Origin of the sequence: Commensalibacter melissae, from assembly GCF_009734185.1 — a bacterium.
Taxonomy (GTDB): domain Bacteria; phylum Pseudomonadota; class Alphaproteobacteria; order Acetobacterales; family Acetobacteraceae; genus Commensalibacter; species Commensalibacter melissae.
The window spans coordinates 1,757,501-1,960,656 of the sequence record NZ_CP046393.1; the positions used below are offsets into that span (position 1 = coordinate 1,757,501).

The window sequence follows — 203,156 nt, forward strand, 5'->3', positions numbered from 1 at the left end:
ATGCAGGTATTGTTCCCGCCCCAATGCCTCTGCCTGTTGCTTTTGCTGGAAAATCTTCTTATATCAACACCTTGCGGGGAATGATTGAAAACTCTTCCGCAAAAGCGGTTATTATTCCACAAACAATTCAAAGCTGGACGCGGGAAATTATTGAAAAATTTCCTTTATTGTTCGGAGGAAATCCTGCCCAGCTAAAAGAAATAAAAGTTAATAGCGCCATAGAATTACCAGTTATTCAGGCTGATGATCTTTCTTATCTTCAATTTTCTTCAGGAAGCACTCGCTTTCCTATGGGGGTTGCTGTCACCCAGAAAGCCTGTTTGGCCAATGCTCATGCAATCTCATATTATGGATTGGCAGTAAAAGAAACAGGAGACCGATGCGTTTCATGGTTACCCTTGTATCACGATATGGGGCTGGTTGGATTTTTTCTAACCCCTATGACATGCCAGTTAACCATTGATCTTTTGCCTACCAGGGATTTCGCAAGGCGTCCACATGTCTGGTTGGATCTGATCAGTCGTAATAAAGGGACCCTATCTTATAGTCCATCTTTTGGGTATGAACTTTGTACACGCCGTATGCCTTCCTCAACCCTGGAACTTGATTTATCCTCTTGGCGTGCGGCAGGTATTGGCGGAGATATGATACGTTCTCATATTTTAAAACAATTTGCCGAACAATATCAAAAATATGGTTTTAATTCAAAAGCTTTTGTCGCAAGCTATGGCATGGCGGAAGCGACATTAGCCCTTTCATTCGCACCTTTGGGAGAGGGACTTAAAACCGATACTATTGATTTGCCCCTTCTTGAAACGACAGGTATAGCAAAACCTTCCAATGATCCTTGCGTTACAACCAGAACTTTTACTCTTTGTGGTCCGATACTTCCTGATCATGAAATTGAAATACGGGACGAAAATGGAAATATTCTTCCCGAAAGAAGAGCGGGCAGCATTTACGTGCGAGGCCCAAGCCTTATGAAAGGTTATTTCAATAAAGAAAAAGAAACAGAAGCCGTTCTTGACAAAGAAGGATGGTTAAAAACAGGTGACCTAGGTTATATTTTAAATAACGAAATTGTCATAATTGGACGCGAAAAAGATTTGATTATCATTAATGGGCGAAATATATGGCCCCAGGATCTGGAATGGGCGGCTGAACATGCTTTTAACTCGCTAAGAAGCCGCGATGTCGCTGTATTCTCGGTTGATAAGAATAATCAGGAAACTGTCGTTGCACTTGTCCAATGCCGTGCCATTGATGAGTCTGAAAGAAAAAGACTTCAAGAAGATATGACCAGTCTGTTTAGAAGACAAAATGGTGTAGAAGTATCTGTCCTGTTAGTCCCTCCACATAGCCTGCCGCAAACCTCCTCTGGAAAATTGACACGGGCAAAAGCAAGACAAATGCTTTTAAAAGGAGAATTCGGATTTCATTTTTAAAAATTCAGGTATGAAATGAAATTTTATGGCCTCTTGAACAGAATTTAAAAGCTATTTACAATAAATCAATTCTTTCCTTAGGATATGCGACTGATTGCGTTAAATGTCATCCAATCAGTCATAATCGTTCAAATATTGATATTTAACAAGGTAACACTATGACTGAAACGGTTGAAAAAATTTCAAAAATAATTATTGATACATTATTAGAAAACCCAAAAGTTCCCAAAAACATTTCACCAGACAGCAAAATTATTGAAGATTTGGAATTCGATTCTCTAGCTGTCATGAATTTCGTCATGGAAATTGAAGATAAACTAGACGTATCCGTTCCTTTGGATCGCCTGACAGACGTAAGAACGATTCGTGATCTTGCAGATGCCATCGTTTCCCTTAAATAAAAGCCCTCTCCTATGGATATATTTACAAAATTCAAGCCACTTGAAACTGCTTTCAACCAACTTATTTCCTTTGCCCCGCACAATCCGTTTGGGGTTACAATCGAAAAAACACTTACTGCAACAGTTGGTACTATCAACGGGAAAGAAACACTTCTTTTTGGAACAAACAATTATCTAGGCCTCAGTCAATCCGAAGAGGCACGAAAAGCAGCTGCTGAAACAGCTATGCAATATGGTGTTGGAACAACGGGATCCAGAATTGCCAATGGCTCTTATTCCTTACATCAATCACTCGAACAAGAGCTGGCTCAGTTCTTCAACCGTCGTTCCTGCATGGTTTTTTCAACAGGATATCAAGCAACCCTCGGCATGGTATCAACTCTTGCCGGTAAGGATGATTACCTTTTCTTGGATGCGGACTGTCATGCCAGTATTTATGATGGCAGCAGACTCAGTCAGGCACAAATTATACGTTTCCGACACAATGACGCTGACGACTTACGTAAGAGATTACGCCGAGTTGGCAATATAAACGGTATTAAACTGGTTGTTGTGGAAGGAGTTTACTCCATGTTTGGAGATATCGTTCCCCTCAAAGAATTTATCCAGGTCAAGAAAGAGGAAAATGCTTATCTCATGATTGATGAGGCACATTCTTTTGGTGTTTTTGGTGAACATGGTCGAGGAATTGCAGAACGTGAAAACGTGGAACAAGACGTTGACTTCATCGTGGGAACTTTTTCTAAAAGCTTGGGTACTGTTGGAGGATATTGTGTTTCCGATTATCCACAAATGGATAAATTACGTCTTTGTACCAGACCCTACATGTTTACGGCCTCTTTACCTCCCGAAGTAATCGCCGCAACACGTGAAAACTTGAAAATCATCGCTAACCGTCCTGAATTGAGAAATAAACTAAAGAATAATGCCTCCCGGTTTTATCATGCATTACAGAATGCTGGTTTTCAAACTGGTCCAGATATCAGCTCTGTTGTTTCTGTCATCTTGAATGAATTACCTCAGGCTGCTCATTTCTGGAACAGGGTGTTAGAATTGGGGGCTTATATTAATCTTAGCCTGCCTCCCGCTACACCAGATAACAGACCTTTATTAAGAGCGAGTATCGCCGCGGCCCATACAGAAGAACAGATTGACCGACTAGTTCAAATCTACATTCAGGCGGCTAAAGATGTAGGGCTAACTCTTAATTAAAATCTTTATCGTTTGAATAAACCCTGTCGATATAATTTGAATAATATCCAGGGTGCATTTATAAGGGGATATTTTTTTTGGAACGCTGTCAACTCAAGATTAATGTCACGGTGTCGATTAATTTTCCACACAATATACTGCGCTCCCCCTTCAAACGTGAAAGCGGCCTTAATTAATCGGCAAATATTCAAGGGTCGACCCAATATTTTCCGAATCTTCCAGCGTTTTCTAGCATATTCTCGTTGATTCTTTGACACAGATGGCAATAGAGAATAATTTTTTGTCTCGTTATAGGATATTCCTGCTTTTTGCCAGCCCAGTTTTAAAAGTTGCTTAAAGTAATCTTCTCTATTTTCCAAAATCAACATTGGACGATTATTTGATTCCACCCTTAGCTCAGCATCATAAGTATGACGGAATAATGAACACCAATATTTTTCCGCAGTCCCATATTCTGGTCCCAAAAAAGTGGCCCACCATATAGCTGTATTTACTGCTTTTATGAGACAATCCAACAATGCCTGTTTTCCTTTTTCATCCTTCCACCAAAGAATCTTAACAGGCTGACAAAAACGCGCCCACATCGTTGTATCAATGGATTGTAAAGCAGTAGCTTTTTGAAGTTGATCTATTGATAATATCGCAACTTTGGCCCTTAAATTAACATTCCCCTCACTCCATTCATGATATTCAATATTCGGAGGTAGACAATAATTAATCACAATTTTAAAACAATCTTCCGAATACCAATCAGACAAATTTTGACAAACAACATAAAAATCAAGTAAACCTGTCAGTTCTTTTTTCCATAAAGAAGAACCGTAATAGATAACACCTATGGGTTGCCGATCTCCTATGATCTGTTTAACGAAGGCGGTAACAGATTCTGGAACAGAATGCTGATCAAATGAAGTAGCTAATAATTGTGACAAGGATGATGACATAAACAGCCGACATTATCTATAAACGGACAAACGAAAATTTGGGACCGGTCGAAAGAAGGATACAATGATCCTCGCCTGTATCAAATTGTTCTCCATCAAGAATAATATCCTCTTTGATTGACAGTTTTATTTTATTGGCGGTACCACTAAGATAATTAGGATCATTCAATAACCATTCCGGCGTTTTACCTCTTAATAAGGCGAAACATGCCGCCAACAGATGTGGAGGACGTGCTTTAACATTCAAATAATGAAGACTATCATCCCCTGCATATCGGTTAAAAAACGGCCACATTCCATGAGATAGGCTCTGTAAAGTCGTCGATAAAAACAAAAAGCAATTCTCCTGATATGATTTCTTTTCATCAATGAAAAAAGAGCATACATTACCGTTAAGCCACAAATCCCGTGTTTTTGAAAAAAATAATTTTAGTAAAGACGTTATAATAGTGATTGCCACAGCACCATCATGAGGAAAATTTTTTAAAATCGTCGGGTTGTGTGCAATCTGAATAGCCTTCGTAAATGCCGCTGCACCTTGAAACATTCCCAAAACAGGCGGGCGAGAGGGATCAGACCATTCAATTTTTAATGCATGACGATGCTGAACCGTAAAATGCAATCGCTGACGTTCTGCCAAAGTCCTGATACGCTTAAGAGCATTGATTCCCCGAATACCGAATCCAATATCCTTGGCTATTAAATTTGTATTTCCTGAAGGAAGAATAATAAGGCTTGGCAATTTATCATGTGGATAACAGCTATAAATAGCTGTCATGACATGACTAATCGTGCCATCCCCACCATCTATAATGATACAATCGACCCCTGTTGCGACAAAACGATTTAACGTTTGCATCATATCATCAACAGTTCGTGGCGTAGAATAATTTTCTCCTAACCAGTTCAAGGCAAAATCTGTAAATTCCTTATCCTCTTTCTGATTTAATCGACTGACAGGATTTTTAATTAAGGCAATATTCTGATTCACGGATTGCTTCTAACATTCTATAGTATCTTGTTTTAATTTAATATGAGGAGTAATAAACGTTTTTATAGTTTTGATGTTATCATTCCTTCCCATTTGCTTCTTTTATGAAAAAAATTGTGCAAAAATCAACTATATTATCATGATTTCAAGTGTGTTACATAACATAGCATAGAATATATTTAAGGATAGTCTCTTTTGAAACGCTTTACAATTGCCCATATTTCGGACATTCATCTTCCCTTGGAAAGCATTCAATTTCCGAAATTATCCCTTGTCAATAAACGATTTTTAAGTTTTCTGTCCTGGAAAAAAAGACGCCTTTCTTTGCAAAAAAAGAGACTTGATATCATCATTGACGATATTTCCAGAGAATCTCCCGATCTTTTGTTGATATCGGGAGATCTTACCAACTTGGCTCTGCCTGAGGAATTTAAACAGGCAGCTGACTGGTTGCATCATCTTCCTTTTAAAAATATAAATATTATCCCAGGGAATCATGATGCGCTTGTTAAAACACAATGGCACAATAGCTACGCTTTTTGGTCACCCTGGTCACAGGCTTACAATCATGACGATTACCCTATCATAACCCGTTATGGTTCTATCGCTGTCATTGGCATTAATACAGCCGTTCCCACGCCTCCCTTTTTTGCAAATGGCCAGGTTGGAAATTATCAGCTGAATCAAATAAGATATGCACTCCAACGACTTAAAAAAGATAATTTATTCAGGATTGTGATTTTGCACCATCCCCCTGTATCAGGAATTGTTTCGGAAAGAAAGGCCTTAAAAGACAGGAAAAAATTGCAAAAAATATTATATGAAGAGGGTGTCGAAATTATTCTTTTTGGGCATGTCCATCGTACCATTACCCGAAAATTTCTTGACACCAATATACCGATGCTGGGAATTGCTTCGGCCTCTTCCAATTCAAGCCGTCCGTATCACCAAGCCGCTTGGCGTAAAATCGTAATTGAAAAATTGGATGATCACTTTCATACATTTTCAACGGTACGCTTTATAGACAAAAATGGTGATTTTTCTCAAACCCACTCCTTTTATATAGATCACTATTTTCAGTAAGTCCTTGTTGAAATTTCATTTAAAAAATCAGAGTTTAACCAGATTTTTATCAACGATCCACATCAAGATGTTGGATTCCTACCTTTTTGCGCAAGCTCTACCAAGTTTTATTATTTCTCTTGGAGTTATCCTTGCCGCCTTGATGCTGGAAAGATTGCTTGTTTTACTTGACCTATTAGCGGCAGACAGCAGCCCCCTAAGTACTTTTCTTGGCTTACTGGCTGATCTGATCCCTCATTATCTTGGTCTTGCCATTCCGGCAGCCTTTTGCGTATCAATTTTTTCAAGTATTCGTCAGTTAAATCTTAATAATGAAATTGATGCATTATTAAATGCTGGAAAATCCCTTTTTCAATGTACACGGTCTTACATCATAAGTGGTATTGCCGTCAGTTTTTTTTGTATAATATTATATGGTTATATTCAGCCATATGCCCGATATGATTTTCGCGCAGCTTTTTTTTATGCCTCCCATGCTGGATGGGCACCCCATATTCAAAGCCATATGATTGTTCAACCCAATAACCACACTGTTATGATCGTTGACAAAGCTAGCCAAAATGGAACCCAGCTTTCAGGAATCTTCATAAGACAAACAAAATTAAATGATAAAAAACAACTGGTTGAACAAATTATTCTGGCAGATAAAGGGAATTTTTATTCACTGGCCGATCATTCAAAAATAATACTGACCCTTTATGATGGTCAAAATCTTACATTAAATCCAAATAACAACAATAATATAACAGATTTTTCCAATGCTTCACGAATAATACAAAACACAAACAAGAAAAACATTTTTAGGGAAAGAGGCAGCGATGAACGCGAACTAACCCTGACAAATCTCTACGAACAAATTCAGCACCATACCTATCAAGACATTCCAATTTTAGATATAAAGGCTGAATTTCATTTTCGTTTAGTCCGCGCCTTATCAATTATTGCCATTCCTTTTCTTGCTGTTGCCTTAGCCATTACACCAAAACGTCGTAAAAGAAATTTAGGTCTTGGAATCGCGGCAATCATTCTTGTTGCCTATGATCATATTCAACAACTGGGTTTAACCCTTGTTTCACACGGACATGACAATGCGTTTGTCGCTTTATGGCTACCATTTTTTATATTCTTGTTTTTTTGCTTTGGCTGTCTATTCTTAAAAAACAATCCCTTTCTCTTTACCTCTCGCAATTTGTTAAGACACTTTTCAAAGTCTTCGGATAAATAATGAAAAAATTATTGAAACGTTATGTGTTAACCTTTTATTTATCCAGTCGCTTGTTAGCAACGACTTTTACTACTGTCATTATTTTAACAGCAATCATGGAGGTTTTAACCCTATTGGAACAAACCTCTACCATTTTGGAACGACAACTTGGGCTAAAAGGGGTTGTTCATTTCATGATGCTGAAATTACCTTTACTTTTTAATTCTGTTTTACCCTTAAGTACCCTTATCGGTTTCTTGATCGCCCTCACTCAATTGACAATCAACAATGAAATAACCATTCTACGATCCATAGGCTTATCGACATGGGGACTGATAAAAAAATTAATACCTGTTACGCTATTGCTAAGTTTTCTATGTTTTATTATGTCTGACCAAATTACACCCAAAACGGAACTGGATCTGGCAACATGGTGGAACAAAACCAACCCGCATCCCGAAAAAGAAAATAATTTCTATTTTTACAGCAATCTTGATATCATCAATATTGATCATATTGCCTATGGAGGAAATAAAATTACAGGGCTAACGATTATCAAGCGTCGTGATTTATCTCATATTGACTCGGTGCTTATTGCTGATGAAGTCATTCACAAAAATCACCAATGGATTTTCTCTCATGCAAAATTCCTGCAAAACAAACCGGATATTCCATTAAAATTTCATGAATTAACAAATGAAAAAGAAAGAATATGGAATATTAACCTGACACCACATACCCTTATAAGACTATCTTCAAAATCAATGCCACAATCCATCCATAATATGGTTCTAGAATTATCATATCAACAACCTTTCAAAATGCCTACGAATTATATAAAAACAACAATTTGGGGAAGATTGTGTTTACCCTTTACTTTTATCATGATGCTAATTATTACTGTACTTGTAACCTACATCCCGCCACGTGCTGGGTTACGTAGCTGGATCCCCATCTATTGTTTGGGATATGGATTGTTATTTATTATATTCCAAGAAGTCCTGCATGCTTTGGGGAAAGCAGGAACCATACCCGCCCCAGTGGCTTCACTTTCTGCCTTCCTTGTCTTTATGTTAGCTACATGCACTATCATTCTATCAGTTGAAGAAAAACAATGAGCAACCAATCTATCTTTCAAATTATGCGCAATCAAGACCTACGTTCCGGACGTAGTTACGATTTAGGTAAAATGGGACTAAAACAATTATGGGTGGCCTATTTGACGCATCCAACCATCCTATTATATTTCAGCCTTATTATTGGATGTATTGTCGCCGTCTGCTACACGTTCAATGGATGGGTTCCTGTTTTAAGTTCAATTATCGTCATGATATTTGGTTTTCCATTAATCTGGTATATTATCCATCGCTGGATCATGCATGTTTCGTTACTATACAGAATGAAATGGTCGGCTTCACTATGGAAACGCATTCACTTTGATCATCATCAGGATCCCCATCTTTTAAATGTATTATTTGGATCACCCTTGAATACCATACCAACCATCATTATCATTGGGGGCGGCTTGGGATATTTAGTTGGTGGATTTTGCGGTTTCTTTGCCTCTATTGGTACAGCTGTGTACATGTCATGTTTTTATGAATTTTTTCATTGCATTCAACATTTAAATTATAAACCAAAATCAAGGTATGTAAGTCATATTAAACAGGTTCATGTTTTACACCACTTTCATTATGAAAAGGGAAACTTTGGTATTACCAACTATTTTTGGGATAAAATCTTCGGTACCTATTATGAAGATGCCAAGGCACGCCCACGGAGCCCAACTGTATTTAACATGGGATATACTGTGAAAGAAGCTGAACATTATCCTTGGGTTATGCTAAAAACCGGGGCTCCTCCACGTGATCGTCCCGCAGGATCTAATTTTCGGGAGCATAAAAAAGATTGCACCCAACACACTCAAAAAGCAGCCTAAAAGGAATTGGGGCCATTATGGAACGTGAACCCATCAATGCTTTAATTCTGGCCGGGTCAAGGCAAGGGAAACAAGATCCTTTGGCTTTGCATGCTCACGTTTCGCACAAGGCGATTATTCCCGTATTGGGAAAACCAATGATCGAATATGTTACCGAAACCCTTGCAAAAATAGAATCCATTAATAAAATTGCTGTTTCAATTGAAAAGTTCGAGGTTGTTAGGGATATTCTACCCAACTTTATTAAGTATCTTCCCACCTGTCCTGGTCCAAGTGCAAGCATCATCCAAGCCATTCAAGCATTGGGAACCCCCCTATTAATAACAACCGCTGATAACCCCTTACTTCAATCGGAATGGGTGGAATATTTCATACAGGAAGCGGAGGCCTCACAATGTGACCTTGCTGTTGGTATCGCGCTAAAGGAACAGATTGAAAAAGATGTTCCAAACACAAAAAGAACTTACATCAAATTGGCTGACGGTTCTTTTTCTGGTTGCAATATTTTTATGTTTCGAACACCAAGGTCCATTCAAGTTGCAAAACTTTGGCAAAAATTGGAAAGTTATCGCAAAAATCCACTAAAAATGGGCTTGCTATTGGGATATTCGATAATCTTGCGATATATCCTGCATCGCTTGACTAGAAAAGCACTTAAAAAAAGAATTTTCAAATTAACCAAGGTTAAGATCCATTTTGTAATTATACCCTGGGGGCAGGCTGCCGTGGATGTGGATAAACCTGATGATCTCCACTTGGTTAATAATTTGATGTCTAACCGATCAAATTAAATCAATTCTTACACATTTCATTGGTTTAAAATCAAAAAATCAATAAATATTCCAAGCTTTTTAAAATGTTCCATGTATTTGATATCGCCTGTCAATCAAGAAACGCCTCACAGGCTGTCTAAGTATTTTTTTGCCATCTATCAGACTATAGGGGCCAGCCTTACTTAATGTATGCACCCCTTGATTATATTCGCCAAATATTGAACCTTTATTGAACTGACCTGTAATTCTTGCTTCAAATTGATCAGGGGTTAATTCAATAATGTTTAAAAATGTTAGTCCCCCTCCATACGTCAGGCTACAATCCTGTGTCGGTAAAATAATACCCTGAGATGTAATGACTGCATTACCACCAGGACGTGCACTTGAGGGGGAAATCCTTACGGGATTAAGTGAATGAGAATGCCATGTTCCTGCGAGACTTTCCGACCAGGCAACAGATAAAACGCTTTGCCGACTTAACCCTTCCCTTACAGGAGTATAAAACATCCACCATAAATCATTATAAAATAATACAGTCGGATCAATGGCCACTTCAGGAAAAGAAAAAGAGGATACCTTCTCCCAATGAAATGGAAACTCAACTGCTTTATATAAACTGGTTTCACCTGATTTGTATGCCTCTGGCAGCATGTAAACCAACCCCTGATCCTCAATTAACATTGGATAGGATAGATGCCAGGGTTTCTCCAATACAATTTTTCGATCAATAAGTGAAAGCTGTTGATCAAGAATTAATACCTCTATACGGCCATGACGATCTCTGTAATCATATGCTTCCGCAAAAACATATAGTTTATTATCTCTATAGAGGCCAAAAGGATCAGCAAGAAATTTGAACGTATCCTCCTCTTTTATCCAATGAATATCGCAAATATCACAAGCTATCACATCCTCAACCGGTGCCTTGACAATACCAATGCGCCATATATCCGTTTCAAAAATCGACATCAGAAATACAAATTTATTTTGCGGGTATTAAATTCAGTAATTCAAGGGGCTTCACAGCAAAAGGTTTTACCACGCGCATCAGATTCTGGAAATGTTCCGTTTCGCAATGCGCATCCAAAGCCTGTTGATTTGCCCAACATTCAATAAAAACAATTTTATTAGGCTTGTCACTTTGAAAATAGGCTGTATAGCTATGATTTCCTTTTTCCTCTCTTGAACGAGAAACACACACATTCACAGCATCTGAAATTTTTGACCAGGCCCCTTCATCAATTTCCAGTATAGCAACCAAATTAACTTCCTGAGACATAATTCGTTCCTTATTTTTTAAATAAAAATAATACGTTTCATCTTTATCAAATTTTTATCTTAAAATAGTAAACAATCTGATTCTATAAAAAATTAAATATTTCTGATAAAATTCACTATAATCATATGATTTAAATTCATTCAATCATTTAAGGTTAAGACCAATTATGAGTGACGCACTTTCACGTCGTTTTATAGCTGCACAAGAAATTGTCAAAAATGCATCTGAAATTGCCTTACAAATGCGGCCCAGTCCAGGGGGACCCCAAGGATCCCTTAAACATGCCCAAGACTGGTTGACCGAAACAGATGGCAAGATCGAAACCTATATTTCAAAAGCAATTCAATCCCTCTTTCCCGAAGATGGTTTTCAAGGAGAGGAAAAGGGGAAAACACGTTCAGGGTCGTTAAGATGGATTGTCGACCCTATCGATGGAACATCAAACTATGCACGTGGCAGAAATCGGTGGTGTATTTCTCTTGGACTTATGGAAGAAAATGTTCCCACTCTCGGTATTATTGCAGCTCCATGCGTAAACGAATTCTATACTGCCCGTCTAGGAAAAGGGGCATTCATGAATGAAAAGCCCATTCATGTTTCCGATGTTAAAGATCCAAAAATATCCATGATTGAACTGGGCTGGAGTCACGTCAGTAAAATCGATGAATTTCTAAAAAATGCAGAAGCTATCTTAAAAACTGGCGCAATGATTCGCACTTTGGGTTCAGGCACCATGTCCCTCGTCGATGTTGCGAGCGGTAGACTGGATGGACATTTTGAAATGGCCATTAATTTATGGGATGTGGCGGCAGCACTCGTTTTACTTAGAGAAGCTGGTGCCTGTATTTCACCTTTCTTGGAAAATGGTGGCCTTCATCAAATGACACCTATTTTAACCGCAGCTCCAGGAATTTCGGATATCCTCTCGAAAACACTTCATATGTCCTTATCATAAATCGCTTTTATGTTAAACTACCGATCTGTCTTTTCTTTTTCGTCAAACCTGAACTATATTGTTTAATCCTATGAAAAATAATTTCATCTTTAAATATGGTACGATGTTTTGCTTTTCAATGCTGTCAATATTTTCTCTTCAGCATGCCAAGGCCAAAACTGACAAAGTACAATCTATTGTGGACCATTCTCTTTTAACAGTTGAGGATGTCTTTGCAAATATTCCCACATCCAGCCGTGTCTATACCCGTTTAAAAAACGCCAGGGCAGTGATGATTTGCCCAAATATTACACATATCTCCCTAGTGTTTGGAGGCTCCGGGGGAGATTGTGTGCTTCTTTCTAGGGATGCAAGAAATTCTTGGTCCAGTCCTGCTTTTTACAAAATGTCAAGTGGCTCTTTTGGTATACAGCTTGGTGTACAAAATACAGAAGTCATGCTTTTCATCATGAACGAACGCAGTTTGCGCAAATTGTTGGACAGCCAATTCACAATGGGAGCCAGTGCCTCTGCAACAGCAGCAAAATCCAGTAGCGATGCCAACAAGGATACAGCCGATATTTATAACCTGCAAAAAGCATCAGGATTATTTGTCGGAGCATCTCTAAAAGGATCTAAATTAAAAATTAACAGTAGTGCCAATCATAAATATTATAACCAGATTGTGGGACCAGAAGATATTGTCATGGCAATGCGCGTTAATAATCCAGCGGCAAACCGTCTGCGTAAAATCCTGATCAAATATTCAAATATGGCAAAAAATGTCCAACCTGAAAAAAAATCATCCAAAAATCATAATGTAGAAGATGATAATGGCGATGCCAATACCAATGATGATTCAGGTGCGATTGACCTTGCCCCACAAAAAGGTTCCTCATCACATAATATTAAATCTGAAAATTTGCCCGCCCCTTCAAAATCCAGAAAATAAAAAAACCATACTATATTTTAAAAGATAGTTTTTAAAAACTATCTTTTTTTCTCCGCGGCAACATTGTGATTATGTTCTGCAAGACTTGTTGAAAAACTATGTCCACCCGTTCCATTTGCAACAAAATATAATATTTTTCCTTCTGCAGGATGTGCAACAGCCTCCATAGCGGCTTCACCAGGAGAGCATATTGGTGTAGGCGGTAAAGCGCTGGTCCAATAAGTGTTATATGGGTTGACAATTTCCAGATCCTGTCGAGTTAGCCTGCGATCAAAATCATTTTTTCCATCAGTCAGGGCATAAATCACTGTGGGATCTGATTGTAATCGCATACCAAGATGCAGGCGATTGATAAATACACGGGCAACCATGGGACGTTCGCGTTTTAAAGCGGTTTCCCGCTCAACAATTGAGGCAAGGGTAACCAAATCCTGTTGCGTTTTTATCTCAGCAAGAACCTGTCGTTCACCCCAGATTTTTTGCAGTTTTTTCTGCATTGCCTGTTGCATACGGAATATCATCTTTTCACGAGACATACCCCATTCATAGGCATAGGTCTGGGGCAATACCGTTCCCTCTTCTGGTGGCTGTATCTGTCCTGTCATATAGGGGGCATCATTAACCAAATTCGTAATCTGATAGGCTGTCAGCCCTTCTGGAATGGTTAATTTATGCTGTACAGGTTTTGCATACCGCAAGATATCGATAACCTGTTGAATCGATGCCTGCTTCGGAAAAGAAAACTCAGCCGCGTGTAACGTCCCGGCCTTATCTGTCAGCTTTATGCCACTACGAAAAATAAAACCGCCCCAATAGGATTGAGTGACAACCTTTTCTTTCTGAAGTTGGTTTAATATTGCCGCGACATTTCCCTTGGCAATAACCACATTTTTAGCATTATCCAAAGGACCGGGAGCAAAATAGGTATATTTTCCGTAAAAGAATACAGCAAGCAGGCATACAAGTAATGCACTGACCCCATATAACAATCGACGCATTACAATTTAACCCATGATATATCTTAGTAAATTTTCATATTCTTTTAAAAATCAGGCTCGCATTCGTGCCACCGAAACCGAAACTATTGGATAGGGCAGCATCAACTTTTCTTTGCTGGGCAGTATGAGCTATACGATCAATGACACTTTCCCTTGATGGACTATCAAGATTCAAAGTGGGAGGTACCTCATTATTACATATTGATAATAGAGAGAAGATCGCCTCAACCGCACCTGCTGCACCTAATAAATGACCAATAGCCGTTTTTGTTGAAGACATTGCCAAATGTTTGCTTGCATCCCCAAACAACCGCTCGACAGCTTCAAGTTCAAGATCATCCGCCATGGTTGATGTACCATGTGCATTAATATAATGGATATCTTCCAATGATAATCCTGAATGCTTAATGGCCGATGCCATTGCACGATAAGCACCTTCATGCCCTTCTGCTGGAGCAGTGATATGATACGCATCACCTGACATGCCATATCCAGCCACCTCACCATAAATTTTTGCGCCACGGGCTTTCGCATGTTCATATTCTTCTAACACAAGAACACCGGCACCTTCTCCCATAACAAATCCGTCACGATCCTTATCCCAGGTTCTTGACGCTTTTGTAGGTGTATCATTGAACCCCGTGGATAATGCTCTGGCAGAACAGAACCCTGCAATACCCAATTCACATACAGCCGCTTCCGCTCCTCCGGCAATCATTACATCAGCATCGCCAAGCGCAATCAAACGGCTTGCATCTCCAATAGCATGCACTCCTGTTGCACAGGCTGTCACTACCGCATGATTAGGCCCTTTAAAGCCATATTTGATGGAAACATATCCTGAAACCAAATTAATCAAGGCAGATGGAATAAAGAACGGAGAAACTTTTCGAGCCTGACCTTCATTAACCTTGATTGAGGTTTCATAAATGGTTTGCAGCCCACCAATTCCTGAACCAATCATGACACCGGTAGCCATTTGATCCGCTTCATTTTTGGGTGTCCAGCCAGAATCCTCCACTGCCTGAATAGCCGCCACTAAACCCAATTGAATAAAACGGTCCATTTTCTTTAAATCTTTAACGGGGATCCATTCAGACAGGTTTAACCTGCCCTCTCCCTTTGAACCTTCAGGAACTTCCCCGGCAATACGTGCAGCAACACGTGAAGCATCAAAACTTTTGATTTTGTCAATACCGCTTTCGCTTGCAACAAGTCTTTTCCAAACATTATCGATACCAATTCCAAGAGGGCTTACAATCCCCATTCCAGTAACAACTACCCTGCGGTGTGGCCATGAACTTGTACTCGTCATTAAATTATCCTGTAAGTTTTATGAATCGATAATGTTATAGACTTTTAATTAAGATGCTTGTTTCTGTTTTTCAATATAATCGATAGCATCCTTGACTGTTGCAATCTTTTCTGCGGCATCCTCAGGAATTTCCACATTAAAAGCCTCTTCAAAAGCCATAACAAGTTCAACTGTATCCAAGCTGTCCGCACCCAAGTCATCAATAAAGGAAGCTTCAGGCGTTACCTTTGATTCTTCAACACCAAGATGTTCAACAACAATTTTTTTTACTTTGTCAGCAATTTCACTCATTATATTCGTCCTTTTACAGCTATAAAGCTTACATGTTTATACTATATTACCAAAGTTCCAAAGAATTTTTAGAACTTTATACGATTTTATCACAATGGTATTGGGGAAATATCACATTTCCCCCAAATAACCAAGCAAAAGCAATATTATAATTTTATAAAATGTTCAAATGGTTCACAAAGCAAGGATCTTTACACCATATACATGCCACCGTTAACATGCAAACATGTTCCAGTAACCCAATCTGTCTCTTCAGAAGCCAGATAGACAGCTGCGGATGCAACATCCTCCACCTGTCCCATTCTATTTCTTGGAATTCTTTGTAATAATCTAGATTGTTGCTCTTCTGATAATACGGCAGTCATTGGTGTTTCAATAAAACCGGGGGCAATAACATTAACGGTAACGCCTTTTTTCGCCACTTCTAACGCCAGACTTTTACTCATAGCGATTAATCCGCCTTTTGCAGCTGAATAATTGGCCTGACCAACATTACCAATAAACCCAATGATCGAAGCGATATTGATAATGCGTCCTGAACGCCGGCGAACCATTCCCTTTAACGCAATCTGACATAATTGGAAGGGCACAGACAAATCCACATCCAGAACCTCGGACCATTCCGATTCCTTCATTCGGATTGAAAGATTGTCCCGCGTTAATCCGGCACTATTAACCAGGATATCGACAGGTGCATTTGCCTGCCTCTCTGCATTCGGGATAAGCGCTTTTAAAGATTCCTGATCCTTGAGGTTGGCTGTTTGAACAAATGCGTTCTGTTCACCCAACTCTTTTTGAACCTCTCTTAAAACGTTTTCCCTGGTTCCCGACAAAACAACCCTTGCCCCTTGCTGAACAAATGCCTTGGCAATCGCTTGACCAATTCCACCCGAGGCACCAGTAACCAACGCTACCTTATTATCTAGTCTGAACATAATCTTCATAATCCTTGTGTTCTTTTAAAAAGCAGAAAGAATTTTTGCAAATTCTTCAAGATCTGCAGGTGTATCAACAGAACAAACCTTGCTATCCCGTGCAGTACGCTGCATGATTTTAGACAAAACCTTACCTGCACCAACTTCAACAAAAAAATCAACTTCCTGATCAATCATATATCGCATAGTTTCTGCCCATCTTACAGAACCTGTTATTTGTCTAACCAATGAATCCCTGACAAAAGAAGAAGAATTTTCATAAGGGCAGGCGGTTATATTTGCGATAACAGGAAAATTAAATGGTTTGGGATTTGTTTTAGCCAAGGCATCCCGCATTTCCCGGGCAGCGGGTTCCATTAACGGACTATGAAATGGTGCTGACACAGGCAATTTAACAACTCTACGGATACCAGCTTCCTTGGCTATGGCTATAATCCGTTCAATCGCGTCCATATGACCAGAAACCACAACCTGAGACGCACCATTATCATTGGCAACTACAACAACCGAATTTCCCTGCGTGGCCTGTTTACATAAATCCTGAACCTGTCCAATCGTGACGCCTATAAGTGCAGCCATTGCTCCCTGACCAACCGGTACCGCATTTTGCATTGCACTGCCGCGCGTCCGTAACAAATTGACAGTTGTAACAAAATCAAACACATTGGCAGCACAAAGAGCAGAATATTCACCCAAGGAATGTCCTGCTGCCATTGAAACCAGATGATTGGCATCAATATTAAATTCTTTTTCCAAAACCCTGATTACGGCCATGGAATGTGTCATTAATGCAGGTTGTGTATTTTGCGTTAAAGTCAACGCTTCCACAGGCCCCTCCATCATAATTTTGGATAATGGCTGCTTTAACGTTTCATCCAACGCTTCATAGACTTCTCTGGCAATTGGAAATGCTTCAGCCAATGCCTTACCCATACCAACATATTGGCTTCCCTGACCGGGGAATAAAAATGCACATTTCATAATAGATGATTCCAATAAAATAAATTAAACGGCAGATCTTACAAAAAGCTGGTTAATACTTCGTAAAATTTCAAAAGTCTGCTTCCACAAAGGTAAAATACGGTGTTCCTCAATACCCCGTTTTTTGACAATCTCAATTATTTCTCCAACCGAACGGCGATTGTCAACAAGTCCCAAAAACCCGCGTGCCTGTGCAGGTAAAGGAAGCATAATCGTCAACATTCCAAAAGAATAAGGAAGCAGATTGGATGGTAAAATCTGATTGGCAAGTATTTCTCCAGGCGTTTCCCGCATAAAAGGAATTGAATCAGAGGCACATGGATCAGCAAATTGTATATTATCCTCCGCGCGACGCACATACACAACATGCGTTGACATATTCCCAGCCAAAGATTCAGCCAGACTAGCCTGTGTTCTTATATCAAACTGCCTGAATTTTTCTCTGATCTTTGGATCTGTTATTAAATAAGCAGGATCATAACGCGCAGGCTCCACCAAACAGTTTACCGCCAACTCATTTTTATCCAACAGATCCCATAGTTCAGCAATTTTATAGGATCGGTCACGCGGGTTTAATAAAAGATCATACAGACCAGCGTCACCTCCAGTTAAATGATCACCAAAATTTCCATTAAATCTGAGCCAGGCAGTCGATGGAAGATGCTTCATGATTCTTTTTGCAACATCCAAACGCTTTACTGGTGGATCTGACAAAGAGGTCAGTTTGGATAATGCTTCCTGCACCATATAAACGCCAGTACGACCATAGGGAGCATAAACCATCAATCCCATCCCGCCGCCAGGATTTAGTTGTTCCCTTAATATTTGCAGGGCAGCAGCAAGATCAGGCAAATGATGCAAAACACCACAACAATCAATATAATCAAACAACCCGAGATTTAAATCTGGCAATTCAAGAATTGAACCCTGAACATAACGGATATTACTCAATTTCCGTGTAGCTGCCCGTCCTTTAACAATTTTCAAAACTGCCTCGGCCCGATCCAAACAGATCACTTCACCAGAACGTTGGTGTCGTGCCATTTGTTGAGCCACCATGATTGCTGCATCACCGGTTCCACAACCAGCAATCAAAATCCTTAATGGTTGCGTATAAGAACGATATCCTCCAAATACCCAATAATCAATTTCATTCAAATGGCTTGGACTGCCTATTAATAAGCGTTTGGTTTCATCCTTTGGATTGCGTTCGGGATACGGATAGGCCTCATATTGCCTTGCCAATCCCAAATCTTGCTGATCATTTTTATGGGCCATTATGCTCTTACAACCAATTTACCACGCTGCCAAGCTTCTGCCGCCTCATCGGCACTCATCCCCTGATTGCGTATTGCATTTTCCATGAACTGAACAATCTGATTACCCAACATCATTTCCTCAAGTTCATCAATCAAGTCACCCCCAAATCGCTGAATCCAATTGGGGTTTAATAGCATGGCCGCTTTTTGTTTCCGTATAAAAATATTCTCGGATTCCCTCAGACGATAAAAATTTCCTGAATCCGTGAACAATGCCGGCTCATAAAGCATCATTAACTCGGGTTCTTGTGAGTGGATTATTTCCTGATAATGAGTCAACGTCTCTTCATCTGCAATAGATTTCAATTGATAACCAGCCTTGATCAAACCATATTCTTTCATGATTTTATTTGCGAAAACCTGCAAAGTTTCACATACCGTGATTTCACGATGAAGAAATGAAGCTGTTATAAGTTGATCAATAGAACCTACATGTTCTTGAAAATTTTTTGGCAAAGCAAAAGAAATAGAGGGTTGATAAAGATTTCCAATCACCTTGAAATTCGGGTTGGATTGAATGATATCGGCATGAATATCAGGCAACCATACACTTACAAACAAATCAATTTTCCCAGCAGTCAGCTCCAGTATCAAATCCTTACATTCACCGGTAATTAATTCTATATCCGTTATTCCATGGGCCTCTAACACACGTGTTATAACCGCTGCTGTTGCTTCATGTATCAAATTATCAAAAAAACCAAGCTTTAAAGAATTCATCCCTGTTAATGTCCCACTCTTGTTCAGAAAATTGTTATATTATAGATAAAACTTGTTTGGTATAGGCTTTCTGTTGTTTATTAATAATCATTAGTATCAATTTAGACAAATATCTTTGCCATTTTTCTGAAGGCATCCACCCAATAACCTTACAAACCATATTAACCACCCTGACAATATGATGGATTTTATATAATGACATGGCCTTTTCCATATAAAGGGCTATACATCGTTTATGATTATATGGCATTCCATGGGGCTCATTGGTGGCATGAAAGGCCGAGGCAAGCTCATCATCCTGACTTTCAATTATACGACCCAAGGCAATCCTGGCTCGTTGCAACCTGGAGAGCTTTTGAGATTTCAAATATAATTTAGCATAATCATAAAACAATTTATAATGACGATATTCATCTCCAGCAATCCGTCTGCATATCTCCTTCAGGACAGGTTCCTTTACATAATCTGCCAAGGCACTGTAATAAGATGAAGTGCCAACCTCAACCATAGCCCGGGCGATAAATTCTCCCGCCTGTGATCCACGGATTGAGTGATCCGTCTTTAAGTCAATTTTATAAAAATTTCTGAAACGCTTATAACTTTCCTGATAATTCCAAGCAGGATCAGCCATCATGGCCCATCGTCCCAATGTTTCACCATGTTGCACCTCTTCATCTTCCCATTTCCTGAAAAGCTTTGTCAATTCAGGATCATGACCAAATACATTAGTCAAATAAACCGTATAGTCTACACTATTTCGTTCAACAACAGCAGCTGTTTTTATCAAAGGAACAATATCAGCATCTATTAATGAAGGGTCAAATTTATCCCAGTTAACCTGTTCAATATCCCAATGTTTCATAGTGCCACGCTTTCCTTATCAATTTTATTTTTAATTAAGAAATTATAAAACGACTATAGTAAACCGTAGTATGAGAAAATGACTAGATATTTTTATTAAATTCAATAGTCAAAACAGGAATTAATCTCGGACTCTGAAATTGGCGCCTGATTCCATTTTGGGTTATGATCCTTGTCAATAACTGCAGCCCTCACCCCTTCTAAAAAATCGGCCCGTTGGATAAGATGACTAACTAACAATAAATCGCGTGTTAAAACAGCTTCTTGAGTTGGTAATTTCAAATGCCAAGCTCTATAAGTTACCTCTAAAGAAAATGGACAAGCTTTTAATATAGTTTTAAAATCACATACGGCCCAATTATATTTACTTTTTCGCAATTTCTCAATAATCTTTGCTACAGAAGAAGCTTGATAAATATCAGCAATTTGTTTTAAAGTTTTATTATCAAATTCATAGGATTGCTTATATGTTGAAAGAAAAAAATTAATTTCATTTGGCTGTAATTCTGTTAATTTTTGTAAAAAAAGTTCTAATTCACTTGAATAAATCATATAATCTGCAAACCCCAACTTAATAGCAGTGTTACCATTAAAACGTTGTCCCGTTAACATAGCCCTTAATCCAGAAAAACCTGGAGCATTTTGAAATAAAAAAGAACTACCTGCATCTGGGGTTAATCCGATCATCACTTCTGGCATTGCTAAAATAGAACGTTCAGTAACAAAACGATATGTAGCAAACGCTCCTAATCCTATACCTCCCCCCATGGTAATGCCATCCATTACTGAAATAATGGGCTTAGAATAATGTAGTATATAATTAGCTAATACATAATTATATTTAAAAATTTCTAAACCTTTTTGTTTTTTACCTGAACGAACTAAATCAGCAATTTTCCGAATATCACCACCAGCACAAAAAGCTCGTTCACTACTACTATTAATTAAAATAATATAAATACGCGAATCGAATTTCCACTTTTCTAAAACATCTAATATTTGATTTTGTAACACATCATCAATCGCATTCAATGCTTGTGGTCTATTCAATGTTAATACACCAACATAATTTCTTTTTTGTACTACAACTAAATTAGACACTTAAAATATATCCAACAAAAATTTATAATTATTCATAAATATTGATAACAATTTAAAAAAGTTTATAAAAGTTAATAGTTTGAAAGTATATTTTTATAAGGTTGCGTCATGGACTTACTCCATAAAAGAAATGTATCCCTTGATTGTTTTCGTGGAATTATGGCTTTATTTGTCGCTTGTGGACATTTTTTTTATTGGAACCATAAACCAATAATTCCTTGTTCTTTTGTTTTAGCTGTTGATTTTTTTTTGGTTCTCAGTGGTTTTGTCATTTGTCATTCCGTTTATCAAAAAAGAGAAAAATTTAACTCTATAAATTTTGCTTTTAAACGTTATCTAAGACTTTTTCCAGTATATATCGTTTGCGTAGTTATTTCTTATGTATTTAATATTTTTAATAATATCACTCAACCTAATTTATTTGATTGGTTTAAAATATTAACTATTTCAGAAATGATTCCTTTAAATACGCTTCACCCTTCAATACCTTTTGAACCAATAGGAATTTCATATACTATTTCAGCTGAACTTTGGGTTGGAATAATAATTTTTCCAATATTTGTAACATTATTAGATAAATTTACGCATTTGATATTTCCTGTTTTAATTCTAGTAATCTTATATTGTTTAATTGTATTAAATCAAACCTCTATAAACTATATGGATGCGCATCATAGGCTGTATAATTTATTTATAGATTATGCAATTATTAGATGTTTATTAGAATATTCACTAGGAATTCTTACTTATTTAATATTTATTAAGATTAATTTTAAACCAAACAATTTTATAATTTCTTTTTTTCAACTTTTTATAATTCTTTTATTTTCTATGACTTACTTAAAATTAAATTATAATAGAAATAATGAATTTATAGCTCCTTTTTTATTCGCTATATTTATCTATCTCTTGTCTTTTAAAACTGGAATTATTTACAAAATAACTTCTAATAATTTTGCAAAATTTTTAGGAGATATTTCATATTCTATTTACCTAATTCATCCTATTTGGATAAATATCTGTTCAAAATATTTTCATTTACATACCACAAAAGGAATTAATATCGTCATTTATATATTTTGCATATTAACATCTGCATATATAATTTATCAATTTGTTGATAAACCTTGCCTACAACTTCTACGATACAAAAATAATACTTAAAACCAATTTTCAGTAATCTCGTAAAATTATTTATGATAAATTAAGGACTTATATATGCCGCTTAAAAGAGATTTCTCAACAACGATTTTTAATAATTTTCCAATTCGTCACGACTGGACCAAGGAGGAAATCGCTTCTTTGTTTCAGCTCCCGTTGCCCGAGCTTATTTACCAAGCACAAACTGCCCACCGATTAAATTTCGATCCAACACAAATTCAGGTTTCAACCTTGCTCTCGATCAAAAGTGGAGGATGTCCCGAAGACTGTGCTTATTGTCCACAAAGTGCAAAACATGAAGAAAAAATTAAGGCAGACCGTCTTATGTCCGTTGAAAAAGTGCTTGAAAAAGCACGCGCTGCCAAAGCGGAAGGTGCGACACGTTTTTGTATGGGTGCCGCCTGGCGTTCCCCGAAAGATCACGATCTCGAGACCGTTTGTGCCATGATAGAAGGCATTAAAAATCTTGGGCTGGAAACATGCGTAACCTTAGGAATGCTTAATCTGGAACAAACTGAAAAACTTAAAAACGCTGGACTGGATTATTATAATCATAATCTTGATACTTCTGAAGAACATTATGAAAAGATCATCTCAACCCGTACATATCAGGATCGTCTGGATACCCTCGCTTTTGTTCGTGATGCCGGTATCAAAGTATGTTGTGGAGGTATTCTCGGAATGAATGAAGATGAAGCAGACCGTGTCAGCATGATTGCAACCCTTGCCAATTTACCCAGACATCCGGAAAGCGTGCCTATCAATATGCTTATCCGCGTCAAAGGAACACCTTTGGGTAATGCAGACCCCATAGATCCTATTGATTTTATTCGTACAATTGCTGTCGCCCGAATCACGATGCCTGAAAGCTATGTTCGATTGGCAGCCGGCAGAACGGAGATGAGTAATGAAATGCAGACCTTGTGCTATCTGGCTGGAGTCAATTCTATTTTTCTGGGTGAACGTTTGCTAACCTGTCCCAATCCAGAAAAAAGCAGTGATTTGACCTTATTCAACAAATTAGGACTGCAAATTGCCAACCAGCAAAACCGGGCCATAACCTAAATTAACAACACTACTATAAGAATTAAGATTTTGAATTTTGGAAATCTTATCTAGATTCTTGCTTTCCAGCGTAATAACCTTAAAGCGTTCATAACAACACATACGCTACTTAAAGCCATGGCTCCCCCTGCAATAGCCGGATTTAAAAATCCGAGCATTGCCAAAGGAATACCGATAATATTATAGATAAACGCCCAAAACAACCCTTCCTTGATACGCTGATGAGTTCTTTTGGCAATGTTCAACGTATCAGCGACCAATTCAGGATTATTCCGCATCAATACGATCCCAGCCACCTCGGCCGCCACATCCGTCCCCTCGCCCATTGCAATGGCAAGATCCGCCTCTGCCAAGGCCGGAGCATCATTTATTCCATCTCCAACCATGGCAATTGACTGATGATCGATACCCTTTGAACCATGTTTCTTGATAAACTGTTGTTTATCTTCTGGTGTCAGATTCGCTTTAACGTCATCTATTCTCAATATATTACCAATTTTTTTGGCGACAGCTTCATTATCCCCCGTCAACATAATTGATTGGATTGAATGCTCTTTCAATCGTCGAACCGCCTCTACCGAACCAGACCGTACATGATCCTCAAAAGCTATAATACCCAATAAACGATAGGAATCTTGCATCTTCTCAAGAAGCCAGGATAAAGTTGATGATCGGATTTCTGACGGCACATCAGGAATTTTACACCCATGCGATTCAACCATCCGCTGATTGCCCAATAAGAAAACCCGTTCTTTTATCTTTCCCATGATACCACGTCCCTGTTCTTTTATAACCCGGAATTCTTCTGGTTGTTTCAAAGAAATAGTATAAGAGGAGGCTTCAGATAGCAGTGCCTTTGCCAAGGGGTGTTCGCTTGATAAAGACAAACTGGCTGCATAATAGAGAATTTCTTTTTTTGAAAAATCGGATAAAGAAACAATTGAAACGACTGACAGTTTTCCTTCTGTTAGGGTTCCTGTTTTATCAAATGCCACCTTTTTGACATGCACCGCTCTCTCTAAAGTTTCAGCATCACGAATTAAAATACCAGAACGAGCTGCTGCCCCGCATCCAGTAGCTAAAGCTGTCGGCGTTGCCAAACCCAATGCACAAGGACAGGCAATCACCAATACGGCAGCGGCATGCATTAACCCTATTACAAAAAAACCGTTTATCAACCACCAACCCAGAAAGGTTAATAATGCTAGAATAATAACAACAGGTACAAAAATACTGCTTATCCGATCCACCATTTTTTGGATTGGCGCCTTGGAGGCTTGTGCATTTTCAACCAATTGGATAATAGCGGACAATCTTGTCTGTCTCCCGGTTTTTTCAACCTTAATTGATAAACGCCCATTATCATTTAATGAACCACCAGTAACTTTATCCCCAATTTTTTTCTCGATTGGCAGGCTTTCCCCAGTCAGCATCGACTCATCAACTGCACTTTCACCCTGTATGACCGTCCCATCACAAGGAATTGTTTCACCTGGACGAACAACAACCTGATCACCAACCATTAATTGATCCAGGCAAACTGATATTTCTTTGTCATCAACCAGTTTACAAGCTGTATCAGGACGCAGAGCCTGTAATGCCCTAATTGAATCAACGGCTTTATATCTTGCCCGCTTTTCCAACCAGTGCCCCAGTAAAATAAAGGTTATAATCAATGAGGCGCTTTCATAATAAAGATCAGGCTCAACCTTGCAATAACCCAACAACCATGAAAGCAATAAACATGTGCTCAGAATCCAGGCGGTACCTGAACCAAGTATCACCAGCAAATCCATATTTCCATTTCCTGATTTTACCGCACGATAAGCAGCAATATAAAATGGTTTTCCCAACCAGAATTGCACAGGAGTTGCCAATAAAAACTGAACCCAGCCTGGAAGCATCCAATGATGGTTGAAACCGCCAGCAATCATTGAACCCAATAATGGTGCGGAAAATAAGGCCGCGATAATCCAATGATATAAATCCTTTTCATCACGATCCCCATTCAGGTTGATAGCTGCATGACCAGGATCAAGCCATTCCGCATGATAACCAGCCTTTGTGACAGCCGTCTCAATCTCAGCAATTAAATTTTGTTGTTGGATAGCTGGTTTTGGAATGACCCTGGCCTGTTCCAATGTCAGATTCACATTGACATCTTCAACTCCTGCAACACGCTTAATGACTTTCTCAACACGTCTGACACAAGATGCACATGTCATTCCACGAATTACAAAATCAATTCCTTTATTTTCCAATGCTGCAGACATGATCGACCAATCCTACACTTTATCGGTATGCAAATAAGAATTAGTATAAAATATAAAACATGCTATAATAATTAACTTTCATAGTCATTAACTAAATAGGATTTTCATCATGAAAATATATCATGTCGAAGGAATGACATGTCAACATTGTGTCCACGCTGTAAAAGAAGCCGTTGAAGCCCTTCCAGATGTTCAGGAGGCCAATGTCGACTTGAAAACCGGAACATTAAAAATCACCGGTTCGGTCAATGAGAATGAACTCAAAAAAGCGATTGAAGAGGAAGGATACACCCTTTCTTGAAATAATCCCATAATGGGCATTTCAGGTTAAATAATAATTATTCGCAATTATATTCTTGTCTGGCATTTTTTACAAACTGTTGAATTAGGATTGGATCCTTTTTCCCCGGTTCAGATTCAACCCCTGATGAGACATCAATTGCCTCTGTACCTGACTGCTGAATGGCTTCTTGCACATTATCGGGTGTTAATCCACCTGCCAGCAACCATGGCTTTGCCGGGTTCCAGTTTTTAGTCAGGGACCAATCAAACTTGCGTCCATTACCGCCCGGTCTTGTATCCGATTCATAAAATGGTGCCTCAATCACCATTCCATCAACCTGGGAAGGTTCAAGCAAATCATCACGCGTTTTAACGCCTCTTGCCAACCAAACTGGCAGACCGATTTCCTCTCGAATAGTTTCCGCCTGTTTGTCAGAACAATAAAGTTGCAGAATATCCAGCCGAACCTTGTCAAGAATTCTTCTTATATCATCTAATTTTGGCCTAACAAACAAACCAACCCTTAACAGACCTTCCTTACCATAATCAGGCAACTGTCTCGCTTGGGTAACAGATAAAAAACGCGGAGACGCTGGATAAAAAACCAATCCCACCCAATTGACCCGTAATTTTAACAATAAATCACAAGTCGCCGTTTCTCTTACACCACATATCTTGATAGAAACCATAAAATTAATCTTGTAACTGACAAATGATTTCCTCAGCAACCTGTTGTGGATTAGCTGACTGTGTTATTGGCCGACCCACTACAATCCAATTTGCACCCGCCTTATGTGCCAACGCGGGTGTCATGATTCGTTTTTGATCATCTGTTTTGGCATTTTCCAACCTTATTCCCGGTACCACTAATACAACTTTATCTTCATAAAACTTACGCAGAGTTGCAACTTCCTCGGGTGAACAAACAAGACCATCGACACCAGCGTCCAAAGCCATTCCTGCCAGTTTCATTACTTGTTCAAGAGGTGTCGTATGAAGATTTACACTATTTAAATTCTCCTGATCCATACTGGTCAGAACCGTAACCCCAAGTAATAACGGTTTCTGATTTTCAGGAAAATTGACATCTATTGCCTTACGTGCGGCTTTAATCATATCTTTTCCGCCCAACGTATGAATAGTCAACATGGCTGGTTTTACAGAAACCAAACTGGCAATTGCAGATGCAACGGTATTGGGAATATCATGCAGTTTCAGATCAAGAAAAACTTGCCGACCCCTAGCCAGTTTCCTGACCGCATCAAAACCGCAAGCGTAGGTAAACTCCATACCTATTTTAATCATTTGCCCTGTTAAATCAGCAATTTGAGCCCATTGCTCAGCCAAATCATAATCTTTTGTATCAATCGCAAGAATCAAGCCGGTTTTTGTCATTATTTTTCTTAAGTGATCTATCAATTATTTATTATAATATGTGGAAATAAATCTATTCTTCTGAATTCTGTTGCGAAGGTTCAACCCTGTCAGGGGAAAGGGCAGACGTTGCTGTTGGAACTGGGGTCCCATTCTGTCCTGTTCCCTGCTGCGTTGTATTCTGTTGAGTCAGGGCTATATACTGGGCCCGCAATTCATTTAACTGTGTTTCCAAATCACGTATTTTCTGTTCTGCCTTTCTGGCTCTTTTCCATTGACTGACCAAGGAGGTGAAAACTGTTAAAGCTCCTATTGCAAAAGAAATGATTCCAGCCAGCAATACAATCATTCCAACAGAACTTTGCCAATTAGCAGAAAAGAAATTCATTGGCACAGGCGTCATATTTAACAAGAAAAAGATAATTAAAAGTACCAGGAATGGTACAACGATAATTAATCGCAACACGATATGATCTCCCTAACCCAACCATAATCAAACATTATGAATATGACCAGTATATAATACACAAACCCTTACATAAATAAGGAATTTTAATCCAGATAAAAAAAACATTTAAAATAATAATTTAAAAAAAACAAAAAATAACCATATAGTTATAAAAAGATAAATCGTTTTTTCTTATATAAATCAAAAAGCTATGCATGAAATTGTTTCATTTAAAAAAATAAAGAACAAAATATGGGCCAACATTTTTTATATCGGAAACAAACGATACATCGCTAATATTTATCATTCTTATGAAAAAGCATATCAGGATTGCGAATGGCGGAAACAGGAAATTACTGCCTACAGACATTTACTAATCAATCATGAACAACCCGTACCACAATATTTGACAATCCCGATTCACCAATCAGAGATTCCAAAAAATTGGCTACCTTTGCCTGTATTCGGTTTTTTGCTTTCCTCAAAAAAACTTTCAAAAAAAACAATTTGATTTTATAAACAGGTCCTTCGATTCAATTTATTAATAATTTTATACCTATAAATATTTAATTTAAAAGAGAATGCTCAATGTCTAATAAACAACATGAAGAAAAAACGTTTTTTTTACCTATCATCCCAGTTAAGGATTTAGTCACCAACATTGAATATATTCGAGAATTAAACGTAAAAATTTTTAATACACCCAAAGTTTTTCTTAAGGTATCTCCAAAATCCGACATTACCGTAACCGTTAATGTCAATGCCCAGCAAATTGAAAAGGATTACCCCCAATTCGAAATTATCGTTATCCTAAATTGTACCAGTCAAAAACAACTTGAAGATGATGATGAACCAACTTCTATTTTTGAAATTGACTTGCAATATGGTGCAGTTGTGACCCTTCCCACTTTAAAGGCTGCCAATATAGAAGAATTGTTGATGATACATGCTCCAGAATTATTATTTCCAGAAATTCGCAATATCATCCTGAATATAAGTCGTACATCCAATCTACCCTCTATTCTTTTGCAACCCATTGATTTCGCAGAATTATGGAAAGAAAAAAAATCCACCCTGAAAAACAAAGATTAAGAAACCCTACAAAAATGGATACAACAATGCCCCAAAAACTAGACACGGACAAAAAAATTATTGGTCAAGCAGATCCAGGCGGGATTGTTCCGGAATCATCACGTATTGCCTATGAAAACCGTTGGCTAAAAATCCGTGAGGATATCATACGCTATCCCAACGGGTTAAAAGGCATGTTTGGTGTTGTAGAACGAAATGAATTCGCTGTTATTTTACCACTGCATATTAATAATGAGGGAATTAAAATAGTCACCCTTATTCGACAATACCGATATCCTGTGGGTAAATTTATGTGGGAACTGCCGATGGGAATGTGGGAATTAAAACCAGATGCCACCCCCGAGATGGTTGCTGCCGGAGAACTGGAGGAAGAAACAGGTTTGCGTGCCGCCAATATGGTACATGGAGGTATATTATATCAGGGGGCAGGCTATTCAACCCAAAAAGGTCACGTTTTCCTTGCAACTGATTTAACACAACATTCCCCGAAACGCGAAGAGACAGAACTGCATATGACCTGTCATACAATCCCGTTAACTCAATTTGAGGAAATGATTCAAAACGGACAAATAACTTGTATGGTTACAATCGCTGCATTCTGTTTGTTACGTAGTAAAAAATTAGTTTGACTCTCTCTTCCATCGTTACCTAAAAAAAGATTTAATCGTGTAATTTATGACTTGAGGAAATATAAAGTATGGCAGAAACCCAGCTCCAATATAATAACCCTTCTACATCACGTACCCTTGTCAAACATGCGGTTACAATTGGTTCCACCATGATCTTGGGACTTGTTTTTGGGTTGATCTGTCATGCTTTTGGAGATGTTATTATCTATAAGTCAGCAAATGGCTCAATAACGTTATCAAATTTTATTCTGACCTTGTCTGAATTAATTGTCAATTTGTTTTTGCGCCTGATAAAGATGATCGTGGCACCTCTGGTTCTGGCCACGCTTATTGCCGGGATTGGGAACGTTCAAGATACTAAAACCATAAAAACCATCGGGATCAAGGTTATTTTTTGGTTTATCGGTGCCTCTATCGTTTCCTTGGGTGTTGGAATGCTTGCCGCCAATATCATCCAGCCAGGCAAGAATTTTACGCATAATTTACCACCTGTCTCTGAATCTCATGCAATTTATCATTTTGACCTTATTAAATTTACACTTCATATCGTTCCTGATAGTGTCATTGACGCAATGGCTCATAACGATATGTTACAGTTAGTAGTTTTCGCTGTCTTTTTCGGTTTGTCTTTAGCCGCTTTACCTGACAAACAATGTCAACTGGTAAGAGATGTAACAGATGGAGTAGGCAAAGTTATGCTGAAAGTCACCGATATGGTCATGATTATTGTACCATTGGTTGTCTTTGCTTCACTTCTTTCAATAGCAACCCGTAATGGATTACACGTAATTGAAAGCTATGGACTGTTTTTGATCGAGTTTTATGCTGTCATTCTCGTCATGTTCATTATTTTGATCGGAACTGGTTATTTCATGATGGGAAAAAAAGTGTTTAAACTTCTTCCATTCATAGCCGAACCTGTAATGGTGGGATTTGCAACCGCCAGTAGTGAGTCTGCCTTTCCAAGATTACTTGAACAACTTGAAAAATTCGGTGTTCCACCCAAAATATCTAGCTTTGTCGTTCCCTTAGGCTATAGCTTTAACCTTTGTGGAACCATGATGTTCATTTCATTTGCCGCCATTTTCATCGCACAAGCCTATGGTATTCATATGCCCATTGAAAAACAAATCATGATGCTCCTGGTCATGATGATCAGCAGTAAAGGCATCGCAGGAGTTCCACGCGCCTCAATGGTAATGCTCGCCGCTGTCATGCCAGGTTTTGGAATACCCGAAGCCGGACTGCTATTAATTGTCGGAATTGATCAGTTTCTTGATATGGCAAGAACTGCAACAAGTGTTTTGGGTAATGGAATTATTGCAGCAATCGCTAATGAATGGGACATCAGAGCAAACAATACAAAAGAGACAATATAATTTTATCCTTCCCCAAAAACAGTTGAATATAAAAAAGGTCACTGATATCTTATGAAAACGCAATTAATTGATGGCAAAAGCTTTGCCTCAAACATGACCCAGAAAATAGCTCTGGAAGTCAAGCAGCTGCAGCAGGAAAAAAATATAACCCCTGGTCTTGCCGTCATTTTGGTCGGCAATGACCCTGCCAGCGAGGTATATGTCAGAAACAAGACAAAACAGACACACAGGGTGGGAATGCGTTCGTTCATGCATCTTCTTCCTGAAACAACCACACAAGAAGAAATCCTGAATCTAATTGCAAGATTGAATAAAGATCCTGATATTCATGGAATTCTCGTACAGCTACCTCTTCCAAAAGGGTTGAATGCAGACACCATTATTCAGGCAATCACCCCTCATAAAGATGTTGACGGCTTGACAGCCTATAATACAGGAAAACTTGCGCTCGGACATAAAGACGGATTTATACCCTGCACCCCACTTGGATGTCTAATGTTATTGCAAAAAGAACTTTCCAGTTTGAAAGGATTACATGCAGTCATTATTGGAGCGTCAAACTTGATGGGCAAACCCATGGCACAACTTTTATTACAAGAAGGTTGCACTGTAACTATTGCCCACATTCATACACGCAATCCTGAAAAACTTGCCCGTCAAGCAGACATTCTTATTGTTGCGACTGGTTGCAGTGAGCTCGTTAAGGGATCATGGATCAGTGAAGGTACGACTATTATAGATGTCGGCATTAACCGTATCACGACAAAAGATAACAAGACCAAACTGATAGGTGATGTCGCTTTTGAAGAGGTTTTGGGTAAAGCTGCAAAAATTACACCTGTCCCTGGTGGTGTCGGTCCTGTCACTATTGCCTGTTTGTTGCATAATACATTACAAGCAGCAAGAAATACGATAAAATAATTTACACCAGAACTATTTCTTATTATAATTATTGCAATAATATAACAATAATTTCTTAAACCGCTTGATTAATATTAATAACTAAATCATTTAAAAGCGGTTTACAATTTATTAGATTGTTTTCTATAAACGAAACTAAAACTTGCTAATATAATATTTAAGTGAACAATTAAAATGACTGAAATTGATTTTCCCTCTTTACTGTTTGATTCAGCCTGGTATTTAAAAACCTATCCAGATATTGCAGCCGCCAATGCAGATCCTGTTGAACATTATCTGTTTTTCGGATTTCGAGAGGGACGAAATCCTAACCGTTTTTTTAATACCACCTTTTATCTGAATACCTATCCTGATGTTGCCGCAAGCACTATTAACCCTTTTATCCATTATATAATGTATGGTGCCGCGGAAGGGAGATTACCCAGGGCTTCTGATCAACCACCTATACCTTCTACAACGGTAAGCACGGAATTATCAACCGGGACCGATATTCCGTATATGGTTGCCACCGAACCCAACCCACAATCTAAATCTGAAATTAATTTAAGTTTTAAAATCAGTGATTCAGAACCTCCCCAGCAATTACAAGATAAAAAAACTGCATCCTATGATAAATTAACCTTGAATGCCGCATCTGAGGTTACAACAAAATTACCAAACAAGAAAACGACTGTAAAACCAAAAAACTCATCGGTAGCATCCTCTCGAAAACGAAGTCCGAGAGTCAAAACTCAACGCGTAGCACATGGTAATAGTATAAGCAGATAGGCTGATTTTTGTATAAATTCAAAACTAGATTAATAATCAGTTTCTAACGGTTTTCTTTTTAAATTTTCTTCTTTTTTTTACATTCATTAAACGATGCTGATAAGGAGAGAGATATATTCCAGCTTTTTTTCTCCTTATTGAAGAATTATTGTTCAAATAAGAGGCTTGAATGATTTGAAACTGATAATGATTGTTTAGATCAGGTGTATGAGAATGATAATTGCCAATCGCCTGCATTAAATTTCCATTTGTCTCTGCAAGATACAATTTAAGAATCGCCCCCGCCACGGCTATATTATAACAATTATCCTGTTTTAATCGTTGATAGATGACTTGACCAGTTTCATGTGTTGTTTCCATCAATGGAACAATCCAACGTGTATTGATCTGCATTACCCCCAAATCCTGCGTGCCATTCTTGTTATTGGAGACAAGATTAGGAGCCCCACCCTCCACACGTTGTATTGCCGGTAAAACAGAGGAAGGCAAATGATGAAATGCAGCAACCATCATCATACATTTTAAATATGTCGCAACCATCTAACTAAATTAACTTTATTCTATTTTATTTTTATATTAACAATTTTAACATTAAAGAAATTAAATCTATTATTTCAAATCCATTTATTTCATTACAAGGAATTCGTTATGACACGAATCTCGGTAGAATTAATTCCTAGAGATAGAAATCATATCATTAGTGACATGAAACAAGTCAAGGAATGTTTCCCAATTGCCGACAGCATCAATATTCCAGATCTCATGCGTTTTTCTTTAAGAAGCTGGAACGCTTTTCAGATTACCTCTTCATATTATACACGTTCCATTCCTCATATAAGAGCAATTGATATTAATCCCGATCTTCCATTGCCCGGCCATGATATCAATAATTTACAAGAAATTCTGGTTATTCAGGGAGACCCTCCCTCCGATTTCAACAAACATACATATCCCAATTCAACTGAAAGCATTTTAAGACGATATCGAAGGGAACTCCCGCATCTGAAATTGTATGCTGCCTTTGACCCATACCGTCGTTCTCCCAAGGAAGAACTTGAACATGTCCTGTCAAAAAAAGAAGCGGGAGCCAGTGGTTTTTTTACACAACCCATTTTTGATGAGAAAATGCTTGAACTCTGTATGGATTGGTTACACAACAAAACCGTTTTTTGGGGTTTATCACCTGTCATTGGACCAAAATCGAAATCATATTGGGAAATTACCAACAAAGTTGTCTTTCCACATAATTTTGAAACAAGTTTACAGGCCAACATTGATTTTGCAAAAAAAGCCTTACAAATGATCAAAAAAACAAACCAAAATGCTTATTTAATGCCTTTACGCGTCAAATTAACCACCTATCTATCACCATTACAGGAAATTTTTCAAAACTAGTATCCCAACGCATATAAAATTCGAATCCAAGATCGTATCCCCTTATGAAATGAACGAAGATTATATTTTTCATTCGGGGAATGAATGCAATCATCAGCATTTGCAAACCCGATTAAAAAAGATTCTATTCCGAATTCACGCTGTAAATCATTAACCACAGGTATGGCGCCTCCACTGCCAATAATGACTGTTTTATGAAGCCATTCATCTTCGAGGGCTTGACTAATTTTACTTAAATTCTTTCCTTCAAGGGAAACCATACTTGCATTTGAAACACCATGAGAAACAAATTCAACTTTACAATCTTCGGGTATTCTCGATTTTACAAACTGCCGAAAATTTTTCCGAATTTGAATTGGATCCTGTCCCCCAACCAAGCGAAAAGAAATTTTGGCTGAAGCCTGAGCTGGAATAACCGTTTTAAACCCATGTCCTTCATATCCCCCCGTAATTCCATTGATTTCACACGAAGGACGACACCATGTCTGTTCAACGGCATTGAATCCAATCTCACCCGCCGGATATTGCAAACCGATTGGATGAAGCAGTTCACTATCGGTTTTACCAATTTCCTGCCATTTTTGACGAATCGTTTCAGCAATTTCAGGCACCCCTTCATAAAAATTTGGAATGGTGACCCTTCCTGTATTATCACGTAATGCTGCAATAATTTCAGCCAAAACCTGAATAGGGTTTTGAGCGGCATTTCCATATAATCCCGAATGCAAATCCCGATTAGCCGCGTAAACGGTAACCTCTTCCCCAACCAAGCCACGAACCATGGCAGTGATTGCTGGCACATCCGGAGTAGCCATATCCGTATCACAAATAAAAGCAATATCAGGATGTAAGATTTCTTTCTGTTGTGCTAAAAAGGTAGATAAATGTTCTCCTCCACTTTCCTCTTCACCCTCCAAGATAAAGGTGATATTCAATGGAAATTGCTTGTCTTTCATATAAATCGCACGACAGGCTTCCAGGAAAGTAAGAATTTGACCTTTGTCATCTGATGATCCACGCCCATGAATAACCTCTTTTCCTGTTGCGTCGGTTCGGATACAAGGTTCAAAAGGTGGTATTTCCCATAATTCCAGTGGATCGACAGGTTGTACATCATAATGTCCATAAAATAAAACATGCGGGGCTCCCTTTATTTCAGGAGAATTTGCCATGACGATTGGATGTCCCCCAGTTTCACAAATCTGCACATCCAAATCCATATTACGCAAGTAATCATGTAACCACTGTGCTGCCTTTCGACAGTCTTGGTTATAGCTTGGAATAGCTGAAATACTTGGAATGCGTAAAAATTCGAATAAACGATCAAGAGATTCTGTTATCCTATGATCAACATTGCAAAGAATTGATTGCAAAATAAACTCCTATTATTATAAAATTTTATTTTAAAGAGATACTTTTTTATTTAATAACCAATAATGATTTTATCCTATCTGAAACCAAAACCCATTACATTAAAGATTCTTGCCGCGGCCATTTTTAATCTTGTATGTTTCATAAATATCGGTATGCCTTTGGCTACAATACCTGTATTTGTTCACAGACAACTCGGATATAATAGTATAATTGCCGGAATTGCTGTTTCCGCAGCCTATCTTGCCACCTTTATAAGTCGCCCGGGGGCAGGTCAATGGCTGGATACCAAAGGAGCCAAAAGTGCAGTCATTATAGGTTTGGGAATTAGTGCATGCGGGGGACTTTTAACAATTTTGGCTTTATTGTTTATCCATCAACCTCTTATGGCATTAATAATCATCCTTCTAGGCCGCTTTTGCATGGGTATTTCAGAAAGCTGGGCATCAACAGGTGTTAATGTCTGGAATATCGGCAGAGTAGGAATTGAAAACGCAACCCATGTCATATCATGGAATGGCGTAACCACTTATGGCGGCATGGCTATTGGTGCCCCCTTAGGGGTTTATCTTGCTTCACAACCCATCGGTTTTATTGGAGGGTTATCTGGATTTTCTATTCTTACTGTCATTCTGGCTTCAGCATCAATGCTTCTAGCATCAACCTATCCAGCCATCATTCCCGTTCCAACCGCTAGACGTTTACCTTTTACCAAGGTTTTCAAACGAATTTCAACTTACGGCTGCTGTCTTGGTTTATCAACTATCGGATTTGGCAGTATTCAAACTTTCATTGCCTTATATTTTATTAGCAACCACTGGACAGGATCTGCCATTGCCTTGACAATTTTTGGCGTTTCCTTTGTCATGATCCGATTTATTTTCAAAAATTCACTTTTAAAATATGGTGGTTATATTGTCTCTATCATCTCCCTAATTACAGAAACCGTTGGTCTTCTTCTGCTTGCCACACAAACCTCAATAATTGGTGCATATATCGGAGCGGCCTTGACAGGATGTGGTTTTTCACTCATCTATCCAGCCTTGGGTGTTATTGCCATATCAAAAGTCAGTAGTGAAAATAAAGGGGCGGCTCTTGCCTCATTTTCTTTATTTCTGGATATGGCCCTTTTTATTTCCGGTCCCCTACTGGGTCTAATCCAAAGTCATCTTGGATATGATTATCTTTATTTGTCAGCCAGTTTTTTTGCTTTTTGTAGTGTTCTGTTAACCTATGGGCTATATTATCAGAATAAAAAATCCTCTATTTAACGATGATATATTAAAGAAAATTTCATGACTCATTACAATTACTCAATTACCGTTTTCTGCGGTTCAAAATGCGGAAACAAATCCATCTACATTCAGGCGGCAAAAGAATTGGCAAGCCATTTTGTTCACAATCAATTACGACTTGTCTTTGGCGGTGGCAGTGTGGGATTGATGGGAATAATATCAAATACCATGATTGACCTTGGTGGATCCGTCAAAGGTATTATCCCGCAATTCCTTATCAAAAAAGAGGGACAACATTCTCGTGTAAATGATTTAACAGTTACCGAAGATATGCATTCCAGAAAAAAGATTCTTTATGACGAAGGAGATGCCTATCTGATTATGCCTGGAAGTATCGGGACTTTTGACGAATTCTTTGAAATACTTACTTGGCGCTATCTAAAGCTCCATAATAAACCGATCATCATTGTAAATGTCGATAATTGGGCTAGGGGCATTCATGATCAATTAAACAATACCATCAAACAGGGATTTGCTGATAAGTCCCTGTTGAAACTTTTTGAAGTTGTTCCTGATGTACCTTCAGCAATAGAATCTTTGAAAAAACAGATGAAATTCTAGAAAATAAATATTCCTGTTACCATAAAATTCTGTAACAGGGATTTCACATATTATACAATATTTTCTAATGAAAATTGGCAAGATACCGTTTTAAATGCCAGTATGCTCGAGTCATATCCATACCCACGCCAAACAAATCCTTAATCTGAAATGGACAGGTTAACAGACTTCCGGCAATCCTGGAAAAATTCAACTTGCCATCCTGTGTCAAGACTGAAGAAACAAGAGGTGGAAGATTCCGACTTGCCGTATCACATACAACACGTAAAACAGCAAACGGAATATGTTTCTCCTGAGCAAACTGCGCAACCAAACCACTTTCCATATCAACTGCCAAACAGGCCGAATCTTTAAAAAGCCTTTCTTTTTTTTGGGCAGAGGTTACAATTTCATTGCTATGCAATAAACTTCCGAGCTTGACTTCTGATTTTTCCGCCCCCAACCAGGTCCTTAATTCGGCATCCGCATGATATTCCCTATTCTCGGCAACTACACTATGCGACAATAATATTGTACCTGCCTTAATAACGGGATCCAAACCGGCAGCAAATCCAAAAGATACGATTGAATCAATTTTTTCCACCGACAATCGCTCAAGGGCCTTTTTTGCACCCAGATAGTTCGCCCCGCTCGTTTCAACAGCAGCAGGAGCTAAAGTTGAGGCTAATCTTGCCTCAAAATCCATTCCAACCAAAATACCAAGGCGGTTGTATATCATTAAAACCCAACCTCGACTTTTCCACTGTTACTCGCTTGAAGATTGCGAAAACGTGATAAGGCCAATAAAGGAAAAAACTGTTTATATCCATGATAACGAAGATAAAACACTTTTGGAAATCCCACGGCATTATAAGGATTTTCTTCCCAGTGACCATTTTCTTTCTGGGCGCTCATCAGCCAGGCCATCCCTTTTTGCACCGCTGGGTGTTTGACTTGTCCCGCTGCCATTAATCCGAGTAATGCCCAGGCAGTCTGAGAAGGCATGCCTTGATTATAAACGCCTTTTGGCGCATCCTCATAGGAGGCTTCATCTTCACCCCATCCTCCCTCTGGTCTCTGTACATAAAGTAACCATTTAACCGCACGTTTTACCATTGGATCTTCATGAGAAATTCCAGCTGCATTTAAGGCGCATAAAACCGACCATGTTCCATAAATATAATTCGTTCCCCAACGCCCGAACCAGCAACCTGCATCTTCCTGTTCAGAACGTAAATATTGAATTGCCTTATCGATTACCGCTTTATCTTCGGGATAATTAAGCTGTGCCAGGAAAGAAACACAACGCGCCGTTACATCAGCCGTAGGAGGATCCAGCAAAGCGCCATGATCAGCAAAAGGGATATGATTCAGGATCATTTTATTATTGTCGATATCAAAGGCCCCCCAACCACCATTCGAGCTCTGCATGCCAATTATCCACTGACGGGCACGTTCAATTGATTCTGCATGATCCGGATTACCATCACGATGTAGCAACATACCGACAACAGCCGTATCATCAACATCTGGATAATAATCATTTCTATATTGAAATGCCCATCCTCCAGGAGCTGTTTCGGGAGAATTAATAATCCAATCTCCCTTTACATCCAAAATCTGGCGATCTTTCAGCCATTTCAAACTTTTCGCCAATTTTTGTGAAGTTACCTCTCGATCCACTGCTCGATTATGACTTATGGTTTCAATTACGGCATGTCCAGTCAAGGCAGTATCCCAAATAGGTGAAACACAAGGTTGACAATAAGCTTCTGTATCCGTCTCAATCAATAATTTTTTCACAGAACGCCAGGCAATCGCAGCGCGTGGATCATCATCGGCAATTCCCAACGCATGATATGCCATCACAGAATTTGCCATGGCTGGGTAAATTGCTCCCAGCCCGTCTTCTCCATTCAATCGTTCATCAACGAATTCCAATGCTTTCTGAATGGATTTTTTTCGTAAAACAGATGGAATATATTTTTCAGCAGGTCTTACAACTTTATCCAGTCCTTTAAAGACATGTCCCCAATAAGACCGGAACGGACCCTTAATCCAATCGCTGACCTGATCAGGCGGAGTTACAAATAATTCCTGAATATGAATATTACGAGGGTTAATCGCCTTGGGTTTCAAAGCGGCCAGAATCAATAAAGGAACAACAACTGTTCTGGACCAATATGACATATTCCAAATGGAAAACAATGCTTTCTTGGGCATCAGCATCAATTCAATCGGCATTGCAGGAGTGGCATGCCATGGAACCTCACCAAACAACGCCATTTGAATACGTGTGAAAACATTGGTTCTTTCCGCACCGCCATGCGCAAGAATGGCCTCTCTGGCACGTTTCATATGGGGTGCATCAATATCATCCCCAATAGCCTTTAAAGCAAAATAAGCCTTTACGGAAGCCGAAAGATCAAATTTTCCTTGATAATAAAGAGGCCATCCACCATGATCCCCTTGGATACGGCGCAAGTAAACGCCAATTTTATTTTCCAAATCCCGGTCTATACGATTCAGAAAATGTTCCAACAATACATATTCAGCAGGAATAGTTGCATCCGCCTCCAGTTCAAATACCCAATGTCCATCTTCATTCTGATGTTCAGTTAATACATGCTGTGCTCGAGAAATTGCTGCGTCCAAATCGTCATTATCTATTCCCTTTCCCAAATCACCAGTATGATCTAGCATAATTGAATATTTCCTTATTTTATTATAAATAAACCATTACTATTTGAATTTTGATAAAAAATCTAACCTTAATTATCCCGAGTTTATAAGCTATAAAATAGCCTGAGCCGCCTTATATCCCGAACGGATAGCCCCCTCAATTGTTGAAGGAAGACCTGTAGCGGTCCAGTCTCCTGCCAAAAACAGGTTTGGACATATCGTATAACAGGAAGGACGACGTTTATTTTGTTCTATCGTTGCAGCAAAACTGGCCCTTTTTTCCCACAACAGACGATAGGACGGTACGTATTCAGGCAAAGGGGAAAAAAGGAAAGGTTCAAGGGTTTTCCTGATTTCCTGCCAAATTAATTTTGATAAATTTTCAGGATCAGACCCCGTAAAACGATTGGCGGCACTTACAGTTACCGAAATCACCCCGTCTTTAACAAAAATCCATTCACTAATTCCACCAATAACACCGATGAACCTTGCCTTTTCGACACTCCCCTTCATTTGCAAGGCAAAATCAACTTTATAATGAAGATTCAATATACTTTCAAATTCATCTGGCAAGGGAATGTCAGGTAAAATTGGAGATAAAACCTGTCTTGCCGTATAAGGATTAACCGCAAGAATAACCTGGTCCTCTGAATTAAGTTCTATTTTTTCATTATTCACGATAAAATAATCAACATATCCGTCTTGCCGATGCAATTCAGAAAGGCGAGATGTCGCATGAATTTTGCCACCTTGCAATTTTATCAGAGATAAAGCCGGTTTTACAAAGGTTTCTGACAATCCCTTCTTTGGAAAATAAGGAACACAGGCCTTTCCTCCCTTTAACAAAGACTGACGCACAACAGAACCTAGTAAAATTGCGCTACCAACCTCACAAGAAGTATTCAAAACAGAAATGGCAAACGGTTTCAGAAGACGGCGGGAAAATTCACCATTTACCAAACAATCGGCAACAGTTTGACTATGATTGGCCTTAATTAAATGCCACAAAGCCATCAATTCAGGAAGTTTAAAACCTGGAACCCGACGGTTTTTACTAAATAGCCACCAAGGAAATCTTCCATTTGATAAACTAACATCCCAATGTTTGTTTTCATCAAGATCAAAAAAGGGAAATAGGGGAATTCCTGAACTGGTCAGACTATTCATGGAATCTATTTTGTTCAAATAATCAAAAACGGCATCATTTCCAGAAAGAATTAAATGATTACCGTTATCGATCAAACGATCCAATTTTGAATCATAAAAAGAACGGGCTCGCCCACCAAATGTTGGACTTCCTTCATAAAGCGCGATTTGCGCATCTGTCCTTGAAGATAAAAAGACAGCGGCAGACAAGCCAGCCAACCCCCCACCAATAATATGAATATGTTTCTTTGCCATATTATTGAACGCTATACCATCAATCCAACCATACCAACAATAACTTTTTCCCCTGTCGATAAGGATGCTCTTTTAAAAGGTTTTTTCCACCCCAATTTTTTTTGTTTACCCAATAAAAAGCGATAAGTAGCTGCCATAATTTTTGCAGGCCGAATGGCATCAACTTTACATTGTTTCATATAGTTCGCAGCAGAATGAAAATGATCCAGGGCACGATATGACATAATATTGCAAACTTCTTGAATTGAGGGATTCTGCATACATCGTTCAGGAATCAGGGAAATATGAAAACGTTCCAACAATTCTTTCGGTAAATACAAGCGCCCTCGTTCGATATCTTCCTCTAGATCGCGCAAAATATTTGTTATCTGTAGTGCCCGACCCAAATGATAAGCGACTTTTTCAGCCGCTTCTGATGAATCCCCAAAAATCCGGATTGCCAAACGACCCACTGCCGAAGCGACCCGATCACAATATAAATCGAGATTGGCTTCATCAGGAGCAATAACAGGATTTAATACATCCATTTCCATACCATCAATAATGGCAAGAAAATCTTCCTTCCTCAATCCAAACTGTTGAATTGAGCCCAGCAATACATTCTCAACGGAACCATCAGCCTTTCCATTATACAGAAGCTCAATTTTATCGCGCCATTTCTGCAATTGTTTCTGTTTAACCTCAGGTTCACCCATATCGTCCGCAATATCATCAACAATACGACAAAAACTGTACAAGGCGAACATACTGTAACGACGTTCAGGGGATAACATTTTCATGCCTGCGGCAAAAGATGTCTTGGCATGACGAACGATTGCCTCGACAAAGATCAAATCAAGCTCGCTACATCCCATTATCTGTGCAGTTTCAGCTAGCGGCTTTTGCATAATTTGATCGGACCTTTCCATAGTTAAAAATAAATTAAGACAGTTTTAAGCAAGAAAACAAAAATTAGCAAATTAAATAATAGGATAATCTATTACCCTATATCAATAATTTATCTTTTTCAGGACTATTATCTTAAAATATGTGGACAAGCATATAGAACAGCCTTGATCGCATCCTTATAATTCAGTTTCACTCTTGTTGCCAATGGATCCTCTTTTCTCAAATGCTCAGTCAAGGAACATGCAAGCGTAAGAATTACAGAACTCTCCATTCTTAACCGTCGATTGGACGTCAATCGTATTAATTGTTCAGCTTCCCTGTTTAAATCATCAATATAGTCAAGAATATAATCAAATACATTCCTTAATCCGCTTATTGTTCCCTCGTCTTTAACCGCCTGCACGTCAACATTTTCTGCACGCAGCATATCCAACGGGATATAACATCGATCAAGACGAATGAGGTCAGCCCTACAATCCTGCAAATGATTAAGAATTTGTAAAGAGGTGCATAACGCATCTGCAGCTGGTCTTATATCAGCATTTTCCTTATGAAGATCAAGTAGATAATGACCAACAGGATTGGCAGAATATCGACAATATTCGAGAAGCTCGGCAAAAGTTTCATACCTATTTTTTACTGCATCCTGACGAAATGCAATCAATAAATCCGTTGCAGTGTCAAAAGATACACCCGTTTCCAACAAACTGTTACGTAAATATCTTGCAGCCTGGACATCAGCCCGATCGGGTGCCGGCACATCATCACATAAAACAGCCTGCATTCCATTCAATCGTTTAACTTTTTCTTCCGAACTTAACATTTCGGAATCAGCGATATCATCAATAACCCTTGCGAAATTATAATATGCCTGTACATGAGGTCTCAATTTACGGCTAATCAATAAAGATCCTACTGGAAAATTCTCATCTTTTGCCCCCTTGCCAGAAGAAACATCTTCATTCCCCCAAATTGAAAAATCATACAGATCACAATGATTATTCACTGAACGCATAAATTAATCCTTCTGTTTTGCATTTTTGTGCCCATTCCGTACTGAAACCAGATCTCCTAAACCCATACCGGTTTCCTGTTCATGAGCTGTACCGGAATTGTCTGTATAAGCCCTGCCTTTCCAGACCATTCCCTTCCCCCGGTAATAATTAATTGCTGAACCAATTGTCGCAAACAAATAGAACAAAGCAATAAATGGTAAAACCAAAATCCATAAATAGGAAATTTGAAAACGAGATAAGGTCGGAACAAATGACAAAATTGACATCATATAGGTAATAAATGCCAGTTGCTGCACACGTCCCTGGGAAAAAACAACCTGTAAAAAAGGCGTGAACCAAATCAGCGTCATCAAGATAATGGTTACCATTAACCAAACCAATGAATAATTCAACTGAACATAAGCAGAACGTGTAATCATGTTCCAAATGGATTCAACAGATTCATAAGGCCTTAATGAAACAGCTTGAGAACTATGTCCCAGATAAATTTTTCCACAATTTCTTTTAACCAAAGATGCCAAGGTTACATCATCAATCAATGCATCTTTCAGCGCTGCAATACCACCAATCCGATCCAAGGCCTCTTTTCGAATTAAAACTGTTCCGCCCGCCCCTGCCGCAACAGTGCTCGAAGCCTTATTCACCCTTGAAAAGGGATAAAGCATACAAAAGAAAAAAATAAAGGCTGGAATCAAGGCTTTTTCAAAAAAACTTTCACAACGAAGCTTTACCATTTCGGATACTAAATTCAAATTATCCCGTAAAGCCTTATTTACCAAAGAGGAAAGATGAGTCGGTTCATGAAAAATATCGGCATCAGTAAAAAAGAAAAAAGAATTTTTCATTGACCTCTGTTGAGTAACCTTTGTTATTCCTTGTGACAAGGCCCACAATTTACCACTCCATCCATCGGGACGAAAAGATGCATCAACAATTTGTAGTTTTTCACGTTGATCTTCCGACAAGGTCTCCCTCAGTTTCCTGACCAGTGTTCCGGTTCCATCAGTACTTCCATCATTAACCAATGTAACATCATACCGTCCAGCATAATCCTGATTTAACAAGGATAAAATGACGTTCTCGATTGTTTCCGCCTCATCACGTGCCGGGACAATAACATGCAATTCTGGCCAACAATCCTGCTTCTTTTGCTCTTCCCGAGATAGAGGATATAAAATCGGTCCCCTACTCCAAAAACGACCATGAAAAAAAATTAATCCTATCCAGATTGCAAAAGAAACACCTGCCAATACTAACATAATATTGCACCATTTATATTCATCTTAAATTTCAAGTCTTTAAATTATTTTATTGTTTAAGATATCCTTGCTTCCAAAACCATAACAGGGAATCTTTCAAGGCCTCTTTTGCAGGCCTGAATGTATAACCGAGTTCCCTTTCTGCCTTGGCAGAAGAGAAAAACATTTTTTTATAAGACATCATCAGCATTTCACGCGTAACCCGTGGCTCTATATTAAATGTACGAGCCAACCACTCCGAAATAATAGCTGCCGGCCACAAAACCTTCTGATTAAGTCTTATTAAGGGAGGTTTTACACCAGCAATTTCAGCGACAATTGAAAAGAGTTCCCGTAATAACATATTTTCACCACCTAAAATATATTTTTCACCAATACGTCCCTTTTCCAAAGCCAACCGATGCCCATTGGCAACATCATCAACATGCACAATATTCAAGCCTGTATCAACATAAGCGGGCATTTTTCCAGAGGCACAGTCCAAAATCATTTTTCCCGTAGGAGTGGGTTTTATATCGCCAGGACCAATGGGGGTAGAGGGATTAACAATCACCGCCGGCAATTTTTTGTTTTTTACAAGCTCCAACACAGCCTGTTCAGCCTGATATTTGGACTGTTTATAAGCACCAATTATATGATGAACAGGTGTTGTTTCATCAGCAACACTGCCGTCCCCAACCAATCCAAGGGCTGCCACAGAAGAACAGTAAACAATTTTTTCAATGCCGGCTTCCATTGCGGCCAGCATCAGCTGACGTGTGCCTTCGACATTAATATACATCATTCTGTTAGGATCCGGTACCCATAACCGATAATCAGCTGCCACATGAAAAAGATATCGACACCCTTGCAACGCATCGGCAAAACTTGTGGGATTAGCCAGATCCCCCTCGACCAATTCAGCCTCCAATCCATGCACATTTTGACGATTACTATTCGCCCGAACCAATAATTTAAGTTGATGTCCATGGGCAATTAAATTGCGGGCTACGGCAGAACCTACAAAGCCTGTTGCTCCTGTCACAAACGTTGGTGCGACCATCTCGACCTCATTCATCATGTTTATATTTTTTAAGTTTTGCAAATCAATAACTAAGATACGTAGGAACGTGTATTGTAATTAGCTCTATTTCTAACTAGTATGCAAATAATTTAATAATATAAAATAACTTTCTAATAAAATAACATACGGTTTGTTTTGAAAAAAATCTCAATTATTTTGTTCTTTCTCGGACTTACCCTTCTCATTGGCGGAGCTGTCTGGGTTGGTATGGACAGTATTGTTCAATCTTTTTCCTCGGTAGGAATAAAAGGATTACTCATTCTTTCTTCATGGCAGGTTATTGTCATTCTTTTACTAAGTTATGCCTGGCATGTCATCTGTCCTGATATAGGCATGCTGCGCTTGATATGGGCCCGTTTCTTACGGGAATCTGCGGCAACCTGTCTACCTTTTTCACAAGTCGGCGGAATTCTTTTAAGTATCCGCGCCGTATGTTTTAAAGGTTACCGTTATATTAAAAACCCTAAAGATCTTTCAATTGCCCATGCCGTCAGCTCGAATATCGTTGATATTACCACCGAGACACTTGGACAAATTGTTTTTATCATTGTTGGCATATGCTTCCTGATAATTGGACAATATCATGAGACCTTACAAAATATTACCGTTCCCGGCACCAAACTCAATCTTAAATGGTTTATCATCATTGGAATTTTTTTTCTGTTGATAGGCAGCATTTCCCTTATTTGGTCTCAACGACAAGGAAGCGCCTTAATTAAAAAACTTGTCAATTTTCTCAGCAAAAATATTGCCCAACAATGGGAAGATCAAGTTAATGCCAATGCAGATTCCTTTCAAAATTCAATCAATCAAATCTGGTCGAATCCAAAAAATGTTCTGTTAAGCTGTATTATCCATTTAATAGGCTGGTTGGCTGGTGCAGTTGGAACATGGCTTTGTTATAAATTCCTGGGAGCTTCAATCAACATTCAGGAGGCCGTTATTATCGAGGCTTTTGTATGTGTTGCCCTTTCCATCGGGTTTCTTGTTCCCGCTAGTGTTGGTATACAAGAAGGCGCATACGTTCTTTTAGGCAGTATATTTGGCATTGATCCCCATTTATCCTTCAGCCTCTCTCTCTTGCGCAGGGCCAGAGATATTTTAATTGGGGTGCCAACCCTTCTATTATGGCAAATTACTGAAATTCATTATTTGAATAAATATTCAAAAAATAAAAAAAATTGTTGATCCCTCTTCTGAATAATTTCAAGTAAACAAATTAACATTATGACCAATAAAATTACATCAATTCCAATTTTTAAAAATATCACCGTCATTGGCCCGGGATTAATCGGTTCTTCAATTCTTCGACGCATTCAAAAAGATCCCACTATTTCAGAATATACGGTTGCTGTTGATAATCACCCTGAAGTTTGTTATCGCGTTAAGAAATTAAAAATCGCCAACAAAGTCAGTTCAGACCCTGTTGAGTCAGTTAAAAATGCAGATTGCGTCATCCTCGCAATACCTGTTGGTGCCATGCAAGAAGTTGCCAAACAAATTATTCCACATATGAAAAAAGGAGCCATTCTTACCGATACAGGATCCACCAAGGCTTCTGTCATCGCCGCCATTACTCCCTATCTAACTTCTGATATTTCCTTTGTTCCAGCGCATCCCATGGCCGGAACAGAATTTTCCGGTCCTGATGCTGGTTTTGAATCTCTGTTTGAAAATCGTTGGTGCCTGATAACGCCCACCACCTCAACCGGAAAAGAAAGCGTTTATAAGATCGAGCGATTCTGGCAGGCCATGGGGGCGAATACGCGCATTCTTGATATAAGACATCATGATAAAATCTGCGCAATTGTAAGTCATTTGCCACATCTACTTGCCTTTACTATCTGCAATACAGCAGATAGTCTGGCCGATGAAACACGTTCCGAGGTATTGGATTATGCGGCATCCGGATTTAGGGATTTTACACGGATTGCAGCATCTGATCCAATTATGTGGAAGGATATTTTTCTCAATAACCGTGAAGCCATTCTGGAAATGCTGGCTCGCTTTACCGAAGATGCCCAGGCAATGGCAAAAGCGATTCGCTGGCAAGATGAGGACTATATTGTAAAAACAATTAAAAAAGGACGGGAAATTCGTAAATCCCTTATCAATAATAAGCAAGCATAATCATTTTATTGGTCTTATTCATTAAGATATCTTATTTTAATTTATCGGCTTTTTCCTCAGCACCCTAAAATAAGATAATCATAAAATGAACGTATTGCCATCAAAACTCCCATCGATTCAAAAACTGATGAATACATTTGAATGGAAACACACAACGCTGGGAGAACAAAAAAATTGGCCGTCCACATTACATACAACGATTTCCCTGTTAATGAATTCTTCACTTCCCATGATTCTTTTTTGGGGAGAAAAGTATATCACGTTTTATAATGAAGCCTACATTCCCTTTATTGATTTTAAACATCCTGCCCTTTTGGGGCGTCCTCTACTGGAGGTTTGGCCAGAACAGAACAAGAATTTCAATAAAATTATCAAACTTGTTTATCAAGGAGAATCCTTCAGTTACACATTTCAACAGCAGCACGCCAAAAATTCATCCTCTCATCCCTTACAAAAAATTACCATTACCTTTAATCCTGTTCATAATGAATATAATAAAATAAGCGGTATCCTTGGAATCATTACAAATATAACCGATCACAAAAAACCAGAAACAGAATCAATCGAGCATTTAATCGGTGGCATAGCTCATGATTTCAACACTCTGCTTGGAGGAATAATTGGAAATCTGGAATTAATGGAATTGCGAATTCAACAAAAAAAACTGGAAAAATTACCCACTTATATCAACGCTGCCCAACAAGCGGCATCCCAAGCCTCAGTCATTACAAATCAGCTTCTTTCCTTCTCAAGAAGGCAAACTCTCATTCCGCACGTTACGAACCCTAATCACATCATTCAAATTCTGACTGATGTTTTTCAAAACATACTTCATAAGAATTCAGATAAAACCATTTTTCTTGATTTTTCTTTGAGTCAAGATATTTGGCCTGTTTTTTGCGATCCAGAACAATTTAAAACCGCACTGATCAATATTTTTACAAATGCTTGTGAAGCGATACAATCCCTGACAGGAAGAATAAATATATCCAGTAAAAATTTATCTATTGACCATACTCTTGCCAATCAGCTTTCCATTAAACCTGATGACTACGTAAAAATAAGTATAAAGGATAATGGTAAAGGCATCAAGCCTGAATATATTGACCGTGTTACAGATCCATTTTTTACAACCAAACCCTTGGGAAAAAGAGCCGGACTCGGCCTTTCAATGGCTTATGGTTTTACCAGACAGTCACGCGGATATTTAAAGCTGCATTCCAGGTATATGGAAGGCACTATTATTGATTTATATCTTCCACGATATCGACGCCCTTTGGTTGTGGAAAATTTTTTCACAAATGATACCCGGCAATTATGCTATAAAACATTAATTATTTCACAAGATTACCATCTTCGTACACTTTTAGGCGAGGCATTTGAAGATCTTGGTTATACAGCGACCATGGTTAAAACTTATCCAGAAGCAACAACATTACTAAACAATAGCTCAAATTTCGATTTTATCACTATTGATACCAGGATATTACAGCAATTCAATAATCAAAATATAATTTCAACACTTCACAACAATTATCCAGATCTACTAATTCTTTTCATTACCGGTTATGAAAAGAACTTTGTAAATTTATCCGATTTTACAGACGAGAAAAATTTTATTATTCGACAACCGATAACGTATTCTCTTCTTGCCGATCAAATTGAAACAATAAAAAAAATACGGGAAAAGAATTTCCCGTATTAAAAAATTGAATTATTTTATTTTTATTAAAATACTAGTTGATTTCCGTAACACGAATCAAATTCGTGCTGCCTGTCTGACCAAAAGGAACACCAGCAACAACAACAATTTGGTCACCCTTTTTGACAATATTGTGTTCTTGCGTCGTTTTACGGGCTTCATCAACAATATGTTCAACAGTACAAGAAGGTATGCAAGCCTCATTTGTTGTACATGGATGAATACCCCACACCAATGCCAACCTACGAGCCACCTCAACACTTGGCGTTAGACTGAAAATCATACTGTTTGGACGTTCTCTCGACATGCGCAGGGCAGTTGTTCCCTTATGCGTATAGGCAACAACAGCGGGTGCAGACAAAGTCGCACAAATTTTCTGGGCAGCAGCAACAATAGCATCAGCAATATTACGTTGAGGCTGTTCACGCGTGGCTTCCATTAATTTTGTCCACTCTTTATCTTTTTCAACCCGAGTAATAATACGGTTCATAATGGAAACTGCTTCTTTCGGATATTGACCTGCCGCACTTTCAGCAGACAACATGACCGCATCAGCGCCCTCCAATACAGCAGTTGCAACATCAGAAGCTTCAGCACGGGTAGGTGTTGGTGATGAAATCATGCTTTCCAACATCTGAGTGGCCACAATCACTGGTTTACCAAGACTGCGTGCCTTGCGAATAATCTGAATTTGAACTAAGGGCACCTCTTCAGGAGGCATTTCAACACCAAGATCACCACGGGCAACCATTACACCATCCGTAACTTCAAGAATTGAATCAAGATTTTCAATTGCTTGTGGTTTTTCCATTTTAGTGATAATCCAGGCTCTACCATTGGAAATAGCCTTGGCTTCCTGAACATCCTCTGGACGCTGAACAAAGGAAAGCCCGATAAAATCAACACCCAGATCCAATGCAAAACGTAAATCTTTATGATCTTTTTCTGTCAATGCTGGAATGGGCAAAACCATATCAGGAACATTCACACCTTTATGATCAGATAAAACACCGCCGACGGTAACTTCGGTTTCCAAATAATCTGCACCAACATTCCGAACCGTTAAACGTAACTTACCGTCATCAAGCAATAATCTTGCCCCTGGCTTTGCACTTTGGATAATCTCTTTGTGAGGTAAACAGACACGATGTTCATCACCTAATGCCGGATCTAAATCTAAACGAAAAATTGCTCCATTTTTTAGAGTGACCTTACCATTTGCAAAATTCCCTACGCGCAGTTTAGGTCCCTGAATATCGGCCAAAATACCAATAACCTTACCTGTTTCCTCTTCGATTTCACGGATAATACGATATCGTTCTGCATGATCCTCATGTGTACCATGGGAAAAATTCAAACGAAAAACATCAACCCCGGCCAAAAACAAAGCCTTGATCATTTCTTTTGTTGAGGAAGCGGGTCCCAAAGTTGATACAATTTTTGCCCGACGATCTCTTAAGATTAATGATTTATCTTTCATAATATTAGTTCCTTACATTTTTAATTGTGAATTCAAACGTATCAAATTTGAATTCTTTATTCCTATATATCATTATTCAATAAGAAAATTAATGAGGTTGGATAATTTCCTGGGGAAGCAAGCCCCAGATATTTGATCTTGGTATCCATCCTATATAGGTATTAATTTTAACTTTACACCAACTGGCGTTGGGTTGGCATTCTTTTATACTTCCAACAACTCCGGGTTTCAAAATCGCAACTGGATCAGCCGACTCTTGTGGAACAGTTCTTACAATAATACCCTGACCCGATAATTGGGAATTTTGTGTTTTGGATACATATTCTGAAATATAGCTGTCTGTGCTTTTTACTTCTGATTTCTCTTTTGTTTCGTCTTGTAATTTATCTTTATCATCCATGACACTGAGCGGCATTCCAGTTGTAATGAAAAAACGCTCTCTGGATAAAATAGCCTGCTGGATCCATCCTTTTTGTCCATCCACGTCCTCAATAAGACGCCAGACATCAAATTCCCTAAGAATTTTTACTGGCATATGACGTCTGTGATAAATCATGATAATAGGATAACGGGTTCCAGGACCTGCTCGCATGTTCACCACATCCGCACGTAAAGAAAGAAAATGAGGAATAGGCAAACCTGTTACAGAACCCTTTTCTGGTTCCTGAGATGGAATGCTGCTTGCAGCAGGGATTGCGGCCGCTGAAGCGGTTGCGACTCCCACTGCTGTTCCAGCTGCAGCTGTGCCCCCCCCCTCATTATTATTCACAGATTGAGTCTGAGAGTTTTCCTGTATATGAACCTTTTTTTTCTTGTGAGAAACTGGGTGACTTTTTTTCCTGATACTTTTTTTATGAACAAGCTGTTTATGCTGATTTTTTTCCTGAGTAAAAGCGGTCGAGGAAAAACATAAAATATTTAAACAAAATATTGATATAAAAAATGAAATGTATAAAAAACAATTTAAGCTTTTTTTAATAAGATGATCTAAAAAACCGCATTGCATTTTATCTTGTCTTTCAAATATAAATCAAGGGATTAAATCGTTACTATAATATAAAATAATAATTATGTTATAATAAATTCAATGCTTTCTTTCAAAAAGGCAAAAGACATATTACCATAAATCTTATTCAAACAGGTTAAATAACAAGAATATGACTTTTTTATACATATCCCTAAAAAAATATAGAAAAAATCTGTTTTTATATATAAAATGGTTAATGGTTATAATTGTATTATGTACGATATACGTTGCTTATCCATATTTGACCCTATGGTCAATTTCTAAGGCGATACAGACCCACGATACTAAATATCTAACCAAAAGTTTGAACTGGCATTCTATTCAAGATCACTTAAAAAAATATCTCACTCAGGATTTTCACAGCCCCTCAAAAGAAGACTTGGATGAATTACCGGATTTTGGAACGTCTTTTGCGACTGAAGCGATAAGTAATGCTATTGATCATCATATCAATCACAATAGTTTACATGTTTTACTTGATTATATATCCCCGCCTACATTGCCATCATCCTCTTCTTTGAAAAATAAGAAGAATGCATTACAAATTTATATGTCGAGCCATATCTATTTTTCTTCGCCTTTTACAATGCACGCAAGAATTATCATTCCTGGTGAAAACATGCCACCCTTAAGCCTGACAATGAAATTACAAAGATGGCGTTGGAAAATTACAAACATATCTTTACCTGATCAGGTTATTGCCCAACTTTTCCAACAGAATAAATAGACTAGTTCTGATTATACAAGATCTTCTTCTAATATTGTCATTGAGATCGCATAAGAAATTTCACCTTCATCCTCATCACGATAAACTGTTCCAATTGACTCAAGTGTTTTTCCCTCTTGAATACATAATTCAACAGGCTGTCCCTGACGTTTAGGCAAAATAACCTTCAAATTGTTATTCCCTAATTTTTTCTGTAAATATGACTGTAATGACTTGCCTTCTTTTTCAGTAATATTCATAGACTTTACCTTATCTTGAAATCGAAAATTGAAAATAATTCTATATTAGTTAACCAACCCTTTACCAAATTACCAGTTCTTTATTTGAAATTATCATTTAATTTTCTCTGAAGAATCAACAACAACCAACAGGTCACCAGCAATTGGTGTAACCTGGCGATTTCTAGATAAAATAGCTTCAAACCGTTTATTCTGTTTTGCAGCCTGCTCATATAAAACATCTATGATACCATAATGATCTATAAAACGGTTCATATGGGCAGAAATACGAACGCATCCTTCAGATGCAGAATTGCCCAGTCTTGGTTCCAAATATACAGGATCTGTTGCATGCATTTCCAACCGAATCTGACCTTTTACATGATTAGGCAACCACCCTTTTTCGGCCCATTGCCAACCAAAATCCCATACTCGCATTCCTTTCGTTCCGTTACCACGAATCCCTAATTTATTCTTGGTACCCAACGCGCGATATCCCAACCTTTCCGTAGTATTCATGAATACACCTGTCGGTGTGACATAATATAATTTACGTCCTTTTTTTCCTGTAGATACATGTCCTCCCCCAAATGCCATCCATTGATCCGTGCCTTGAGGAAACGCCAGCACAAAACATAAAGCTTGAACCTTTGGATTGCGATCAACCACAACTAAAATCTGCGCCCGTTTCAAGAGAATACCTGATTTTTCAACTTCTTTTTTGGCCAGTCTAATCCATTCCATATTTTGTTTATTGCTATAAATTCGTGCACGGGGAACATTCTTGCTTAATAAACGCTGAAGCCTTCTGGCCTCTAAATAGGCCTTATCCGGCGCAAGGACTGGTAAAGGAGGTAAAGTGACAAAATGATTATTACCAAAGATCGAGAATTTATTTTCAAACTGAGTATAATCAATATGACATTGATTTCCTGTCAGACTTGAAAAACAGTCATATATAATTGGAGAAAAATCACGATCATCAATTGGACAATAATAATGTCGTCTTAAAGAGTTCAATTGATCAGTAACATTGAAAGAGGAGAGAGATGTTTTAGCAAAAGGCTGCATAATAAAGATTAAAGAGCACAATAATATGCAAACCCTTAATCGATAAAGCTTCATCCTCTCTCCTTATTATGTAAAATATTACAATTATTCATTAATTATATATAATATTTTACAAATAAAAACAGAATAATTTAGTTTACATATGGATTGCCTGGTTCTGTGTTGCCAAGGCCGCCTCTTTAACCGCTTCGGACAAGGTGGGATGCGCATGACAAGTCAAGGCAATATCTTCGGCAGAAGCACCAAAAGCCATTGCCAATACGGCTTCTGCAATCATTTCACTGCAATTTGGACCAATCATATGAACACCCAAAATTCTGTTGGTATGTTTATCGGCCAGAATTTTTACAAAACCGTCTGTTTTACCCATTGCACGGGCACGACCATTAGCGCTGAATGGAAATTTGCCAACCGTATAGGCTACATTTTCTTTTTTCAATACTTCTTCTGTTTTACCAACCATGGCAACCTCAGGTTCTGTATAAACAACACCTGGAACAAGATTGTAATCAACATGCGGCTTTTTACCTGCAATGAATTCTATAGCTGCCACACCATCCTCTTCTGCTTTATGCGCCAACATTGGACCAGCTATCACGTCTCCAATCGCATAAATACCCGGAATATTGGTTTGGAATTGAGCGTCTGTTTTAATTCTTCCCCTTTCATCCAATTCCACACCAATTTTATCTAGTCCCAGACCTGCAGTTACAGGACGGCGACCAACTGCCATCAAGACTACATCTGCCTCAAGAGTTTCCTGATTCCCTCCTTGAGCGGCTTCAATTGCGATCTTAAGCTGTCCATTCATCTTGTCAATTTTACTAACTTTATGAGACAGTTTCAGTTCAAAACCTTGCTTGATCAAAAGACGGGCTAATGTAGATGAAATTTCCTGATCAAAACCAGGCACCAACCGATCAAAGTATTCAACCACAGTAACCCTGGCACCTAAACGTTTCCAAACACTTCCAAGTTCAACCCCGATCACACCACCACCAATAACGACCATATGACGAGGTATTTCAGAAAGAGCCAAGGCTCCTGTTGAACTTACAACCTGTTTTTCATCAATTTCAATTCCCGGCAATCCTGCCGTCTCACTGCCAGTTGCAATGATAATGGAACGCGCGCTAATCTCTTGCCCATTAACGGAAACTTTTCCTGCAGCAACAATGGTTGCCTCGCCCTCAATACGCGTTACCTTATTCTTTTTGAATAAGAACTCGATCCCATTAACATTCGCCTCAACGACTGACTGTTTGTGCTCCTGCATTTTTTTCAGATCAACTGAGACATTCTTAACAACAACCCCCAATTTTTCAAATTGATGCCGGGCAGCTTCATATTGCTCGGAAGCATATAATAAAGCTTTTGAAGGGATGCAGCCAACATTCAAGCATGTTCCACCCAATGTTTTCCGTTTTTCTACACATGCGACTTTCATGCCCAGTTGTGCAGCACGAATGGCGGCAACATATCCTCCTGGTCCCGCACCAATTACAAGAACATCATAATCATATTCACTTGCTGGCGCGGAAGCGTCAACTGGTTTTTGCTCAGGATTTGAGCCCGAAACAGATGACACTCTTATATCATTTCTTGTAACTGTTTCTCCTTTTCCCAATGGTTCCAATGTCACCAATAATGCACCTACTGAAACCTCACTGCCCGCTTCGACAACATGTTTGCCGACAATTCCCGCAGAGGGGGCCGGCACTTCAACATTTACTTTATCCGTTTCAAGCTCAACAATCGCCTCATCCGCAGCAACTTGATCGCCTGGCTGTTTCAACCATTTTGAAACAACAGCAGATGTTATACTTTCCCCCAAAACAGGTACGACAATATTTATGGTCATGTTTTTTACCTTTCCTATCCTTTATAATAAATTTCACACGACCCCTTAAACATCCAACAACAAGCGTTCTGGATTTTCAATACGTTCCTTGATATGAACCAAGAAACTGACCGCTTCCTTACCATCCACGATACGATGGTCATAAGAAAGAGCAAGATACATCATTGGACGGATAACAACCTGTCCATTGACTGCAACTGGACGCTCTTTGATCGCGTGCATCCCCAGAATTCCTGATTGCGGCATATTTAAAATTGGAGTGGACATCAGAGAGCCGTAAATTCCCCCATTTGTAATCGAGAAGGTACCCCCTGAAAGGTCAGCTAATTTCAGCGTATTACTGCGTGCACGTTTTGCAAAATCAATGATCTGCCCCTCAATCTGAGCAAAACTCATTTGATCCGCATCTTTGAGCACGGGAACAACCAGCCCATTTGGGCCACCAACCGCAATTCCCATATTCACAAAATGACGATAGATAATATCTTCACCATCAATTTGTGCATTGATTGCAGGATATTCCTGAAGGGCAGATACAGTTGCCTTTACAAAAAAAGACATAAATCCCAAACGGCTACCTTCATGTTTCTTATTAAAGGCTTCCTTATACAGGGTCCGCATATTTATGACGGCAGACATGTCAACCTCATTAAAGGTCGTCAACATTGCCGCTGTTTCCTGTGCTTCTTTAAGGCGACGTGCAACCGTACGACGTAACCGGGTCATTTTGACACGCTCTTCACGAGGATCATCCTGGCGTGGCACAACAGGACCAGATGCCTTGACCGGATTTTCTTTTTGATCCAGAAATTGTACCACATCATCCCGTGTAATCCGGCCACCCCGTCCCGTACCAGCCACCTGATCAACCGTAATATTTTTTTCTTCCATCATTTTACGGGCAGCCGGCATTGAAACTGGCTTATTATCAGCAGCCACTGAAACCGAGGGTTCTGCCTGTTTAGCATCCTGTACAGACACACTTTTGGATTGAGCTGATTCAATAACCGAAGCCCCATCCTCCAATACAGTCAATAAGGTCCCAACACTGACCTCCTGCCCTTCTTGTACCAGCTGTGCACCCATCACACCTGTTTTAGGCGACGGAACCTCTACACTGACCTTATCTGTTTCAAGCTCTACAATCGCTTCATCCATATTCACAACCTCACCAGGTTTTTTTAACCACCTGGCAACTGTGGCCGTACTGATACTTTCGCCTAATTGCGGTACTTTAATTTCAATGGACATATTTGTTTTTCCTAATTAAATCTTATTATTTCTCAATATAGTTCTTATAAATTCAAGGCTTGTTTAACCAATTGTTCCTGACCTGCCTTATAAACAGACATCAACCCTGCTGCAGGACTTGCCTGAGCCGTACGCCCAGCATATTCAATTTTGATTGGACTATTTTTAACCGTTTGCACAATCGCTTCAATCTTACCAGAAATAAACTGCCATGCCCCCATGTTCTGAGGTTCTTCCTGGCACCATACAAATTCCTGTGCCCCAGAATATGATTGTATCAATTTCTTAACAATATCGGTTGGAAATGGATATAATTGTTCGACACGAACCAAAGCCACATCATTTTTCTTGGCTTCACGACGAGCTATCAACAAATCGTAATAAACCTTACCTGAACAGAATACGACTCGTTTGACTTTTTGATGATTTACAGAGGCATCTATTTCATCAATAACTTGTAAAAATTCTGTTTTATCCGTAAATTCTGCCAATGTTGATTGTGCAAGAGGATGTCTTAATAAAGATTTCGGGGACATGACAACCAACGGTTGACGATAATTCCGTTTCAACTGCCGACGCAAGGCATGAAAATAGTTTGCGGGAGTTGTAAAATTACAAACCTGCATATTTTCCTCTGCACTTAGCTGCAAGTAACGTTCAAGTCGGGCAGATGAATGTTCAGCCCCTTGTCCTTCCTGGGCATGTGGCAATAAAAGCACCAACCCCGATTGCTGGAGCCATTTACTTTCAGCAGCCGAAACAAACTGGTCAATGATAATCTGTGCACCATTGGCAAAATCACCGAATTGAGCCTCCCACAAGACCAAGGCATTTGCATTTTCACAAGAATAACCGTATTCAAATCCCAGAACCGCAAATTCAGACAGCAATGAATTATAGATGTCCAATTTCGCTTGATCAGTGGCAATATGATTTAAAGGAATATAAGGTTGCTGCGTCTTCTGGTCAAACAGCATTGCATTACGATGACTGAATGTACCCCGTTGACAGTCTTCGCCGGAAAGACGAACCGGATGACCCTCCAATAAAAGGCTACCAAAGGCCAAGGCTTCACCAGTCGCCCAGTCAAACCCTTTTCCTGTTTCAAACATTTTGGCCTTAGCTTCAAGTTGACGAACCAATTTCGGATGGCAATTAAACCCTGCTTGGTATGAGCTAATCGCTTTACCAATCCGCTTTAAATCATCAATTGAAACTGCCGTGGAAAAATCTTTACGATTTTTTCCACGCCATTGCATTTTTTTCCAGTCACCTTTTAACCATTCTGGAGTTCCGGGATGATAATTATCAGCCTCTTCATAGGATTTTTGTAAATAATTCTGGAAATCAGACCAATATTTTTCCGTTTCCACAGCAGAAATCACTCCTTCATCTTGTAATTTCGCTGCATAAAGCTGATAAATATCCTTATGTTTATGAACAGCCTGATACATGATTGGCTGGGTAAATGTCGGTTCATCCGTTTCATTATGTCCAAATCGACGATAACAGACAATATCAACAACGATATCCGTTGCAAAACGTTCCCGATAATCAACGGCAAGCCGCATGACTGAAACAACAGCCTCAGGATCATCCCCGTTGACATGAATGACGGGAGCTTTAGCAACTTTAGCGACATCTGTACAATAATATCCAGAATGTCCATATTCTGTAGATGTGGTAAATCCAATCTGGTTATTTGTAACAACGTGAATTGTCCCGTTTGTTTTATATCCGGGAAGCCTGGACATGGCAAAAGTTTCATAAACCACACCCTGTCCGGCAAAGGCAGCATCACCATGCATTAAAACAGCCAGATGTTTCTGACCATTAGCATCTTGCATGGCACGAACCCTTCCCTCTACAACAGGATCAGCCGCCTCAAGATGGGACGGGTTAAATTCCAGGACAAGATCGACATCCTTTCCATTCATTTGAACCTGTTTTCGATATCCAAGATGGTATTTCACATCTCCAACACCAGGAATATCGTCAGATTTATAAGATTTTCCTGCAAATTCACTAAATAAGGCAGGAAAAGACTTGCCAACGATATTGGTTAAAACATTTAAACGTCCACGATGTGCCATGCCCATCGCCACAGATTGAATATCATAATTTGCTACTGCATGTCGAATAAGGGTACGTAAGGCAGGAATAAGTGATTCCCCGCCATCCAATCCAAACCGCTTTACACCAACGTAACGTTTTTGACAAAAAGTTTCAAACCCTACAGCCTCTGCAAGTTCCTGTAAGATTGTTTTCTTATCATCCGCATTTAGAACATGGTTTTTCTGACTTTCAACCTTTTCACGAAACCATTGCTGTTGTTCACTATTTTGCAGATATGTATATTCCCAGGCAATTGAACTGCAATAAATCCGCCTTAATACAGGAATGACTTCACCAAGAGTATGAATTTCACCTGGAAGGAAATTCTTAGTAACATCTCCCATAAAAACTGGGCGATCCAAATCCTCTTTTTTAAATCCATAAGTTTCAGGATTTAATTCCTTGCACTCTGTAGGCTTATGAATGGACAAGGGATCCAATACAGCATTAAAATGACCAAAGCTTCGATATGCATTTATAAGCTCTACGGCTCGCAGACTGTCATTCGCAGCCTGATAAAGTTGTTTGGCTGTTACTTTTCCCTCTTTCGTCAAAGCGGGCTTGTCATCGGGCTCCAATTCAATTTTTACAGGTTTGCGAGGGGCCCATGAAGGTCCCCTTACATCATCCATTACAACTGTCTTATCATCATTCATCGCAGAAAAAATCTGTGCAAATGACGGGTCAACACTATTAGCGTCCTGCCTCCACTTTGCATATAATTCCGCAAGATACGCAGCATTCGATCCACTGAATACACTGGCAATTTGATCAGCAATCGCCATAATATTTCCCCTTAATTATTTCTACTAAAAACTCACTATTCAGAGTTTAATTTACCTATTAATATAACAAGTGCACCTATAAGCCACTTCAATTTTTCTTTAACAAATGTCAGAGAATCTTTACTCTCGAATGCCTATTTTGTCCAATCTAGACTTTGCATTTCATACAAACGTGATACAGTACGCTCAAAAAAAGCCGCCCTATTTTCCTCAGGATAAATATGCTCCCAATCCGTCTCCGCAGATACATAGAGAATTGTATGCCGTTCGTACAATACATCAATCAAAGTGGTAAACCGTTCAATTACATTCATATTTTCAGGATTAAATATCGGTATGTTATCAATAATCAATACTTCATATTTTTGAGCCAAAACCAAATAATCACCAGCTCCCAGTGCCGCATCACATAATTGTTCAAATTGAAACCGGGCCACCTTTCCTGCTGCGCAAGGTATGGTAAATTGACGTCCCATAACGGTTAAGATTGTTTTTTCGCCCTCTTTGCCACCTGATTCCTGTAGGAATACTTTATCTAGAACAGCATGGTTTTCCGGATTACAGCCGATCAACCATTTGGTTTCAATTTCCTTGCGACCCAATCGATAGTCATGTGCCGAACATAATTCAAGTTCAATCATATTTTGTGATAATAAAGCAATAAACGGCTTGAAAGCATCAGCTCCCGGTCTGTTTTGAAATAAATCCCTGATGTGAACATTCGAAGTGGCAACAATGATAACTCCTAATTTAAAAAGATATTCAAACAGTCGTCCCAATATCATTGCATCAGCTATATCATTGACTTGAAATTCATCGAAACAAAGCAACCATGTCTTTTCGACAATTTCCTCAGCCAGTTTTGGAATGGGGTCCTCACCCTTTGGATACTGTATTTCCAACGTATGAAATTTCTTATGCACTTCCTGCATGAAAACATGAAAATGTGTTCTCATCTTTTTTTCAACAGGGGCCTGACTGTAAAATAAATCCATCAACATTGATTTACCTCTACCAACAGGCCCTACAAGATATATACCCTTGGGTTTTACAATAGGCTTTTTCCACAATTTTTTAAATGAATTCAAAAGCCCGCCAACGTTAGTCTGTTCTGGCACATAATCAGACAATTCAACACAAAGATGATCCAGTCGATCTGCAATTTGTTCCTGTGCCTTGTCTGGTTTAAGCTCACCATTCTTTACTTTTTGTGCATACAACACATTTAAACGACTCATAAATAATAAAAACCTGGTTAACAATTAGTATTAAAGACCTTTTAAATTATTTCTAAGAAGAACATAGCTTCTTTTTTTTTCCTAATAATTTTCTTTATTTTCAAACAATTTTGATAAAATTTATTTACATAAATAATAAAAGAGTTAAAATATTTGGCTGGTTTCTAAAGACTTCTTTAAAATTTATTAAACTTTATTATCTAAGGATTATATACTATGGGATATCGCATAGCCGTTATTGGAGCAACAGGGGCGGTAGGTAGAGAAATCTTAAAAATTCTGGCGGAACGTGATTTTCCAATTAAGGAAATTGTTGCCTTGGCTTCTCCACGTTCGGCAGGAAAAGAAATATCCTTTGGTGACAAAAGAATTCTAAAAGTCCAAAATCTTGAAACCTTTGATTTTAAAGGATGGGATATCGCTTTATCCTCTCCTGGCGCATCCATATCATCCGTCTATTCACCCAAAGCAGCCAAGGCAGGCTGTATCGTGATTGACAATACTTCCCATTTCCGTATGGAACCTGATGTTCCATTAGTGGTTCCAGAGGTTAATCCGGAAGATTTAAAGAAAATCAAGCGGAATATTGTTGCAAATCCAAACTGTTCAACCATTCAGATGGTTGTTGCCTTAAAACCTTTGCACGACTTGTTCAAAATTAAAAGAATTGTTGTTTCGACATATCAAGCCACAGGCGGGGCAGGCAAAAAAGGAATGGACGAATTATATATCCAAACCAAATCATCATTGGTTGGGGATTCCATTTCAATAAACAATTTTACCAAGCAAATTGCCTTTAACTGTATACCTCATATTGATAAATTCATGCCAGACGGATCAACAAAAGAAGAATGGAAAATGAATGTGGAAACCAAAAAAATTCTTGATCCAGATATCAATGTTTTTGCAACCTGTGTTCGGGTTCCTGTTTTTATTGGACATGGCGAGGCAATTACCATTGAATGTGAACGCCCCGTTGATCTTGCCAAGGCACAAAAAGCCTTACGCAACGCTGAAGGTGTCATTCTATTCGATAAACAGGAAGATGGCGGCTATATTACCCAGATTGAGGCGGCAGGAGAAGATGCCTCCTATGTTTCACGACTCCGTATCGATCCAACAGTTCCAAATGGCTTAGGACTATGGTGCGTTTCCGACAATTTACGTAAGGGTGCAGCATTGAATACAGTACAGATTGCCGAAAAATTAATAGAAATGAATCTAATTTCTAAACGGTAATTTTTAACCAACAGATCATAAAATTGATATGATTTGTTGGTATCGAAATTAAAAACATAAATAAATTAATGATTACCAATTTCACGTTTCTATAGCCATTAATCCAATTTATACAAATTAATTTGATATTTATTTTATTATCCTGAAAATTGTTATTATCATATTCTTATTGTTACTTTAAAAATAAAATAAAAAACTGTTTAGTCATCAAATAACAAAGACCCCGAATACTTCATACACAATCAATTGAATGTCCAAAAATTGACTGGATCAATCTTTTAGTGGGGTATAAAGTGCAATTAACTTAAATCGGTATCAGCCGTGTTATAAGGATTAATTAGGAAATCAAGAATGTCGGATATACGCAAAACTTTTTATGTAGGTTACAAAAGTGACGGATCATATCGAAACCGACCAATGTCGCCCCATTTACAAGTTTACAAACCCATTTTATCAATGGTCTTGTCAATCAGTAACCGCATTACAGGCGGTGCACTTTCCGCAGGAAGTGCATTAATGGTTGCCTGGCTGGTTTCAGCCGCAAAAGGACCAAAATCTTTTCAAAAAACTCAAAAATTTACAGGAAGTTTTCTAGGACAAATTATTTTATTTGGTTTTTCATCAGCATTCTTTCTCCATTTTATTGGCGGTATTCGTCATTTTATTTGGGATTTAAGTGGCAAACGTCTTGAAAAACCTGAAATTAATCAAGACAGTAAATCAGAGGTTATCGGTGTTGCTGCTTTAACTTTAGCTTTATGGACCATTATTCTTGGTAAAAAAATCAAAAAAAGAAAAAAATAGACAACCTTCGTATTGATTAAAAAATATCAAAATAATTTTCTATAAACAATTAGGAGAAACTCCAATGAATACCTCTGTAGAACGCCCCACCATTCTACGATCTTACCTTGGACGTATGCGTGGATTGGGGACAGGACACAATATTTTCGAACATTGGTGGACCGAACGCATAACCGCGGCAGGCAGTGCCCCTTTATCAATCTGGTTTATTATCCAAATGCTAAGATTGGGTGATGCAGATCATAAGGATGTTGTAAAATGGGCTGGAAAACCTACGAATACAATTTTATTACTCACACTTGTCTTGCTAACATTCCGTCATATGCAACTCGGCTTGGAAGTCATTACATCAGATTACGCACGTGAAAGAAAAAGATTGGCTCTTAATTACTGTATTAAAGGTGGGGCCTTATTTTTAGGAATTCTATCCGTAATTTCTATATTAAAATTATTTTTTACTGCATCCGCCAGTAAATAATTCAGCATTTAAAGGATATATATCGTAATGACTGATACTACTTTATCATTAAAAGATACGTATCGTATCGTGGATCATGCCTATGACGTCATTGTCATAGGGGCTGGCGGTTCTGGCTTGCGGGCAACATTGGGAATGGGTGCGGCCGGTTTTCATACAGCCTGTATTACAAAAGTATTTCCAACCCGCAGTCATACAACAGCAGCCCAGGGGGGAATTGCGGCTTCACTTGGAAATATGGGAGAGGATCACTGGCAATGGCACATGTACGATACCGTAAAGGGCTCTGACTGGCTTGGTGATCAGGACGCAATTGAATATTTATGCCGTGAAGCGGTTCCTGCCGTTTATGAACTGGAACATATGGGAGTTCCCTTTACCAGGAATAAAGATGGTAAAATCTATCAACGTCCATTTGGTGGACACATGCGCGACTTCGGAAAGGAACCCGTTCAACGCGCTTGTGCTGCGGCAGACAGAACTGGTCACGCTATATTGCATACACTTTATCAACAATGCTTGAAACACAATGTTGAATTCTTTGTTGAATATTTTGCTATTGATCTTATCATGGATGAAAATGGCACATGTCGCGGTGTTACGGCATGGTGTCTGGAGGATGGCAGTATACACCGTTTCCGTGCAAATCTGGTTGTTCTGGCGACAGGAGGATATGGACGCGCTTTTCAATCCTGTACTTCTGCCCATACTTGTACAGGTGATGGAAATGCCATGGTCATGCGTGCTGGCATCCCAACACAGGATATGGAATTCGTTCAATTCCATCCAACCGGTATTTTCCCAGCCGGCTGTTTGTTAACAGAAGGATGTCGCGGAGAAGGCGGCTATCTGACAAACAGTGAAGGTGAACGTTTCATGGAACGTTATGCGCCACATGCAAAGGACCTTGCTTCTCGTGACGTTGTCTCTCGTGCCATGATTGTGGAAATCAATGAAGGACGCGGATGTGGTCCCAATAAAGATCACATCATGTTACATCTTGAACATCTGGGGGCAGACCTTTTACACGAACGTTTACCTAGTATTGTTGAAACATCGCGCATTTTCTCCGGAATTGATGTAACCAAGGAACCCGTTCCTGTATTACCAACTGTCCATTATAATATGGGTGGTATCCCAACAAATCTTCAGGCCGAAGTTATTCGACCTACCAAAGACAATCCAGATGCAACCGTTCCGGGATTAATGGCAATCGGTGAATGTGCCTGTGTTTCCGTTCATGGTGCAAACCGCCTTGGTACGAATTCATTACTTGACTTGATTGTATTTGGTCGTGCAGCTGCCTTACGTGCAAAAGATATTCTTAAACCTGGCGCTCCTGTTGCTCCATTCCCTAAAAATGCCGGGGAAAATGCACTTGGCCGTTTAGATAAACTAAGATTTGCCAAAGGTGGAACCCGTGTGGCTCAAATGCGTGACACCCTGCAAAGAACCATGCAACGTCATGCAGCCGTTTTCCGGAATACTAAAAACATGGAAGCGGGCGTTGAAAAGATTAAGGATATCTGGTCTGATCTGGGGGACATCTCTGTTTCCGATCAATCCCTGATTTGGAATACAGATTTAATGGAAGCCTTGGAATTCGAGAATCTATTGGCAAATGGTACCGTAACCATGGTAAGTGCAACCGCACGTCATGAAAGTCGTGGCGCACATGCCCATGATGATTATCCTGAACGTGACGATAAAAACTGGTTGAAACATACTGTTTCATATCTTAATGACAAGGGAGAGGTTTCACTTGATTATCGCCCAGTCCATATGAGAACTTTAACCGATGAAGTTCAGGTTTTCCCTCCTAAAAAACGGGTATATTAATCAGAGAAGGTGATGACTAATGGTTGAATTAAGACTACCCAAAAACAGTAAAATTGGAATTGGAAAAGTATTTTATGCCTCTTCACAGGCAAAAAATATTAAGAAATTTAGAATCTATCGTTGGAGCCCTGATGATAACAAAAATCCAGTTATCGACACTTACGAGGTGGATCTGGACAAAATCGGCCCAATGGTTTTAGACGCGTTAATTCATATTAAGAATGAAATTGATCCGACTTTATCATTCCGTCGTTCTTGCCGTGAAGGGGTTTGCGGATCTTGTGCCATGAACATTAACGGATTAAATACCTTAGCCTGTTCAAAACACATTAATGAATATGAGGGGGATATTGCAATTTATCCTCTCCCCCATATGCCCGTTATTAAGGATTTGATACCTGATCTTAATGGTCCATATGCACAATTGAGGGAAATTGATCCATGGCTTAAAGCTGATACTCCCCCCCCCCCGATAAAGAACGGTTACAATCCATTGAGGAGCGTAAAAAACTGGATGGTTTATATGAATGTATCCTGTGTTTTTGCTGTTCAACCTCTTGCCCTTCATATTGGTGGAACGGGGACCAATATTTAGGCCCATCCGTTTTATTGGCTGCCATGCGTTGGGTTGCTGATAGCCGTGATGAGTATAAAGGCGAACGCCTTGATGAATTAGAGGATTCAATGCGTTTGTATGCATGCCGTACTATTATGAACTGTACACAGACCTGTCCAAAAGGTCTTAATCCAGCTCATGCAATTGCTGAATTGAAAAGATTACAAATTGAACGTAAACTTTAAATAAGCTAAAAGATGAGTCATGAAAAAGAAATATATTTTTGACTCATCATTTCCAAATCGTCGGGACTATCATATCGCATGGCTCAACAGCCTATTTGTTGACCATGCGATTTTTCGTTTATTCTGGTCAAATTTTCAGACAGTGATCCCCGGTAAAGTGTATCGCAGCAACCATCCCACTCCAACCAGATTATTGAATTTAACAAAAAAATATCATCTTAAAACAATTATCAATTTACGGGGTAAAAGAAATTGTGGTTCTGATGCGCTATCCCGCCATATCAGTCATAAATTAAATTTAAAACATTACGACCTACCTTTTGAAAGCCGTGGAGCACCACATATTGATCGAATTCTAAATCTTGCAAATATTTACAAAACTATTGAATTCCCTCTTTTAATCCACTGTAAATCTGGAGCTGATCGTGCAGGTTTAGTTTCCGCATTAATTCTTCTATTTGAAAACTACGATATTTATTCTGCAATGCGACAGCTTTCATGGAAATACGGTCATTTTAAATATTCCAGAACAGGAATTCTTGATGCTTTTTTTACCCAATATCTTCAGCAAACGCATGAAAAAGTGAAATTTTTATATTGGCTTCAATCCCAATATAATGAAAAGCAATTAAAAGACTCTTTCAAATCGAAAAAAATCTCCTCTTTTATTACAGATAAAATTTTACATAGAGAATGAAATATTTTTTAAATCATTCTGCCATAACCTTAATAAGATGTAGCAACTTTTTCCTGATTTCCTTATCTTTAATATGATAATACGCCTTTAACAAATCAACCGTTTCCTTATTATTCATAACATTCAAATCTGTAATTTTAATTTCCTCCTTAATGGCATTTTCCTTATCCTTGGTAATTAATATTTTTTTAACATCTAATGCCGTTGAAAATGATGGAGGAACCTGACTTTTATTTTCTTCGTTTTCGGTCAAAAACTCATCAAAGAAAAAATTAATCGGAACTTGCAAAAACTGTGCTATATAATAAAGTCTCGAAGCACCAACACGATTAAATCCCTTTTCATATTTTTGAATCTGTTGAAATGATAGACCTAAAGCTATAGCAAGTTTTTCTTGGGAAAAGCCCAATAACTTTCTTCTTAACCGGATACGGCTTCCTACTCGTTTATCTATAGGATTGGGAGGAATTTTTTTTTCTTTTGAAATACAGTTTGATAGCAACTCATTTGCTTTCATCAAATAATAAACTTTCACAATAAAATACTTGTAAAATCATATCCACAATAAATATTTATATTAAATAACTCTTTCAAAACATTATATATTACTAGACAAATATGATTGTTTACATTATTCTAAACTAATAAATATATATATATATTTACATTCAGCCATGAAATATAATTTTAATTCAACACCATTATCTCTAATTGCATAATTTTTACCTAATTTATAAATATTAATAAATAATTAAATTGTTTACCTAAAATTAGCAAATAAATTTTAAATTTTGGTATATCAATCCTTTTTTAAGTATTATTCAGTTTACAAATCTATCTATTCAACCCAGTAGTTCTAGTAAAATTTTAATAATAAATTATATTTGATTTAATAATTTTGATTGATTAAAAAAGAAATTAATTAAACTAAAACAATATTGTTTATATGTTGCGTAATGTTTATAATTAATGAAATCTGTATAATTGCCGAGAACTATTTATGAGGTTTTTTGATAATCCACCCACAAAGTTTCATTTTTTATCCATGGATAAACCCGAGGCAATTCAATATAAAAATGACCTGGTAAAACAATATGGAAATGCAAGTATCGACCAAGCCGAAGTCATTATCTGTATTGGTGGTGATGGTTTTGTTCTAGAAACACTTCATACTTATATTAATTATCAGATTCCCATTTATTGTATCAATTTCGGTTCTGTTGGTTTCCTTACAAATCCCAAGATCAAGAAGGATCTTCCATCACTACTTCAAAAAACCCAACCAACTTGTCTTCATCCTTTGGCCATGTCAGCTAAAACAGTTGATGGTAAAACACACACAGCCCTAGCTTTTAATGATATATTTTTATACCGGCAAACCAGACAGGCAGCCAAAATAAAGGTGATAATTAATCATAAGATCAGGTTATCCGAACTGATTTGCGACGGTATCATTCTTTCAACACCCGCAGGATCGACAGCCTATAATTTATCAGCACATGGTCCAATCGTTCCCTTAAATTCTGATTTGTTACCCTTAACTCCTATTTGTCCTTTTCGGCCACGCCGATGGAGAGGTGCATTACTTCCTTCAACAACTCTTTTTCAATTCTTGACCCTGGAAGAAAATAAACGCCCTATAGCAGCTGTAGCCGATTTCACAGAGATACGTGACGTTGTCGAGATTACTGTCAAAGAAAACAAATCTATAAAATCTTGTTTACTATTCAATCCAAATCAAAGCTTGTCGGAACGGATTATTTCAGAACAATTTTCTGAATAAATATTGGTGAAACGTAATATCTATTTTCATTCACTATCAATTGTTGATTTACGGAAGATATAACCTTGTCCCCATATTGTTGAAATAAAATCTTCCGCACCAGCATCTTGTAATTTTTTTCTTAATTTACATACAAAGACATCAATAATTTTAATATCGGGTTCTACATTGCATTTGTATAAATGGTTTAAAAGTGCCGTCTTTGTAATTAAAGTGCCCCGTTGTAAAATAAGCAATTCCAAAATAAGATATTCCTTGCCTGTCAAATGAACCAATGCTTTATTAACGAATACTTCATGTGTTTCCAAATTAATACTTAATGCATCAATATGAATAATTTTTTTGGAAAATACTTTTTGGACACGTCTCAAAACCGCCTTGCATCTTGCAATCAGCTCATCCTCATAAAATGGAATTAACACATAATCATCCACACCTGCCTGAAAAGCTTTTATCTTACTTTCCAAATTATTTTGTCTGGAAACAACAATAATAGAAATCTTTTCATTTAATGCGCGCAATTCTCTAATGGTCGAAAAAAACAATTTATCCAAATTATTTCCTTCAACTATAATAAGATCATATTCATACAGATGAGCCGTTGATAATACCTCAATATCAAACGATACCCTATCGATAGAAAAGTCTGTTACTTTAAGTTTTTGGTAGAATTCATGCTCTAAAAAAAAGATTTCTCCCATAAGAAGAACGTGCATACTTCTACTCCAGGTTATAAAATGAATTTAAAATACTACTATAAAGTGCATAAGTTTATAAAAAAAATCAACAAAAACTTAATAATGATAATGATAAATTTGGAAAAACAATTTTTTTTCAACAACTTCGTAAATAATGTTGAAGTATTTATTATAAAAACCTCAACATTATAAATAAAATCTATTCAGATTTTTTTCTAAATTTCTTTTTAATAAACTGCCATATAAAACTTCGTAAATATCCACCCAACGGCCCTGTAAGTGCAGTAATTAAAGTTGTCAGGGCAATTGAATCACGCAATTGCTTTAAATTATGGTTCCGAATCACCTTGGCTTCTATCTCTTCTTCACCAATTTTTGCCTGCAAGGCTAGATAGAAAAAGATACCAGCACACAAAATATCAAAAATTAGGATAATTAATGATGATCCCAAAAAACCAATATGAAACAACCAGCAACACAGCGCCGCCAAAACAGCATGCAAGGAAATTAAAACAAATAATCCAAATACTGCCCCTATACAGCATAACAGGATTTGCTTGCTTACTCTAATTGACTTTTTTTTCAAAAGCAGGAGCTCTGCATCCGCTGCTGCTTTGCCAAATTCAACAATCTTCATGTATATAGACCATTTCTACAACAAATATTACTAGCGCGTCATCCGACCCAGTACAAAACCTATAATCGTGGAGATCAAAACCGCTTTGATCGATTTGGATTGAACTTTTTTAGAAAGCTGCTCTACTTGTTCTTCTGCAACATCCTTCATATCATCCTTAATCTTATCTGTTTTATCTGCCATTTCAGCCAGAGCAGGATTAAGCTGTTCTTTTGAAGCCATGACATTATTTTGAACCTGATTTTTATTTTGCTTTAAATTTGTTTTTTTTTTCTTGCAAAAAAACATTTTAATTCCTTCTACATATCCGATAAAACTTGTTTCCAAGTTTAATATATATTTAAATTAATAATAATAAAAAAAGACAAGAAATATTATTTATTTTACTTTGAATAATGTAATAAGACTTAATGACAAGATCTAAACATACAATTAGATTTATTACTAATAAATGATATAACTCATAAAATGCTTTTTTTATCTATAATTGCATATTAAAATTACTTGATTTTAATATGCAATTTAATTTTTTCTATTCAAATTTTCCAATTATGGACCAAATATTTCCTTTCTATTTTAACCTAAATTTTATTTACTGCAAAACGCATTGTAAAATAAAATTAATGTACATATACAATGAAAATATCTTGACTTGAAAATAATTTAGGCATAATCCGCACGGAGAGCATTTAATAATTCTTGATTTATTCCCTTACTTAAATATGTTTTAAATGCTACCCATATCATTATCCGTTTCTATCATAAATGGATTATATTATAAACAATATTAGAGTTAATTTTTTAAGATCAAATTGATTGATTCATGTTTTGTGCTTTAAAGAAAATTTTGTCCATAAAAAAAACAAATTTATATTACTCTTTTTTATTTTTCTGGGAATTTACAAACTATCCATTAAAAATTAGTAAAAATGTTTCCTTTTTTCTGAGTGCAACAAGATGATCGCAGAATTTGATTTTTTTGGTGTCTATATCGCCCCTTTTGTTGTTTATGCTTTATTTGCATTCGCCTTAACTGTTATTATCCGTTCTTTCCTGTGGAAAACAGGTTTAATAAAATTATTTTGGCATCTTGCTTTATTTGAAGTAGCTTTATATTTCAGTATCCTATGTTTGCTTATCTTATATGTATAACTTCTGACTTTAAGAATTTGTTTTTCAATCATGGCACCCATTAGTAATATCATCCGCATCATCTTGACCCTAATCATTGTAGCCATGGCTATAATTCTAGGGGTAGCCTTGTGGGACACTTACATGATTGCCCCATGGACCCGTGATGGTCGTGTCAGAGTATACGTCGTTAAAATCGCCCCGGAAATTTCGGGCACCATTGTACAGGTTCCTGTCAGGGACAACCAGTTTGTTCGCAAGGGTGATCCCCTTTTCGTAATTGACCCTTTACGTTTTAAAATCGCCATTCAACAGGCAGAGGCAAATTTGGAAAATGCGGAGGCCAATCTTGCCTTACAACGTCGTAATGCAATGCGTCGCAAAGGATTGGAAGGCATTGTTTCAACAGAAGAAAAAGAAGATTTCAATACAAAGGTTAGAACCGCACAGGCAAGTGTAGATACAGCAAAAGCAGCCCTGACAGAAGCCAAGTTAAATTTGCAGCGTTCCATACTTTATTCACCTGTCAATGGCTATATTACAAATCTAAATTTACGGGTTGGTGATTACGTCAATACAGGCAATTCATATTTATCCGTTATTGATGCCGATTCTTTCTGGGTCTATGGCTATTTTGAAGAAACCAAAATGTGGGGCATTCATGTCGGCGATGTCGCCCGAATCAAGTTAATGGGATATAAACAGATACTGCCCGGACATGTTGTCAGTATTGCCCGTGGTATCAATGACTCTAATGCCAACGCTGATAATTTTGGTTTGCAAAATGTTAATCCCATTTTTACCTGGGTTCGTTTGGCTCAACGTATTCCCGTAAGAATTCATATTGATCATATTCCAGACACGATCCATCTTTCCGCCGGCATGACCGCCACAATCAGTGTCGGCCCACAAACAAGTGGCAGAAAAGGAAAACTGGCCACCTGGTTACAAGATCATCTATGAGTATTTCAAACATGTTCCGTCTAAAATCTATCTGGCAGAAAGCAATTACATTTTCCTTGATTGGATTGAATGCCTGCACGGTTGGCCCCAATTTTCATCGGGATCACATGAAAATTCCGGAACAATGGACTGAAAAAGTATGGAAAAGACCAGCCACAGCCCAAGAGATTGTCCAGGCAGCGAACAACATGCGTCGTTGGTGGGAACAGTTTCATGATCCATTGTTAAATCAACTTGTTGAAAAGGCCATCCAGAACAATTATGACCTTCAGATGGCGGGACAACGGATTTTGGCCGCTCAATCCTTGCGTGATCAGCAGGCGTCTAAATGGTATCCCCAACTGGATGGTTCTGGCGGATTTGGATATCAGACATCTTCCAATACCTTATCCAGCAATATCTCGATATCAAAAGGAAATCCAAATAATGCCGTTATACGTCGTTATGGCGCGACATTCAGCTGGCAACTGGATACATTCGGTTTGATCAGACGAATGGTTCAATCCCAAGAAGAGGCTGTAAAGGCCTCGATCGAGGATAGAAGAGCCGTCCTTTTAGCCATGCTTTCTCAACTGGCCAATAACTATGTAACCCTCCGCACCATGCAGCTACGGTTACGCATAGCGGATGAAAATGTTGCAATCGCCCAATATATCTATAATCTGGCACAAAAACAGTATATTGAGGGTACAGGCACGACTCTAAGCACTGCCCAGGCAGAAGCCGAGCTTGAAACCCAGCGAGCAAGTCGAGAACCCTTGAAAACCAGCATTACCCAGATTACCCATACAATTGATGTTTTGCTGGGACAAACGCCGGGAACCACGGAAACACTTCTTAAGATAGAACAGCCTTTACCAGACTTACCCCCATTTCCACCCTCCATTCCTTCCATTGCCCTGGCCAATCGTCCAGACATACGTATGGCCGAAAGGCAATACGCTATGGCAACGGCAAATATCGGTGTTGCGGTTGCAGAACTCTATCCACAATTCACCATTGACATGAGTGCGATGCCAACGACTTCTTTTACCAGTCAAATGGCCAATATTGCCAGTCTGGTATCCAGCAGCTTTATCAATCTTTCCATTCCAGGTCTGCATGGTGGCCGCCTTAGTGCCGCGGTTAAGCAAGCGCAGGCTCAAGCAGAAGAGGCACGGTTAAATTACCGTCAAACAATCCTGACATCCCTGAAAGAAATCGAGGATGTTATCGCGGCCTGGGGTGATGATTCAGAACATGTTGATCTGTTGCACAAATCCAAAGTAAGCAGCCAGACTGCCCTTATCCGTGCCCAAAAACTCTATAAAGCAGGACTTACAGGATATCTGGATGTCCTGACCGCGCAACGAACAGCCACAAATGCCGCCAATGAAGAGGCTGTGGCCATTTTGGAACGTTTCCAGGATTCCATCAATTTGTTCACGGCCCTTGGAGCCGGCTGGCAGGGTGTGGATATAACAAAAACGGAACTTCCCATGACCATCGAACAACAAAATCTGTTAGCGAAACTGGTCAAACAATAGATCTTCCTTTTTTTTCTCCATTATCCAGCAACTGTCTGAATCTATAAAAGAAAAGTAAGATCAAACAATTTTCATTTTTTTTATTTAACGACAGGTTTAATATGCCAAAGATATTTTAACCATCTTTGATATAAATCCATGCTCAATTATGACAAGTGAAAATTTATTTGAAATCTCTGTACCTCTTATTAACGAGACCACCAAGAATGTTTCCACTAAAATCACTTTAGATAAAAGGGAGGCAATTTATATTGTTGGAGCGAATGGTTCCGGTAAAACCCATCTGGCACGATATATTGAACAATATATTATCCAAAACTACGGTAAATATAAAACATATCGTATCAATGCACACCGTGCAATATTTTTAAATATTCCCCAAACTCAAATGAAAGAAGCACAAGCAAAACAAGCTTTGTTACCTAATCCAATAAGCCAATTATCAAGAAAAAATCAAGCTAATAGATTAACTAGTCAATTTGGTCAATTAGAATTTTACAATGATAGTGACGAGTTATTACAATACCTATTTTCACAATCACATAGTATTGCCACGAATTTTTATAATGATTACAACCCTAATCGTCCTCCTTTACAAAAACCGACAAGCAAACTTGAGCAACTACAATCCATATTTGAAAAGATCCTCCCTAATAAACAATTAGAACACACCATAGATACAATTCGAATTAAGGATACCGATAAAGAAGATTATTACCCCATTATAGAAGCAAGTGAGGGAGAACGTTCTGTTTTTTATTTAATCGGTCAAATCCTTTTTCCGGATCCTGGTACCCTGATTATTTTTGATGAACCTGAACAACATTTACATCCTTCCATCTTAACACCACTATGGAATGAACTGAAAAAAATACGTCCAGATTGTGCTTTTATAACCATTTCACACGATTTAAATTTTATCGCCAATCAGGCAGGAAAAAAATATATTCTCAAAAAATACCAAAGAAATTTTTCTGAATCTGATAAATGGGATATAAAAGCGCTTCCAGATAATATGCCGTTATCAGAGGAAATTGTTACTTTGATTTTGGGTAGTCGTCGTCCCATTCTCTTTGTTGAGGGACAGGAAAACAGTTTAGATCAAGCTGTTTACCGCGCATGTTATCCAGAATGGACAATTATTCCAAGCAATTCATGTACAGAAGTTATTCATGCGGTTAATTCGCTTAACAACCATCCATCTTTAACTCGTATTAATTGTGCGGGTATCGTGGATGCTGATTATCGTGGTACAGATGAAATACAAAAACTGAATAATCAAAATATTTATGTGCTCAACGTCCTTGAAATTGAAAATCTTTTCTTATTATATGATGTTCTCGAGAGTATTGCTGAACTAGAGCAATATAACGATAAAACGGAAAAAGAAAATCTGATTCAAGAGATAACCTCTCAACTTCTCGATACTATCAATAAAAATAGAAATTCGTATATCGTGGAATATGGAAAATTACAATTAGGCAGATCATTTTCTAAACTTTCACCTTCTGATGATAAAATCAAGAAGCAGGAATCTTTAATTGAATTTTTTAACAAAAGCCTTGATGAATTAAAAAATTCTTTTCAAGAAGATCTACAAAAAACTGAATACAATATTAACAAAGCAATTGAGGAAAAAAATATAAAAGAGCTATTAAAATGGTATAATGGCAAAGGTGAAAGATTATCAATTATCAGCAAAATCTTAACGAAACAAAAAAAGGAAGATTTTCTTAAATGGATAAAACGCTTACTAGAAAATAGTAATGAAAATTTGATTGATGTATTAAAAAAACATTTACCAGAAATAAAAAATAATGTCTGACAGATCATTCAAATATGATTCAGGTGGTGCGAACTGTGGGACTTGAACCCACACGTCCAAAACGGACACAAGATTTTAAGTCTTGAGCGTCTACCATTCCGCCAAGCTCGCCCATATTTTGTAAAAGGATTAATAGCATGAAGAACGAAAAGGTCAAAGAGTAAATTTAAAAAAAATTAATTATTTGAAAAAAGATTTCAAATCCATGTAAAATTCTCCAATACAAGTAAATATACAGCCTACAATGAAGAAAGAAAATAGCTCATTGTGTTTTTCAATCGATCCACTCCACTATATAATCCTCCAATTCCCCTGCATCATGTTCACTCACAACCTTTCCCCGCACGGAAATACCGGCTTTATGCATGGCTTCAAAATTACCGGCAATCAAATAATGCCAAGGATAAAGTGTCTTGCCTTCCGCTATTAAACGATATGCACAGGTGGAGGGCAGCCAGTCAATCCTTGATAAATTCTTTCGGGTCAATTGAATACAGTCCGGAATCCTGATTTTACGATGACAGTAATCCGAACATTGCCCTGTTTTTATATCCAGCAACCAACAGGCAACATTTGTATAATAAATTTCATTCTTATCATCATCCCGCAATTTATGCAGGCAACACCGACCGCAACGGTCACATAAAGCCTCCCATTGCTCCTTGTTCATTTCTTGAAGTGACAAGTTTTCCCAATAACGATCCGTAACCATAACAACCAATATAATATTCTGATCAAAAAAATGATTTACAATATTTCAAAATTCAATTTTTCAATAAATCAACTTTCATCTCAATTTATATAATTCAGGTTACGATTTAATTAAATTGAATAATTCAACAGGATTGATTATAAACCGTTTAATCAATTTACAGATCAAAACTTTCCTGACGGTTTTCCTGCCGCTTCAAAACACGCACGTCTTTCTGCCCATCATAAAAAGTTAAGATCAAATCAGAACCAGCCCTCAATCCTCTTGCTTCAGTTACAGCCTGACCTTTCTTATTCTGTACCAAGACATATCCCCGTGCCAATACAGCCTTGGGGGAAAGGGCTTCCAATCTTGCCGTGACACTTTCCAATTTCAGCTGCCTTTCTCTCAATAAATTACGTACATTCGATATGGAGAACAGGGGTAAATTATTTTCCAACTGACGCATATAATGCAGCCAAGAAATTGCATATTGTTTTTCATTAAAGGCCAGTTGTCTCTTGAAACGATCAATCAGTCCCAAAAGATATTGATCAACAGCCTGAATGAAAGAAAGCTGATGTCTCCTTTTCAGAACCAATGCTGGAAGCGCCAAATCCAGACGATAGGAACGGTCATCCAGGCGCATACGGTTTTGCGCCAATAAAGTGGGAACATCCGGCAGTCTGGTAATGGCCTTATTCAAACGCAGTTGATAAGATTGAATAATCTGTATTAATGCTTTATTCAAACGCGTAACCAGCTGCATTATTCTAGCAGCAAGATCAACCTGCGAAGGAACTGCCATTTCCGCAGCTGCAGTTGGAGTCGGGGCCCGACGGTCAGATGCGAAATCAATCAAGGTTGTATCTGTTTCATGTCCAACTGCTGAGATCAGGGGAATTTTCGACTCTGCTGCGGCTCTTACAACAGCCTCATCATTAAAGGCCATCAAGTCTTCCAGTGATCCACCTCCTCGTGCAACAATCAAGATATCAGGACGTGGAATTTTACCGTTAACAGAAAGGGTGTTAAATCCAATAATAGCCCTGACAATCTGTTCACTTGCCCCCTCTCCCTGAACCGCCACTGGCCAGACCAGGATATCCCTGGGAAAACGTCGTTGAATTGTTGTGCGAATATCGTGCAAAACCGCGCCTTTAGAGGATGTAATCACACCTATTACTTTTGGCAATAGAGGAAAAGGACGCTTTTTTTCCTGGTCAAATAAACCTTCAGCTTCCAATCTCTTTCTTAATTTTTCGATACGGGCCAATAAAGCCCCTTCGCCGGCATAATCAATCTGATCAACAATAAGCTGATATGATGAACGTTCCCCATAAGAAGAAATCTTGCCTGTTGCAATAACCTCAATACCGTTTTCGAGTTTTATAGTAAGTTTTGCCGCCTTGAACCGCCAGATAATTGCTGTCAGTTTTCCATTTTCATCTTTTAGGGAAAAATAAATATGTCCAGACGGATACTGTTTTAACTCGGTAATTTCCCCCCTCACTTTAATCCGAGAAAAATTTCCTTCCAAAACTCGCTTAATCGCTGTAGAAATATCCCCTACACTAAATTCTGGTATATTATCCGTCATTCGATCAGAAAGTTGCTCATCTATCGACATAAATATGATACAGCCTTATCCAAAAAAAGAAACATCAGTAAAGGAAATCTCTATGCGCGTTTTACTCGTCGGTTCTGGGGGAAGAGAACACGCCCTTGCCATGGCTCTTGCTTGCTCACCCAATCTTACCGAGCTTTTTATCGCACCAGGAAACCCAGGTACTGCACAATATGGTAAAAATATAAACATTAAGGTAGATAATATTACCGATTTAGTAAAATTTGCACAAGACAATCATATTGATCTTGTTATTCCCGGACCAGAATTACCTTTGGTTAAAGGATTAACCGATGCTTGCCAGCACGCCGGGATCCTCTGTGCAGGTCCCAGCCAAGCGGCTGCACAGCTGGAGGGAAGCAAGAGTTTCACAAAAATGATCAGCGATGCCGCCCGGATCCCAACTGCAGCATGGAAAGAGTTTACAGATAGTGAACAAGCGGTTGCTTATTTGAAAACCCAATCTTTTCCAATTGTCATCAAGGCAGATGGTTTGGCGGCAGGAAAAGGCGTTATTATCGCCTATACCTTTAAGGAAGCTGAAGAAGCGATCGAAACAATCCTGCAAGATAACCGTTTTGGCGAAGCAGGCAATAAAATCGTTATCGAAGAATTTCTGACAGGAGAGGAAATTTCCCTATTTGCCTTTTGCGATGGAGAACATGCGGTTTTAATCGGAGCGGCTCAGGATCACAAACGCATTGGCGATAATGATACAGGACCCAATACTGGCGGAATGGGTGCAATATCCCCACCACCCTTTTTTGATCACGCAGCCCAAGAGAAAGCGTTGGATATAACAGTCAGACCCATGCTGCGCGAAATGATAAAACGTGGAATTCCTTTCCGTGGCATTATTTTTGCCGGACTGATGATTACAAATGATGGGCCCTATCTAATTGAATATAATGTTCGTTTTGGAGACCCGGAAGCGGAAGTTCTGCTTCCTCGACTGGAAACAGATTTGTTAGATATTCTCTATAATCTCAGTCAAGGAAAATTAAAAAAATCAAAAATCAAATTCTCTGATCAAGCAGGGATTTGTATTGTTATGGCGGCAAAAGGATATCCGGGAACACCAGTTGTAGGCGGAATTATCAAAAATATTGACCAAGCTGAATCCATACCCCATGTAAAAGTCTTTCATGCTGGAACCAATTATAACGCTCAACAAGAACTTTGTGCAGCAGGAGGTCGTGTCTTATGCGTTGCCGCTTTTGATAAAACACTCAAACAAGCACAGACAACCGCATATAATGCCGTTAACAAAATTAACTGGAAAGATGGTATCTGGCGCACGGATATCGGTAATAAAGCTTTAAAACAGTAGAATAATATAAAAACGATATTCAAAACAGGTTAAATTGAATGTATCTTAAAATGCGTTCAATTTTTACAATTCAGCAAATATCCATTTTATTTTCTACAAATTATAGTAAAAAATATTGCTATTTAATTTAACTTTATCTTCATACTCTAAATAATGATTAAGATCAAAAATCAACATTTTCAATAAAAGACTTCATTAAATCTGGCGCTTCCATTTTTTTAATTTTTGAAACCTTTGATCCTGCCCAAAATGCGGCATACTGAGGCTGTCTAGTATATTCGTAAATTTTCTTGGCAAAATAATAAGTATAAGGATAAGGTGGTGTTAAAGGCCGATCTGGTGAATCAATTTTTAAATGCCAATCATTAACCAACCCCCTGGCAGGTCGACCAGAAATGGTCGCGGTAATTTGCGTAACTTTAGAATTAAATAATGATTGTCTATAGGTTTCACTCGCTTTTGACGAACTGCATTGGACGAATGCCGTTCCTAACTGAACACCATTTGCCCCCACTCTAAGACAATCATGAATATCTTGTGCATCCATAATACCACCGGCAGCCACAACTGGTATTGATAAATTATTTTTAATCAGAAAAACCAGTTCTAGTGTTGATATCGCCGAATCAATATTTGGATTAAAAACACCCCGATGACCACCCGCTTCTATACCCTGCGCTATTATTATATCTATACCAGACCTTGCTATGTATGAAGCCTCTATCAAATTTGTCGCAGAAGCCATCGTAACAATATTGGCTTGTTTCAATCTGTGAATTTGACTTTTGCTTGGAATTCCAAAATGAAAACTAATAGCGGGAACTTTTTCTTGAATTATTAAATCCAGAAAATTGTCATTCTCTAAAAAACTGGAATAAAGACAAGAAAAAGCCTGACTAAAATTATTCATCAGATCTATCCTGCCAAATTTTGAACAACAATATTGAACCCACTGATTTTCAAGTGTAGCGTCTGATTTCTCTGGTTGATGACAGAAAAAATTGACCTGAAAAGGTAAGGAGGTCAGCTGTTTCAGCTGTTCAATTTGCTTTTTCGCCTCTTCATGATTGCAGGATCCCAGTCCCAATGATCCCAATCCACCAGAATTTGAAACCTCAGCTGCCAGTTTTGGTGTTGATACACCCGCCATTGGTGCAAGAAAAATAGGATATTGAATATTCAAAAATTTTCGTAACATTTTTTATACACTTAAATACTAATAATATACTTCTTAATAAAACCAATTAAATTATAACTTTATTAGTTATTTTAATTTGTATTATATTTCGTTTCAATGTGTTATTTATTATAATAAAATAATTATATTAATAATGCATTAATTTTATTTAAAAATATTAATATATTAATAGAAGAAAAAATTATGAATAATGATTATAATAAGATTAAAATATCTATAATAGGATTGGGATCAAGAGGCCTCAACGTACTTGAAAGAATTATATCCCATTGTATTTGGGATGAGAAACTAAAAGATAAGCAGATTATTTTACAACTATTTAACGAAAATAAAGATTATGGTGCCGGTTGTCATGATATCAATCAATCAGAAAATTTATTAGTTAACACTATTTGCAGTCAGATTACTGTTTTCCCTGATGATACGGTTAAAAACTACAAATATGCAATCCGGGGACCAACCTTTTATGAATGGTTAAAAATCAAATATAAATCACAAAATAAAACAATCAACCCTTTAAACTATTATTCACGAAAGGATCTTGGCGAATACCTATGCTGGGTCTTTAATTATTTATGTTCTATCAAGGTACAAAACCTTCAGATCATCAAAATACAAGAAAAAGTTATAAACATTTTCGGAAGTGATAAAAAAAAATGGAATATCGTTACGAAAAATAATACTTACTCATCTGATATTATTTGTATAACCACCGGTCACGATACCCAAAATTGCGAATTTCCAAATAAGAAAAAAATATATGCTTATCCTTTGGAAAAATTAGACCATATCATTACGAATAAAGAAACCGTTGCAATACAGGGACTTGGCTTGACCACATTTGACGTTATTTCCAAATTGACTGAAGACAGAGGAGGGAAATTCATTAAGGAAAAAGACCACCTAATCTATCAACCCTCTGGAAAAGAACCTAAAATTATAGCTTTTTCCAGATCAGGATTACCCTTGAATGCACGGGGGATAACGCAAAAAGAATTAAGAGAACAATACAAGCCCCAAATTTTTACCAAAGAAAAAATAATTAAGTTAAAAAACAATAAAAAAAATGATTTTGAAAAAGATTATCTACCGTTATTGATTGAAGAAATGGAATGTGTTTACAGTTTTACCTACCTCAAAAATCAGGACATAATCAAAGCATATAATTTCCTTAATGACTACCTAAGAAACAAATCACAAAGAAACGCGATTGTAAAAGCCTATATTCCTGATGAAAAAGAAAGATTCTCATGGGAAAAAATTAGCGATCCGCTTGCCCATACTTCCTTCAAAAGCCAGAGAGAATTTCATGAATGGCTTTTAAACTATTTACAGGAAGATATACATAACGCTTTACAGGGCAATATAGACAATCCCACCAAGGCAAGCACTGATATTTTAAGGGATGTACGTGATTGGATCAGATTAACCGTTGACCATTGTGGCCTGTCGGAAAAAAGTGCTATCTGGTTCAATGAAGTATTTAAACCTATCATGATCCGAATTTGTGTTGGTCCACCTCTTGAGAGGATTCAACAAATGATCGCTTTAATCAAGGCCAACATATTGCGCATAGATTTGGGACCGAATGTTAAAGTAGAAGAAAAAAAGGAAAGCTTTTACCTAACAACACAATTTAACGAAGTCATGCGTGCTGATTATTATATTGTTGCCATGGTCAATGCACCCATTGCAAAGGAAAGCAAAGACATTTTTTTTCAAAATATCCTGAAAAACAATATAGGCTGTCAATTCCATATTGGCAATTATGCTCTAGGAGAATTTAATGTCAATGCAAACTTCAATTTGATCAATCAAAACAATCAGATAATCAAGTCTATTTATGCTCTAGGTGTTCCCACTGAAGGCAGTAAATTTTATACTTATATTTTACCAAGACCTTTTGTTAATTCGACAGCTTTATTTGATGCAGAAGTCTGTACCAATAATTTGTTATCGCAAATTGCCAGATAATATTTTAACAAATATTCAATAGTTTTTTAAAAACTAGTTTAATCCAAAAAATTCTAAATTATTTGAACAGTAATTTAGAATTTAACATTCAATACTGGATAAATTTATCATTAATATCCGGTTATAATTCGATCAACCAACTGTTTAACTGTTGGAATAAACCCATTATCATAAAATGGGTCAGATCCAAATCGCCACCCTGTGGTTCCACTAAACATCAAATTATGATCAACCACCTCTTTTGCGTCAGGACCATTTGCATGAGCTATTGCCTGTAATGTTTTCTGGATACAAAAAGAGCGGGGATCGGGTCGATTTCCTGTCGTATAACTGGGACCAACCTGTGACCAATTTGAAAACTGGCACATTGACAGGCATCCCATGCAGTTATTCTGATCCTGTTGTATCTCTCCTGCTTTTTCAGGAGTTACAAAAATGAATGTATGATCTGGAGTCCGGAGAGGCTGAGTAAATCCCTCGCTTTCCCATTTCTTAATATTTTCAAAACTCGTCTGGGTAACATAAATCAAACGTTTTCTAGCCCCATATTCATATGGAACATTCATCATTTCTGTTGCTTCCCTTGAAAAAGGAACTTGCCTTTGAGACCGTTCCCTCAATTCATTAAGAAAACTATTTTGAACTGCCGATGAATAAAAACCTGTAGGAGAGAAATGATTAAGATATACATCACCCTTTTTCAATGTCCGCAAACGATCTTTCCAAGCTTGAGGGATTTGGCTTTCCCTCGTTAACAAAGGTCTTGTACCGAACTGAAATGCAATCATACCCAAATCTGGATTATCAATCCAATCTTCCCATTCAGAAAGCCACCAGACATTACCTGCCATAATGATTGGAACATGATCCAGTCCATATTGGCGCATGACTCTTCTCAACTCTACAACGCGTGGAAAAGGATCCTGCGGTTCTAATGGATTTTCACTATTTGATAACCCATTATGCCCCCCAGCCCTCCATGGATCTTCATAAACCACCCCACCAAGCCATTCTGGCGTTTTTCTGTAAGATCGACGCCATAACGCATTGAAAGCACGTCCAGAGGAAACAATGGGATAGTAATATAATGCATGTTTTGCAGCAATTTCTGATAAACGATAGGGCATTCCCGCTCCACAGGTAACACCATCAATCAAACCTTTCGATTGTTCCAAAACCTGAGATGCAATCAGTTCACTTGCTGCCATTTCCCACATAATATTGACATGAAGAGGCACTTTTGGCCCCGCAATATCACGGGCAACCCTTATTTGGGTTATTCCGCCCTTAATTGCATATTGAATGAGTTCTTCATGTCGTTCACGCCGTGTTTTTGCATGATAGATCTGGGGAATAACATTGCCATTTTCATCATAACTATCAGCATTTACAATGGAAATGGTTCCAATTCCACCCGCAGCAGACCAATGACCAGCAGATACTCCTGTAGAAACAGAAACCCCTTTACCCCCTTCAATCAAAGGGAGGACTTCTTTATTTCCCATACGAATTGAATTAACTGCTTTCATTATTACTCCTGCTCTATATGCAGTGGACTAAACAATCTAAACCAAAAAAAACTTTGAATAGCCCACTTATATTTATTCCAATAAAAAAATCAAGAATCATCTTTTTATTGAAAAAATGATACACATAAAAACCTATGAGCGTTTGGACTGGTTATCATTGCGATTACGAGATGACGAGCTGTTTTTGACTCCAACGACCTCACTGATGTCAACACCTGTTTCCTGATCTACCTCACGCATGGAAAGCTTGATTTTTCCTCGATCATCAAAACCTACAACCTTTACCTTGACAGTATCCCCCATTTTGACAACGTCACTTGTACGACCGACACGCCCGGCTGATAATTCAGAAATATGAACCAGCCCGTCACGAGCCCCCATAAAATTGACAAATGCTCCGAAATCGGCAACCTTTACAACTTTTCCTGTATAAATGCGGCCAACTTCTGGTTCAGCAATGATTGCAGTGATACGCTCCTTGGCTTTTTCCGCCTGTTCATTCGATGTAACAGCAATTTGTATTGTACCATCATCATCAATATCAATTTTACAACCTGCATATTCAACAATTTCACGAATTGTTTTACCGCCAGATCCAATAATATCCCTGATCTTTTCCTTGGGCACATTCATAATGATTACATGTGGTGCATTCTCTGCAATGTCATTACGGCTTTCTGTCAAGGCTTTTGCCATTTCACCCAAAATATGAATTCTTCCTTCACGAGCCTGTTCCAAGGCCTGTTCCATAATTGCTGGTGTAATGGATGTAATTTTAATATCCATTTGTAAAGCGGTGACACCAACTTCAGTACCAGCAACTTTAAAATCCATATCTCCCAGATGATCTTCGTCACCAAGGATATCACTCAATACAGCAACACCCTTTTTCTCCTTGATCAATCCCATGGCAATTCCCGCTACAGGACGTTCCAGTGGCACACCTGCATCCATCAGGGATAAAGAGGTTCCACAAACCGTAGCCATAGAGGACGAACCGTTACTTTCCGTAATTTCAGAAACTACACGCATGGTATATGGAAATTTTTCCTTGCTTGGCAACAGAGGATGAATAGCTCTCCATGCCAGTTTTCCATGACCAATTTCACGACGCCCAGGTGAACCCAACCGTCCACATTCCCCCACAGAATAAGGAGGAAAATTATAATGCAACATGAAATTAGAACGATATTCCCCTTCTAACGCATCCACAACCTGTTCATCTTGAGTTGTACCTAAAGTTGTCACAACCAGAGCTTGCGTTTCACCCCGGGTAAAAAGAGCAGATCCGTGTGTTCTAGGTAAAACACCAACCTCACTAATAATGGGTCGAATCGTGGTTAAATCACGTCCGTCAATCCGCAATCCTGTCTTTAACACTGAATTACGAACAATATCGGCTTCCAATTTATCAATCAAGGAACCCGCCTTGGCTGTATCAAATTCTTCCTCAACAAGCTTATCAATAATTTTGGTACGTGCCGCATCCAGTAAAGTGTAACGTTTTTGCTTTTCCTTTTCCTTATAGGCTTCCGCCAAAGGTTTGCGTCCAATCTTGTCAATACGAGTTTTTAATTTCTTCTCTTCTGCAGTAGGTTCAGACAATTCCCAAGGTTGACGGGCAGCATGCTCGGCCAAAGCGATAATTGCATCAATAACAGGCTGACAGGCCTCGTGACCAAAATTAACAGCCCCCAACATTACTTCTTCACTTAATTCCTGGGCTTCGGATTCAACCATCAGAACCCCTTCGGAAGTACCCGCCACAACCAAATCCAATTTGGTTTGATCCATTTCCGCCAAAACCGGATTTAGAACATATTCATTATCAATATATCCAACCCGGCAACCCGCAATAGGTCCAAAGAAAGGAATACCGGACAGGGTCAGCGCTGCAGAACAGCCAATCATGGCAACAATGGCAGGATCATTTTCCATATCATGACTTAAAACAGTCGCTATAACCTGCACTTCATTACAAAAATTATCAGGAAATAATGGACGAATAGGCCGATCAATAAGTCGAGAGATCAATGTCTCGATTTCAGAAGCACGCCCCTCACGTTTGAAAAAACCGCCAGGAATTTTTCCAACTGCAAAAGCCTTTTCCTGATAATGCACAGTTAATGGAAAGAAATCCTGATCTGGATTGGCTTTCTTATTTCCAACAGCTGTACATAATACTGTAGTCCCGCCATAAGTGGCCATCACTGCACCATCTGCCTGACGCGCTATTTTACCTGTTTCCAGAATAAGAGGACGTCCCCCCCATTCAATTTCCTTACGATAATATTTAAACATTTTTTATCCTATGAAGTTATACGCAAGAAAATTTTTTAACCATCATTACATTCAATGCTGTAAATAACAGCGTTTCGGACGGCATGGAGCATTTATATTTTGTTATTTTCACACCATGTGGCCTGAAACGCTGTAAAGACTGGATTTCAAAAAACTTTCCTGTTTTGATTATAATATACTCAATATTCTTAATTTATAAAATAAAGACTGGTTTAATAGATAAACCAGTCTTTATTTTTTAACGACGCAAACCTAAACGCTTGATCAGGTTTTCATAACGGCTTTTATTAACCCGACTGATGTAAGCCAGCAAACGACGACGTTGACCAACCAATTTCAATAACCCACGCCGGGAATGAAAATCCTTGGCGTGTTCTTTCATATGTTCAGTTAAATTATTAATTCTTTCTGTTAACAAAGCAATCTGAACCTCAGGAGACCCTGTATCATTTTCTTTGGTTTGGTATTCTTTAATTAGCTGGGTACGACGATCCGGTGTAATCGACATCGTATATCCTTTCATCAATTTAAATATTAAAAATACGAACAGGACGCAGCCATTTATTGTTTAAATGGCACAATCCTATAAAATGCTCCTTTTTCATTGCACGAACAATGCCATCATATGAATTCACATCCAGTGCAAAACGATTCCGTATCTCGGTCAGATCAATAGATTTGCCAAAATTCAGGGATTCAGCCTCCTCTTCAGTCATAGCTAGAGCCGGGATGTCGTCCAGCGCAGTTTGAACGGGAAGAAGCATATCTAAAGAAACAATTCCTTTTTTGCCATTTTCAACGAGTTTGTCCAGTAAAAAAGCATTTGCAATATCAAATGGACCCACGCGAAGGCGGCGTAATTCAGAAACATAACCAACTGTATTACAGGCAACCGCCAAATCCCTGGCTAAAGAACGCATATAAACGCCTTTACCAGAAACAACTTCAAACTTTGCACGATCTTTATCAATCCGTTCTATCATTCGAAAAGAATCAATACGTGCCAACCGTTCTTTTAGTTGAGGTTTTTCCCCTTGACGTGCTAAGTCATAAGAACGTCTACCTTGCACCTTTACCGCTGAGTAAATAGGAGGTACCTGATATATTTCTCCTTGAAAGGACTGTAAAGCCTTATTGATTTGTTCATCACCCGGTCTGAACTCTGAATGGTCAAGAACCTCACCTTCAGCATCATCCGTTGTACGAGATTCTCCAAAAGTAAGTTCAAAATGATAAACTTTTGTCTTATCCATAATGTAAGGGATTGTTTTGGTTGCCTGGCCAAAAGCGATGGGTAACAACCCTGTCGCCAATGGATCCAAGGTACCACTATGCCCTACCTTACAGGCATTAAAAGCATATTTCACCCTATTTACAACGTAAGCAGATGTCACATTTAATGGTTTATCAACAAGAAGCCATCCATCCAACTTCTGTTTACGTTTTGTATGCATCAATCAATCAAAAATCCTAATTCTCTGAAAAGTAACTTTTATATTACCAATACTTCTCTTTTTTACATAGTTACTTTTTACAAAAAAAACCATATTATATAAAAAATTAAAATGATAATAAATTCACCTACATTTCATATAAGTATATAATGTTTTATATATTTACCTTTTTAGTATAATTTTATGAAATAAAATTATTCAACATTATTCAGACAAAGCATGAGCGATATAAATTCAGATCAGCAGCCTCAGTGGAAACTAGAGCAGCAAGAAAATCATTATGTTATTTCCTTAAGTGGGCAATGGTTAGCAAAAAACAATAACATTCCCCGATTTTCTCCAAAAAATCTAGAAAGGATCCCTGCTCATCAAACGCTTTATTTTGATGCTAGAAATCTTAAAAACTGGGATAGTGGATTGATTGTCTTTCTTTGGGATATCAAATGTCAGGCCACCAAACATTCCATAAAATTCTCTGACAAGGATCTGCCTGCTTCCGCACAAGAACTTCTTTCCCTCTTGCATGAAAGCAAAGATGAGGCACCTGTTAAACATTCATCTCCCTTTCGTCCCTTATATATGATTGGTGAATGGACTATCAACGGACTGACCAATCTTGGCATAACTGTCCAGATGCTTAAGGAAGTTATTATTGGTATTTTAAAATCCCTCACCGGCCGTTCTTACATGCGAATTGTGGATTTGATTTCTGATGTCCAGAACGCTGGTCCGTCTGCCCTCTTAATCATCAGTGTTGTTAATTTTCTAGTCGGGGCAATTCTTGGTTTTGTCGGTGCAGTACAATTACGCAGGTTTGCAGCTGACGCTTATGTGGCAAATTTGGTCAGCATTGCAACTGTTCGGGAAATGGCTGCCGTCATGAGTGCTATTGTTATTTCAGGCCGAACAGGTGGGGCCTATGCAGCCCGTATTTCAACAATGCAGGGCAATGAGGAAATCGATGCGTTAAAAGTCATGGGTGTTTCCATTATGGAATATCTTATTCTTCCATCAATGCTCTCACTTGTAATCACCATGCCGATTTTATATCTTTATGGCTGTTTTATGGGAATTCTTGGCGGATTGATTGTTTCCATTTTCATGTTAAAAGTTTCAATCATAGGATTTTTACAACAAAGTTTCGGAGCGGTTGCTTTCAACCAATTTGTGTTTGGTGGTCTCAAAACCATTTCATTTGCAATATTTATAGGGGTAAGCAGCTGTTACATCGGGTTAAAATCAGGACGAAGTGCGGTTGATGTCGGCTTGGCTGCAACCAAAGCTGTGGTTACTGGCATTGTAGGGGTGATCGCTATTGATGCCATATTTGCCGTTATTGCTGATATGATTGGAATATAAATAATGAGTAACCAATCCAGCAATATACTTCTATCCGTTAAAAATCTCACCATTGGTTACGGTACAAAGGTTATCCAGAAAAACATTAATTTTGACGTTAAGCAAGGCAGTATTTTTGCCCTAATGGGTGGTAGTGGATGTGGAAAAAGTACACTTCTTAAATCCATGATAGGGCTTTTAGAACCAATAGCGGGTGATTATCTTGTCAAGAATGAAAATTACTGGAAAGTTTCGAGAAAACATCGCATAAAAATCGCGCATAATTTTGGTATTTTGTTTCAAAATGCTGCTCTATGGAGCTCTATGACAGTAGGTGAAAATGTTGCGCTTCCATTGCAACTTTTTACCAACCTTTCTCCAGAAATGATTCACCGATTGGTAGAATTAAAACTGGGGCTGGTTGGAATGGAATATGCCATTAACCTGTATCCCTCTGAATTAAGCGGAGGAATGAGAAAACGGTGTGGCTTGGCTAGAGCTCTTGCCCTTGATCCAGAAATCCTATTTTTTGATGAACCCTCAGCCGGACTTGATCCCATCACTTCTAAGAGACTTGATGATTTAATTCTCACCTTACGAAATGGATTGGGAACCACAATCATCATAGTCAGTCACGAATTATCAAGTTTATTTACAATTGCAGATGATGGTATATTCCTTGACGCGGAATCAAAGACACCTCTTGCCCATGGTTCACCACAAGAAATGCACGATCATCCATCCTGTCAATTGGTTTACGATTTTATGCATAGACAACGTTATGAAAATGCAGAAGAGAAAGAAAAACAAAGATGACCATTAATAAACAAACCACAATCGGGGCTTTTGTATTAGGAGGAATAATTCTTGCTCTTTGTGCTGTTATTTTTTTCAGTAATTTTAATCTTTTTTCAAAAAAAGAGCATGCCATAATCGTTTTTCCAAGCTCAATATCAGGATTATCCATTGGAGCGCCTGTTACGTTCAGAGGAGTACAGGTAGGAACCGTTGATTCCATTAATCTCCAATTCGATCAAGGCAGTCACAAAGCCTATATCCCTGTAGTAATCAATATTGATCCCAGAAAAATCCGCATAGGATATAAATATAATAATTTTAAAAAACTATTGGAAAAAATGATAGAAAATGGACTTTGTGCAGAAATTAGTACAGAAAGTTTTGTTACCGGTACGTCCAATATTTTCCTTGATTTTGATTTACAGAATGCCCCTCACTTTCATCCTGTGATTGCAAAAAATCTTACAGAAATACCTTCCCGTCCCTCTACGTTTCAAAAAATCAAATCCGAATTAATGAATCTACAACTTGAACAACTTTCCAGAAACCTAAATAACACTGCGCAAAAAATAGGACAACTTGCCGAAACTTTAAACAAGCAAACCCCTGATCTTATTAATAGCGTCAAGAAAACATCAGATAGTACAAATATTCTGGTGACTCATATCAACAAAAACATAGATGGTTTATTGAAGAACTTTAATAAATTGCTTGTTGATGGAGATGTCCAACTTCGTTCACGCGGAAAAGAGCTTCACATTCTATTAAACAATTCAAACAAAGCCGTGTCATCAGCATCAGAAATGATTGATAATGTGAAAACGCTTACCTCATCCCGTTCACCTTCACGAAACAATCTTGAAATTATCCTAAAGAACCTTGCTGATGCTTCCACTTCACTTCGAGGATTTTCGCGGGAAATAGAACGTAATCCTAAATTATTACTGATTGGTCGAAAACAATGAATAAATTCATCGCTTTATCCTCATTAAGTACCTTATTTATTCTCGGGGGATGCAGTGCTCCCCCTCTTAAATATTACACTTTCAATGAAAATATTATAAATCAGTCGACAAACAAAATTACACAATATTCTGAAATCTCCCCCACTATTATCATTACACCGATCACAATACCGGATTACCTTGACACAACCGATATTGTTACCCGAGAAAACAGCAGTCTTCATCATAGTGTCAACGGAAGAATGAGTAGCGTTTTATCCGTTGCCATAACCGATTATGTTACACATTTGCTATCCGTAAAAAATCCAACTCTATTCATAACCAATCAAAGACAGGTTGGTATGCCAACAAGTCAGATCCTGATCAATATCAGCCACTTGGATGTACAAAATCTGGGGAATCAAAATGGCTCAGCAATCTTGGAAGCTGATTGGTCCATTATTCCCAGAAATGAACATCTACCCATCAACAAACAAAAAGGAACCTTTTTTGCATCGGGTTCCATTGCTTCTGACAGTGATGTAATCAAAATAGAAGAGGCTCTATTAATCCAACTGGTTAATCAAATCAATAAAAATCCTTTGTACTAACTTGATTATTGATTTTCTTTTTCAAGGTCTCTCAAAACTTCCGGACTATTCAGCACTGCATCAATCTTAGCTGCATAGTCCAAAGTTGTATCAGGCTGAAATCTCAAATCAGGTAAAAATTTAAGTCTAATTTTTTGTGACAGCTGGTTTCTCAAATAAGGTGCAACTCGTTTTAACGCAGGTAAAAAATCCCCTACATCACTTTTCCCTAAGTGAGAAATATATACAATTGCATGACGCAAATCAGGCGTCATGCGCACTTCCGTTACTGTAAATTTCTGTCCCTGAAGTTCAGGCACACGAAATTCGATCCGGATAAATAAATCTGCCAAAATATGCCTGATTTCTTCAGCAACGCGCAATTGCCGTTGAGAAGGGCCTTTTTTTGAATCCTTTTTCAAAAAATCCTTCCCAGTTACTATAAATTTATCCATCAAGCCTGTACTGTTTCAATTTCATAACATTCAACAACGTCTCCCTCTCGCAAGTCATTGTATCCTGCAAAAGAAAGTCCACATTCATAATCATGTGCCACTTCTTTGACATCATCCTTGAAACGTTTAAGCTGGCTTAAATTACCCTGATGAATAACAACATTGTCACGCAACAACCGAACACCGCAACCTCGACGAACCACACCCTGTGTTACGTAACATCCTGCAACCTTACCAGTTTTACTGATGGTAAAGACTTTACGAATTTCTGCATAACCCAAGAATTTCTCACGCTGTTTTGGTGCAATACGTCCTTTAATAATCTGTTCAATATCATCAACCACCTGATAAATAATTGAATAATAATGAATATCAACACCTTCATGCTGTGCAAGTTCTCTAGCCTGCGTTGTTGCCCTTACATTAAAGGCGATAATGATAGCCTGTGATGCTTTGGCAAGTTGAACATCACTTTCCGTAATCTGACCAACTGTTGCGGATAAAACGCGAACTTTAATTTCCTCATGTTCAAGTTTCTGAACTGTTGCCTGAATAGCCTCAGCAGATCCCTGAACATCAGCCTTGATTAAGACAGCAATTTCTTTTTGCTCATTTGCTTGAATACGCGCAAGCATCTGATCCAAGGTTCCACGTGCAGCCATTCTAACCGCTGCCTGTTTTTCACGAGCCTTACGTTGCCTAAATTCAGAAATTTCACGAGCTTTACTTTCACTATCCACAACAACAAAAGGCTCACCAGCACGAGGTACACCCGTTAAACCCAAAAGCTCTACGGGTGTGGAAGGTCCAGCTTTTTTCATATTCTTGCTTTTATCATCCAGCATCGCACGAACACGACCCCATTCAGAACCAGCGACAATAACATCTCCTTTATTCAAAGTTCCTTTCTGAACCAATAAAGTCGCAACAGGTCCACGTCCCTTGTCCAAACGACTTTCAATAACAGCACCCTCTGCCACTCTATTCGGGTTTGCTTTTAATTCCAACAATTCAGCCAGCAAAATGATTGCTTCTTCCAGTTTGTCCAAGCCGATATGTTTTTTAGCCGAAACTTCAACATCCTGAGTATCACCGCCCATTTTCTCAACGACGATTTCATGATTCAAAAGCTCCTGTCTTACACGGTCAGGATTGGCCCCAGGCAAATCACATTTATTAATGGCAACAATAATTGGAACATTTGCAGCTTTAGCATGTTTAATTGCCTCAATTGTCTGAGGCATGACCCCATCATCCGCAGCAACAACAAGAACAACGATATCCGTCACTGACGCTCCCCTGGAACGCATCGCCGTGAATGCCTCATGACCAGGCGTATCTAAAAAGGTGATTTTAGCACCTGACTGCATTCTAACCTGATAGGCGCCAATATGCTGGGTAATCCCACCAGCCTCCTTATGCGCAATATCCGTTGTCCGCAGAGCATCCAGCAAAGAGGTTTTACCATGATCAACATGTCCCATCACCGCTACAACAGGTGGACGGGGCAATTTATCCTCATCCTTATCCTCTACACCTTCAATACCAAGTTCAACATCACTATCGGCAACCCTATGCACACGATGACCAAATTCCTCAATAATCAATTCGGCCGTGTCTGCATCCAATGACTGATTAACTGTTGCCATCACACCCATTTTCATCAGGGCTTTAATAACGACTCCTTGGCGTGCCGCCATACGATTGGCAAGTTCTTGTACGGTAATTGTTTCTGGAAGAGTGACATCACGAACAACCTTTACCTGATCCGTACGTAATTTCTCCAACTCTGCTTGACGGCGTTCACGTTCTCTTTGACGACGTACCGAAGCCAACGAACGAACTTTATTATCATCCTCGCCCTCAATCGCTGCCTGAATATCTATTTTACCAGAACGTCGACCATCCCCCTTGCCTCGACTACTGCTTTTACGATTTACACCGCTTCCACGACGGGATGAACCACGACGACCTTCCCCTTCATCAGAATCCATATCATCCTGAACATTAATCCTGCGTGAAGATTCAACAGATTTCTTATTTATTTTTCCGTCTTTTTCAGATGTTTTGACATTGAGAACAGATTCACTTGAATTTTTTACTGAGGTTTTACCAGAAACGGATTCTCCATTCTTAACAGACTCACTCACCACAGGTTTTTCAGGCAAAATAGCTCTTTTTGCCAAAGGTTCCACAGGAACAGGCTCTGGTGCCAAGGTAATTTCACCAGGAATAGGAACCTTGGAAACCTTGACCCGACGTAATGGAGGTTCAGATGCAGTTTTCGTTTTTTTAGATTTTATAGTTTTTTTAGATTCTTCTATCTCAGATACAGCAATTTTTTCCTGCTCAACAGTTTCTTTGCCTTCTTCCTGCGCAGCCTTTTCAGCCTCTGCCTGTGCCTTGGCTAGAACTTTCTCTTCTTCCTGTTTTTTACGTAATCTCTCCGCTTCTGAAAGAATAGATATTTTTTCCTGTTCTTGACGTTCAAGATTTTTACGCTGCTGTTCAAGCTTTTGTTCTTCCAGAACACGCTGTCTGATGGCTAATTCTGCAGCTGTCAAGGAGCGTTTACTCGAACCAGCAGATGCTTTTTTTGCCGCAGGTTTACGGACACTATTAACCTGTTTTTCCTTACTGCCAGGCGCACTACGCTTTTTACGCACTTCAACCTGGACAACCTTGCTGCGTCCATGGCTAAAACTTTGCCTAATAGATCCGGCATCGACAGTCTGCCCCACGTCCCTTTTTACTGATGAACGTAAAGATAAACGTTTTTTACCCTGTCCTTGTTCTTGATCGTTGCCTTCGCTCATATACCTGCCTGTTCTTAAATCCATTTTCGATGGGTTGACTTATTCCATCGATTTATACCCTAATTTATTATTCCTGATAACCGTTTATTATCAAAAAGAATTTGTTTTACAAACGGCCCCCTGTAAATTGCTGCATGAACTATATATTCTCGACCAAAAATCATTCCCAATTCTTTTGCCGTAAAAACTGCCATGACAGGTAAAAGACCCGTTCCTGATAATATACGCTTTTTTTCTTCTTCACTACCATCTATAGCCTGTATAATCAATCCAGCAATATTCTGAGAAATCTTTTCTCTTACTTTTACAAAACCGTACGTAATCTGTCCAGCACGTCTTGCAAAACCAAATGTATCCTTAATTTTATTCCGCAAACCATCCCTAATTATTGACACCAAATTTTCCGGAACCGTAACCTGACATTGCATTGCACGTGAGAACGAACGCATTTCTATCGCCTTATGTATGATATTTTTATCGGCTTTCAACCACATCCCTCTTCCAGGAAGCCGTTCTGTCAAATCTGGAACAATATATCCATCTGGCGACAAAACAAAACGAATTAAATTTTCAGGATCATCTCTTTCCCTTGTAACCACACAAAAACGTTGACGATTCGCCAAGCTATCAGGCCTTTTATTCATTAGCGTAAACTATTCAAAATTAAAAGAAAATAATAAATCAAAATGATTAGGCCTCTCATGAAGCCTAATCATTTAAATATCATTATCAAATTTTATTCTTTATTTTGACTTTCCTCGCTTCCCTCTTCTTCAAACCAATGTTCTCTGGCCTGCATAATAATTGCATTGGCTGTTTCTTCATCAATTGCATCTGCACCAAGAATCTCGATCAATTCATCACTGGCAAGGTCAGCTAAATCATCAAGCGTTTTCACCCCTTTTTCACCCAATAAGATCAACATTTGTGGTGTAAAGCAATCAAGTTCCACAAGCTCATCCGAAACCCCAAGAGCCTGCCTTTTCTCATCCAGAGAACGATGTTGTTTTTCCAAACATTCTTCTGCCCTCTGGACAAGCTCTTGCGCGATATTTGCATCAAAACCTTCAATTTCAGCCAATTCCTGAGGATCGGCGAAAGCAAGCTCCTCAATAGTATGAAAACCTTCTGTAACCAACAGGCCGGCAATCACATCATCAACATCCAGCTCTTCGGCAAAAATAGCGGATCTGCGACGGAATTCTTCTTGTCTACGATCTGATTCTTCTGTTTCGGTCAGAATATCAATGTCCCATCGTGTCAATTGACTGGCCAAACGAACATTTTGTCCACGACGTCCAATAGCTAAACTCAATTGATCATCTGGAACCACAACCTCCACACGCCCAGCTTCCTCATCCATGACAACTTTTGTAACTTCCGCTGGTGCCAAGGCATTCACGACAAAGGTGGCCGCCTGACCGCTCCAAGGAATGATATCAATTTTTTCCCCTTGCAATTCCTGTACTACAGCTTGTACGCGGGATCCCCTAACCCCAACACAAGCACCAACAGGATCAATGGTACTGTCTTTTGAAATAACAGCCATTTTCGCTCGGGAACCCGGGTCTCTGGCGACTGCCTTAATCTCGATAATACCATCATAGATTTCAGGCACTTCCTGTGCAAACAATTTCGCCAAAAATGCGGGGTGCGTCCTAGATAAAAAGATCTGTGGACCACGTGGCTCCTTACGGACATCACAAATATAGGCTCTTACACGCTCTGAATTCCGAAAGTTTTCTCTTGGAATCAATTCATCACGCCTTAACAAAGCTTCGACACTACCAATTTCCACCAACAGATTACCATATTCAGTTCGTTTCACTGTTCCATTCACAATTTCACCAATACGATCCTTGAAATCCTCATATTGACGATTCCGTTCACATTCACGAACACGTTGCACGATAACCTGCTTTGCAGTCTGTGCAGCGATACGGCCAAAATCTATGGGTGGCAATGGATCAATAAGATATTCACCAACCTTAATATCAGGCTGTATCTTGAGCGCAATTTTATATGGAATTTGTGAAGCCTCATTTTCAACTTCCTCCACGACTTCTGTCCATCGGGAAAGGCGCACCTCTCCCGTCTTACGATCAATTATCGCACGAATGTCTTTTTCATGACCATATTTAGCGCGTCCAGCCTTTTGAATGGCCTGTTCCATCGCTTCGAGAATCTCTTCCCGGCTAATGGCTTTTTCACGAGCAACAGCATCAGCAACCAATAACAATTCAGGACGAGCAACAGACGTATCCATTTTAACCTCACAATCTATTGTACCGGATTAAACCGGTTTTGATTTTATTTTCACTTATGCTTTATTCGGTTTCCGACCCAGATAAAACATTGACCATATGACTGCATGCATCAATTAAAGAATCAGTCAGCACCAATTTAGCCTTGCGTATTTCTGACAAAGGTAATTCAACTTCAGAACCTGTATCTAAACGCATACGCGCATTCTGTTCATCCGCTCCCAAGGCAATCCCGGAAAAGCGTCTTCTGCCTTCAATTGGAATCATCATTTCCACTTTGGCAAGATGACCCGCAAAACGGTTCCAATCTTTTACACGCACCAAGGGACGATCGATTCCGGCGGAGGAAACCTCCAATGTCCAGGCACCTTCCATAGGATCATGAACATCCATTACAGCACTTACAGCATGACTGATCTGTTCACAATCCTCAACATTAATCAGACTACCATCAGCCCGATCCACCATAATCTGTAAGGTCAAAGCTTGTTTGCCCAACAAAGCCACTCTAACCAACTCATATCCCATATCAATCAAAATAGGTTCAACCAAAGCGATAACACGTTGTTCAATACGTAAATCAGAAATATTTTCTACGGATTCCAAAATAAAAAAGGCGGCCGACTAAGGCCACCCCCCACATCAAACGGAAGACAATTTTGTATTAATTTAACAATCTTATAAATGCTTTACAAGTAACAAATCCAAATATTTATAATTCCATGATAATGACACGTTATGTTTGGACATATTACAAATGAAAAGTGACCTGTTTAACAAATAAACAGGTCACTTACACTTTAAAACGGATTTTAAGACTTAGGCCATTAGTCTGAGAACATAAGGTAAAATGCCACCATTACGATAATATTCTACCTCTTCTTGTGTATCAACACGACAGATTACAGGAATATCCTGATGTGAACCATCATTGCGAGTTATTCTCATAATCATTTTTTGACGCGGTTTTAAAGTTTCTATACCCAAAATATCGATTTTTTCATCACCCTTCAATCCCAACGTTTTACGTGTTGTACCCTCTTCAAATAAGAGTGGCAATACACCCATTCCAACAAGATTAGAACGATGAATACGTTCAAAACTTTCAGCAATAACGGCTTTTACACCCAACAACGTCGTACCTTTTGCCGCCCAGTCACGGGAGGAACCCATTCCGTATTCTTTACCGCCAAAAACAACCAATGGTGTATTTTCTTTTTGGTATTCCATGGCAACATCATAGATTGCCCCTTCCTTACCATCAGGATAATGCTTACTATATCCACCTTCAACTCCTGGAACCATTTCATTACGAATACGGATATTGGCAAAAGTGCCACGCATCATGACTTCATGATTACCACGACGTGAACCATACGAGTTAAAGTCCTCCACCCTGACTCCATGTTCAGTCAAATATCTGCCGGCAGGGGAATCTTTACGAATGGAACCAGCTGGAGATATATGATCTGTTGTAACATTATCCCCTAATAACGCCAATATTCTTGCCCCTTTAATATCATGACGGGCTTCAGGATGCTGCTTCATTCCTTCAAAATAGGGAGGATTACGAACATAGGTTGATTTTGAATCCCAATCATAAGTCTGAGATCCAGTTGCCACAGCCAATCTCTGCCATTCAACCGTACCTTTACTGATATTATCATATCCCTTACGGAATTCTTCACGCGTAATCGCTGCTGCCATTACCTCTTTGATTTCCTCTGTTGAAGGCCAAATATCATGTAGATAAATTTCCTTACCATCCTTGGAAACACCAATAGGATCCTTTGTAATATCCTTACGCAAGGTTCCCAATAAAGCATAAGCGACTACCAACGGTGGACTTGCCAGATAGTTTGCGCGAACGTTTGGAGAAATACGTCCCTCAAAGTTACGGTTTCCCGAAAGAACTGCTGTTGCCACCAAATTGTTATTTTCGATAGTGTCAACAATTTCTGGTGCCAGGGGACCAGAATTTCCGATACAGGTTGTACAACCATATCCAACAATATTGAATCCAAGCGCATCAAGAGATGGAATTAACCCGGCCTTTTCTAAATATTCAGTAACAACTTTTGAACCAGGTGCAAGAGACGTTTTAACCCAAGGCTTCCGCTTCAATCCCAAAGCATGTGCTTTTTTTGCCAATAAACCAGCAGCAATCATCACTTCCGTATTAGAGGTATTGGTGCATGAAGTAATTGCCGCAATTACAACTGAACCATGTTCGAGTTTGAAATCTTTACCGGCAACGGCACAAGCGACATCTTGATCTTTACCTTCAACATGGAATCCTGAAGACAGCTCTTTGACGAATGCAGAGGTTGCATCGCTGAGGCTGATACGATCTTGTGGACGACGAGGACCTGAAATAGAGGGAACAACATTACCAATATCCAGTTCCAAAGTATCAGTAAATTCTGGTTCTTCCGCATTCGCTTCACGGAACATACCCTGTGCTTTAAGGTAAGCTTCCACCAACTTAATCTGATGATCGTCACGACCGGTTAATTTGAGGTAATCCAAAGCTTGCTGGTCAACCGGGAAGAACCCACATGTTGCGCCATATTCAGGTGCCATATTTGCAATTGTAGCCCGTGTATAAAGTGGTAAATGATCCAAAGCCGGACCATAAAATTCAACAAACTTGCCAACAACACCCTTCTTACGTAACATCTGTGTAATCGTCAGAACAAGATCTGTTGCAGTTACACCTTTTGCCAATTTTCCTGTTAACCGGAAGCCGATAACATCCGGTATTAACATTGTAATCGGTTGCCCCAACATGGCTGCTTCAGCTTCGATACCTCCAACACCCCAGCCAAGGACACCCAATCCGTTGACCATTGTTGTATGGGAATCTGTTCCAAAAAGAGTATCTGGATAGGCATAAGTTTTTCCATCTTCATCACGAAGCCAAACAACCTTGGCAATATGTTCCAAATTAACTTGATGACAAATTCCAGTATCAGGTGGAACAACGGAAAACCCTTTGAATGCTTCTTGTCCCCAACGAAGAAAAGCATACCGCTCAGCGTTTCGTTCAAATTCAAGTGTTATATTTTCTTTCAGTGCCGCATCAGATCCAAATTTATCGACCATTACAGAATGATCAATCACCAGATTTACCGGAATTAATGGATTAACCTTTTGCGGATCACCTTTTAACTGGGTCATTCCTTCACGCATAGCAGCCAAATCGACAACAGCTGGAACCCCTGTAAAATCCTGCATCAAAATACGGGAAGGACGAAAAGGCACTTCGGACTGGCTATGATGATTCTTTTGCCATCCTATAATTGCCTTGGCATTGTCTACCGTAAAAGATTGACCATTTTCAAAGCGTAAAACATTTTCCAGCAATACTTTTAAGGTATTTGGTAAACGACGAAAATTACCCAATTTTTTCTCTGCTTCAACCAGTGAAAAATAATGATAGGTTTTTCCATCGACTTCCAACGTTTTACATGTTTTTAAATTATCCTGACCAATCAGTTTCATAATGATATCCTTAAATTATGTCGTTAGATAATCGTGTATAAACAACATTTTATATTTGTTATCTCGCCAATTACACTATACTTATTATATCTTGAATATCATAAAAGCAATTATTCATGGGCTTTTACAATTTCACTAAACAGTGTACTTTTGTAACTTAAAATCATTTTTGAAACCCTTTTCATGACCGTATCTATTGTCAATCTAACCACATTTCGAAATGAAAAACTGGTCCTGAACAATATCAATTTTTCTCTATCTGCAGGGGAAAGTCTCTGTATCCATGGTCCAAATGGCGTTGGCAAAAGTACGTTATTAAGAATTCTCGCAGGGTTCAGAAAACCAGATTCAGGTAATGTTTTATGGAACTCCAGAAACATCTTTGAACATCATGAAACTTATGAAAATTATCTTCAAACTATTGCCTGGTTGGGTCATTCAAACGCCTTAAAACCGATTATGACTGTGAGAGAGAACCTGCAATTATATTCAAAATTTTACAAAACCAATCTTCACGATTGTTTGAAAAAATTTAATTTATACCATTTAATTGATACTCCCGTTCGATTATTATCCGCTGGTCAAAAACGTCGCACAGCCCTGGCTCGCATTTTGCTTAAACCTGCAACAATTTGGTTGCTAGATGAACCAACCGTTGGATTGGATAGAGAAAACATGATCAATCTTGCTGAAATATTTGCCTCTTTTCAAAAAAACGGTGGCATGATTTTAGTCAGTACACATACAGATCTTCCATTGATCAACACAAAATCTCTTAATCTTTCACTTCCTTCCTTACATTAAGATATCTTTCCCATGCCTTTCATTCTTCTTTTACAACGAGAAATATTGCTTTCTTTCCGGCATGCCAGTGATACCGTTGGAACAATCCTGTTTTTTATTTTGACAGCGACTCTTTTCCCGCTTGCGCTTGGACCAGAACCTCAAAAACTTCAGCAAATAGCCCCCGCCATTTTGTGGGTTTGCGCCCTGTTGGCCGCTTTGTTGCCTATGGAACGCATATACCAGCAAGATTATGAGGATGGGTCCCTAGATCAATTTTTTTTGCTTGGAATATCTCCCTCTACCTTGGCTTTCACCAAAATGACAGGTCACTGGTTATGTACAGGAATCCCTCTTCTCTGCGCCAGTATCCCCTTAACAATTTTATATAACTTACCCATATCAATCCTGCCCATTTTTATTATCAGCCTTTCACTTGGAACCGCCTGTCAATCTCTTGTCGGGGGAATGACAAATTCTATTGCCCTTGGAGCCAAGAAAAACTCTTTTTTGCTCCCTTTATTAACTTTTCCCTTGTTAACCCCCGTCCTTATTTTTGGCACCATGCTTATTGATGCAAAATTAAATAATCTCGCATTCCTACCCAATCTTCAATTACTCGGGGCATGTTTTGCTATTGCTTTACCTTTTTGCCCACTTGCTGCTGGGGCAGGTTTACGATTGGCAATAGAATGAACAAAATCAGGGATTAACAGCCTCAAAAGGAATTTCACCTGTACTTTCCTCCCCCTTCCAATTCCAAACATGCCATTGCAAGATATATTGCCCCGCCTTTAACGGATATGATGTTTTAACTTCCCTGTGATTTAATGCAGTTGTTGCGGGAATCAAATCAGGTTGTCCAGATTGATTTATCAATAACAAACGACTGCGGAAAGGATCAAATTCATGGTCATAAATCAAATGAATTTCTTGATTCCCAGCCTTAATTTTCTGATGTGGCTGAGGATTGGAAAACTTTAAACCGATTGCATTAGCTGTACCAGTCGATAATAACAAGACAGTGCAGCAAGCCATAAAAATTAATTTATTTTGTTTTTTACTCATTTTGAAAGTCCTTATTAAATTTATTCTTTCAAATCTTTCAAAAAAAACTATAGCCCTATAAAATGGTTAAAACCAGTCCTTACAATAATGACTGCGATCACTTACCTAATTAACCTCAACTGGAAAGATAAATGATCTTTCATCTGCGCTCTTTGGCTGTAACCATAATTGCTGGAATTAGTCTAAATATCCTGTTTACCTATAAAACTGTCGCCCAATATAAACGATGCTGGCTGGAAAATGGTGTTGTTACTATCAACTGCGCCCCTGCTGATGGTTATTTTTTCATAAATAAACAAAATATATATAAAAAATGTCCAATAGTTGCAGGTATTTTAAAAAAATCCTGCAATATAGAAGATGGTTATGGGTTATTTTATAAAAATTATCATTGGTATCAATGTCCCGTACAACAAGGTAAAAAATTGGATCATTGCACTTTGGCTTCCGGATACCAGATTGTTAAACTGCATCAAACTTTTTTAAAAGACTAACAATCTTTCAACGTTTTGAACATTCAAAAGTCAAATATGACGGCTGTTATCTCTTCTTACTGCTTATATAAACTCTAAAAATGATAACTGTATGGCTTATATTAAGATACCATACAGTTTGATACCCTATTTCCTGTTAAAGGGGATACCGTTCTCAGGATAAGCGGTTTTCCAGGAAGGAGACTGAGGCATAGATACAGGATGATCTCTTAACTCTTTTAGCAAATAATCTATTGCCGTTTCCAATTGTCTATCATGCCCATGCTGTAATTCATCTGGAGTATTCTCAATTTCAATATCTGGATCGACCCCGTGATTTTCAATAATCCATTCTGATTGTAATCCATACAAGCTTTCTTCTGGAATAGTAATATATCCTCCATCCCTTAGCGGCCAAAAACCGCGAATACCACGTACGCCACCCCAGGTTCGCTTGCCAATCAGTTTACCCAAACCATATTTACGAAAATAATAAGGAAAGATATCACCATCAGATGCAGAATACTGGTTGATTAACGTGACCTTAGGTCCAACAATCAACTGTTCAGGCAAGGAATGAGCCATTTTTTCACGGTTTGTGGTCATTCCCACCAAAATTCTCCTTAAACGCTCAAGAAGAATTTCATCGATAAAACCGCCACCGTTCCAGCGATCATCAATAATAACGGCCTGTCTATCCAGCTGGGCATAAAACTGACGGATAAACTGCTGCAATCCAAGCTCTTCCATATCTGAAAGATAGATATAGGCTATTTTCCCACCTGATAAACGATCAACCAGTCTACGATTATGTTCAATCCAGTCTTTCTCTCTTAATGACAGTTCACTTTTAATCGTATTGACTGTTACATTTTTCACGGCTTTTGTTTGCCGATCCTCAAAAGAGAGTTGGACAGGATTTTCGAGCCCGACAAAAAACCGGTAAGGGTTGGTATCACTCTTTACCTCTTGACCATTTACCCTTAACAGATAATCACCTGCATGAATATTAAATCCGGGTTCGGATAAAGGACTGCGATAGGCTTTGCGACTATTATCCCCGGAATATATTTTTGCCAAATAATAACGCTGCTTCTGTGCATCATAGGCAAAGTCAACCCCCAATAAGGCTGTGGGAACTGTTTTTATCAAATTCTGTTGATCTCCACCTCCAACATATGTATGTGAATTGCCGATTTCTCCAACCATCTGACCAATAAGATAATTGATATCCGACCTTGATCCAGCCAATGGCAATAATTTGGCATAACGATCATGAATTTCATGCCAGTTCTGTCCATTCATTTGGGGATTAACGAAAAGATCACGCTGTAGACGCCAGGCATTATCAAACATTTCCCGCCACTCTTCAGACGGAATGACAAAACTTGTTAAGGATTCAAGCTTTAATGATTTATCTTCCGTATGTTTTTCCTTGGCATCACTAATAACCCACTGGTTATTCTTGTTATATAAAAATTTCTGACCGTCATACGAAAGACTATAATTCTGAATACCCTGTTCAATTATAGTATCTTTCCTCTGTTTAACGTCATAAACATGCAACGCAGGTTTTTCACCCGGAAATTCACTAGAAATCGTTTGTGGAGGACTCATCAAGTAATAAACCTTATCCCCTGCAATCTGCATATCTGTAATCATGCCACCTTCAATTGGTAGGGGAACAATTCGATCTTCCAATCCTTTTTCATCGATCTGAATTGAAGAAATCGTTTTTCCATCCTTCTCTCTTATAACCCTATCTTTATCTGTAATTCCCTCATCAGAACGAGGGGCGAATAAGGATGGGGTTGCAACCTGTAGGGTTGCCACATATATTCCCGCGCTTTTAACCGTCAGGGCGTTCATTTCGTTGTCAGCAAAAACAGTATTTTCATGACGATTGGAAACAAAATATAAATATTTTCCATCAGCAGAAAATAGTGGCAAATAATCATTATTGTTTCCGGATGTTAGCTGAACAAACTTATTCGTAGCAAAGTTATAAGCCCAAATTGCCCGTTGCTGATTGGATTGAGTTAAACTATAAACCAACCAATGACTGTCAGGAGAAAAACTAAAATCATGTATTTCCGCATGAATATCGGTGGCAATTTTTTTTACGGATTTACCCTCAAAATCAACTGTCCATAAATTATGGTTGCCATCTGAAAAGGCAAGCTGTTTTCCATCGGGAGAAAAACGCGGAGCATAATAATAACCTGACTTGAAATGGGTTAAAAGCCGTTCGGCCCCTCCCAGAGATGGACGAACAGCAATATTCTGTTCACCATCACTATCTGTTGTATAGGCGATCCATTTCCCATCCGGTGACCAGACGGGATGATCTGCATCTACATTACTTGCATTAATCAAATTTCGGATAGCTCCATTTTCAACAGGAACGGTGAATATATTTCCCCTTGCGGCAAAAGCGGCCCGTTTTCCATTTGGAGCAATCGAGAAATCAGGTTGTTGGGCAGAATCAGTTTTACGTACATCATCAGTCAAAGACACATGACGACGCATGATTTTTATACCATCATCCGGTACAATAACATGGATTTCATGCAGGTGCTCCGATGGAAGATCAAGCACGTATAAATGACCGCCCTGTTGAAAGACAATGCCTTGATCACCCAATGACGGAAAATCAATATCATAATCGGTAAAATGCGTTACCTGGCGTTTTTTTCCTGTCGTTTTGTCATAAACCCATAAATTAACGCGTCGATTTGCATCCCTGTCAGATAAAAAATAAATTTTGTCCTGATACCACATCGGAATGGTATCTGTGCCTTTCCAATGAGTTATTTGTTCCAGTTTTTTTGTATCAAAATCATAAATATAAATATCCTGTGCCAGACCACCATCATAACGTTTCCAGGTTCGAAAATCACGATAGATACGGGTATAAGCAATTTTTTTTCCATCACAATCATAACTTAAAAATCCAGAACGATCCAGGGGAAGCGTTTTTGGCAGACCACCTTTTATGGATACGGAAAAAGGCAAACTCATCCAGCTGTTCCACGCATTGCGACGAGATAAAAATACGATTGATTTCGAATCCGGTGTCCAGGTGACAACCATATTATCAGGCCCCCAACGTTCCGGTGCAGAAGCAACAATGTCAGAATGATAGGTTAATCGTTTGACCTCTCCACCCGCAGCGGGCATGAGATAGACGTCTCTATTGCCTTGATAGCTTCCTGTAAAAGCTAGCCATTGACCATCCGGTGAAAATCTCGGCATCAAATCCTCACCCTGTTCGGAAGTCAACCGAACGGCCGTTCCACCTGATTTTGAAACCTGCCAAAGATTACCCCGTGCCGAAAAAACAATTTTATTCCCATGTAAAGTTGGATAACGCATGAGAACTTGATTGTTTAAAGTTTGACTTTCCTGGGCAAGAGCTGGAAAAAAAGTTCCTGCACAACCGATCATTCCGACATGAAACAATATCGTATTTACTAATAACCTATTCCATCTGTTCATGCCAAATCCACGCACTTTATTATCTCCATCTGTTCATGCCCTTTTCAGCCATTAAAATCTTCAATCGCAAAATTGCTTGTCAGGCCGAATCATTTTTTTGTAATAAGTTAAAAACTTATCGCTAAAATCACAACAAGGAAACCTAAAAATGTCAGACGCACTTCCCGATCGCCTTTCTGCCGATCCACAAAGCCCATACTATAATGAAGAGCTTTTAAACCGTGGAGTTGGTATTCGCTTTAAAGGAGTGGAAAAAGATAATGTTATTGAATATTGTCTGAGCGAACAATGGGTCAAGGTATCCATCGGCAATACATTGACACGCAGTGGCAAGCCCATGAGCATGAAACTCAACGGTCCTGTTGAAGCATACCTCAAAGAGGAAAAATAATATTAAAAATTAAAGTAACGTAAATTTAAATATCATTCATACGTTACTTTATATCGACAGCAATCTAAAAAGAATCCATTAAAAACCGAATGACAAGCCCCATACAGGTTTGAAACAGGGCGGGATCATAGCGTGGCCCTTCATCCCTTAAAAAAGCGTGCTGGGCATTGAATTCATGCCATTCGTACTGAACCTCTGCTTTTTCCAGGGCTTCACGAATCAATTGCCGACCCGCAAAAGGGATATGGGGATCCTGTTTTCCCCATGTAAATATAACCTTTCCCTTGATATCCTTAAATCGTTTCAAGGTATCATCCCTTTGCCCCTTACCAAGGGTGGCATCATGCACATTGGTGGCATAAAAACAGACAGCTGCTGATATTTCAGGGTTCAGGGCGGCTCTTAACGCTAAATGCCCTCCTAGACATACCCCCATTGATCCAATCTTGCTATTAGAATAAGGATAGGTTTTTAACCATTCAATAACTGACTTCGTATCGGAATCATAAGCGGAAACAGGTTTTTCAAATTTCAAATAGTTACCCCGATCCGTCCCTTCCTTATCATATTCCAAGGCAACACCTGGATTTTCATATTCATGATAGACTTCTGGAACAATAACAATATAACCCTGCCCTGCTATATAAGATGCCAAACGACGAATTGGCTGAGTTACCTGATAAATTTCGGAGTAAAATATGATCGCTGCATATTTTCCCTCTTTGACAGGTCGGAAAATATGACAACGCATCAAGCCTGTTGGTGTGTTAAGATCCTCTGTCTCATTCGAATAAATAATCACCCATTCATCCTTTTGTTATCATTATTTAAAATATTTTGCGGTTATTAATATCTTATTATTTTCATCAAGCAATTTTAGGTATTTTCCACCAATGGAAACTGATTTAACCAATTTTAACTTGTCAAAGAAAAATTCATCCTGCGCATTAACCTGGGGATCCAAACAGGTATTTTGCTGACGTTCAATTTTACTGATTGTAATTTGGTTTCCATTGTTTTGAAAAAATCCAAGAAATTTATTACATAAACCACTTCCATTAATTCGATGTGTATAAGGATTAAAACTTAAATATGTGAATTTCTGATCATTTTGATAGGATTTAATAAATGTTTTTTGATGACTTAAATGTTCAACACGCCATATTGATTCATCAAAAGGGGCTTTACTTTTTGAATCTTGGGCAAAAGCTGAATTTATTCCTGCCCCCAATAACCCCATACCTAAAATCATTACAATAATTTTTTTCATTTAAATTTATCCTTCTATTGAGCTTTCCCATTCAAGTAAATCTACCTAATCATACGAATAAGTTGAAGTAAACAAAATGAATGCGAAATAATCAATGAAAACAAGATCTCATCATATAAACCGTTGCAATTCCGAGAATGGTCAACCCTATTGAACAAATAAGATGCGTAAACACTATAATTCCTGCCCACATAAAACGCCCTTCTTGCATGGAAAGAACAACTTCTGCAGAAAAAGATGAAAAGGTTGATAAACCACCCAAAAAACCCGTAATAATGAAGAGGCGCCATGGTAGCAGGACTGGAATTACCACAAAAATTGCCACGGCAATACCAATAAAATAACCAGCAAGACAATTGGCAGCCAAAGTTCCAAGGGGCAAATAAGGAAAAAAAGCATTCAAGGCAATCCCCAACCACCAGCGCAACAGACAGCCCAAGGCCCCACCTATACTGACCATCATAATTGAATTGATCATTCATTTACCTTGTTCATACAATTTATTGAATCAATCCTATAAATAAATCATTCAAAATATTAATAATAATTTGATAATCATAAATAAAACCATTCATCAAATTGATATAATTTAATTTTTTATTATCATGTTATTACTTATTTCAATTAACTGATCATAAAAATCATGAATGTTAACAATATCTTTTATATTAGTTTCAAAGATATTTCTTTCCACTTTTTTTCCCTGTATATTTGAATAGGCCTCAACAAATACCTTTAGATGACCATCCCATGATAATCTAAGCATAAATTGACCGACAAATCTGTTTACTGATATTCTCCTTTGATCCGCCTCTTCAACCTGAAGATCCTGTAAAAAAAATAACTTGTCATTATTTGGCAAAGTCTTACACAACCTTCTTAAATTCACCCAATCACTATCATTTAAAAATTCTCTCTCTTTAAAATCTTTTGAAAGATAAGGGGTATCGAATGTATTGCGAATTTCCACTTTAGAAGCATTATAATCCTTAACAAGCCTATTAAATAAATCTGGCAATTCTTTCAAGTTAGACTGATATGCCATGATTATAAATTGTATTCTAATTGGATGAACAGATGTCAGGACCGCTTTTTTCAACTTCTCCATATTTTCCAAAAAAACATATTGTTTGGCACCTTTTCTCAATTGTTCATAAATTACAGAATCAAAGGATTCAAGAGAAATATTGATATGATCTATCCCGGAATTAACAAGCCAATTAAAAAACTGATCTGACATTCTCTTGGCCAGATTAGTTGTAAAAAAAATTTTATTTCTATAAATTTCAGGAACTTTCTCTATATAATCCTTTAATTTGGGATGAAGAGTAGGTTCATGCAGACATGAAAACCAAAATTCACTGTTCCGAATATAAGGCAAAAAACGTAAAGCTGACTCTATAACCTCTTCACTCATAAAATATGTTTTATTTGTCGAGGTATAATCATACAAACAGAATGGGCAGCGTAAGTTACAATTATTAACAATATCCATTGCCATATGTACAAATGGTTGAAATTCCAATCTAATATTTGATGCAAAAGGTATTTTATAATTTGAATTTTTTACTCGAATAACAACATTTTCATGCTCTTTCACACTGAGTACACGTGGGAATTTCATATAGAATGCATAATAACAGCTCCCATCTCCAATTTCTTTAATCGTTTCATAATGCAATTTATCAGCTACAGAAGAGACCAGTATTTCATTTGTCTTCTGCAAAATTGCTTCACAAATCAAACGCTGATTAGGAAAATCCTGATTGCATACCCAACCATATGCATATGAATCACTCAATTCATCTACAAATCCTATAAAAGGCTCATGAACTGTAAATAAGGATTTTAATTTCTTTAATAGTTTTTTAGAAATATTATACATTATGCAGATTCATAAAAATGAAGGCTGGCTTTATATAATACATATTCGAAAAAATTACGATAAATAAAATATATTTGTACAGAAATAAAATTGGTGAGCCATAAAAAACAATAAATTATTTATAAAATTTCATGAACAGTTATGTATGATCTTCAGCTTGATTGATCAATCCTGTACAAAACCAGTAATAATTTCATAATGTTTATATTTATAATATGCAATATTTATGATTGAAATTCAATAAAAGAACCGCTATTAAAAACCCGTAATTAATTTATTGATAAATAATTACATATTTTAGTACTTATTTTAATATATTATTGGATTTATAATGAAAAAACTGTTTTTTTTACTAGCAACCACGGGATTACTAGCCGGATGTGCGGGTGGTAAATCACCAGTGGGACTAGCTTTAATCAGTAATGTAAAAGGCCCTATTTCAGCAACTGATCACACTGTCACCTCAAAAAAAGGTGCAAGTTGTGCCCACAATCTACTAGGTATTGTTGCAAGCGGAGATGCATCAATTGATTCTGCCAAAAAGAAGGCAGGCATAACAAAAGTTTCTTCTGTTGATTATAAAACCACAGGTATTTTCCCTTTTTATGGAAAAACCTGTGTCAATGTAAAAGGGGAATAACTTCCTTTATATAAATAATTAACTTTTTTGGAAGTTGTTTATAAATTATTAATATAAACAATTTCTAAAAAGTGTTTTTTTCGCTTTATAAATAAGAAACAACACTTTGCGATTGCTTTTGACTTACTGATAATCATGCGATTTAATCATTATCTCCGAGTGTGACAGCGATAAATATGGACTGGCCATCTCTTAAAATTCTCAATAAAACAGTTTTGTCTGTTTTTAGAGATGAACTAATCAACCGGTTCGCCATTTCCGGTTTATCAACATCTTGATTATTAACGGATACAATGACATCACCGTTCTGCAATCCGGCATGATCAGCTGGGGAATCGTTTTTAATCGAGGTAACAATTACCCCCTTGATTTTTTCATCAATACCAGCCTGTTGCCTTATTTCAGGGGTTAATAATGATAAGGAGACACCCAAACTGCCAGGAGCAGGAGCTGGTGTTTTTTTACTCTTGGTATCCTCGTTTAGATTACCTACCTGAACCTTTACAACTTTCCGCGTGCCATTTCGCAAAATATTCAGATCAATCATTGTATTTGGAGTAATAGCCGCAACCTGGTTGGCAAGATCCCTCGGATTTTCAACCTTTTTATCATTCAAAGAAAGAATGACGTCCCCAACCTTCAGTTGGGCCTTTTCAGCAGGACTATTGTTTGCAACAGATGCAATCAAAACCCCTTTTGGTGGAATACCATGCTCAGAGGGAGGCAATTTTAACATTTTCACCATTGAAGGTGTGATCATCTGGCCCATAACCCCTAAATAACCACGGGTAACATGTCCTGTCTTTTCCAATTGAGTAACGACATTTTTCACCGTATTTGATGGAATGGCAAACCCGATACCGATTGATCCTCCTGATGGAGATAAAATTGCTGTATTAACACCGATAACCTTACCATCTTGAGAAAAAAGAGGCCCTCCCGAATTTCCACGATTGATTGGAGCATCAACTTGGATAAAGGAATCGTAAGGAGTATCACCGATATCCCTTCCCCGGGCAGATACAATCCCTGCGGTAACGGTACCCCCCAAACCATATGGATCTCCAACTGCAATTACCCATTCACCAGGTTCAATACCATTTGAATCTCCAAGCTGGATAAATGGCAAAGGTTTTTCAGACTGGATTTTTAACAACGCCAAATCTGTTTTTGAATCCCTTCCAATAATTTTTGCCTGATATTTCGCACCAGTCTCCAGGGCAATCGTTATTTTCTTCGCCCCTTTAACAACATGATTATTGGTTACGATATAACCATCAGGCGAAATGATAAATCCTGATCCACGTGCCTCAGCCACCTGCTTGGGCATTTGTTGTGGAAACATGGGAAAGGGAAAAGGAAACGGAAACGGATTCATATTATCATCGCCATTGGGAAATCCATTTCCCATCATTGAATCATCATTGTCTCCGACAACAACCCGTGAAGTAATGGATACAACGGCAGGTTTGACCTGTTTGACCAAATTTACAAAATTAGGCAGATTTTGCGTTGAGGTTACCGGCTTGATCGCATCAGAATGATCTTTTAACAAATCTGTTGCCTGGGCTGAATTATAACCTGTGACTGCACTGCCCAGCACTAAAGAAGCCAATAAACCCTGTTTAATTTTTTTTCCACAAACATGATTTATAAGCTCTAGAACCGTTTGCTTTTTTTTAGAAAATTTATCCATAAAATTCCTCGTAATTTCTTTATTTTTACATAAAATTAATTATTTAAGAAATAATATGATGATCAATTATGGCAAAAATTAAAAATTTTTTACCGTAAATTCATAAAAAAATTTCTTAATAATTTTTGACAGGCATGCTCCCGAACACCTCCAATTATTTCGGGATGATACATCGTTTGCTGGTGTGAAAATATACGCGCCCCGTGCTCTATTCCCCCACCTTTTGAATCATATGCTCCAAATACAATTCTTGCGATCCGAGCATGCATTGCAGCAGCGGCACACATAGGACAGGGTTCTAATGTAACGACCAGACTATATCCCATAAGCCGTTTACTCTTGACTTTTAGACAAGCTTTTTTCAAAACGATCATTTCGGCATGCGCCAAAGGATTTTGATGCGCCTCTACCTGATTAAAAGCCTGCGCAACAATCTTGTTTTCCGGTGATAAAACAAGCGCTCCAACCGGAATCTCTCCCCGCTGATATGCTTTCCTCGCAAGATGCAGAGCCTGATCCATTCTCCAGTAAGATTGTTTAGGATACAATGATATCATACCTTAAAATTAATACATGTTATAATTCTATAGTAAATTTTGAATATAGAATATGTCATCTAAATCACCAATTCTTTCAATTAGAAGAACTATTTTCATCTTTAGTTAAAAGATACTTTGACAAAAATATCTTTTTCTTATTAAAAACGTCTATCCAATATATTCCCCTTAATATTCACCGTCTCCATGATTCTTGTATGACAAATTCTTCTTTACCCTTGATTGGCATCACGCTGGATAGTAGTACAATTCCCTTTACAGATAATCACAACATTTGTTCCTATATTCTGGACAGAAACTTAAAAACAAGTGTTCTTGAGGCAGGTGGAATTCCGTTGGGTATTTTTCCAGTCAATCAAAAGAATTTATCAATGATTCTTGACAAAATGGATGGGCTTGTCCTTTATAAAAATAAATTTTCCGACTCTTCAAAAAATCATGATCCCTTTGAACAAAATCTTCTTCAATATGCTTGGGAAAAAAACATTCCCATTCTGGCCATTGCAGGTGGGGCCTGTCACATGACCTTTTTTCTCCAAGGGGAATTATATAAAAATATTCAAACGGAATTGCCTGAAAGCCTTCCCCATATTCAAATAAATTCTCCCTATCAAGGAAGTCACTGCATTCAACTTCAGCCAAAAAGCTGTTTATATTCTTTAACCAAGCGAACAAAATGGATGGTAAATTCTTTTCATCAATCTGGAATAAAATCTGCAGGAAAAGGGATCCCAAGTGCCCTTGCCGAAGATAACACTATCGAAGCAATTGAAGATCCTTCAAGGGTTTTTTTTGTTGGTGTACAATGGCATCCTGAATTTGCTGTTGATTATACTGATCGCAAATTATTTTCAGCACTAATTGCCAAGGCCAGAACCTATGCCCAAAACAGATCCTGATTCTCCCAATCTCTCATTTTCAAAAGGAGAACGCATTGCCAAATGGCTTGCACGTGCAGGTGTGGCATCCAGAAGAGATGCTGAGAAACTGGTTTCGGAAGGTAAAGTCTTTATTAACCAACAGCAAATCACCCAACCCGCCACCTTTGTCTCGAATAATGACAATGTCTATGTTAATGGAAAACTCATTGCTTATCCAGAACATTCTCGTTTGTGGCGGTATCACAAACCTGTTGGCCTGATAACCACCCACAAAGACCCAGAGGGACGACCCACTGTTTTCGATGCACTCCCGCCTAACATGCCACGTGTTATCAGTGTAGGTAGATTGGATTTAAATAGTGAAGGCCTTCTACTACTCACCAACGATGGCTCCCTGGCAAGGCAGCTGGAACTTCCCTCCAATCACTGGGTGCGTCGGTATCGGGTCCGGGTATTTGGTCATATCGTACAAGCAAAACTGGATCAGCTAAAAGATGGCATTACAGTTGAAGGAATACACTATTCCCCAATCATTGCCAAAATCGATTCACAAAAAGGAATGAATGCTTGGCTTACAGTTTCATTACAGGAAGGTCGTAACCGGGAAATCAGACGAGTTATGCAACATTTTGATTTACAAGTTAATCGTCTAATCCGAATTGCCTATGGACCTTTCCAGCTGGGTTCATTACCAAAAAATAGTCTTGATGAGGTTTCAGGAAAAGTCATTAGAGAGCAAACGGGTAAACACATACCTTTATCCAGAAATAAATAGATACATGCGAATTATTGCCGGTAAATATAAGGGTACACATTTGTACCCCCCTGCTGGTCTGGAAACCCGTCCAACGGCCGATCGTGTAAGACAAACATTATTTGACATGCTTATACATGCAGAATGGGGAGGACAATATTTTTTGCAGGACAGCCTTGTTCTCGATGCTTTTGCCGGAACGGGTGCCTTGGGTATTGAAGCTTTGTCCAGGGGGGCAAGAAAAGGGTTTTTTTGTGAAAAAAATAAATCAACTCGTCAGGTTTTAGAAAAAAACTTGACCCGTTGTCATTGCCATTTGAATAGTGTAATTTACAGTGATTATCAGGCCCTGCCAATAACTGAACACCCCTGCAACCTGGTTTTCTTGGATCCCCCATATCGAAAAAACCTTATACCTTATACACTCCAGACGCTAGAAAATAAAAATTGGCTTTCCACCCGATCCATTATCATTACAGAAATTGCACAAGATGAAAATCTTATGCTAAATGATAATTATCATATGTTAGCTGAACGAAATTTCAAAAATACATGCCTAAAATTTTGGGTAAAAAGAAAATAACCAAGGGTATATTTCAGTTTTATAACCCTATAAAAATAAATAAACCCCTGTAAGGATTTGGATAATTACTGTGCCTAACCAGAATAAAATTGGAAAAAACACGACTTCAAAATTTCAATCTTCATTCAGTAAAAGGCTGATACAGGCAAGCGGCTGGATTCTATGGATATTTGCCTTGTTACTTATGCTGGCATTGATCAGTTACAATCCTTATGACCCTTCATTCAATACCTCGTCAAACCAGCCTCCCAGCAACTTGCTCGGTTATATTGGATCCCATTTGTCAGATATTTTAATTCAATGGGTTGGAATAGCCAGTTTTTTCCCGGTGCTCGTTTTTATTGCATGGGGTTGGCGCATCATACGATTTCAATATTTAAAAGGAATAATTATCCGTTTTATAGCCATGATTATTGCCATACCAGTCATGGCTGCGCTAATTGTGGCAACCATCCTGCTATTTTCAGGCAACAAAGTTCCTACGCTTGTTATTCCACCTGGGTTGGGGGGATCAATTGGTTACGTGATCGCGAGAACATCTTTGATAGCGGCTCAGGATACACTTGGCATTATGGGAAAAATCTTGATCTGGGTTTTAAGCGCCATATTTTGTTTGCTGTTAATCCCTCTAACAATGGGATTGTCAAAACAGGAATGGAAAAAAATCATAGGTTTTTTCAAAAAGATCTTTCAATTTTTCTATTATACTTTACTCAGGAAATCTAAACCTGCCGAACCAGAAACTGATCATTATATCAATAATTCTTATAATGTTCCTCCACGAACCTACAATCATTCGCCTTTTAAATCCAATCCAGATATCCTGAAGGAAGAACAAACCTATACCCCTCCTGCGTATCAGGATTCTGTCAGGGAAACAACCCATGCCATTCAACCTTATGCAAAAAAACAGAAACCCTCTTCACTGGCACCAGACAACACACCTATTTTCAACCCGGAGGACGATCAGGAAGATGCCCAGAATAATTATCGGCCGGCATCGCAGTCCTTGATAACAAAGCAAGAAACAACAGTATCCACCACAGTTAATAAAAACGAACAACCTCTGAGAGAATTAACAAAACCCACCGAATCAATAGAATATGGAGATACCCGGCAACCTGACAAACCTTATGAAAAAAGGGAAACTACGCCCATAAAAAATAAAGGTATTTTTTCCCTGCTCCATAAACCTCTTAAGGAACACTTTGTATCTTCCAATAATGCATCTGAATCTCACCCTCCCTCATTTGAAGAACAATCAGGAAACAGTTGGTCTTTTCCTTCCCTTTCCCTGTTAAAACCCAATTTAAATCACGAAAGCAATAAACCTACACCTGAAATGCTTCATGCCAATGCTCGCATGCTGGAAACCATTTTGGATGATTACGGGGTAAAAGGTACTATAGGTAATATTCTACATGGCCCAGTAGTAACTTTATATGAATTGGAACCGGCTCCAGGTATCCGGTCTGCTCGTGTCATTGGCCTGTCCGATGATATCGCCCGCTCTCTTTCCGTTATATCAGTGCGCATTGCCACCGTTCCAGGCAGAAATATTATCGGAATTGAGGTTCCCAATAATATTCGTGAAATTGTATATTTTTCCGAACTACTTAATACAGAAAACTGGTACAGAAATTCTGCACGTTTATGTCTGGCTTTGGGGAAAAACATTTTTGGTGAGCCAATTTATGCAAATCTTGCAAAAATGCCACATCTATTAATTGCTGGAACAACCGGTTCAGGGAAATCAGTGGGCGTTAATGCCATGATTCTATCCTTATTATATCGCCTATCTCCTGATGAATGCCGTTTGATCCTAATTGATCCAAAAATGCTAGAGCTTTCTGTATATGAAGGTATTCCCCATCTTTTGACCCCTGTTGTTACCGATCCGCACAAAGCCTTGTCTGCCTTGAAATGGGCGGTAAGGGAGATGGAAAGACGTTATCGTCTTATGTCCCAGCTTGGAGTCAGGAATATTGATGGTTATAACCAGCGCATAACCAATGCAAAAAATCAAAGCAAGGTCATGACAAGACGCATACAAACAGGCTTTGATCCTGAAACTGGTAAACCAACATTTGAGGAACAGCAAATTCCCCTTGAACATTTTCCCTATATCGTTATCGTCATTGATGAAATGGCTGATCTCATGATGGTGGCCGGCAAAGATATCGAAGCTGCCGTTCAACGTCTTGCACAAATGGCTCGAGCTGCCGGAATACATGTTATCATGGCAACACAGCGTCCTTCCGTTGATGTAATTACCGGGACCATTAAGGCGAATTTCCCCACTCGTATTTCTTTTCAGGTAATCAGCAAATTTGATAGCCGAACTATTCTTGGTGAACAAGGAGCCGAACAATTATTGGGACAGGGAGACATGTTATTCATGCAGGCGGGTGGACGTATTGAACGCATTCATGGTCCCTTTGTTTCTGATGAAGAGGTTGAACGGGTTGTTCAGCATTTACGCACACAGGGTGAGCCGATTTATGTTGAAGATGTTACCGTTGACCCTGTGGAAGATAATAATGGACGTTCAGGCGGTAATAATGATGAATTATATAACCAGGCAATCAATCTTGTTTTAAGGGAGGGAAAGGCTTCCACCTCATTTATTCAACGTCATTTATCCATCGGGTATAATCGAGCAGCCAAAATTATTGAACAAATGGAAAAAGAACGGATTGTCAGTCCTGCCAACCATGTTGGTAAACGTGAAATCCTTATTAAAAGATCAGAATAAGGGGAAGATTCTTTACCTTGCTTCCTTTTAGAATTCTTTATCAAGATAACTATTATATTATCATTGACAAACCTGCTGGAATGCCTGTGTATTCGAGCGATAAAAATGACTCCATTCCCTCTGTCGAAAATTTTTTTCCCCTGTTATCAAGACGAAAAGAAGGGCCGTGGCTAGTACACCGTTTAGACCAGGATACAGCAGGATGTTTATTAATAGCCCTACGCAAGCAAGCCCTAATCAAGGCCCAAGCCTGTTTTGCGCAACATAAAGTAAATAAAGTCTATTGGGCCATTGTTCAGGGTAGACCGAAAAAATATTCCGGTATCATTACATCCCCCCTTTTAAAAATAACACAAAAGGGCCAATGGAAAATGATACAAGATAATAAGGGTCAGAATGCACTGACAAAATGGAAATTTTTGAAAGGCGATAATACTTGCAGTTTAATTGAACTTAATTTACAAACGGGTAGAACCCATCAGGCCAGAGCCCATTGTTCCATTATGGGACATCCAATTATCGGTGATACAATATATGGTGCCAAGAAATATTCATCCATTCCATTATCATTATTGAGTCGAACCCTAACGCTTCAATTGGAAACAGCCATTTCTGCTACGGCTCAGCCACCACAACATATGCTACATTACATAAATAAATTCAGCATATATAAAAAGTCTTAACCTTCAAGATCAAGACCTTTATATTTAAATTCTATGTCGAGAAAATTTTTTTAATGACATTATCAACACTTTTATGCCAATCCGGTAGCCGTATGGCAAAAGTTTTATAAAGCTTGTCCGTATTCAACCTTGAATCCTGTGGTCTTTTTGCAGGAGTTGGCCAATCTTCAGTTTTTATAGAAGTAATGGAAGGCATTTTTTGCCCATAACGCTCTGCCTGTCTCAATGCATATACAGCCAAATCATACCAGGTCGCATCACCCGTTCCAACAGCATGATAAATACCGCTCCAATTATCCTGCCATTTTTGACCGACAATCCGATCTGCTATTTTCATAATCGCCCAAGCCAAATCATCAGAACAAGTTGGATTTCCCTTCTGATCCCCTACAACACGAAGCGCTGGATTTTTGGCTCCCGCATTAATGATAGTACGAACAAAATTTTTTCCGTGTTCCGAATAAACCCAAGCTGTCCTCAATATAATTACATGAGGATGAGCCTGTAAAATAGCCTTCTCTCCTGCAACCTTACTTGCCCCATATACTGTTTCGGGAGAAATTGGATCCGTTTCAACATAGGGAGTCCCCTTTTCACCAGAAAATACATAATCTGTTGAAATATGAATCATGGGAATATTATATCCTGCACATAATTCAGCAAAATAGGCAGGCCCATCGCTATTGACCAAATAGGCTTCATCTCGATGATCCTCTGCCGCGTCAACAGCCGTCCATGCTGCGGTATTTACAACAAGGTCAGGTCTATCTTGCTCAAAAACTCCACAAATCGTATTATGTTGTGTAAAATCAAACTGTGGACGGCCGATGAACTTTAAGCGTTTATCATGCAAATTCCGTAAAGATTCTGTCAATTGTCCATTTTTCCCGCCAATTACTAGAATTGTCACCAGTTTATCCTTTTATGAATATGAAAACCAATTCTTTGCTGCTGAAAATGATGGATTTTGCATATCTTTTTCTGATAAAATCGCATCATTTACAGCGATTGGCCATTTAATGCCAATTTCTTTACAATTCCATAAAACAGCACGCTCACTGACTTTATTATATAAATTTGTACATTTATATTGTACCATAACGTTTTCTGTTAACGTACAAAAACCATGTAAAAATCCTGGTGGTATCCACAATTGAGACCAATTGTCAGCTGATAATTCCGCAGCAACCCATTTCCCATATGTCGGAGAACCCGTTCGCGCATCAATAGCCACATCCCAAATCGAACCTTGCGTACATCTTACCAACTTCCCTTGTTCATAAGGGCCCAACTGACAATGCAAACCCCTCACAACACCTTTCTGAACAGAAAGGCTTTGATTATCCTGCACAAAAGGCAAATCAATCCCGACTTCTTTTAATCGCTGCGCATTATAGGTTTCTGAAAAAAATCCACGATTATCCCGAAAGCGAGGAGGTGTTATCAATAATACTTCTGAAATGGCTAATTTTTCTATTTTCATGACAAATATTTCTTACTTTTAATAATTAATTACTTTTGATTAAAACCTTCGTTTGCAACATCCATCAACATTCTCCCAAGGTCTGTTTTATTCAATTTTTTTGCAATTGCACGTAATTGCTCCGCATTAATAAATCCTCTATGATAGGCCACCTCAGCAGGAGATCCCACCAAAATCCCTTGTCTTGCCTGAATCATTTGCACAAAATTTCCCGCCTGCATCAAACTGGCGGGAATACCGGCATCCAACCAAGCACAACCCCGACCCAGACGCTCTACATGTAAATTGTCATTTTCAAAATAAATTTTATTTAAATCCGTGATTTCATATTCACCACGTGCTGATGGTTTTATTTTTTTTGCATATTCTGTAACCCTTGAATCATAAAAATACAGTCCTGTAACAGCCCAGTTTGAAGGAGGATCTTTCGGTTTCTCTACAATCTGGGTTACCTTGCCATTTTCATCAAATGTCACAACACCATACCGTTCAGGATCACTAACCTGATAACTGAATATCGTTGCACCGGATTTTCGTTGAACCGCCTTTTGCAACAGCTGACTTAAATGTGAAGCAAAGATCAAGTTATCCCCCAGCACCAGGGCACAAGGGGAAGCATCCAACCACTCTTCAGCTAAAACAAAAGCTTGTGCAATACCTTCAGGTTTGGGTTGAACACAATAGTCAAATTTCATTCCAATATCAGAACCGTTTCCCAATAATCTTTTGATTTGCGGTATATCATGAGGGGTAGAGATAATCATGATTTCCCGAATACCCGCCAGCATTAATGTTGTCAGCGGATAATAAATCATGGGTTTGTCATATATAGGCAATAATTGTTTACTGGAAACAGCTGTCAAAGGATATAACCTTGTACCTGATCCACCAGCCAGTAATATACCCTTTATTGATTTTTCATGCTGATTTGTCATTGTTTTATTCCCAACCGTTGTCCAGCATAATGTTTTTGACGAATATTTTTCCACCAATCCTCATGATTCAAATACCATTGAATCGTTTTACGAATTCCTTCTTCAAAATTGTGTTTTGCTTTCCATTTTAATTCGGTTTGTGCATGGACTGGATTTATTTCATATCTAAAATCATGACCTGGACGATCCGTCACAAAATGAATCAACCGCTCATATTTTCCCTGAGGATCAGGCTTCAGCTCATCAAGAATATGACAAATCGTTTGCACAACCTCCAGATTAGTTCTGGGTTGTTGGGCACCAATTGCATAAGTTTCTCCCGGAATTCCAAGCTCTATAGCTTTTACAAGCGCTTCAGCATGATCCTCAACATACAGCCAGTCTCTTATATTGTCTCCCTTACCATAAACTGGTAGAGCCTTGCCTTCCAAGGCATTGATAATCATTAACGGGATTAACTTTTCTGGAAAATGCCAAATGCCATAATTATTTGTTGTGTTTGTCACAAAAGTTGGAAGTCCATATGTATGAAACCAAGCCCTAACCAGATGATCTGAAGCTGCTTTTGAAGCAGAATAAGGACTGCGTGGATCATAAGGGGTTTGTTCTGTAAATGGGGGATCATCAGACTGTAAAGCACCAAAAACTTCATCTGTTGAAATATGATGGAAACGGAATTTTCTTTGTCTATCTACTGACATTGCTCTCCAATATTCATAAGCAGCCTGTAATAAACAATATGTTCCATGAATATTGGTCCGAATAAACACTTCAGGCCCATCAATCGAACGATCTACATGAGATTCTGCAGCCAGGTGCATTACTGCATCAGGTTTGAATTGATTAAATATTTTTTTTAATGAAATAAAATCAGTAATATCAGTTTTGCAAAAAGAATACCGGCTATTTCCAGCTATTTCTGCCACATTTTCAAAAGAAGCCGAATACGTTAGGATATCGATATTAACCACTTCATGCTGCGTATTTTTTATAAGATGTCGAATCACAGCTGAACCAATAAAACCACATCCTCCAGTGACTAAAATCAACATTATTAATGTACCTTAAATAATTTTTTTGTATTTTATATTATAAATTTATTGAATATCTTCAAAATATCTTAAAAATTTATAATAATTAAATCAAACCAATTTGCAATTTATGATATAAATACCCATATTTTTTGACTATATAAAGTATATCATTGCTTATGTCTAACAATAATTTTAGTTTCATAGACCATCCTGATGCTATTGGTGATACGACACGTTTCTGGTTTATTCGTCATGCAATTGTTAATGAAAAGGATCGTTCTTACCTTTATGGTACTAAAGATGTTCCAATCTGTCCTGCACATTTAAAAAAACAACAAACATACTATCAGTTTCTGGCCAATAAATTACCCAAGACACAACTTTGGTTCATTACTAGCCTGTCCCGTACAAGAGATACGGCCTTACAAATTCAAAAGGCGGGTTATGGATCTGAGAATTTACAAATCGAAAATGCTTTTCTGGAACAGAATCTTGGAGCCTGGCAGGGTCTATCACATGTTACAGTTGAAAAACACCGAAAATTTTCTGCGCATCCTTTTTGGCCCTTCTCAGCCGAAGAAACTCCACCCAAAGGTGAAAACATGAATGATGTCCATCAAAGAGTCAGTTGCAAAATGGAGGAATTTAGCAGAATATACACAAATAAAGATATTATTGTCATATCTCATGGCGGGGCTATTCGGGCTGCCCTTGCCTATGCTTCAAAAATCCCGGTTAATTCAGCATTATCCTTTGCCATTTATAACCTTTCCATTACTCTGATAGAAAAAACACGTGAACATTGGCATATTATTACGGTAAATGATATGATTTAGCCTTTTATTTTTCTAAAAAAAATTACTATATATTTTAACTTAAAAAAAATTGCTAAGGCATTATCTCTTTAATGCCCTGAAAAACTGAAAATAACAAAATCTGTTTACTTGAAACTATGGAATAAAGAGTGCCAAAGAATAAAATCCCTTCCTACAGAGGCAGTTTAAGGCGGTCAGGATATAACGTATTAAAATTATTAAGCGGAAAGATCATCAATGTTCCTCTTGGTTTAGCCCAAATTTATTTAACAACCCGACTCATTGGCGATAAAGGATACGGTTTTCTGGTTCTTATATACGCTTTTGGCCAGCTTGTGGGCGATGTGGCAGAATTTCAATCATGGCAGACTGTCTTGCATTACGGTCTTAAACCCTATCAAAATAAAGATCTTCCCCTTTTTCAACGAGTGTTGCGATTTTCTTTTTTACTTGATGCATGCAGTGCTACCTTTGCCTTGGTCGTCAGTGTTCTGATTGCCATAAATTTCAGCAATATTTTGGGGTGGCCACCTGAATGGCATTATCTGGGTATCATTTTCAGTTTTTCTGTTTTATTTACGACAAGTGCAACAGCCAATGGCGTTTTATTATTATTGAACCGTTATGATTTACTGGCCATTCAAGGGACAACAACAACAACAGTTCGGTTCTTGGGCATCGCTTTTCTTACCCTTATTCATGGTGGTATGTTGGGAGCAGTTATTGTCTGGACTTTTGCCACTTTCATGAATTTCATTACTATTTTGGTCACCGCTTTGTACCAACTTTACAAGCAAGGTTTTTTAAAAGGATTTTTCAATCGTATTAATGATGGGCTTACCAAAGATTTACCCGGGATATGGAAATTTGCCTGGAATACCAATATAAACATGACTTTTTCCCTTGTTTCCGCCCATATAACCGCTCAAATTATTGGAAGTATGCTTGGTACTGTTCAAAATGCACGCTATTCGATTGCCAATAAAATTTCAGAAGCGATTGCAAAACCTGTCATTATGCTACAATCTACATTATATCCGGAAATGACCCGCTCATGGCAGGGCAGCAAACCATCGCACCTTTATAAAATGGCCTTGCAAATCACTCTTTTAACCGGCGGTATCATTTCCGTTATTTTTCTCATTCTACCTTATATTGCACCATATATCATTTCATTATTACTTCATAAATCCACCACACCTGAAACCCTTCATTTACTATATTGGTTGGCTGGTGCAAAAGCAGTTATCCTATGGGGGATTTCCTTGGAACCCATTTTAATCACAACAGGAAATACCAAAGGGGCATCCATTTCTCGTGGAATAAACAGTTTCATTTATATACCAATGTTGATTATTTTTATTCAAAAATGGGGGATACAGGGGATTGGACCAGCCACCCTAATTTCATCTGTATTACTGGTTATTTCCCAAATCCTTTTTGTTATAAAATATAAAAAGAAAACTATAACACAATAATAAATCCTGCATTATTATGAATAATATTCTTATTAAATATTATAATATTGTTTAATGCTCATTAATTTTTTTATTATTTAAATAACCAAAATTCAAAAACATGAATTTTAAACTCATAATATGGGGCTTTTAACTTAAAAATGCATATTTCTCAAAATTATATTTGATAAATAAAAATTTCTGTATCAAGAAAATGGTGGGCGCACAAGGGTTCGAACCTTGGGCCCGCTGATTAAGAGTCAGCTGCTCTACCAACTGAGCTATGCGCCCCACACAGAACTTTTATCAAGAAGCGATCAAAAATACAAGATGAATTCAGTAATTAGACTGAACTTTCCTTATAAAATTTAAAAATTAAATTCTCCGCTTTTCCCACCCTTTTTAGAAACAAGATGAATGTTATGCATGACCATTCTTTTATCTACCGCTTTAAGCATATCATAAACGGTTAACAATCCTACAGAAACCCCTGTCAACGCTTCCATTTCAACTCCTGTTTTGCCCTCTGTATCAACAGTAACCCGCATATGCACAATATGTTTGCTTTCTTCCAATTCAAATTCCACTTTTAGATGATTTAGCGATAATGGATGACATAAAGGGATCAAATTTGAAGTCTGTTTGCTGCCCTGTATGGCGGCAATTCTTGCTATACCTAGTATGTCACCCTTATGACTGTTTCCTTTTTTCAAAAGTTCAAAAGCTTCCTGAGACATCTGGATTGCCCCCCCAGCCATGGCAGTTCTTTTCGAGATTTTCTTATCTGCGACATCAACCATGTGAGCTTGCCCAGACTCATCAAAATGCGTCAATTTACTCATGATATTCTTCCTATATTAATCTTTAAACTCATTCTAGCAGATGCTATATATATAATATGATAAAAATCCGTTATTTTGGTTTTCTTAAAGATATTTTACAAATTGAAGAGGAAGAAATTACCTGGGACAACGGTAATTCACAAGATTTACTCAATTTTTTAAGAAGCCGCAATGCCTCTTGGTCGGACGCCTTGGCAGAAGAAAACATTTTCCGCCTGGCCATTAATCAACGCATTATCTATCAACCCACTCCCCTTCATCCTGATGATGAAGTTGCCATTCTACCTCCTGTTACAGGAGGTTGAATTGTTCTCTGTCAAAATACAGACCCAACCTTTTTCACAAGAGGAATTCCGAAAAAAGATTCACGCTTTCAATTGCGGCGCAATTGTCAGCTTTACCGGTATCGTCAGGGGGTTTGATGAAAAAGAACCGCTTGATTATCTTTATCTTGAACATTTTCCGTCTGTAACTGAACAAGAAATTGAACGAATAATTCATTTGGCAAAAAAACGATGGGATATACAGGGTTGTCAGGTTATACACCGCGTGGGGAATTTACGGGTAGGAGAAGAAATCGTTTTGGTTCTGACAGCGGCCAGTCATAGAAAGGCTGCATTTGAATCTGCTGAATTCATAATGGATTATTTAAAATCAGAAGCTCCATTCTGGAAAAAAGAATTTTTTAGAAACGGACAGTCAAGATGGGTCAGGGCCAAATCATACGATTTAAAAGAAAAAGAACGATGGTCCAGTCATGAATGATAAAAATATTGCCGCCTTTATTCTGGCAGGTGGGGAAGGTCGGCGTGTAGGACGTCAAAACAAAGGATTGCTTTCTCTTAATAGTCATCCCCTTGTCAATCATGTTATCCAACGTATTCAACCACATGTTCAAAACATTTTGATAAGCGCAAACAATCATATTGAAACTTATCAATCTTTTGGTTTTCCAGTCTACCAGGATCTCCCCCAATGGAAAGGAAAAGGTCCCCTAGCTGGCATTGTCAGTCTTTATTCCTTTATTCCCGCTCATACAGATTACATATTGGTTGTTCCCTGCGACACTCCCTTTTTACCCGCAAATCTAGTTTCCTCACTTTATCACGCATTGATATCAAATCCAGACTTGCTAATTGCGTACGTAGCGACACCAAAACAGATTCATCCAAGTATCTTCTTATGCAAACCCTGTACGAATGACTATCTTGCCAATCATTTAAATCATCAGCATTATAGCCTTAAATCATGGATATCTGCACACCCAAATATAAAAGTGAATTTTCATGATGAACATGAATTTACCAATATTAACGACCTTGACACATTAACCCGTTATCAACAAGGCAGGCACCATGCTAAAAAACTATGATGAGGCCCTTGAAGAACTTCTGCAAAGAACCTCTATTAAACAACCCATAGAAGATTATCCCCTTTTAAAGGCAAATCATCTAGTTCTTGCTGAAAATATTTATGTTCAATATGACACACCTTTTTTCAGCAATAGTGCCATGGATGGCTATGCTCTGGGTGGTGATCCTTGTCAATGTTCTGAATGGCAAATTACAAACCGGATTGCAGCAGGAGATCCCCTGTCCAATGCCACCCTTCAAACTGGTGAAGCCGCCCGAATTTTTACCGGAGCTCCAATTCCCCCCGGAACCAGCGCTGTAATCCAGCAAGAAAATACAAAAATTGAAAACAACACCCTAACTCTTACCTCGCAGATCAAAAAAGGACAAAATATACGCTATCAAGGGGAAGAACTAAAAAAAGGTGATATACTGCTTACACAAGGCCATAGGCTTACGCCCGCAAGTGTTGCCTTACTGGCAAGTCAAGGCTATCAAAATGTCAAAATATATAAACCTTTAACCATTTGGGTTTATTCCACAGGAAATGAATTGATCAACCCAGGTCAGCCTCTATCTTCTGGCAAGATTTTTGATGCAAACCGTTATCTTTTGATAACCTGGCTTCAAAAAACCAGACATCATGTCATTGATGCAGGCATTCTTCCCGATAATCGGGATAAAACTGAAATCGCATTAAAAAAAGCCGCTAAAGAAGCAGACATCATTATCTCATCTGGTGGAGTTTCGGTTGGTGAAGAGGATCACGTTCATGCCGCCTTACAACAGCTTGGCCAACTCATTTTCTGGAAACTTGCCATTAAACCCGGCAAACCTTTTGCCTGGGGACAAATCAATAGCAAAATATTCTTTATGTTACCCGGTAATCCTGTCAGCACCCTCGTCACCTTTCAACAACTTGTTATTCCCGCTTTACGACATCTTGCCGGCGAAACATTACAGAATTGCCTGCCAAAAACTATTCTTGCTCAAGCCCAATTTGAAAAAAGGAAAACCCAAGCAAGACGGGAGTTTTTACGGGTGCGGGTTGATTATTCTCAATCACCTGCTCATGTTAGTCTTTTAAATAATCAGGGTTCTGCCATGTTGGCAACATTTTCCCAGGCAAATGGATTGGCAGAAATTCCGGAAAATACCCCTGTTCATAAAGGGGACTTTATAAAAATTTATCCACTTGACTATTCTCTTTAGACTTTATTGATAGGAAAATATAAAATGACAGCAATAAAAATTGGTTTGGTTTCTGTCAGTGATAGAGCCAGTCAGGGTATATATGAAGATAAAGGTTTACCTGCCTTGAAAAATTGGCTGAATAAAGCGGTTCTTAACGAAAAACAATATATTGAGCATTTAATTCCTGATGAACAGGATCTGATTGAAAAAACATTAATTGATCTGGTCGATAATCAAGATTGTCCCCTTGTTTTAACCACGGGCGGTACAGGCCCTTACATCCGAGATGTGACACCTGATGCAACTCTGGCTATCGCAGATAAGGTTATGCCCGGTTTTGGTGAGCAAATGCGTCAAGTCAGTTTATATTTCGTGCCAACCGCCATTCTGTCACGACAAGTGGGCGTAATCCGTAAAAAAAGCCTGATACTAAACCTGCCCGGACGTCCGAATGCCATTCGTGAAACATTGGAAGGGGTAAAAGATCAAGATGGCAAGGTTCTTATACATGGAGTATTTGCCGCGGTTCCAATGTGTATCGATGTAATTGGTGGACCCAGGATTGAAACAGATGAAAAAGTCGTAAAAGCTTTTTTACCTAAAAAATAGGACTGTCAACCTATCCTCCTGTCTTTGACATAATACGCATAATTTTATTGGGCTGTTTTAAAAAATCATGTTCTTTTGGCTTTAGTTCTATCGCTTCTTGAATGGCCTGATCCAGTTCTTTATCACTACAATGATTTCTTAATAACGGCCTTAACACAAAGCTATTATCCTGTCCCAAACACATATAAAGGGTTCCATCAACCGACAATCTAACCCGATTGCATGTCGCACAAAAATGCTGTGATAATGGTGTAATTAATCCCAGACATACATTACCTGTTGATGTTTCCCAGTAACGCGCCGGACCATTTCCTATTATCTTCATCGTTGAATGCAAATCGTAATGTTTCCTTAATTCTTGTATAATGGGTTGCAGCGAGACAGTTGTCATATTTTGCCCGGTTTTTCCCATTGGCATGACTTCAATCAAACACAGAATAAACCCGTGTTCAATACAAAATTCGAGCATTCGTTCAATTTCTGCCATATTCTTGTCTGGCAATACAACCATGTTAATCTTTATTTTATGAAAACCCAGTTGTTTTGCGGTTCGCAGACCTTCCATAACCTGTTCTAGACAATCCAGACCTGTAATATCCTCTATATTTTTACGATTCAAGGAGTCAAGACTTATATTCAAACGATCTAAGCCAGCCTCAAACAATAATTTGGCATGGGATGTCAGCAAGGTTCCATTCGTTGTAATGGATAAATCCTCCACCTCATCAATCTTTTTAATTCGATACACCAGATCTGTTAGGTTTTTGCGAACCAACGGTTCACCACCAGTCAAGCGAAAACGTTTTGTACCTAATCTTACAAACGCACGAACAACACGCATTAATTCATCAAAAGTGAGCCAATGATCTGGAGTTTCAAAATCATTAAATCCTTTCGGAATACAATAAGAACATCTTAAATTACAGCGATCCGTAACAGAAATTCTTAAATAATCAATTGTTCTACCAAATTTATCAATCAGCATCAGAAGCTCGGCCACGTCATAATTGCAATAAAGACTTTATAGTTATGAATTTTATATATGTGTTTAAAAATCAAAAAAAAGACTTAAATATTTTTAAAAAATCATTATAGATAAAATACAATCAGACTATTATTTATTAATTCATCTAATAATTACTATTTTTTCCCAAATGTAAGATATCCTCACCAAAACACTCTACATCCTCATCATCGTGCGATATAACCATCATCAAGCATTGTAAGCGTTGTTGAATATCCCTTATTTCATACCGCAATTTGCGTCGCAAGCGACTATCGAGCATTGAAAATGGTTCATCTAGTAACAACAAATCGGGTTGCGCAACCAATGCCCTGGCCAATGCAACCCGCTGTTGTTGCCCCCCCGACAATTGATATGGATAATATTCAGCATAGCTCAGGATTTCCAAGCGATTCATCCAGTCCTTAACAATTGCAAAATCCTGACTGACACGGGGATTAAATATTCCCTTGACAAGTGAGAAGGAAATATTCTGTTTGACTGTTAAATGCGGAAAAAGACTATAACCTTGGAAAAGATAAGCAAGTTTTCTCTCCTGGGGGGCCAGATTGATTTTACGTTTCTGATCAAAAAAGATTTTATTATCAATTTTTATCAACCCGCAATCTGGTGAATTTAATCCCGCTATTATTTTAAGCAATGTTGTTTTTCCAGATCCAGATGGGCCAAATATCACCACTGAACGATTTTGAGAATAAAAATCAACATTGAGCTGAAACATATGATGATGATTTTTCATTAATTTCTTGAGGTTTATTTGAAATATCATGATCAATAAATTGAATTATGCGTAATATTCAGCCGTTTAGCCATAAATAAAACAAAAATGCAAACAGCGGATAAAATCAAGACGGATATATTTGCGACATGATCGTGTCCCGCTTCAACGGCTTCATAGATTGCCAAAGATAGGGTTTGCGTTTTTCCGGGAATATTTCCGGCAATCATCAGGGTTGCACCAAATTCACCCAAAGCTCTGGCAAATGCCAGTAATAAACCTGCCATAATACCACGCCAAGCCAAAGGTAAGGTTATACGGAAAAAAATCGCCATATCAGAAATAGTCAATACCCGTGCAGCCTGTTCATAACAAGGATTGATTGATTCAAAGGCACTTCTGGCGGGTTTGAATATCAAAGGAAAAGTCACGACAATAGCGGCTAAAACAGCCCCCTGCCACGTAAATATAAGACTAAGATGAAAATATTTTTCCAATATTTGTCCTATCCAACCATGCTGTCCAAATAATACTAACAAATAGTATCCCAATACAGTCGGCGGCATAACCATTGGCAATGTAAAGACAATATCTAAAAATTCCTTACCATAAAAACGATATCGAGCAATAAAATATCCTGCAGGTATTGCCAGAAACATATTGATCGAAACTGCGAAAACTGCAATTTTCAAGGATAGAAAAAGAGCCGGCCAGGTAAAATTTATTCCCATGAACAACTACCGAACAGCAAAACCGTATTGTCTAAAAATTCTCTGACCTTTAACTGAAAATAACAGGTCCATGAACGCCTTAGCCTGATTTAGGTTTTGAGTATTTTTAACCAAGGCAACTGGGTACTGAACGGGTTTTGGCAAAGGAACCCGATAAAGTATTTTAACTTTATCTGAAAAAAGTTTTGCATCACTTTCATAAACAAAACCGACATCCACTTCATTACGGGCAACATAATCCAGAACCTGACGGACATTTTGCGCAGGAATGAATTTATCTTGTAATTTATGCCATAAACCTGCAGCCTGCAATGCATGTTTTGTATAACGACCCGCTGGAACAGTTACAACTTGTCCCAACGCGATCCACTTAATCAAGGGTTTATCTAAATCTGCCAGTTCACGTATCTGTAACTTGCTATGAATAAAAGTCACAAGAACCAAATGATTATTAATAAAATCCTGTCTTGATCCAGGAAAAATCAATCCTTTTTGCTCTGCCATATCCATTGTGCTTTCATCGGCACATGCAAAAAGATCAACCGGGGCACCCTGTGCTATTTGATTTAACAGACTGCCCGAAGAACCAAAATTAAATAAAATTTTATCCTGAGGGTGCGATGTTTCATAGATTTTAGCTATATCTTTAAAAGCATCGCTTAAACTAGCCGCCGCAGAAACAACAATCTCTTTTGCCTGAACGGAATGAAAAAATCCAAAACAAGCCAGAACAACAGCCAATAGTTTAAGCAATCTTAATTCCAGTATTTTGAGATTTTTCATCAGTTCACATCTTCACGTTCATGAACGTGGTCTTACCAACTGCCAGCGTCGAGTTACATAACTGACCATGGCAAAGCCACTAAATACATGAACCAAACGAGTAAATGGGAAAATAGCAAATACTGTCATTCCCATAAAAAGATGGAATTTGAAGATTGGTGACGCATTCATGATATAGGCCACGGCATCACCTTGAAAGGTAATTGTATGCTGTACCCATGTCATAAGTTGAACCATTTCATGACCGTCCGTATGCTGAGCCGAAACAAAAATTGTTGATAAACCAAGTAACAAAGTCAATAATAACCAGACTAACAACAATTTATCACGCCAGGTACTATTTGCCAATATACGGGCTGAAACAAATCTTCTGTGAATAAGGATCAAAATCCCAACCAAACAGATACTGCCCATGATGCCGCCAGCCATCATGGCGAAAATCTGTTTTGCTGAATGGGTAACTCCCAGCGTATCCCAAACCCAGATGGGTGTTAAAAGACCGAAAAGATGCCCAAAAAACAGACCTAAAATACCAATATGAAAACAGATATTTCCAAATCTTAATTGTCCACGATATAAAATCTGGCTGGAATCACTTTTCCATGAATATTGTTCACGTTCAAAACGTACCAAGCATCCAACAACAAAAATTGTTAATACGATATACGGATAAATTCCAAAAATAAATTTATCGAGATAATGCATGACTTGCCCCTTTATTTTCATTGTCTATAGAACAGAGATTACAGGCATTCGTTTGTAAAAGAGGTTCAACTCCCTCAATATTTGGGCCAAATTTCTCCATTGCCTCCTCCATATCTTTAACTGGAGGAACTTTTAAAGGTTGAGGTTGAACAGAAGAATAATTAACAAGTAAAGTGAAAATACCCGCATAGACAGACTGACTTTCCCGCAATTTTGATCCGATGTGATCAATCACGTCAATTGATGCCGCCAGTAAATCCTTTGCTTCACCTTCATTACAGACAGATAAAAACTCTAAAAATAAAGGCAAATAATCTGGTAATTCATCAATTACTGAAATATCGTAACCATTTGCCTTATATTCTGACATGAGATTGACTAGGGCTTGCCCCCTTAGACGGTCCTCACCGTGAATATGCTCAAATAAATGCAATGAACATGATGGATTACGATCGAAAAGTGAAACATACTCTTCTTGCAAATCAATCAAATCTTTTTCTTTCAAATGTTCCAATAAGGGAGAAAGCAAGCTCCATTCAACCTCGAGCGTTTTTAAACGTCCCAGGATTGAAGGGAGTGCATAAACCAATTCTTGCTCTGGATAACATAATAAAACTGAAAGTATCTTGAAAATTTCCATCAGCTATTGCTTTCTTTTGCCTTGTTCTGTTCACGATCCTCTACAGCGTCGTGAAAGATAATTGGAGAAACCTTCTTGCCAAAAAGACTCGCCTTATTCACCCCGTCAGAGCATCCATTCCCGAAAGTAAATCCACAGGAAGCCTTATCTTGGAATGCGTTTTCAACCATTTCCTTGTGGGATGATGGAATGACAAAACGATCTTCATAATTCGCAATCGCCATAATCTGATACATTTCTTCAATCTGGACTTCAGTCAAAGCCGTATCTTTCAAGACAGAACGATCAGGACGTTGATCAACAGACTTGCTACGCATATAACGACGCATCGTGATCATGTTTTCCAAGGCGTTAATAATGGGTTCTTCTTTCCCCGCCGTAAGCAAATTAGCCAAATAGCGAATTGGAATACGTAAATCCTTAATACCAGGAATAATTCCATTCTTGCCAATCATGCCATTCGCTACTGCAGACTGAATAGGCGATAAAGGTGGAATATACCAAACCATTGGTAAGGTGCGGTATTCTGGATGCAGGGGGAAAGCAACTTTCCATTCTACTGCCATTTTATAGACCGGTGAATTTCTTGCCGCATCCAGCCAGCTTTGGGGTATACCCTGTTTGAGAGATTCCGCAATAATTGCCGGATCATTGGGATCTAAAAAAACATCAAGTTGGGATTCATATAAATCCTGGATATCTTCCGTAGATGCAGCCTCTTTAATTTTATCTGCATCATAAAGTAAAACACCCAGGTAACGAATACGTCCTACACATGTTTCGGAACAAACGGTTGGCTGTCCACCTTCAATACGTGGATAACAGAATATACATTTTTCTGCTTTACCAGAAACCCAGTTAAAATATATCTTTTTGTAGGGACAGCCCGAGACACACATCCTCCAGCCGCGACATTTATCCTGATCTATCAGGACAATACCGTCATCCTCACGTTTATAAATTGAACCTGAAGGACAACTTGCAACACAGGCTGGATTTAAACAATGCTCGCACAATCTTGGTAAATACATAAGAAATGTATTTTCAAAAGTTGACAGCATATCCTTTTGAATACCATCAAAAAGCTTGTCTTTTGCACGCTTTGAAAATTCTCCACCAAGATCATCCTCCCAGTTTGGTCCCCAGTGTATTTTTTCCATTTTTTGTCCGGTTAGGACCGAAACTGGTCGGGCAACAGGGGGGGTTTTTACATCCGGAGAATTTTGCAAACGTTCATAATCATATGTAAAGGGTTCATAATAATCATCAATTTGCGGAAGATTGGGATTGGCAAATATATTTGCCATAATGTGCAACTTGCCACCCTGACGGGGACGCAACTTGCCACCTTTTAAAACCCATCCACCATTATATTTATCCTGGTTTTCCCATTCCTTGGGATATCCAACCCCTGGTTTTGATTCAACGTTATTGAACCATGCATATTCAACACCATCTCGACTGGTCCATACATTTTTACATGTTACGGAACAAGTATGGCATCCTATGCATTTATCCAGATTCAACACCATGCCAATTTGAGCTCTAATTTTCATTGGTAATCTCTTATGCCTCAACTTTTGGGTAATTAACGCTAACAGTCTCTTCAAGCCAATCGACATGCTTCATTTTACGGACAACAACAAATTCATCACGATTTGAACCAACTGTTCCATAATAGTTAAAACCATAGGAATATTGCGCATAACCGCCAATCATATGTGTCGGTTTTAAGACTGTTCTTGTTACAGAATTATGAATTCCGCCGCGTTTTTTTGAAACTTCTGCACCGGGAACATTGATGATCTTTTCCTGAGCATGATACATCAAGGTCATTCCTTCTGGAACGCGCTGACTTACAATTGCTCTGGCCGTTAAAGTTCCATTTAGATTGAAAACCTCAATCCAGTCATTATCAACGATACCAGCCTTTTGTGCATCAATTTCGGAAAGCCAGACATGTGGCCCGCCACGCGATAATGTCAACATCCGTAAATTATCGGAGTAAGTACTATGAATGCCCCATTTTTGATGTGGTGTAATAAAATTCAGGACTATTTCTGGATTTCCGTTACCATGCTGTCCCAAAACCTTTTGAGTTGTTTTCAAGTCAATCGCTGGACGATAGACACACAACATTTCACCAAATGCACGCATCCATTGATGATCCTGATAAAACTGCTGTCGACCAGTCAGGGTTCTCCAAGGAATCAATTCATGAACATTTGTATAACCAGCATTGTAACTTACCGTTTCACTTTCCAGACCTGACCAGGTTGGGGAAGATATAATCTTACGTGGCTGAACCTGTATATCACGAAAACGAATGGAATCATGTTCACGAGGAGTGGCCAAATACGTATGGTCAATACCTGTTACTTTTGATAATGCCCCCCATGCCTTGACAGCGATATGCCCATTTGTTTCAGGAGCAAGATTCAGGATCATTTCAGCCGCATCAATAGCAGTATCAAGTCTCGGCTGTCCCTTTGCAATACCCTGACCAACAACCTTGTTTAAATTACGTAATTGATCAACCTCATGCTTGGTATCCCAACTTATACCTTTACCACCATTACCGAGTTTTTCAAGTAAAGGACCAATTGATGTAAACTGTTCATAAATTGCTCCATAATTTCGCTCGATAACTTTCATGGCTGGCATTGTCTTACCAGGAATAGGATCACATTCACCCTTTTTCCAGTCTTTAACGTCAAAAGGCTGTCCCAACTCTTGTGGAGTGTCATGCATTAAGGGTGTCAAGACAAGATCTTTTTGATTTCCAAGATATCCTGCGGCGAGTTCAGAAAATTTTCCAGCCAGTCCTTTAAAAATCTCCCAATCACTTTTACTTTGCCATAAAGGTTGTACAGCCTCGCTTAAAGGATGAATAAAGGGATGCATATCCGATGTATTCAAGTCATTTTTCTCGTACCAGGTGGCCGTCGGAAGAATTACATCTGCATATAAACAAGTCGTTGACATACGGAAATCCAAGACGACCAAAAGATCCAGTTTACCTTCTGCGGCTTCTCTTACCTTGATTTCCTTCGGTTTAATACAATTTTGCTCTTCACTTAAAACTGCATTCTGAGTACCCAAAAGATATTTAAGGAAATATTCATGTCCCTTACCTGAAGAACCAAGAATATTGGAACGCCATACAAACATGTTGCGTGGAAAGTTCACTGGATTATCAGGGTCATTACAAGACATGTCAATTACACCTGATTTTAACCCTTCAACCGCATAGTCAATGGGATCTTTATTTTGAGCAATTGCATTTTGTGTCAACGTCAACGGATTCATTGACAATTGCGGTGCGGAAGGTAACCATCCCATCCGTTCAGCTTTGGCATTACAATCAATCAGCGCCATACCTTCAAATTCACTCAGACTATTTTGTGAGGCAACTTCATTGATAGCCAGCTTTTCATGGCGCCATTGACTCGTATGATTGTAAAAGAAGGATGTCCCGTTCATCTGACGAGATGGACGATTCCAATCCAATCCAAATGCCAATGGAGCCCAACCGGTTTGTGGCCTCAGTTTTTCCTGACCAACATAATGGCACCAGCCACCTCCACTTTGACCTATACATCCACAAAGCATTAACATGTTGATAATGCCACGATAGGACATATCCATATGATACCAGTGATTTAATCCGGCACCCACGATGACCATGCTTTTACCATGAGTTTTATCGGCATTTTGGGCAAATTCACGAGCAACCTGAATAACCAATTCTGGTTTTACACCAGTATGTTTTTCCTGCCATTTAGGAGTATAGGGAACATCATCCATATAATCTCTAGCGCCATCACCTAGACCACGGTCAATACTGTAATTGGCAGCCATTAAATCAAAAACTGTAGTAACCTTTACCTGATTACCATCAGCCAAGGTAATGGTTTTAACCGGAACCTTTCGGAGCATCTGTTCATTTTTGCTTTCTCCAGCAAAATAATTGAACACAACCTCCGCAACATTATCATGCTTACCCAGCAGACTAAGTTGGGCCTTAACGGTCTGTCCTTTGCTATCCTGTTCCTTAAGATTCCATTGACCTGTTTCACCCCAGCGAAAACCAATTGATCCTTTGGGGGTTACAATCTGTCCCGTCAATTCATCAATAACAAGCGTTTTCCATTCAGGATTGTTTTTTTCATCAAGCTGATCTACCAAATGACTGGCACGCAAGAAATATCCGGGAAACAGTTGGCCATTCTTTTCATCAAGCATAACCAGCATTGGCATATCTGTATATTGACGGCAATATGACGTAAAATATTCAGAGGGACGATCCAGATGAAATTCTTTGAAGATTACGTGTCCCATCGCCATGGATAAGGCAGCATCTGTACCTTGTTTGGGAGAGAGCCATATATCACTGAATTTTACCATTTCACCATAATCTGATGAAACAGCGACCGTTTTTGTACCTTTATAACGAACTTCGGCATAAAAATGAGCGTCTGGCGTACGAGTCATGGGGATATTTGATCCCCACACTAGTAAATAGGTTGAATTATACCAATCGGCTGATTCCGGAACATCGGTTTGCTCGCCCCATACTTGTGGGCTTGCTGGTGGCAGATCGCAATACCAATCATAAAAAGATAGCGGAACACCCCCAATAAGAGAAAGATAACGGGATCCGGAAGCATAGCTGACCATCGACATAGCCGGAATAGGAGAAAATCCAATAATACGGTCAGGACCATATTTTTTGATGGTAAAGTTATTTGCCGCGGCAACAAGCTCGTTGACTTCCCGCCAGGTTGATCGGACAAATCCGCCTAATCCACGTCTTTTCTTGTAAGAACTGGCCAATTCTGGTGTTTGACTGATATATTCCCAAGCGGATATCGGATCCATCTTCTGACGTGCATCACGCCATAATCTAGCCAGCTGTCCACGCAGCATTGGATATTTAACACGTTGGGCAGAATAAACATACCAGCTGTAAGATGCCCCGCGAGGACATCCCCTGGGTTCATGATTGGGTAGATCCGCACGAGTTCTCGGATAATTTGTCTGTTGGGTTTCCCAGGTAATCAATCCACTTTTAACATAGATTTTCCAACTGCAGGATCCAGTACAATTTACACCGTGAGTTGATCTTACGATTTTATCCTGTTGCCAACGTTGTCTATACGCGTCTTCCCATTTTCTGTCCTCGTTAACAACAGCGCCATGCCCGTCAGCAAAACTGCTTTTCGTTTTTTTAAAAAAGTTTAAACGATCTAATATATGGCTCATAATCAATTTCCAAATTCTAAATCAAATTTGTCTTAACAACGTATTTCCGCATTTTTGCGAAGGTAGTACCAACGATTTATCAAAAGGCAAAATACGTAAAATCCAACAAAAATATAAAAAGCTAAATTATACGATCCGGTATAACTTAAAGAGGTTCCATACAGTTTTGGAATTATAAATCCACCATAGGCACCAATAGCCCCCATAAAACCAAGAACCGCACCGGTTTCCTTGGCAGCATCCTCATTCATCTGCTCTTCAGATTCAGCTTTTTGTTTTTTAAGATATTTCTGGTAAAATATTGTAAATATTCCGGGAACCTGGGCAAATACAGATCCATTTCCCAATCCAACAAAAATGAACAGGATCATAAAACTTATCAGGAAGCCGACAAAACTTCTTGATTCTTCCGGGGCTGAGATGAAAAAAACGATACATAAGGAAAAAACAATCATACCCAGGAAACTGATTTGAGTTACCCGTGTCGCCTTGAATTTGTCAGAGGCAATTCCCCCAACAACTCTAAATATGGACCCCAGCAAAGGACCTAAAAAAGCGTATTTTATAGGATTAACATTAACGAATTCATGCTTTATCAACAGGGGCAATGCCGCTGAAAAACCGATAAAGGATCCAAATGTACCCAGATAAAGCAAACAGGCAACCCAGGTATGTTTACGCTTGAAAATTATTGATTGCTCTGAAAAAGATGCCTTGACCGTGGCAAGGTCATTCATCCCAAACCAGGCAGCGATAACGGTTACCGCAATAAAAGGTACCCAAATATAGGTGATATTCTGTAACCAGACAAGACTCTGCTGACCGTTATGAATACGTGTTTCTGGTCCACCCCCCAAAACACCAAAAATACTGATGCCAATGACCCACAAGGTAACAAATTGTACAAACGGTACACCAAGATTTCCCAGTCCAGCATTTACCCCCGTGGCAAATCCCTTTCTTGATTTAGGGAAAAAATATCCGATATTTGCCATAGAGGAGCTGAAATTTGCCCCACCAAATCCACATAACAGGGCCAAAATCACCATTGTTGCAAAACTGGTATTTGGATTTTGTATGCATATACCAAAACCAATGGTTGGAATCAAAAGGGTGGCTGTTGAAAAAACCGTCCATTTTCTTCCACCAAAAATGGGAACCATAAAGGCATAGATGATTCTCAGGGTTGCCCCTGACAATGCAGACAATGCCGTTAAAAGCATTAGTTGATTTTGAGTATATTTAAACCCAACTTCTGGTAGATAGACAACAACGACACTCCATAATTGCCATACAACGAAAGCAAGTAAAAGAGCAGGAACGGAAATCCATAAATTCCGTAAAGCAATAACACGTCCTTGCTTTTCCCAAAACTGTTGATTTTCCGGTTCCCATTTTGTTAGTAAATGAGACATTTTTTTTCCTTGGTTGATGAACCAATACGTATATATCTGTATTGTTTTGATCTTTATTGTATAAGTTAAATAAAACGCATAATTGTTTTAATATTATTTACATCTTCCGCAAGATCGAACCAATTAGTCAAAAGCTTATAGAAATCTGGAATAATGGCTAGGTTGTTTATAGCCATTTGGCTAAGTATAATTAGTCGTTTTTCTACTATTAATATATCATATTCATTTCCATTATTAGAATAATTTCTTGAATTATTAATCCATGAAGAATTTACATGAATAAAAAACAAAAATATATTCTACCTCTGCTTCTTCTTTTCCCTCTTCAAACAATGGCACAAAAGATTTCATCCTCGAACAATATGGAAAGAGATGATGAAAAATCCGAAAAAATTACTGTAAGGGGACAAAGAAGGGCTGACGGATCAGTTGCGGTAATGAGTACTCCAGACGTTACCTTGGGCCCCTTGGGTTCCTTGAAATCTGAAGACGCACCTTTTTCAATCATGTCAGTTCCTCATGACGTTATTGCCAATCAACAGGCAAGAAACGTTAATGATCTAATGAAATACCTTCCTTCCGTACAACTCGAGGCCCGTGGATCTGCAAGCATGGCTAGGCCGCAATCCAGGGGGTTTGAGGGGGACGTAACAGCAAACAGCCGTATTGACGGGCTCAATATGACAACCACCACCCCCTATCCAACGGAAATGTTTGAAAATTTGCAGGTTCTGAACGGGTTGGCCGGGGCTATGTATGGCCCACAAAATCCAGCCGGCATTTTCAGTTACCAGCTCAAACGTCCCACTGACCGTCGTACGGAACATCTTTCAATCAATTACGATTCAATTGGTGCCGTGACGGAATATGCGGATGTGTCTGGTCGAGTCGGTAAAAATGGGTGGTTTGGATATCGTTTAAACCTTCTGCATGATGAAGGCACCGCCTATGTGGAACACAGTCAGTTAAAACGTAATCTGGTCAGTGGTGATTTTGATATTCATCTTTCCTCCAAAACCGTTATTGAGATAGATGCCAGCCATTATACCTATAATGAAAGGGGAACAGCGACGAATTTTTCGTTTGATAATTCCATTCAACTGCCATCCGCACCCAATATGGGCAAGGCCTATCTTGGGCAAAAATATGCCGGCTTTAATACGGAAACAAATACCTTTCTCGGAAAAATCAAACACCAAATCAATAAAAAATGGAGATTTACTGCGGGAGGGCTCTATCAGGATGCCAAACGAGAGATGTTCAACAACAACAATCGACTCCTAAACAGCAAGGGTGATTATCAACAATCTATTTCGGTAGCCGGTCAGGCAAACGTTTTTCAGGTAGGGAGCAATTTTGCCTATGTGAATGGAGAAGTAAATACAGATTTTGTAAAACATGAACTTGTTTTGGGCACCAATGGATATATGAGGGGTAATTACAATCCCACTCATACTGAAACAATCAATCTTGGAACCAGCAACATACACAATCCTCGTCCATTACCGGGTCATAGACCAAAAGGATGGGGACGTTATCAATCGGCCTTAATCCAGCAACAAGCCCTGATTGCAGGCGATACAATCCATTTTAATCAACAATGGGCCATTATGGGTGTTTTCAGTTGGAGCTGGTTAAGCAATGACAGCTGGAACATAAAGGGAAAGAAAACCGCACACAATTCCCATGATGCGGCATTTAGTCCAACAACAAGCCTGATTTATCATCCTCTTGAAGGTCATACCGCCTATTTCACTTGGGCAAGAAGTCTGCAGGCGGGAGATATTGCCCCAGCGACGGGAGTAATTAATCCAAACCAGATCATGGCTCCCTATCGTAGTGAAGAATATGAAGTGGGCTATAAGGTCAAATTCAACCGCCTGTGGTTAAATGTTGCGGCATTCCGTATGACACGTCCATATGCATTTATCAATCCAACAACCCATATTTTTGCCGTCGCAGGACAACAGCGCAATTATGGGGTTGAATTTCAGGTCGCAGGACAGATATGGGATAGTCTATCTATTCTTGGAGGTGTTACATGGCTTGATGCACAATTGGGAAAAACAGGAAATATTGCCACCTCTCATAAACAAATTGTTGGTGTCCCACCTGTTCAGGCCAACCTGCTGATTGACTACCAATTACCTGTCGCAAAAGATCACATCCTGTATGGTATGGCATTCAACATCAATCTTCACTATACAGATCGTCGGGCTGCCAATAATTACAACACCACTTTTGCCAAGGGGTATTTTACGACAGATGTCGGGATGCGCTACGCCTTCAATGTCTTTAACACCCCACTTGCAGCACGATTTAATGTCAATAATGTAACCAATAAACATTATTGGATGTCTGTATATCCATCCTCAATTAACGGAGGCACCGCAAATAACAGTGCTTATGCTGGATTACCCAGAACATATCAATTTTCATTGGCAGTTGATTTCTAATATTTAATTCAAATATATGTTAAAATAATCTTATCATAATATTTACGAACAATTATCAAATAATGAAAATCACGCGGTATTTTAACAAGCTTTCAACCAAACTGCTTACCTGTACTATCGCATGGGTTGTATGTGCCATATTCTTTACGGGATATGCACTCGCCCTGCTTTGGCAGCTTGAAAATGCTGGAATTGCCATCAATTATACAGGCAGTTTGCGCATGCGTGTCTATTACATGATGTTACTTTCTAATCAAAACGATTATGTAAACCTGCAGCATGAACAAACGAAATTTATTACAATCCTTAATAAATTAAAAAAATACGATAATAATACCCTAATTTTTTCAAATAATAAAAAAATAAACCTGCAAATAAAATATATTGAAAAAACCTATAATAACCAGATATTGCCGCTTATAAACCAGTCCTCTGGATATCACAGATTAACTGACAAAAATTATTATCATCTCAACACATTCGTAGAAGACATTGATCTTTTAGTCAAACTGATCGAAAACCAAAATACGCAAGACATCATTTGGCTTCGATACATAATCACAACAATTATCCTGATGATACTGATAACTGCCTTTTCGAGCATATCCCTGTTATATAAATCAGTCATCAATCCATTGAAACATCTTGAATCAAGTATTAAAGCCCTAAGTCAGGGTAATCTATCCAAACGTATTCCTGTAAATGGCAGTAGTGAATTTGATATTGTCTCCTCCGGTTTTAACCAGATGGCACATAATTTGCAGGACTTATACAATAACCTTGAACATAAAGTTTCGGATAAAACACTTGCATTAAAGAAAAAGAATCATGAATTAATTATTCTTTATGACATGATCACCTTTTTACATACCTGCCTGACTCCCAATATGGCAACCGAGAGATTCCTTGAAAAAATTATTGATTTAAGTCAAGCGGATGCCGGATTTATCGGCTTTCTTAACGAAGAGAAAGACGCCATGAATTTTATTTGTAGCCAAGGTTTTCCAGCACAATTAAACACCATTGAACAATGTTATTTTTCTGCCAACTGTTTTTTTGATATTTCTTCCCTGCCCAAAAATTCCTATCCTATTTGCGTCAAAACTGATCAGCAGGAAAACTGTCTTATACCCTCGTGCGTTAAAAAATTATTTAGTCATTTTATCATTTTTCCTATTTGGCATAATAAAAATGAAATAGGGTTAATGGTTCTATATTTTAAAAAAAGGGAATCTACTTTTTCTCCAGAAACCTACCACTTGATTGAAACATTGACCTGTCAACTTGGTGTATCCATTGAAAATTACCAATTAACCGCCAAAGAAAAACAGCTTGCCATTATGGAGGAACGCAACTTAATTGCACAGGGATTGCATGATAGCATAGCACAAGCATTGTCCTTTCTTAACTTGCAAGCTCAAATGCTTGAAAAGGCAATCAATAAGAATGACCTTGACAAAGCCAAGCAAAATCTGGATTTTATTCAGCGTGGCGTGCAAGAATCCTATGACGATGTTCGTGAACTGTTAATGAATTTTCGAACCAAGATTGGCAAGGAAGATTTTGAGACTGTTGTTAAGAAAGTCGTGAACCGTTTCAAAGCCCAGACAAAAATACCTGTAAAATTAATTAATCTGCAAAAATTTTTATTTATTACAAAACAACAGCAATTACAGATCATTTTTATTCTTCAAGAAGCTTTATCCAATATTCGTAAACATTCAAAATGCAAGCTTGCAACAATTGAATTTAGTTATAATAATTCTTTCATGATGCGTATTCATGATGATGGTGTCGGATTTGACCTTAATACCTTGCAAAAAAAACAACAGAACCATATCGGTTTATCAATTATCCAAGAGAGGGCAGAAAATATTTCCGGAAAAATAAACATTACCTCAACACCTAATCATGGTACAACCTTGGAACTGACTATTCCGATAAACTTATAGAACGGTAGTATAAAGAAAATGCAAACAAAAATTAAAATTCTGCTTATTGACGATCATTCTTTATTTCGTTCAGGATTGAAATTTCTTCTTAACAATCAGGAAAATATAGAGGTTATTGGAGAGGCGCAAAATGGATCAGAAGGTATAAAACTGGCCCAGAAACTTAACCCTGATATCATCCTCCTTGATCTGGATATGCCAAGAATGGGTGGAAAAGAAACGCTCCAAAACCTTTTAAATATTAATCCAGACCTTAATGTCCTAATTTTAACTGTTTCTGAAGATAATGATGACCTTATTCAATGTATGACACTTGGAGCAAAAGGCTATCTTTTGAAAAATATCAATACCGATTTCCTATTGGACAGTATTCACAAAGTTTATGAAGGAAATAATATTCTCTCCCCAGCCATGATATCAACCCTTATCGATCAATTCCGACCCAATGAAAAGGAAAAGGACGAAGATCTCTATGATTCTTTAACACCAAGGGAAAAAGAAATATTGGCTTGGCTGACCAAGGGAATAAGTAATAAAGAAATTGCCCGTTTTTTGAGCGTGTCAGAAAGTACAATCAAATTACATGTTCAGAACATATTACGAAAACTTAATTTACACAGCAGGGTTCAGGCAGCAATTTATGCCCTAGAACATGGTTTTGACAAAACACCCTAGTTCCTCAAACAACCACACACGTTACAATGCGGATTGCGATCACATTCCAGCATATGAAAAGAAAAATTCAAAGCATTATAATGCAGTATCCTGCCTGTAAGAGCTTGACCCATCCTGGATATTACCTTCAAAGCCTCTGAAGCCTGCATAGCTCCCATTGTATTGACCAATGGGGCGTAAACACCGGTAAATGAACAACGGTCCTGTTCTGTTTCCGCTCCATCAAATAGACAGGCGTAACATGGTGATCGATCATTATTTGAGTCAAATACACTTAATTGCCCTTCAAACCGTATGGCCGAGGCATAAATTAAAGGTATTTTACTAGAATATGCAACCCGCCCGATCATTTGTCGGGTTTTTAAATTGTCACTACAATCCAAAATCACATCATAATCATGAATTAATGAAGATAATTCATCCTCGGATAAACGGTAAGGCACAGTATCAACAGTAATATCCGGATTTTGTCTATGAATGAAATCAGCCATTACATGATTTTTGAATTTACCAATATCATCAGGTGTATAGTATGTCTGTCGTTGTAAATTGGACAGTTCGATCCTGTCATTATCAACCAGCATTAAACTGCCAATACCCGCAGCAGCAAGAATAGGAATTGCTGCACAACCCAGTCCCCCACATCCTATAACCATAACACGGCTATCTAAAAACCGTTTTTGTCCATCCAAATCAATTTGCGGCAAAAGGATATGGCGACTGTATCTTACCAATTGATCTTCATGCATTATTTGAAATAACCCAAATAAATAACCATATAATGATAAGCGTCATAAAGAATACTAGCCATAAGACTAGTAACAAAATATTCACAAAGATTAATATAACCTTATTCTTAATATAAATAATACTATACATGTGGATAATATAAATTCTTTTCTTAAAAGAATAATATAATTAAATAAAACAATAATATTAGTATGAATGATAAACTATGAATAAATCAACTATTCTGGCTAGTTTAAAAGTAGTTAATCATATTTGTTTCTCATTACTACTTTTAACTTCAATACATACTTACGCTAAAGATCAAACAAAACAAACATTACTTCCAACAGATTCAAAAATTCAAAATAAAACCGATTCTACATTTACTGATTACTCAAATCTTAATAACCGTTGTACAAAAATTGTCACAGCGGCTGGTAAATATGGAAATACACGACATCCGGATTGGGGTGTCTTCAACAAACACAGCGGTTTTGGACCCGTTGGTAATTATTCTTGGTATGCTTTCGGACAATACGCCCCATACGCACAAGCAAGATGGGCAGAAGACTGGAGCGGATTATGCAATGATCCCCATAAAAATGATGACTGGTTTAACCGACTCAAATATATTCCTCTGAATGATTCTGGGGATATCTGGCTGAGTTTAAACGGCAATGAGCGGTTTCGTCATGTTTTCGACAGCAAACCATATATGGGATTTGGAGCCAAAACAAATTCCAACCGTTTATTGATTCGTAGCGTTTATGGTGCTGATTTGCATATTGGTTCCCACGTAAGAGCTTATGCCGAACTCATTAATGGTGTTGCTGGTGGCAGCAACACTTTTGGCTATCAAACAGGTTTTCAACGTAAACGACTTGATATGCAGCAAGGTTTTTTAGAAATAAAGGGGAACCTGCTTGGTGCAAAAATGGGAGCAATGGGAGGACGTCAATATTTTGTTGATGCCCCACTCTCCATGACTTCCGCACGGGAACTGACTAATATTCGTTACAGTTGGGATGGATTCCGAGGCTATGCATTCTGGAAAAATTTCAGAGTCGACATTTTTGACTTCTGGCAAACTGACTTTTCCAAAGATCATGTTTTTGGTGCAGGACCCAGTTATAATGCTCGCATGTTTGGTGGTTTGGCCAGTTATGCTCTTCCCAGCTTTAAAGTGCAGAATGTGAATAGCCAATTATATCTTGATGCCTTTTATATTGGTTACCTTTATAACGGTAATGCTGCAGGTCTTCCCACACCAACACCCGGGAAAAACCGTCAAGGCTCTACAAGACGTGATAATATCGGTGGAAGGTTGAACGGAAATATTGGCAATTTCACCATTGATGTTACAGGTATATATCAGGGTGGTGAATTCCGTCCCGCAAATTCTGGTAGTAAAACACGTCCAGTCAGAGCCTATGCATTTGATGCGATTTTTGCTTATAACTTTAAAAACGTGCCGGGAAATTTGTCATTGGGCCTGCAAAGCGACTATTTTTCTGGTGGTAACTATCACAAAGATCACGGCGCGGTCAGAAATTTTGCTGTTCCCTATTTTACAACAGCAAACTATCAGGATATGACGCTATATCTGGCAACTTCCAATACAGTCAGTACAGGTCCTTTAATCACTTACAATCCAACCAAAAAAGCACTTGTCAAATTGCACGCACCTGTAATTTGGAGAGCCAATACCAATGATACGATTTACGGTGTCGGATTCAACTACCCTTTGCGTGACAATTATTCTGGTGGATTTGTTGGTGCAATTCCCCAGTTTACTCTTGCTTATGCAATTGCTCCCCATCTTGTTTTAACTGGAGACTTTGGCGGTGTTCTAGCCTCACAATCCATTAAAAAAGCTGGTGGCAATGATAGCGCTTTCCTTATGGAAACACTCGACTTCAGGTTTTAACCTTTTTCATTCTATACTTTACTTATTATTTTGTCGCTTATTTTTAATAATAAGCGACTTTTTTTATATATGGGTCTATGAAGTATCAATATTTCATTTAATTTTTTAACAACGTTAAAATCTCATCAAACTGTTCAAGGGATTTATAAAATATTTTTAAGGACCCACCTTTACCATCAAATTGAATTTTGACATTAAACCCTAATCTGCCACGCAAATCTTTTTCAAGTGACTCTATCTCAGGATCGATTGGCTTTTTTTTCAAGTGTAAATTTTTATTAACCGCTTTGGCATTTTTAACTAGGGCTTCTGTTTGTCTTACCGTTAAATCATCTTGAATAATTTCTTTTGCCGCTGATACAGGATCGGGATGCATAAGCAAGGCTCTTGCATGTCCTGGGGTTAATATCCCGTTTTTCAAATAATTTATAATTTCATCCGGCAATTGCAATAGGCGGATTATATTCGCAATATGTGAACGTGATTTACCCAATGCAGAAGATAACTCATCCTGAGTAAGGTTGAACTCATTTAATAATCTTGAAAAACCTTCAGCCTCTTCGATAATATTTAAATCCGTACGCTGTAAATTTTCCACTAATGCGACAGCCATTGCATCTTTGTCAGTAAAAGAGCAGATCCTAACCGGCACCTCATCAATCATGGCCAGTTGGGCAGCACGCCAGCGACGTTCCCCAGCAACAATTTGGTATTGACCCTTTTGGGTATCTTTTTCCTTAACCAGCAGAGGTTGTAAAATACCATGTTGCCTGATTGAGTCCGCCAGCTCTTGTAAAGCTTCAGGCTGCATAATTTGTCGAGGTTGAAAAGGACCAGGCTCAATTATGTCAATAGGTAAAATCTGCATTTTCAAATCTGAAATCCCAAGATCGGATCCGATATCTTTCTGATTATCCTCATCTTTAACCGACTCCCCCAATAAAGCGGCAAGTCCTCTTCCCAAACGAATTTTACCCTGATCCCTTTTCTTACCCTTCATATTTCCTACCCTCAAATTAAGCAAATCGACGATTCAATTCCTTAGCCAAGTTTATATAGGCTTGCGCTCCAGTTGATTTAGGATCATACACCATTATTGGCTTTCCATAACTTTGTGCCTCTGAAATACGGATATTGCGTGGAATAACTGTTTTACAGACCTTATCCCCAAAAAAATTCCTGGTATCTTCAGCGACAAGCTCTGAAAGTCTGTTGCGTTTGTCATACATCGTTAAAACAATTGCCTTTATATCCAGATCAGGATTTACCTTTTTCTGCAAATATGTAACCGTTTTAACCAGATGACTTATTCCTTCAAGTGCCAGAAATTCACATTGCAACGGAACAATAACACCAGTAGCAGCCGCCAAGGCATTTACCGTTAACAGTCCTAGGCTTGGAGGACAGTCAATCAAAATATAATCATATATACCTATAAATTGCTTAATTGCCTCCTTGAGCCGAAATTCACGTTTTTCAATATCAATCAACTCAAGCTCTGCAGCCGCAAGGTTGCCATCAGCTGTAATCAACGATAATCCTGGAATCATGGACTCCTTGATCATTCCATCAACCACTTTGCCATTAATTAATAAATGATAGGTTCCTTTATCACGATCTCCATATTCAATTCCCAATGCAGTTGAACTATTTCCTTGAGAATCAAGATCAATTAATAGAACCTTCTTTTTCCCAGCGAATGCTGTGGCAAGATTAATTGCTGTCGTTGTTTTACCCACCCCACCTTTTTGGTTTGCAATTGCCAAAATATAAGTATTTTTTGATTTTGTCTTTTTAAGCGCCATTTTATTCAACACGTTCAAATTGATTAATCTTAACTATTACCCCATCGGCATTCGTTTGACTGGAAAAGGTTTTATAATTTATTTTCCAATTCTTTTGTGCCTCTTCAATTTCCAGATTAACAGACCGGCCTTTCAAAAATAAACAATAACCATTTTTATTTAAAATATTTTTTGAAAATTCCAAAAGCTGAGTCAATGAAGTCAATGCCCTTGCTGTCACAACATCTGCACTGATAGTATTCACATTTTCAATCCTCTGGCAAAGCACAGTTGCTTGTGTTTGGGTCTGTCGCAGAACTTCCCTTAAAAAAATTGTCTTTCTCTTATCGGATTCAATCAATATTACAGGAATTTCTGTTGACAATGCCAGGATCAGGCCGGGAAATCCTCCACCTGATCCAAGATCAGCAATAGATTTTACAGATGAATCAAGATACCGAATCAATTGAAAGCTATCATGCACATGACGTTTCCAGACCTGATCCATACCCTGTTGCGATACCAAATTTATTTTTTTGTTCCATTGCTGAAGCAAAGAGATATAAATTTCCATTTTCTCTATTGTTTCACGTGAAACACTCTTCAAAAACGGATAATTTTTCATATAACCGTCAAGATTCACAACAATTATCCTTTTCCCCTTTTTGCGGGGTTCGGATATATGCCAATATGGCCATCAATGCAGAGGGTGTTACCCCCGGTATCCTTTGGGCAGCACCAAAAGAAACAGGGCGAACCGCTTCTAGACGTTCCTGCATTTCACGACTTAATCCGCCAATTTTCCTATAATCAAGATCCAATGGCAAATTGATTCTGGACTCCTGGTCAAGCTGCCTGATTTCCCTGGCCTGTTTAACAAGGTAACCTTCATAACGGGCCTCGGTACGAATATATTGTTGAACTCTTGATGTTAATTGATGAAACCAAGGAGCGACTTTCTCAATTACCTCCTCAGAAGGGCATAATGATAAAATTTCAAATAATGACCGCCAGCGTCCATCGGACGAAATCTGCATTCCATAACCATTCAGGGTTTTAGGCAGGTATTTCTCTCCCTTCGCTCTCTGAACAGAATTTTTGATATGATCTATATCCTGAAGATATAAAGCCAATCGTTCAGCCCCCAAACACCCCAACTGTTCAGCCAAAGGGGTTAACCGTATATCTGCATTATCTGCCCGTAAAGTCAAGCGATATTCTGCCCGTGAGGTAAACATACGATAAGGTTCGGTCACCCCTTGCGTTGTCAGGTCATCTATCATGACACCAATATAACCCTGGCTACGATCAATTGTAATTTTTTCTGATCCAGAAGCATGATTTGCGGCATTAATTCCAGCCAACAAACCCTGAGCTGCGGCTTCCTCATACCCTGTTGTACCATTGATTTGTCCGGCAAGAAACAATCCGGAAAAATTTGGCAATTCCAGGGTCGGATTCAAGGATCTCGGATCAATATAATCATATTCCACGGCATAACCTGGCCTGACAATCACGGCATTTTCCAGACCTGGAATTGAATGAACCATTCGTTCCTGAACATCTTCTGCAAGACTGGTTGATATTCCATTCGGATAAACCAAATCCCCACCTTCATGTCCAGGCAATGCTTCAGGCTCAATAAAAATCTGATGACGCTCCCGATCAGCAAAACGGACAATTTTATCCTCGATTGACGGACAGTAACGAGGTCCTTTTCCAGTAATTGCACCCCCATAGACTGCAGAAGTATGAATATTATCCCTTATTATCCGATGCGTTTCAGGAGTGGTCGCAGTTATCCGGCAGGAAACAAATTCATTAAAAGCGTTATCAGTCAATCGGCTAAAAAACTCGGGAGATTCATCCCCCTTATCTTCTGTCAACCGCTCCATATCGATACTTGATCGCAACAGCCTTGGAGGGGTTCCTGTTTTTAAGCGACCCATACGCAGTCCCATCGCCTCCAATCGGTTTCCCAATATTGTGGCAGGTTTATCTCCAACTCTTCCAGCTGGCTGACTTTTATTGCCAACATGGATAACTCCACGCAAAAAAGTTCCCGTCGTTAAGACAACCGCTCCTGACAGAAATTCACGACCATCCTCGCAAATAACACCACATATTTTATTGCCAATATCGACATTGAGATCAGCAACCGCACCCTCCACAATAGTCAGATTACTTAATTCTTTTAAAAATTGTTGAACCGCATTACGATATAACATCCGATCAGCCTGAGCCCTAGGTCCATGTACTGCTGGACCTTTGGAACGATTAAGCAGCTTGAAATGAATACCCGCCCGATCCGCTGCTTTTGACATGATACCATCAAAAGCATCAATCTCCCGAACAAGATGTCCCTTGCCTATTCCACCAATTGCCGGATTACATGACATGATCCCAATCGTGTTAAGAGAATGGGTCAGCAATAAAGTTCTTGCCCCCATCCGGGCAGAAACTGCAGCCGCTTCACTTCCAGCATGTCCTCCACCAACGACAATTACATCGTATTTTACATTTATCATTAATCTTTTCTCAACTCGACCTTACTTACCGATACAAAATTGACCAAATATGGTATCCAACAGATCCTCCACACCTACAGCACCAGTTAGTCTACCCAAACTCTGCATAGCTAACCGCAATTCTTCACCACGCAATTCAGCCCATTCCATTTCTTGAGCTTTTTGCAAATGTTGAACACATTCTGTTATACCCAATCGATGTCTTACTCGTGTTAAAGGGGGTGGCCCCTGACGGGATATTAATTCTTTGGTTTTCTGAATCAATAAACTTTTGAATTTATCCATCCCCTCACCCGATTTGACGCTGATTAACACGGTTTTATCTGACTGACTTAATAATGTTTCACGTGAAACATTTAAATCAATTTTTGTTCGAACCAACAGATCACAAGATAATTCAGGGCAATCATTTTTATCCGCAGCATCCATCAAACACATTACATAATCTGCATTTTGAGCGATCTTGTAGGCTCGCTTTATCCCCTCTTTTTCAATTTCATCTTCTGTTTCACGTAACCCTGCGGTATCCACCAAGGTTACAGGAACATCACCCAATACTACCCTGACCTCAATAACATCGCGTGTTGTTCCAGCCTGTTCGGTCACAATCGCCGCATCACGGTCAGCCAAATAATTCAATAAACTAGATTTTCCAGCATTTGGTGGCCCCACAATTGCAAAGGTCAGTCCTTTTCTCAAACGTTCCCCTCGTCCTTGATCATTCAGATGGTCAATCATTTCAGAATGCAAATCAACGATTATCCTCTTCACATTCTCCTCAATCTCTTGCGGCAAATCCTCATCCGGGAAATCAATTAATGCCTCTTGAAATGCCAGCACTTCGCGCAATTGTTTTGCCCAGCCATGATACAGGTCACTTAATCCACCTTCCGTTTGTTCCAAAGCCTGTTTTCTTTGCGCCTGCGTTTCCGCCTCAACAAGATCGGCAATACCTTCCGCCTGTAATAAATCAATTCGGCCATTCAAAAACGCTCGCTTGGTGAATTCACCTGCCTGGGCAGGAATGGCACCATAAGAAACCAATACCTCCGCAACAGCATCAACCACAGCAGGACCTGCATGCAAGTGCAGTTCTGCACTATCTTCACCCGTATAACTATTAGGCCCCGGGAACCACAGCAGCAAAGCCTCGTCCAGTAATTCTTTCTGACCCTCCTGAATTTTCCATAATTTACGAACCGACGCCAAACGTGGTTGCGGCACTTGATGACACATTCTGTGTAAAATAGAATAAGTTAAAGGCCCACTCAAACGCATGATCGCAACAGCACCCCTGCCCATTGCAGTTGCCAAGGCAAAAATTGTCGTATTTGAATTTAATGAAATATTTTCCATACAATATTAACTTATCTACTTAAGATATATATTTTTTATATGGTCGTAACATAAAAAAATCTTTTAATACATACGAAAAGATAAATTCATTCATATAAAATCAATTTTCTTCAAATCAATAAACTAAATATTACTACACACATCATTGTACGCTACCTATAATAATTATAATTATGCAACTACATTGAAGGGATATAATATGCGTGACCTAACAGATAATGAAATTAACAATGTATCAGGTGCCGCTTCATTTACCGCAATTGGTTCGTTAATTGGTTCTCGAATTGGTAATAGACTAAATCAGCTAAGTAAAAATATCTCTGGAAAAGAACCAGAGAAATCATATATAACAGGTGCAATAAATATAGGTTATGGAATCGGTGAATTTCTGGATAATCTTAATAATCGATCTGTTTGGGGGGATGCATGGAATAACACTCAAACAGGTATCACTCAACTTATTAATGCAGCCGTGACGAATAGTCTTAATGATCTGAAGATTTTACTTCCCGCTTAAATTTTAGAGACAATCCCCAATAGAATAAATTGATAAATAAAATAAATTATCTTAATTTTGTAAATTGCTACATTTACAGAAATAAATTTCAGATTTTTATAACACCATGGGTTTTATATCTTTTCATTCTCCAGTCGGTGATCTTAGTATCGCTGAAAATGATAATCTTATCGTCTCAATTGATTGGGGCTGGGGTAGTCTTGAAGAAAAAACACCCTTATTGGAGGAGGCAAAAAACCAGATTGCCGCGTATTTCAATGGTAAACTAAAAAAATTTGATTTACCCATTCTATCGCCTGGAACAGCCTATCAACAACAAGTCTGGGAATTTTTGCAAACTATTCCCTTTGGTACGACAAAATCCTATTCCGAACTCGCCAAAATAATAGGAGGAAGTGCCCGTTCCATTGGAAATGCAAACGCCGCAAATCCAATTCCCATTATCATTCCATGTCATCGTGTCATTGGTAAACGAACTTTAGGTGGATATTCTGGAGGGGAAGGGATTAAAACCAAAGAATATTTATTGAATATTGAAAAATTATTTAACACACCTTAATCAATATCTCTATAATTCAGGAAATATAATAAATACATAGGATTTATTATATTTCCTAATGTTCAATACTTTTTACGATCAAGTATTCATAGCATCAAAAAAATCTTGATTGTTTTTGCTGTATTTCAACTTATCAAGCAAGAAATCCATTGCATCCATCGTTCCCATTGGCGCCAAGATACGACGAAGCACCCAAATTTTTGACAAGCTCGAACGATCCACCAATAGCTCCTCCTTACGGGTACCGCTTTTAGTAATATCAATCGCAGGAAAGGTTCGTTTATCAGCAAGCTTACGATCAAGAACAAGTTCAGCGTTACCGGTTCCCTTAAATTCCTCAAAAATAACCTCATCCATACGACTACCCGTATCGATCAGTGCCGTTGCGATAATGGTTAAGGAACCACCCTCTTCAACATTACGCGCTGCACCAAAGAAACGTTTTGGACGTTGCAACGCATTGGCATCCACACCGCCAGTCAGAACTTTACCTGATGAAGGAACAACAGTATTGTAAGCCCGAGCCAATCGCGTAATGGAATCAAGCAAAATCACAACATCGCGTTTATGTTCAACCAGTCTTTTTGCTTTCTCCAAAACCATTTCCGTAACCTGAACATGACGATGCGCAGGTTCGTCAAAGGTTGAGGAAACAACCTCACCTTTGACTGAACGAATCATATCCGTAACCTCTTCCGGACGTTCATCAATCAGAAGAACAATTAAGACAACCTCGGGATGATTGGTTGAAATTGCTGTTGCTATATTCTGCAACATCACGGTTTTACCCGTTCTCGGCGGGGCAACGATAAGCGCACGCTGCCCCTTACCAATGGGTGTTACCAAATCAATAACTCTGGGTGTAAAATCCTTATTTGGATTCTTGCTTTCCATTAATGATGGAATTTCCATCTGTAACCGTTCATTTGGAAATAGGGGGGTCAAATCATCAAAATTGATACGATGACGAACCACTTCCGGATCCTGATAATTGATTGTATCAACTTTCAGCAAGGAAAAATAACGCTCCCCATCTTTTGGAGCGCGTATTTCACCAGAAACAGTATCCCCTGTCCGCAAACTAAAACGGCGTAACTGTGCGGGAGAAACATAAATATCATCCGGTCCTGGCAGATAATTGGATTCAGAGGAACGTAAATATCCAAAACCATCTGGTAGAATTTCCAGAGTTCCCTCTCCATAAATAGCTTGATTGTTCTCAGCAAGCTTTTTAAGGATGGCAAACATCATATCTTGTTTACGGAGTGAGGACGCGTTTTCAATCTGCAAACTTTCTGCATAATTGAGCAGTTCTGCTGGAGATTGCGCCTTGAGTTCGGCAAGTTGCATAGATGGAGGCTCTATATAATAGAAAATTAAATCATATAAATAAGGAAAGGAAATATGGCGATCAAATACTTAAACATTTTACCAAATTGTATATTGATCCTTTATTCATACATTTCAAAACAAAAACGTAAAAATAAAATACACATTTCATACGAAGGAAATTTTGATATATATATATCAAATATAAGATTGGATTTATAGATAAAAAGATCAAAAACGTCAAGAACTTTAATTTTTAAATAAAATTGAAAAATAACTATTTTTTTTTCAAAAAGCCATTTAAGTTACAATTCCATTTATTTGCTGTAAAATCCAGAATCATTTAAACTCAACCAAACGATAATTTTGTTGATTTTTTATTTCAATCAAGTTTTTAGGAGAGAAACGTGGGGTCCCAAACAGGTTCATCCTTTAATAGTTTAAGACAGGGTCCTGATGAACATGGACATTTTGGAAAATATGGGGGAATGTTTATTGCCGAAACACTTGTCCCTTTAATCCTTGATTTGCAAAAAGCTTATCAATCCATTCAGAAAGATCCTGAATTCCAAAATGAATTGACCTACTATTTAAAAAACTATGTTGGAAGACCCAGCCCATTATGGTTTGCAAAACAATTAACAAATCTTGCCAATGGTGCAAAAATCTACCTGAAACGTGAGGATCTCAACCATACGGGGGCCCATAAAATTAATAATGTCATGGGTCAAATCTTGCTGGCCAGACGCATGGGCAAAACACGCATAATCGCTGAAACCGGAGCTGGCCAACATGGTGTTGCAACAGCCACAGTCTGTGCACTATTTAATATGGAATGTGTAATCTATATGGGCAAGGTTGACATTGAACGTCAGAAACCAAATGTTTTCCGCATGGAACTGTTGGGCGCAAAAATCATTCCTGTCACCGCTGGCAATGCCACATTAAAAGACGCCATCAATGAGGGGTTAAGAGACTGGGTAACAAATGTTCATAACAGCTATTATCTTATGGGTACAGCTGCCGGACCTCATCCTTATCCCATGATGGTCAGAGATTTTCAATGCATTATTGGCAATGAAGCCAAAAAACAGGTTTTGGAAGCGGAAGGGAAGTTACCCAATAAAATTATTGCTGCAATAGGCGGCGGATCAAATGCAATTGGTATTTTTCACCCTTTTCTGGATGATCCTACCGTATCCCTAATTGGTGTTGAAGCGGGAGGAAAGGGGCTGGATAGTGGAAAAACCGCAGCCTCTATTGAACGGGGATCATCAGGGGTATTGCATGGTAACCGTACGTATCTGTTACAAGATGATGATGGTCAAATTACTGAACCTTACAGTATCAGTGCCGGACTGGATTATCCCGGAGTGGGTCCTGAACATTCCTGGTTACATGATCTGAAACGAGTGGAATATGTTGCCATCAATGATGATGAAGCAGTTGACGCATTTCAGAAATGCACAACCAAAGAGGGAATCATCCCGGCCCTAGAAAGCTCTCACGCTCTTGCTCATGCATTGAAAATTGCTCCTGCCATGAAGTCAGAAGATATCATCATTGTCAATCTATCGGGTCGAGGCGATAAGGATATTGATAATATCGCAAATTATTTAGGAGTAAAATTATGAGCCGTATTGCCACCTGTTTCAAAACTGTTAGACAAAAAAAACGTGGAGCTTTTATTCCTTATATAGAATCTGGTGACCCTGATTACCAAACCGCCTTAAATATTCTAAAGGCCATGCCATATGCAGGCGCGGATCTGATTGAAATTGGTATCCCCTTTAGTGATCCCATGGCAGATGGTCCAACAGTTCAGGCAGCTGCCAACCGTTCGTTAAAAGCCGGAACCAATATGCAAAAAACATTGCAAATGGTTCGGGATTTTCGTCAGGACAACCAAACAACCCCTATCATTTTAATGGGATATGTTAATCCAATCGAACATTATGGATACGAACGTTTTTGTCAGGATGCCGAACAGGCTGGTGTTGACGGTCTAATCATTGTTGATATGCCTCATGAGGAATTAGGCTGTATTCTACCATATGCGGGAAAACATCATCTTGATGTTATTCGACTGGTAACCCCGGTCACTCCCAAAAACCGTTTGGAAAAAATTCTTAAAGATGCCAGTGGTTTTATCTATTATGTCAGTATTACGGGAGTGACAGGCACCAAAACCGCGTCCCAGAAAGATCTGGAAAAAACCATTCCCATCATTCGTTCCGTTTCCGACCTCCCTATCGCAATCGGGTTTGGAATTTCAACAGCTGAACATGTTCAAAACGCTATAAAACATGCAGATGCTGCCGTTGTTGCCTCAGCTTTATTAAAAACACTGGAATCAACCTTAAATCAGGACTATCATTCTACTGATACAACCATTGAAAAAGTTATCCAGCATGTTGCGCTCCTGTCAGCGAATACCCTGTAAAACAGGTTTATAAATTAATCATCATCAATGAAAGATCAGTTATGAGTTGGCTTACGGAATATGTACGTCCCAGAATTCAAGGATTTTTAAAAAAAGATATACCTGATAATCTGTGGACCAATTGCGATGCCTGTGATCAAATGCTGTTAATCAAGGATTTACAAAAAAACATGAATATCTGTCCGCATTGTGGACATCATATGCGTGCATCTGTGAAACAGCGTTTGGAATGGACTTTTGACCAGGATTCCTATACTTGCATAGAGCTCCCCAAAATGCCTGTAGACCCCTTAAATTTCAGGGATAAAAAACGTTATACCGATCGACTAAAGGAAAACCGCGCAAAATCACAACTTGAAGAATCAATTGCCGTCGCACATGGTACCATTCTGGAACAAAAAGCAGTGGTGGCCGTTATGGCCTTTGAATTTATGGCAGGCACAATGGGGGCCGCCTTTGGTGAGGGTTTCCTTGCGGCAACCCGTCTTGCCCTTTTACAACAATCCCCTTTAATCATATTTACCGCATCAGGGGGGGCCAGAATGCAAGAGGGAATGATTAGCCTTATGCAGATGCCCCGTACCGTCATCGCTGTTGAAATGCTGAAAGAGGCCAAAATTCCCTATATCGTCGTCTTTACCAATCCAACAACAGGCGGGGTGACTGCTTCCTTTGCAATGTTGGGGGATATCCACATCGCAGAACCCAATGCATTAATCGGATTTGCAGGTCCACGTGTTATTGAAAATACTGTTCATGAAAAATTGCCAGAAGGATTTCAACGGTCAGAATATCTTCTTGATCACGGCATGATTGACATGGTTATTAAAAGAACAGATATGCGAGAAACGCTTGCCAATCTCATCAGCCTGTTATGTAACACAAATACACAAACATCCTAGCTTTTATGAATTCTCCTGTTTTAACCGAATTTACTGGACGCTCAGGCCAAATACTCGAGCGACTTAACAAACTATATCCCTCTTTGATTGATCTATCCCTCAATCGATTGAAACGGTTGCTAAACGATCTGGGAAATCCAGAGCGGCATCTTCCCCCAACAATTCATGTGGCCGGTACGAATGGAAAAGGCAGCACCTGTTCCTTTTTGCGTGCCATAGGCGAAAAAGCGGGATGGAATGTTCATGTTTCAACTTCACCCCATCTGATCAATGTCACAGAACGTTTTCGAATTTCAGGCCATCTGGTTGATGAAGCAGAATTATCAGATACCTTGTCCTACATTGAAAAAGTTAATAATCAACAACCCATCACAGTTTTTGAAGTTCTAACAGCCACCACTTTTTGTCTATTCGCGAAATATCCAGCTGATCTGGCAATTATTGAAGTAGGATTGGGTGGACGCTTTGATGCAACAAATGTCATATATCCCATTGCCAGCACCATCACCTCCATCTCAATGGATCATGAAGCTTTTCTTGGCAACAGTCTTGTAAAAATTGCTAGGGAAAAGTCTGGAATCATCAAAAAATCCATACCTGTTATAACTTATAATCAATCCCCAGAAGTATTGAACATTTTACAGGAAGAAGCTCAAGCCAAGAATGCCCCACTTTTTATCCAGGGAAAAAACTGGACTATTGAAAGACAAGGGGATTATCTTGTCTATAATGATTCCAAGGGAACGCTTCAATTACCTCTACCCAGTCTAATGGGATTTCATCAGGTTAATAATGCAAGTTTGGCGATTGCCACTTTACGTGCAACCCAACTTGCCGTGCCAGAATATGCATGGCAAGGTATTGCAGAGGCACAATGGCCGGCACGTTTGCAACGCTTACAAGGAACATTGACCAAATATATCACTTCAGAAACAGAGTTGTGGCTGGATGGAGGACATAATGCCGATGCTGGGCAAATCCTTGCCCGATTTATAAAGTCTAAATGGCAGGATAGACCCCTTCATCTCATTGTTGGCATGAAAAACAATAAAGATTCCAATGCATTTCTTGCCCCTCTTATCCCGTTATGCACCTCTATACAGGCTGTGGTTGAACCTGATCAACATATGGCCATGTCCATTGATAATATTATCCAGGCTTCTAAAAATCATGCCATTAGCGGTGGAACAATTAAGAATGCTTTAATTCATCTTCAACAAACAGAAAAAAAAACTTACAGAGTCCTTATTTGTGGAAGTCTTTACTTAGCAGGAAGTGTTTTACGTCAAGATGGATGGAAACCTGTTTAAGGCTTATTTATATAACTATTTATAATTAATCTTTTATTTTCTTTTAAAGATATGTTTTTTACTTTTAGTACAACTATACTTTACCAGAAATAGCCCAAATAAGGCCATTTCTTGCTTGATATTTCATATCTCCTGAAACCATATTAAAAAAATAAAATTAAATAAATAAAATATTCCTTCAGGAGATTACTAATGAACACCCAGCCTACAACCTATGATCTTTTAATTGTTGGTGGTGGCGTCAATGGAACAGGTATTGCTCGCGATGCAGCAGGACGAGGATTAAAAGTTTTACTCGTTGAGAAAGATGATCTGGCAAGCCATACTTCTTCTGCAAGCACAAAACTAATTCATGGCGGATTGCGTTATCTTGAATATTATGAATTTCGCCTGGTTCGGGAGGCCTTACAGGAACGTGAACGTCTTCTTAATTTGGCCTCTCATATTATACGTCCTCTTGAATTTGTTCTTCCTCATCGAAATTCCATTCGACCAGCCTGGATGATTCGAATCGGATTATTTTTATATGATCATTTGGCAAGCCACCCAAAATTGCCTAACTCCAAATTAATCTCATTACAAACCTCTCCATATGGACAACCTTTACGAAATGACATCAAAAAAGGCTTCACCTATGCAGATTGCGCCGTTGATGATAGCCGTCTTGTTGTATTAAATGCAAAAGGGGCCTCTATGCTGGGTGCCGACATTCGTACTCAAACAAAATTTGTGGATGCCAAACGCTCAACAAATGAATGGAGTGCAACAATCCAAGATAATAAAACCCAGAAAAAAACAACCATAACAGCAAAAGTAATTGTGAACGCAGCCGGACCATGGGTTGCAGAACTTTTACAAGACAAACTGCATGTTCAAAGTAAAATGAATGTTCGGCTTGTCAAGGGCAGTCATATTGTTGTCAAAAAACTTTATGAAGGTCCTCAAGCCTATATTCTACAAAATGATGACAAACGGATTGTATTTGCCATTCCCTACCACGAAGAATTCACATTGATTGGCACAACAGATATTTCCTGGGATCAATCTCCAGATATTTTACCTGGGATTAATGAAAATGAAACCGAATATCTATGTAAATCGGTGAACGATTATTTCAATAAGAACATTGCTCCAAAAGATGTAATCTGGAATTATTCTGGCGTTCGTCCATTATATGACGATGCTTCCAGCAATGCTTCAGCAGTAACCAGAGATTATCACCTCGATTTGAATGAGGAAAACAGTCAGGCACCTTTACTCTCAATCTTTGGCGGGAAAATTACAACCTATCGCCGTCTTGCAGAACATAGCATGGAAAAACTAGCCAAGTTTTTCAAATATACCCGCCAAAATTGGACGGACAAAGAACCTTTGCCAGGTGGAAATATTACCGATGGCAATTTTGATTTATTTTATAAAGATTTTCGCAATACTGTTTCCTTCCTTGATGAAATCACTGCCAAACGCATTGCACACAGTTATGGAACAGATGCCATAAACATTATTCACAATGCCAAAAGCAAGACGGATATGGGTATTGATTTTGGCCATGGTTTGACACAACATGAAGTTGATTACCTTGTCGAAAAGGAATGGGCCATGACTGTAGAAGACATTTTATGGAGAAGAACAAAACTGGGATTATATTTCACCCAAGAAGAGCAAGGAAAACTGGCTCAATATTTACAAAAGTCTCAATAACCTCCCCCCCAGAAAGTCAATAACATATGCAAAATACAAAAAATCTTATAGGAGAGCTCATTTCTGAAGCGATTGCAGTTACAATTATCATATTTATTGGTTGTTCAGCAGCAGCAATGCTTCTTATGTATGATCCAAGTCCTTATCAAAATGCCTATTGGGGTGTTGCGATCTCCTGGGGATTAAGTGTAACTTTCGCGATCTATGTTACTGGCAGCATAAGTGGCACCCATGCCAATCCTGCTGTAACACTAGCCCTTGCCTTATTCCGGAATTTTTCCTGGAAAAAAGTCCCCGCCTATATAATCGCCCAGGTTTTTGGCGGGATTTGCGGTGCAGTTCTTGTTTATTGCATGTATTATTCAGTTATTGACCATTATAATGTTGTCCATCACCTGACCCGCCCATTGGGCGGTGGGGCTGGTGTTTTTGTCACATCACCCGGATTAACAGTCACACCTATCCATGCTTTTTTTAACGAAATCCTTTTAACTGCATTTTTGGTTTTCAGTATTTTTGCCATTACTGATGAATACAATACCATTGCCCCACAAGCAAACAGTGGTGCACTGATTATCGGTTTTGTAGTTGCTGCTATTGGTGCATCGGCAGGATATCTTGAAGGATGGGCGATCAATCCCGCACGTGATCTTGGTCCTAGAATATTCATCTATTTGGCTGGCTGGGGACCTTCTGCCTTTCCTGGTTTACCCTCTTATTGGTGGGGTCCTATTTTCGGCCCACTCCTAGGCGGTGTCATGGGTGGAGGTGCCTATCAATTATTCATTAAACCCTTTTTATCTCGTACATCATAACCTAATTACAAAGCGGATATAATTTCCATGAATAAAGCTCATTATATTATTGCCCTTGACCAGGGCACAACATCTACACGTTCAATTATCTTCAACACACGGGGCCAAGAAATATCGCTCAGCCGACATGAATTTACCCAGCATTATCCTCAACTTGGATGGGTTGAACATAATCCGGAGGACATCTGGAGTGATACTGTATATACAATTAAAAACGCCATTGCCAAAGCTTCCCTTGAAGGTAAAACCAGTAAAATTGCCGCCATAGGCATTACCAACCAACGTGAAACAGTTGTTATCTGGAACCGTAAGACGGGCAAACCTGTTTACAATGCCATCGTATGGCAGGATCGACGGACAGCAAATTCATGCAGAGCTTTAAAGGAAGAAGGGCTGGAAAAAACAATCTATGAAAAAACAGGCTTACTTCTTGACCCCTACTTCTCCGCGACAAAAATTGCCTGGATATTGGATAACATCCCAAATGTAAGATCTGAAGCAGAACGCGGTGAACTGGCTTTTGGTACAATTGACAGTTTCCTTTTATGGCGTCTAACTGGCGGCAAAGTTCACGCAACAGATGCAACCAATGCCAGTCGAACCCTGCTGTTTAATATACAAACACAATCATGGGATCCGGAACTACTCAAAATCTTTAATATTCCCGCCTCTATTTTACCTGAGGTAAAAGATAACAGTACTTTGTTCGGCACAACAGACCCTGCCTTGTTTGGTAATTCAATTCCCATTATGGGAATGGCGGGGGATCAGCAAGCCGCATTAATCGGTCAAGCCTGTTTTGAACCCGGCATGGTTAAGGCAACCTATGGCACGGGATGCTTTATGCTGTTAAACACAGGGGACAAAATCGTAACCTCCCAAAACCGCATGCTCACAACAACGGCCTATCGCCTAAATGGTAAACCAACCTATGCACTTGAAGGATCCATCTTTGTTGCTGGTGCTGCAATCAAATGGTTAAGGGATGGTATCGGAATCATCACCCATGCCTCACAAACCAATGATATGGCAACCAAGGTTAACGACAACCATGAAGTATATATGGTTCCAGCCTTTGTCGGATTAGGTGCCCCCCATTGGGAACCTGATGTCAAGGCAATCATTACTGGATTAACCTTCAATGCGACAGCTGCCCATATAGCCCGTGCCGCACTAGAATCCATTGCCTATCAGACCTATGATCTTGCCGAGGCAATGAAAAAGGACAGTCTTGAAGAAATTTCATCCATCCGTGTTGATGGCGGAATGTCAGCGAATGACTGGTATTGTCAATTCCTGGCCAGTATTATGAATACAACCGTCGAACGACCCGCTTATATTGAAACAACCGCAATGGGAGCTGCCTATCTTGCTGGTCTTGGGTGCGGTATATGGAACAATATCGAAGATATTACGACCAACTGGTCCGAAGGTAGCACTTTCAAACCGGCAATGGAACAAGCAGAACGGGAAAGAAAACTCAAAGGTTGGCGACTAGCCTTTAAAAAAGCTTTACTGAAAGAATAATTTTTTCTCATGCCTTTATCCTTATAAAGGCATTTTTCATTTTTTATTATTGGGAATTGAGATACAAACCAGACATAAAAAAATTAAACCAATTCCTAACCAGCCAAAACCTGAAAATTTTTCCCCTACAATTATTACGGCAAGAAATGTTGCAATAACAGGTTCCAACAAGGTTATCAAAGTTGCCATGCTTGTTGGAACAAAGGACAAGCCGTAACCAAAACAAAGATAACCAATAAACATGGGAATAGTCGCCATATAAATTCCAACAGATAAATTGCTCCATGAATTCAAATATGTTCCGCCCGTTATCAATAAAACTGGTAACAGCAAAAGACCACCAACCCCGAAAATACTTCCCATCGCTGCCTTTGATGGAATTTCATGATGTATCAAATGTCTTGCAACCCATGTATAGAATGCATAGGTAAACCCTGCCAACAATCCCAATAAAATACCCAGACTGATTCTTGCAAAGGATATTGGGCTATATAAGGTATGTTGGGCAGAAAAACAGAGCAAGATGATACCTGATACTCCCATAAAGGCACCAATAACCCATTGTAGGGTGACTTTGAAATGATCCATTATGTTTTCAAGTACAGCGGAAAAAAATGGTGCTGAACCAATTGAAACAACTGTTCCAACCGTAATACTGGCAACCCGCATCGAACCATAAAAAGCCAAAGGGTAAAACATAACGGCAAGGGCACCCAATATAATCCAACCTTTTTGACTATATAATTTCCCCTGATAATTTTTTAGACATGGCAAGGCAATCACTGATTGCAACAACCCACCGATACCCATAGCACCTGACCCAATCGCAAGCGCACTCACTTCAGGTGCAAATTGAGCGGCAACCCCTGTTGTCCCCCATAAAACAGAAGCCATTAAAATAGAGATTATCCCTATATATTTTTTTCCAATATTCATATCCGTTTTTTTACCGATAACTGATTGATTTTACTATCCATTGCAATTCGGCACCTGTTCAATACAATTTTTCAAAATAAAAATAAAATTCATATGGATAAAAAAAAGAGATTATCCTCTTCAGATAATCTCTAATCGCAAACCGATTTAATTCATAATAAATTTATTGTTTGCTCTTATCTACCTGAGTGTTCAATTTCTTTCCATTGGATTGATAGGTCTGAAAAGCATTTTCTGCACTCCATCCTCCTCCCAACGTTCTGTATAAAGTTGAAAGACTCTGCATATATTGAAGACGTGCCTGAATAGATGAAACTTGGGCGGTCAATAATGTTCTTTGCGCTGTTAATGTGCTGATATAACTATCAATTCCATTTCTGAACCGGGCATAGGACAAACGGTAATCTGTCTGGCTTGCCTTGACATTGTCAGATTCAGCTTTCCACTTTTCTTTTAATGTTGTTCTGGCTGCCAAAGCATCAGCAACTTCCTTGAAAGAAGATTGTATCACTTTCTGATAATGAGCGGCGGCGGCACGTACTTTAGCTTTTGCTGTTCTCAATTGTGCCAGATTTTGCCCCTCATCAATTACAGGTACGGTAATTTTCGGCATAAATGTATAAGCCGCAGAATAAGGCCCAAACATTTGTGCAAAAGTTGCTCCTGCCGTACTGCCTGATGTTGTTAGCTGAATGGATGGAAAAAAAGCAGCTCTGGCATATCCAACATTCGCATTGGCTTCTTTAAGCTGATGTTCTGCCAATAAAATATCCGGACGACGTTCGAGAAGATCCGATGGCATACCCGACGCCACCTCTGGCATTGAAACAAAATTATCCAGAGAGGGATTAGGACCGGCCTTTTGCAAGACAGATTGTGGAATAGGCTGACCAATCAACAAAGTAAGGCTGTTCAGATCATTGGCAACCGTTTTTTGATAAACCTGCTCCTGACTTCGGGCTTCTTGCAACAATTCTGTTGCTTGTGCCACAGCTTGGGCATTTTGTTGACCATAGGTATGCATTCCTTGAATTAATTGTAAATTCCTTTCACGATTATGCAAGCTTTCCTGAACAGTACGAAGACTGTCACAATCCGCAAGCCAGGCCATATATGTATTAGCAACCTCGCTAATCAACGAAATTTGCACAGATAAAGTACTCTCTACCTGCTGCAAGTAACTTTCCCTGGCCGCTTTCGTCAAACTCCGAACATGATCGAATATATCAATTTCATAATTTGATACACCAAATCCCGTTGATAATTGGTTCCAATGCGTATAGCCCCGCATACCGCCCAAGGTTTTTCCCGGACTCGTTTGATAGGAAGCCCCCGCAGAATAATTTACTGTTGGAAATAAATCACCTCTTTGACGCATGTAACTGGCATGGGAAGCCGTAATATTCTCGATTGCCTCACGTAAATCACGATTATTAGCCAGAGCCATGGAAATCAATTCGCTCAAGACTGGATCCCGGAAAAAAACCTTCCAACCGACATTATAGGCTTGTGGCAAATTTGAATCCTTGGGCAAGGGGGCCCCATAAGCGGGTCCCATTGGCCATTGCTGGGAAATTGATGCATCTGGGCGTTTATAATCTGGAACAAGATTACAGGAGGTCGTTGAAAATATCATTAAAGCTAAAGTCATGGATTTAAGCGTTGACCGAAATGACTTTCTTATTTTCATCATTATTTTACTCTCCTGTCTGTCCAGCGGTTGCATCAACATTCTTATTATTTAATGGATGAGGACGCACCTTGAATAATCCCAGAACGACAATAAAAAATACAGGGACAAAATAGAGGGCCAACAAAGTGGCTGTAATAACACCACCCACCACGCTTGTACCAATGGCCACGTGACTTGCAGCACCCGCCCCTTTTGCAATTGCCAGAGGAACAGTTCCGATCACAAATGCCAGCGAGGTCATCAGAATAGGCCGAATACGTTCACGTGCAGCCATTATCGCTGATTCCTCCAATGTTTTTGTACCAGTATCATAATGTTCCTTAGCAAATTCAACAATCAGGATGGCATTCTTGGCCGCAAGCCCCACGGTTGTTAACAACCCAACCTGGAAATAAATATCATTATCTATTCCACGCAGATAAACCGCTGCCGCCGCTCCAATAATTCCCAAGGGAACCACCAGGATAACGGAAAAAGGTATAGCCCAACTTTCATACAAAGCCGCCAATGATAAAAAGACTGCCAAAATAGAAACAGCATATAGTTTTCCGGCTTGTCCAGAGGACTTTTCCTGTTCATATGACATGCCCGTCCATTCATAGCCTATTCCCTTGCCAAGCTCATTTGCATAACCCTCAATGATTTTCATCGCTGTACCATTACTGATACCAGGAGCTCCCTGCCCCATGATTTCAAAAGATGGATAACCGTTATAGGTCTCCACTTTCTGAGGAGCCATTTTCCATTCACCATCAACAAACGAGGTCAAGGGAACCATCTTGCCATTATTATTCCGGACAAACCAACGCCTTAGATCATCAGGCTTCATTCGCGACTTGACATCTCCTTGTACAAACACGTGTTTTACACGGTCACGCAAGTTAAATAATCCCGCATCAGAAGATCCCAAAGCAATGGATAATGTTTGATTGATACTGTCAATACTAACCCCTTGGGCATGTGCTTTATCACGATCAATATTGAAATAATATTGCGGGGCAATAGGCAACCCATTCGGACGAACGGCAACGAGACGATGATCCGCACTGGCTTTTTTTAACAAAGCGTCCCTTGCCTTCATAAAGGTAATGGTATCCAGATGTCCACGATTTTGCAATTCAAAGTCAAACCCGGTTGACGAACCTAAATCCATAACGGGAGGCGGAAGAAATGCCAACACATTGGCGCCGGGGATAGAAGACAATGCATGCATCGCCCTTGTTGCGATAGCTTGAGCGGTTGCCCTGGAATCGCTGCCCCTTTCATCAAATTCTTTCAAACGGGCAACACCAAAAGCTGCACTCTGAGCCTGACCACCAAAATTGAACCCAATCGCCGTAAAAACAAACTTGATATATTTATTCTCATGCTTAACAAAGTAATCTGTCATTTTCCGGGTGACATTCGATGTCATTGCGGCTGAAGATCCAGGACTCAATGTTGCCTGCATGTAAACAACCCCTTGATCTTCATCAGGTAAAAACCCTTCGGGTAAAATATAAAAAACACATAATCCGGCAACCGTAATGAATACATAAATAATCATGGTTATACGTGAATGGTGAATCATATGCTTCACCCCTCGAATATACCCATCGACCATTTTATCAAACCCGTTATTAAATTTCGTAAAGAACCAACCGTGCTGTTCCTTTTTTTCCTTAGGTTTTAAAACCGTTGCACACAAAGCGGGGGTAAAAATCAATGCAATGACAACAGAAAGAGCCATCGCTGCAACAATGCTAATTGAGAATTGCCGATAAACCACCCCGGCAGAACCGCTGAAAAAAGCCATGGGAATAAAAACAATGGATAAAACAAGCGCAATACCAACCAGGGCCCCACTAATCTGATCCATGGAAATTTGAGTGGCCTTTTTAGGAGAACAATGTTCCTCCTCCATAACACGCTCAACATTTTCCACGACCACAATCGCATCATCCACAAGCAACCCGATGGCAAGCACCATAGCCAACATTGTCAAAGTATTGATCGAAAATCCAGCAAAAAACAGGATTGCGAATGTTCCCAACAAAACTACGGGAACGGCAATTGCAGGTACAAACGTCGCCCTAAAATTTTGCAAGAAAACATACATCACAACAATAACCAGCAAAATCGCAATAACAAGAGTTTCAACGACCTCTTCCATTGATTCAATAATATATGTCGAGGTATCTTGTGGATATAAATAGGTTGTATTTGCTGGAAAATACTTGGATAATTCTGCAATCTTATTATGAATATCTTTTGACAGCGCCAACTGGTTGGCCCCAGAAGCAAGCTTGACACCAAAAGCAGCAACAGGCTGATTGTTAATCATACCAATTGGCTGATAAGTCATTGGTCCCAATTCAACCCTGGCAACATCTTTCAATCGGATACGTGCACCGTTTACCTGTGTTTTAACAACTATATTCTGAAATTCCTCTGGTGTGACCAAACGTCTTACACCACCTGTATAAATATCAGAACGCTGGTTAGGCAAAGCTGGCAATTTTCCAAATTCACCCAAAGGCTGTTCCGAGTTCTGGGAACCAATTTCATTCATCACATCCGTTGCATTAAGCTGATAATCATGCAGCTTATCTGGATCCAACCAGACACGCATCGCATATTCTGATGAAAAGGCTGTATAATCTCCCAACCCGTTCAATCGGGTAACGGGATTCTGTATATCACTTGCCAATAAATCTCCCAGAGCTCCCTCATCCATGGATTGATCAGAAGATTGAACGGCAAAAAACATCATGTAACTTTTATTGGATTTCGAAATACGAATTCCTTGCAACGCAACCGTTGATGGTAACAATGAACGGGCAACATCAATACGGTTCAATACTTGAACCTGTGCAATATCCGGACTGGTACCCTGTGCAAAGGTGAGGGTAACCAATGCGGTTCCATCAGCATTAGCGGAAGTGGAAATATATTCTAGGTTATCCAAACCGTATAGATTTTGACTGATTGGATCAACAACCGTTCTTTGAACCGTATCTGCGGTAGCACCTGGATAGGTAAAACTTAATGTAATTGGTGGAGGGGCGATTGAAGGCCATTGTGCAATAGGCAGGCTTATAATAGAAATTGTTCCAATCAGTGAAACAAGAATAGCAATAACCCAAGCAAAAATCGGCCTGTCAATAAAAAAACGCGACAATGACATGTAAAAATTCCAATTATAACACTTTAATTAGGGACCTCTGCCGTAATCGTCCGTCCTTCTTTAGGAACGACTTTTTGACCTGGCCTATATGAAGTTGGATTACTAACAAGAAGATGATCACCATCTACTGGACCTTTTGTAACAACCCAGTATGTATCCTGAATACGTTGTAATTCTACATTACGTCTTTCAATAACATTATCCTTGTTAATAATATAAATATAGGGAGCATTATCCAAACCACGCATAATAGCTTCCTGAGGGATTAAAAAGGCCCCTTTCTCATATCCTTCATGCATAACAGCACGAACATACATGCCTGATAACAATAATTTATCAGGATTACGTATGATTGCCCGCTGAATAACAGATCCTGTTTCCTGATCTGTCACAACTTCGGTAAATAATAAATTCGCCTGTAAGGGATAACGAGAACCATCTTCTAAAATCAAATCAATAGGAACATGGGCTGCCCCACGTAAGGTCTGTAATTTTCCATTTTCCTGTCTTGAACGTAAACGCAACTGTTCTGCGGTAGGTTCAATAATATCAACAAAAATTGGATCAAGTTGCGTAATGACAGCGACTGGATCGGCCTGATTAACAGACATTAATGCGCCCTGCGTTTGGATAGAACGACTTATCCTTCCAGAAATGGTGGCATTAATTCCCGTATATTCAAGATTAAGTTCAGCCTGTCTTACTGTTGCTTTATCACTTTCAATATCAGCCTTAGTTGCTTCTTGTGCAGCAAGTGTATCATCATAATCCTGACGACTGACAGCATCCATATTTTTCAATGGGCCATATCTTTTTAACTTCAAAGTCTGGGTGCGTAATGTCGCCAAATCACGGTTAAGCTTACCCCGCGCCTCATTTAAAGCGGCTTGATAGGGTCGAGGATCAACCTCATAAAGCTGTTGTCCCTTAATAACATCCGTACCTTCTTCAAATAACCTTTTATAAAGATATCCATTTACCTGAGGACGAACCTGTGAAACGCGCATCGGAGAAACACGCCCAGTCAGCTCAACTAAATTCTCAACTTCTTGAGTATGAACCGTTACAAAATTCGCACTAGGTATGGGTCGAGCAGGTTGCTGTTTTTTACATGCATTAAGTGGCAATAATAAAGCAAATAATAAAGCATATTCTTTATGCCATTTTGTAAAGAAAGAATCTGTTATTGTCACTTCTCTTCCCTATTTCCTTAAAAATCAAGATAAATTTACTGTTGATTATCTATAAATAAAGTAAATTTTAAATTATAATATGAACAATTTAAGCTTATTCACTTAATAATATACATAATATTGTATATTCTTATTAAAAGCCTTCCCATAATATCGGTATGCTTCGAATAAACAACAGTTATTTTTCAACAAACAAAAAAATTGAATCCAAATTTTTCATTTTCAGCAAATTATTGGAAAACTTAACCAATAAATTTAACTATTAAAAATAATCTTATTTACCGTATATTTTTATAAGCTATATAGCCAGTTTTGATTTTAATATTAAAACTTATAAAGTAAAAATATACAACTCCAACATTTTATTTTAAAAAAAAGAATGACCACCATTGGTAACAACGTCAAAAAAATTAGAAAATATTTAAAACTTTCTCAGTCCCAATTAGCAGAAAGAGTCAGAAAGCTAACGGGTCGATGCTCCCAACAAACCATAGCGAATATTGAAAATGGCAATATTCGTGAAAGCTCTCTTTTACCTTATGTTGCACTTGCTCTGAATGTTAAACTCGACCATCTAAACCCAAATATCGGCAAAGGGAAATTAAAAAGTCAGATTAAACTTACCCCAAAAATAACTCAATTTTTCAATTCAAATTTTAAAGTTAACGCAAAAAAAGATAACTCTGATTTTAGTGATCATTCTTTTGATAACTTTAAACTGGATGAAGAAATACCTGTTTTCGGTACAATGAACTTGATCCATGATGATTTTATTCTGACGGATACGCCCATTGAATATGTTAAACGTCCCCATGTTGTAACATTTGAAAAAGATGCTTTCGGTATTTCAATCGCAAACCGTAATATTGAACCTATCTTTAAAATTGGTGACATTATAATTTTACATCCCCGTAAAATTGCCAAGAAAGGAAATATCTGTCTTTTTTTAAAGGTGGATAATAATCTCCACATCTATACAATGGGAGAACTAATAGAAGATCACCAGAATTTCTGGTTAATAAAATATTACAATCCTGAAAAGGAAAGAAAAATCTGTAAAAAAACATGGCAGAATTATTTTACCGTCGTTGCAAGATTTCTTTGATTCATTGAAAACAGAGAATCAATTCAGGTCTTAACATCTATGGTGGAGCCAAGGGGAATCGAACCCCTGACCTTCTCATTGCGAACGAGATGCTCTCCCAACTGAGCTATAACCCCCTAAAGTAAAATCTAATTCATTGATACTATTCCTAGAAAAACTGTCAAGAAAGAATTATATAATTCATACCATAATTTACCATCAGAATCCGTTATCAAGGAATTAGATATGTTTGAACTATATCAATTACTTCAAACCTTATTAAGCCTTTATTCTTTCATCCTGCTTGCCTATTGTATTTTCAGTTTTTTATTTGCACTTAACATCATTAATCCTAACGCACGGGCCGTTTATGTAATCGGCACTTTCCTAAGCAGGCTTTGCGAACCGATTTTACGACCCATTCAAAGAATTTTACCGGATCTTGGTGGTATAGATATCAGTCCTATCATTGTGTTTTTAATTATTGATTATCTTATTCGTCCATTATTGTTTCGTATTTTTTTTAACTTATCAATTTTTACCCATTAAATTGAAAAATGCCATTATTCAAAATTAAACAATACCCAATAATGAATCATTATCTTTGCTTTTCAAAAACAGCATTTCGTATCAATCTCTTTTAATTACCATGAATGAACTTTATACAGACCCAAATTCAATTTTTTTCCAGTCGAATAATTTAATCCTTTGATTTCTCCCAATAAATCGACGGAAATATTATCTTTATCCAAATACTCTTTAAACACTTTCTGATCTTTCCGATCAACCAAAGCCATTCCACACACCTTATTCTTTTCAAGAAATGCAGCTGTTTTCATCACGTTGATCAGCTGTGTCTCTTTCCCAACTAAAAAAACCAGACTTGGTTCTGAATAAGAGGCCGAGGCCAAAACCGTTTTCTGACAGGGTTTAAAAAAATGAACAGTTCGTGCGATTTTATAACTTAGCCATTCTGGTTGTAAAGAAGGAATCAAGATTACGAATAGTTGAATATAAACAATTAGAGCAGCCAATATGGAAAAAAGAGAAGCCCTTTGAACATTTTGTTTGCAGAAACAGTAAATAACATACCCAATCAGACATAATACAGTGACTGCCCCGATCATTGCGGCATAATACCATTCTCCCGTCATGAAATGTGCCCAGATAACACTTCCAACAGCCAGAATGACTCCAACCAAACACCATAAAATCATATAAAAATAAAACAGCCCCTTTCCCAAGAAAGAAATTGGACCATGCCACCTTTCAGAAATTTTCCATAATGCAGCAGATGTAAGAATTGCAATCGCAGGATATGTAGGCAATACATAATGGGGAAGTTTGGTTGCAATAACCTCAAAGACCATCCAATGGGGAATAATCCAACATAACAAAAATTTTACTGATTCAGTTTTTCTTTCCATCCATATAAAAGGTAACGACCATGCCGTAAACAGGGAACCCGGCCAAAATGCAATTAGAAAAACCAGAAGATAATACCCTGGTGGTAATCCATGCGCCTGTTGTCCTGACGCAACCTTCCCTAAAAAATTCGTACCAACTGCATTTGTGAAAAACTGTCCATGACTTATCAAGGCAATGGCAATACACCAGGGTAGGGCAATCATTACAGAAATTAACCAGCCATAGCCGGGCCTTAATTGTTTCCACCATGATTTATCCTTTTGAACCCAGGCTAGAGTCAAGGGAGTCAATAAGGTTGGGATGAGAATAACTGGCCCCTTCAACATCAATCCACACCCAATTGCGCCCCAATAGATTGCGGCAATGTGAAAAGGTGATTTTTCCACAGATGAACGGGATAACCACGCTTTTGCAACACTCGTTTGGGCAAGCAAAATGAAAAACAGTAAAGTCGTATCTATTGTGGCCATACGACCTTCCGCAGTAAGTATTACCGAAACTGCCAGAAAAATACCCGCCAATAAACCAATACATGAATCAAATAATAGACTGCCTATCCATACAGTCAGTAAAACAGATCCAACCGCAGCAAAGAGGGAAGGAATGCGATATGGCCAAACCTCTTTATGACTGATGGAATATGCCGCCTTTACAGAAAACGCTTCCAACCAGTAAATTCCGGCAGGTTGCAGATAACGAGGCTTGTCCTGAAACCGAACATCAACATAATTACCGCTCTCCAGCATTTGAGATGTTGCCTGCATATACCGGGCCTCATCCCTATCCAGTGGTGGAAGGCTTGCTCTACCAGGTAAAAACAACACAAAAACAAACAAGGCAAGCCACAAATAATGACTTGCCTTCAAACGAAAAGACGGTTCCGAGAGATGAGAAATACTCATGCTTATCCCTTTTTATCTTGATCTGTTTCGGTCTTAAGACTTTCTAATATTACCAGGCAAATGAATACGATTTAATAACCACATTACCCCCAGTAAATCCCTTATTCCCACAAGGGCACGATTTAAATTGGTATATTTAGAAAATCCATTCAATCTTTGCCTATGATGGACAGGATAACATAATAGAGGAACGCCATAATGGGCAAATAAAGCCGGTAAAAAACGATGTAACCCTTCAAACTGCGGTAAGGAAAGAAAATCGTTTTTCATAAACAATTTCATTGGCGCACCCGTATCTGGACAGCCATCATTCAACAAACGGCGTCTTAACCCATTTGCAAACCGCGTTGCAAACCGACGGGAAAAATTATCATGTCTCTTTAATCTTACCCCTACAACTAACGGGGGTTTTCCTTGATATCGCCGCATTACATTCCACATTGCAACAATATCAATGGGATCATCCTGACCATCCCCATCCAGAGTTGCAATCCATTCCCCCTTTGCAACTTTGATTGCAGTCAATAATGCAGCTGATTTACCGCAACATTTGGGATGAGATAAAATAACAAGCCCGGGAAGAATCGTTTTTTTTATTTCGATTAACTGATCCAGCGTATGATCAGTACTTCCATCATTAACAAAAATAACTTCACTATCAGGCAACTTAGGCAAAACAGAAGCAATTTCCTGACAGACAGGTAAAATATTATCCGCCTCGTTTAAAACAGCAACTACAATTGAAAGTTTATAATTCATGTGCATGAACGAGACGAATAAAATTAGGCATTATATTGATCTTTGGCCAACATCTTGGGAACTTCAGCAATTGCATGATCAATTAAGGACTTATCTTTTTCCTCAGTCATAACAGATGCAATTACTTCTCTTGCAGCTTTTACAGCAATTTCAGCGGCCTCTTTACGAACAACTGAAATGGCTTCTTGTTCAGAAGCGGCCATTCTTTGGCGAATAAGCTGTTCATGACGTTCAGCCGCAAATTCTGCATCCTTTTTTGCTTTGGCAGCAATACGGGCTGCAATTTCTTTGGAATTTTGCAACATTCTCTCTGCCTCTTCTTTGGCAGCCTCATGCTCTTTTCTGGCATTCGTATATATTTCTTCAGCTTCCCGACGCAAACGGCTGGCCTCTTCCAGTGCCGCCTGTATCTGTGCAGACCGTTTATCCATCATTGCAGCCAAGGGACGCCAAATCTTTTTACCAAACAGGACAAAGAATAAAATAAATGCAATAGCAGCCCAAAAACGTGGTTCTTGTAAAAAAAGCATCATACTCTCTCTGCTTGTTTAATGTGAAGACGAAGGGACAAATTGTCTGATCTTTTGATCAATAACGCCGCTATCTATCTCTTCATTCAGCATTTTCTTCACCAAAAGATACGCAACCTCTTTTGACATTTGATCAACCTGGGTCAGGGCTTTATTTCGAGCTTCAATGATGCGTTTTTCAGTATTCTTCATTTCCTGATCAAGCTTACCTTGCAATTCCTGCATTTTTTTTGCAGAATCTGCTTTGGTTTCCTGTAAAATAGCATCAACATGTCTTTGCGCTTCCAAGGCGGCATCATGACGTGTTTTATTTAATGCAGCGACAGCTTTATCAGCCTGTGCCTTAGCCTGACGTGCGGAATTCAAGTCTTGATCAATTTTTGAACGACGATGGGAAATGACATTTTCAACCTGAGGAATTGAAAAATATTTCACCACCAGAAATAAACAAAAGAAAATAATCAATACCCAAAAAAATTGACCCATTACCAATGGGTTTTTAAAGTCCATCTGGGGCATGCCAGCAGCTCTGGCATTCGTAGCAAAAACAGGTGCCAGCAACAGGCTTGCACATCCACCCGCCACGAGAGACGCCGCCAGACGGGTAAAAAAGACTGAAAAGCGTCTCATATAAAAGAACCCTTTACATGAACAGAATAAGAAAGGCGATTAGGAGTGCGTAAAGGGCAACAGCTTCTGTGAGAGCAAAACCCAACATTCCCAAACCAAATACATGGGAACGGGAAGCTGGATTGCGAGCAATACTGCTTACCAGAGTTGCAAAAATATTACCAATACCAATACCAACACCGGAAAGAGCGATAACAGCGAGGCCGGCACCAATCTGTTTTGCAGCCAAAAGAAGCGAATGATCCATTTGTTTTTTCCTTGTTATTAAAAATAAAGTAAACGAAACCCAAAGTTAATGATGAACGGCTTCTTGTAAATACATACAGGTAAGGATTGTAAATACATAAGCTTGCAATGCACCAACCAATAGTTCAAGGGCAAATAAGGCTATATTGAGTAAAATAGGAAATATACCTAAAAAACCGCCAACAGCCAATCCCAATCCAGCAGCCAACATAATCGTGAAAGCAGCAAACATTTCCAACATGACGTGACCAGCAACCATATTCGCAAACAAACGAATAGACAGGCTGACAGGTCTCGACAAATAGGACAGGATTTCAATGGGCACCAATAACGGGGCCATTAAAATTGGCGCTCCAGCAGGCATGAAATGGGCAAAAAATTTCAGTCCCTGATTTTTGAGGGAAACAATGATTGCCAAGACAAATACCATCAAGGCCAAGCTTACCGTTACAACGATATGACTGGTAAAAGCGAAAGAAAAAGGCAAAAGCCCAAGATAATTCCCCGTCAGGATGAAGAAAAACAATGCGAATATAAATGGGAAAAACCCTTTGCCCTTTTCACCCATGGTTCCCACAGCCATACTATATACAAATTCATATAGTATCTCTGTTGCCGCCTGATAACGACCGGGAACCACTGCCTTACGACGCATGCCAAAATAAATAGCGACCGGGACAATTACTGCTGCAATCACCATCATTAATTCTGACTGGCTGAAACGGATTGTTTCACCCAAGGTTCCAAAAACTGGATGCAACTCAAATTGACCGAGCGCGTCTATATTATGACCGGCCACTAATTTTCTCCCAATATAAACCGAATCTTACCAAAAATAGCATTTATTTTAACCTTATATCATTAGGTTTAACAAGATGCCAGATATTAAAAATGCCCGCAATCATTCCTAAAACTGAAAATATAAGAATAAAAACTGGTTTTGTTGATAACCAATAATCCAATCCATATCCTATTACAAGACCGACAATAAAGGCAGATACTACTTCTACACCAGCACGACAGGCAAAAAACCAAGGATTAGCACCATATTCTGTTTTTTTTTCTCGTTTTTTTGAAGAGCGTGGATTTAATCGATCTTCAAAACTATTCAATTTCTGATCAAAGGCATCAAACTGATTCTTTTCCTGATTCATTGTTATAGCTTCAAACCTCCAAACTGAGATCAATAACTGATCCAAACACTTCTTCAAAAATCAATTTCAAAGAAAATTACTGCGGAATATAATCATACGATGGACTTCCTGCAGGGGCACCAGCTGGTGGAACATTAAATTGCGACAATTCTACCATGGTATTTTCCGTCTTACCGATTATCCTTGCCTGTAACGCTTTACCCAGAGAATTGACATTTCCCATCCCGCTAACATAAATTTTCTGACCTACACTCAAAATAAAATCAAGTTTTTTAATATCGGAAGAGCGAATATAAATAACTGTTCCATCCTTTAAAACAACACCCATTTTATCACCTTGCAAATTATACAAAACTTGCTTGATTGTACCATTTACAGACAAATCTGGTCCAGTAATAGGTACAGGTGAAAAGTTTGCCTCGGGACTATCCTCCTCAATCTGTTCTCCACGTTGATTGATAATCTCAAAAGCCTGGACAAAAGGTAATGAATAAGCTTTCAACCCACGAATCACCACGTCCTGACCCGGATGAACAAAGGATTTCACAATTTCCCCAAACATTGTGGAAAACATGATTTGCGTTCCATCCGTCAATAACAATCCACCCAAATTGCCATAAGGGGTAGGAAGATATTGTGCAACATTTCCCTTAACAACAGGCAATACTGAAAAATCCAGAACAGTTTTTGCAACCCGATTATTTTTCTGAACCGGATCAACCTTCCGCATATGATGTATATTTCCATTTTCTGGCCTGGCCTGGCTTTCTGACAGATTGGCATTAACAAAGACAGAACTTACCAAAAAACAGCCGGCTAATTTCCATTGATTGTTTTTCATAAACGACCACAAACCTAAATAAATCTAATAAATTTAATACGAATATACACATATTTATGGTTTTCTGTAATTATATACTGTTTACTTCAAAATGAGAAACAATCAATTTTTTTATAATGATATCCTTTTTTAGACCGAGACACATGTGCATACCTCTTCTGTAACCATCCATCCTTTCAGGGAGAAAAATAGAGCTTTCTCCGTTGTCCTTTTCATCGAATTATGGGAGCGCTTTGGCTATTACGGTATGCAAAGCATTTTAGTGCTGTTCCTCATTAACAGAATGCATTTCAATGATCAGAATGCCAATCTTCTAATCGGTGCATTTTCAGCGATGACTTATGCCGCACCAGTACTTGGGGGATGGATTGGCGATAAAATCATTGGAAACAGAAGAGCGATGCTTTATGGCAGCATAATTCTTGCAATGGGCTATCTTTTATTGGCAGAGGCAACCCATGATACAGCCATTCTATATCTTACCATGGCTGTCATCAGTACAGGAAACGGTCTTTTTAAACCCAATGCGGCAACGCTGGTTCGACGCATTTATGATCAAAACGATGATCAACTGGACATTGCCTTTACCCTTTATTATATGGCAGTCAATGTTGGCTCGACCGTTTCCATGCTTCTCTGTCCAATTCTTAAAGACTATTATGGATGGTCCGCTGCCTTTATCACTTGTTTCATAGGACTTGTCCTTGGCATTCTCAATTATTTTGCCACACATAAAAGATTAAATCCCTATTTGCCCAAAAAAGATCAGGATCCATTATCCTGGCCGGTTCAAGGTCTGATTTTTCTAGGGATTGTCACCTTTATTTCCGGAATGACCTTTCTGATTCAATCGGCAACCTTGATTGCTGCATGTATGTGGGCTGCGGCTATACTGATCTTTCTTTTATGGATTATCATGTATTACAGGATTGATTCATCAAATCGTTATGGTCTAAAAATAATGTATATCCTAACTCTGGAAGGAATGCTTTACTTTATTTTCTATCAACAAATGTCAACATCTTTGACCTTGTTCGCGCAACGGAATATAAATCCCGCTTTTTATATCGGATCATATCATCTTTTCAATTGGTCTTCGGGACAGTTTCAGGCGCTCAATCCCATTGCGATTATCCTTCTCAGCCCCATTCTGGCAAAACTATATGACTATATAAACAGGCAATCATATGATATTTCCATTGCCACAAAATTCATTACCGGTTTCAGTTTTGTCGCCTTCGCCTTTGGTATTTGGTGGTTTGCCTGTTTTAGAAGCACAACTCCACAATTATCCTCCTGGGTTATGATATATGGTTATTTTTTCCTTTCTCTGGGAGAACTTTTAACCAGTGGTCTCGGTTTGGCAGTCATTGCCCGCTATGTCCCGGCATCCATGAATGGGTTTATGACCGGATCTTATTTCATGGCTTCAGGTATCTCCCTTTACATAGGCAGTAAAATCGCAAATCTTGCAGCCTCAAAAAATATCAATACAGCAACTGATCATCTTACACTTCAATTATATCAAAATTTATTTTTAAATCTTTTTATCGCTGCCATTATTGTCTTGATTTTGCTGGTTGTTTTATATCCCCTTATTCAAAAATGGGATCGTAATTTTAAAACCAATCAAATATGAAATGAGATTTCATTGATACGAAACCATGTTTATTTTAATATTACGCAAGACATAAAAAGCGCATAAAACCGCAAAAAATCCAAAAGGCATAACCCCAATTGCCTGACCAACCAATATTCCTTTCGGGCCATAGGTTGCACCAAACCAGACAAAGGGAATTGTCCCCAACGTGGCTCTACCCCAATTAAACAGGGTCGACAATAAGGGATATCCCAAATTGTTAAAAGCCGTATTGGAAACAAATAACATCCCCAAAAATAAATTGCTTAAAATAACCCAGTGACAAAATAACCGCATCAGTTCAATACCTGCCGCCTTTAACGCAAACATTTTGACGATCCATTCCTCTCCGACAAAAAAAAGGATCCATGCACATAAAACACATAAACATACCAATTTTAGCGAGACCATCAAAGTTTCACACATCCGATCCCTAAACCCGGCACCGAAGTTTTGCGAAATAATCGGCCCCACCGAACCTGTCAAAGCAAATACAAACGCAAATGCTACAGGAACGATACGATCAATCGCGGTTTGTCCCGCAATTGCATCGCTTCCAAAAGATGCCATTGTTTTGATAACAAAAGTGTTTCCTGCTGGTGTCGCTAGATTGGTTAAAATCGCAGGAAATGCAATTACAAAAACAGGATAAGAATCAGAAAAGATCTTTTTCCAAACTGGCTTATGAATTAATTGATACTTCCTCAAACTATAAAAACCAAAAACGGCAACAGCCGCTCGTGAAAAAACGGTACTTACTGCCGCTCCTTCCAATCCCCAACCAAAATATAAAATGAACAAAGGATCCAAAACCGCCGTAACCAGGGCTCCTGCAATTGTGATATACATGGATCCTTTTGCATCACCCACCGCCCTTAACAATCCAGACAATGCCATTCCCAACCCTATAAAACATAAAAAAGGGGAAGTAATAGCTATAAACTGACCGGCTTGTTCAAGCACTAAATCCTGTGCCCCTAACAAAGATAAAATTGGATATCGGAAAACCATGATCGCAATACCAATTACAATCATAATTACCGTCATCAATAATAAAAACGAATTTATAATCTGACCTGCCAAATCATGTTTTTTGGCCCCAATCAGCCGTGCAGTCACGACCGTGATTCCAATAGACATACCAATACAGATCGCCACCTGCAAAAAGTTAATTACATTGGCAAAACCAATAGCTGCCGTGTAACGTGTATCCCCCAATCTGGAAATATAAAAAAGATTCAGAAAATCAACCAGAAAAACAGCCATTAACCCAATTGTTCCGGTTCCGGCCATAACGATCACATGCCGCATAATAGACCCTTCACAAAAACGGGGTTTATGTATTGATGGATCTTTGGCAGAAATTATCATAATAAATCACGGTCTTAATTTTAAAGAAATAATAGAAACTTTTACACACAGATCATTGATTCATAAATCTTTTATTTATGACGATCCTGTTCCTGAAGATAAGGCAAATAGATTTTTTCCAAAAAAGAAACAGGAAACAAATCAAGGATTCTTGCGATAATGGCAAGCCAAACTGGAAAAATAACACGCCTTTTTCGCCCTTCTATCCCTTCCAATATCAATTGTGCCGCCTTATCCGCCGATATTTTCCCTGGCATATAAAATTTGTTTTTTTGTGTCATCGGTGTTTCAACAAAACCACAACAAACACTCGTTAACTGAATTCTGCATTTTTTCCACCAACCCATACCACTCGCCACCATAAACCGATCCACAGCCGCTTTTGACGCACAATAAGATGGAGCCCAGGCCGAAGTGAAAAAGCTTGCAATTGAGGCAATAGCAGCTATTCTTCCTCGTATATGTTCTGAATTGCATTCCTGTCTTTGCATCACCTCAATTGCGGGAAGAACTGTATTGAGGACACCATTCATATTGGTCTGCATGATTTTATAGCACTGTGCAATTGGTTCTGGAATAACATGCGCATGGGTCTCAACATGGGGAACGAAAGAAATTCCTGCACAAGCCAATACAAGATCAAGCTGTCCAGCAGATTTAATCCATTCATCCATTTCCTGATGATTGCAGACATCAATAATTTTCGTATGAACATTGGCACCCAGTTGACAACATTTTTCAGCCAATCCTGCCAAAGCATCCGAACGCCGGCCTGATAAATGCAATGTGACCCTCGGTTTGGCAAGCCGAATAGCCAAGGCATACCCAATACCTGATGATGCCCCCGTGATTAGAACTGATCGTAATTTCATATACATATATTGTTTACTTTTCTGTTATAAGCTTGAATAATTACTGCTTATCAAGGAATATCAAGGTATGTCTGAATCTAAAGCCAAATCAATATCAACTCCAAGAAAAAGAGGAATCTGTTTTGTTCTTTCCGCTCCTTCTGGTGCTGGAAAATCAACAATTGCCAATGCTCTCCGGGCGACTCAACCCAATTTGTTTCCTTCGATCTCAGTAACAACCCGTGACCCTCGACCCGGTGAGGAACACGGTGTTCATTATCATTTTATCAGTCAAGAAGAATTTGAAAAACAAGCAGAAAATGATGAGTTACTGGAATGGGCAACCGTCTTTGGTCGAGGTTATGGCACACCCAGGGCTCCGGTTGAAAAACTATTGTCGGAAGGCAAAGACCTTATCTTTGACATAGATTGGCAAGGACATCAACAGATTCGTAAGGCTTTACCCCATGATGTTGTAGGTATCTTTATCTTGCCCCCCTCACTTAATGAACTAAAAAATCGCCTTCAACTGAGAGGGTCAGACCATATTGACGAAATTAACAATAGAATGAACAAGGCAATGGATGAAATATCCCATTGGAATGAATTCGATTATGTTATTATTAATCATCAATTAAACAAGGCTATTGAAGAAATTGAATCTATTTTAGCCAGCGAACGATTAAAAACAGACAGACAATTATTTTTAGACCCTTTCATTCAAAATTTTCAACATGAGCGATAATACTAAAATGGATTTTTCAGCCTTAACCATCCTGTGCATAGGCGATATTATGCTGGACCGCTTTATTTACGGAAATGTCCAGCGTATTTCACCCGAGGCACCAGTACCTGTTCTTCATTTAAACAGCCAAAAAGAAATGCTGGGCGGTGTTGGAAATGTTGCCAATAATATTTTATCCCTAAATGGTAAGGCTGTTCTGGTTGGATTAGTCGGAAATGATGAATATGCATTGAAAATAAAAAAAATAATGCGTTCGAAATATATTCCCGAAGATTCCATTATTTCCTCTCCCTATCGCCCAACTATCTGTAAATCGCGCTTTATCGCTGCAAATCAACAAATCATTCGTGCAGATGAAGAAAGTCTTATTCCCCTTCATTCCGAAGAAATCACCCTATTGATTGAAAATATTGAAAAAAATATTCCATCTGTGCAGGCTGTTATCATATCTGATTACGGAAAGGGGGTCTGTCACCCTGAGATCATTCAGTTTATCACACAAAGGGCCAAGCATTACAGCCTGCCTGTATTTGTTGATCCTAAATCCAGGGATTTTTCCCTTTATAGACATGCAACCTGTATAACACCCAATATTGCTGAAGCAAGCCAGGCCGTGCAGATGTCCCTGAAAACTGATACCGATTTTGAAAAGGCAGGACAGGAACTCTTAGATATCACCCAGGGACAAGCCATTCTGATCACGCGATCAGAAAAGGGAATGACATTAGTTGAAAAAAACAGAAACACCCAACATATACCCTCCCGAGCTAGGGAGGTATTTGATGTTTCTGGCGCGGGCGACACAGTTATTGCAACCTTGGCATTGGGGGTCGCCTCGGGATTATGCATAAGGGAATCAATGCATATTGCAAATGCAGCTGCTGGTGTCGTAATCGGAAAAGCGGGAACCTCCACCGCCACCATTGCAGAAGTTCAAAATGAACTGAAAGCACAATCCTCAGAAGAGACTTTTCCTCTTGTTACACCTGAACTGATTTCACTGAATGATTTGACCCTTCAAGTCAATAAATGGAAAAAACAGAGGCTTACTATTGGTTTTACCAATGGATGTTTTGACATCCTCCATACAGGTCATATATCGCTTTTGCAATCAGCACGCACACAATGTGACCGGCTTATCGTTGCACTGAATTCGGATACAAGTATTCAACGTTTAAAAGGACCCAAAAGACCTATTAATCCGTTAAAAGAACGCGCCAGACTCATTTCTGCCATACGGTATGTCGATGCCGTTGTTGCCTTTGACGACGATACCCCCCTTAATCTTATTCAACATATAAAACCTGATATTCTAATCAAAGGGGCAGATTATATTGGAAAAGAAGTTGTTGGACAGGATATCGTTGAACAATATAACGGCAAAGTTATTTTGACAGAATTGCAGAAAGGTTTTTCAACCACCAATATTATTGATAAAATAAAACATTTATAAATCAATGTTAATTTGAGTCTAAAAAGTCAAGTATTATGCCTATCTCCCAAAATATAACCCGATATTATATCCTCTTTACTTCCTGGTTATTTGATAAGGCCTTACCATATTGGGGAACAATAGGATGTGATGGAACCGCAGAAAACCCTTTTCTCTACGGAGTTCATGAACAACTAAAGCTTGATGGACAACCTGATTTTCCTGGATACAAACGAATGCGTGTTCAGGCACGTCAACTTTATACCTTTAGTCAAGCAGGACTTTTGGGATGGACAAAGGGCAACATAATTGCTGAAAGAATATATATTTTTATGCAAAATGCCCTTCAAGGTGAGGGACATTGGGCAAAATCCCTAACACGAAATGGAAAGATTCTTGATAAAGCTTCTGATTTATATGATCTAGCCTTTATCATTTTCTCTCTGGCCTGGTATGGAAAATTAAGTAATAATCCCAGACCCATTCAACAGGCCCGCCAGACCATACAATGGATCCTGCAATTTATGGCTTATCCTGAGGGTGGTTTTAAAAATATTCTCCCCTTGACTGCCGGATATCGTCAACAAAACCCGCATATGCATCTTCTGGAAGCAACGCTGGCCTTGTTCGAAGTTACCCAAAATGAACGAGATCTTCTTTTAGCCCACAAACTTATTTCTCTATTTAAAAATCATTTTTTTGATCATCAAGCTGGTGTTTTAGGTGAATATTATACTGAAGGGTGGTTTAATGCTCCTTGCATGGCTCGGGAAAGTATCGAGCCGGGACATCAATATGAATGGATTTGGCTGCTTTACGAATATCAACGCTTGACTGGAATCAGTTATAAAAAAGAAATTGACCGTCTATTTCTTTTTAACCGTTTACATGCCATTGATCCAAAAACCGGACTCGTTGCGGATAAAGTAAGAAGAGACGGGACGCTAACCCATAAATCTGCCCGATTATGGGTTCAGACAGAAGCTTTACGGGCGACAATTCATAATCAAGATGAAATGAGTTGCCGCCATCTTGTCCAAATTCTTCATAACTTATTATATCGTTATTTTACCCACTGCCCGTCAGGCACATGGCAAGATCAATTAGATGATCACTATCATTATAGAAACGATAAAATACCCACCAGTTCATTTTATCATATTATGAGTGCCTATATACAACTTCATAAAACAATCAACTTATCCACATTATCCACAGATTTCCCCACAATTAACAACCCCATTGATCAACAAAAAGTGATACAATAAAAACGTGAGTAATAAAGAATCCAGTTCTAGTAAATCATCTTTGTTGGAAATGTCACAAAGACTGCCTCCAACCAATATTCAAGCAGAACAGGCATTGCTTGGTGCTTTACTGACCAACAATAAAGCTTATGATAAAATCGCCGATTTTTTGATTGGTGAACATTTTTCAGATCCCATCAATAAAGAAATCTACAATGCTATTGTAAAGCGTATTGAAGCCGGTCAAATAGCGGATGCCGTTACTTTGAAAGCTGAATTTGAACATTCGGGAAAATTGGATCAGGTTGGCGGAGTAGCTTATCTAGGACAATTATTACAATCCATGGTGGGAATTATTAATGCCAAGGATTATGGTAAAATTATTCATGATGCCTGGATAAGAAGACAGTTAATTGATATTGGCGAGGATATTGTCAACGAAGCTTTTCAATCAAATACTGAAATAAATGGCACTGATCAGATTTCTTTGGGGGAAGAAAAGCTTTTCCAGCTTGCCACGCATAAAGGGCAAGAGGGTGGTTTCGTCACCTTTGAAAATGCATTAACAGAAGCCATTACAATTGCTGAAAAAGCTTTTACAAACAGCAGCGGAATCGCCGGACTCACCACTGGATTACGTGATTTGGACAAAAGAACTGGGGGATTGCATCCTTCTGACTTAATTATTCTGGCTGGTCGACCTGCCATGGGAAAAACTGCCCTGGCAACTAAAATCGCTTTTAATGCAGCACGTAATCTTTTACAAGAATCACAAATTCAATCGGATACAAATCATCATAAAATAGGAACTGTTGCCATTTTTTCTTTGGAAATGTCTTCTGAACAATTGGCCACCCGTTTACTTTCCGAGGAATCACGTGTTTCAAGTGAACGCATCCGTCGTGGAGAAATTGGACAAAAGGAATTTGATCGCTTTGTTCAAGTCAGCCGAGAATTATCACAGCTTCCTCTCTACATTGATGATACACCTGCAATCAGTCTATCCGTCATGCGAACACGCTGCCGGAGATTATCTCGAACAAAAGGGTTGCGATTGGTTGTCGTCGACTATTTACAACTGATGCGTCCATCCGTTGGCAGTAAACCTGAAAGTCGGGTCTTGGAAATTTCACAAATTACCCAAGGATTAAAAGCTCTGGCAAAAGAATTTAACATTCCCGTTATTGCACTTTCACAACTTTCAAGACAAGTCGAAAGCCGAGAAGATAAACGTCCGCAACTTTCAGACTTACGAGAATCTGGCTCAATTGAACAGGATGCAGATAGCGTCATGTTTGTCTATCGTGATGAATACTACTTACAGCAACGCATGCCAAAACCAACCACATTTGAAAATGAGGATAAATATCAAATTGCCTTGGAAAAATGGCAAGCAGATATGAATAAGGTTCATAATAAAGCAGAACTCATTCTTGAAAAGCAACGTCACGGCCCAACCTGTAAAATTGACCTCTTTTTTGAAGGAGAATTTACACGCTTTACCGATCTTGATGAAATTCACGATTATTAATTCAATAAAAATTAACAAAACCATTCATGTTAATGGCTGTTAACATCACCCTGAATCAAGGGAACCTGCGTGACTTTTTGAGGGGTAAGGGTTACAATCCGATAAATAATGCCATTCCCTTCCCCAGCGACACCACTTAAATCTGATTCTTGATTGTAAGAAGAATAGTCTTCATCATTTTTAACCACAGGAATATTCATTACAAAAATCCATTTTCCTGCCGGCAAATAGGCAATGTGAAAATCACCTTCTTGATCACAAGTTACGGAAAAACGGTATTGAACAGACTGTGGATTTAAATTCTTGATATTGGTAATACCTCGCATTCTAAACTGCAACTGTTCCATTACATAATCAGAATAGGGATAATAATAGACGGTTTGTCCTGCACAACTTTTCATCGTACCATCAGATAATCGATAGATACCCATACCTGCGACCGCTGCATTTCCTGTTGTTTTAGACCATTGAACCGAAGCTGGATCAAATTGGCTTTTCAAGCGATATTCTTTTGCATGAACAAACTGCACAAACAGAAATAAAGAAGAAATACAGAACAAACCTATCCGTTTCATTTTCCCTTGACCTTTTAATGACGGAAATGGCGCATTCCCGTAAAAACCATTGCAATTCCAGCCTCATCTGCGGCCGCAATCACCTCATTGTCACGCATTGAACCACCTGGCTGAATAACCGCAGTGGCTCCTGCCGCTACGGCAGCCTGCAAACCATCTGCAAATGGAAAAAAGGCATCTGAAGCAACAACACTTCCCTGGGTCATGGGTTTTTCTAAATCGGCTGCTTGAGCTGCTTCCGCACTTTTGTGGGCAGCAATCCTGGCTGAATCGACACGACTCATTTGACCCGCACCTATCCCTACAGTCGCTTTATCCTTAACATAAATAATTGCATTTGATTTAACATGCTTACCAATCGTAAAGGCAAAAATCAAATCTTCCATTTCCTTTTCAGTAGGTTTGCGTTTAGTTACAACCTTAAAATCGGAAGGTCGTCCATTATCACGATTTTGTAAAAGATACCCACCCGCCAAAGTACGAACCGTCATACCTTGTGCCAATGGATCAGGCATTGCCCCTGTTTCTAAAATCCTTACATTCTTTTTCTTTGAAAGGATCTCCAATGCATCTGAATTGACCTTTGGAGCAATAATCACTTCACTAAATATAGTTATAATTTTTTGTGCGGTTTCTTTATCTAATGGACGATTGACCGCAATAATTCCTCCAAAAGCAGAAACAGGATCACACCGTAAAGCCAAATCCCAAGCCTCTGATAAAGAAGATGCGCTTGCTGCACCACAAGGGTTTGCATGTTTGACAATAACAACAGATGGTTTATCAAATTCTGCCACCGCTTCAAAAGCTGCATCTGTATCGTTAAGATTATTATAGGAAAGCTCTTTACCCTGTAATTGTTGGGCTGTTGCAACACCCGGACGTTGTTCACCATTCGTATAAAAAGCAGCCTGTTGATGAGGATTTTCCCCGTATCGCAAAATCTGTTTCCGTTGGCCACTTAAATTTAGGCGTTCGGGAAATATATCTTTTGCCTGATCTGCAAACCAACTTGCAATCACAGCATCATATGCAGCGGTCCGGGCATAAGCCGCCTGGGCCCATTTTCGCCGCTGCCGTATTGTTGTTCCACTATTCTGCTTCATCTCTTCTTTAAAAGCAGCATATTGATGAACATCCGTCAACACCGCGACATGACTATGGTTTTTAGATGCAGCCCTGATTAAAGCTGGACCACCGATATCAATATTTTCTATAATATCTTCTTTACCGGCGCCTGACGCGACTGTTTCCTCAAAAGGGTATAAATTGACACACAACAAATCAATCGGCAAAATATTATGCTGTTTCATTTGTTCCTGATGACTGGCCAGATCACGTCGTCCCAATAACCCACCATGAATTTGAGGCATCAGTGTTTTAACTCGACCATCCAGAATTTCCGGAAATCCTGTAAAATCCGAAACCTCCACCACTTTTATTCCGGCATCCCGAAGTGCTTTGGCTGTCCCACCTGTTGACAAGATTTCCACGCTGTTTTCAGCCAATAACTTGGCCAAATCAATTAAACCTGTTTTATCAGAAACAGAAATCAAAGCCCGACGAACAGGAATAATCTGTTGATCCATATTAATATTCCAAACCTAATATTCTAACAATTTACACTTATTATAATTTTTATTGAGGATGGGCAACCCATCGCCATGTCTGAATTCCCTGCCGCGCCAGTTCACGATGGATAACCAATGCGGGGAAACGCATTTCTTTATCTTTAGAATTAACAATACGACGCGCAAGGTCCTCTATAACGGTAACTGAACGATGACGTCCACCAGAACATCCTACCGCAATTGTGACGTATTTTTTTCCTTCTATCGCAAAACGGGGAAAAATCAAACTTAGCATCTGATAAATCTGATCAACAAATTTCTCATAATCAGGATCACTTTTAACATAATCCTGGATGGACGCATCCAGTCCCGTCAGTGCTGATAATTCTGATATATAATAAGGATTATGCAAAAACCGTGCATCGAATACCATGTCCGCCTCTCTCGGAATTCCAACAGGAAAGGCAAAAGACATCAAGGTTAGGGTAAAGCGGTTTTTAGTATCCAGATGATTAAAGTTATACCTTGTTTCCACAAGCAACCTTAATTCCATAGGGGGAAGATCCGATGTATCAATAACCAGATCAGCAACATTTCGTAATGGATTCATCAAGGCTATTTCAGCATTAATCCCGTCCTTAACCGTACCATTGGCAGCCATTGGATGACGACGACGGGTTGCTGTATAACGTCGCAACAAAACGTCCAACTCTGCCGTGGCATAAATTAGTTCAACCTTAAGGGATGAATTCTGCTTTAAACTATTTAAAACCTCTAGAAATGCATTCACCTCAAACCCGTTGGTTCTGGAATCAATGCCTATTGCAATGGGCCCCTGAACACGCCCAACAACATCCGCAATAAGCTGTAAAGGCGCATTATCAACCAGTTCATATCCTAGATCCTCAAAAACCCGAAGAATGGACGCTTTACCAGCTCCTGATAATCCCGTTACAAAAATTACCAATTTCTTACTTGACGTGAAATCATGCATTCTGAAGAAATCAACTTTTTAAATAAAAATTTTTAAATACCCAATAAAGGGTTATGTTAAGCAATCCTTACTCTTTATACAATATGATATTTATAAATACTTTCGAAATGATATTTTTTTTTTGAAAAAGAACAAACTTATTGAATAAATGACAAAACTAAAAAAGCTGATCCAAAAAGATACTGGCAAGTCTGTATACCAAGAAGCCACTATACCACTCCAGGCCTCAAATACAGCCAGGAAAACCGAAACCACAAGTGCTCGCCATATTGTTTTACCCCATTGCCTGGCAACAGCAGCAGGTCCAATCATCAAAGAAAAGGTCAAAAGAATACCGGTCACTTGAACACAAGCAACAGTTATGCAGGCAACCAGCATTAGAAAGACTATCGAAACCCATCGTAAAGAGATTCCTCTTGTCTCGGCCAAATCTGGTTGCAAGGTGGCAAATAACAAAGGTCGCATAAAAAACAGCATAACAGCCAGGCAAAATAATGCGAGACCGACAAGATCATATAAAATGACTGTATCAACCGCAAAAATATTGCCGAATAACAAGCTCGTAACTTGTGTCGCGTAATGGGTATAAAAATGGAGAAATAACAAACCTAAACCCATTGATGCTGACAAAACCAGGCCAATAGCGATATCACGATCCCTCAACTGTGGACCTATAAAACCGATCAATCCACCAGCAAATAAACTGAAAACAAGCAGTCCGGCAAAAGGGGATATTCCCAACAGTCCCGCCCCTGTCGCCCCAGCGAACCCTATATGCGATAATGCATGTCCTGCAAAGGCCTCTCTTCTCAATAAAAGAAAATAACCAATAAACCCTGTCAATAAAGCCACAATCCCTGCAGCGGCAAAAGCATGATACATAAATTCAAGGGTAAGCATCCAAGAATATACTTTCGAATTTCTTAATTAAAGGATGTTGTTACAAAACACGTATTATTTGCCTTTATCACCTGTATTGGGAAACCATAAAGCTTCGTTAAAGTCTTTGCTGTAATGACATCCTGAACCTTACCCAGAATTGCTGATTGATTACCAATACATAATACCTGATTCATAACATGAATTAACGGATTTAAATCATGCGTTGACAATAAGACAGAAATTTTTCTTTCCTGCTGTATATTTTTTATCAGGGCTAGAATAACTTTTACCCATTTGGGATCCAAGTTATTAAAAGGTTCGTCCAGTATAATAAATCTTGGCTCCCCTAAAAGGGCTTGTGCCAATAAAATTCTCTGTTTTTGGCCACCCGACATTTCCATCAAGGATAGATCAGCCAGATCCCTTGCCTCCACATCATCCAGAACCCGATCTATTTCCTGATGATCTTTTCTTGCTAGAAACGGTAAACCCAAACGATTCCCATGGACAGAACTTGCAATGAATGATCTTCCCGTCAAATGAAAGCTATCCATATTTTGATACTGAGGGATATAGGCTATTTCCTTCCTTACCTGTCTTGGATGTTTTCCAAAAATTTTTAAGGTTCCTTGCTGAACAGGTAAAATACCTAAAATTGTTTTCATAAAACTTGTTTTGCCCGCCCCATTAGGACCGAAAACCCCTATAAACTGGGGCTCATCAATGCTAAAGGTTAAATCTGACAAAACAAGCCGGTTACCAAACTGAATACGCAGCTTATTGCAAGCGAGGATTGTCATCAGGGAATGCTCTGTGTTACCGCCTCAATTTTATCTAATGTCTGGTTAATCCATGTTTGATAAGAAAGAGAAACAGGCATAATCTCTTCAACACCAATTACAGGAATTTTATATGTTGACGCCATTTTTTTCAAACGCTCTGTTGCGCCGTTACTGACCTGATTATTATAAAACAAGATTTTTATTTTATGAGTTTTAAAATCCTGGATAAATTGGGCTGTTTGCTGGGGGGTCGGTTCTCCACCGTTCATAATTACCCATTGATAGGATTCTTCCAATACCCTAAAGCCCATATATTTGGCCATCAACCCAAAAACAGGTTCCGTAGCAGCCACGCTTAAATCAGGATGCTGAACACGAATTTTATGAATACGCCGATCTATACTGTCGATTTCATGCAAAAAATGATCACGATTATGCAAAAAAGAATTCTTGTGTTCAGGATCCTGAAGGGATAATTTTTGCTCCAAATACCCAGCCAATTTCTTGACTGATTGGAGATCATACCATAAATGTGGATTACTACCATCAGAACGATTTAACAAATCCTGAATGGAGATAACCTTTCCGTTTTTTATTTCAACACGGGAAATTAGCCGATTGATCCAGTCATCATACCCTAAACCATTCATGATGATTAAATCAGCTTGACTTGTCATTCTGCTGATATGCGGGGTCAATTCAAATAGATGCGGATCTTGATCAGGATTATTTAAAATCACGTCAACCTTGACGTTATCACCCCCTATTTGTTGGGCTATGTCCCCGTACATATTTTCAGCAGCAACAATATGAACAACTTTGGCTTTTACATCATCATGACAAGCATAAAATAACAAAGCAAAAATACTTAATAAAATACTGAAAAAAAAATTGCCCTTGATTATGTCACCATTTTTCATTATTTAGAATGCCATTCCCCAACTTAAAATTAAACTGCTCACCAATTCCTATAATTCCCAGGCACCAATAATCATAATACTAAGCAATACAATTAGGGCCAGATGAAGAATCAACAACCATTTAATGGTTATAACTGGAACATAATACTTATCTCTTGGTTGCTGTAATTCCCATTTCATCGCCCTAATCCTAACCTTATTAATATTAATATTTCCACTTAACCTTATTCATTCAATTGAAACATTGTTAAAAAATCATGCCTCAATTGAATATCTTTTATCTTAATGCTTTAAGTTTTTCCTCTAATTGAGGGAGAATTTCAAATAAGTCACCAACAATACCATAATCCGAAGCCTTGAAAATTGGAGCATCAGGATCTTTGTTAATTGCAACCACGATCTTACTATCTTTCATACCCGCAAGATGCTGAATGGCACCAGAAATGGCTACTGCGATATATAATTCCGGAGCAACAATTTTCCCTGTTTGGCCAACCTGACAATCATTATTGATAAATCCGGCATCAACTGCAGCACGAGATGCCCCAATGGCGGCATTTAATTGATCCGCCACCTTTTCAATTAACACAAAGTTTTCGCCGCTTTGCATACCCCGTCCGCCTGAAATAACAACACGGGCAGATTCCAATTCTGGTCTGTCCGATTGGGAAATTTGCAGTTCACAGAATTTGGATAATAATTTTTCTGAACCGGGAAAATTACCCAGAATCTCAATCTCGGCACTCCCCCCATCTTCAGCAACAGGAGCAAAAGCCGTTCCACGAACAGATAAAAGCTTTTTGGAATCATGAGACTTAACCGTTGCCAAAATGCTTCCAGCATAAATAGGTCTCACAAAGGTGGAGGCATCAATAATTTCGATAACATCAGATACAGGCTGCATATCCAACAAGCCAGCAACACGAGGCAAAATATCTTTTCCTTCAGCATTTGCAGGAACAATAACCGTATCATAAGAATCGGCCAGAGATGCAATCAGATCTGCAGTTGGCTCTGCCAACATATGGGCATACACCTCATGATCGGCAACCAGCACCTTTGAAACACCAGCCAGCGCCACAGCCTTTTTCGTTATTGCTTCTAGGTTTTTCCCAGCTAATAGAGCATGAACTTCCCCTAGTTTGGATGCGGCTGTAATCGCTGATCGGGTAATGGAACGAATTTGATCACCTTTTTCATAACTTGCCAAAACTAAAACGGTCATTCTTAAATTACCTTTGCTTCATTTTTAAGTTTATCAAGTAATGCATCAACGGAATCAACAATGACGCTTTCACGAGACGAAGAGGATTCTTTTACTGAAATAACTTCCAAATGTTTTTTTGCCTCAATTCCCAATTCACATAAAGCGACCGTTTCCAAAGGCTTTTTACGTGCTTTCATAATATTGGGTAATGATGCATAACGAGGTTCATTCAACCGTAAATCGGTTGTAATGACTGCTGGCAATGCTAGCTCGAGAATTTCCTGTCCATCATCGACTTCCCTGGCAATTTTTGCGTGTCCATTAGATAACTCCAGTTTACTGATAAAAGTACCCTGTCCCCATCCAAGTTTGGCAGCTAATATCTGCCCTGTCGCATTCATATCATCATCAGAGGCCTGTTTACCCATTAACACAAGGTCGGGTTTTTCCCTATCCACAAAGTGTTGCAAAATTTTTGCAACGGTCAGAGACTCCACAGCCTTATCCGTTGTCACCAGAATTCCCCGATCCGCCCCCATTGCCATAGCTGTTCGCAATGTATCTTGGCATTTCGCTTCTCCTATGGAAACAACCACAATTTCCGAGACAATTTTTTTCTCCTTTAAACGAACAGCCTCCTCAACAGCTGTTTCATCAAAAGGATTCATGGACATTTTTACACCATTAATCTCAACATCGGATCCATCTGATTTTATCAGCGGTTTTATATTGGAATCAACAACCCTTTTAACCGGAACAATTACTTTCATAATGACCTTTCTCTATAATTACACATAATTAAATGATTTCTACATTCCCCCTGAATAATTGGGACCACTGCCGCCTTCAGGTGTTTCCCAATCGATATTCTGTGTTGGATCCTTGATATCACAAGTCTTACAATGAATACAATTTTGTGCATTAATCTGTAATTTGGGTTCTTGATTCTCATGATCAGCATCAACAACCTCGTAAACACCGGCCGGACAATATCTTGTTTCAGGAGCCTTGAAAATATCCCAATTAACCGTTTTCCAAATTGAGGGATTTTTTAATTTCAGATGAACAGGCTGATCATCACGATGATCAATATTCGCCAAAAATACGGAAGATTCACGACTGAATGTCAATTTGTCATCGGGCTTTGGATAATCAGGTTTAACACATAAAGAAGCAGCTTTTAATTTATCGTTATCAGCCAAACGATGGCGAAAGGTCCAAGGCACTTTCCCCCGAACCAAGGAATCAAATCCCGTATACAATGTTGCAAACTTTGCACCAAATTTTGCAAATGCGGGACGAATATTCCTCACTTGATACAATTCATCATAAACCCAGGATTTACGGATACGAAATTGATAAATCATAGGTTCTGCTTGTTGTGTATTTAATGCCTCAACAATCGACTCAGCGGCAATCATTCCTGATTTCATTGCAGTATGCGTTCCCTTAATTTTTGGAACATTCAAAAAGCCTGCTGCATCTCCGATTAATAGACCACCAGGAAAGGTCAGTTTTGGAATGGATTGGTATCCACCTTCAGATAATGCACGGGCAGAGTATCCTATTCTTCTGCCTCCCTCTAAATATTTGCGGATAATGGGATGTTTTTTTACACGCTGCATTTCATCAAATGGAGAAAGCCAGGTATTTTCGTAATCCAATCCCAAAACAAAACCACATGAAACCAGATTACTGCCAAAATGATAAAGCCATGAACCACCATAAGTGCGATTGTCCAAGGGCCAACCAAAGCTATGCTGTATATATCCAGCCGAAAATTTTTCCTGTGGAATTTCCCATAATTCCTTAATTCCAATTCCGTATGTTTGTGGGTCAACACCTTGACGTAAATTGAAAAAGCCCATGAGCTTTTTGGATAAGGAACCACGACAGCCTTCTGCAAATAACGTATATTTTGCCCTTAGCTCCATACCTGGAACATAATTGCCTCCCTGGCTGCCATCTTTTTCAAGTCCCATATCACCAGTCACTACACCCATAACTCGATTATTTTCAATTATGAGATCACTACCAGCAAATCCTGGAAAAATTTGAATGTCCATTGCTTCAGCTTCTGCGGCCAGCCACCGACAAAAATCACCCAAACTTCCCACATAATTTCCCTCATTGTCCATTTGAGGCATAATAGATTTAATAATGGGGATATTTATAGACTTGTCTTCATTCGGAAGATAAAAAAATGCCTCATGCTGAACCGACGTGTCTAAAGGGGCGTTTTTTTGCTGCCAATCTGGGATCAACTCATTAAGCGCTGTCGGTTCGATCACTACTCCTGAAACAATATGGGCACCAATTTCAGAAGCCTTTTCAATCAAACAGATCTCAAGAGATGGGAGTAATTGCTTTAATCGTATTGCCGCTGAAAGACCGGCAGGTCCTCCACCAACGATTAAAATATCGAATTCCATTTGCTCTCGCACAACCTCACCCATAATTCCTTAATCTCTCTTCTGCTGATATTTATCAAGTTGCAAATTATATATATCTTTAATCTTAATTAAAAAGACTTTATTCAATTACGAGGGAAATGCCAATTCATGTTTTGCACGCCAACTTGAATCTACATAATTTAAAATAAGGGTACGACGCACTCCCTTGATAGGTCGCTTTTCAAAACCATGCCAGGTATTTTTAGCGGGAATAAATAAAAATGCTGAATTGAAAACGCCTGAGCTTCTTCCCAAAGACTGACCTTCCTCATTCATGATATCGGTCCCCCATCCCTCGGCCCCTTCTGCAGTGGATAAAGAAAGCAAAAAGGTTAATTTCTTTGCCCCAATATCTGTATGTGGTTCCAACCAGAACCCATCAGTATCAAGGCATAATTCCAATCTTAACCAAGTATTGGAAAGGTCACCACCTGTTAAATGAGAGAAAGCAAAACGAATTTCCTCTGAATCAAAAACTTGCGCCAAAACCGCACAGGCGGGATCCTCCCTCTGTTTTTGCTGGGTTACAAATACACGATCTTTATTATGATTTTCCCTTTTGCCCTTCACATCACCGGCAATAGATCTTGAATCAGGCATCCAATTCAACAGAGAGTCACAAATAAATGAAGGCAAAACATTCGTCATTGTCCAATAGGAATATGGCAGCGAATGATAATCAGCATGATCAATTACGTTTTTGATATCTTGTTTAGTTTGCTTTATCTCTTCTACAAGTTGCATAATTTTTCTTTCACCTAAATCGCCTGCGCATGGCGATGGGGAGCTGCACGGTAATAAGCATCAAAAACCACGGCAATATTTCGTAAAAAGGGACGACCTTCTTCTGTCACTGTAATTTCATTATTACGAATAATAACCAGACCATCCTCTTCAAAACAGCGTAGCTTTTTAAGAAACTCACCTAATAAAGACGGATCTTGTTTATATTGACCAATCATTTTCTTTAAATCAACATGTAAGTCACACATTAACCGCTCAATTATTTCCCAACGGAACAAATCTGCTGTACTACGCTGTACCCCCCTTACAACGGGCAAGATATCGAGCTGCTGCATTGCCTTTTGATAGCCATAGGAAGATGGCTGATTTTGAAAAATACCTTGCGGTAAAATTGAAATTGATGAAGCACCAACTCCTAACAGTGCTTTAGCTTGGTCTACGGTATATCCCTGGAAGTTGCGATGAAGTGCACCTTTTTCCATTGCCTTACTCATGGAATCATGAGGCAAAGCATAATGATCAAATCCGATAACTCGATAACCCGCTTTTTTTAAAACTTCATCAATAATCTGTCTCTGCTCAAAACGCTCAGCCGGATTGGGTAAGATTTCCCCCTCCAACAAAGTTTGGCGTTTAAATTTCCATGGGACATGTGCATAACCAAAAACAGCCAAACGATCAGGCCTTAACGTCACAATAGCATCTATCGTTTCTCGAACACTGGCAGCTGTTTGATTGGGCAGACCATAAATCAAATCACAATTAACCGATTTTATATTTTTCTGTCTGACACGATCAATACAATCAGAAATCATTTCAAAACTCTGGATTCGACCGCAAGCCTTTTGCACTTCAGGAGCAATATCCTGAACTCCAAGGCTAACCCGTGTAAACCCAACAGAGGGTAATAATACAAGATAATCCTCGGAGATATGTCTTGGATCTAATTCTATCGAAATATCGGCATCTTGCTGAACATAAAATAAGGATCGTATTGTTGACATTACCTTTTTCATCGCTTCAATCGGTAATGTTGTAGGAGTACCCCCACCAAAATGAACAAAACTTACTTTACGACGCGATTTTAAAAGGGTTGCCAGTCGTTTCAATTCATCACATAGAAGATTACCATAAGCAACCCGCACATTAACTTGATGAACGACTTGTGTGTTACAGGCACAAAATTTGCACAACTCATCACAAAAAGGAACATGGATATACAAAGAAACAGGCTCTTCTTCAGGAAAAGCCTGCAACCAATGTTTATACTCATTAAACCCAACACGCTCTTCAAACTGTACAGCTGTTGGGTAACTTGTATAACGCGGCACGTTTCCTTCATACCGCGCAAGACGGTCAAAGGAAACTTCGGGTTTCATGCCAATCTCCGCAATGAATTAAAAGCGATATCCAATACCCATACTTACAACGGTTGGATTCAAAGAAGTACGAGCATCAATTCTGTTGGGACTGTCATTAATGTGGGCACGTTGTTGTAAAAGAATCTGTTTTACATCAGCATTATAGAACCAGTTTCCAACAATCTGATAATCAAACCCGAAATTGAAAGATGGACCAACTGCTGTTTCCAACCCCACTTTTTTGACAATACCCCCTGCAGGAGAGATATTATGCCAGAAAGCGACTGTCAAGCCAACACCTACATAAGGATTAAAGGCCTTATGAGGACGGAAATGCCATTGTGCTGTCAATGTAGGAGGTAAAATCCATCCACTGCCCACATCCACCTTACCAAGACCCGGGACACCCTGTGCCTTGATTTCATGACGTGTACTTGCCGCAATTAATTCAAATGACAAATTATCCGTGACAAAATAATCAAAGCTTAATTCAGGCATAACCTGGTTTGTTGCATTGACATGCCCTCCAACGGATGTTTTAGAACTTGTATTATTCGTGATAACACCCAATGCACTTAATCTGATGATAAAATCACCTTTACCCAAACCAATTCTGGTTACACCAGGACATGTTTTAAATAAACCACAATGAGGTTTTGGTTTTTTAGGTGGAGCATACATTGGAACTTCACGATACTGGATTTTTCCACTCCAGCCAGAAGCCCAGATTTCTTCTCTTCTCATAGGAATTGCCGTTGCTGGGGCAGTTGTGCTTGAAGCTGGAGCCAATGCTGGATTGGCAGCAGGAGTCAGATTAGGAGAAGCATAATGTTGTTGTGCATAGCCTGCGACTGGCGTAAACAAAAATGCACAGGTAAGAATACGACTTAATGATTTTTTCATTGTGGTGAAACCTTACTGATCAAAGTAAAGATGAAATGATCAAATTAAATAGTTAAATGTTCTTTTTTATTAGGATCATAACCATTGATCAGGCAACCAGTTTCTAACAATATATACTTAAACAATACATAATGTGACCAAATAACAACAAATAAATATGTAATCTTTCGCAAAAAAAATTAATTAGTTCCTGATAAAGCTTAACAAATTAGGATAATCATTATTTTAATAAGTATTTTTTTTACATATTATATTACAAATATATATTTGTAATATATCTTTAATTGTAATTAAATATTCGAAAATTCTTTGAGCGAATCGGTTTTTGTTTGATTAAATTTTTAAATTTAAAACAAAATCCTATCAGTTATTTTGCCCTTGGTAAAGAAACCACAAAAGAGGCGCCAATAACTTTTCCTGCATCATCATACCGGTTATAGGCACGAATTGACCCTTTCAAGGCAACCACAATTTGCCGACAAATTGATAATCCAAGACCTGAATGTTGGCCAAAATTTTCTCCTTGAGGTCGCTCTGTATAGAACCGTTCAAAGATATTATTTAATTTATTTTCAGGAATCCCTGGCCCCTCATCACTGACCATGATCTCCACGTTATCTTTGACTGCAACAGCCGACAAAATAATTCTTCCCTTTGATGGAGAAAAAGAAGATGCGTTTCCAATTAAATTCCTTAAAACCTGTACCAGTCTATCTTCAATTGCCATAACAGAAAGCGGATATTTAGTATCGTCATTTTTCAGATCCACGACAATATAAGGATCATCTTCTTTCTGTGTGGCTGCATTGATATCAGCAAGCAAACGAAAAATAGGCGCTACAGCAACAGCTTTTGGAGCCACCCTTGACATTTCAGATTCAATACGACTTGAATTGGCAATATCCGTTATTAAACGATCCAAACGTTTAACATCATCGGTAATGATAAATAATAACTGTTGACGATGTTTATCGTCTTTTATTCTTGGCAACAATTCAATTGCAGAACGAATGGAAGACAAAGGATTTTTTAGCTCATGACTGACATCAGCCGCAAAACGCTCAATTGCATCCATCTTGGCCCATAACTCTCTTGCACTATCCTGAATTGCCCTTGCCAGATCACCGATAACATCTTTTCGGATCAAAAGGGAATCAGGAACCATTCTGTTTCGTCCCGTAGATTTATGAATCCTGTAAGCGGAATTAGCCAAACTCAGTAAAGGTTTTGCAATAGTCAAAGACAAATACCAAGATAATAGGACCGTTATTGCCAAGGCAACTAAAAATAGAATCAAAATTGATGCACGCACAGAAAATAGCGCCTGATCGATATCCTGTGCCTCTCTTGTCAGTTCGATAATACCTACAAGCTGGTTCTGATGGATGATAGGTTCAGATACGGTAATCAACAAACGATAATCAACCGTCCTACGAATATAAGGGGGAGCTTCATAATTATTTGATAATTCATGCAGCTTAAATGTCTGATTATCATAAGGTACACTATCTGGATCGACACCCATTTCAAGAAACTCAATTCTTCTTGCATTCGTATAGGGAAGCCAACTTAAAAGATGATCATAAATCTGTTCTAAAAATCCGTCATAATTTAAATATTTATTTTTATTACTCTCACCAAATACGGCTATTTTTTTCTGTGTATCTTGTTCAGTATTTGAAAAAAACGAATTATCAAGTCGATTATCTTTATGAGATCTATATGTTTTTTTTCTTTCATTTTGACTGTCAATAACCAATTTTCCATTAACGGCATAAACACGTGCACGTACACGTGGACTGGGGTTTGTTAGGCTTAACAAAAGAGGTCTGGCCAATTCAACAGATAAAGATTGATTATTCCGCTGTTCTGGTACCAAAGCATAAAAATCCAAGGATCGAAAAAAAACATCATCCTTAATCTTCTTGATTGCGCTTTGGCTGAGTGCTCCAGCATAAATTTTTGCCTGCTCCCGTAAAACATTGATTTCTGTTTCCAACAGGCTATTCTGAAATTGATTCAAATAAAGAAGTGTAACAACCAAAACCACAAGAGGAAGCGTATTAACCAATAATATCCTCTTCATCAGAGGAGAGAAAAAAAGTTTCCTGAATCTTCTATCCTCCAAAGGGTAATGACGATAAAAAAAACCAAAGAGTTTATAGACTTTTCTAATCTTCTTTGTAACGATATCCAATACCATACAACGTTTCTATTTTATTAAATTCAGGATCAATCTGACGAAATTTCTTACGGATACGTTTAATATGACTATCTATTGTTCTATCATCAACATAAATATTTTCACCATAGGCAGCATCAATCAACTGATCCCTTGATTTTACCAGGCCGGGCCGTGTTGCCAATGCTTTGGTCAATAAAAATTCAGTTACTGTCAATTGAATATCCTGGTCATGCCAACGACATTGATGGCGCATATCATCCAAGGTTAAAGCACCACGAATAACCAAACCGTTATTGATCCCACCATCATTTTCAGCCTTATTGACTTCATGACGCCTTAACAAAGCACGGATACGCTCCAGAAGAAGACGCTGGGAAAAAGGTTTAGTGATATAATCATCTGCCCCAAGGCGCAACCCCATTAACTGGTCAATTTCCTCATCCTTGGAAGATAATATTATCACGGGAATTTGGGAACGGTTACGCAGTCTCTGCAACAATTCTATTCCATCCATCCGAGGCATCTTAATATCCAAAACCACCAGATCAACAGGACGTGATAAAAGACCTTGCAACGCACTTTCACCATCCGTATAGGTCTGAACAATAAAACCATCAGCTTCCAGCATCATAAAAACAGAGGTTAAAATATTACGGTCATCATCAACCAATGCTATGACATGTTTCCCTGCTTCCACCTGTTACACTCCACCAATCCATTAAAAATAAATCAAAATCTTATATAAATATGCTAGAATAAAGTTAAATAGAAAATAAATTATAAAATCAATTCCAAAGGTTAATTTCTATATCTTATTTGCTCTATTTCATTCGTATTTCTTGTAACTTTCAAAAAGTTTATTAAAATAGATCTGTCTTAAATTTTGTAAGGATACCGATCTTATCCAATATCTTTTACAATCTTTTTAACAGAATAAAACAAATTTGGTTATT

General features: G+C 38.7%; 187 protein-coding genes, 3 tRNA genes and 3 pseudogenes (1 of these 193 cut by a window edge). 80 read left to right on the top strand and 113 right to left on the bottom strand.

Annotated elements, in window-relative coordinates; all coding sequences use genetic code 11:
- The 3 genes from GN303_RS07810 to spt form a co-directional block, all read left to right on the top strand.
- A protein-coding gene (locus GN303_RS07810) for a fatty acyl-AMP ligase (protein ID WP_110439024.1) crosses the window boundary here: on the top strand, nucleotides 1-1,445 show its 3' portion. The gene continues 289 nt to the left of window position 1, outside the view; 1,445 of the gene's 1,734 nt are visible here — the last part of the coding sequence; its start codon lies off the left edge, out of view; it ends in the stop codon at nucleotides 1,443-1,445.
- A gap of 158 nt (nucleotides 1,446-1,603) precedes the next feature.
- Nucleotides 1,604-1,846 carry an acyl carrier protein gene (locus GN303_RS07815; RefSeq protein WP_110439025.1) on the top strand — a complete coding sequence of 81 codons (243 nt, stop codon included), beginning with the start codon at nucleotides 1,604-1,606 and terminating at the stop codon, nucleotides 1,844-1,846.
- Between the two features lie 12 nt (nucleotides 1,847-1,858).
- Complete coding sequence (gene spt / locus GN303_RS07820; RefSeq protein ID WP_110439026.1) at nucleotides 1,859-3,058, top strand: serine palmitoyltransferase; 1,200 nt, start codon at nucleotides 1,859-1,861, stop codon at nucleotides 3,056-3,058.
- 5 nt (nucleotides 3,059-3,063) lie between these two features.
- On the opposite strand, the gene GN303_RS07825 is transcribed toward spt, so the two are convergent.
- The gene (locus GN303_RS07825) at nucleotides 3,064-4,002 is read right to left on the bottom strand and encodes a hypothetical protein (RefSeq protein ID WP_110439027.1); all 939 of its coding nucleotides are present in this window, start codon (nucleotides 4,000-4,002) and stop codon (nucleotides 3,064-3,066) included.
- 16 nt (nucleotides 4,003-4,018) lie between these two features.
- Nucleotides 4,019-4,993 carry a diacylglycerol/lipid kinase family protein gene (locus GN303_RS07830; RefSeq protein ID WP_110439028.1) on the bottom strand — a complete coding sequence of 325 codons (975 nt, stop codon included), beginning with the start codon at nucleotides 4,991-4,993 and terminating at the stop codon, nucleotides 4,019-4,021.
- A 195-nt stretch (nucleotides 4,994-5,188) separates the two neighbouring features.
- Between GN303_RS07830 and GN303_RS07835 the strand changes: the two genes are divergently transcribed.
- From GN303_RS07835 to GN303_RS07855, 5 genes are all read left to right on the top strand, one after another.
- Entirely contained in the window at nucleotides 5,189-6,076 is an 888-nt protein-coding gene (locus GN303_RS07835) for a metallophosphoesterase family protein (protein ID WP_110439029.1), read from the top strand.
- Nucleotides 6,077-6,143: 67 nt separating this feature from the next.
- Complete coding sequence (locus GN303_RS07840; RefSeq protein WP_110439030.1) at nucleotides 6,144-7,301, top strand: LptF/LptG family permease; 1,158 nt, start codon at nucleotides 6,144-6,146, stop codon at nucleotides 7,299-7,301.
- Entirely contained in the window at nucleotides 7,301-8,398 is a 1,098-nt protein-coding gene (locus tag GN303_RS07845; protein ID WP_110439031.1) for an LptF/LptG family permease, read from the top strand. Before GN303_RS07840 ends, GN303_RS07845 begins: the two co-directional genes overlap by 1 nt.
- Entirely contained in the window at nucleotides 8,395-9,219 is an 825-nt protein-coding gene (locus GN303_RS07850; protein WP_231504023.1) for a sterol desaturase family protein, read from the top strand. The genes GN303_RS07845 and GN303_RS07850 overlap by 4 nt, the downstream gene beginning before the upstream one ends.
- 17 nt (nucleotides 9,220-9,236) lie before the next feature.
- Entirely contained in the window at nucleotides 9,237-10,010 is a 774-nt protein-coding gene (locus GN303_RS07855; protein WP_110439032.1) for a nucleotidyltransferase family protein, read from the top strand.
- Between the two features lie 60 nt (nucleotides 10,011-10,070).
- Here the strand turns inward: GN303_RS07855 and GN303_RS07860 are convergent, their stop codons facing one another.
- Both GN303_RS07860 and GN303_RS07865 read right to left on the bottom strand, forming a co-directional pair.
- Entirely contained in the window at nucleotides 10,071-10,961 is an 891-nt protein-coding gene (locus tag GN303_RS07860) for a glucosamine inositolphosphorylceramide transferase family protein (protein WP_110439033.1), read from the bottom strand.
- A 13-nt stretch (nucleotides 10,962-10,974) separates the two neighbouring features.
- Nucleotides 10,975-11,271, bottom strand: a complete 297-nt coding sequence (locus GN303_RS07865; RefSeq protein ID WP_110439034.1) for a putative quinol monooxygenase — start codon at nucleotides 11,269-11,271, stop codon at nucleotides 10,975-10,977.
- Between the two features lie 166 nt (nucleotides 11,272-11,437).
- On the opposite strand from GN303_RS07865, the gene GN303_RS07870 reads away from it, so the two are divergent.
- Together GN303_RS07870 and GN303_RS07875 are read left to right on the top strand one after the other, a co-directional pair.
- Nucleotides 11,438-12,226, top strand: coding sequence for an inositol monophosphatase family protein (locus GN303_RS07870; protein ID WP_110439035.1), 789 nt, complete (start codon nucleotides 11,438-11,440; stop codon nucleotides 12,224-12,226).
- Between the two features lie 70 nt (nucleotides 12,227-12,296).
- Nucleotides 12,297-13,157, top strand: coding sequence for a lipid-binding SYLF domain-containing protein (locus tag GN303_RS07875; protein ID WP_230873108.1), 861 nt, complete (start codon nucleotides 12,297-12,299; stop codon nucleotides 13,155-13,157).
- Nucleotides 13,158-13,195: 38 nt separating this feature from the next.
- On the opposite strand, the gene mltG is transcribed toward GN303_RS07875, so the two are convergent.
- From mltG to GN303_RS07920, 9 genes are all read right to left on the bottom strand, one after another.
- Nucleotides 13,196-14,155, bottom strand: a complete 960-nt coding sequence (gene mltG / locus GN303_RS07880; RefSeq protein ID WP_110439037.1) for an endolytic transglycosylase MltG — start codon at nucleotides 14,153-14,155, stop codon at nucleotides 13,196-13,198.
- Nucleotides 14,156-14,189: 34 nt separating this feature from the next.
- Nucleotides 14,190-15,470 carry a beta-ketoacyl-ACP synthase II gene (fabF, locus tag GN303_RS07885; RefSeq protein ID WP_110439038.1) on the bottom strand — a complete coding sequence of 427 codons (1,281 nt, stop codon included), beginning with the start codon at nucleotides 15,468-15,470 and terminating at the stop codon, nucleotides 14,190-14,192.
- 48 nt (nucleotides 15,471-15,518) lie between these two features.
- Entirely contained in the window at nucleotides 15,519-15,761 is a 243-nt protein-coding gene (locus tag GN303_RS07890; protein WP_110439039.1) for an acyl carrier protein, read from the bottom strand.
- 191 nt (nucleotides 15,762-15,952) lie between these two features.
- Nucleotides 15,953-16,696 (bottom strand): 3-oxoacyl-ACP reductase FabG, encoded by a 744-nt coding sequence (fabG, locus tag GN303_RS07895; protein ID WP_110439040.1) that lies wholly within the window; start codon nucleotides 16,694-16,696, stop codon nucleotides 15,953-15,955.
- 24 nt (nucleotides 16,697-16,720) lie between these two features.
- Nucleotides 16,721-17,677: an ACP S-malonyltransferase gene (gene fabD / locus GN303_RS07900; RefSeq protein ID WP_408735535.1), complete on the bottom strand. Its 957-nt coding sequence runs from the start codon at nucleotides 17,675-17,677 to the stop codon at nucleotides 16,721-16,723.
- Nucleotides 17,678-17,701: 24 nt separating this feature from the next.
- Complete coding sequence (locus GN303_RS07905) at nucleotides 17,702-18,955, bottom strand: class I SAM-dependent methyltransferase (protein WP_110439041.1); 1,254 nt, start codon at nucleotides 18,953-18,955, stop codon at nucleotides 17,702-17,704.
- A complete protein-coding gene (locus GN303_RS07910) occupies nucleotides 18,955-19,716 on the bottom strand; it encodes a glycine betaine ABC transporter substrate-binding protein (protein WP_110439042.1) in 762 nt (253 codons plus the stop codon). The genes GN303_RS07905 and GN303_RS07910 overlap by 1 nt, the downstream gene beginning before the upstream one ends.
- 34 nt (nucleotides 19,717-19,750) lie before the next feature.
- Nucleotides 19,751-20,578 (bottom strand): acyl-ACP desaturase, encoded by an 828-nt coding sequence (locus tag GN303_RS07915; protein ID WP_110439043.1) that lies wholly within the window; start codon nucleotides 20,576-20,578, stop codon nucleotides 19,751-19,753.
- 101 nt (nucleotides 20,579-20,679) lie between these two features.
- Complete coding sequence (locus GN303_RS07920) at nucleotides 20,680-21,678, bottom strand: enoyl-CoA hydratase/isomerase family protein (protein ID WP_110439044.1); 999 nt, start codon at nucleotides 21,676-21,678, stop codon at nucleotides 20,680-20,682.
- A 108-nt stretch (nucleotides 21,679-21,786) separates the two neighbouring features.
- Between GN303_RS07920 and GN303_RS07925 the strand changes: the two genes are divergently transcribed.
- Nucleotides 21,787-22,842, top strand: coding sequence for an acyltransferase family protein (locus tag GN303_RS07925; RefSeq protein WP_110439045.1), 1,056 nt, complete (start codon nucleotides 21,787-21,789; stop codon nucleotides 22,840-22,842).
- Between the two features lie 54 nt (nucleotides 22,843-22,896).
- The gene (bioB, locus tag GN303_RS07930) at nucleotides 22,897-23,904 is read left to right on the top strand and encodes a biotin synthase BioB (RefSeq protein ID WP_110439046.1); all 1,008 of its coding nucleotides are present in this window, start codon (nucleotides 22,897-22,899) and stop codon (nucleotides 23,902-23,904) included.
- A gap of 50 nt (nucleotides 23,905-23,954) precedes the next feature.
- Here the strand turns inward: bioB and GN303_RS07935 are convergent, their stop codons facing one another.
- On the bottom strand, nucleotides 23,955-26,177 hold the full coding sequence (locus tag GN303_RS07935; RefSeq protein ID WP_110439047.1) for a heavy metal translocating P-type ATPase: 2,223 nt from the start codon (nucleotides 26,175-26,177) through the stop codon (nucleotides 23,955-23,957).
- 109 nt (nucleotides 26,178-26,286) lie between these two features.
- On the opposite strand from GN303_RS07935, the gene GN303_RS07940 reads away from it, so the two are divergent.
- Nucleotides 26,287-26,478: a heavy-metal-associated domain-containing protein gene (locus tag GN303_RS07940; RefSeq protein WP_155565989.1), complete on the top strand. Its 192-nt coding sequence runs from the start codon at nucleotides 26,287-26,289 to the stop codon at nucleotides 26,476-26,478.
- Nucleotides 26,479-26,515: 37 nt separating this feature from the next.
- Here GN303_RS07940 and GN303_RS07945 read toward each other — a convergent pair whose 3' ends face one another.
- The 3 genes from GN303_RS07945 to GN303_RS07955 are packed head-to-tail and all read right to left on the bottom strand — an operon-like array spanning nucleotide 26,516 to nucleotide 28,299.
- Nucleotides 26,516-27,148, bottom strand: a complete 633-nt coding sequence (locus GN303_RS07945) for a phosphoribosylanthranilate isomerase (RefSeq protein WP_110439049.1) — start codon at nucleotides 27,146-27,148, stop codon at nucleotides 26,516-26,518.
- 4 nt (nucleotides 27,149-27,152) lie between these two features.
- Nucleotides 27,153-27,854 (bottom strand): orotidine-5'-phosphate decarboxylase, encoded by a 702-nt coding sequence (gene pyrF / locus GN303_RS07950; RefSeq protein ID WP_110439050.1) that lies wholly within the window; start codon nucleotides 27,852-27,854, stop codon nucleotides 27,153-27,155.
- A gap of 52 nt (nucleotides 27,855-27,906) precedes the next feature.
- Complete coding sequence (locus GN303_RS07955; protein ID WP_110439051.1) at nucleotides 27,907-28,299, bottom strand: LapA family protein; 393 nt, start codon at nucleotides 28,297-28,299, stop codon at nucleotides 27,907-27,909.
- Nucleotides 28,300-28,492: 193 nt separating this feature from the next.
- Here GN303_RS07955 and GN303_RS07960 point away from each other — a divergent pair, with 193 nt between their 5' ends.
- The 6 genes from GN303_RS07960 to GN303_RS07985 all read left to right on the top strand — a co-directional run bounded on the left by GN303_RS07960 (nucleotide 28,493) and on the right by GN303_RS07985 (nucleotide 33,070).
- Entirely contained in the window at nucleotides 28,493-28,792 is a 300-nt protein-coding gene (locus GN303_RS07960; RefSeq protein WP_110439052.1) for a hypothetical protein, read from the top strand.
- Nucleotides 28,793-28,869: 77 nt separating this feature from the next.
- Nucleotides 28,870-29,373 (top strand): protein-export chaperone SecB, encoded by a 504-nt coding sequence (locus GN303_RS07965; protein ID WP_110439053.1) that lies wholly within the window; start codon nucleotides 28,870-28,872, stop codon nucleotides 29,371-29,373.
- A 26-nt stretch (nucleotides 29,374-29,399) separates the two neighbouring features.
- Complete coding sequence (locus GN303_RS07970; RefSeq protein WP_110439316.1) at nucleotides 29,400-30,002, top strand: NUDIX domain-containing protein; 603 nt, start codon at nucleotides 29,400-29,402, stop codon at nucleotides 30,000-30,002.
- A 68-nt stretch (nucleotides 30,003-30,070) separates the two neighbouring features.
- The gene (locus GN303_RS07975) at nucleotides 30,071-31,381 is read left to right on the top strand and encodes a dicarboxylate/amino acid:cation symporter (RefSeq protein ID WP_110439054.1); all 1,311 of its coding nucleotides are present in this window, start codon (nucleotides 30,071-30,073) and stop codon (nucleotides 31,379-31,381) included.
- Between the two features lie 51 nt (nucleotides 31,382-31,432).
- Nucleotides 31,433-32,302: a bifunctional methylenetetrahydrofolate dehydrogenase/methenyltetrahydrofolate cyclohydrolase FolD gene (folD, locus tag GN303_RS07980; protein WP_110439055.1), complete on the top strand. Its 870-nt coding sequence runs from the start codon at nucleotides 31,433-31,435 to the stop codon at nucleotides 32,300-32,302.
- Between the two features lie 174 nt (nucleotides 32,303-32,476).
- The gene (locus GN303_RS07985) at nucleotides 32,477-33,070 is read left to right on the top strand and encodes a hypothetical protein (protein WP_110439056.1); all 594 of its coding nucleotides are present in this window, start codon (nucleotides 32,477-32,479) and stop codon (nucleotides 33,068-33,070) included.
- Nucleotides 33,071-33,106: 36 nt separating this feature from the next.
- Here the strand turns inward: GN303_RS07985 and GN303_RS07990 are convergent, their stop codons facing one another.
- The gene (locus GN303_RS07990) at nucleotides 33,107-33,610 is read right to left on the bottom strand and encodes a lytic transglycosylase domain-containing protein (protein WP_110439057.1); all 504 of its coding nucleotides are present in this window, start codon (nucleotides 33,608-33,610) and stop codon (nucleotides 33,107-33,109) included.
- A 108-nt stretch (nucleotides 33,611-33,718) separates the two neighbouring features.
- Here GN303_RS07990 and GN303_RS07995 point away from each other — a divergent pair, with 108 nt between their 5' ends.
- Nucleotides 33,719-34,465, top strand: coding sequence for a methylenetetrahydrofolate reductase (locus tag GN303_RS07995; protein ID WP_110439058.1), 747 nt, complete (start codon nucleotides 33,719-33,721; stop codon nucleotides 34,463-34,465).
- Here GN303_RS07995 and GN303_RS08000 read toward each other — a convergent pair.
- Nucleotides 34,462-35,838: a dipeptidase gene (locus GN303_RS08000; RefSeq protein ID WP_110439059.1), complete on the bottom strand. Its 1,377-nt coding sequence runs from the start codon at nucleotides 35,836-35,838 to the stop codon at nucleotides 34,462-34,464. The two genes, GN303_RS07995 and GN303_RS08000, sit on opposite strands and share 4 nt — an antisense overlap.
- Nucleotides 35,839-35,901: 63 nt before the next feature.
- Here GN303_RS08000 and GN303_RS08005 point away from each other — a divergent pair, with 63 nt between their 5' ends.
- Complete coding sequence (locus GN303_RS08005) at nucleotides 35,902-37,107, top strand: MFS transporter (protein ID WP_110439060.1); 1,206 nt, start codon at nucleotides 35,902-35,904, stop codon at nucleotides 37,105-37,107.
- Nucleotides 37,108-37,131: 24 nt separating this feature from the next.
- On the top strand, nucleotides 37,132-37,692 hold the full coding sequence (locus GN303_RS08010) for an LOG family protein (RefSeq protein ID WP_110439061.1): 561 nt from the start codon (nucleotides 37,132-37,134) through the stop codon (nucleotides 37,690-37,692).
- Between the two features lie 64 nt (nucleotides 37,693-37,756).
- Here the strand turns inward: GN303_RS08010 and GN303_RS08015 are convergent, their stop codons facing one another.
- The 7 genes from GN303_RS08015 to hpnA form a co-directional block, all read right to left on the bottom strand.
- Nucleotides 37,757-38,410, bottom strand: coding sequence for a phosphorylase family protein (locus GN303_RS08015; RefSeq protein WP_110439062.1), 654 nt, complete (start codon nucleotides 38,408-38,410; stop codon nucleotides 37,757-37,759).
- Nucleotides 38,410-40,374: a squalene--hopene cyclase gene (gene shc, locus GN303_RS08020; protein WP_110439063.1), complete on the bottom strand. Its 1,965-nt coding sequence runs from the start codon at nucleotides 40,372-40,374 to the stop codon at nucleotides 38,410-38,412. The genes GN303_RS08015 and shc overlap by 1 nt, the downstream gene beginning before the upstream one ends.
- A 90-nt stretch (nucleotides 40,375-40,464) precedes the next feature.
- Entirely contained in the window at nucleotides 40,465-41,754 is a 1,290-nt protein-coding gene (hpnE, locus tag GN303_RS08025) for a hydroxysqualene dehydroxylase HpnE (RefSeq protein ID WP_110439064.1), read from the bottom strand.
- A gap of 11 nt (nucleotides 41,755-41,765) precedes the next feature.
- Nucleotides 41,766-42,641, bottom strand: a complete 876-nt coding sequence (gene hpnD / locus GN303_RS08030) for a presqualene diphosphate synthase HpnD (protein WP_110439065.1) — start codon at nucleotides 42,639-42,641, stop codon at nucleotides 41,766-41,768.
- Between the two features lie 128 nt (nucleotides 42,642-42,769).
- Nucleotides 42,770-43,657, bottom strand: coding sequence for a squalene/phytoene synthase family protein (locus tag GN303_RS08035; protein WP_110439066.1), 888 nt, complete (start codon nucleotides 43,655-43,657; stop codon nucleotides 42,770-42,772).
- 3 nt (nucleotides 43,658-43,660) lie between these two features.
- Nucleotides 43,661-44,917 carry a glycosyltransferase gene (locus tag GN303_RS08040; RefSeq protein ID WP_155567364.1) on the bottom strand — a complete coding sequence of 419 codons (1,257 nt, stop codon included), beginning with the start codon at nucleotides 44,915-44,917 and terminating at the stop codon, nucleotides 43,661-43,663.
- 49 nt (nucleotides 44,918-44,966) lie between these two features.
- The gene (gene hpnA, locus GN303_RS08045) at nucleotides 44,967-45,959 is read right to left on the bottom strand and encodes a hopanoid-associated sugar epimerase (RefSeq protein WP_110439068.1); all 993 of its coding nucleotides are present in this window, start codon (nucleotides 45,957-45,959) and stop codon (nucleotides 44,967-44,969) included.
- A gap of 156 nt (nucleotides 45,960-46,115) precedes the next feature.
- Here hpnA and GN303_RS08050 point away from each other — a divergent pair, with 156 nt between their 5' ends.
- The 3 genes from GN303_RS08050 to GN303_RS08060 all read left to right on the top strand — a co-directional run bounded on the left by GN303_RS08050 (nucleotide 46,116) and on the right by GN303_RS08060 (nucleotide 49,815).
- Nucleotides 46,116-47,168, top strand: a complete 1,053-nt coding sequence (locus GN303_RS08050; RefSeq protein WP_158523884.1) for a lysylphosphatidylglycerol synthase domain-containing protein — start codon at nucleotides 46,116-46,118, stop codon at nucleotides 47,166-47,168.
- Nucleotides 47,169-47,207: 39 nt separating this feature from the next.
- Nucleotides 47,208-48,110, top strand: a complete 903-nt coding sequence (locus GN303_RS08055) for a prephenate dehydrogenase/arogenate dehydrogenase family protein (RefSeq protein ID WP_110439070.1) — start codon at nucleotides 47,208-47,210, stop codon at nucleotides 48,108-48,110.
- 85 nt (nucleotides 48,111-48,195) lie between these two features.
- Complete coding sequence (locus GN303_RS08060) at nucleotides 48,196-49,815, top strand: ATP-binding response regulator (RefSeq protein WP_110439071.1); 1,620 nt, start codon at nucleotides 48,196-48,198, stop codon at nucleotides 49,813-49,815.
- A gap of 31 nt (nucleotides 49,816-49,846) precedes the next feature.
- Here GN303_RS08060 and pyk read toward each other — a convergent pair whose 3' ends face one another.
- Entirely contained in the window at nucleotides 49,847-51,292 is a 1,446-nt protein-coding gene (gene pyk / locus GN303_RS08065; RefSeq protein ID WP_110439072.1) for a pyruvate kinase, read from the bottom strand.
- 88 nt (nucleotides 51,293-51,380) lie between these two features.
- Nucleotides 51,381-52,061, bottom strand: a complete 681-nt coding sequence (locus tag GN303_RS08070) for an SH3 domain-containing protein (RefSeq protein WP_158523885.1) — start codon at nucleotides 52,059-52,061, stop codon at nucleotides 51,381-51,383.
- A gap of 454 nt (nucleotides 52,062-52,515) precedes the next feature.
- Between GN303_RS08070 and GN303_RS08075 the strand changes: the two genes are divergently transcribed.
- A complete protein-coding gene (locus GN303_RS08075) occupies nucleotides 52,516-53,046 on the top strand; it encodes a DUF2939 domain-containing protein (RefSeq protein WP_158523886.1) in 531 nt (176 codons plus the stop codon).
- Nucleotides 53,047-53,057: 11 nt separating this feature from the next.
- On the opposite strand, the gene GN303_RS08080 is transcribed toward GN303_RS08075, so the two are convergent.
- The 6 genes from GN303_RS08080 to zapE all read right to left on the bottom strand — a co-directional run bounded on the left by GN303_RS08080 (nucleotide 53,058) and on the right by zapE (nucleotide 61,585).
- Complete coding sequence (locus GN303_RS08080; protein WP_110439075.1) at nucleotides 53,058-53,285, bottom strand: DUF3126 family protein; 228 nt, start codon at nucleotides 53,283-53,285, stop codon at nucleotides 53,058-53,060.
- A 93-nt stretch (nucleotides 53,286-53,378) separates the two neighbouring features.
- A complete protein-coding gene (locus GN303_RS08085; RefSeq protein WP_146206666.1) occupies nucleotides 53,379-54,389 on the bottom strand; it encodes a L,D-transpeptidase in 1,011 nt (336 codons plus the stop codon).
- 82 nt (nucleotides 54,390-54,471) lie between these two features.
- Nucleotides 54,472-56,196 carry a dihydrolipoyl dehydrogenase gene (gene lpdA, locus GN303_RS08090; protein ID WP_110439077.1) on the bottom strand — a complete coding sequence of 575 codons (1,725 nt, stop codon included), beginning with the start codon at nucleotides 56,194-56,196 and terminating at the stop codon, nucleotides 54,472-54,474.
- A gap of 45 nt (nucleotides 56,197-56,241) precedes the next feature.
- Nucleotides 56,242-57,447: a 2-oxoglutarate dehydrogenase complex dihydrolipoyllysine-residue succinyltransferase gene (gene odhB / locus GN303_RS08095; protein WP_110439078.1), complete on the bottom strand. Its 1,206-nt coding sequence runs from the start codon at nucleotides 57,445-57,447 to the stop codon at nucleotides 56,242-56,244.
- 44 nt (nucleotides 57,448-57,491) lie between these two features.
- Nucleotides 57,492-60,347, bottom strand: a complete 2,856-nt coding sequence (locus GN303_RS08100; RefSeq protein WP_110439079.1) for a 2-oxoglutarate dehydrogenase E1 component — start codon at nucleotides 60,345-60,347, stop codon at nucleotides 57,492-57,494.
- A gap of 134 nt (nucleotides 60,348-60,481) precedes the next feature.
- On the bottom strand, nucleotides 60,482-61,585 hold the full coding sequence (zapE, locus tag GN303_RS08105) for a cell division protein ZapE (RefSeq protein WP_110439080.1): 1,104 nt from the start codon (nucleotides 61,583-61,585) through the stop codon (nucleotides 60,482-60,484).
- A 216-nt stretch (nucleotides 61,586-61,801) separates the two neighbouring features.
- Here zapE and GN303_RS08110 point away from each other — a divergent pair, with 216 nt between their 5' ends.
- From GN303_RS08110 to GN303_RS08135, 6 genes and pseudogenes are all read left to right on the top strand, one after another.
- Nucleotides 61,802-62,824: an aspartate-semialdehyde dehydrogenase gene (locus tag GN303_RS08110; RefSeq protein ID WP_110439081.1), complete on the top strand. Its 1,023-nt coding sequence runs from the start codon at nucleotides 61,802-61,804 to the stop codon at nucleotides 62,822-62,824.
- A gap of 351 nt (nucleotides 62,825-63,175) precedes the next feature.
- A complete protein-coding gene (gene sdhC / locus GN303_RS08115) occupies nucleotides 63,176-63,628 on the top strand; it encodes a succinate dehydrogenase, cytochrome b556 subunit (protein WP_230873109.1) in 453 nt (150 codons plus the stop codon).
- A 64-nt stretch (nucleotides 63,629-63,692) separates the two neighbouring features.
- Nucleotides 63,693-64,106 carry a succinate dehydrogenase, hydrophobic membrane anchor protein gene (gene sdhD, locus GN303_RS08120; RefSeq protein WP_230873110.1) on the top strand — a complete coding sequence of 138 codons (414 nt, stop codon included), beginning with the start codon at nucleotides 63,693-63,695 and terminating at the stop codon, nucleotides 64,104-64,106.
- Between the two features lie 27 nt (nucleotides 64,107-64,133).
- A complete protein-coding gene (sdhA, locus tag GN303_RS08125; protein ID WP_110439082.1) occupies nucleotides 64,134-65,945 on the top strand; it encodes a succinate dehydrogenase flavoprotein subunit in 1,812 nt (603 codons plus the stop codon).
- A 19-nt stretch (nucleotides 65,946-65,964) separates the two neighbouring features.
- Nucleotides 65,965-66,746, top strand: a pseudogene (locus tag GN303_RS08130) (succinate dehydrogenase iron-sulfur subunit).
- Between the two features lie 34 nt (nucleotides 66,747-66,780).
- Nucleotides 66,781-67,443, top strand: a complete 663-nt coding sequence (locus tag GN303_RS08135) for a tyrosine-protein phosphatase (RefSeq protein WP_408735542.1) — start codon at nucleotides 66,781-66,783, stop codon at nucleotides 67,441-67,443.
- 13 nt (nucleotides 67,444-67,456) lie between these two features.
- Here the strand turns inward: GN303_RS08135 and GN303_RS08140 are convergent, their stop codons facing one another.
- Complete coding sequence (locus GN303_RS08140; protein WP_110439085.1) at nucleotides 67,457-67,960, bottom strand: helix-turn-helix domain-containing protein; 504 nt, start codon at nucleotides 67,958-67,960, stop codon at nucleotides 67,457-67,459.
- A 483-nt stretch (nucleotides 67,961-68,443) separates the two neighbouring features.
- Here GN303_RS08140 and GN303_RS08145 point away from each other — a divergent pair, with 483 nt between their 5' ends.
- Nucleotides 68,444-69,226 carry an NAD kinase gene (locus GN303_RS08145; protein ID WP_110439086.1) on the top strand — a complete coding sequence of 261 codons (783 nt, stop codon included), beginning with the start codon at nucleotides 68,444-68,446 and terminating at the stop codon, nucleotides 69,224-69,226.
- Between the two features lie 26 nt (nucleotides 69,227-69,252).
- Here the strand turns inward: GN303_RS08145 and GN303_RS08150 are convergent, their stop codons facing one another.
- The 3 genes from GN303_RS08150 to GN303_RS08160 form a co-directional block, all read right to left on the bottom strand.
- Entirely contained in the window at nucleotides 69,253-69,942 is a 690-nt protein-coding gene (locus GN303_RS08150) for a response regulator transcription factor (protein WP_110439087.1), read from the bottom strand.
- 181 nt (nucleotides 69,943-70,123) lie between these two features.
- Nucleotides 70,124-70,561, bottom strand: coding sequence for a hypothetical protein (locus GN303_RS08155; protein WP_110439088.1), 438 nt, complete (start codon nucleotides 70,559-70,561; stop codon nucleotides 70,124-70,126).
- A 30-nt stretch (nucleotides 70,562-70,591) separates the two neighbouring features.
- Nucleotides 70,592-70,849: a hypothetical protein gene (locus GN303_RS08160; RefSeq protein ID WP_110439089.1), complete on the bottom strand. Its 258-nt coding sequence runs from the start codon at nucleotides 70,847-70,849 to the stop codon at nucleotides 70,592-70,594.
- Between the two features lie 669 nt (nucleotides 70,850-71,518).
- Between GN303_RS08160 and GN303_RS08165 the strand changes: the two genes are divergently transcribed.
- The 4 genes from GN303_RS08165 (at nucleotide 71,519) to GN303_RS08180 (ending at nucleotide 76,006) form a co-directional block, all read left to right on the top strand.
- The gene (locus GN303_RS08165; protein ID WP_110439090.1) at nucleotides 71,519-71,713 is read left to right on the top strand and encodes a DUF1656 domain-containing protein; all 195 of its coding nucleotides are present in this window, start codon (nucleotides 71,519-71,521) and stop codon (nucleotides 71,711-71,713) included.
- A 30-nt stretch (nucleotides 71,714-71,743) separates the two neighbouring features.
- The gene (locus tag GN303_RS08170; protein ID WP_110439091.1) at nucleotides 71,744-72,655 is read left to right on the top strand and encodes an efflux RND transporter periplasmic adaptor subunit; all 912 of its coding nucleotides are present in this window, start codon (nucleotides 71,744-71,746) and stop codon (nucleotides 72,653-72,655) included.
- A gap of 11 nt (nucleotides 72,656-72,666) precedes the next feature.
- Nucleotides 72,667-74,181: an efflux transporter outer membrane subunit gene (locus tag GN303_RS08175; RefSeq protein ID WP_370533622.1), complete on the top strand. Its 1,515-nt coding sequence runs from the start codon at nucleotides 72,667-72,669 to the stop codon at nucleotides 74,179-74,181.
- Between the two features lie 148 nt (nucleotides 74,182-74,329).
- Nucleotides 74,330-76,006 carry a DUF4435 domain-containing protein gene (locus GN303_RS08180; RefSeq protein WP_110439093.1) on the top strand — a complete coding sequence of 559 codons (1,677 nt, stop codon included), beginning with the start codon at nucleotides 74,330-74,332 and terminating at the stop codon, nucleotides 76,004-76,006.
- 24 nt (nucleotides 76,007-76,030) lie between these two features.
- Here the strand turns inward: GN303_RS08180 and GN303_RS08185 are convergent.
- From GN303_RS08185 to xseA, 3 genes are all read right to left on the bottom strand, one after another.
- A tRNA-Leu gene (locus GN303_RS08185) sits at nucleotides 76,031-76,117 on the bottom strand.
- Between the two features lie 163 nt (nucleotides 76,118-76,280).
- Entirely contained in the window at nucleotides 76,281-76,718 is a 438-nt protein-coding gene (locus tag GN303_RS08190) for a YcgN family cysteine cluster protein (protein WP_110439094.1), read from the bottom strand.
- Between the two features lie 157 nt (nucleotides 76,719-76,875).
- Nucleotides 76,876-78,327 carry an exodeoxyribonuclease VII large subunit gene (xseA, locus tag GN303_RS08195; protein ID WP_110439095.1) on the bottom strand — a complete coding sequence of 484 codons (1,452 nt, stop codon included), beginning with the start codon at nucleotides 78,325-78,327 and terminating at the stop codon, nucleotides 76,876-76,878.
- A 52-nt stretch (nucleotides 78,328-78,379) separates the two neighbouring features.
- Between xseA and purD the strand changes: the two genes are divergently transcribed.
- Complete coding sequence (gene purD, locus GN303_RS08200; RefSeq protein ID WP_110439096.1) at nucleotides 78,380-79,654, top strand: phosphoribosylamine--glycine ligase; 1,275 nt, start codon at nucleotides 78,380-78,382, stop codon at nucleotides 79,652-79,654.
- A gap of 163 nt (nucleotides 79,655-79,817) precedes the next feature.
- On the opposite strand, the gene GN303_RS08205 is transcribed toward purD, so the two are convergent.
- Nucleotides 79,818-80,852 carry an NAD(P)H-dependent flavin oxidoreductase gene (locus GN303_RS08205; RefSeq protein WP_110439097.1) on the bottom strand — a complete coding sequence of 345 codons (1,035 nt, stop codon included), beginning with the start codon at nucleotides 80,850-80,852 and terminating at the stop codon, nucleotides 79,818-79,820.
- A gap of 183 nt (nucleotides 80,853-81,035) precedes the next feature.
- Between GN303_RS08205 and GN303_RS08210 the strand changes: the two genes are divergently transcribed.
- Nucleotides 81,036-82,826 (top strand): FAD/NAD(P)-binding protein, encoded by a 1,791-nt coding sequence (locus GN303_RS08210; RefSeq protein WP_110439098.1) that lies wholly within the window; start codon nucleotides 81,036-81,038, stop codon nucleotides 82,824-82,826.
- A 110-nt stretch (nucleotides 82,827-82,936) separates the two neighbouring features.
- Here GN303_RS08210 and GN303_RS08215 read toward each other — a convergent pair whose 3' ends face one another.
- From GN303_RS08215 to truB, 4 genes are all read right to left on the bottom strand, one after another.
- A complete protein-coding gene (locus GN303_RS08215) occupies nucleotides 82,937-84,355 on the bottom strand; it encodes an NAD(P)H-dependent flavin oxidoreductase (protein ID WP_110439099.1) in 1,419 nt (472 codons plus the stop codon).
- Between the two features lie 132 nt (nucleotides 84,356-84,487).
- Nucleotides 84,488-86,656 carry a polyribonucleotide nucleotidyltransferase gene (gene pnp / locus GN303_RS08220; protein ID WP_110439100.1) on the bottom strand — a complete coding sequence of 723 codons (2,169 nt, stop codon included), beginning with the start codon at nucleotides 86,654-86,656 and terminating at the stop codon, nucleotides 84,488-84,490.
- A gap of 238 nt (nucleotides 86,657-86,894) precedes the next feature.
- Complete coding sequence (rpsO, locus tag GN303_RS08225) at nucleotides 86,895-87,164, bottom strand: 30S ribosomal protein S15 (protein WP_110439101.1); 270 nt, start codon at nucleotides 87,162-87,164, stop codon at nucleotides 86,895-86,897.
- 19 nt (nucleotides 87,165-87,183) lie between these two features.
- Entirely contained in the window at nucleotides 87,184-88,110 is a 927-nt protein-coding gene (truB, locus tag GN303_RS08230) for a tRNA pseudouridine(55) synthase TruB (protein ID WP_110439102.1), read from the bottom strand.
- Between the two features lie 219 nt (nucleotides 88,111-88,329).
- Here truB and GN303_RS08235 point away from each other — a divergent pair, with 219 nt between their 5' ends.
- Genes GN303_RS08235 through GN303_RS08250 form a run of 4 tightly spaced genes read left to right on the top strand, consistent with a single transcriptional unit; the run spans nucleotide 88,330 to nucleotide 91,801 of the window.
- Nucleotides 88,330-89,469, top strand: a complete 1,140-nt coding sequence (locus GN303_RS08235) for an MlaE family ABC transporter permease (RefSeq protein WP_110439103.1) — start codon at nucleotides 88,330-88,332, stop codon at nucleotides 89,467-89,469.
- A 3-nt stretch (nucleotides 89,470-89,472) separates the two neighbouring features.
- Nucleotides 89,473-90,264, top strand: coding sequence for an ABC transporter ATP-binding protein (locus tag GN303_RS08240; RefSeq protein ID WP_110439104.1), 792 nt, complete (start codon nucleotides 89,473-89,475; stop codon nucleotides 90,262-90,264).
- Entirely contained in the window at nucleotides 90,261-91,211 is a 951-nt protein-coding gene (locus GN303_RS08245; RefSeq protein ID WP_110439105.1) for an MlaD family protein, read from the top strand. The genes GN303_RS08240 and GN303_RS08245 overlap by 4 nt, the downstream gene beginning before the upstream one ends.
- A complete protein-coding gene (locus GN303_RS08250) occupies nucleotides 91,208-91,801 on the top strand; it encodes a PqiC family protein (protein ID WP_110439106.1) in 594 nt (197 codons plus the stop codon). The genes GN303_RS08245 and GN303_RS08250 overlap by 4 nt, the downstream gene beginning before the upstream one ends.
- Before the next feature lie 5 nt (nucleotides 91,802-91,806).
- Here GN303_RS08250 and rbfA read toward each other — a convergent pair whose 3' ends face one another.
- The 7 genes and pseudogenes from rbfA to acnA all read right to left on the bottom strand — a co-directional run bounded on the left by rbfA (nucleotide 91,807) and on the right by acnA (nucleotide 100,819).
- Complete coding sequence (gene rbfA / locus GN303_RS08255) at nucleotides 91,807-92,235, bottom strand: 30S ribosome-binding factor RbfA (protein WP_110439107.1); 429 nt, start codon at nucleotides 92,233-92,235, stop codon at nucleotides 91,807-91,809.
- Nucleotides 92,235-94,211, bottom strand: a pseudogene (gene infB, locus GN303_RS08260) (translation initiation factor IF-2); the annotation flags it as partial. The pseudogene infB and the gene rbfA, both read right to left, overlap by 1 nt.
- Nucleotides 94,212-94,385: 174 nt before the next feature.
- Nucleotides 94,386-95,051: pseudogene (locus tag GN303_RS08950) on the bottom strand (translation initiation factor IF-2 associated domain-containing protein); the annotation flags it as partial.
- Nucleotides 95,052-95,110: 59 nt separating this feature from the next.
- Nucleotides 95,111-95,695: an RNA-binding protein gene (locus GN303_RS08265; protein WP_110439109.1), complete on the bottom strand. Its 585-nt coding sequence runs from the start codon at nucleotides 95,693-95,695 to the stop codon at nucleotides 95,111-95,113.
- 92 nt (nucleotides 95,696-95,787) lie between these two features.
- Nucleotides 95,788-97,317 carry a transcription termination factor NusA gene (nusA, locus tag GN303_RS08270; protein ID WP_110439110.1) on the bottom strand — a complete coding sequence of 510 codons (1,530 nt, stop codon included), beginning with the start codon at nucleotides 97,315-97,317 and terminating at the stop codon, nucleotides 95,788-95,790.
- A gap of 61 nt (nucleotides 97,318-97,378) precedes the next feature.
- A complete protein-coding gene (rimP, locus tag GN303_RS08275) occupies nucleotides 97,379-97,843 on the bottom strand; it encodes a ribosome maturation factor RimP (protein ID WP_370552740.1) in 465 nt (154 codons plus the stop codon).
- 291 nt (nucleotides 97,844-98,134) lie between these two features.
- Complete coding sequence (gene acnA, locus GN303_RS08280; RefSeq protein WP_110439112.1) at nucleotides 98,135-100,819, bottom strand: aconitate hydratase AcnA; 2,685 nt, start codon at nucleotides 100,817-100,819, stop codon at nucleotides 98,135-98,137.
- Between the two features lie 183 nt (nucleotides 100,820-101,002).
- On the opposite strand from acnA, the gene ccmA reads away from it, so the two are divergent.
- The gene (gene ccmA / locus GN303_RS08285) at nucleotides 101,003-101,623 is read left to right on the top strand and encodes a heme ABC exporter ATP-binding protein CcmA (protein WP_110439113.1); all 621 of its coding nucleotides are present in this window, start codon (nucleotides 101,003-101,005) and stop codon (nucleotides 101,621-101,623) included.
- Nucleotides 101,624-101,635: 12 nt separating this feature from the next.
- On the top strand, nucleotides 101,636-102,298 hold the full coding sequence (ccmB, locus tag GN303_RS08290) for a heme exporter protein CcmB (protein ID WP_110439114.1): 663 nt from the start codon (nucleotides 101,636-101,638) through the stop codon (nucleotides 102,296-102,298).
- Nucleotides 102,299-102,304: 6 nt separating this feature from the next.
- Here ccmB and GN303_RS08295 read toward each other — a convergent pair whose 3' ends face one another.
- Nucleotides 102,305-102,670 (bottom strand): copper resistance protein CopC, encoded by a 366-nt coding sequence (locus GN303_RS08295; RefSeq protein ID WP_110439115.1) that lies wholly within the window; start codon nucleotides 102,668-102,670, stop codon nucleotides 102,305-102,307.
- A gap of 131 nt (nucleotides 102,671-102,801) precedes the next feature.
- Between GN303_RS08295 and GN303_RS08300 the strand changes: the two genes are divergently transcribed.
- Nucleotides 102,802-103,164, top strand: a complete 363-nt coding sequence (locus GN303_RS08300; protein ID WP_110439116.1) for a hypothetical protein — start codon at nucleotides 102,802-102,804, stop codon at nucleotides 103,162-103,164.
- Nucleotides 103,165-103,290: 126 nt separating this feature from the next.
- On the opposite strand, the gene GN303_RS08305 is transcribed toward GN303_RS08300, so the two are convergent.
- Nucleotides 103,291-106,656 carry a S41 family peptidase gene (locus GN303_RS08305; RefSeq protein ID WP_110439117.1) on the bottom strand — a complete coding sequence of 1,122 codons (3,366 nt, stop codon included), beginning with the start codon at nucleotides 106,654-106,656 and terminating at the stop codon, nucleotides 103,291-103,293.
- Between the two features lie 133 nt (nucleotides 106,657-106,789).
- Between GN303_RS08305 and GN303_RS08310 the strand changes: the two genes are divergently transcribed.
- On the top strand, nucleotides 106,790-107,032 hold the full coding sequence (locus GN303_RS08310; RefSeq protein WP_110439118.1) for a DUF3297 family protein: 243 nt from the start codon (nucleotides 106,790-106,792) through the stop codon (nucleotides 107,030-107,032).
- A 64-nt stretch (nucleotides 107,033-107,096) separates the two neighbouring features.
- On the opposite strand, the gene GN303_RS08315 is transcribed toward GN303_RS08310, so the two are convergent.
- From GN303_RS08315 to GN303_RS08330, 4 genes are all read right to left on the bottom strand, one after another.
- Entirely contained in the window at nucleotides 107,097-107,834 is a 738-nt protein-coding gene (locus tag GN303_RS08315; protein ID WP_110439119.1) for a dienelactone hydrolase family protein, read from the bottom strand.
- A 21-nt stretch (nucleotides 107,835-107,855) separates the two neighbouring features.
- The gene (locus GN303_RS08320; protein WP_110439120.1) at nucleotides 107,856-108,302 is read right to left on the bottom strand and encodes an META domain-containing protein; all 447 of its coding nucleotides are present in this window, start codon (nucleotides 108,300-108,302) and stop codon (nucleotides 107,856-107,858) included.
- 91 nt (nucleotides 108,303-108,393) lie between these two features.
- The gene (crcB, locus tag GN303_RS08325; RefSeq protein WP_110439121.1) at nucleotides 108,394-108,780 is read right to left on the bottom strand and encodes a fluoride efflux transporter CrcB; all 387 of its coding nucleotides are present in this window, start codon (nucleotides 108,778-108,780) and stop codon (nucleotides 108,394-108,396) included.
- A 111-nt stretch (nucleotides 108,781-108,891) separates the two neighbouring features.
- Nucleotides 108,892-110,187, bottom strand: a complete 1,296-nt coding sequence (locus tag GN303_RS08330) for a radical SAM protein (protein ID WP_110439122.1) — start codon at nucleotides 110,185-110,187, stop codon at nucleotides 108,892-108,894.
- Between the two features lie 331 nt (nucleotides 110,188-110,518).
- Here GN303_RS08330 and GN303_RS08335 point away from each other — a divergent pair, with 331 nt between their 5' ends.
- Complete coding sequence (locus GN303_RS08335; RefSeq protein ID WP_110439123.1) at nucleotides 110,519-110,827, top strand: TRL-like family protein; 309 nt, start codon at nucleotides 110,519-110,521, stop codon at nucleotides 110,825-110,827.
- Nucleotides 110,828-110,969: 142 nt separating this feature from the next.
- Here GN303_RS08335 and GN303_RS08340 read toward each other — a convergent pair whose 3' ends face one another.
- Nucleotides 110,970-112,523: a trypsin-like peptidase domain-containing protein gene (locus tag GN303_RS08340; protein WP_110439124.1), complete on the bottom strand. Its 1,554-nt coding sequence runs from the start codon at nucleotides 112,521-112,523 to the stop codon at nucleotides 110,970-110,972.
- An 89-nt stretch (nucleotides 112,524-112,612) separates the two neighbouring features.
- Nucleotides 112,613-113,044: a nucleoside deaminase gene (locus GN303_RS08345; protein WP_110439125.1), complete on the bottom strand. Its 432-nt coding sequence runs from the start codon at nucleotides 113,042-113,044 to the stop codon at nucleotides 112,613-112,615.
- A gap of 233 nt (nucleotides 113,045-113,277) precedes the next feature.
- Here GN303_RS08345 and GN303_RS08350 point away from each other — a divergent pair, with 233 nt between their 5' ends.
- The 5 genes from GN303_RS08350 to GN303_RS08370 all read left to right on the top strand — a co-directional run bounded on the left by GN303_RS08350 (nucleotide 113,278) and on the right by GN303_RS08370 (nucleotide 118,736).
- The gene (locus tag GN303_RS08350) at nucleotides 113,278-113,979 is read left to right on the top strand and encodes a gamma-glutamyl-gamma-aminobutyrate hydrolase family protein (protein WP_110439126.1); all 702 of its coding nucleotides are present in this window, start codon (nucleotides 113,278-113,280) and stop codon (nucleotides 113,977-113,979) included.
- On the top strand, nucleotides 113,960-114,736 hold the full coding sequence (locus GN303_RS08355; RefSeq protein WP_110439127.1) for a pseudouridine synthase: 777 nt from the start codon (nucleotides 113,960-113,962) through the stop codon (nucleotides 114,734-114,736). The genes GN303_RS08350 and GN303_RS08355 overlap by 20 nt, the downstream gene beginning before the upstream one ends.
- Before the next feature lie 4 nt (nucleotides 114,737-114,740).
- Nucleotides 114,741-115,298: a 16S rRNA (guanine(966)-N(2))-methyltransferase RsmD gene (rsmD, locus tag GN303_RS08360; RefSeq protein WP_110439128.1), complete on the top strand. Its 558-nt coding sequence runs from the start codon at nucleotides 114,741-114,743 to the stop codon at nucleotides 115,296-115,298.
- 70 nt (nucleotides 115,299-115,368) lie between these two features.
- Nucleotides 115,369-118,053 (top strand): DNA translocase FtsK, encoded by a 2,685-nt coding sequence (locus GN303_RS08365; RefSeq protein WP_231504025.1) that lies wholly within the window; start codon nucleotides 115,369-115,371, stop codon nucleotides 118,051-118,053.
- A 17-nt stretch (nucleotides 118,054-118,070) separates the two neighbouring features.
- Nucleotides 118,071-118,736, top strand: a complete 666-nt coding sequence (locus GN303_RS08370; RefSeq protein WP_230873111.1) for an RluA family pseudouridine synthase — start codon at nucleotides 118,071-118,073, stop codon at nucleotides 118,734-118,736.
- A gap of 31 nt (nucleotides 118,737-118,767) precedes the next feature.
- Here GN303_RS08370 and rfbD read toward each other — a convergent pair whose 3' ends face one another.
- The 4 genes from rfbD to rfbB are packed head-to-tail and all read right to left on the bottom strand — an operon-like array spanning nucleotide 118,768 to nucleotide 122,206.
- Nucleotides 118,768-119,646 (bottom strand): dTDP-4-dehydrorhamnose reductase, encoded by an 879-nt coding sequence (gene rfbD / locus GN303_RS08375; RefSeq protein ID WP_110439129.1) that lies wholly within the window; start codon nucleotides 119,644-119,646, stop codon nucleotides 118,768-118,770.
- 12 nt (nucleotides 119,647-119,658) lie between these two features.
- On the bottom strand, nucleotides 119,659-120,219 hold the full coding sequence (gene rfbC / locus GN303_RS08380) for a dTDP-4-dehydrorhamnose 3,5-epimerase (protein WP_110439130.1): 561 nt from the start codon (nucleotides 120,217-120,219) through the stop codon (nucleotides 119,659-119,661).
- A 29-nt stretch (nucleotides 120,220-120,248) separates the two neighbouring features.
- A complete protein-coding gene (gene rfbA / locus GN303_RS08385) occupies nucleotides 120,249-121,154 on the bottom strand; it encodes a glucose-1-phosphate thymidylyltransferase RfbA (RefSeq protein WP_110439131.1) in 906 nt (301 codons plus the stop codon).
- Nucleotides 121,151-122,206, bottom strand: coding sequence for a dTDP-glucose 4,6-dehydratase (rfbB, locus tag GN303_RS08390; protein ID WP_110439132.1), 1,056 nt, complete (start codon nucleotides 122,204-122,206; stop codon nucleotides 121,151-121,153). Before rfbB ends, rfbA begins: the two co-directional genes overlap by 4 nt.
- A gap of 158 nt (nucleotides 122,207-122,364) precedes the next feature.
- Between rfbB and GN303_RS08395 the strand changes: the two genes are divergently transcribed.
- Both GN303_RS08395 and GN303_RS08400 read left to right on the top strand, forming a co-directional pair.
- Nucleotides 122,365-123,024, top strand: coding sequence for a histidine phosphatase family protein (locus GN303_RS08395; RefSeq protein ID WP_110439133.1), 660 nt, complete (start codon nucleotides 122,365-122,367; stop codon nucleotides 123,022-123,024).
- 128 nt (nucleotides 123,025-123,152) lie between these two features.
- On the top strand, nucleotides 123,153-124,481 hold the full coding sequence (locus GN303_RS08400) for a lipopolysaccharide biosynthesis protein (RefSeq protein WP_110439134.1): 1,329 nt from the start codon (nucleotides 123,153-123,155) through the stop codon (nucleotides 124,479-124,481).
- Between the two features lie 194 nt (nucleotides 124,482-124,675).
- Here the strand turns inward: GN303_RS08400 and GN303_RS08405 are convergent.
- Nucleotides 124,676-124,751: transfer RNA gene (locus GN303_RS08405), tRNA-Lys, on the bottom strand.
- A gap of 77 nt (nucleotides 124,752-124,828) precedes the next feature.
- Nucleotides 124,829-125,302 (bottom strand): cyclic pyranopterin monophosphate synthase MoaC, encoded by a 474-nt coding sequence (moaC, locus tag GN303_RS08410; protein ID WP_110439135.1) that lies wholly within the window; start codon nucleotides 125,300-125,302, stop codon nucleotides 124,829-124,831.
- A 56-nt stretch (nucleotides 125,303-125,358) separates the two neighbouring features.
- On the opposite strand from moaC, the gene GN303_RS08415 reads away from it, so the two are divergent.
- From GN303_RS08415 to mog, 5 genes are read left to right on the top strand one after another with little or no spacing between them, the layout of a single operon-like run.
- Nucleotides 125,359-125,607: a MoaD/ThiS family protein gene (locus GN303_RS08415; RefSeq protein ID WP_110439136.1), complete on the top strand. Its 249-nt coding sequence runs from the start codon at nucleotides 125,359-125,361 to the stop codon at nucleotides 125,605-125,607.
- 1 nt (nucleotide 125,608) lies between these two features.
- Nucleotides 125,609-126,067: a molybdenum cofactor biosynthesis protein MoaE gene (locus GN303_RS08420; RefSeq protein WP_110439137.1), complete on the top strand. Its 459-nt coding sequence runs from the start codon at nucleotides 125,609-125,611 to the stop codon at nucleotides 126,065-126,067.
- On the top strand, nucleotides 126,060-126,674 hold the full coding sequence (mobA, locus tag GN303_RS08425; RefSeq protein WP_110439138.1) for a molybdenum cofactor guanylyltransferase MobA: 615 nt from the start codon (nucleotides 126,060-126,062) through the stop codon (nucleotides 126,672-126,674). The genes GN303_RS08420 and mobA overlap by 8 nt, the downstream gene beginning before the upstream one ends.
- Nucleotides 126,658-127,866, top strand: a complete 1,209-nt coding sequence (locus GN303_RS08430) for a molybdopterin molybdotransferase MoeA (RefSeq protein WP_110439139.1) — start codon at nucleotides 126,658-126,660, stop codon at nucleotides 127,864-127,866. Before mobA ends, GN303_RS08430 begins: the two co-directional genes overlap by 17 nt.
- Nucleotides 127,867-127,890: 24 nt before the next feature.
- Complete coding sequence (gene mog, locus GN303_RS08435; RefSeq protein ID WP_110439140.1) at nucleotides 127,891-128,457, top strand: molybdopterin adenylyltransferase; 567 nt, start codon at nucleotides 127,891-127,893, stop codon at nucleotides 128,455-128,457.
- Between the two features lie 10 nt (nucleotides 128,458-128,467).
- Here the strand turns inward: mog and moaA are convergent, their stop codons facing one another.
- From moaA to GN303_RS08480, 9 genes are all read right to left on the bottom strand, one after another.
- A complete protein-coding gene (gene moaA, locus GN303_RS08440; protein WP_231504026.1) occupies nucleotides 128,468-129,457 on the bottom strand; it encodes a GTP 3',8-cyclase MoaA in 990 nt (329 codons plus the stop codon).
- A 130-nt stretch (nucleotides 129,458-129,587) separates the two neighbouring features.
- Nucleotides 129,588-130,220: an ABC transporter ATP-binding protein gene (locus GN303_RS08445; protein ID WP_231504027.1), complete on the bottom strand. Its 633-nt coding sequence runs from the start codon at nucleotides 130,218-130,220 to the stop codon at nucleotides 129,588-129,590.
- A gap of 32 nt (nucleotides 130,221-130,252) precedes the next feature.
- Complete coding sequence (modB, locus tag GN303_RS08450; RefSeq protein WP_110439142.1) at nucleotides 130,253-130,930, bottom strand: molybdate ABC transporter permease subunit; 678 nt, start codon at nucleotides 130,928-130,930, stop codon at nucleotides 130,253-130,255.
- Between the two features lie 6 nt (nucleotides 130,931-130,936).
- Nucleotides 130,937-131,713 (bottom strand): molybdate ABC transporter substrate-binding protein, encoded by a 777-nt coding sequence (modA, locus tag GN303_RS08455; protein ID WP_110439143.1) that lies wholly within the window; start codon nucleotides 131,711-131,713, stop codon nucleotides 130,937-130,939.
- Nucleotides 131,714-131,731: 18 nt separating this feature from the next.
- Complete coding sequence (gene narI, locus GN303_RS08460) at nucleotides 131,732-132,418, bottom strand: respiratory nitrate reductase subunit gamma (RefSeq protein WP_110439144.1); 687 nt, start codon at nucleotides 132,416-132,418, stop codon at nucleotides 131,732-131,734.
- Nucleotides 132,402-133,058 (bottom strand): nitrate reductase molybdenum cofactor assembly chaperone, encoded by a 657-nt coding sequence (narJ, locus tag GN303_RS08465; RefSeq protein ID WP_110439145.1) that lies wholly within the window; start codon nucleotides 133,056-133,058, stop codon nucleotides 132,402-132,404. Before narJ ends, narI begins: the two co-directional genes overlap by 17 nt.
- A complete protein-coding gene (narH, locus tag GN303_RS08470) occupies nucleotides 133,058-134,614 on the bottom strand; it encodes a nitrate reductase subunit beta (RefSeq protein WP_110439146.1) in 1,557 nt (518 codons plus the stop codon). The genes narJ and narH overlap by 1 nt, the downstream gene beginning before the upstream one ends.
- Before the next feature lie 10 nt (nucleotides 134,615-134,624).
- Nucleotides 134,625-138,323, bottom strand: coding sequence for a nitrate reductase subunit alpha (locus tag GN303_RS08475; protein ID WP_110439147.1), 3,699 nt, complete (start codon nucleotides 138,321-138,323; stop codon nucleotides 134,625-134,627).
- 32 nt (nucleotides 138,324-138,355) lie between these two features.
- Complete coding sequence (locus tag GN303_RS08480) at nucleotides 138,356-139,738, bottom strand: NarK family nitrate/nitrite MFS transporter (protein ID WP_110439148.1); 1,383 nt, start codon at nucleotides 139,736-139,738, stop codon at nucleotides 138,356-138,358.
- 275 nt (nucleotides 139,739-140,013) lie between these two features.
- Between GN303_RS08480 and GN303_RS08485 the strand changes: the two genes are divergently transcribed.
- The 3 genes from GN303_RS08485 (at nucleotide 140,014) to GN303_RS08495 (ending at nucleotide 144,821) form a co-directional block, all read left to right on the top strand.
- Nucleotides 140,014-142,194 carry a TonB-dependent receptor gene (locus tag GN303_RS08485; RefSeq protein WP_110439150.1) on the top strand — a complete coding sequence of 727 codons (2,181 nt, stop codon included), beginning with the start codon at nucleotides 140,014-140,016 and terminating at the stop codon, nucleotides 142,192-142,194.
- Nucleotides 142,195-142,256: 62 nt separating this feature from the next.
- Complete coding sequence (locus GN303_RS08490) at nucleotides 142,257-144,146, top strand: histidine kinase (RefSeq protein WP_110439151.1); 1,890 nt, start codon at nucleotides 142,257-142,259, stop codon at nucleotides 144,144-144,146.
- Nucleotides 144,147-144,164: 18 nt separating this feature from the next.
- Nucleotides 144,165-144,821, top strand: coding sequence for a response regulator (locus GN303_RS08495; RefSeq protein ID WP_110439152.1), 657 nt, complete (start codon nucleotides 144,165-144,167; stop codon nucleotides 144,819-144,821).
- Here GN303_RS08495 and GN303_RS08500 read toward each other — a convergent pair.
- The gene (locus GN303_RS08500; RefSeq protein ID WP_110439153.1) at nucleotides 144,818-145,570 is read right to left on the bottom strand and encodes a HesA/MoeB/ThiF family protein; all 753 of its coding nucleotides are present in this window, start codon (nucleotides 145,568-145,570) and stop codon (nucleotides 144,818-144,820) included. The two genes, GN303_RS08495 and GN303_RS08500, sit on opposite strands and share 4 nt — an antisense overlap.
- Before the next feature lie 206 nt (nucleotides 145,571-145,776).
- On the opposite strand from GN303_RS08500, the gene GN303_RS08505 reads away from it, so the two are divergent.
- A complete protein-coding gene (locus GN303_RS08505) occupies nucleotides 145,777-147,477 on the top strand; it encodes an alginate export family protein (protein WP_110439154.1) in 1,701 nt (566 codons plus the stop codon).
- 97 nt (nucleotides 147,478-147,574) lie between these two features.
- Here the strand turns inward: GN303_RS08505 and GN303_RS08510 are convergent, their stop codons facing one another.
- Genes GN303_RS08510 through mnmE form a run of 5 tightly spaced genes read right to left on the bottom strand, consistent with a single transcriptional unit; the run spans nucleotide 147,575 to nucleotide 153,145 of the window.
- Nucleotides 147,575-148,477, bottom strand: coding sequence for a ParB/RepB/Spo0J family partition protein (locus GN303_RS08510; protein ID WP_110439155.1), 903 nt, complete (start codon nucleotides 148,475-148,477; stop codon nucleotides 147,575-147,577).
- A 16-nt stretch (nucleotides 148,478-148,493) separates the two neighbouring features.
- On the bottom strand, nucleotides 148,494-149,282 hold the full coding sequence (locus tag GN303_RS08515; RefSeq protein WP_110439321.1) for a ParA family protein: 789 nt from the start codon (nucleotides 149,280-149,282) through the stop codon (nucleotides 148,494-148,496).
- Between the two features lies 1 nt (nucleotide 149,283).
- Nucleotides 149,284-149,886, bottom strand: a complete 603-nt coding sequence (gene rsmG / locus GN303_RS08520) for a 16S rRNA (guanine(527)-N(7))-methyltransferase RsmG (RefSeq protein WP_110439322.1) — start codon at nucleotides 149,884-149,886, stop codon at nucleotides 149,284-149,286.
- Between the two features lie 7 nt (nucleotides 149,887-149,893).
- On the bottom strand, nucleotides 149,894-151,789 hold the full coding sequence (gene mnmG, locus GN303_RS08525) for a tRNA uridine-5-carboxymethylaminomethyl(34) synthesis enzyme MnmG (RefSeq protein WP_110439156.1): 1,896 nt from the start codon (nucleotides 151,787-151,789) through the stop codon (nucleotides 149,894-149,896).
- 21 nt (nucleotides 151,790-151,810) lie between these two features.
- The gene (gene mnmE / locus GN303_RS08530) at nucleotides 151,811-153,145 is read right to left on the bottom strand and encodes a tRNA uridine-5-carboxymethylaminomethyl(34) synthesis GTPase MnmE (protein ID WP_110439157.1); all 1,335 of its coding nucleotides are present in this window, start codon (nucleotides 153,143-153,145) and stop codon (nucleotides 151,811-151,813) included.
- A 199-nt stretch (nucleotides 153,146-153,344) separates the two neighbouring features.
- On the opposite strand from mnmE, the gene GN303_RS08535 reads away from it, so the two are divergent.
- Nucleotides 153,345-153,662 (top strand): hypothetical protein, encoded by a 318-nt coding sequence (locus GN303_RS08535; RefSeq protein ID WP_110439158.1) that lies wholly within the window; start codon nucleotides 153,345-153,347, stop codon nucleotides 153,660-153,662.
- Between the two features lie 106 nt (nucleotides 153,663-153,768).
- The gene (locus tag GN303_RS08540; RefSeq protein ID WP_110439159.1) at nucleotides 153,769-154,221 is read left to right on the top strand and encodes a methylated-DNA--[protein]-cysteine S-methyltransferase; all 453 of its coding nucleotides are present in this window, start codon (nucleotides 153,769-153,771) and stop codon (nucleotides 154,219-154,221) included.
- A gap of 78 nt (nucleotides 154,222-154,299) precedes the next feature.
- Here GN303_RS08540 and rho read toward each other — a convergent pair whose 3' ends face one another.
- Nucleotides 154,300-155,571 carry a transcription termination factor Rho gene (gene rho, locus GN303_RS08545; RefSeq protein WP_110439160.1) on the bottom strand — a complete coding sequence of 424 codons (1,272 nt, stop codon included), beginning with the start codon at nucleotides 155,569-155,571 and terminating at the stop codon, nucleotides 154,300-154,302.
- Nucleotides 155,572-155,957: 386 nt separating this feature from the next.
- Between rho and trpB the strand changes: the two genes are divergently transcribed.
- The 7 genes from trpB (at nucleotide 155,958) to glpK (ending at nucleotide 164,248) form a co-directional block, all read left to right on the top strand.
- A complete protein-coding gene (trpB, locus tag GN303_RS08550; RefSeq protein WP_110439161.1) occupies nucleotides 155,958-157,184 on the top strand; it encodes a tryptophan synthase subunit beta in 1,227 nt (408 codons plus the stop codon).
- On the top strand, nucleotides 157,181-157,993 hold the full coding sequence (gene trpA, locus GN303_RS08555; protein WP_110439162.1) for a tryptophan synthase subunit alpha: 813 nt from the start codon (nucleotides 157,181-157,183) through the stop codon (nucleotides 157,991-157,993). The genes trpB and trpA overlap by 4 nt, the downstream gene beginning before the upstream one ends.
- A 41-nt stretch (nucleotides 157,994-158,034) precedes the next feature.
- Nucleotides 158,035-158,895, top strand: a complete 861-nt coding sequence (accD, locus tag GN303_RS08560; protein WP_110439163.1) for an acetyl-CoA carboxylase, carboxyltransferase subunit beta — start codon at nucleotides 158,035-158,037, stop codon at nucleotides 158,893-158,895.
- A 5-nt stretch (nucleotides 158,896-158,900) separates the two neighbouring features.
- On the top strand, nucleotides 158,901-160,205 hold the full coding sequence (locus tag GN303_RS08565) for a bifunctional folylpolyglutamate synthase/dihydrofolate synthase (protein ID WP_110439164.1): 1,305 nt from the start codon (nucleotides 158,901-158,903) through the stop codon (nucleotides 160,203-160,205).
- A gap of 192 nt (nucleotides 160,206-160,397) precedes the next feature.
- Entirely contained in the window at nucleotides 160,398-161,906 is a 1,509-nt protein-coding gene (glpD, locus tag GN303_RS08570) for a glycerol-3-phosphate dehydrogenase (RefSeq protein WP_110439165.1), read from the top strand.
- 26 nt (nucleotides 161,907-161,932) lie between these two features.
- Nucleotides 161,933-162,721, top strand: coding sequence for an MIP/aquaporin family protein (locus tag GN303_RS08575; RefSeq protein WP_110439166.1), 789 nt, complete (start codon nucleotides 161,933-161,935; stop codon nucleotides 162,719-162,721).
- Nucleotides 162,722-162,748: 27 nt separating this feature from the next.
- A complete protein-coding gene (gene glpK / locus GN303_RS08580; RefSeq protein WP_110439167.1) occupies nucleotides 162,749-164,248 on the top strand; it encodes a glycerol kinase GlpK in 1,500 nt (499 codons plus the stop codon).
- A 36-nt stretch (nucleotides 164,249-164,284) separates the two neighbouring features.
- On the opposite strand, the gene GN303_RS08585 is transcribed toward glpK, so the two are convergent.
- The 4 genes from GN303_RS08585 to GN303_RS08600 form a co-directional block, all read right to left on the bottom strand.
- Entirely contained in the window at nucleotides 164,285-165,142 is an 858-nt protein-coding gene (locus GN303_RS08585) for a DMT family transporter (protein WP_230873114.1), read from the bottom strand.
- 205 nt (nucleotides 165,143-165,347) lie between these two features.
- Nucleotides 165,348-166,877, bottom strand: coding sequence for an efflux transporter outer membrane subunit (locus GN303_RS08590; protein WP_158523887.1), 1,530 nt, complete (start codon nucleotides 166,875-166,877; stop codon nucleotides 165,348-165,350).
- Nucleotides 166,878-166,881: 4 nt separating this feature from the next.
- Nucleotides 166,882-170,043 carry an efflux RND transporter permease subunit gene (locus GN303_RS08595; protein WP_110439170.1) on the bottom strand — a complete coding sequence of 1,054 codons (3,162 nt, stop codon included), beginning with the start codon at nucleotides 170,041-170,043 and terminating at the stop codon, nucleotides 166,882-166,884.
- A gap of 23 nt (nucleotides 170,044-170,066) precedes the next feature.
- On the bottom strand, nucleotides 170,067-171,236 hold the full coding sequence (locus GN303_RS08600; RefSeq protein ID WP_110439171.1) for an efflux RND transporter periplasmic adaptor subunit: 1,170 nt from the start codon (nucleotides 171,234-171,236) through the stop codon (nucleotides 170,067-170,069).
- A 379-nt stretch (nucleotides 171,237-171,615) separates the two neighbouring features.
- Between GN303_RS08600 and GN303_RS08605 the strand changes: the two genes are divergently transcribed.
- Nucleotides 171,616-172,341 (top strand): helix-turn-helix transcriptional regulator, encoded by a 726-nt coding sequence (locus tag GN303_RS08605; RefSeq protein WP_110439172.1) that lies wholly within the window; start codon nucleotides 171,616-171,618, stop codon nucleotides 172,339-172,341.
- A gap of 40 nt (nucleotides 172,342-172,381) precedes the next feature.
- Here GN303_RS08605 and GN303_RS08610 read toward each other — a convergent pair.
- A tRNA-Ala gene (locus GN303_RS08610) sits at nucleotides 172,382-172,457 on the bottom strand.
- A 109-nt stretch (nucleotides 172,458-172,566) separates the two neighbouring features.
- On the opposite strand from GN303_RS08610, the gene GN303_RS08615 reads away from it, so the two are divergent.
- Nucleotides 172,567-172,869, top strand: coding sequence for a YggT family protein (locus tag GN303_RS08615; protein WP_110439173.1), 303 nt, complete (start codon nucleotides 172,567-172,569; stop codon nucleotides 172,867-172,869).
- A 95-nt stretch (nucleotides 172,870-172,964) separates the two neighbouring features.
- Here GN303_RS08615 and GN303_RS08620 read toward each other — a convergent pair whose 3' ends face one another.
- From GN303_RS08620 to GN303_RS08655, 8 genes are all read right to left on the bottom strand, one after another.
- Complete coding sequence (locus GN303_RS08620; RefSeq protein ID WP_110439174.1) at nucleotides 172,965-174,650, bottom strand: ArnT family glycosyltransferase; 1,686 nt, start codon at nucleotides 174,648-174,650, stop codon at nucleotides 172,965-172,967.
- Between the two features lie 33 nt (nucleotides 174,651-174,683).
- On the bottom strand, nucleotides 174,684-175,409 hold the full coding sequence (locus GN303_RS08625) for a glycosyltransferase family 2 protein (RefSeq protein ID WP_110439323.1): 726 nt from the start codon (nucleotides 175,407-175,409) through the stop codon (nucleotides 174,684-174,686).
- A gap of 23 nt (nucleotides 175,410-175,432) precedes the next feature.
- The gene (atpF, locus tag GN303_RS08630) at nucleotides 175,433-175,942 is read right to left on the bottom strand and encodes a F0F1 ATP synthase subunit B (RefSeq protein ID WP_230873476.1); all 510 of its coding nucleotides are present in this window, start codon (nucleotides 175,940-175,942) and stop codon (nucleotides 175,433-175,435) included.
- Nucleotides 175,943-175,957: 15 nt separating this feature from the next.
- Nucleotides 175,958-176,569 (bottom strand): F0F1 ATP synthase subunit B family protein, encoded by a 612-nt coding sequence (locus GN303_RS08635; RefSeq protein ID WP_110439175.1) that lies wholly within the window; start codon nucleotides 176,567-176,569, stop codon nucleotides 175,958-175,960.
- Nucleotides 176,570-176,582: 13 nt separating this feature from the next.
- On the bottom strand, nucleotides 176,583-176,816 hold the full coding sequence (locus tag GN303_RS08640) for an ATP synthase subunit C family protein (protein WP_110439176.1): 234 nt from the start codon (nucleotides 176,814-176,816) through the stop codon (nucleotides 176,583-176,585).
- Between the two features lie 45 nt (nucleotides 176,817-176,861).
- A complete protein-coding gene (locus tag GN303_RS08645) occupies nucleotides 176,862-177,629 on the bottom strand; it encodes a F0F1 ATP synthase subunit A (RefSeq protein ID WP_110439177.1) in 768 nt (255 codons plus the stop codon).
- Between the two features lie 28 nt (nucleotides 177,630-177,657).
- On the bottom strand, nucleotides 177,658-177,969 hold the full coding sequence (locus GN303_RS08650; protein WP_110439178.1) for an AtpZ/AtpI family protein: 312 nt from the start codon (nucleotides 177,967-177,969) through the stop codon (nucleotides 177,658-177,660).
- A 76-nt stretch (nucleotides 177,970-178,045) separates the two neighbouring features.
- Nucleotides 178,046-178,810, bottom strand: coding sequence for a hypothetical protein (locus tag GN303_RS08655; RefSeq protein ID WP_110439179.1), 765 nt, complete (start codon nucleotides 178,808-178,810; stop codon nucleotides 178,046-178,048).
- 145 nt (nucleotides 178,811-178,955) lie between these two features.
- On the opposite strand from GN303_RS08655, the gene GN303_RS08660 reads away from it, so the two are divergent.
- Nucleotides 178,956-180,449 (top strand): peptide MFS transporter, encoded by a 1,494-nt coding sequence (locus GN303_RS08660; protein WP_110439180.1) that lies wholly within the window; start codon nucleotides 178,956-178,958, stop codon nucleotides 180,447-180,449.
- 9 nt (nucleotides 180,450-180,458) lie between these two features.
- Here the strand turns inward: GN303_RS08660 and GN303_RS08665 are convergent, their stop codons facing one another.
- Nucleotides 180,459-181,820: an MATE family efflux transporter gene (locus GN303_RS08665; protein ID WP_231504029.1), complete on the bottom strand. Its 1,362-nt coding sequence runs from the start codon at nucleotides 181,818-181,820 to the stop codon at nucleotides 180,459-180,461.
- A gap of 71 nt (nucleotides 181,821-181,891) precedes the next feature.
- Complete coding sequence (locus GN303_RS08670) at nucleotides 181,892-182,692, bottom strand: SDR family NAD(P)-dependent oxidoreductase (protein ID WP_231504030.1); 801 nt, start codon at nucleotides 182,690-182,692, stop codon at nucleotides 181,892-181,894.
- A gap of 67 nt (nucleotides 182,693-182,759) precedes the next feature.
- On the opposite strand from GN303_RS08670, the gene gmk reads away from it, so the two are divergent.
- Genes gmk through GN303_RS08690 form a run of 4 tightly spaced genes read left to right on the top strand, consistent with a single transcriptional unit; the run spans nucleotide 182,760 to nucleotide 187,626 of the window.
- Entirely contained in the window at nucleotides 182,760-183,416 is a 657-nt protein-coding gene (gene gmk / locus GN303_RS08675; protein ID WP_110439182.1) for a guanylate kinase, read from the top strand.
- Nucleotides 183,417-183,423: 7 nt separating this feature from the next.
- Nucleotides 183,424-184,869 carry a D-glycero-beta-D-manno-heptose-7-phosphate kinase gene (gene rfaE1 / locus GN303_RS08680; RefSeq protein WP_110439183.1) on the top strand — a complete coding sequence of 482 codons (1,446 nt, stop codon included), beginning with the start codon at nucleotides 183,424-183,426 and terminating at the stop codon, nucleotides 184,867-184,869.
- Between the two features lie 35 nt (nucleotides 184,870-184,904).
- Entirely contained in the window at nucleotides 184,905-186,116 is a 1,212-nt protein-coding gene (locus tag GN303_RS08685) for an AGE family epimerase/isomerase (RefSeq protein WP_110439184.1), read from the top strand.
- 49 nt (nucleotides 186,117-186,165) lie between these two features.
- Complete coding sequence (locus GN303_RS08690) at nucleotides 186,166-187,626, top strand: replicative DNA helicase (protein ID WP_110439185.1); 1,461 nt, start codon at nucleotides 186,166-186,168, stop codon at nucleotides 187,624-187,626.
- 29 nt (nucleotides 187,627-187,655) lie between these two features.
- Here the strand turns inward: GN303_RS08690 and GN303_RS08695 are convergent, their stop codons facing one another.
- The 15 genes from GN303_RS08695 to GN303_RS08760 form a co-directional block, all read right to left on the bottom strand.
- The gene (locus GN303_RS08695) at nucleotides 187,656-188,201 is read right to left on the bottom strand and encodes a hypothetical protein (protein WP_110439186.1); all 546 of its coding nucleotides are present in this window, start codon (nucleotides 188,199-188,201) and stop codon (nucleotides 187,656-187,658) included.
- A 14-nt stretch (nucleotides 188,202-188,215) separates the two neighbouring features.
- Entirely contained in the window at nucleotides 188,216-189,790 is a 1,575-nt protein-coding gene (gene purH, locus GN303_RS08700; RefSeq protein ID WP_110439187.1) for a bifunctional phosphoribosylaminoimidazolecarboxamide formyltransferase/IMP cyclohydrolase, read from the bottom strand.
- A gap of 49 nt (nucleotides 189,791-189,839) precedes the next feature.
- Nucleotides 189,840-190,766, bottom strand: a complete 927-nt coding sequence (gene rapZ, locus GN303_RS08705) for an RNase adapter RapZ (RefSeq protein WP_110439188.1) — start codon at nucleotides 190,764-190,766, stop codon at nucleotides 189,840-189,842.
- A 90-nt stretch (nucleotides 190,767-190,856) separates the two neighbouring features.
- On the bottom strand, nucleotides 190,857-191,666 hold the full coding sequence (locus GN303_RS08710; protein ID WP_110439189.1) for a metal ABC transporter permease: 810 nt from the start codon (nucleotides 191,664-191,666) through the stop codon (nucleotides 190,857-190,859).
- Nucleotides 191,667-191,689: 23 nt separating this feature from the next.
- Nucleotides 191,690-192,448 carry a metal ABC transporter ATP-binding protein gene (locus tag GN303_RS08715; RefSeq protein ID WP_110439190.1) on the bottom strand — a complete coding sequence of 253 codons (759 nt, stop codon included), beginning with the start codon at nucleotides 192,446-192,448 and terminating at the stop codon, nucleotides 191,690-191,692.
- Nucleotides 192,448-193,350, bottom strand: coding sequence for a metal ABC transporter solute-binding protein, Zn/Mn family (locus GN303_RS08720; protein WP_110439191.1), 903 nt, complete (start codon nucleotides 193,348-193,350; stop codon nucleotides 192,448-192,450). Before GN303_RS08720 ends, GN303_RS08715 begins: the two co-directional genes overlap by 1 nt.
- Before the next feature lie 48 nt (nucleotides 193,351-193,398).
- Nucleotides 193,399-193,530, bottom strand: a complete 132-nt coding sequence (locus GN303_RS08890; RefSeq protein ID WP_255412377.1) for a hypothetical protein — start codon at nucleotides 193,528-193,530, stop codon at nucleotides 193,399-193,401.
- Nucleotides 193,531-193,627: 97 nt separating this feature from the next.
- Nucleotides 193,628-194,575, bottom strand: a complete 948-nt coding sequence (locus GN303_RS08725; protein WP_110439192.1) for an electron transfer flavoprotein subunit alpha/FixB family protein — start codon at nucleotides 194,573-194,575, stop codon at nucleotides 193,628-193,630.
- A 2-nt stretch (nucleotides 194,576-194,577) separates the two neighbouring features.
- A complete protein-coding gene (locus GN303_RS08730) occupies nucleotides 194,578-195,327 on the bottom strand; it encodes an electron transfer flavoprotein subunit beta/FixA family protein (protein ID WP_110439193.1) in 750 nt (249 codons plus the stop codon).
- Between the two features lie 39 nt (nucleotides 195,328-195,366).
- Nucleotides 195,367-197,013 carry an electron transfer flavoprotein-ubiquinone oxidoreductase gene (locus GN303_RS08735; protein ID WP_110439194.1) on the bottom strand — a complete coding sequence of 549 codons (1,647 nt, stop codon included), beginning with the start codon at nucleotides 197,011-197,013 and terminating at the stop codon, nucleotides 195,367-195,369.
- Between the two features lie 84 nt (nucleotides 197,014-197,097).
- A complete protein-coding gene (locus GN303_RS08740; RefSeq protein WP_110439195.1) occupies nucleotides 197,098-197,754 on the bottom strand; it encodes a 2OG-Fe(II) oxygenase in 657 nt (218 codons plus the stop codon).
- A gap of 14 nt (nucleotides 197,755-197,768) precedes the next feature.
- Nucleotides 197,769-199,133, bottom strand: a complete 1,365-nt coding sequence (gene hemN / locus GN303_RS08745) for an oxygen-independent coproporphyrinogen III oxidase (RefSeq protein ID WP_110439196.1) — start codon at nucleotides 199,131-199,133, stop codon at nucleotides 197,769-197,771.
- Nucleotides 199,134-199,151: 18 nt separating this feature from the next.
- Nucleotides 199,152-200,018, bottom strand: coding sequence for an OmpW/AlkL family protein (locus tag GN303_RS08750; RefSeq protein WP_110439197.1), 867 nt, complete (start codon nucleotides 200,016-200,018; stop codon nucleotides 199,152-199,154).
- A gap of 367 nt (nucleotides 200,019-200,385) precedes the next feature.
- Nucleotides 200,386-202,089 carry an ATP-binding protein gene (locus GN303_RS08755; protein ID WP_231504031.1) on the bottom strand — a complete coding sequence of 568 codons (1,704 nt, stop codon included), beginning with the start codon at nucleotides 202,087-202,089 and terminating at the stop codon, nucleotides 200,386-200,388.
- 100 nt (nucleotides 202,090-202,189) lie between these two features.
- A complete protein-coding gene (locus GN303_RS08760) occupies nucleotides 202,190-202,834 on the bottom strand; it encodes a response regulator transcription factor (protein ID WP_230882901.1) in 645 nt (214 codons plus the stop codon).
- Nucleotides 202,835-203,156: the final 322 nt, after the last annotated feature.

Bases quoted from the DNA above. Each gene is read 5' to 3' on its own strand.
- GN303_RS07855 (WP_110439032.1), top strand. From the start codon at position 9,237: ATGGAACGTGAACCCATCAATGCTTTAATTCTGGCCGGGTCAAGGCAA.
- GN303_RS08690 (WP_110439185.1), top strand. From the start codon at position 186,166: ATGTCACAAAGACTGCCTCCAACCAATATTCAAGCAGAACAGGCATTG.
- GN303_RS08625 (WP_110439323.1), bottom strand. From the start codon at position 175,409: ATGAATTATAAACTTTCAATTGTAGTTGCTGTTTTAAACGAGGCGGAT.
- GN303_RS08150 (WP_110439087.1), bottom strand. From the start codon at position 69,942: ATGCACGTTCTTCTTATGGGAGAAATCTTTTTTTTAGAGCATGAATTC.
- narJ (WP_110439145.1), bottom strand. From the start codon at position 133,058: ATGGAAATTTTCAAGATACTTTCAGTTTTATTATGTTATCCAGAGCAA.
- GN303_RS08140 (WP_110439085.1), bottom strand. From the start codon at position 67,960: ATGAAAGCAAATGAGTTGCTATCAAACTGTATTTCAAAAGAAAAAAAA.
- GN303_RS08415 (WP_110439136.1), top strand. From the start codon at position 125,359: ATGATAAAAATCCGTTATTTTGGTTTTCTTAAAGATATTTTACAAATT.
- GN303_RS07970 (WP_110439316.1), top strand. From the start codon at position 29,400: ATGCCCCAAAAACTAGACACGGACAAAAAAATTATTGGTCAAGCAGAT.
- GN303_RS08750 (WP_110439197.1), bottom strand. From the start codon at position 200,018: ATGAAAAAATCATTAAGTCGTATTCTTACCTGTGCATTTTTGTTTACG.
- GN303_RS08890 (WP_255412377.1), bottom strand. From the start codon at position 193,530: ATGAAATGGGAATTACAGCAACCAAGAGATAAGTATTATGTTCCAGTT.
- GN303_RS08515 (WP_110439321.1), bottom strand. From the start codon at position 149,282: ATGGCGCTTAAAAAGACAAAATCAAAAAATACTTATATTTTGGCAATT.
- GN303_RS08320 (WP_110439120.1), bottom strand. From the start codon at position 108,302: ATGAAAAAAATTATTGTAATGATTTTAGGTATGGGGTTATTGGGGGCA.
- GN303_RS07985 (WP_110439056.1), top strand. From the start codon at position 32,477: ATGACTGAAATTGATTTTCCCTCTTTACTGTTTGATTCAGCCTGGTAT.
- GN303_RS08490 (WP_110439151.1), top strand. From the start codon at position 142,257: ATGAAAATCACGCGGTATTTTAACAAGCTTTCAACCAAACTGCTTACC.
- GN303_RS08575 (WP_110439166.1), top strand. From the start codon at position 161,933: ATGCAAAATACAAAAAATCTTATAGGAGAGCTCATTTCTGAAGCGATT.
- hpnA (WP_110439068.1), bottom strand. From the start codon at position 45,959: ATGGTCGCACCAACGTTTGTGACAGGAGCAACAGGCTTTGTAGGTTCT.
- GN303_RS07995 (WP_110439058.1), top strand. From the start codon at position 33,719: ATGACACGAATCTCGGTAGAATTAATTCCTAGAGATAGAAATCATATC.
- GN303_RS08535 (WP_110439158.1), top strand. From the start codon at position 153,345: ATGCGTGACCTAACAGATAATGAAATTAACAATGTATCAGGTGCCGCT.
- GN303_RS08720 (WP_110439191.1), bottom strand. From the start codon at position 193,350: ATGAAAAATGGTGACATAATCAAGGGCAATTTTTTTTTCAGTATTTTA.
- sdhA (WP_110439082.1), top strand. From the start codon at position 64,134: ATGACTGATACTACTTTATCATTAAAAGATACGTATCGTATCGTGGAT.
- GN303_RS08740 (WP_110439195.1), bottom strand. From the start codon at position 197,754: ATGCAACTTGTAGAAGAGATAAAGCAAACTAAACAAGATATCAAAAAC.
- GN303_RS08145 (WP_110439086.1), top strand. From the start codon at position 68,444: ATGAGGTTTTTTGATAATCCACCCACAAAGTTTCATTTTTTATCCATG.
- GN303_RS08340 (WP_110439124.1), bottom strand. From the start codon at position 112,523: ATGGATAAATTTTCTAAAAAAAAGCAAACGGTTCTAGAGCTTATAAAT.
- GN303_RS08565 (WP_110439164.1), top strand. From the start codon at position 158,901: ATGAATTCTCCTGTTTTAACCGAATTTACTGGACGCTCAGGCCAAATA.
- pnp (WP_110439100.1), bottom strand. From the start codon at position 86,656: ATGTTTAAATATTATCGTAAGGAAATTGAATGGGGGGGACGTCCTCTT.
- rfbB (WP_110439132.1), bottom strand. From the start codon at position 122,206: ATGTTGATTTTAGTCACTGGAGGATGTGGTTTTATTGGTTCAGCTGTG.
- GN303_RS08015 (WP_110439062.1), bottom strand. From the start codon at position 38,410: ATGATATACAACCGCCTTGGTATTTTGGTTGGAATGGATTTTGAGGCA.
- purD (WP_110439096.1), top strand. From the start codon at position 78,380: ATGCGCGTTTTACTCGTCGGTTCTGGGGGAAGAGAACACGCCCTTGCC.
- GN303_RS08215 (WP_110439099.1), bottom strand. From the start codon at position 84,355: ATGAAAGCAGTTAATTCAATTCGTATGGGAAATAAAGAAGTCCTCCCT.
- bioB (WP_110439046.1), top strand. From the start codon at position 22,897: ATGCCGCTTAAAAGAGATTTCTCAACAACGATTTTTAATAATTTTCCA.
- GN303_RS07905 (WP_110439041.1), bottom strand. From the start codon at position 18,955: ATGGCCCATAAAAATGATCAGCAAGATTTGGGATTGGCAAGGCAATAT.
- rfbA (WP_110439131.1), bottom strand. From the start codon at position 121,154: ATGACAAATCAGCATGAAAAATCAATAAAGGGTATATTACTGGCTGGT.
- gmk (WP_110439182.1), top strand. From the start codon at position 182,760: ATGTCTGAATCTAAAGCCAAATCAATATCAACTCCAAGAAAAAGAGGA.
- GN303_RS08445 (WP_231504027.1), bottom strand. From the start codon at position 130,220: ATGAAAAATCATCATCATATGTTTCAGCTCAATGTTGATTTTTATTCT.
- sdhC (WP_230873109.1), top strand. From the start codon at position 63,176: ATGTCGGATATACGCAAAACTTTTTATGTAGGTTACAAAAGTGACGGA.
- GN303_RS08190 (WP_110439094.1), bottom strand. From the start codon at position 76,718: ATGGTTACGGATCGTTATTGGGAAAACTTGTCACTTCAAGAAATGAAC.
- hemN (WP_110439196.1), bottom strand. From the start codon at position 199,133: ATGAAACCCGAAGTTTCCTTTGACCGTCTTGCGCGGTATGAAGGAAAC.
- GN303_RS08060 (WP_110439071.1), top strand. From the start codon at position 48,196: ATGAACGTATTGCCATCAAAACTCCCATCGATTCAAAAACTGATGAAT.
- GN303_RS08010 (WP_110439061.1), top strand. From the start codon at position 37,132: ATGACTCATTACAATTACTCAATTACCGTTTTCTGCGGTTCAAAATGC.
- GN303_RS08155 (WP_110439088.1), bottom strand. From the start codon at position 70,561: ATGAAGATTGTTGAATTTGGCAAAGCAGCAGCGGATGCAGAGCTCCTG.
- truB (WP_110439102.1), bottom strand. From the start codon at position 88,110: ATGCATACAAAACGTAAACAGAAGTTGGATGGATGGCTTCTTGTTGAT.
- GN303_RS08585 (WP_230873114.1), bottom strand. From the start codon at position 165,142: ATGGCTTCTGTTTTATGGGGGACAACAGGGGTTGCCGCTCAATTTGCA.
- acnA (WP_110439112.1), bottom strand. From the start codon at position 100,819: ATGAAACTGATTGGTCAGGATAATTTAAAAACATGTAAAACGTTGGAA.
- hpnE (WP_110439064.1), bottom strand. From the start codon at position 41,754: ATGGCAAAGAAACATATTCATATTATTGGTGGGGGGTTGGCTGGCTTG.
- GN303_RS08110 (WP_110439081.1), top strand. From the start codon at position 61,802: ATGGGATATCGCATAGCCGTTATTGGAGCAACAGGGGCGGTAGGTAGA.
- GN303_RS07945 (WP_110439049.1), bottom strand. From the start codon at position 27,148: ATGGTTTCTATCAAGATATGTGGTGTAAGAGAAACGGCGACTTGTGAT.
- nusA (WP_110439110.1), bottom strand. From the start codon at position 97,317: ATGGATACGTCTGTTGCTCGTCCTGAATTGTTATTGGTTGCTGATGCT.
- GN303_RS08510 (WP_110439155.1), bottom strand. From the start codon at position 148,477: ATGAAGGGTAAGAAAAGGGATCAGGGTAAAATTCGTTTGGGAAGAGGA.
- crcB (WP_110439121.1), bottom strand. From the start codon at position 108,780: ATGATCAATTCAATTATGATGGTCAGTATAGGTGGGGCCTTGGGCTGT.
- mnmE (WP_110439157.1), bottom strand. From the start codon at position 153,145: ATGGAAAATATTTCATTAAATTCAAATACGACAATTTTTGCCTTGGCA.
- mog (WP_110439140.1), top strand. From the start codon at position 127,891: ATGACAGCAATAAAAATTGGTTTGGTTTCTGTCAGTGATAGAGCCAGT.
- GN303_RS08160 (WP_110439089.1), bottom strand. From the start codon at position 70,849: ATGTTTTTTTGCAAGAAAAAAAAAACAAATTTAAAGCAAAATAAAAAT.
- GN303_RS08055 (WP_110439070.1), top strand. From the start codon at position 47,208: ATGACCAATAAAATTACATCAATTCCAATTTTTAAAAATATCACCGTC.
- GN303_RS07860 (WP_110439033.1), bottom strand. From the start codon at position 10,961: ATGTCGATTTTTGAAACGGATATATGGCGCATTGGTATTGTCAAGGCA.
- GN303_RS08175 (WP_370533622.1), top strand. From the start codon at position 72,667: ATGTTCCGTCTAAAATCTATCTGGCAGAAAGCAATTACATTTTCCTTG.
- modB (WP_110439142.1), bottom strand. From the start codon at position 130,930: ATGGGAATAAATTTTACCTGGCCGGCTCTTTTTCTATCCTTGAAAATT.
- GN303_RS08475 (WP_110439147.1), bottom strand. From the start codon at position 138,323: ATGAGCCATATATTAGATCGTTTAAACTTTTTTAAAAAAACGAAAAGC.
- accD (WP_110439163.1), top strand. From the start codon at position 158,035: ATGAGTTGGCTTACGGAATATGTACGTCCCAGAATTCAAGGATTTTTA.
- fabD (WP_408735535.1), bottom strand. From the start codon at position 17,677: ATGAAATGTGCATTTTTATTCCCCGGTCAGGGAAGCCAATATGTTGGT.
- GN303_RS08540 (WP_110439159.1), top strand. From the start codon at position 153,769: ATGGGTTTTATATCTTTTCATTCTCCAGTCGGTGATCTTAGTATCGCT.
- GN303_RS08085 (WP_146206666.1), bottom strand. From the start codon at position 54,389: ATGAAGCTTTATCGATTAAGGGTTTGCATATTATTGTGCTCTTTAATC.
- fabF (WP_110439038.1), bottom strand. From the start codon at position 15,470: ATGACGAGTACAAGTTCATGGCCACACCGCAGGGTAGTTGTTACTGGA.
- GN303_RS08685 (WP_110439184.1), top strand. From the start codon at position 184,905: ATGCCTATCTCCCAAAATATAACCCGATATTATATCCTCTTTACTTCC.
- rsmG (WP_110439322.1), bottom strand. From the start codon at position 149,886: ATGAAAAATTATCCGTTTTTGAAGAGTGTTTCACGTGAAACAATAGAG.
- GN303_RS08710 (WP_110439189.1), bottom strand. From the start codon at position 191,666: ATGCTTACCCTTGAATTTATGTATCATGCTTTTGCCGCTGCAGGGATT.
- GN303_RS07965 (WP_110439053.1), top strand. From the start codon at position 28,870: ATGTCTAATAAACAACATGAAGAAAAAACGTTTTTTTTACCTATCATC.
- GN303_RS08650 (WP_110439178.1), bottom strand. From the start codon at position 177,969: ATGAATCAGGAAAAGAATCAGTTTGATGCCTTTGATCAGAAATTGAAT.
- GN303_RS07940 (WP_155565989.1), top strand. From the start codon at position 26,287: ATGAAAATATATCATGTCGAAGGAATGACATGTCAACATTGTGTCCAC.
- GN303_RS08620 (WP_110439174.1), bottom strand. From the start codon at position 174,650: ATGAGTATTTCTCATCTCTCGGAACCGTCTTTTCGTTTGAAGGCAAGT.
- rfbC (WP_110439130.1), bottom strand. From the start codon at position 120,219: ATGAAAATAGAAAAATTAGCCATTTCAGAAGTATTATTGATAACACCT.
- GN303_RS07865 (WP_110439034.1), bottom strand. From the start codon at position 11,271: ATGTCTCAGGAAGTTAATTTGGTTGCTATACTGGAAATTGATGAAGGG.
- narI (WP_110439144.1), bottom strand. From the start codon at position 132,418: ATGCATTATCTCGATAAATTTATTTTTGGAATTTATCCGTATATCGTA.
- GN303_RS08730 (WP_110439193.1), bottom strand. From the start codon at position 195,327: ATGAAAGTAATTGTTCCGGTTAAAAGGGTTGTTGATTCCAATATAAAA.
- GN303_RS08395 (WP_110439133.1), top strand. From the start codon at position 122,365: ATGTCTAACAATAATTTTAGTTTCATAGACCATCCTGATGCTATTGGT.
- pyrF (WP_110439050.1), bottom strand. From the start codon at position 27,854: ATGACAAAAACCGGCTTGATTCTTGCGATTGATACAAAAGATTATGAT.
- mltG (WP_110439037.1), bottom strand. From the start codon at position 14,155: ATGCGTCGATTGTTATATGGGGTCAGTGCATTACTTGTATGCCTGCTT.
- GN303_RS08250 (WP_110439106.1), top strand. From the start codon at position 91,208: ATGAATAAATTCATCGCTTTATCCTCATTAAGTACCTTATTTATTCTC.
- atpF (WP_230873476.1), bottom strand. From the start codon at position 175,942: ATGATGCTTTTTTTACAAGAACCACGTTTTTGGGCTGCTATTGCATTT.
- sdhD (WP_230873110.1), top strand. From the start codon at position 63,693: ATGAATACCTCTGTAGAACGCCCCACCATTCTACGATCTTACCTTGGA.
- GN303_RS07910 (WP_110439042.1), bottom strand. From the start codon at position 19,716: ATGAATTCTTTAAAGCTTGGTTTTTTTGATAATTTGATACATGAAGCA.
- GN303_RS07815 (WP_110439025.1), top strand. From the start codon at position 1,604: ATGACTGAAACGGTTGAAAAAATTTCAAAAATAATTATTGATACATTA.
- GN303_RS08430 (WP_110439139.1), top strand. From the start codon at position 126,658: ATGCTAAAAAACTATGATGAGGCCCTTGAAGAACTTCTGCAAAGAACC.
- GN303_RS08725 (WP_110439192.1), bottom strand. From the start codon at position 194,575: ATGACCGTTTTAGTTTTGGCAAGTTATGAAAAAGGTGATCAAATTCGT.
- GN303_RS08005 (WP_110439060.1), top strand. From the start codon at position 35,902: ATGATTTTATCCTATCTGAAACCAAAACCCATTACATTAAAGATTCTT.
- GN303_RS08080 (WP_110439075.1), bottom strand. From the start codon at position 53,285: ATGAATATTACTGAAAAAGAAGGCAAGTCATTACAGTCATATTTACAG.
- rapZ (WP_110439188.1), bottom strand. From the start codon at position 190,766: ATGCATGATTTCACGTCAAGTAAGAAATTGGTAATTTTTGTAACGGGA.
- rsmD (WP_110439128.1), top strand. From the start codon at position 114,741: ATGCGAATTATTGCCGGTAAATATAAGGGTACACATTTGTACCCCCCT.
- GN303_RS08350 (WP_110439126.1), top strand. From the start codon at position 113,278: ATGACAAATTCTTCTTTACCCTTGATTGGCATCACGCTGGATAGTAGT.
- ccmA (WP_110439113.1), top strand. From the start codon at position 101,003: ATGACCGTATCTATTGTCAATCTAACCACATTTCGAAATGAAAAACTG.
- spt (WP_110439026.1), top strand. From the start codon at position 1,859: ATGGATATATTTACAAAATTCAAGCCACTTGAAACTGCTTTCAACCAA.
- GN303_RS07935 (WP_110439047.1), bottom strand. From the start codon at position 26,177: ATGTCTGCAGCATTGGAAAATAAAGGAATTGATTTTGTAATTCGTGGA.
- ccmB (WP_110439114.1), top strand. From the start codon at position 101,636: ATGCCTTTCATTCTTCTTTTACAACGAGAAATATTGCTTTCTTTCCGG.
- shc (WP_110439063.1), bottom strand. From the start codon at position 40,374: ATGCTAGATCATACTGGTGATTTGGGAAAGGGAATAGATAATGACGAT.
- GN303_RS07915 (WP_110439043.1), bottom strand. From the start codon at position 20,578: ATGAAACATTGGGATATTGAACAGGTTAACTGGGATAAATTTGACCCT.
- moaC (WP_110439135.1), bottom strand. From the start codon at position 125,302: ATGAGTAAATTGACGCATTTTGATGAGTCTGGGCAAGCTCACATGGTT.
- GN303_RS08355 (WP_110439127.1), top strand. From the start codon at position 113,960: ATGCCCAAAACAGATCCTGATTCTCCCAATCTCTCATTTTCAAAAGGA.
- GN303_RS08760 (WP_230882901.1), bottom strand. From the start codon at position 202,834: ATGATGCTGGAAGCTGATGGTTTTATTGTTCAGACCTATACGGATGGT.
- GN303_RS08715 (WP_110439190.1), bottom strand. From the start codon at position 192,448: ATGACAATCCTCGCTTGCAATAAGCTGCGTATTCAGTTTGGTAACCGG.
- GN303_RS08605 (WP_110439172.1), top strand. From the start codon at position 171,616: ATGACCACCATTGGTAACAACGTCAAAAAAATTAGAAAATATTTAAAA.
- GN303_RS08330 (WP_110439122.1), bottom strand. From the start codon at position 110,187: ATGTATAATATTTCTAAAAAACTATTAAAGAAATTAAAATCCTTATTT.
- rho (WP_110439160.1), bottom strand. From the start codon at position 155,571: ATGCAACTTGCCGAACTCAAGGCGCAATCTCCAGCAGAACTGCTCAAT.
- GN303_RS08615 (WP_110439173.1), top strand. From the start codon at position 172,567: ATGTTTGAACTATATCAATTACTTCAAACCTTATTAAGCCTTTATTCT.
- GN303_RS08640 (WP_110439176.1), bottom strand. From the start codon at position 176,816: ATGGATCATTCGCTTCTTTTGGCTGCAAAACAGATTGGTGCCGGCCTC.
- rfaE1 (WP_110439183.1), top strand. From the start codon at position 183,424: ATGGATTTTTCAGCCTTAACCATCCTGTGCATAGGCGATATTATGCTG.
- GN303_RS07825 (WP_110439027.1), bottom strand. From the start codon at position 4,002: ATGTCATCATCCTTGTCACAATTATTAGCTACTTCATTTGATCAGCAT.
- GN303_RS08345 (WP_110439125.1), bottom strand. From the start codon at position 113,044: ATGGATCAGGCTCTGCATCTTGCGAGGAAAGCATATCAGCGGGGAGAG.
- GN303_RS08240 (WP_110439104.1), top strand. From the start codon at position 89,473: ATGAGTAACCAATCCAGCAATATACTTCTATCCGTTAAAAATCTCACC.
- GN303_RS08735 (WP_110439194.1), bottom strand. From the start codon at position 197,013: ATGGGTGAGGTTGTGCGAGAGCAAATGGAATTCGATATTTTAATCGTT.
- GN303_RS08655 (WP_110439179.1), bottom strand. From the start codon at position 178,810: ATGAAAAACAATCAATGGAAATTAGCCGGCTGTTTTTTGGTAAGTTCT.
- narH (WP_110439146.1), bottom strand. From the start codon at position 134,614: ATGAAAATTAGAGCTCAAATTGGCATGGTGTTGAATCTGGATAAATGC.
- GN303_RS08495 (WP_110439152.1), top strand. From the start codon at position 144,165: ATGCAAACAAAAATTAAAATTCTGCTTATTGACGATCATTCTTTATTT.
- GN303_RS08035 (WP_110439066.1), bottom strand. From the start codon at position 43,657: ATGCGTTCAGTGAATAATCATTGTGATCTGTATGATTTTTCAATTTGG.
- GN303_RS07890 (WP_110439039.1), bottom strand. From the start codon at position 15,761: ATGAGTGAAATTGCTGACAAAGTAAAAAAAATTGTTGTTGAACATCTT.
- mobA (WP_110439138.1), top strand. From the start codon at position 126,060: ATGAATGATAAAAATATTGCCGCCTTTATTCTGGCAGGTGGGGAAGGT.
- GN303_RS08310 (WP_110439118.1), top strand. From the start codon at position 106,790: ATGTCAGACGCACTTCCCGATCGCCTTTCTGCCGATCCACAAAGCCCA.
- rimP (WP_370552740.1), bottom strand. From the start codon at position 97,843: ATGGGATATGAGTTGGTTAGAGTGGCTTTGTTGGGCAAACAAGCTTTG.
- GN303_RS08165 (WP_110439090.1), top strand. From the start codon at position 71,519: ATGATCGCAGAATTTGATTTTTTTGGTGTCTATATCGCCCCTTTTGTT.
- GN303_RS08695 (WP_110439186.1), bottom strand. From the start codon at position 188,201: ATGAAACGGATAGGTTTGTTCTGTATTTCTTCTTTATTTCTGTTTGTG.
- GN303_RS08075 (WP_158523886.1), top strand. From the start codon at position 52,516: ATGGTTATAATTGTATTATGTACGATATACGTTGCTTATCCATATTTG.
- folD (WP_110439055.1), top strand. From the start codon at position 31,433: ATGAAAACGCAATTAATTGATGGCAAAAGCTTTGCCTCAAACATGACC.
- pyk (WP_110439072.1), bottom strand. From the start codon at position 51,292: ATGAAAGATAAATCATTAATCTTAAGAGATCGTCGGGCAAAAATTGTA.
- GN303_RS08210 (WP_110439098.1), top strand. From the start codon at position 81,036: ATGAATAATGATTATAATAAGATTAAAATATCTATAATAGGATTGGGA.
- GN303_RS08480 (WP_110439148.1), bottom strand. From the start codon at position 139,738: ATGTCTCATTTACTAACAAAATGGGAACCGGAAAATCAACAGTTTTGG.
- GN303_RS08300 (WP_110439116.1), top strand. From the start codon at position 102,802: ATGATCTTTCATCTGCGCTCTTTGGCTGTAACCATAATTGCTGGAATT.
- GN303_RS07990 (WP_110439057.1), bottom strand. From the start codon at position 33,610: ATGGTTGCGACATATTTAAAATGTATGATGATGGTTGCTGCATTTCAT.
- GN303_RS08265 (WP_110439109.1), bottom strand. From the start codon at position 95,695: ATGAATAAAAGGCCTGATAGCTTGGCGAATCGTCAACGTTTTTGTGTG.
- GN303_RS07850 (WP_231504023.1), top strand. From the start codon at position 8,395: ATGAGCAACCAATCTATCTTTCAAATTATGCGCAATCAAGACCTACGT.
- glpK (WP_110439167.1), top strand. From the start codon at position 162,749: ATGAATAAAGCTCATTATATTATTGCCCTTGACCAGGGCACAACATCT.
- GN303_RS08235 (WP_110439103.1), top strand. From the start codon at position 88,330: ATGAGCGATATAAATTCAGATCAGCAGCCTCAGTGGAAACTAGAGCAG.
- GN303_RS08590 (WP_158523887.1), bottom strand. From the start codon at position 166,877: ATGATGAAAATAAGAAAGTCATTTCGGTCAACGCTTAAATCCATGACT.
- hpnD (WP_110439065.1), bottom strand. From the start codon at position 42,641: ATGCAAAAGCCGCTAGCTGAAACTGCACAGATAATGGGATGTAGCGAG.
- GN303_RS08170 (WP_110439091.1), top strand. From the start codon at position 71,744: ATGGCACCCATTAGTAATATCATCCGCATCATCTTGACCCTAATCATT.
- GN303_RS08205 (WP_110439097.1), bottom strand. From the start codon at position 80,852: ATGTTACGAAAATTTTTGAATATTCAATATCCTATTTTTCTTGCACCA.
- GN303_RS08665 (WP_231504029.1), bottom strand. From the start codon at position 181,820: ATGATAATTTCTGCCAAAGATCCATCAATACATAAACCCCGTTTTTGT.
- modA (WP_110439143.1), bottom strand. From the start codon at position 131,713: ATGAAAAATCTCAAAATACTGGAATTAAGATTGCTTAAACTATTGGCT.
- GN303_RS07975 (WP_110439054.1), top strand. From the start codon at position 30,071: ATGGCAGAAACCCAGCTCCAATATAATAACCCTTCTACATCACGTACC.
- GN303_RS08040 (WP_155567364.1), bottom strand. From the start codon at position 44,917: ATGTTAGTATTGGCAGGTGTTTCTTTTGCAATCTGGATAGGATTAATT.
- rbfA (WP_110439107.1), bottom strand. From the start codon at position 92,235: ATGGATAAATTTATAGTAACTGGGAAGGATTTTTTGAAAAAGGATTCA.
- glpD (WP_110439165.1), top strand. From the start codon at position 160,398: ATGAACACCCAGCCTACAACCTATGATCTTTTAATTGTTGGTGGTGGC.
- GN303_RS08505 (WP_110439154.1), top strand. From the start codon at position 145,777: ATGAATAAATCAACTATTCTGGCTAGTTTAAAAGTAGTTAATCATATT.
- rpsO (WP_110439101.1), bottom strand. From the start codon at position 87,164: ATGTCGATTACACCGGATCGTCGTACCCAGCTAATTAAAGAATACCAA.
- GN303_RS08100 (WP_110439079.1), bottom strand. From the start codon at position 60,347: ATGGCGATTGCTGATCAAATTGCCAGTGTATTCAGTGGATCGAATGCT.
- GN303_RS07840 (WP_110439030.1), top strand. From the start codon at position 6,144: ATGTTGGATTCCTACCTTTTTGCGCAAGCTCTACCAAGTTTTATTATT.
- GN303_RS08295 (WP_110439115.1), bottom strand. From the start codon at position 102,670: ATGAGTAAAAAACAAAATAAATTAATTTTTATGGCTTGCTGCACTGTC.
- odhB (WP_110439078.1), bottom strand. From the start codon at position 57,447: ATGTCCATTGAAATTAAAGTACCGCAATTAGGCGAAAGTATCAGTACG.
- GN303_RS08485 (WP_110439150.1), top strand. From the start codon at position 140,014: ATGAATAAAAAACAAAAATATATTCTACCTCTGCTTCTTCTTTTCCCT.
- trpA (WP_110439162.1), top strand. From the start codon at position 157,181: ATGAGCCGTATTGCCACCTGTTTCAAAACTGTTAGACAAAAAAAACGT.
- GN303_RS08595 (WP_110439170.1), bottom strand. From the start codon at position 170,043: ATGTCATTGTCGCGTTTTTTTATTGACAGGCCGATTTTTGCTTGGGTT.
- fabG (WP_110439040.1), bottom strand. From the start codon at position 16,696: ATGTTCAGACTAGATAATAAGGTAGCGTTGGTTACTGGTGCCTCGGGT.
- GN303_RS07925 (WP_110439045.1), top strand. From the start codon at position 21,787: ATGGACTTACTCCATAAAAGAAATGTATCCCTTGATTGTTTTCGTGGA.
- GN303_RS08500 (WP_110439153.1), bottom strand. From the start codon at position 145,570: ATGCATGAAGATCAATTGGTAAGATACAGTCGCCATATCCTTTTGCCG.
- zapE (WP_110439080.1), bottom strand. From the start codon at position 61,585: ATGAGTCGTTTAAATGTGTTGTATGCACAAAAAGTAAAGAATGGTGAG.
- GN303_RS07875 (WP_230873108.1), top strand. From the start codon at position 12,297: ATGAAAAATAATTTCATCTTTAAATATGGTACGATGTTTTGCTTTTCA.
- GN303_RS08670 (WP_231504030.1), bottom strand. From the start codon at position 182,692: ATGAAATTACGATCAGTTCTAATCACGGGGGCATCATCAGGTATTGGG.
- GN303_RS07870 (WP_110439035.1), top strand. From the start codon at position 11,438: ATGAGTGACGCACTTTCACGTCGTTTTATAGCTGCACAAGAAATTGTC.
- lpdA (WP_110439077.1), bottom strand. From the start codon at position 56,196: ATGACCATAAATATTGTCGTACCTGTTTTGGGGGAAAGTATAACATCT.
- GN303_RS08245 (WP_110439105.1), top strand. From the start codon at position 90,261: ATGACCATTAATAAACAAACCACAATCGGGGCTTTTGTATTAGGAGGA.
- GN303_RS07845 (WP_110439031.1), top strand. From the start codon at position 7,301: ATGAAAAAATTATTGAAACGTTATGTGTTAACCTTTTATTTATCCAGT.
- GN303_RS08635 (WP_110439175.1), bottom strand. From the start codon at position 176,569: ATGAGACGCTTTTCAGTCTTTTTTACCCGTCTGGCGGCGTCTCTCGTG.
- GN303_RS08180 (WP_110439093.1), top strand. From the start codon at position 74,330: ATGACAAGTGAAAATTTATTTGAAATCTCTGTACCTCTTATTAACGAG.
- GN303_RS07960 (WP_110439052.1), top strand. From the start codon at position 28,493: ATGCATGAAATTGTTTCATTTAAAAAAATAAAGAACAAAATATGGGCC.
- purH (WP_110439187.1), bottom strand. From the start codon at position 189,790: ATGGATCAACAGATTATTCCTGTTCGTCGGGCTTTGATTTCTGTTTCT.
- mnmG (WP_110439156.1), bottom strand. From the start codon at position 151,789: ATGATAAATGTAAAATACGATGTAATTGTCGTTGGTGGAGGACATGCT.
- xseA (WP_110439095.1), bottom strand. From the start codon at position 78,327: ATGTCGATAGATGAGCAACTTTCTGATCGAATGACGGATAATATACCA.
- GN303_RS08335 (WP_110439123.1), top strand. From the start codon at position 110,519: ATGAAAAAACTGTTTTTTTTACTAGCAACCACGGGATTACTAGCCGGA.